The sequence below is a fragment of the Actinobacillus suis ATCC 33415 genome (genome assembly GCF_000739435.1).
GTDB classification, from domain to species: domain Bacteria; phylum Pseudomonadota; class Gammaproteobacteria; order Enterobacterales; family Pasteurellaceae; genus Actinobacillus; species Actinobacillus suis.
Window position 1 is genome coordinate 114772 of the sequence record NZ_CP009159.1, and the last position, 230686, is coordinate 345457.

Below are 230686 nucleotides of genomic sequence, written 5' to 3' on the forward strand. Positions count from 1 at the left end.
GCTGCTTGTCGTATTTCTTCTGGACCACTTGGTGGTAGCACTCCATTTGGAGTCTGGCAGGTCAAATAAGCGGTCAAAAATTGGCTGTTTTTTGCAAAATTATGCAAGAATTTGATCTACATTCGCCCAAAATGGGTAGAAAATGATATAATCATGCTGTTTTATTTTTGAAACTTAAAAAAGAGGAACTTACTATGTCAGTTATTAAAATGGCAGACCTTGATCTTGCTGGCAAACGTTTATTTATCCGTGCTGATTTAAACGTACCGGTAAAAGATGGCAAAGTGACATCTGATGCACGTATTCGTGCAACCATTCCTACCTTAAAATTAGCATTACAAAAAGGTGCTAAAGTAATGGTAACTTCTCACTTAGGCCGTCCAACTGAAGGTGTATTCGAAGAAGCAAACTCTTTACAACCTGTAGTTGATTATTTAAATGCATCAGATTTAGGTGTGCCGGTGCGCTTAGTACGTGACTACTTAGACGGTGTTGATGTTGCGGAAAACGAAATCGTAGTGCTTGAAAACGTACGTATTAATAAAGGTGAGAAGAAAAACGATCCTGAACTTGCGAAAAAATATGCAGCGCTTTGTGATGTATTCGTAATGGACGCATTTGGTACGGCACACCGTGCGGAAGGTTCTACTTACGGTGTTGCACAATTTGCACCGGTTGCATGTGCTGGCCCGTTATTAGCGGCAGAATTAGATGCATTAGGTAAAGCATTAAAAGAGCCACAACGTCCGATGTTAGCAATCGTAGGTGGTTCAAAAGTTTCTACTAAATTAACTGTTTTAGACAGCCTTTCAAAAATCGCAGACCAATTAATCGTTGGTGGCGGTATCGCAAATACTTTCATCGCAGCAGAAGGTCACGCTGTAGGTAAATCTTTATATGAAGAAGATTTAATCCCTGAAGCAAAACGTTTAGCTGCAGCAACCAATATCCCCGTTCCAGTTGATGTACGTGTAGGTACAGAATTCTCTGAAACCGCTCCGGCAACAGAAAAAGCGGTATCTGAAGTTCAAGCAGATGAATCAATTTTCGATATTGGTGACAAATCAGCAGAAGAATTAGCAAATATCATCAAATCTGCAAAAACTATTCTTTGGAATGGTCCAGTTGGCGTGTTTGAATTCCCTAACTTCCGTAAAGGTACTGAAGTGATTTCAAACGCAATTGCAGAAGCAACGGCAAACGGTGCATTCTCTATTGCGGGCGGTGGTGATACATTAGCGGCAATCGATTTATTCGGTATTGCAGATAAAATCTCTTATATTTCAACAGGTGGCGGCGCGTTCTTAGAATTCGTAGAAGGCAAAGTATTACCGGCAGTTGAAATCTTAGAGAAACGTGCAAACGGCTAATTCTTTACTCCCCCTCTTTGAAAAAGAGGGGGCTGGGGGGAGATTTTACAAGCGGTGATTTTTCTCTGATTTTTTACAAATCTCCCCTAACCCCTCTTTACTAAAGAGGGGAATAATTTTGAATTTATTAACACTATAGGAAACTCAAAAATGGCATTATTAGACATCGTAAAACCGGGTGTAGTAACAGGCGACGACGTTCAAAAAGTATTCGCTTATGCTAAAGCAAACAATTTTGCAATTCCGGCGGTAAACTGTGTAGGTTCTGACTCTGTAAATGCAGTATTAGAAACAGCAGCGCGTGTAAAAGCACCCGTTATCGTTCAGTTCTCTAACGGTGGTGCACAATTCTATGCAGGTAAAGGTATCAAACCAGCATCAGGTGCTCGTGCAGATGTTTTAGGTGCAATCGCAGGTGCGAAACACGTTCACGCGTTAGCAGAAGAGTACGGTGTACCGGTAATTCTTCATACTGACCACGCTGCGAAAAAATTACTTCCATGGATTGACGGTTTATTAGATGCGGGTGAAAAACACTTTGCGGAAACAGGTAAACCTTTATTCTCTTCTCACATGATCGACCTTTCAGAAGAGCCAATGGAAGAAAACATGGCAATCTGCCGTGAGTACTTAGCTCGTATGGATAAAATGGGTATGACACTTGAAATTGAAATCGGTATTACCGGTGGTGAAGAAGATGGTGTTGACAACTCAGATGTTGAAGAGTCTAAATTATATACTCAACCGGAAGATGTTTTATACGTTTACGACCAATTAAACCCAGTAAGCCCACGTTTCACTGTTGCCGCTGCATTCGGTAACGTACACGGTGTTTACAAACCGGGTAACGTAAAATTAAAACCTTCAATCTTAGGTGCATCACAAGAGTTCGTTTCTAAAGAGCGTAACCTTCCTGCGAAATCAATCGACTTCGTATTCCACGGTGGTTCTGGTTCATCACGTGAAGAAATCCGTGAAGCGATCAGCTACGGTGCGATCAAAATGAACATCGATACAGATACGCAATGGGCGTCTTGGGATGGTATTCTTCAATTCTACAAAGCGAACGAAGCATACTTACAAGGTCAATTAGGTAACCCTGAAGGTCCAGATTCTCCAAACAAAAAATACTACGATCCACGTGTTTGGTTACGTAAAATGGAAGAATCTATGTCTAAACGCTTAGAACAATCTTTCGAAGATTTAAACTGTGTAAACGTTTTATAATTTCAGATTGTAAAAAGTTAACCAAAAAAGACCGCTTATCGGCGGTCTTTTTCATTGATAATTGAAAAAGGATAATCAATAATTATTCGTTCAAATTATCTTTTTTCTATTATCTATTACTGTTATGGCATTATTAGAAATTCAAAATCTCAGTAAACGTTTTACTGACCGAATAAGTTTATTTCGCAAGCAAGATTTTTATGCGGTAAAAGAGGTCTCTTTTAGCTTGAATAAACGTGAGACGCTGGCGATTATTGGTGAAAACGGTGCGGGAAAATCGACTTTATCAAAAATGATTGTCGGTTTAACGAAACCGACTTCCGGAAGTATGCTATTTCGTGGCAAAAAATTAAAATTTGGCGATTATCAATTCCGTACCCGTCATATTCGAATGATGTTCCAAGACCCGAATTATGCTTTTGATCCTAACTATAACATCGGGCAAATCTTAGATGCACCGCTACGTTTGGCAACAGATCTCAGTGAAGCCGAACGTAATGAACGTATCTTTCATATCTTAAAATTAGTCGGAATGTATCCGGAACACGCCTTAATTCATATTAAAGACACCTCAAGCAGCCAGAAACAACGTATTGCTTTGGCTCGGGCGCTGATTTTAGAGCCTGAAATCCTGATTGCGGACGATACGTTAAGTACGCTGGATTTCTCGGTGAGAACACAATTAACCAATTTAATGCTTACTCTTCAAGAGCGTCTTGGTATTTCTATTATCTATGTCGGACAGAATTTAGGTTTAATTAAGCATATCGCTGATAAATTAATGGTTATGCATGAAGGGGAAGTGGTAGAGTATGGTAAAACCAAAGACCTCCTGCTAAACCCACAAAGTGCGATTACCGCCCGTTTAATTGAAAGCCATTTTGGCAAGCAACTTACACCGGAAGCTTGGGCTGAATAGCCTTCTTTCATACATTAATAAAATAAAAAATTACTTATGCAACATCATGAATTTTTCCGTGGCGTAAAGGAAGTCTCTCCGATGACACTTGGCTTTATTCCATTAGGGCTTGTGCTTGGCGCTCAAGCTTCACAAAAAGGTATGCCGTTTTACGAAATCGGCTTGTTAACGGGTTTGAATTTTGCCGGCGGTTCGGAATTTGCTGCCGTGAATCTTTGGGCTCATCCGCTTGCCATCAGCGTTATTGTTGCCGTTTCAATGTTGATTAATAGCCGTCATATTATTATGGGGGCGGCGTTATCTCTTTATATGAAAAATATCGGTCGTTTGAAATCGCTTGGCTTACTCTTTTTTATGACGGACGAAGTATGGGCGATGAATTTAGCCGATGCGCAGAAACGCCCGCAAAAAGCAATTAGTATTCCCTATTATATGGGAACGGCAATCAGCCTTTATATTATGTGGGTGAGTTCCAGTATGTTAGGTGCTTATATCGGGCCTTTTGTTGGTGATCTGGAAAAATACGGTTTCGATATGTCTTTTACCGCCATCTTTTTAGTAATGTTAAAAGGAATGTGGAAGTCGTTTTCATTTGCTCGACCATGGTTTGTTAGTCTGTTGGTAGCGGGATTGGTTTTCCATACGGTTGAGGGCGCTTGGTATGTGCTGGCAGGCGCATTGTCGGGGATTTTATCTGCCTATTTCTTTGCCTCAAGGGAGGATAAAGAATGACCTCGAGCGTTTTTCTTACGATTATTTTAATGGCATTCTCAACCTATCTTACCCGTATCCTTGGTTTTCTAGTGCTGCGAAATCGAAAATTAAGCCATACGACAGAGAAAGTGATGGAGGCGGTTCCCGGCTGTGTTTTAATTTCTGTTATTGCCCCGACCATCATGTCCGGTGATATTGCCAATACGATAGCGGTAATCCTGACTTGCTTGGCAATGATGAAATTTTCCTTATTTCCAACGGTGATTATTTCGATTGTTGCAACCGGCTTCTTACGCGCAATCTTCTAGCTGAACAAGCGGTTAAATTTGCGAAAAAATTTGCAAATTTAACCGCTTGTTTGGTTTTTGATCTAGTTCATAAAAAGTTTTAAATACCTCATTTAGACTATTTCTCTTTATTTTAGCTAAACGTACACTGATAAAAATAATTTGTAGAAGGAATGAAAAATGGAACTCAAGAATGTTATTGAACAGCGCAAAACCATCAAAGTTTTTAACCCTAACGTAAGCATTGAGCGCCAAGATCTAGAAGAAATGTTAGCGCTGGCACAGCTTGCGCCCTCTAAAGCGAATTTACAACCATGGCGTTTTGTAGTGGTGGACGATGTGGTACAAAAAAGTAAATTACTGGGTTCTGTTGCATTTAACGCACCACCGTGTGAAACGGCTTCGGCAGTGATTTTAGTGCTAGCGGATTTACAATATCAGCTATTACTGAATGATATTTTAGAACGTTCGATTGAAACCGGTTGTTTACATGTTCAATTTAAGCAACGTTCATTGGATTTTCTGCTCGGGGTACATAATGCCTCAAGCGAACAAGATATCCGTGACCAAGTGGTGACAGATACCAGTTTAGCGGCCATGCAGTTTATGCTGATTGCCAAAGATAAAGGCTATGATACTCATGCGATTGGGGTATTTGATCGCCCTGCCGTATTGGATGTACTTGAGGTAGATGCCGAGCGCTATTTGCCGGTGATGTTATTAGCGATTGGTAAGGCGGCAACGGCGGCACTACCGAGTAGCCGTTTACCTTTGGAATATACGGTTTCTTGGAATAATGGGAAAGGCTTTAAAAAGTAATTGTAATATTTGTTAAACAAGCGGTCTGATTTATTAAAACTTTTGCAAAAAGTTGTTAAAATTAGCCCGCTTTTTTATTGATTGCTTATATTGAGGAAGTATGCAACCTGTGAATAATTCAATTTTGAATAAAATTATTTTTGCAAGCCGTTGGCTACAATTACCGATTTATTTAGGCTTAATTGTTGTGCAAGGTATTTACGCTTATAAGTTTATGAAATCACTTTATAACTTAATCGTAAACCTTGGTGTCATGGACGAAAATACGATCATGTTAACGGTATTAAATCTCATTGACGTGGTGATGATTGCTAACTTATTAATTATGGTAATTGTCGGCGGTTATGAAACATTCGTGTCAAAACTTCATGTGGATGATCATCCGGATCAACCTGAATGGCTTCATCATGTGAATGCTTCGGTATTAAAAGTGAAATTGGGGATGTCGATTATTAGTATTTCTTCTATTCATTTACTGCAAACCTTTATCAATGCGGCAAATTTAGATGAAAAAACCATGCAATGGCAGGTGATTATTCATGTGACGTTCTTGATTTCAGCAGTAGCAATGGCTTATACGGATAAGATTTCGCATTCGTCAGCAGTTAGCTCAAAACAGCATTAAACCTATCACAATAATTTAATGCATTTTTACAAAAAGCGGTTAGAATTAAACCGCTTTTATTTTATTTATAGTAGGGAAGATTATGACAAAACATTATGACTATTTAGCCATTGGTGGCGGCAGCGGTGGTATTGCTTCAATCAATCGTGCGGCAAGTTATGGTAAAAAATGTGCGATCATTGAAGCGAAATATCTCGGCGGTACTTGTGTGAACGTGGGCTGTGTGCCTAAAAAAGTGATGTTTTACGGTGCGCATATTGCAGAGGCGATTAATAGCTATGCGCCGGATTACGGTTTTGATGTGACAGTAAATAATTTTGATTTTGCGAAATTAATCGAAAGTCGTGAAGCCTATATTTCTCGTATTCATACTTCATACAACAATGTCTTAGCTAAAAATAATGTTGATGTGTTTAACGGTTTTGCTAAATTTGTTGATAGCAAAACGGTTGAGGTGACGTATGCAGATGGCACTACCGAACAAATTACTGCAGATCATATTTTAATTGCAACCGGTGGTCGCCCGTCTATTCCGGCGGTTAAAGGGGCTGAATTCGGTATTGATTCGGATGGTTTCTTTGCATTACGTGAGTTACCGAAACGTGTTGCGGTAGTCGGTGCCGGTTATATTGCGGTTGAAATTGCCGGTGTATTAAACAGCTTAGGTTCTGAAACGCATTTATTTGTGCGTCAACATGCACCGTTACGTAATCAAGATCCGCTTATCGTTGAAACGTTAGTGGAAGTATTAGCGCAAGACGGTATTACGCTACATACTCAAGCGATTCCGCAAGAAGTTAGTAAAAATGCTGACGGTTCATTAGTATTAAAATTAGCGGATGGTAGAGAAACAACAGTTGATTGCTTAATTTGGGCGATTGGTCGTGAACCGGCGTGCGATAAAATCAATCTTGATGTAGTAGGTGTGAAAACCAACGCTAAAGGTCAGATTATCGTAGATAAATTCCAAAATACCAATGTGCCGAATATTTATGCGGTCGGCGATATTATTGAAGGCGGTATTGAATTAACACCGGTAGCTGTAGCAGCGGGGCGCCGTTTATCTGAACGTTTATTTAACAATAAACCGAATGAACATTTAGATTACAATTTAGTGCCTACGGTGGTATTTAGCCACCCACCTATCGGCACGGTCGGCTTAACCGAGCCACAAGCAATAGAGCAGTATGGTGCTGAAAATGTAAAAGTGTATAAATCTTCATTTACGGCAATGTATACTGCTGTAACACAACACCGTCAGCCTTGTCGAATGAAGTTAGTCTGTGTTGGTAAAGACGAAAAAATCGTTGGCTTACACGGTATCGGTTTCGGCGTTGATGAAATGATCCAAGGATTTGCAGTCGCGATTAAAATGGGAGCAACAAAAGCTGATTTTGATAACACTGTGGCTATTCATCCAACAGGATCAGAAGAATTTGTAACTATGCGCTAATTATAATAATATATGAGGTAAGTAAACCTTTTGTTTACTTACCTTTTTTTGTCTTATTAGGAATGAAATTTAAAATGAAAAACTTATTAGCCGTTTTAGGGGTAAGTTTTCTCTTAGCTGGATGTTTTGATGATCCGAAAAAGCAGGATGCTGATTCTAGTCAAACGCCCGTAGAGCAAAAACAGCCTCAAACAGGAGAAAAATCTTCAGAGCAGAGGAGCGAAGAAAGTAAAACATCTTCGGAAAAAGTTGATAAATCTGAGAAAACTGCCGACGCAGATCACAAGAAAGATAAATCAGCAACTCATCTTGAAAAAGAAGAGAAAGCAGAATTAGTAAAAACCAATAAAACTGCTGGCTCAAGTAAAATTATTGAAAAACGCCATAAGCCGGAAAAGAGCGTTACGAAAAAATCATTTGTTGCAGTATCTCATGACGCGAAGCTTGAGAATAAAACAAAGCATTCAGTAGCAAAATCTAAATCAGCTAAGCGTCGCCAAGATGTTAACGGTACTTATGAGAATGGTAAATTGGTAAGTAACTTCTCTCCGGAAGAGTTACGAGTTGGTGCGCAAGTGCCAATGTCGGATAATGAAATTCGCCAACAAAAAATGCAATGTCGTTATCCATTTATGTCTCAGCAAGAGATCGCAGAGAATAATTGTGGTGTAAAAACCGTGACGATTTCCTATTAATTGGTCTGTTATCGAATAAAAAAGAGGGCAAATTTTTGCCCTCTTTTTTATTTATAGCTAGACAACGTCTAGCTATAAAAACCATACGCTATGCGTATGGAATCAAAGAGCTTAAGCGGCGAGCAGAATAAAAAATCCTCCTATAATGAATCAGGCTGGCAACCAAAATTCAACATATAGGAGGAGAAGTCATGGCAAGTAAATCCAATGACGATTCAAGTCTATCACACACAAAGTGGAACTGTAAGTATCATATTGTTTTTATCCCGAAATACAGGAGAAAGACAATTTATGGAAAGTTACGTATAGATATAGGCGGCATATTAAGGCAATTATGTAACTACAAAAATGTAGAAATCCTCGAAGCTCACGCGATGAAAGATCATATTCATATGCTAGTAAAAATACCGCCCAAATTAGCCGTATCAAGTTTTATGGGCTATCTGAAAGGAAAATCTTCACTGATGATATTTGAAAGGCATGCGAATTTGAAATATAAGTATGGGAACAGAAACTTTTGGGCGAAAGGATACTATGTCAGTACGGTAGGTTTAAATACAAAAGTTGTTGAAGAATATATCAGGAATCAAGAGAAGGAGGATATGGTTTCGGATAGTTTATCGAAGAAAGAATATATAGACCCCTTTAAGGGGTAAGCTATAGTGTCATTGTGCTGTTGTCAGTCTTTCACATGCCCCTTGAGGGGCTTGTGAAGTCCTAGGCCCTTATAGGGGAGCCTAAAAACCGCCCGTTTTACGGGCGGATTGTTATTTATACCAAAATAATTTCTCACTGGTTTGCCAGATGGACTCGGCAATTTCTTGTGGTGATTCATCGCGTAATTCACAAAGAGATTGGAAAGTCACAGCCAATCGCTCTGGACGGTTTGGTTTTCCTTGAAAGCCAAATACAGGCATATCGGGCGAGTCAGTTTCCAGTAATAAACTTTCTAAAGGCAGCTTACGAATAGCCTCTCTGGTTTTATTGGCTCTTGCGTAGGTGATTGTACCACCCACCCCAATTTTATAACCTAAATCAACAAAGCGCTTTGCTTGGTCATAACTTCCAGCAAATCCGTGAATTACTCCCGTATGCGATAATTGGGCTTTTTTCAGAAAGACCGAAAGTTGGTCATGGCTTTTCCGAGAATGTAAATTTACCGGTAAATTAAACCGCTTGGCAAAACCAAGTTGTGCTTCTAAATATTCACACTGCTTATACCAAAGTTCGGGGGTACAAAGTGTTTCTACCGCTCTTTCTAAACCAATTTCCGCAATTGCAGTACATTGTGGATCTTGTTGTGCTAATAACGATTCTAAATAATCTAAATGAACCGTTTGGTGTTGTTGAATATAAAGCGGGTGTAATCCTAAGCCGTAAACCAAATGTTTCGGTGCTTGCTTAGCACAAGCGGTCACTTTTACAAAATTTTTTGCAAATACCGACACAATTAAAATACGAGTGACATTTGAATGTTTGGCATTTTCAACAAGTTGAGTAATGGAAAGGTTGACGCTTTCTGCTACATAATCCAGATGAGTATGGGTATCGAAGAATTGCATATAAGAGAATGGTTGAAATAAAAAAGCGAGGAAATTATCCTCGCTTTTAAAATATCAATCAATAGATTAATTTGCTACATAAGCATCTTCATCACGTTCACCTAATGGTTTAAGCATAGTGAAGAATAGTACGATACAAATAATTGTTGCTGCTATACCTAAGTAAACTGAAAGTTGATAATCTAAACCGAAGCCGATTTTATTATAGAACAAGTAGGTTGCGCATACGGTTGTAATAAACCACGCTGGGATTGAACATACCCAGTGGAATTTTTTATAACGATATAAATATGCTGCGGCAGTCCAAAGCATTACCATTGCTGTCATTTGGTTTGCCCAAGTGAAGTAACGCCATAAGATACTGAAGTCAATTTTTGATACCACGAAACCTAATGCGAATAACGGTACAGCAATCATTAAGCGTTTAGTTAATGAACGTTGATCAATTTTAAAGAGTTCAGCCAATTGTAAACGTGCGGCACGGAATGCCGTATCACCTGAAGTAATTGGTAATACTACTACGCCTAATACGGCGAAAATACCACCGATAAAGCCTAAGAAGTGTAATGAGCTGTCATAAACTACTTTAGACGGTGAACCTGCAGAAATCGCATCTTGTAACGCTTGTGGGTTTTCATAGAATGCAAGACCCACCATACACCATACTAATGCGATAACACCTTCAGTAATCATTGCTCCATAGAAAATAAAGCGACCTTCGCTTTCATTTTCCGCACAACGTGCCATTAACGGGGTTTGCGTTGCGTGGAAACCTGATAGTGCACCACAAGAAATAGTTAAGAATAATAAAGGCCAAATCGGAACATCGCCCTTCACTTGGAAGTTTTGCGTGAATTTTTCCCATGTTAAACCTTGACCGTCCGCATTAATCGTACGGAAGAATTCAATTGGATCAGTTGCACTGAAGTGTGCAGTGATTAAACCATATACCATTCCGAGCGACATAAACAGTAATAATGCCCCGAAGAATGGATAGATGCGACCGATAATTTTATCAATTGGAAGTAAGGTTGCTAAGATATAGTAAGCAAAGATGAGTAGCGTCCATACCGAAATAACGGTTGCTTTATCCATACCCCAAACCGTTAAGCCGCCAGCTTCAACCGCATGGTGAAGTGCTTCCGCATCGTTTAGTTGTAATGTACCACCTGTCGCACCGAAGACGTCCATCGTAATGGTTGCCATTAATTGTGCTGGGCTTGCTACGAATACCACACCAACAAGTAAGAGAAGAACAAGCGCCATCACATTAATAAATACTTTAACTGGACGACCTAAGAATTTACCCGCTAAAGCCGGCATTGTTGCGCCACCGTTACGAATGCTCAACATACCGCAGAAGTAATCGTGTACCGCACCGGCAAAAATACAACCGATTACGATCCAAAGCATCGCCACCGGTCCGTATAACGCACCAAGGATTGGACCAAAAATAGGGCCTGTACCGGCAATATTTAATAATTGAATGAGCCAAATTTTTGTTTTTGACATTGGCATATAGTCAACACCATCATTCATCGCATAAGCCGGTGTTGTTTTTTTCGGGTTGATCACAAAGATTTTCTCAATGATCTTCCCATAGACAAAGTAGCCTAGTACGAGAACTGCTACACAAAAGAAAAACCACAACATAGTAAAGGTAACCTTATAAAGTTTGAATAATTTGGAAATCACAAATCGCCAAAAGGCGTTGTATTTTAGTAATATACGTGAATAAAGTAAATTAAGTTCGTTACTATAAATAGGTGTTTATGTAATAAATGTGAATAACTTCAAAGTTTTATTCTAATCCTCCTGTTTTGAATAAGTTACAGTTTATAAAAATAGCCACAGTCATTTGTGGCTATTTTCTTTATTTATTTCGTTTATATTTGAAAGATTCAAGCAATTGATTGATTTGCTCGTGGCTGAAAATTTCGCCGATAGTACGACTTAATTTTCTACGCCAATTCGGATATTCATTACTTGTTCCGGGAATATTTACCGGCTCGAGCATATTTAGCCAATCTTCCGGCTGAGTGCCAAATAAAGCAGAATTGGTATCCGCTACATACATTTGTAATTGATGTACAAATTTTAAGTTTACGCCTTCGCTATCTTTTGCAAGATCTTGGACTTTTTCGACCGCTTGTCTAATCGCTTCTTTATTGAAATGGCGACTTTGTTTCAGAATATTAAGCACTTTCTCACTTGGGTAAACACCAAATTTCTTGCCTAAATCAAAGTCGTAGCCTTTCCAGTAGCCTTGTAGGGTTGGTAAATCATGCGTACTGAGTGTCGTCATCGCTTGATATGGATAATTAGCTAATGGCTTACTGCCGTGTTGATCCCATTCAAAATAGAAAATGTTATAAGCGAGAATACCTTTGTCTTCTAATTTCTGTAGCATACCTTTCGGTACTGTACCAAGTGCTTCAGCAATGATTAAACACTGATTTCGCTGACTTTCTAACGCAAGAATTGCTAACAAATCTTCTAGCGGATAACGTACATAAGCGCCGTTTTTAGCCGAATCGCCTTTTGCCACCCACCACATACGTGCAAAACCAAGAATGTGGTCGATACGTAATGCACCGCAATCTTTCATATTGGCACGTAATAAATCAATAAATGGCTGGTATCCTCTAGCTTGTAGCACTTCCGGATGCATCGGTGATAAGCCCCAGTTTTGTCCGTTTGGTGCCATAATATCCGGTGGTGCACCGACAGAGGCATCTAGCACAAATAACTCTTTATCCGCCCAAGTTTCCGCACCGTTATCGGCAACGCCTACCGCTAAATCACGGTAAAAGCCGATAGGCATATTGAGTGCTTTTGCCAATTGATTACACGCTCTTAATTGCTGTTGAGCCACAAATTGCAACCACATATAGAAACGAACTAATTGGCTATGTTCCGTTTGGAATGTCTGTACTGCATTTGATGCGTAGTCTTGATATTCTTGCGCCCAGAAATTCCAACCCCATTGCTCGCTAAATTGGCTGGATAACCAATAATGTAGTGCGTCGAATGTACCTTGCACTTTTAGGCTTTCGCCGTATTCATTGATAAATTGTTCGAAAGCTTGTTGATCTTGCTGAACGAAAGTGGCATAGGCTAAACGTAATCCTTCGAGTTTTAAGCCCATCACTTGCGAATAATCTACGTAGTCTTTTGCTCTTGCCTCAATAAGCTGTTGTTGAACTTCTGCGGAATGAAACCAGGCTTGCGCTTCGCTAGATTGTTGGAAGGCATCAATCGCTGCTACATCGATATAAATAATGTTTTGCCATAAACGAGATGAGGGGCTATAAGGGCTGGCACTTTCCGGATTGGCTGGGAAAATCGCATGAATTGGATTTAGCCCAACAAAATCACCACCTTTTTCAGCAAGTCGACTTAAGAAGGTTTTCAAATCGCTAAAATCGCCGATGCCCCAATTATGTTCGGAACGAAGCGTATAGAGTTGTAAAATTGCGCCCCATAATTTTTGTTTTTGTTGTAATTCTTTTGGCTGGAAAGCAGTTTTCGGCGTAATAATCAGGCGGCAGTTCAGTGAATAATGCTCACTTTTAAGCTGTAAATGATGATAGCCGAGAGGCAGATCTTTCGGTAAATTGATCGCATTACGTTTTACTTTACCGCAACGTATTTCACCGTTTTCTAAGTGAAGTTGCCAGCGAGCTTGTAATGCTTTATTGCTATTTGCAAGATTTAGTCGAATATAGACCGCTTGTCCTTCTGTTGCTACCTTTACAGGAGGAATAATAGGTTTGCTTTTAGGAGAACCTAAGCGTTTTGCAATTTTGTGACAGACCGCTTGGCTGGCATAACGGCGTCTGCCATATTCATCAAAGAAATAAGGATTAAGGTATGGGTGAAGCGATTTCATTGTGATTTTCCTTTTTTGCTTAGTGAGCATAGCCTCATAAGCGGTTATTTTTTATTTATTTTTTGCAAATCGGAGGAGGCTCCTCCAATGTTATCCTTTTACGCCACCGGCAGTTAAACCACCGACTAACCAGCGTTGTGCTAATAAGAATACAAGTGTGATTGGGATAGCAGACAAGATGGCTGCTGCGGCAAAGTCGCCCCAGAGGTAGTTTTGCGGGTGTAAATACTGTTGCATTCCTACTGCAAGCGTGTAGTTATCAACATCTCGTAACAATAGGGAAGCAACCGGTACTTCGATAATGCTTGAGATAAACGAGAGGATAAATACAACTGCTAAAATTGGTACGGAAAGCGGTAGTAAAATTAAGCGGAAAGTTTGCCACGGGCTTGCTCCGTCGAGGGCAGCGGCTTCCTCAAGCGATTTATCAATAGTTTCAAAATAGCCTTTGATTGTCCAAACATGCATTGCGATACCGCCTAAGTAAGCAAAGATTACTCCGCCGTGCGTATTTAAACCTAAGAACGGAATGTAATCGCTTAGACGATCAAATAAGGCATATAACGCGACTAATGAAAGTACCGCCGGAAACATTTGGAAAATTAACATCGATTTCAGTAATAAACTTTTACCGGCAAAACGTAAGCGTGCAAAAGCATACGCAGCAGTGGTTGAAAGTGCGAGGGTAATTAGAGCGGTAATACCCGCGACTTTGACGGAATTCCATAGCCAAAGTAAAACAGGGAATGGCGGTGGGGTTATACTTCCGTCCGCATGAGTAACACTAATGCCTAAGGCGAGTTTCCAGTGTTCAAGTGAAATTTCACTTGGGATCAATTCACCGATTGCTAGGTTTCCGGGACGTAATGAAATACCGATAATCATCAGCATCGGGAATAAGATAATCGCACAAAAACAGATTAGAAAAAGATGCGTGGAAAATAAACGCAATTTCATTGATTTAGGTTGAACAATAGCCATAGTTGATATCCTCTTTGCTCCTTCTTCGTATGTAGAAGGAACAATGTCAATTAATCTTGTGATAATTTCGTCATTCTGATTTGGAATAATGCTAATCCGCTTACTAGCAAGAAGATGATGACGGCGATTGCAGCCGCTAAACCAAAGTCTTGTGTACCGCTACCTTCAAAGGCAATACGATAAGTGTAACTGACCAGTAAATCGGTATGACCAGCCGGTGTTGTTGTGCCTACCATATTTGGGCCACCGTTAGTTAATAACTGAATTAATACAAAGTTATTAAAGTTAAAAGCGAAGCTGGCAATCATTAACGGCATAAGTGGTTTAACTAGCAATGGCATGGTAATTTTCGTGAAATTTTGCCATACGCTTGCGCCATCAATCGCAGAAGCTTCATATAACTCGTGCGGAATCGCTTTTAGCAAGCCCATGCAAACAATCATCATATACGGGTAGCCTAACCAAGTATTCACAATCAGTAACATTGCTTTGGCTAAGAACGGATCATTAAACCATTCCGGACGGATACCGAATAATTGGTTCAGAATGAGGTTGATTTCACCGAAACTTTGGTTAAATAAACCTTTGAAGACTAAAATCGAAATAAAGCCGGGTACGGCGTAAGGTAAAATTAATAACAGACGATAGACCGCTTTACCTTTTAATGCTTCCCATTGTACGAGCGAAGCAAAAATCATACCGAGTAAAGTTGTAAAAATCACAGTTAAAAGGGCAAATACGACAGTCCAAATAAAGATTTTAATGAATGGTTCTTGAACACCATCATCAGTTAAGATTTTGACGAAATTTTGCCAACCTACTGAAACGGTATAACCTGGTTCTAGTCGATTGCCTGTAAAATTACCTTGTTCGTCAATAGGTTGGAAAAAGCCGATATCATCATTCGGTTTATAGCGTTCACCACTCTCATTATTCGTTAAGATCTGATTTTGTTCATCAAATGTATAGCGTGTTTTTTGTTCAGCAAATTGGCGGAGAGAACTCATCGTAACGATTTGTTCGCTTGGTAATAATACTTTTATTGCTTGTAATTTAGTTCGGTTTTGCGTAATTGTTTTTAAAGGGGCAACCGAGATGTTAGGGAGCTGCTCTACTTCAGTTACAGCTAATTCAGCAGGGAGGGCATCCAATACAAGCGGTTCAGAAAGATAATTTTTTTGCGAATTAGGGTTACTTAATGCAAGTTGATACTGATTTTCATTAGTTTGCAGCAATTTAAAATTCAGATGATCGCCTGCTGCGTAAGTCTGATTTTGTAATTGGCGGACGACTTGTTTAAAGTTAAGTTGATTGGATCCGCTATAATTTGTAAAGGCGATAACGACAGTACAGATTAACGGGAATAACACAAAAATCCCCATAGCAGAAACGCCAGGGTAAACATAGCGCCAACGATAAGTTGATTGATTTGAAAAAATATAGATCCCTGTGGTCACAACAACTAAAACAAGTAAGGCAAAGAGAATTTCGCCTTGTAGATAAATGGTGAACACGAGGTAGAAAGAAAGCAGATAGAGTAATCCGATAAATAGACGTTTAGCCCAAAGTTGAGAAGGGGGCATTGTATTTGATGTTGGCATAGTGTTTCCCCTGTAAATTGATAAGCTGGAGGTATAGGACGCCTCCAGTAGGCGTCCTAACAGTGAGGTTAGCAAAAGTTATTCTTTTTCAATTTTTGCCTGTGCTTCATCAAGTGCTGCTTTTACAGATTGACGACCGCTTGTCGCATTGCCAATAGCTGCTTTTTCTGAATACCAGAAACGGCTCATTTGTGGAATATTTGGCATAATTTCGCCGTTTTCCGCATTCGCCATAGTTGCTGCGATACGAGGATCTTTGGCAAGTTTTTCTTGGAAAGATTTTAATGCAACGGCACCTAATGGCGCGTCTTTGTTGACGGTTGTGAGTCCTTCATCGGTTAATAAATGATTTTCTAAGAACTCTTTGGCTAAGTCTTGGTTCGGACTAGAAGCATTTACCGCTGCACTTAATACACCAACGAATGGTTTTGATGCTTTACCATTTAATGTCGGAAGTACTGCGACACCATAGTTGATACCACTTTTCTCAATATTTGCCCAAGACCATGGTCCGTTAATGGTTAAAGCAGTATTGCCTTTATTGAAAGCCGCTTCTGAAACTGCATAGTCCATGTCGGCATTAATCACTTTTTTATTCACTAAATCCACAACAAATTGTAAGCCTTTTTGTGCACCTTCATTGTTGACACCAATATTTTTTACGTCATAACCATTTGGTGTAACTTTGAATGCATAAGCGCCTTGAGACGAAATAACCGGCCATGTGAAATAGGGTTCTTGTAAGTTCCACATAATGGCACTTTTACCTTTAGCTTTTAATTCTTTATCAAGTTTCTCTACTTCTTCCCATGTTTTTGGTGGTGTCGCAACTAAATCTTTATTATAGATTAATGAAATCGCTTCAATCGCAATTGGGTAAGCAATTTGTTTACCGTTATATTTATTCGCATCCCAACCGATGTCAGATAATTTTGCTTTAAATTCAGCACTTGGTTTTACTTCGGCTAATAAACCGGCTTGAGCATAGCCACCGAAACGGTCATGGGCGAAGATAATCACATCAGGACCGTCACCGGTTGAAGCGACTTGAGGGAAAAGTTCTTCTAATTTTCCCGGATGTTCTACAATGACTTTTACCCCAGTTTCTGCTTCAAATTTTTTACCTACTTCAGCTAAACCGTTATAGCCTTTATCAGCACTAATCCAGATATTGAGTTGACCTTCTACAATTTTTGCATTTGCACCTTGAGCAATACAAAGTCCTGTTAATACAGCTAATGCAGTTTTAGTAAGTTTTTTCATAGGATTTTCCTCATTTGATTTTGGAGATAGACCGATTTCCAGTCTTTTACGTAGAGCATAATAAAAAATTTACTCATCATTTCATCATCCCCCATCCTCCTCCCCATAACCGAATTTATTGATGTAGTTCACAGATTTTGGGGAAATCTCAGTTTTTTGTGAAACAGATCACAAAATTTCAGGTGTTTTTTGTGATCAGATTCACAAAAAAACAAGAAAAAATGTAATAAAAACATTGAGTTGCGGAAAGAAAAAATTTACTAAAAGTATGATGTGGAAAAAAGAGAAATGCGTAAACTACATAACAAATTTAAAGCAAGAGGACAAAAACATGACAGATGTTCGATTAGTAAACGTATGCAAATCGTATGGCAATGTACACATTTCTAAGGATGTTAATTTAGAAATTAAAGACGGCGAATTTGTTGTTTTTGTCGGTCCGTCAGGCTGTGGTAAATCAACCGTATTACGTATGATTGCCGGCTTGGAAGAAATTACCTCCGGTGATTTATTTATCGGGGATAAACGAATGAATGACGTACCGCCGGCGAATCGAAATATCGGTATGGTATTCCAATCTTATGCATTATATCCACACCTTTCAGTCGCAGAAAATATGTCATTCGGCTTAAAACTTGCCGGTGCTAAAAAAGAAGAAATCGATCAGCGAGTTAATCAAGTCGCGGAAATTTTACAGCTTGCTCATTTACTTAATCGAAAACCGAAAGAATTGTCGGGTGGTCAACGCCAGCGTGTTGCGATTGGGCGTACCTTAGTTTCACAGCCCGAAGTGTTTTTATTGGATGAACCGCTTTCAAATTTAGATGCGGCATTACGTGTGCAAATGCGCGTAGAGATCTCAAAATTGCATAAAAAACTTGGCAGAACAATGATTTATGTCACACATGACCAAATCGAGGCGATGACACTCGCCGATAAAATTGTTGTTTTACAAGCGCTTTCTGCAGGTAGCAATCTAACAACCAACGTTGCTCAAGTGGGTAAACCATTAGAGCTTTATCACTATCCGGCAAATCGTTTTGTGGCAGGTTTTATCGGATCGCCTAAGATGAATTTCTTGCCGGTACGAGTGATTGATGTGCGTGAAGGTGGAGTGAAAATTGAATTACCGGACTCAACCCATTTAAATTTCTGGGTTCCGGTTGAAAGTGGTGGCGTGAAAGTCGGAGACAACCTTTCATTGGGTATTCGTCCGGAACATTTATTACCGTGTGAACAAAGCGAAGTTTGTATTTCCGGCACGGTAAAAGTGGTGGAACAATTAGGTAACGAAACGCAAGTTCATATTGAAATGCCACCGATTAAACAGAGCTTAGTTTATCGCCAAAATGACATTGTATTAGTGAAAGAAGGCGATTCAATGTCGATTGGTATTAATCCGAATCGTTGCCATCTTTTCCGAGAAGATGGCACGGCATGTAAACGTTTATTTGTCGAACAAGGCGTATAAATGTTCTTAAGGGTTTCCCTTAAATTTTAATAATGAAAAAAACTGTCTGAAAAGAGAAAGGAGTTTCCTATGAACCTCAATAAAACGATGTTAGCAACTTTAGTTTCAAGTGCTTTACTTTCAACCAGTGCATTAGCGGTTGATTTCCACGGTTATGCACGTTCCGGTATCGGCTGGACTTCAGGTGGTGGCGAGCAATCGGCATTTACTGTGAATGGTGGCGGTTCTAAATACCGTTTAGGTAATGAAGCAGAAACTTATGCGGAATTAAAATTGGGTCAAGAACTTTATAAAAATGGTGAGAAATCTATTTATTTAGATACCAATGTAGCTTATTCGGTAAATCAACAAGTTGACTGGGAAGCGACGGATCCGGCACTTCGTGAAGTGAATGTTCAGTTCAAAAATTTTGCAGACAGCTTACCGGGCGCTACTTTATGGGCAGGTAAACGTTTCTACCAACGTCATGATGTACATATGAATGACTTCTACTACTGGGATATTTCAGGTCCGGGTGCAGGGGTTGAAAATATTGACCTTGGTTTTGGTAAACTCTCTTTAGCAGTAACACGTAATACTGAAAAAGATGGGGCATATAGCTGGAACTATAATCCTATTACTAAAAAATGGGAAAGCAGCCAAGATAAAAATAAAGACGTTTATAACGATGTATTCGATGTTCGTTTAGCAGGTATTGAAACTAATAAAGACGGATCTTTAGAAATCGGTTTCGACTTTGGTAATGCACATACTAAAGATGGTGCAATCTATGAAAAAGATGCAACTAAACGTGGCTATATGGCAACTATTGAGCACACTCAAGGTAACTTTTTCGGCGGTTTTAATAAATTTACCGCACAGTATGCCAAGGATGCAATGACATCATGGAGTACCGGTCATTCACAAGGTGGGTTAGCGAATAATAAAGGCGATATGCTTCGTTTAATCAACCAAGGTGTTGTACAAGCAAGCGATAAAGTAGAAGTAATGTATGCGTTAATCTATGAAAAAACAGACTTAGATAACAAACAAGGTAAAACTTGGTACTCTGCCGGTATTCGCCCGATGTATAAATGGAACGATACAATGAGTACCTTATTAGAAGTGGGTTATGACCGTATTAAAGATCAAGCAAGCGGTAAGAAAAATGATCTAGTGAAATACACCGTTGCACAACAATGGCAAGCGGGTAGCAGCATTTGGGCGCGTCCGGCAATCCGTGTATTCGGTACTTACGCACACTGGAATGACAAATTTAACACGGCAAACCGTACAAACGCTGGCTATAAAGCGAAAGACGGCGAATTTATCGGTGGTGTTCAATTTGAAGCATGGTGGTAATTAAACCATTTGGGGGCGTATGCATTACGCCCCTTTATATGATGTAACAGATAATTTCTAGAGAGGCATTTATGAAAACCAAAATTGCAGCATTTTTATCAAGTGTTTTATTTGCATCGGTTGCTATGGCAGCTACGCCATCAAAAACAGAGCTAAGCCGTTTTGGTTGGCAAGATGTTACTTTCTCGCAAAAGATTGTTAATGAACTTTCAGAAAAACAAATTCGTACATTTAGCCAAACACTAGCAGGTACAAATAGCGCTGTAGTCGGTTATAAAATTCCGGCAAATCAAGGCACGGTGAAGATCAAAATCAGCAGCTTAGTGGTAGATAATAAACATATTTTTGTACCGAATGTTTTAGTTCTGGATGCGAATTTTAATGAATCGCTCATATACCCCGCTTCGCAATTTAAAGTTGTGGAAGAACGAGGCTTTGAAGGCGGGCAAATTCAAGCGGAATTAAGTTTAACGCCGGCAACCGGACAAGATTTTATTTATGTACTAATCTACACCACTGAAAAAGAGCTTGCAGGGCAAACGACATTTACCCATCCGGTAAAATTATATGAAAAGGCAAAAGGTAACCAGCCGCCTGCAATTGCAGATTTACAAGTAAAACACACTAATTCAGGGCAAATTCAAATTAGTGTGGATGGTGTTCAGAGTACTCAATTTGTCGGTCTAGGTAATGTAGCTAATGGCGGAGCGTTATTTGAAGCGAAACCGACTGTTAGTCAAACGGTAGGAGCGGAAGTACAAGCGGTTAAAAATCCGCAAAAAAATGCAAAACCGAAAGCTGTAGAGAAAACTACAGAACAATACTTTAATGAAGCGGTTACACAAGCATTAAAAAATAATGATATTAGTAAAGCAATGAATTTAGTAAACGAAGCGGAGCAACTAGGGCTTTCTTCACCGCGTCAAATCTTCTTAAAACAAGTTTCTGCTAAAAAATAGATGTTTTTTATCTTTATCCTTTTGCCACTGAATTTTCAGTGGTTTTTTTATTTCCACTAACTAAATAAGGAGAAAATTGTTAGAATCTCCATATCGTATGTAATGGAGGAAAAATGCAAGCAACATTTTCAAGATTGATTCCAACTAAGCTAATTTCTAGTAAAGTCAATCGAACCGTCAAAGAGACAGAAACCGTTGAACGAACATTACTCTTAAATGAATTAAATCGGGCGGAATTTTACCCGATGACGCTGGTTATTGCACCGGCAGGTTATGGCAAAACAACGCTGGTTTGCCAATGGAAGGAAAAACAATTAGCGAAAAACCAGCGTATCGGTTGGTACTCACTTGATGAAAGTGACAACAAAACAGAACAATTCTCCGCATATTTTACCGCTGCACTTTCGCAAGCGACCGACCTCTCTTTTTCCGGAATTGTTTACCAAAATAATTTGGTAGATTATTTCTCTCAGTTATTGATTCAGCTTTCTCAAGTGCGTAGCCATTTTTACTTAGTGATAGACGATTATCACCATATTGAAAATAGCGAAATTCACGATGCACTTCGTTTTTGGTTAAAGCATCAACCACAGACGATGAGCCTGATTGTCTTATCACGTTTAACTCCTCCACTAAGTATTACCAATTTACGTATTCATGAGCAATTATTGGAAATTGATGTGCATCAGTTGGCATTCACACCGACCGAAACTCGCCAATTTTTAGCGTTAAAATTTAACGAGTCGCTGACAGATGATGAGGTTTTCTCACTTTGCGATCGGGTTGAAGGCTGGGCAACAGCATTGCAATTAGTTAGTTTTGCTGTGAAGCAAAATCCTGAATTGTTACGTTCTCCGGAAAAATTATTTGCCAAGCTCAATCAACAACATATTGCCGATTATCTGAATGAAGAAGTATTCCATTACGTTGAGCCGGAAATTAAGTTATTTATGCAACGCTGTGCGATTTTACGTTCGATGAATGAAAAATTGATACTCGCTTTAACCAAAGATGAAAACGGTGTGAAAAAGCTCGATGAATTAGAAAAAATGGGGCTTTTTATTCAAAGGATATTGCACGACGATGGTGAAATTTGGTGGAAATTTCATCCGATTTTAGCATCTTATCTTGCGCAAAGTTGTCGTTTAGAACTGCCTTGTGAATGGCAAGAGCTACATAAAATTGCAGCGATGATGTGGCTGAAATTAGGCTATGGATCCGAGGCGCTTTATCATGCGCAGATGTTGGAAGATTCTCAAACGCTTTATACCATTTTACAAGAACATGGTTGGTCGTTATTTCATCAAGGTCAGCTTAAGTTATTGGAAGACTGTTTGGCATTACTTTCAGCGCAGCAACTTTGGCAAGACTCAAACTTAGTGCTGTTAAAAGCGTGGCTTGCACAGAGCCAACATCGTCATCAAGAAGTGTCGGGCATTTTGCAAAAGTTTCAACCAAATCAACCGCTTGTTGCCGATTTACAAGCTCGTTTTGATGCACTAAAAGCACAGGTTGCGATTAATGAGGGCAATGATGAGCAAGCCTATAATTTAGCAAAACAGGCGCTGGTTCATTTGTCGTCTGATTTTGGTTATGCACAAATTGTTGCAAATTCGATTATCGGAGAAGCGCAACATTGCCGGGGTTATTTGAAAGAAGGGTTGGCTCAAATGCAGAAAGTAGAAAAAATGGCATTGGAGCAAAGGGCCTATCATCAGTGGTTATGGTCGAAGCTGCAACAAGCGGAAATTTTATCGGCACAGGGCTTTTGGCAGTCTGCCTATGATTTGCTAAAAGATACCACTTTACAAGCGCAGCATTTACACCAAATTCCGATGCATGAATTTCTATTGCGTTTAAAAGGACAAATCTTGTGGGAATGGCATCATTTAGATCAAGCGGAAGCGATGGCGAATGCCGGTATTGAAGTCTTAGAAAAAGAGGGCGAGCAAGCGCATTGTTTGGCATTGTTGGCAAAGGTTTCGCTGACTAAAGGCGATTTAAATAATGCCGGACGTTTGATAGAACAATGTCGCAATTTAATTATTGCTCAGGCGGTGCATTGGGATTGGCGTTCAACTTTTGACGAAGTGCAAATGCTGTATTGGCAAATCAGTGATGATAAGTCGCATTTAGAAAGCTGGTTGACGCAAGTTAGTTTTCCGGAACAAGACAATAATCACTTTTTGCAACGTCAATGGCGTAATATCGCTCGTTGTTATTTGCTACAAGATAACTTTGAACAAGCGTTGAATATTTTGAATAGTCTGTTACAAACTTCTGCAACCTTTAATTTAATTAGCGATACGCAACGAGCGCTGATTTTGCGTAACCGAGTGTTTTATCGCCAAGGTAGAATGGATCTTGCACAAAAAGATTTGATTCGAGCGTTAAATCTAACCCAACAAACCAATTTTATCAGTGCTTTTGTGATTGAAGGCGATTTGATGGCACAGCAAATTCGCCAATTGCTACAAATCAATGTGTTGGATGAGCTTTCGACCCACAAAGCACAATTTATTTTACGGAGTATTAATCAGCACAATCGCCATAAATTTGCGCATTTTGATGAGGAATTTGTCACTAACTTGTTGAGGAATCCACAAGTACCGGAGTTACTTAAAATTAGCCCGCTTACCGCGAGAGAATGGCAGGTGCTCGGTTTAATTTATTCAGGTTACAGTAACGAACAAATTTCACAGGAATTGGTGGTAGCGATAACTACGATTAAAACGCATATTCGTAATCTATATCAAAAAATCGGTGTGGCGAATCGTAGTGAAGCGATTGAATATACACGCAGTTTATTGAGAATGATGGGGTATAGCTAATTTAAAAAAATACTCCCACTAGTGATACCCCTCGCCCACAAGGGGCGAGGGGTATTTCTTTCGTTATTTTTTCCAAATTCTGGTTTGGTAATCACGAATTGAGCGATCTGAGCTAAAGCTGCCGAGACGAGCGGTATTCAGAATCGTAGATTTTAACCAAGCGGTCTGATTTTGGTAACGTTTTGCAACTTCTTGTTGTGCTTCACGGTAGCTGGCAAAATCGGCTAATACGCAGAAATAGTCTTTGTTTAGCAAATCATAAACCAATGGTTCGAAGATTTCTTGATTACCGCCGGCAAATGAGCCGTCCGCTAATGCATCAATCGCTTTACGTAATACTTCGTCTTGTTCGTAGTATTCACGCGATACATAACCTTTCTCTCGTAATTCACGTACTGATTCAACTGTATGACCGAAAATCACGACATTTTCCTCGCCGGCAAATTCGGCAATTTCCACATTCGCACCGTCAAGCGTACCTAAGGTAATCGCACCATTTAGAGCTAATTTCATATTACCGGTACCGGATGCTTCTTTACCTGCAAGGGAAATTTGTTCGGAAACATCTGCCGCCGGAATGATTTTTTCCGCCAGACTTACACTGTAATTAGGTAAAAATGCCACTTGTAATTTACCTTGCATTTCCGGATCGTGATTGATGACGTGCGCCACATTATTAATCGCTTGAATAATTTGCTTCGCCATAAAATAACCCGGTGCGGCTTTGCCGGCAAAAATAAAGACGCGCGGCACAAATGGCATATCCGGATTGGCTTTCAGCTCTTGATAAGTGGCGATAATATTCAATAAATTGAGGTGCTGACGTTTATATTCATGGAAGCGTTTAATTTGTACGTCAAAGATCGCATTTTGATTCACTTGGATACCCAGTGTTTCCTCAATCACTTGTGCCAGCGCCTGTTTATTTTGTTGCTTAATCTCAGCGTAAGCGGTCTGAAATGCCGAATTTTCTGCAAGCGGTTCGATTTGACGTAACAGCTCTAAATTTTGTGTCCAGTCGCCTTCGATGTGTTGATCGAGTAATGCGCTTAATAACGGGTTAGCTTGACGGATCCAACGGCGTGGGGTGATACCGTTCGTCACATTGTGGAATCTGCCGTTAAATAATTTAGCATAAGCAGGAAATAAATCGCTAATCACTAAATCCGAGTGAATTTGTGCCACACCGTTAACCGCAAATGAACCGACCACGCAAAGGTTAGCCATACGCACACGATTATTGGCGATGATTGCCGTTTCGTCCCATACGTTGGCTAATTCATCTTCTGTAAAGCAAGCTTTGACTTGTTGGTAAAGCTCAAGATTAATGCGTTCAATGATGATCAAATGACGAGGCAATAATTTAGCAACAAGGTTTTGCTCCCATTGTTCTAGCGCTTCCGGTAACAGGGTGTGGTTGGTATAAGCGAATACTTTTGAACAGATTGCCCACGCTTTTTCCCAACTGTAACCGTATTGGTCGAGTAATAAACGCATTAACTCAGGAATCGCAATTGCGGGGTGGGTGTCATTTAATTGAATCACTTCAAATTCCGCTAATTGGTCGAGAGTTCTGCCTTTAGCTAAGTGATTTTTGATAATATCCGCTACCGAACAAGCACAATGGAAATATTGTTGCATTAAGCGTAATTCTTTACCGTTTTGATGGTTATCGTTCGGGTAAAGCACTTTGGTAATTTTTGACGCATCAATTACCATTGATTCCGAATCTAAATAATCGCCGTCATTGAATTTGGCTAAATCAAAAGCGGTTTCACTACAGCCTTGCCATAAGCGTAACGGTTGTTGTACGCCTTTATAACCGACTACCGGTAAATCAAACGCTTCACCGTAAATTGTCCATGCCGGTTGCCATTCGTATTTATCGCCGGCAATATGACGAACTTCACCGGCAAAGCCGACTGGTTGGCGGAAATCCGCACGATGTGACTGTAAAGGGAAGAAATCACGTCCCCACGCATCGCCTTCTTCATGTTGTCTACCCGCCCAATCAAAGCTTTGTTTGAATAAGCCGTATTGATAATGTAAACCGTAGCCTACTGCCGGTTGAGCAAGGCTTGCCATTGAGTCTAAATAGCAGGCGGCTAAGCGTCCTAAGCCGCCGTTACCAAATGCAGGATCGGTTTCTTGTTCTAAAATATCGACTAACGTTTTGCCGTATTTCGCCACTTCATCTACCACATATTGATATACGCCGAGATTCTGTAAGTTATTACCGAGTAAACGCCCAACTAAGAATTCCATTGAAAGGTAATTGACTTTGCGAGTATCAACAAGCGGTGCGTTTTTCGGGAAAAATTGCAAAGCGGCTTGGTGCGCGACTTGTGCCACCAGCTGATACCATTGTTGATCGGATAATTGAGTTGGATTTAAAGAACGTTCTTCGCAGTAAGCTTGTAAACTACGTTCGAATAATGCTGAAAATTGTGCCGTGAGCGCCATACATTTTCTCCAGAATGAAAGTAAGAAATTTTTCGCTATTATCAAAAAGCCACTAAATAAAAAAATCCTCCCCGCTAAAATTAGTCAGGGAGGATTTAGTAGTAGGACTAGCTTGAGTGCTGTTCTGTCGCGTTTTTATCTTGTGATTTTGTTGATTTCGGTTCTTTTTCCGGATCGAATTTCACCACCGGCACGCAGCCACGGCAAGCACCTTGGTTTACACCGAGTTCTTCACAAAATTTATCGTATTTCGCCAGCATTTTTTTGAACCAGCTTTGTGATGTATCTGACGATTTACCAGACATAGTTCACCTCATCAAATTTGCAAAAAAATTGCAAAATTTAACCGCTTGTTAGTCGCGGAAGTTATTAAATTGGAACGGCTGACCAAGTTCTGCGCCTTTTACCAGCTGGATTGCCGCTTGTAAATCATCACGAGATTTGCCAGTTACACGTACTTGCTCACCTTGAATTTGGGTCTGAACTTTAATTTTTGAATCTTTGATCAATTTTGTGATCTTCTTCGCCATTTCTGTTTCGATACCTTGTTTAAGTTTAATCTCTTTTGAGTAGAGTTTACCGTGGTGTTCCGCTTCACTTGGAATATCAAGTGAGTTGTGTTCGATACCACGTTTTACACAAGAACCGATTAAAATCTCGATTAATTGCTCTAATTGGAAATCAGATTCGGTGGTTAATTTAATGCTTTCGTTTTTTTCGTTAAGCTCAATAATTGCTTCAACACCACGGAAGTCATAACGTGTGCTTAAAACACGGTTAGCATTTTCAACGGCGTTACGCACTTCGTGCATGGTAATTTCAGAAACGATATCAAAAGATGGCATTTTTTATTCCTCATTATTGAAAACTACGGCTAACACAGCTTGCATTAGCTTAGTTGGATGATACATAGAGATTTTTCGCATTAAGCAGCACGCACAATGCGCTCAAGTCGCCAAAGTTTATCACAAATTTCGCCTGTTCTTGAACTTTTGGTTTAGCGTGCAGCGCAACCCCGAGGGTAGCGGTTTTGATCATCGGTAAATCATTGGCGCCATCACCAATCGCTACCCACTGAGTTTGTGGAATATTAAATTGTTCGCCCAACTTGGTTAAAGTTTCCGCTTTATATTGTGCATCCACCACTTTACCCAGCACGACACCGGTTAACTCGCCGTCAATAATTTCTAACTGATTCGAAACTGCATAATCCAACTGATATTTCTCTTTTAAATAATCAGCGAAATAGTCAAAACCGCCCGAGGCAATTGCAAGTTTCCAGCCGTATGCTTTTAGCTCGCTGACCATTTGTTCAAAGCCGTCCATCAGCGGTAGCTTTTCTCGTACGGTTTGCAAAATACTTTCCGGTGCATTTTCCAGCGTACCAACTCGTTTACGTAAACTTTGCTCAAAATCCAGTTCTCCACGCATCGCACTTGCGGTAATTGCTGAGACGATTTCACCGGAACCCGCGAGCTTGGCAATCTCATCAATACATTCGATTTTAATTGCGGTGGAATCCATATCCATAACCAATAAGCCGGCTTCCGCAAGATTCGGCACAATCGCTAAATCCGCCACATCTGCTGCTACTTGGCTTGCCGCTTCACGTAACTCGCAAGCGGTCAAATTTGTTTCAAAAAATGCAAGGCTATAGCCTAAATAGACCGCTTGTTTTAACAATTTTGCATCGGTTTGTAGTGAGAATTGCTGAATTTGCTGTTCGCTTAGTTGCTTGGCAAAGATAAAAATGGTGTTTGGCATAGTGTTCTCTTTTTAATAGACATTTTGGAATTGTGCATAGATAATGCGTATTTGAATTATCTATTATCGACTATTTATTAGCAATTAATCTATGTATTTACCCCGTGAAAAACTCGTGAAAATCGGTTTACTTGCCGGAATTAGCGCATTATGTGTAATGGTTGTGAGTGTGATTTTAAGCGGCGTTAACCAGTTTAAATTAGGTTCACAACTGGCGAGTGTTAATCAAGTTTCCAACCTTTCGCATTTATTAGTGCGTCAACAAGCGAATTTGTTTTCGTTGATGTTAGTGAAAAATGTAAAAAACGAAGATTTGATCGAAGCATTAGACACGTTTTCGAAAGAAGATTTTGTAATTGATGCCAGTTTGTATTCACCGTCAGGCACTTTGATTGCCCAAAGCCATAATGCTTTAGAATTTAAATCGTTACTTAAGCAAGACAAGACGGAAGAGAATGCTCAGCAACTAGCAACCCAACAAATCGTAGAGCCGATTTTTTCTCAGCAAGATTTAGTCGGTTTTTTGCGTGTGACATTTGATGCGGAATATGGGCAAACGACCAAAAGTAAAGTGGAGCGCATTTTCCATCAGCTATATGGCCAACTGATTATTTTAGTCTTGGCAGGCATCTTGCTTGCAAGTAGTTACCATTATTTCTTCCGTCGTAAAAGCGTGGTGATTCATTCATCGGTTAAGCTGCCGACAACCACGACTAAGACTCAAACCCAACGTTTTCATTCACGTCGCCGTACATTTAGACGTAAGTAATCGCTTGGAAATGATTGTAATTTAGGCTGATGAGAGTATAATAAACCCCGTTTTTTTATTTATATCCAAACCCTAATTTAAAGAGGAATCAATGGCTAAAGAAGATTGCATTGAGATGCAAGGTACAATTTTAGAAACCTTACCAAATACAATGTTTCGTGTGGAATTAGAAAACGGTCACGTTGTTACCGCACATATTTCAGGTAAAATGCGTAAAAACTATATCCGTATTTTAACCGGTGATAAAGTAACGGTAGAAATGACGCCATACGATTTAAGCAAAGCACGTATTATTTTCCGTGCACGTTAATTGAAAGCTTAAAACAAAAAACGGAAGTTGAGAAATCAGCTTCCGTTTTTTGTTTTATCCCGTTTGGCTTGAGGTTGTTTTATTGACTTTGAGTAATATTATTCTTCCAAGCCAAATATCCGTGTTCTCAGTGCATTCCGTGGTTTATAAATACTATTTTTCAATAATCGCTTCCGCACAAGCAAAAGCGGACGACCACGCCCATTGGAAATTATAGCCGCCGAGCCAGCCGGTCACATCCAACACTTCACCGATAAAATAAAGACCTTCGGTATGTTTCGCTTGCATTGTTTTTGACGAAATAAAATCAGTATCTACGCCACCCATTGTGACCTCGGCGGTGCGATAACCTTCCGTTCCGTTGGGTAAAAATTGCCAATGGTGAATCAGTTGATCTAACTGAGCTAATTCCGTTTTGCTTAACTGAGCAATCACATTATCTTTGAAATCACCTTGTTCCAGCCAAAGCTCGACTAATTTTTTCGGTAAGTAACGACTTAATACGGTTTTTAGCTGTAATTTCGGCGAAGATTGACGCAATTCGGTTAAGATTGTTGAAATGTCATCAGAGGGTAACAAATCAATTTCCACCGTTTCACCCAAGTCCCAATAATTAGAAATTTGCAAAATTGCCGGGCCGGATAAACCTCGATGAGTAAACAACATTTGATTACTAAAACTTTGCTGCCCACAAGTGGCGCGAATCGGTAACGCAATGCCGGAAAGTGTCGCAAAATGTTTGTCCGAGTCTTTCCAAGTAAAAGGCACAAGGCTTGCTCGTGGCGGAATCACCGGAATATTGAATTGCTCGGCAATTTTATAACCGAATGGGCTAGCGCCTAACGCTGGCATAGATAAGCCGCCGGTGGCGATGACTAAATGCTCGGTTTCAAAGGTTTCACTAGCGGTCTGAATTTGGAAATTTTTTGCAAATTTTTCGACAGAAATGACCGCTTGTCGTAAAAAGATTTCCACTTTGCCTTTGTCACATTCCGCTTGCAGTAAATCGACAATTTGCTGCGAGCTTTCGTCACAGAATAATTGTCCTAATTCTTTTTCGTGGTAGCCGATTCCGTATTGTGCGACTAAAGCGATAAAGTCCCAATTGGTATAACGAGCCAGCGCCGATTTTACAAAGTGTTTATTTTGGCTGAGGTAATGATTCGCCGTAACCTCTAAATTAGTAAAGTTACAAAAACCACCGCCGGACATTAAAATTTTACGTCCGATCTTTTTACCCGGGTCTAAAACGGCGACTCGTTTGCCGGCTTGTCCAAGTTGTGCGGCGCAAAATAAACCGGATGCGCCGGCGCCAATGATAACGACATCAAAATGTTGCATTAGAAATTTAATACCTTGTCTGCTTCGATTGTCCAATCCGCCAGTTCAATTAACGTACCGATTTCTACACCGTCTGCCAGTGGTAATTCAGTAATGCCACGTGCATTGGTACAGGTTTTGCAAAGTTTAACGGTTGCGCCCTGTGCGGTGAGAATTTCCAGCATTTGTTGTAGGTTGTAGCCTTCCGCCGGATTTTGTTTTTTCAAACCTGCCGTGACGGAATCGGACATTAAGAATAATTTGATTTGAGCTTTATGCTGTTCTTGAATTTGTAGCGCTAAACGTAAACCGCTAAATAAAGATTCATTGCCGTAAGGCGCTGAGTTGAAGATAAAGAGGAGTTTTTGCATAAGTGTTCCCTTAAAAAGACGGAATACACAAAACAAGCGGTCTAATTTTGCATATTTTTTACCAAAGTTGCTGTTTGTGTATTCCGTGGTTAAGCGTTATTAGCCAACCCAAACAAATTTTGCGATAAATAATAATGATACTACCGCAACAGATGGATTGATTTCTTTCCAACGACCGGTACAAGCTTTCATCACACAATATGAAATAAAGCCGAATGCAATACCTTCGGTAATTGAATAAGTAAACGGCATCATTGCTGTCGTGATAAACGCCGGAGTCGCTTCGGTTAAGTCATCCCATTTCACTTCAATTAAACTTGAAGCCATTAAAATGCCCACGAAAACTAATGCACCGGCAGTTGCATAAGCCGGAACGACACCAGCAAGCGGCGAGAAGAAAATGGTTAATAAGAATAAGATACCTACGGTTACCGCAGTTAAACCGGTACGACCGCCAACGGATACACCTGAGCCGCTTTCGATATAAGTACTGATTGCCGATGTTCCCATAAATGAACCTGCCATTGCTGCAGTACTGTCCACTAATAACGCTTGTTTCATACGTGGGAAGCGACCTTGTTCATCGGCAAAACCGGCTTTGGTGGTTACCGCAATTAATGTACCTGATGAGTCGAATAAGTTTACTAACATAAAAGAGAAAATAATGCCGAGTAAACCGACATCTAACGCACCGGCAATATCCACCTGACCGACTACCGCATCTAAACTTGGCGGCATAGACATTACACCGTTAAAACTTACCGCAGGGTCAAAGATCAACGCTAATGCAGTGACTACAGCGATAGAAATAAGTACGCCTGAGTGAATGCCTTTTGCGGCTAACACCACAATAATAAAGAAGCCTAAGATGCCCATTAATACTTTTGGATCGTGCAGATCGCCCAGCGCAACAAGTGTTGCCGGGTTTGCTACTACTAAGCCCATATTTTTAAAACCGATAAGGGCGATAAATAAACCGATACCCGCACCGATACCGACACGTAAACCGAGCGGAATGGCGGACATAAACCAATAACGAATTTGTAAAACAGTTAATAAGAATAAGCCGACTGAGCCTAAGAAAATTGCGCCCATACCCACTTGCCATGAGTAACCTAATTTTTGTACTACCACAAAAGCGAAAAACGCATTTAAGCCCATTGCCGGTGCAAGTGCGATAGGAAGATTACTGAATAAGCCCATCGCAATCGTACCGAATGCAGCGATTAAACAGGTGGTGACGAAAACCACTTGGGTATCCATACCTGCTACACCAAGAATAGACGGGTTAACGAACACGATGTAAACCATGGTGAAGAAGGTAGTAATACCTGCCACGATTTCTGTTTTGGCATTAGAGCCTTTTGCGGATAATTGGAACAAACGTTCTAACATAAAAACCTCAAATAAAAAGAAAGAAACCATGGAACAGAAAGCGATACAAGGCGCAAACACAACCTTTTATCGTTTTGTTCCATGGCGGATAAAATTAGTATTCCAACACTAAGTTGAGAAGTTGAACGGCTAAGAATGCCAAGCTGAATTTTTGCTCGTCAGCAACCGACCAGAATTGCACCTCGTTTTCTGATTTTGTGAGTAATTGGCTGATTTGAAGTAAGTTTTCTTCTTCATTTTCACCGTTTTTAACAGGTGTCATCACGCTTTCTTCGTGGAAGCGTAACCAATTTTGTTGTTGCCATTCTGCGCTAACACTCTCAACGTCTAATTGATATTCCGAATGTAAGGTGACCATTTGTGAAATACCGTAAAAGACCGGTGTTTGCACCGAATGGAAAGTGGTAGAAGCGGTTAAATTTGGTAAAACTTTTGCAAGTTGTAATTCAAAGACACGAGAGAACGGTAAGTTTTTCTCTTCGCCTTGCACATTTGCCGGCACGGTATCAAATGCGATACGTTCTGCATTTTCATCAAACGGAATACCGTTTAACAACCGAGCGGTTTGACCGGCAAGTTCTTTAACTTTTTCATCACCGAAATATGCTGCCGGTAGCAATGAGGTTACAAAAATATGGCTTAACGGCTGAGCTAAGAATGGTTTGAGGGTTAACGCTAATTGTGAAATTTGCGGGTTAGCCAGTGCCACGATATTACGTTCACGTAAGTTTGCGATCGCTTCGTCATTTACGCTTGGCACGACCACTGGCACATTGGCAATTAATGCAGTGATGCCGTAAAGATCGAGTACGATACAACCGGCTTGCACTGCTTGTGCCAAAATTTCGGCTTGCGCCATTTTTCCGGCAAAGAAAACGTGGCTGAAATCCGCCCAATTTACTTCATCAATCGCAATTTGCTCGATCGCTTTGCTGCCCATATAAAGTGATTGTTCTTCACCAAACGGTTCGATTTCGATCGCAGAAATATTGTCTAAACGCAAATCACTCTCTGCTAGTGCTTCAAGTAACTTTGATGACAAGGTAAAATCAGCGGCAATAGCTAAACGGATATCGGATGTAATTGAATTAGACATAGGTGAGTTGCTCCTTTTTTATACGCTTGATTTAGCGTAACGCACACACAAAGGGAGTAATTGTACAATATTTTTAAGAGGAAAAACTAATGACCCCAGCAATAAATTTATTAAAAAACAAAAAATTGCACATACGCTTCATCCTTATGAACATGATCCGAATAACACTAATTTCGGCCAAGAAGCGGTGGAAAAATTAGGCATTGATGCTAAGCAGACATTTAAGACATTATTAGTGGCGGAAAACGGTGATCAGAAAAAATTAGCGGTGATGGTTGTGCCGGTTTCGCATACGCTAAATTTAAAACGTGCGGCGAGTGCGCTCGGTGTGAAAAAAGTGGAAATGGCGGATAAAGATATCGCCCAAAAAACGACCGGTTATTTGCTGGGAGGAATTAGCCCTCTAGGTCAGAAAAAACGCTTAACTACCGTGATTGATAGCTCCGCACAACAATTTGTCACGATGTTTGTATCAGGCGGTAAACGAGGCTTAGATGTGGAACTTGCACCACAAGATTTGGCAAGTTTGCTCAATGCAACTTTTGCCGATATTAAAGAGTAACAAGCGGTTGATTTTGGGTGGAATTTTGCAAAGCAAACACAAATCTACGCTTTCTGAAAAGTTCCGCAAATCCAATGTAAATTTAGGGCGTGCAATTTCCAAGACTAAATTAGTATGGTATAGTTCACACCTCATTAGTTAGTAGCGTCTCATTCTCAATTAGAATGATCTATTGGAATGATAGGCAAATATCTCTCGTGTGGAACAAATGGCAAAACAGGATGCAGATTGTATAACGCTAGATCTGTTCGCAACCGTGCCAAAAGTTGGGCGACCACGCACTAATCCTTTAAGTCGGGAACAACAAGTTCGAATTAATAAACGAAATCAGCTTAAACGAGATCGCTCGTCCGGGCTTAAACGTGTTGAATTAAAACTACATTCGGACTTAGTGCAGACTTTGGAAGAGGAAGCTTCCCAACGTGGAGTGACACGCGGACAGTTAATCGAAATTATTTTAAATGATTATATCGGCAACAATTTCGCCGACTTAGAAAAATAGGTAAATTCAAATGGCAGTGGTAGGTTTATTCTACGGTAGCGATACTGGTAACACAGAAAATATTTCAAAAATGATTCAGAAAGAACTTGGTGCGAATTTAGTGGATATTCGTGATATCGCGAAAAGTACCAAGGAAGATATTGAGGCTTACGATTTCTTATTATTAGGTATTCCGACTTGGTATTACGGCGAATCTCAAGCAGACTGGGATGACTTTATGCCGACTTTAAAAGAGATTGATTTTAGCGGTAAAGTTATCGGTATTTTTGGTTGTGGTGACCAAGAAGATTATGCGGAATATTTCTGCGATGCAATGGGAACTATTCGTGACGTAGTAGAACAAAATGGTGGAGTGATTGTTGGTCATTGGTCAACAGAAGGCTATAGTTTTGAAGTTTCACAAGCGTTAGTTGATGAAAATACATTCGTTGGTTTATGTATCGATGAAGATCGCCAACCGGAATTAACCAGTGAGCGCGTAAGCCGTTGGTGTAAACAACTTACTGAAGAAATGTGCTTAGATCAATTAGCATAGTAATTGGATAGACAAAGGGTGACAGTTATGTCTGAAGAGAATACAAAACTTCTTAAAAGTGTTGGCTTAAAAGTAACCGAGCCTCGCTTAACCATTCTTGCGTTAATGCAACAACATCGCGATCAAATGCAGCACTTTTCTGCAGAAGATATTTACAAACTCTTATTAGAACAAGGTTCTGATATTGGTTTAGCAACGGTTTACCGTGTATTAAACCAATTTGAAGAGGTTGGTATTTTACTTCGCCATAACTTTGATGCGAACAAAGCGGTATTCGAGCTTAACGTAGAGCAAGAACACGATCATATTATCTGTATGGATTGCGGTAAGGTATTTGAATTTAAAGATCCGGATATCGAACGCCGTCAGCGCGAAATCAGTCAACAACATGGTATGGAATTAGCGACTCACAGCTTATATCTCTATGCTAAATGTAATGACATTGCGCATTGTGATTCATCAAAAGATAAAAAATAATTGATTTTGAATCCGTGAAATCGGTAGATTTGTATGGATCTCTAGCAAAATATACCGAAGGTTTTTGAAACCTTCGGTTTTATGCTATCTAAAGGATGCTAAAAATCGCTTACAAGCGGTCATTTTTAGTTTGTTTTTTACGAAAGTAAACCACTAAAGTTGTCGAGATAAACGATAGATATGACAGATGAAAATGCTTTAAGCTCCGTACCGGCAAAGGTGCGTCAGCCTCGTAAAATTTCGCCATTTTGGTTGTTACCGATTGTTGCGTTTGCTATCGGTTGTTTGCTCTTTTTTCAGATTTTGAAAGAAAGAGGTGAAACAATTACGATTCGTTTTAACGAAGGGGATGGCATTACTGCCGGTAAAACGGTGATCCGTTACCAAGGCTTACAAATCGGTCAGGTAAAAAAAGTATATTTCGTAGATGATCTGAAAAAAGTAGAGGTTCAAGCTGAGATCAATCCGGAAGCTAAGAGTGTATTACGGGACGATACAAAATTCTGGCTAGTTAAACCGAGCGCCTCAATTGCTGGTGTTTCCGGATTAGATGCTTTAGTTTCCGGTAACTACATCACGCTTTTACCGGGTGAAGGTAAAAGCGCGAATGAATTTATTGCAGAAGAAGAGCCGCCTGCGGTGGCGGTAACCGACGGTGATTTATTGGTTCGTTTGATCTCGAATGATTTGGGATCGATTACCGTTGGGGCGAGCGTTTACTTCCGTAAAGTGCCGGTCGGGAGCATTGCTGATTACCGTTTTACCAATGATCAGAAAAAAGTTGAAATTGATGTCGTGATTGATAAAAAGTATGCCAATCTTGTAAAACAAAATTCGCATTTCTGGAATATAAGCGGTATTACTGCCAATGTCGGTCTTGGCGGTGTATCGGTGAACGTAGATAGCCTTGCCTCAGTTGTACAAGGGGCAGTTGCATTTGATTCACCGGATGATTCGTTACAAGCGGACCAAGGACAAAAGTTTCAGCTGTACGAAAATTTAAGTTCGGCAAAACGAGGTACGGAAGTAAAAGTAACTTTACCGATTATGCCGAATCTTAAAGTGAATGAAACGCCGGTATTTTTCCAGAATATGCAAGTCGGTGTGCTATCGAACTTAGAGCTTTCAGTCCCTGTTGATAACGAAAATACACAAACAAAAGCTGAAAATTCGCAAGATAAAGGCGTGATGAAAGGTACATTATTGATCGATCCTAACCACGTCGATTTATTGCGCCAAGGCAGTAAAATTTTACTAAAAGAGCCTAAATTTAATTTAAATAAAGAGCAAATTAGTAAAATTAATGAGCTTTTCCGTGGTCTGTATTTTGATATAGAAGCTGGCAAAGGTGAGCCCAAACTTGAATTTGAAGTGCAGAAAGAAGCGGATTATTTACTTTCTCGCCCGAATTTACTGGCGTTAACCTTTACTGCACCGCAATCATATAGCGTTGATCAAGGGCAGGGAATTTACTATAACGATGTACAAATCGGTGAATTGCTGAAACGTAAGTTAACTTTGGACGGAGTAACTTTCCAAGGTATTATTTATCCGCCATATCGCCATTTAGTTGCCGGTAACAGTAAATTTGTTGCGATTTCAAACTTAGATGTATCGGTTGGTTTAGATGGAATGCGAGTACAAGCCGGTTCACCGACGGATTGGTTAAAAGGCGGTATTCGACTATTAACGGACAAAGCGCAAGGCGAGGCCAAAAAGCAGTATCCGCTTTATAAAGATGTTGAAAGTGCCGAAGCCGGTATCGTTGATGATCATAAAAAGACAACTTTAACCTTATCGGCTGATGATTTATCCGGTATTGATAAAGGCTCTGTGGTGCTTTATCGAAATTTCCAAATCGGTGAAGTACTGAAAGTGCGTCCTCAAAAAAGTAAATTTGAAGTCGATTTATTTATTGAACCGGCGTATCGCCATTTACTCAGTGATAAGAGCCGTTTCTGGATTGAGCCGGCCGTTTCTGCCGAGCTTTCTATGAAAGGTTTGAATGTACAAGCCGCACCACTTATGCGCACTTTGAAAGGCGCAATCAGCTTTGATAACGGCGGTACTAAAGGTGATAAAACCTTATATGCCAGCCAAGCAAAAGCGACTTCGGGCAATACGCGTATTACCTTAATTGCCAAAGATGCTTCCAAACTTTCAAAAGGTATGGACATCAAATATATGGGGTTAACTATCGGTCAGATTGAATCGCTTGAGTTACAAAATGTAAAGAAACAGATAAAAGCGACCGCTTACATTGATAGCCAGTATTATGCTTTAGTGGCGAAGGAAGGCAGTCGATTTAGTGCGATTTCACCGGAAATCACCACCAGCGGCGTTAAAAATATTGATGCGGCGTTACAAAATTACATTAATGTCGATGTTGGGAACGGCAATCGCAAAACGCAATTTAATTTAAGCGATACCGATACCAATAAAACTATTTATGCGAACGGTTTCCCAGTGATTGTTGAAACTAGTGATGCACGTGGAATTGAGGTAGATGCGCCGGTGCTTTACCGAGGTATGCAAGTGGGGATCGTCAAACGTCTAAATCTAAGTGAATTAGGTGACAGAGTGATGATTCACTTGAGTATCGAAAGTAGATACCAACATTTGGTGCGTAATAATACTGAATTCTGGGCGGCTTCCGGTTATACCATGGATGTCAGCTTACAAGGAGTGAGTATGAATTCGGGCACCATGTCGCAGTTATTAAAAGGCGGTATTGAATTCTCAACCCCATCGGGCAGAGTGGTACAGCCGCAAGCGAAACCGAATCGTCATTTCTTATTACAACGTAAGATTCCGCAAGAAGCGCCTGAATGGGATCAAGGAATCGCAGAATAATTTCAGAATATGGGGTAATTATCGTTACCCCCTTTAAATTTTAAATTGGAGTAAAAAATGCCTTTATTAGATAGCTTTAAAGTTGATCACACTCGTATGAACGCACCGGCTGTACGTGTTGCAAAAATGATGACCACCCCAAAAGGTGATACGATTACCGTATTCGATTTACGTTTTTGCCGTCCGAATATTGATATTTTACCGGTGCGTGGTATCCATACGATGGAACACTTATTTGCCGGCTTTATGCGTGATCATTTAAATAGCGAAAATGTGGAAATCATTGATATTTCACCGATGGGCTGCCGTACCGGTTTCTATATGTCGTTAATCGGTACGCCAAGCGAAGCGGATGTGGTTTCGGCATGGACTAAATCAATGGAAGATGCTTTACATAAAGTGCCGGATGTGTCAAAAATTCCGGAATTAAACGAATATCAATGCGGTTCTTATAAAGAACATTCGCTGGAAGAAGCGCATCAAATTGCTCGTGATGTGTTAGCCAAAGGTATTGGCGTAAACCGTAACGAAGATTTAGCGCTTGATGAGAAATTATTAAATCCATAGTCATTCAAAAAGGCGTAATTTTTATTACGTCTTTTTCTTCTGCAAAATATATTCTAATTTTGACAGACGCACCTTGCGTCTTTTAGTTTTTTCAGGAAAGTAAGATGTTAAACAAAATTTTCAGCTGGTTTGAGGCGAGAATCGAAACCTATCCGGAAGATGCGCCCAGCACGCCAAAAGCCGGAATTATTCCGTTTATCTTTGAAGCGACCAAAGGTATGCGAGGTTATTTAGTCATGCTAACCGTGTTAGTTGCGGCGGTCGGGATTATCGAAGCGGTGCTGTTTCAATTTATGGGTGAATTGGTTGACTGGGTAGCAAAATATTCTCCGGTGCAACTTTGGGCGGAGAAAAGCGGTAGTATTATTGCAATGTTTTGCATCGCTTTGTTAGGGATTTTATTTGTTTTTTTAGCGAGTAGCATCCGCTTTCAATCGTTACAAGGCGTATTTCCAATGCGCTTGCGCTGGAATTTCCACCGTTTAATGCTCGGTCAGAGTATGGGCTTTTATCAAGACGAATTTGCCGGACGAGTTTCAGCAAAAGTGATGCAAACCGCTTTAGCCGTACGTGATGTGATTATGACCTGTGCGGATATGTTGGTTTACGTTGCGGTTTATTTAACGACTTCCAGTGTGATCTTATTGCAGTTTGACGGTTGGTTGTTTTTGCCATTTATTCTATGGGTTATTGCATTGGCGGTGACGATCCGCATTTTCGTCCCGAAATTGGCGGAAGCGGCACAGGAACAGTCGGACGCTCGTAGCTTGATGACCGGTCGTATTACCGATGCTTATTCAAATATTGCCACGGTAAAATTGTTCTCACACGGCAACCGTGAGTCGGCGTATGCGAAAGAATCAATGCAAGAATTTATGGTCACCGTGCATAAACAAATGCGTCTGGTAACAGTCATCGAAACCCTTACCAATGCGATGAGTATCGGTTTAATCGTTGCAACTGCCGGTATTGGTTTATGGTTATGGGGTGCAGAATTAGTTACTGCCGGTGCGATTGCCACTTCAACTGCTTTAGCTTTACGTATTAAAGGCTTATCGCAATGGATCATGTGGGAGTTTGCTCGTTTATTTGAAAACTTGGGCACGGTACAAGACGGTATGCAAACGCTATCAAAACCGCATACGGTAGTAGATAAAGCGGATGCAAAACCGTTGGAAGTCAGCAAAGGTGAAATTAAATTCGAGCACGTCAATTTTGCGTATGATCCGAAAAAGCCGTTGCTTAAAGATTTTGAATTAACCATTAAAGCCGGTGAAAAAGTCGGTTTAGTCGGACGCAGCGGTGCCGGTAAATCGACACTCACTAACTTGTTGCTACGTTTTTACGATATTCAAGACGGCTCAATTACGATTGATGGTCAAAATGTACGTGATATTACCCAAGAGAGCCTTCGCTCACAAATCGGTTTAGTGACGCAAGATACTTCGCTATTACATCGTTCAGTGCGTGAAAACTTACTTTACGGTCGTCCGAATGCGACCGAGGAAGAAATGCTTAAAGCGGTAGAAAAAGCGGCAGCGGCGGAATTTATCCCGAATCTACAAGATGCAAAAGGCAGAACCGGTTTTGATGCGCACGTAGGCGAACGAGGGGTAAAACTCTCAGGTGGTCAGCGTCAACGTATTGCGATTGCGCGTGTGATGTTAAAAGATGCGCCGATTCTGTTATTGGATGAAGCAACCAGTGCGTTGGATTCGGAAGTGGAAGCTGCGATTCAAGAAAACCTAACCGAGCTAATGGATGGCAAAACGGTAGTGGCAATTGCTCACCGTCTTTCAACCATTATGGCGATGGATAGACTGATTGTGTTAGATAAAGGTGAAATTGTGGAACAAGGCAGCCACGAAGAATTACTGGCACAAAATGGGGTTTACGCTAAACTTTGGGCACACCAAAGCGGTGGGTTCTTAGCTGAAGATATTCACTAATTCTTCATACATAACAAGCGGTCGAATTTGCAGAAAATTTTGCAAATTCGACCGCTTGTCATTTATGCGCCAGTCATTAAAGCTGTGCTAAAAACGGCTGATTAATCGCATTCATTTGTGCCAATTTAAAATCTGCTAATGCCCAGTAATTTTCATGAAATTCTAGTGGATTTGGGATCACAATACAGCTCATCGAAGCGGCTTTAACTGAGATCATACCCGTTTTAGAATCTTCAATCCCGACGCATTCGGCAGGGGCGATTCCTAAGCCTTGTGCCGCTTGTAAATATACTGCCGGATGTGGCTTGCTATAAGGCAGCTCTGCGCCGGAAGCGATATAACTGAAATAATCGGCAATACCACAACTTTTGACAATGTTTTCTAACATATAGCGTGGTGACGCAGAAGCAATTGCGATTTTTATGTCATTTTGTGCAAGTAATTCCAAGGTTTCCGGTACGCCATTCATCAGCGGTTTCGCTTTTAAAATATTACTGATTGCCGCATCTAATAGTTCTTGAGCGACTTTTTCGATATCCAAAGGCTTTTGGTACAATTCACTGGCATATCGTAATACTGGTACGGACGGCATTCCTCGAGTACAGGCAAGTTCTTGTTCGGTAATCGGAATACCATAGTGATGTAAAAGATCTAACTCTGTCTGTTGCCATAAGGGTTCTGAGTCAATCAGCACGCCGTCCATATCAAAGATAAATGCTTTTTTCATAATTTTTCCTTACTTGTAAACATAGTGCTAAATATTGTACAAGATTTAATCTTTTCGATTGAAATAATTATTTCATTTCACTTGGCAATGATCAAAAAGCGGTGAGATTTACCTGATTTTTTACGATACTAAAATTAGTATGTTTTATGCTGAAACCGTGTGTACAATATAGCTTACGTTTTATTAATTAGCTTATTTACTAGGAGAAAAAATGGCGATTGTTTCTGTTCCGGTTGAAAAATCATACCGTTTACTCAATATTGGCCCGACAACGTTAGTTTCGGCAAAAGCGGATAACATTGAAAATGTCATGGCGGTGGCTTGGTCTTGTGCCTTGGATTACGGCCCGCTTTCTAAGGTTACAACCGTATTAGATAAGCAAGCTTTTACACGAGGTTTGGTTGAGAAAAGCGGTTTATTTGCGATTCAAATTCCGGTAGCAAACCAAGCGGAATTAGTGCTGAAGCTCGGTTCGACTTCACGTCATAGCGATCCTCATAAATTGGATAATGTTGAGATTTTTTATCAAGACGGTTTTGATATTCCGTTGGTAAAAGGTTGCGCTGGGTGGATTTTATGTGAATTGATCCGAAATCAAGAGAACCAGCAAGATCATGATCTTTTTATCGGAAAAGTGTTAGCGGCTTATGCCGATGATCGCGTGTTTAAAGATAACCACTGGATTTTTGACCAAGCTGAAAATGACCTACGTACGCTACATTATGTTGCCGGAGGACAGTTTTATTTGATTGGCGAAAGTTTGGAAGTGAAATAGCGCTTTCATGCTAGCGGCTAATGACTAGCTCGCCAAAAAGTAGCATAATACGCCCCTTAAATTTTATCAGTAGGAGAGACAATGAGCGATAAATTAGCCGCACCTTTAACCAGTGAAGAATTTGAGTTACTTGATGAGCTATTATTTTCGTATGCCAATAAAGGCGATGAAGATGCGATTTTATTAAACGTTTCGGAATTAGATGGTTTTTTAACCGCAATTTTATCATCCGTAAATGTACCGGCAATGACGGATTGGTTACCGATTTTGTTTAATAATGACGTGCCTAATTTAGAAGACAAACGTTCGAAGCAATTTATTGAGTTGGTTTCTCGTCATTACAATTCATTGGCCCAAACACTTCTCAACGACAAAAAAGAATATCACCCGATTTTTTGGGAAGAGCGTGTCGGTCGCCGTAAATTAGTGGTCGTTTCTCCTTGGTGTGGTGGCTATATTGTTGGCACAATGGCGGCAAATTGGCAAAATCTCTCAGCAGAAATTCAGCCATATTTTGATTTAATCGAACAGCACGCCAAATCAAGCTATGCGGAGCAAATGCCACCGTTGGAAGAGCAGCGCAAAATTGAAAAAGCGCTTCGTAATGCGGCATTAGCTATTTTTGAACAGGTTAATGAAGCTGCACCATTACTTGAAAAGCCACAACCTTACGTAAATCAAAATAAAGTGGGCGTAAATGAGCCTTGTCCGTGTGGAAGCGGTAAAAAATACAAAAAATGTTGTATGAATAAATAATCACTAAGCCGTATCTTGTTGTGCAAGATACGGCTTTTTTTGCAAAAAAAGCGGTAAATTTAACCGCTTTCTTTTAGAATAGATTAAAGATTATATTTAGGAGAAAATAATGAAAGTGATAAATGTAGCGATTGCCGGTGTCGGCTATTCCAGCCGAGTTTTTCATGTGCCTTTTTTTAAACAAGATGCTCGCTTTCAAATTATGAAAGTTTTTGAACGTACTACAAATAATGCACAGCTTTGGTTACCAGAAGTCGAAACCGTACGTAGCTTTGATGCCTTATTGAGTGATGAAGTGGATTTAGTGGTGATCACCACACCAAATCAAACGCACTATGAGATGGTGAAAAGTGCGTTATTAGCTGGTAAACACGTTTTAGTTGAGAAGCCGCTTGTAGCGAGTGCCGCAGAAGCATTAGAACTAGAACAGTTAGCTAAACAGCAAAATGTGGTGCTATATGTTTACCAAAATCGCCGTTGGGATAGCCATATTGCCACTGCAAAAGAAGTCTTGGCTAAAAATTTAGTGGGCGAGGTAGTGGATTGTGAAATTCGCTTTGATCGTTATGCCAAAGGTAAAAATGCCAAAGTATGGAAAGAAGCGGGCGATCGTGGCACTGGGTTAGTTTATGACTTAGGTGTACATTTGATTGACCAAGCGGTTTATCTGTTTGGCAAGCCGCAAGCGGTATTCGCCGATATTCGTTATCAGCATGATAAAGCGTTGGTGGACGATAATTTTGATTTACATCTCTACTACGAAAACGGTTTAAAAGTTGCCTTACAAGCGTCTAAATATGCACGAGAACCAAGCCCTGCATTCGTATTGCATGGCAAAAACGGCTCTTATATGAAACAAGCGACAGACAGCCAAGAAGCGCATTTAAGCAAAGGTGTGCAGCCAATTGGCAACTGGAATGCAGAGCCGGAAACTGAATGGGGCATATTACATACGGAAATTGACGGTGAAGTAATTCGTAAGCCTTACCCGAATGCTCAAGCCAGTTATCAAAATTTAGTGGATGATTTATACCAAGTACTCACAACAAGTGCAGAGCCAATCGTAAAATTAGCAGAAGTCACTTTAGTTTTACGTATTATCGAAGCGGCATTTGAAAGTGCGCATAAAGGTCAGAAGATTACGTTATAAGTAAAACGGAAGGTTTACAAGCGGTTGGATTTGCAAAAAATTTTGCAGATTCGACCGCTTTTTTTTGTAAGGTTTCAATTATATATCATGACTTATAACAACTTCGTTTAATGATAGATTTAAGGATATTGTATGGAACAGCTCTCAGTAGAGAATTTAGTGATTGGTTTTGGTAAAGCTGGAAAAACCTTAGCGACGGATTTAGCTAAAGCAGGACAATCAGTGATTTTGGTGGAACAAAGTGAAGCAATGTACGGCGGCACTTGTATCAATATTGGTTGTATCCCTTCTAAAAAATTATTGGTAGAAGGACAGAAAGGGCAAAATGTGGCGGATAAAGTCACTGTATTTAATCAGTCAATGACGGCAAAAAACGGCTTAATCGGTAAATTGCGTACCGCAAATTTTGCTAAGTTAGATAGCCTTGAAAATGTGCGTATTATTACCGCCAAAGCGAGTTTTAAAGACGAACATACTGTGTTATTAAACGGTCGTGACGGCGAATTTGAAGTAGGTGCCGATAAAATTTTTATCAATACCGGTGCGAGTTCAAATCGTTTAGCGATTGAAGGAGCGGATAGCGCGAGAATTTATGACAGTACGGGAATTCTATCTTTAACTGAGCGCCCGGATCGCCTTGTGATCGTTGGCGGCGGTTATATTTCATTAGAATTTGCCTTTATGTATCAAGCATTTGGTAGCCAAGTTACTATTTTAGAGAATGGCGATACTTTCTTGGCACGTGAAGATCGTGATATGGCGGAAGCGATGCTTGATGTATTGAATCGTAAAGGTATCCAAGTGCATTTAGGTGTGCAAACGGAACGTTTCATTGAAAATGCAGATTCGACTACCGTAGCCACCAATCAAGGTGAATTTGTTGCCGACGCGGTATTAGTTGCGATCGGTCGCCGTGCGAATACAGAAGGTTTAGCGCTTGAAAATGCCGGTATTAAGCTAAATGAGCGAGGTGCAATCATTACCGATGAACAATTACGTGTTGCAGGTAAATCACATATTTGGGCGATGGGTGATGTTGCCGGTTCTGCGCAGTTTACCTACATTTCATTAGATGATTACCGCATTGTGCGAGACCAATTATTTGCAGAAGGTAAACGTAGCCGTGATGATCGTGCGGTATTCCCGACAGCGGTATTTACCGAGCCACCGTTTGCGCATATCGGTTTAACCGAAAGTGCGGCACAAAAATCGGGACGCAATGTAATTGTGAAGAAAATGAAAGCCGAAATGATTCCAAAAGCCAAAGTATTGGGTCAAACAGACGGATTGTTGAAAGCCATTATTGATGCAGATACGGATGAAATTTTGGGTGTAACGTTATTCTGTGCAGAAGCACATGAAATTATCAATCTGTTTAAAATGGCGATGGACTACAAAATTCCGGCAAGCTATGTCAAAAATCAGATCTTTACTCACCCGACAATTATTGAAGGCTTAAACGATTTATTTGCTTAGTTGGTGAAGAAAGTAATGCCTCATTTGTAAAATGATTTATATGTTGTTATAAAAAACCTGCACTTTAATTTGTTTGCTTATTAAGCTTAACCATTAAAGTGCAGTTTGTTTTTTTATTCAGTTGCGGTAAAAAACTCAATCACCGCTTTAATTCGCCCTACTTTTTGGCTGTGTTGCATAAAGTAAAGATATAACGCTCCAAAACTTTGCCAATGTTTTTCTAATACTGGTACAAATTCCGTTTTATCAGGCTGAATTGCCATTAATGGTTCAAAAAAACGCCCGATTCCCACCCCTTGCAAAATAGCAGATTTTGCCACCACCAAGCTATTAACGATCATCGGCATTGGCATTTCTATACGAATATTTTCCCCTTTATCTTGCAATGTTAATGGCATAACACGGTTACTGGTTGCAAAGCGAAAGCCGATCAGTTTATGTTGTTGTAATGCATTGAGTGTTTTAGGTAATCCATATTTCTGCTGATACGTTTTTGAAGCGTAAATGCCTAACCGAAATGGTTCAGTCAGCTTTTTAGCAACCATTTGTTCTTCAACCTGATTACCAAAACGAAATCCTAAATCAAATCCTTGTTTCAGAATATCTACCGTGCCGTCATTGATTGAAATTTCTAACTGAATATCTGGAAATTGCTCGGCAAATTCTCCTAATCTCGGTTCAATGAACAGCCAATAAGCAATATGTGGCACGGTCATACGAACCAACCCTTTTGGTTTCTCACTCAAATCTTGCACGGTTTCCACCGCCGTAGAAAGCGATTGCAAGGCATTTTTGGTACTGTCAATTAAGCGGTGTCCTGCTTCGGTTAATTCCATTTTTCGAGTGGTACGATTAAGCAAAGGTAAACCAACATGGTTTTCCAGTAACTTTAATGACTGACTTACTGAAGGTGATGCTATTTGTAGTCTTCGTGCAGCACCAGCAATTGAGCCTTCAGCGACAATAGTGTGGAAAACAGTTAGTGCATTGTAGATTGAACTATTCATTGTGTGATTTTACCTAAGAATGAATTAAGTATTTGCTATCTTATCATTAAAAATGATTGATTTAAAATAACCACACTTTCAACGAATAGAGGAACTCAAAATGTATATCATCAACATTGCTGTAAATAACAATGTAACTGCAGAACAACAAGAAAAACTTTTTGCTGAACACGTAGAATGGTTTAAAAAATACTTCCAAGCAGGCAGATTTTTAATGCTTGGGCCATTCAAAGATCAAGCCAACGCTGGCGTGATTTTTGCTCACACTGATAGCCGTGCGGAATTGGATCAAATTTTAGCGGAAGATTGTTACTACCCAAACTTAGCCGACTATGAAATCCGTGAATTTGAGCCAAAACTCATTGCAGCAAACATCACTGAATTTGCAGGAAAATAAGGATCTCAACATGAAAAGTGTGCTTATTGTTTCAGGACACCCGGATTTAACAACCTCTATCGCTAACCAAGTGATTTTAGATGAAACGGCAAAATTATTGCCGAATGCGGAAATCCGAAAATTAGATCAACTCTTTAAAAATGGTACGTTTGATATTGCTGCTGAGCAAGCCGCAGTACTCAATGCCGATATTATCGTATTCCAATTCCCATTCTCGTGGTTTAGTTTTTCTGGCGTAATGAAATTATGGTTAGACGAGGTGTTTGAACACGGTTTCGCTCATGGTTCAACCGCCAAATTAGCGGGCAAAAAATTGATTATCTCTACCACCACTGGTGCACCATTAGCGCTTTATCAAAAAGAGGGCTTTTTTGAGCATACAATGGAAGATTTTGCCCCGCAGTTTGAAATGATGGCAAAACTCTGCAACCTTGATTATGCAGGCTATATCTACACTAACGGTATCGGCTACACCAGCCGTGAAAACCAAGAAAAAATTGATGCCCAAAAACAAGAAGCAAAAAAACACGCAGAGCGTTTGAACAGCTTAATTAGGAGTTTGCAATAATGAAAAGATTGCTTACCACTTTTTTATTGGGAGTATCGACAATGAGTAATGCTGAGCAAAAAATGAGTCTATTTGAACTCACGGTCAAACCAGAACAACAGCAAGCGATTGATACGGTGGGTAAAACGAATCTTGGCACGTCAATTCAAACCGAAGCTGGTACGTTAGCAATGTTCCATACCGTGAAAAAAGATGAGCCAAGCAAAAATGTGATTTTGGAAATTTACCAAGATGAAGCTGCTTATCAAACACATATCAATGCGCCACATTTTAAACAGTTTGTTGAAGTTGCTAAAACTGCAGTAACTGGTCGTAAAGTCGAGCCACTAGATTCGCAAATTTTATTGGAAAAACAACCGCTTGCAATATTTGAAAACGGTGATTATCTCATTAATTTAGCTGAAGTGAGCGTGAACCCCGCACAAAATGAAGACTTTAAAGCAATTGTGTTAGATGAGATGAAACAATCAATGGCAAAAGAAAACGGCGTGATTTTAATGTACGCCGCTACACGCAAAGACCAACCGAATGAGTGGCGCTTTTTTGAAATCTATGCGAATGAAACAGCTTACCAACAGCACCGTAACACACCGCACTTTCAGGCCTATTTAAACCGCACTCAGCTAATGTTGGAACGTAAAAATATTACGGCTTTAGTGGGTAAAACATTAGTTAGTAAAGGTCTGTTTAAGTAAAAATTGACAATTTTTGGCTTTCGAAAATAGTCGTTAAAGTGCTTGATCTACGTATCTAACTCGCCTACATTTATATATTCCTGTGTGTAAATTATACAAATGGCAAAAAAATGAGGAAATTTAACCGCTTGTTATAAATAATTATTGAATAATTTTGCATATTTATGCAAAATATTCCTATTCAGATGTACAGGACATCTTTTAATAAGATTAAAGAAGCGAAAAGGAACACAATATGGCACTTTGGGGTGGACGTTTTAAACAAGAAGCTGATGCAAAATTTAAATTTTTCAATGACTCATTACGTTTTGACTATCGTTTAGCATTACAAGATATCGACGGCTCAATCGGTTGGGCGAAAGCGATTACTTCGGTTGGTATTTTAACCGAGCAGGAACACCAACAATTAGTGGTGGCGTTAAAAGAGCTACGTGCGGAAATTGAGCCGAATATTGCGATTATTTTACGTGATGATGCGGAAGATATTCATAGCTGGGTTGAATCAAAACTGATCGAAAAAGTCGGTGATTTAGGTAAAAAGCTCCACACCGGTCGTAGCCGTAACGACCAAGTTGCGGTGGATATGAAAATGTGGTGTAAAGTACAAGCGATCGTATTACAAGAGCGTATCCGCAACTTGCAACACAAATTGGTTGAAACCGCTGAAGCAAATCAAAATGCGGTAATGCCAGGTTATACCCATTTACAACGTGCGCAGCCGATTACTTTTGCGCACTGGTGTATGGCGTATTACGAAATGTTGGAGCGTGATTTCAGCCGTTTAAGCGATGCTTATAAACGCATGCACACTTGCCCGTTAGGCTCTGGTGCATTAGCCGGTACGGCGTATTCAATCGATCGTGATGCACTGGCACAGGATCTCGGTTTTGCGATTGGCACACGTAATAGCTTGGATTCGGTTTCGGATCGTGACCACGTGTTGGAACTGCTCTCAACCGCTTCAATCAGTATGGTACATTTATCACGTTTTGCTGAAGATCTTATTTTCTTCAATAGCGGTGAATCGGCATTCTTGGAATTATCGGATCGTGTCACCTCTGGTTCTTCATTAATGCCGCAAAAGAAAAACCCGGATGCGTGCGAGTTAATTCGTGGTAAATCAGGTCGTGTTTTTGGGGCATTATCAGGCTTGCTCACCACCTTAAAAGGCTTACCGCTTGCATATAATAAAGATATGCAAGAAGACAAAGAAGGCATCTTTGATGCGATGGAAACCTGGCAGGCTTGCTTAGAGATTGGGGCGTTAGTGCTGGAAGATATCAATGTGAACGTGGAGCGTACTCGTGAAGCGGCACAACAAGGTTATTCAAATGCAACTGAACTTGCGGACTACTTAGTGGCGAAAGGTATTCCATTCCGTGAAGCGCATCATATCGTGGGTGAAGCGGTAGTTTATGCCATCAGCAAACGTGAGCCGTTGGAAGCGTTAAGCGTAGCGGAATTTAAACAGTTCCACCCGGTGATTGATGAAGATGTTTACCCAATTCTTTCGTTAGAATCTTGTTTAGAAAAACGTAGCGCGAAAGGCGGGGTAAATCCGGAACGTGTCCGTGAAGCGATTGAAGCGGCTAAAGTAAATTTAGGTGCTTAGTTTTACCACGCACGGCAAGTCGTACGTGGTTACGATCAGCCTACAGCTGAGTGAGCCACTCTGTGGCTCTAGAACACTTTGTGATGGCACTCGTCTTTGAACATAACTGTTTGAGATATCATAACTTGCTAATATATAAAGGAAATCCCCCCTCTTTAGTAAAGAGGGGGGATTTCCTTTATAAGCTCCATTTATTCTGTGTATTCGGTGTTTTTCGTGGTTCAGAATAATATCTAAATTCGGCTACCGTGTTCTACTTTGACGTGGCTGGCGTGGTCGATTTCTTGGTTATTGTAATCGGATTTAAAGCCTTTTAAATAAACACGAATATGATTTTCTCGTGCGGTAATATTGGCGAAATCTTCAATTAATTCTAATACGTCCGAAGCAATGTAAGAGGTGCGAGAGGCATCAATAATCACTTTAGAGTTCGGTCGAATATTTTTTAAGGTCTTTTTAATTGCCGCTTTATTTAAAAACGAGACTTCTTCGGCAAGTTGCATTTTTATGTAACTTGCGTCTTCCAATTCTTCACGGCTTAAATAATAAGCGCGTTTCATGTTGCCTTGAAGTAAGAAGATAATACTAATTACTAAGCCCAATCCAACCCCTTTGAGTAAATCAAACGCCACCACTGCCGCTGCCGTCGCCACAAACGGAATAAATTGATAAATCCCTTTATGCCAAAAGTGTTTAAAGATCGTTGGGCGAGCTAATTTATAGCCGACCAAAATTAAGACAGCAGATAAAGTGGCTAAGGGAATTTGATTTAAAATTGTTGGAATTGCCAAGACACAAACAAACAGTAAAATGCCGTGAATAATACTTGAGAGTTTATGAGTTGCACCGGCATTGGCATTTGCAGAAGAACGTACAATTACTGCGGTAATTGGCAAGCCGCCTAATACGGAAGAGACAATATTTCCTACACCTTGTGCGCGTAATTCTTGATTAGTATCGGTAATACGGCGTTTGCTGTCTAAACGGTCGGCGGCTTCAATTGAGAGTAAAGTTTCGATTGAGGCTACGATCGCCATGGTTGCACCGGTTACCCATACAATAGATGAACCAAAACCGCTAAAATCCGGTAGGCGGACTAAATGGCGCATTTCTTGCCAATTTTGAGCAATCGGTAATTGCACGAGCTGATTAGCCGGAATAACTAAATGGCTACTGGTTGCGATAAATAGTTGGTTAATGCCGATACTGACGATAACGGCAACAAGTGCGGAAGGTAACATTTTCAATTGTTTCAAACGAGGGGAACTATCCCAAGCTAGCATAATAAACAGCGAAATAAACGCAATCAGTAATGAGCCTAAATGAATATTTAAATGGTGTTGTGTTAGTTCTGCGAAAACTTGTTTATTGCCTAACGCATAGGGCAGTTGCGAGAAAATAATCAGAATACCGATCCCTGCTAACATCCCTTCGATAACCGCTACCGGTATATAGTTAGTAATGCTACCGGCACGCAAAAAACCGAGCGAGAGCTGAATAGCGCCTGCTACAATACCGGCACACAAGAACAGTTCAAAACTACCGAGTTGATTAATGGCAGCGAGAACTATCGCCACTAATCCGGCTGCTGGGCCTGCGACACTAATATGTGACGTGCTTAGAAAACCAATGACGATACCGCCGATAATTCCCGAAATAATTCCCGATAATGGCGGAGCACCCGATGCAAGCGCAATACCTAAACATAAGGGTAAAGCGACTAAAAATACGACTAAACCGGAGGCAAAATTTTGCTTAAACAATCGTTCTTTATTTCTTTCGGAAATCATTGCGAATACCATATGTAAATCTATTTTGAGAAAAGCCGTTGTTTTGCTAAAACAACTCAAATGTTATTTTACGCTGGATTGTTTCGATAAACTTTGGTTTATGTCAGAGAAGTTGAAATTTATTTTAAAATTTGCAAAGAAATGACTGAATTTAACCGCTTGTTAAAAAAATTTGCTTGAATTTGCTTGTTAAGATTGCAAAACAAGCATTACATCTTTAAACTTCCGAATAATTTTCTGTAATTTTTAACCAAGAGCTTAGTTATGACTGAATCAATTAATCCGACACAAGAAAATCAAGATGTTCGTTCACTAGGACAAAAAATAAAACAAGCACGTGAGGCCTTAAATTTAAGTGTTGAAGATGTTGCTAAAAAAACAAATTTAAAGAAATCACATATCGAAGCATTAGAAAATGATATTTTCATTTTACAAAATGTAGCGCCGACTTTTGTTCGTGGCTATGTGCGTAACTATTTACGTTTTCTTCGTTTACCGGAAGAGTTAGTTTCAAGTGTTAATTATGGTGAAGTAACTATTCCAAAAGAAGCAGTTAAAACCCCTTCGGCAAAAGCTGTACAAAAATCACAAACACAATGGATGAAATATTTAACCGTATTGGTGTTATTAGCTGCAGCGGGGATGACATTATTGTGGTGGTGGCAAGATTACCAAAAAGAGCAAGAAAATCGCGACCAATTTGTGATTAGTTCTACTCCTGCAGAAGTCGCACCGAGCGTGCCTGTTACTCCTGCTCCGGTAACCGTAGCGCCACAGCCGGTACAACCGGTTGCGCCAGCCGTTGTTGAAGAAGTGAAAGTACCGGAAGTTACTGGGCCTGTCGTAAATACACCGGCAGTGGAAAGTGCGCCAGTAACCGTTCAATCGGAAGTTGTTGCTGCAGAACAACCGGCAGAAGCAGTGAATGTGTTACAACAAACAGTGGAAACGGGTACTACTGAAGAAACTAGCGAGCCGGCAGCGATTGGTAATGATGAATTACGTATTGAAGTCATTGGTAAAGAAAGCTGGATTACCGTAAAAAATACCAAAAGTAAAAGAAGCTTAGCAGAAAAATTATATAGCAACGGCGAAGTGTTAACCTTTAACGGTAACGAACAATATCGTTTAACGATTGGCGCACCGGCAAATGTAAAACTTTACTATAAAGGCCAAGAAGTACCGTTAAAAATTGATGGTCGTGTAGCTCGAATTCGTTTACCTTTAGCACAATAAGGATTGGACATGTCAATTCATCAATCGCCAATTAAACGTCGTGAATCGAAGAAAATTTGGGTGGGTAACGTCGCAGTCGGTGGTGATGCACCGATTTCGGTACAATCCATGACGAATACCCGTACAACTGACGTAGAAGCAACGGTTGCGCAAATTAAATCATTGGAACGTGTTGGGGCGGATATTGTACGAGTTTCCGTGCCGACCATGGATGCCGCAGAGGCATTTAAAGTGATTAAACAACAAGTGAATGTGCCGCTTGTGGCGGATATTCACTTCGATTATCGTATCGCTTTGAAAGTGGCGGAATACGGTGTTGACTGTTTACGTATCAATCCGGGTAATATCGGTAATGAAGATCGTATTCGTGCGGTAGTGGATTGTGCAAAAGATAAAAATATTCCGATTCGAATTGGAGTAAATGCAGGATCGCTTGAACGTGATTTGCAAGAGAAATACGGTGAGCCGACTCCGCAAGCGTTATTAGAATCGGCATTACGTCACGTAGATATTTTAGATCGCTTTAATTTTGAGAACTTTAAAGTGAGTGTGAAAGCATCTGATGTATTTCTAGCGGTCGAATCTTACCGCCTTTTAGCAAAACAAATCGTACAGCCGTTGCATTTAGGCATTACTGAAGCAGGTGGTGCGCGTGCTGGCTCGGTTAAATCAGCAATTGGTCTAGGTTTATTACTGTCGGAAGGTATCGGTGATACATTACGTGTGTCTCTTGCCGCCGATCCGGTAGAAGAAGTTAAAGTCGGTTTCGATATTTTAAAATCGTTACGTATTCGTTCTCGTGGTATTAACTTTATTGCTTGCCCGACTTGCTCACGTCAAGAAATTGATGTAATTGCAACGGTGAATGCGTTAGAACAACGCTTAGAAGATATCTTAACCCCGATGGATGTTTCTATTATCGGTTGTGTGGTAAACGGTCCGGGTGAAGCGCTTGTATCGGATCTCGGTGTCACCGGTTCCAATAAAATGAGTGGTTTTTATCTTGATGGCGTGCGCCAAAAAGAGCGTTTTGATAACGAAAAACTCATCGACCAATTAGAAGCAAAAATTCGTGCACGCGTTGCAGAGCAACACAATCGAATTCAAATCGAACAAATTTAATTTTAGTAACCACGGGTTACACAGGTTTTACGGATATTGTGGAAAACAAGCGGTCAATTTTCTTCAAAATTTACCTGCCGTATTGATTTGTGTTGTCCGTGGTTTTAGCGTAATAAAAGGAAAATAAAGTGGCTAAAAATATTCAAGCAATTCGTGGGATGAACGATTGCTCTCCAACAGAATCACCATTATGGCAATGGATCGAAAATAAAGTACGTAATGTATTAGCCGGTTATGGCTATTCTGAAGTGCGTATGCCAATTGTAGAAAGTACGCCGCTTTTCGCACGTGCGATTGGCGAAGTAACGGATGTGGTTTCAAAAGAAATGTACACATTCTGGGATAATAACGAGCAATTAACTCTTCGTCCGGAAGGTACTGCCGGTTGTGTACGTGCAGCGATTGAACGTGGCTGGATCTATAATAATGAACAACGCTTATGGTATATGGGACCAATGTTCCGTCACGAGCGTCCGCAAAAAGGCCGTTATCGTCAATTCCACCAAGCTGGTGTAGAAATTTTTGGTATTCCAAATCCGGAAATTGATGCGGAACTCATTATGTTAACTGCGCGTTTATGGAAAGAATTAGGTATCGAACAACACGTTTCTTTACAACTGAACTCAATCGGTTCGCTTGAAGCACGCGCGAATTATCGTTCGGCATTGGTAAAATTCTTAGAAAATCATACCGCTTTAATGAGCGATGAAGAAAAAGAGCGTTTAGTTAAAAATCCGTTACGTATTCTTGATACCAAAAACCAAGCGTTACAAGAAGTGCTGAATGACGCACCGAAATTATTAGATTATTTAGATGATGACAGTCGTGAACATTTTGCGCAGCTTTGTAGTCTATTAGACGCAATGGGTATTGCTTATGAGGTGAATCCAAAACTGGTACGTGGTTTAGATTACTATAATAAAACCGTGTTTGAGTGGGTAACTTCAGCATTAGGTTCTCAAGGTACTGTATGTGGTGGCGGTCGTTATGACGGCTTGGTTGAACAGCTTGGCGGTCATGCAACGCAAGGCGTTGGTTTTGCAATGGGTTTAGAGCGCTTAGTTTTACTTGTTCAAGAAGTGAATAAAGAGATCAGCTTACCGAAAGCTGTTGATGTCTATGTAGTTTATTCAGGCGAAGGCGCAACTTTAAATGCATTCCAAATTGCAGAACAAATCCGTACTGAATTACCGCAATTACGTGTGATGACACATTGTTCCGGCGGTAATTTCAAAAAGCAATTCAAGCGTGCAGATAAAGTAGAAGCGCAAATTGCATTAGTTATCGGTGAAAGCGAAGTCGCTGAGCAAAAAGTGGTTGTAAAAGATCTACAAAGCGGTGCAGAACAAATTACTATTGCACAAGCAGATCTTATTTCAGAACTTACTAAACGTTTTTAAGTTATTACCCGTTTAGGGTAAATGGAGAAATCATTATTATGAGCGATTATTTAAATAAAACGGAAGAGCAGCAGTTTGAAGAGGCAAAAGGCTGGTTTAAAGAAAACGGTACACCAATTTTGGTTGCGATCATTATTGCCTGTGCTGCAACTTTCGGTTGGAATTTTTGGAAAAATCACCAAATTGAAACGGCACAACAAACTTCTGCAACTTACCAAAATATTATGGAAAGCTATTTACAAGATCCAAGCAAAAATGCACCGCTTGTAGAAAAGTTTATTGCGGATCATAAAGATTCAAGTTATGCCGTTTTTGCACAGTTAGAAGAAGCAAAACAAGCCGTTGATAAAGCGGATTTTGCTCGTGCGAAAAGTGTATTAGAGAATGCATTGACGGCTGCAAGCGACTCGACTTTACAAACAGTAATTCGTTTCCGTTTAGCTGCGGTGGATTACCAACTAAAACACTACGATCAGGCGTTAGCAATGCTCGCCCAGATCCAAGATCAAGTGTGGGAACAACGTAAGCTTGTGTTAAGCGGTGATATTCTTGTTGCTAAAGGCGATAAAGATGTTGCAAAGAGCGCTTATGAAAAAGCAAAAGAGATTGCACCGGCACAAGATAAAGTGTTAATTGATGTACGTTTAAATAATCTGTAATCGAAATAGGACTGTTGTCTAGACAGTCCTATTTTTTTATCTGACGCATGAGAATGTAATTTATATTTTACATTCTATGCTAATTTAACTTACACTTTCCTCAGTATCATTACATTGGAGGTTATATGAATACACAAACCGTTTCGAATTTTGTTAAACAAGAGCTTTCCGGCTGGAGACCCTTTGAAGTGATTTGGCTTGTTGCCTTTATTGCCGCCCAAGTTTGGGCTTACGTACAAGCACCGGATTCTATTTTGGCGATGATTTCTGGCATCGCCGGTATTATCTGTGTTGTTTTAGTGAGTAAAGGCAAAGTAAGTAATTACTTGTTCGGTTTAATTTTTGCTTACACCTATTTTTATGTAGCATGGGGCAATAATTTTATCGGTGAAATGAACAGTGTGCTTTATGTGTATTTACCGGCGCAGTTTATCGGTTACTTCGTTTGGCAAGCGAATATGCAAAAAGACAGCCAAGGCGGTGGTGCGGTGATTGCTAAATCGTTAACTGTCAAAGGTTGGATCGTATTATTAGCAACGATTAGTATCGGTACTTTACTTTTTATTCAAGCACTTAAAGCAGCGGGCGGTAGTTCAACCGGCTTAGATGGAGTGACAACTATCACCACGGTGGCGGCACAATTACTGATGATTTTACGTTATCGTGAACAATGGTTATTGTGGATTGTACTTAATGTGTTATCGATTGCTTTATGGGCGGAAACACCGGCAATGTATTTAATGTACGGAGCATATCTGCTTAACTCGCTTTATGGTTTCTATAACTGGACGCAATTAGAGAAAAACGCTCAGCGTTAATATTCTTCGCTAGCTAATAACAAGCGGTCTAATTTGCAAAATATTTTACAAATTAGACCGCTTGATTTTTTGCTATGAGCCTAAAAGCAAATTATGCTTTTTCTCTTGCTACTGCACGGTAACCAATATCACGGCGATAGAAACGTCCTTGCCATTGAATTTGTTCGGCAAGTTTTAAAGCTTGCTGCTGTGCATCAAACACCGAATTACCTAATGCGGTTGCACATAAAACACGGCCACCGTTTGTCACTAATTTACCGTCTTTTTGCTCAACACCGGCAAGGAATACTTTCTGTGATTTTTGTGCTTGAGTTGGAATACCGCTGATTTCATCGCCTTTACGATAATCGCCCGGATAACCTTCCGCTGCAAGTACGATGCCTAATGCTGCTTGTTCACACCATTTTGATTTAACCGTATCAAGTTTTTCATCACAAGCGGCTAAACAAAGTTGTACAAGATCTGATTCTAAACGCATCATAATCGGTTGCGTTTCCGGATCACCGAAACGGCAGTTAAACTCGATCACTTTTGGCTGTCCGTTCGGCATAATCATTAAACCGGCATAGAGGAAACCAGTATACGGATTACCTTCCGCCGCCATACCTTTCACGGTTGGGTAAATCACTTCTTCCATTACACGGTTATGAATTTCTGGAGTGACAACCGGAGCCGGTGAGTATGCGCCCATACCGCCGGTATTTAAACCTTTATCACCTTCGCCAACACGTTTGTGATCTTGACTGGTCGCCATCGGTTCAACATTTTTACCGTCTACCATCACGATAAAGCTTGCTTCTTCACCGTCTAAAAATTCTTCGATAACCACACGACTACCGGCTTCGCCGAATGCATTGCCTGACAGCATATCTTTTACTGCTTCTTCCGCTTCTTCAAGCGTCATCGCAACAATTACACCTTTACCGGCAGCTAAACCGTCTGCTTTGATCACAATTGGCGCTCCTTTTTGCTTTAAATAAGCAATAGCCGGCTCAACTTCTGTAAAGTTTTGATATTCAGCAGTTGGAATTTGATGACGAGCTAAGAAATCCTTAGTAAACGCTTTTGAACCTTCTAATTGTGCGGCAGCTTGAGTCGGACCAAAAATTTTTAAGCCGTTTGCACGGAATGCATCAACTACACCGATAACGAGCGGTGCCTCCGGTCCAACAATCGTTAAGCCAATTTGGTTTTCTTTCGCAAAAGCTACTAATGCCGGAAGGTCTGTTGCTGAAATTGCAACATTTTCGATACCTTCTTCCAGTGCGGTACCTGCATTACCCGGTGCGACAAAAACTTTTTTGACTAAAGGCGATTGACGAACTTTCCAAGCTAAAGCGTGTTCACGACCACCGTTACCAATAATTAATACATTCATTTGGATTCCTTATAAATTAACAAAAGCAAACGTTTGCGCAATTGTACTAGAAGATCACAAAATACTGAACTATTATTCGTATTTTCATCTGATAAAACCTATTTTCATATTTAAGTGATAAATCACATTATTAAATTATGCTTAAAAGACAGCATTAACAATAAATTTTGCTTGCAAAACCAACAAGTTTACGTATAATTCCGCCGTTCAGTCACATTTGTTTTTTAATCCTTGCTTCCACAAGTTGGTGACTGGCTAAAGTTGGAGGCTGCTAACCCGTAAGGATAGTCAATGCGTCACTACGAAATCGTTTTTATGGTTCACCCGGACCAAAGCGAACAAGTACCAGCAATGATTGAGCGTTACACAGCATCTGTAAAAGAAGCTGGCGGTCAAGTTCATCGCTTAGAAGATTGGGGTCGTCGTCAATTAGCATACCCAATCAACAAACTTCACAAAGCACACTACGTGTTAATGAATGTAGAAGCACCTCAAAGTGTAATCGACGAGTTAGAAACTAACTTCCGTTATAACGATGCAGTTCTTCGTAACTTAATCGTTCACACTAAAGCGGCAGTAACTGAAGCTTCACCAATGGTGAAAGCGAAAGAAAGCAAAGTTGCTGAAGCGGTAGCTGAAGTTGAATCAGAGGAAGCTGGCGAGTAATTCGCCAATTGATAATTGCTTAATTCTGAGCGGCTCGGTCGCTTCAATGGTTAAGCAAAGCCAAAACCCGTTAGGGGTTCCGAATTATCGTTTTTGGCTTGAACATCGTTCAATCCAAACCGAAGTGAATTTAGAACGTCAGGCGTGGTGTAAAATCCAAGTGATTTTAAATGGCAGTCAATTTAGTTTAATAACCCAACAAATAAAGCTCGGCGATAAAATTAGAGTTCATGGATTTATTCATACTCACAAAGACTATAATGGTTTAAACCAATTAGTCGTTCACGCCGAACATATTGAATTTATAGATCAGGAGAAGCCAAATGGCACGTTATTTCCGTCGTCGTAAGTTCTGCCGTTTCACAGCGGAAAATGTTGTTGAGATCGATTACAAAGATATCGCTACATTAAAGAACTACATTTCTGAAAGCGGCAAGATTGTTCCTAGCCGTATCACTGGTACTCGTGCGAAGTATCAACGTCAATTAGCTCGCGCAATCAAACGCGCTCGTTACTTAGCGTTACTTCCATACACTGACAACCATCAGTAATAGAGAGGTCGAGTACAATGCAAGTTATTTTATTAGATAAAGTTGCTCACTTAGGTTCTGTGGGCGACCAAGTAACTGTTAAATCAGGTTTTGCACGTAACTTCTTAATCCCACAAGGTAAAGCAGTTATGGCAACAGCAGCAAACATTGCTCACTTCGAAGCACGTCGTGCTGAATTAGAAGCAAAAGCGGCGGCAGCATTATCAGCAGCACAAGCTCGTGCAGCTAAAATTGCTGAAATCGCAGCAGTATCAGTATCTGCAACTGCAGGTGACGATGGCCGTTTATTCGGTTCTATCTCTGCAAAAGATATCGCTGATGCATTAACAGCGGCAGGCGTTGAAGTAGCTAAATCAGAAGTTCGTTTAGGTGAAGGTCCACTTCGCACAACTGGCGAACACGAAGTTAAAGTTCACTTACACGCTGAAGTGAATGCAACTGTAACTGTTAACGTAGTTGCTGAATAATCTTTAGATTATTAGAAAACCCAGCTTAGGCTGGGTTTTTTGTTTTTGATAACTATCGAAATTTAATGGCTATTAAAATGCCCACCTTCAAAAAGTGGGCATTGTCGTTAATTCATTAAGCTGATTTTTTCTTTAGAATTGCGTATAGCTCATCTTTTATATGTAATTTCTCTTTTTTGAGAAGCTCTACTTCATCATTGGTTGCAAGCTCTATATTTGACTCCATGTTTTTAATGCGTTGGTCTAGCTCATTATGTCTCTCAAATAGGCGAGTAAAATGCGCATCACTATTTTTTAATTTGGTGATTAGCTCACGAAATTCTGGGAACATATACAACTCCTATAATGTCTTAATTGAACCTTTGGTTTAATTTGATACTACTCTTTTTTAGCTAGGTTGGGATAACTTTATTTTAAATCTTTGAAGTCGATCACAAAATTTTCGTGAAACAAGGATTGATGAATTTACTCTATACTCGGCTCAGGTATAATACAGCCTCTTTTGTTTACTGGGGACAATAATAATGCGTTACAAAGCTCTCTTATCTTTTCTCTTTGCAGTATTGAGCAGCACTGCGGTTGCTAAGTGGGAAAAAATCAATGATGTGGATTACACTTGGGGACCGTTCAAAATTTATAATATTTCCCTATTTACAGAAACGGGCGAATATAAGAATACGGAACGCCCAGTAATGTTGACATTGAAATACAGTAAACCGGTTGATGGTCGAGATTTCGCGATTTCAGTAGCGAAATCATGGGCGAATTTGGGGATTACACTTCCTGCACAAGATGAAGTGATCGATCGACTTCGTAAAATCTTACCGGATTTAAAACCGGATGATTCATTAAGCTATATTGCGTTAGCTGATCGTGGTTATTTTGTGTTAAATGATAAAGTGATTGAGCAAGATTTTAATGCTGAATTTAATGATGCAATGCTGGCTATTTGGTTAGATCCGAAAGTTGAGTTCAGCTATAAATTAATCGCTAAGAAAGTAGAAGGTGCAGAGCAAGAAGTACACCAGTCAGCAGAATATCGCCAAAGTCTGGAAGAAATTTCAATTGAACCGAAACAACAGAAGTTATCGACTAAAGCTGAATTAACGGATCAGCCGGCATCAACCGAACAAGCGGTGGATTCTGAGTCACAATCGACAAAATTAGAATCGCCGAAACCGACTAAAAAAGTGGATATTGCAAAAGTTGCAGAAGTTAAACCGGCAAAGAGTGATGTTGAAAAAACACAAAATAAAACGGCTGTATCGGCTTCTGAAGCCGTGGTAGAACCGGCTGAAGAAAAAACTGAAACACCAGCTGTAGCACCAGAAGCTGAGACTAAGCCGGTAGAGCAGAAACCAGAACCAACGAAGGAAGAATTAGAAAATCCGGAGAAGGAAATCTTGCCGGAATCTGACCCTACTCCTGCTTACCAACTACCTGTATCCTAATGAAATTAACGATTAAAGATATTGCCGCACGTTGTAATGTTGGTAAATCCACAGTGTCTCGAGTGTTGAATAATGATCCTAAGGTGAGTGTTCAGACTCGAGAACGAGTGCAAGCAGTCATTGATGAGTTAGGATTCCAGCCGAATCAAAGTGCCAGAGCAATGAGAGGGGCTTCTTCTCCTGTTGTTGGAATTATTGTTACACGTCTTAACTCCACCGCTGAATCTCAAACTTTAAGCACGATTTTACAGCAGCTATACGCTAAAAATATTACCCCTCTGATTGTTGAGAGCCAATTTCAACCTGAATTAGTGACTCGCCATTTTGAATTATTCCGCCAACGTCAGGTGGATGGCGTTATTCTATTTGGTTTTTCACAACTTTCACTTGAAATTATTCAGCAATGGCGAGGCTCATTGGTGACTGTTGCTCGTGCTTACCCCAATATTCCTGCGGTATATTATGATGATGAGAATGCGATTAGTATATTAATGACGAAATTGTATCAGCAGGGGCATCGTAACATTGCCTACTTAGGCGTAAATGATCAAGATGAAACAACTGGTCATGATCGCAATCGCAGCTATTTGGCTTTTTGTAATTCTCATCAGATTCCCGCTAATTTAGTGGAAGCGGAATTGACGATTGAAAGCGGCTATTTACAGATGCCGAAGTTAATGTGTAAACCGGTATCGGCGATATTGTGTGCCAGCAGCTCGCTAGCGATTAGTGCATTAAAATATTTGCAAGAAAATCAGCAAAATCTACCGCTTGCTTGTATCGGGCAAAATACATTATTGCAGTGTTTTGCAACCAATTTGCTTACGCTGGATTTTGGTTATCCTCAGGCGGGAAAATGGGCGGTAGAATTGTTATTAACACAGCTCGGCGGCAAAACAACCACCGAGCAACGCAAAGTACCGGTTAACTTTTCTTAACTGCTTTGATAAACAGTAATGGCGGGCGATGTTGTAGATCTTTAAACTCGTTATGCCATTGCGGTTGTTCCGCCAGCATTGGCTCTTCCACTTGCACGATTTCAAAACCGGCTTGAATCAGCTGATTGCAGATTGTTGCCATGGTGCGATGATAGGTTTTGAATGCTTGTTGGAACCAACTTCTGTCTCGCTCACCCTCATCTCGATAATAATTTAAACGATAAGCAACTTGTTGTTTTTGCTCATTTTTCTCCCAACGATAGCCGTCTTTATAGCAAGTGACGATCGGATGTTCTTGGGAAAAAATCAGCGTACCGCAAGCGGTCATTTTTGCGGAAATTTTTGCAAGTAAATCGGCAAAGTCCTCAATATAATGGAACGCAAACGAGCTGGTGACCACATCAAAATGATCTTCCGGAATTTTATCTAATTGTTCCATTGGCAAGCAGTGCAGTGAGAAAGCGGTCGATTTTTGCCAGTTTTTTGCTAAATCACTTTCCGCCTGTTTTAGCATGAGTTCCGATAAATCCAGACCGACAACTTTACTTGCTCCCAATTCCAAATAATGTGCTAGATGTACGCCGGTACCACAACCTAAATCTAACACTTTTTTCTTGGTAAGATCCGGTAAAAGTGAAAACATGGTAGGCTTTTCCACCACTTCATTCATACTGATTGGGTTTTCACGTAATTGTTGATAACGTTCAAAGAAAATCGGGGTATCGTAAATACTTTTTTTCAACTGTTTATTCCTATAAAAAAGCCCACAAATGTGGGCAATATGTTACTGGTATCGGGCGAGCTTTTGCAAGGTTTGGTAGGCTTTATCTGTTCTCAGCAAATCTTTGACACGCTGTACGTTGGTTTTTAAATCTCGTTCTCCGAATGTGCGCATGAGCATAGCAGTATTTACTGCAACCGCATCAATATGTGCCGCTTCGCCTTTGCCTTTTAATAAAGCGGTAATTTTTTCCGCATTTTCTGTAGGCTCACCACCTTTTAACGCCTCAATTGAATGGCGTTGGATACCGAAATCTTCCGGTGTCAGTGTGAAATAATGGATTTCGCCTTGTTCAATTTCAGCGACTAAAGTTTCGCCGTGTACCGCCACTTCATCTAAACCGGAACCGTACACCACAATCGAATGTTGATGATTTAAGGTGCGTACCGTTTCTGCATAAATTTTCAAAACTTCCGGTGAATAAACGCCGAGTAATTGGCGTTTCGCGTGTGCCGGATTGACTAACGGCCCCAGAATATTAAATAGCGTGCGAGTTTTCAATGCTTGGCGTACCGGTACGGCGTGTTTAAAACCGGCGTGGTAAAGCGGTGCAAATAAGAAACAGAGATTATTTTCATCTAACGCTTGGCGTGCGGTTTGGGGTGAAATCGCCACATTAATCCCTAATGCGGATAGTACATCACTTGCGCCGGTTTTACTGGAGACGCTGCGGCTGCCATGTTTTGCTACTTTATAGCCTAAGGTTGCGGCTACAATCGCACTGGCGGTAGAGATATTGATTGTATTTTGCCCGTCGCCACCGGTTCCGACAATATCGGCAAAATCGTAATCGGGAGTTGGGAATACGGTTGCATTTGCAAATGCAGCTTCAACCGCTCCGGCAATTTCCTCAATTGTCTCGCCCCGTACTTTTAACGCAATTAATGCGCCGGCGAGTTGTTCGTTAGAAACATTACCTTGAATTACTTGTTCAAAAAAGTATTGCGATTCTGCTTTTGTGAGTGCTTGGTTCTCAAATAATTGGCTAAGAATGTTGTCGAGTTGCATAGTGTTATCCTGTTTTCGTTATACTGATAAGCGGTTATTTTTCTAAATTTTTTTGCTTAATGTTGTGTGGAAAGCAGCCATTCGACCGATTGTTTTAATAATTTAGTGCCTTCTACGGTTAGGATTGATTCTGGGTGAAATTGAAAGCCGCAAATCGGTAATTGTTTGTGGCGAATCGCCATCACGATATTATCGAAGCGAGCATTGATTTCTAACTCCTCCGGTAGGTTATCACCCATTAATGAATGGTAACGGGCAACCGGCATCGGGTTATTAATACCGTGGAACATTGCTTGGTTATCGTGTTCAATTTTAGACACTTTGCCGTGTAAAACAGTACCGGTATGCACGATACGTCCGCCTAACGCTTCGATAATCGCTTGATGACCCAAACAAATACCAATCATCGGTACAACGCCTTTGAGCTGTTTAATAATTGCTAACATATTGCCGGCTTCTGCCGGTGTGCCGGGGCCGGGCGAAAGCGCTACAATACAATTTTCGGTAGTTTGTGCTTTGTTTAGAAAGTCTTCTAATGGGTAATCGTTACGAAAAATAGTTACTTGATGACCTAATTCACGAAATTGATCGACAAGGTTGTAGGTAAACGAATCAAAATTATCAACAAAAAGAATATGTGCCATAGCTTATCCGTCCTTATTTGGTATTAACTTGTGCGATTGCTTTTAATACGGCTTTCGCTTTATGACGTGTTTCATCCGCTTCTGATTGCGGATCCGAATCCAATACTTCGCCGCAACCGGCTTGTACGTAAGCGATGCCGTTTTGTACGAATGCAGAACGAATCACAATGCAAGTATCTAAATCACCTTGTGAGGTTAAGTAACCGACTGCACCGCCGTAACTGTGGCGTTTTTGTTGCTCTACTTGGTAGATTAATTGCATCGCTTTAATTTTTGGCGCACCGGTTAATGTACCCATATTCATACATGCTTGATAAGCGTGTAACGCATCTAAATCGCTACGCAATGTGCCGACTACACGAGAGACAAGGTGCATAATTTGTGAGTAGCGATCGATTTGCATCAGATCCACCACTTTACGTGTACCGGCTTGGCAGACTCGTGCGACATCATTACGAGCCAGATCGACTAACATTAAATGTTCTGCCAATTCTTTTTGATCTAAACGCAATTCCAATTCTAAGCGTGAATCCAATTCCGGATCGATATTGCCATTAGCATCAAAGCCACGCGGACGAGAGCCGGCAATCGGATAGATTTCTAATTGACGAGTAGCTTGCGAATATTTCAAGGCACTTTCGGGCGATGCACCGAATAAAGTAAAGTTTTCGCCTTGCATAAAGAACATATACGGGCTTGGATTATTAATTTTAAGCTGACGATAAGCGGCTAAAATATTCGGGCAAGGCAAACTAAAACGGCGTGACGGTACAATTTGGAACACATCACCGATATGAATATGATGTTTGAGTTTTTGAACGATCTGTTTAAAGTCTTCATCTTCAATATTGGTTTTCACTTCACCACTCGCCGTTTGAATCGGTAGGCGTAATTCGCAAGGCTGATATTTTGCAAGAATTTGGCTAAATTCGACCGCTTGTTGCTGTAAGCGGCTTTGCTGTGTTTCATCAAAACAGAAAGTGTGCAATACCGATTCCTGTTTTTGGTGGTCAATAAACACTAATTGTTCGGCAAGATAGAAGCTGTAATCATGGCAACTTAAGCCGTCATCTTGTAGTTGAATACCATCCATCGGAATAAAATGGGCGACCAAATCGTAGCTAAATAAACCGCCTAAATAGATTGGATCTGCTTTATCAGCAAAAAGTTGGCTCACACAACGTAAACCGTCAAACACGGTGCTGGTTTTAAGTTTACTATCTTCATCTAAATTTTGGGCAATGGGTGGAAAGGTTGCCGACAAGCGGTTAAATTCCGTTGAAACTTTGCAATTTGGAGTCGGAGATAACTGAGCAAGCGCTGCTTGAATATGGGGAAGTACGGCTTTACCGTTTTCAGTTAACGCCTCAAAAGTGACGGTTTGAGCATCGCAATAAATATGTAATGCGGATTGGGCGAATAATAGACTTTTTAGGCTGTTTTTACTGTGAATTTCTGCTGAGTCTAATAAAAGTGTATGTGGTTTATTATCACATAGGTGATAAAACGCTACGGTTGTATCTTCATAATAGGGAAGTTGTGTTTGCTGAGTATTTAGATTCATTTCACGATTCCTTGTTTTATTTTTTAATTTTGTACTATTAAACTAGTATAAAAATGATAAGTCAAGTGATTTTTTTAATACTGGGAATTTGACTAAAACGGCTGATTTTATTTACTCGCTTTTGTACAATAACGATTGTTTCTTATCTATTTTCTTACTTATGGGATACATTATGGCAACTCCACAATCCGGCATTACACTAACGCATCGTAAATCGGGCATTTTTATTGAAGCGAATATTTTAAATATTGAAATGTTTCGTTCTAAAGTTCATACCATTCAGCATCAATTTCAGGAACTTCAACAGCAATTTTCTACGGAAGCATTAGGGCTTACCTTGGCTTTTGGTAAAGCGCTTTGGAACCAGCTAAAGACTAATTCCGCTGCCGAATTGAAGGATTTTATTGCATTAGGCAAAGCCGAACGAGAGTATGCGCCGGCAACCCAATGTGATTTTTTAGTGCATATCCAATCTAATCGTCCGGATATTAATTTTTCTATCGCTTTGATGGTGGTGGAACAATTAAAAGAGGTGGCGGAAATTGTGGAAGAAACCCATGGTTTTCGTTGGGTGGAAGAGCGTGATTTAACCGGCTTTATTGACGGTACTGAGAATCCGCAAACCGATGAAAAACTGCGTGAAGTCGCTTTAATTGAAGACGGTGAGGATGCCGGTGGTAGTTATGTGTTGAGTCAACGTTATGTTCATCAATTGGCAAAATGGCATAAGATGAACACGGAGCGTCAAGAACAAGTGATCGGCAGAACAAAAGCGGACAGTGTTGAGCTTGAGGATGTACCGGAAAATTCTCACGTAGGTCGTGTGGATTTAAAAGAAAATGGTAAAGGTTTAAAAATTTTACGCCACAGTTTGCCGTACGGTTTAGCGAGCGGCGAGCATGGTCTATATTTTATTGCTTTTGCGAAACGTTTACACAATATCGACCAACAGCTTAAAAGTATGTTTGGTGAATTAGACGGCAAAACTGACCGCTTGTTAGGCTTTACTAAGCCGGTTTCTGGTAGTTATTATTTTGCGCCGTCGCTAGAGCAATTAGCGGCACTCTAAGAACGGTATAATTCTTTAGAGAATATAAGAATGTTGGTGTATAATGCACCAACATTTTTTTCGAAGGATATTACGCTATGAGCCAATTTTTTTATATTCATCCTGATAACCCTCAGGCACGTTTGATTAATCAAGCGGTAGAAATTATTAAAAATGGTGGCGTTATTATTTATCCGACAGATTCAGGTTATGCTTTAGGCTGTGCAATCGGTGAAAAACACGCAATGGATCGCATTGTTGCGATTCGTAAATTGCCTGAAAATCACAATTTTACCTTGGTATGTAGTGATTTGTCAGAGCTTTCCACTTACGCATTAGTCACTAATCAATCTTATCGCTTAATCAAAAATAACACCCCAAATCCTTACACCTTTATTTTACCGGCAACCAAAGACGTACCGCGTAGATTAATGACTAAGCGTAAGACGATAGGGATTCGTGTACCGGATAATGCGATCGCTTTGGCATTAATTGCAGCGCTAGGCGAGCCGATTTTATCTTGCTCGTTAATGTTACCTGATACGGAAATTACCGAATCGGATCCGGATGAAATTCGAGAACATTTAGAGCATCGTGTGGATTTAATTATCCACGGCGGTTATTTAGGTCAAGAGCCGACAACTGTGATTGATTTAACCGAAGATAGTCCTCGAATTATTCGTGAAGGATCGGGCGATATTACGCCTTTTAACTAATCATGTTTTCTCCTATCGTGTATAGGAAAATTGGAGAAATCCATATTTCAGACGCTCGTGAGAGCGACAATTTAAGGAATTTTAATGACAACATTTCAAAAAAAACCAACTGATAAACGTTCACCGTCTTTTAAACATTCGCAAGGCGAAAAGCGTTTTGATAAACGTAGCGGAGACAAGCGTTCATCATCTAGAAAATTTGATGAACAATCTGAAAGACGTGCCCGTCCAACGTCTAAGCCATTAGTAAAAAAATCAGTAAAACCGACCGCTTCTGTTACTGAAACAGTAGAAAAAAAAGCGAAAATAGTCGGCGAAAAATTACAGAAAATTTTAGCACGTGCCGGTCAAGGATCTCGCCGTGAATTGGAAGAGATTATTGCAGCAGGACGTGTGAGCGTTGACGGTAAAATCGCAAGCTTAGGCGATCGTGTACAGGTAAGCAGTGCCACTAAAATTCGTATTGACGGTAATTTAATCAGCTTAATTCCGGCACAAAAAGAAATTTGTCGCGTATTGATGTATTACAAACCGGAAGGTGAATTATGTACTCGTTCAGATCCGGAAGGTCGTGCAACGGTATTTGATCGCTTACCTCGTTTAACCGGTGCACGTTGGATTGCGGTCGGTCGCTTAGATATTAATACTTCAGGTTTATTACTGTTTACTACAGACGGTGAGTTAGCGAATCGTTTAATGCACCCGAGCCGTGAAGTAGAGCGTGAATATTCCGTGCGTGTGTTTGGTAATATTGATGAAGCAATGTTACAACGTTTACGCAAAGGTGTTCAGTTAGAAGACGGTCCGGCAAACTTTAAACAGATTAAAACCGTTGGTGGCACAGGTTTAAACCAATGGTTTGATGTCACTTTAACTGAAGGACGTAACCGTGAAGTACGTCGTTTATGGGAATCGCAAGGTGTTGAGGTTAGTCGTTTGATTCGTATTCGTTACGGTAATATCAAATTAGAAAAAGGTTTACCTCGTGGTGGATGGGAAGAAATGGGCTTAGAGCAAGTAAACTATTTGCGTGAGCTTGTTGGTCTACCGGCAGAAACTGAAACCAAAGTGGATGTGACAAAAAATCGTCGTCGCACCAATATTCGCCAAATTCGTAAAGCGGTAAAACAGCATTCTAAATATCGCGCGAAAGTATAATAAATTAGTAATAAAAGAAACGGCCAGATTGATAAGAATCAGGCCGTTTTCATATTCAGTGCAATTAACGTTTAATCTTCTAAAACCATTAACCCCGGTAATGTTGCAAAACTTTGCGATTTTACGGTATTGTGGAAATCGTTCAGATAAGCATAGTTTTGATCCGTTTCTCGGTATGCGCCATAAAGATTGCTGTACAGTCCTTGTTGCGTAATCTTTTTTGCAACTACATAGCCTCTATCTAAATAAGGTTTTACCGCCCAATAAGGTAAGGTCGCAATTCCTCGTTTACTTGCCACTAATTGAATAATCGCAATAGTCAATTCGCTAGTTCTACGTGTTGGGCTGATACCCGCTGGGCGTAATACTTTACGTAATAAATCTAACATATCGTCAGGAACCGGATAAGTTATCCACGTCTCATCAATAAAGTCTTCTGCTTCCCAAATATCTTTTTGAGCTAAAGGATGATCTTTAGCACAAATGCCAACCATTTCATACGAAAAGAGCGGGCGGTAAATGATCCCTTCCGTTTGTTCTGCCTCTGCAACGACTGCCCAATCTGCACGATGTGTTAATAATAAGCCTACGGTATCCGTGTGGAAACCGGATACGATATCTAATTCGACTAATGGCCAGCTTTGACGGAAAGTATCCATTGCTGGCATTAACCAGTCAAAACAAGTATGGCATTCGACTGCAATTCTTAATTCCCCAACTTCGCCTTGCTTTACTCGTGCAAGATCGAGCTCAGCTTCTGCAACTTTAGGTAAAATTTCATGGGCTAATTTTACTAAACGATCTCCAGCTGGAGTAAAACGTAAAGGTTGTGTTTTACGTTCAAATAATGTGAGCTCATATTGATCTTCTAATAATTTTATTTGATGAGAAAGGGCTGATTGTGTCAAGTGGACACGTTTTGCAGCAAGAGAAACACTGCCGCTTTCTTTTAAAGCGAGTAATGTTTTGAGATGGCGAAGTTCAAGAAAGATGGGTTTCATTTACAATTAATAAAGTCTTCAGAAAATTAAGTAGTAGGATGAGTATAATATAAATTATTGTTTTAAATAAGTAAATTTTTTTCATTATAATTGAAAGATAAATGATTTAATTTATGGAACTAAATAAATTTATATTTGTCTATATAAAGTTTTTTATTATTTGGATGGTGTTTTTTATTATTTTTTTTAGTGGGGAGTTATATTGAATAAATTAAAATAATAATTTACATAACTCTAGATTATTTATTTTAACTTATATATACTTTAATAAATTTCTTTATAAGGATATATTAGGAGTGTATATATGCAAAAAATTTCAAAACTAAGTTTAACTGTATTAACTGGGCTTGTATTAAGCGCTTGTGGAAGTAGTGGCGGCGGTGACAATAATGATTCATCAAATACTGCTGTAAATGTACCGGTAGCTGATAATATGCCTCAGCCAACTACTCCTTCTCAGCCAAACAATCCTTCTAATGATAATAATCGAGGCTATACACCGGTAGTAGGAAATATGCCTTCAAATTCATCAACAGGAACTGTTCTTGTGATATCGAATCAAGACGATGATGTTTTGGAAAAGCGAGTTGAATTACATAATTCAAATACTGAACTCTTAAATGTTGAAGGTACAGAAATTCGCGTTGGCTATAAAAGTTCGGGTATTTATTCGGGTACTTGGTTAAATATGGGACTTTTAAGTGCCTGCTGTGATAAATATAGCGCAGTACGTTTTGGGGTTCTCGATAGGAATGGTCCGGAAGTAGACAGTTATATGTTCTATAATGGTTCTCCAACAGCGTCAATGCCAACTAGCGGCACAGCGACTTATAATGGTCATGCAATTATTGCCGGTAATACAGTGCAATTTGATGAACATGATTGGTTAAAAGGAACGTCACAATTTAACGTTGATTTCGGTGCGAAAAAACTGAATGGTTCTTTAAATATTGATACGCTTGAAGCAGTGAATATTACGGCAGATATTTCTGGTAATAGCTTTGCCGGTGCGGCAAATTCAAATAGTTTCCCAACGAAAGCGAATGTAGAAGGCAAATTCTACGGTGAAAATGCTAAAGAGCTTGGCGGTATGATTAGAGATGTATCTAACATTGGCAGTGATACTTCTTGGGGCGCGGTATTTGGTGCTAGCCAATAATAGCTAATTAAATGTATAAGCGGTCTAATTTTATTCTTTTTTTGCAACAAAAATGCTTTGCAAATAATGAAATAAATTAGGCCGCTTTATTTTTACTGAGTAGTTTTTGCGCAAACCGTTTCTTTGCCGATTTCTTTTTGCCAACAACTCCAATAACTGTAATGATCCGCCCATTGCATATTTTCATCTAAAGAAAAGAAGACGGTTTTCGTTTTATCCGGCTCAGGTATTTTGTCCGGCATTTTTTTACTAATTAGCCCGTATTCCGCACCAGTAATTTCGTATGTTAACTCATAGGCGGAAACATAGAATCGATTATGATTGATGGTAATTTGATCGGTGAAATATTGATTACCATGTACGATTCCTTGTTCAAGCCGTTCCACATCACATTGTACGCTTTTTAATTTCTTCCCTGTTAATGAATATAAGCATTCATCGGCATAAGCGGTATTAAGTGCTAAAAGAGCGCAAAGTCCTAGCCATTTTTTCATTTTTCCTCCCTAAAAAATGTCTTGAGATATGATTAAGCATAACATAAAGGGCATACTTTATGCGTAATCTATAACTTAATTGATTATTAAAAATATTCATAATTAAATTGAAGATTATGAAGTTGCATAATGTTTAAGGTTCTTGCATTATTTTTGACACAGCTTAGCGGATTAATCGCTAAGTTAGCTGAATAACAAACAGATCGCAGGAGTGCAGTATGACAACATTACATATCTTAGGTTTCCCACGTGTAGGGGCAAAACGTGAATTAAAATTTGCGCAGGAACGCTACTGGCGTAAAGAATTAGCCGAACAAGATTTATTAGATCTGGCAAAAGCGTTACGTGAAAAAAATTGGCAGCATCAAGCGCAAGCCGATGCGGATTTTGTCACGGTCGGCGATTTTACGTTTTACGATCACATTTTAGATCTACAAGTAGCAACCGGCGCGATACCGGCTCGTTTTGGTTTTGACAGCCAAACTCTGAGTCTCGATCAATATTTCCAATTAGCACGTGGTAATAAAGAGCAGTTTGCGATTGAAATGACCAAATGGTTTGATACTAATTACCACTATCTTGTACCGGAATTTCAGAAAAATACCACGTTTAAGGCGAATCCTACGCATTATGTGAATCAAATTCGTGAAGCGAAAACTGCCGGACATCAGGTTAAACCGGTGATCGTCGGCCCGCTAACATTTTTATGGCTAGGTAAAGAAAAAGGTGAAGCCTTTAACCGCTTTGATTTGCTCAAGCAACTTGTGCCGGTTTATTTTGAGATTTTAACCGCACTAGCCGCTGAAGGTGTGGAATGGATTCAAATTGATGAACCTGCATTGGCATTAGATTTACCTCAAGAATGGCTTGCGGCTTATCAAGATGTTTACGCTCAGTTAGCTAAAGTGAATGCGAAGCTATTATTGGCAACTTATTTCGGCTCGGTGGCAGAACACGCTGCTTTATTAAAAGCGTTGCCGGTAGACGGTTTACACCTTGATCTCGTGCGTGCGCCGGAACAACTCAGTGCATTTGAAGATTATCCGAAAGTGCTTTCTGCCGGTGTGATTGACGGGCGTAATATTTGGCGAGCGAATTTAAATCGTGTATTGGATGTGTTGGAACCATTAAAAGCGAAATTTAATCAGCGTTTATGGATTGCACCGAGCTGTTCGTTATTGCATACACCTTATGATTTAGCGGTAGAAACGCAATTACAGCAAACTAACCCTGAATTGTATCGCTGGTTAGCTTTTACCTTACAAAAAGTGGCAGAGCTGCAGGTTTTAAAACAGGCATTAAATGCGGGGCGGTCAGCGGTCGCAGAACAATTAAATGACAGCCAAACCGCGGCAGATGCTCGAGAAAACAGTAAAGTGATTCATAAAGCGGAAGTGGCACAACGTTTAGCGAATTTACCGGCAAATGCGGACAAACGTCAGTCACCTTTTGCCGAGCGAATTAAATTGCAAAATAAATGGCTAAATTTACCGCTTCTTCCGACTACCAATATCGGTTCTTTTCCGCAAACATTGGAAATTCGCCATGCCCGTGCTGCATTTAAAAAAGGGGAACTATCGCTTGCCGATTATGAAGCGGCAATGAAAAAAGAAATTGAATTTGTAGTTCGTAAACAAGAAGAGCTGGACTTAGACGTATTAGTTCACGGCGAAGCGGAACGTAACGATATGGTGGAATATTTCGGTGAGTTGCTGGACGGCTTTGCTTTCACTAAATTTGGTTGGGTACAAAGCTACGGTTCTCGTTGTGTAAAACCGCCGGTGATTTATGGTGACGTCACTCGTCCTGAACCGATGACGGTGCGTTGGTCGCAATATGCTCAAAACCTGACGGATAAAGTGATGAAAGGCATGCTAACCGGTCCGGTGACGATTTTACAATGGTCGTTTGTGCGTAACGATATTCCTCGTTCTACCGTATGTAAGCAAATTGGCGTGGCACTTTCTGACGAAGTATTGGATCTGGAAAAAGCCGGAATTAAAGTGATTCAGATTGACGAACCGGCAATTCGAGAAGGCTTACCGCTTAAACGAGCGGATTGGGATGCTTATTTACAATGGGCGGGAGAAGCGTTCCGTTTAAGTTATATGGGCGTAAAAGACGATACCCAAATCCACACTCATATGTGCTATTCGGAATTTAACGATATTTTACCGGCGATTGCAGGGCTTGATGCGGATGTGATCACGATTGAAACTTCACGCTCTGATATGGAATTACTCACAGCGTTTGCCGATTTCAAATATCCGAATGATATCGGCCCAGGTGTTTATGATATTCATAGTCCTCGTGTACCGACAGCCGGTGAAATCGAGCATTTATTACGTAAAGCATTGAAGGTAATCCCGAAAGAACGTTTATGGGTGAATCCGGATTGCGGCTTAAAAACGCGAGGTTGGAAAGAAACTATAGAGCAATTACAAGTCATGGTGGATGTAACGAAGAAACTGCGTACTGAATTAACACAATAGTTTGGTTGAGATAGCTTTCAATCTATTGATAAAACAAGCGGTCTAATTTGTAAAAAAATTTGCAAATTAGACCGCTTTTTTATTTATATCCAAGATGAGATGAATAGTCTTTAATCAATAAAAAATAATAAGCCTTTTATTTTTTATGTGTATATTTTGGTTGTGAATTATACCGATTGTATAATAGGATCAAATTTAAATGCATTTAATAATAATTCTTATTGAATAGATATGGCAAAATTGCTAGTATCAAAAAATTGTAAGGTTTCCATTGTAATGTAAATTTAAACGCAGAATGATGCGTTTAATGATTTTAATCTATGTTTAAAAAATTAGCGTTTTTATGTGCTGGCTTATTCTATTTGCTTCAATTTAATATCGCTTATGCGGAGCAACAAATTAATACACCTGAAAAGAATGTGGAAATTGCTAAGTTACTTAAGGAAACCCCAAAATTACCTGAATTAACCATAAATTCGATTGAAAATATTCAACAATCTGAACAAGATTTATTAAATAATAAATTGTTTGTTGAGCAATTTCTGAATAATGCAATCGAAACAGGTCACCTTTCTTCAATTAAATATTTATTGGCGATTTATCGTCAATTCCAGAATTCTGATCCTATTTTAATTCTTTTTGCACAAGCTCAGATTGCTAAAATCCAGCAACAATATGCCGAGGCGGCTAAATTATATCGTGAAATATTAGCGATTAAACCAAGGCTTACTCCTGTCCGCATACAACTTGCAATTGTATTGTTCCTGTCTCAACAGGATAAGGCAGCTAAAGAGCAGTTTGAAAAATCATTGAGTGAACCACAGCTCCCTGCTGATATTGAACAATTAATTCATCTTTATTTGCAGGCATTGGAACAGCGCAATGTATGGCAAGTTTCGTTGAGTGCTAATTATTTACGTGAAGACAATGTAAATCATGTTTCAAGCGAACGATATATTGAAAATACCGCTTTTATAAAAGGCGAAAGTATGTTGCCACAAAAAGCACAAGGCATCAGCTATTACTTTGGTTTAGAGCGCGATATCAATTTATGGAATGCTCATTATTTACGTATCGATAATAGTTTATACGGTAAAAATTACTGGGATCAGCATGATTATGACGATATTACCAATCGCCTATCGTTAGGCTATGTACATAAAGGCTCACAGCAACGCTTTGCGATTTTGCCGTTTTATGAACAGCAATGGTATGGCGGTCATCGATACAAGCGCAGTAATGGTGGCAGAATAGAATTTAATCGTTGGTTAAATTCAAATTGGCAATTTTCAACGGCCGCAGAGTATGCTCGGAATTTCTATTCAAATAGCTTAAGTTTAAACGGTAAGAGTAAGTTAGCTTCATTAACGATGTTATGGCGTGCTAGTCCTCGTACTTATTTTTATTTAGGAGCGGATTACGCTCAAGAACGCACTAAAGTTCGTCATTACAGCTATGACTTAAAAACAGCCCGTATTGGTTGGGGGCAAGAATGGTATGGGGGAATTTCTTCTCGTTTAAGTTTTTCTGCTTCTAAGCGAGAGTATAAGGATAATCTTTCGCTCGGTTCGGCTTTTCATTTCGATAAACAGCGTGAAGACCGAATCTATCATATCAATGCAACCGTTTGGAAACGAGATTGGCACTTATGGGGGATTACTCCAAAGCTTAATTATCACTGGAAAAAACAACGTAGCAATTTTGTAAGCCTTTATTCTTACTCGGATAAAAGTATCAACATAATACTGGAAAAAACTTTTTAATTAACAACTTTGTTTTATATAAGGACTTTCAATGAAAAATATTTTAAATAAACAAGTATTAAATACGGCAGCAACAATTTTATTGTCTATCGGGGTAACAGCGTGTTCATCTGGGGGAAGTGATCAGCCCGGAATTGATCAAAGCACTCGCTTAAGCCAAGTCGCGGTACAACATTTATTAGAAGATAAATTACAAGCTCAAGAACACCTTGACGAGGTAAAACAAGCATTGGATGCTCTGCAATTAGCTTTAGTTAAAGCACAAGCGGCTAATTCGACATCAGATGTACAACAAACATTAAAAGATGCTAGTAGCTTATTAGAAAAAGCGAAATTGGCAGCCGAAAATGCTAAAGATGAAGCGAAAAATGCTGCTTCACGAGTATCAAGTGCAAGTGCACAATTATCTACCGCTGTAGATGAAGCGAATAATGTAATGAACATTGCGAATCAAGCAAATAGCGTGTTATTAGAGGCAACTAACACCTTTAATCAAATTCAATCAGTGCTTGCTGATTTAACTCAAAAAGAGGTGGCAAAAGCTGAAGAGCAGACGAAAAAAATAGCACAAGAAAAGCAAATAGCGACAAATAAAGCGATTACCACTGCAATATCTTATAACAACCTCGATTCGATTGTGCATGATTATGGTAATAGCGAGGCACGAGAAGCATTATTAGCAAAATTACAAAAACAAGGCTCAAATGCGCCAGCCTCTTGTAGTAATGCAAAAACCTCAACTTGCCATAAAGAGGTAGCAAGAGGCAGTGTCGTAGTTAATTACAATCAAGCTTATTCAAGTTATGCGGTTATTCGTGAAACCTATAATAATGAAAATCCACAGCCGAGTAATGCTTTTATTGTATTAGCGAAGGAGAGCGATTTAACCACAGATCGTGCTGCAGTCGTAAATGCAACTTATACGGGTAAAGCGTCTTATAGTGCAAAAAATGTGCCGGCGGTAATGACGCGAGATTTCACCTTAAAAGTGGAAAATGACAAAGTAAGTGGTTCGGTTTTCCAAAAAACGATTAATTCGAAGGGGATAGAAAAAGTAACAGAAAATGTAGCGTTAAATGAAGGAAAGATCAGTGTTGATAATGGAGTAGTGGGCTTTAGTGGCTCAGCAAAATTCGGTGCGATCGCAAGCAATGCCGAAGGTACTTATAAAGGCGTATTCGTAGGTAAAAATGCAGAGGAAGTGATCGGTACTTTTGAAACAAATAGCACAGAAAAAGCTTCTTCAGCACAAGGTGCTTTTGCAGGAAAAAAATAATCACGAATTTTGGCTTTTTTTAGAGAACACATGATGAAACATTTTTCACATTCCTTATTGTATTCCAGTATCTTGCTGGCATTAACTAATGCAGCCTATGCTGAAGAAACCGCTGAGTTAGAAGAGGTGGTTGTCGTTGGGCAATCATTCAGTCAGCAAGTCGGTACACAAAAAATTACCGCTGAACAAATTAAACGCCAAGTCTCAAAAAACGGTGGGATTACCGATTTACTTAAATCGAACCCGAATGTCCGCTTTTCAAATGAGGCAGACTTATCTACCAACGCTGGTGAGATCCGCCCGAATGAAGTTTCTTTCCACGGCGAAAAATATTACAACAATAACTTCATTTTGGACGGAATGTCGAACAACGATAATATGAACCCAATCGGCAACCAAATGCGTAACGGCGAAGCGGTCGGCGCAAATCCTTACGATTTACCGAATGGTTCTTCTCAATCAATGTGGATTGATTCGAGTTTATTAGAATCGCTTGAAGTTTTTGACAGCAACGTTTCAGCGAAATACGGTAATTTTACTGGTGGTGTGATTGACGCTAAGTTAAAAGATCCGAATTTTGAAAGACGCTCGGGTAAAATTTATTACCGTACTACTCGTGATGATTGGACTAAATTTTATATTCAAGAAGGTCAGGAAGATGCCTTTGAACGAGCAGCTCGTTTAGATTATCAGCCACGTTTTGTTAAGCATCAATTTGGTTTAAATGCTAGTGAAAAGCTAAGCGATAATTTTTCCATTATGTTCTCTTATGATCGTTTGCAATCCATAATGAAAAATGCGCATGCGAATATGCGTTATCTAGCAAGCCCGAATACGCCGATTGAGAAAAAACAATCCCGTATTAATGAAAACTATATTTTGCGTGCGGTTTATTTGCCTGAAAATGGCGATTTATGGCGTGCAACTGTGATGTATTCGCCGAATTATGCGAAGCAGTTTAAATCTAACACGGAAAATGGCGCATTTGAAAATATCGGTGGCGGTGTACAAGCTAACCTCGAATGGGAAAAAACGTTAGATTGGGCGAAAGTGAAATCCTATATCGGCTATAAGAAGACGGGTAATCGCACAGAATATGATGTGAATGATTACCACCGTTATATGTCATCCGATAATTTCTACTGGACAAGTAATGGTACCTATTCACAATACGGTGGCTATGGTGAACGGTCATTAGAAAAAGAAATTTATACGTTCAAGCAAGATTATGAAGGTAATGCGTTCGATTTTGCAGGAATGGAACATAAATTAAGTTTTGGTTGGATTACTGAAATCGCTAAAGCCAAATCAGGTCGGGATACTAGCTACCATTCTTACTATTATCGCAAAGCTCCGAATGTGATTTGTAATGGTGCTGAGGCTTGTCTTGAGGGTGATCAGTTTGCATACCAACGTTTAAATTATAATCAGCATACGGTAAAGGTAAGAGATGATGATTTCGCACTTTATCTGCAAGATCAGCTCAAATGGAAGCAATTAGAGCTCTCTCTGGGTTCTCGCTTAAGTTATAACCGCTTTTTAGATAATACCAATATCGATTATCGTTTATCGGGTTCTTATGATCTATTTGCCGATCAAAACACGATCATTTTTGCTGGGGCAAACCGTTATTATAACGGCTCATTGCTTTCATCTCGTTTAAGACAGGGCTTGGAAACCGCCGAGAAAGAAGTAAGAGAGTTTAACGATGACGGTTCGGTGAACGACTGGACGTTGGATAGCCAAAGCACAGCGCCAAACCGCTATTTACAACCACGCAAACTCAAAACACCTTACAGTGATGAAAAAGTGTTAGGTTTAGCGCAACGAGTTTGGGATACTCGTTGGACATTCAAATGGGTTAATCGCCAAAGTAAAAACCAATTTGCTAGTGCAAATCGTTATTTCTCAGGTGCGATGTATCGTGTAATGAATAATAACGGCAGAAGTGAAAATGATACTTTCACATTAAGCGTTGCCCCAGTTAAAGGCTATGAATGGCGATATGCAAAACTTCATTGGGATCTAGGTGTTCGAGTTAGCCGTAGTAAATCAAGTAATAAAACTTACAATAATGATGTGAGCTTAAAAACGAAAGCCATTTACAATGGCAAATTGATTGATGCAGATGATTTACCACCAAATGACTTTAATACACCGTGGAGTGCGTTCCTGAATGTTAATACCGAATTTCCAACACTTAATCTGAATTGGAATCAACGTTTTAGCTTTACTAAAGGGCGTAAAACACGCACGGTAGATACAACTTTCCTCTGTAATGGACAATATACAGAAGGCGAAAATCGAGCTATTTGTGGTGATTATGTCGGTAATGCAGACATTTATGAAGATCTAGAAATGGGAAATGAATTTAATGTTGATTGGCGTTTTATCTATAAACAGCCACTCACACAAACGCAATTCCTTGAATTTACTCTTGATGTAAATAATGTGCTAAATCGTAAATCTTTATCGAAATCGAGTAAGAAAAGCGCAGTTTATAAGCAAGGCCGTAACTTCTGGGCTGGGGTAAGCTACAATTGGTAGTAGAGTAAGCGGTTAAATTTTCAGAAAATTTTGCAAATTTTTGTTAAAATTTGACCGCTTGAAACCTATTCTCTCTCTTGCTTTCTAAGCGAGAGGATTTTTCATTTTTAAAAGGCTAAAAAAATGCGTGTAATTTTAACAGCGCTCACCCTCTTGATGGTATCGAGCGCAAGCTATGCAGAAAAAAGTGAACCAATTCAAGGTCAATTAGAAAACGGTTTGAAATATACAATTCTCCCTTTGCATGACGAAAAAGGGCATTTGGAAATTCGCTTACGTGTCAATGCGGGCGGCGTGGATGAAAATGATGATCAAGCCGGTGTGGCGCATATGGTGGAACATTTAGTGTTTAGAGGAACCCATGCACATCCAAACGGCTTAATGCCTTATTTACATGAGCAAAAATGGGTACGTGCCAAAAACTATAATGCGGTGACAACCACTGACAGTACAACCTATTTATTAACGCCTCCTGCAACTTCAGGATTAGATCAAAGTTTTGATGCGTTATCCCAAATGGTGTTTCACGCCAATTTAACCCAAGAAGATCTGGATGATGAGCGCAAAATCATTATGGAAGAATGGCGCCAAGGTTTAGGTGTTGGCGCAACAATGAATGAACAACGCACTGCTGCGGTGAGAGTGGATTCTCGCTATGCTCGTCATCGCGTGATTGGTACACAAAAAAGTATTCAATCAATGCCGGCAACGCAGTTACAGCGGTTCTACCAAACCTGGTATGTGCCAAATAATATGAACTTATTGGTGGTAGGCGATGTTGAGCCGGAAAAAGCCAAAGCGGAGATTCAGCGTTATTTTGGCGAGGTAAAAGCGAAAGCGTTACCTAAGCGTGATTACCTTGAGCCGACTTTAAAAGAGCGTTTATTAATTAACAAAATTCAAGACCCTCGTAGTGGGGTAAGCCAAATTGCGTATATTTTCCGTTTTGACGAAAGTAAGAGCCGAGCTCAGACGGAAGACGGCCGTTATCAACGCCTATTAGATCGCCTTGCGCTTTCTTCGTTAATTCAACGTTTACGTAATCAAGCGGATGTATTGCCGAAAGGGGTATCAGCAGTGGTTCCTCGTAAATCGGATATTGGTAGAAACAGTGTTGCACTTGCGATTTTTGCTAGCGTTGAGCCGACCGCACATCAGCTTGGTTTAAAACAAATTTTCGAAGAGATTGAGCGTATTAAGCGTTTCCCACTTTCTCAGGAAGAATTGGATAAGCAAAAAGCACCGATCTTTGCGCAAATTGAAAATGCGAAAAAACATGACGGCAATCGTGATTTCCAAAAATGGATGCAAGTGATGGTTGATACGGTACTGGTAGATAAACCGTTTTTGACTCAACCCGAAATTGCTAATTTAACCGAACCGATGTTGAAAAAAATCTCGGTAGAAGAAGTAAACCAACGCATTCAAGATTGGTTTAGTGCGAAAGATCGCTTGGTGAATTATCAACCGCCTCGTAAAACACAAATTGCCCCGATTACGGAAGCAATCGTGAATGAATTACAAGCACAAGTAGAGAAGTCAGAAATTCCCGCTCCGCAAAAAGAGAAAGAAATTGTGCCAATGTCATTAGAGACTATTGTTGGTAAAGGCACAATCATCAGTGAGCAAAGCTTTGATGCGCAACAAGTAAAATATTGGACGCTTTCAAATGGTGATAAGGTGGTGTGGCTCAAATCACCTCTCGCTAAAGATCGCACCTTATTTATGGCGCAAAGTTCAGCCGGTTTTAAAGCGCAAGGTTTAGGTATTTGGCAAAGCCAAATCGCTTCGCAATTAATTGAGCAAAATGCACCGCTTGATTGGGAGATTGAGCAACTGGTACGTTGGAAAGAGCTCAATAAAATTAATCTGTCGATTAAACAAACCGCAACGAAATTAAGTTTTGACGGTTCGGCAGAAAATAGCAAATTAGCGGAACTACTTCGTCTCTATTATGCTTACCAAAAGGAAACTAAGGTTAAAGACGGTTTAGATGAAACCAAAGAATCTATTGCCAGAACGATTGATTTACAGAATGAGAAAAGCGATGAAACCGAACGTTTAAAAGCGATCTCAAAACTACGCTTTAATCTTGAAAAAGTGGACGATACCTTGCCGAATAAGGCTTCATTAGCGCAACTAACCGAAAAAGAGTTGAATGAGCAATGGGCGAAAATGGTGAGTGCGCCGACAACATTCTATTTAATGAATGATATGAATGAAGTGGACGTGAAGAAATTAGTCGCTGAATTGTTGGCGGATCTCCCTCGTGACAAGCGGTTGAATTCGACCCAAACTTTACCGGTTGACGGCAAAGCACAAGCAGAATTTGCGATGAATCTAGAGCCGAAAGACGATGTCCGTTTATGGAGTTTTACCCCGCATCAATGGCAGGGTAAAGATGCAATGTTAGTTTCGCTGGTACGCAATATTGCAACCACTAAGTTGAAGAATACGCTACGAGATCAACAACTTGGCGTGTATAGCTTACGCTTCGACAGTACGCTCAACCCGGAAACGCAGCGAGTTGAATCGGAATTAAGTTTTGTGGCAAACCCTGAAATAACGGATAAATTGGTGGAACAAGCTCGCTTAGTATTAAGCGATCTAGCAAACCAAATTACGGAAGAGGATGTACAACAAGCTAAAGCAATGTTCGTACAAGCGGAAAAAGGTCGCTTGAATGAACCAAGAACATGGCTTTCACGTTTAATATTAAGCGATGAGCAGTTCGGTAATCCGCAATATCTCTCGGATATGCAACAACTTACCGATGAAATCAGCTTAGAAAAAGTGAAAGCAATGGCGGGAAATATTTATAACCCGAATAGTGAAAAGCTGTTTGTAACGACGCCGAAAAAATAGTGTGAAGAAATGATAGGCGGAGCATAGTTTCCGCCTATTTTTTAGTTTTTCTCGGAATTTTCAGGAATTTTCATGACACAATTTTTTAAAAATTTATACGCATTATGTCAGCCGTATTGGGTCAACAGATCGAATTGGCAAGCATGGTTGATGGCGATAGTTATTATCGGTATCGGTTCTGGTTTTACTTATATCAACGTTAAAATCACCGAGTGGTCAAAAGTGTTCTATGATACGCTTGCCGGGCTTGAAGTGGAAAAGGCTTATTCACTGTTAGGTGAATATTTTATTTATGTTGCCGTTTTTGTCTTGGCGAATGTTTACCGTACTTGGCTACGTAAATTGCTGATTATTCGTTGGCGTCAGGCAATGACGGAACAGTTTTTAAATCAGTGGTTTTCTAAGCAGATTTATTATCGTTTAGCACACCGTAAAAAAATGGATAATCCGGATCAACGGATTGCGGAAGATATTCGTCTGTTTATCGAGTTAACCATTGAATTAACGATTTCTTTTATCTTCAACATCATTCAGCTGTATGCTTTCTTTATGGTGTTATGGAATTTATCCGGCAGTCCTGAATTTACCTTATTTGGGCATACTTTTGTGGTGAAAGGTTATTTGGTCTGGGTAGCGGTAGTGTATTCAATATTCGGTACGCTGTTTACCCATTTAATCGGACGTAAGTTACATGGCTTAAATTATCAACAACAAATGTTTGAAGCGAATTTCCGTACCAGTTTAATTCGCAAGCAAGATAATGCAGAGCAGATTGCACTTTACCAAGGGGAAGAGGCTGAAAAAATCACGCTTGCCAATGAGTTTAAAGCTATCGTCACCAACTGGCGTAGCCTGATGACTAAAGAGTTACAGTTAGGGTTATTCACGGTGGGCTACGATCGTGTTTCGAACTTATTACCGGTGGTATTCTCTATTCCATTGTTGGTGATGAAAGTGATTACTTTTGGTGGCATTATGCAAATCCGCAGTGCTTTTAGTGTCGTAATTAATGCGTTTAGCTGGTTTATTTTCGCTTATTCACGCTTACCTGAGTGGAGTTCGGCGATTAAACGTTTAACCCAATTAAAGCACGAAATGGATGAATTGGAAAAACGTGTTAAAGCGGAAATCGCTATCAGTGATAAAGCCTTGGATACGCAAAAACTTGCCATCTACACACCGGAAAATAACCGCTTGTTTAGTGATTTATCTCTGGCAATTGATCATAACCAATGGATTCGCTTAAAGGGTAAAAGCGGTTTAGGTAAATCGACTTTATTGCGAGTATTAAGCGGTATTTGGGATTATTATGAGGGCGAGTATAAGCAACCGAATAAACCAAGTTTGCTTGTGCCACAACGCAGTTATTTAAACGAAGGCACTTTGGCGGACGTATTAAGTTATCCGAACAAAAATTGTTATAGCGATATTGAAATTAATACGGTCTTAGAGCTGGTAGGGTTAAGTGCATGGCAGAATCGTCTAACGGAAGTTCATGCTTGGCATAATGTTTTTTCAGGCGGGGAACAGCAACGTATTGCTTTTGCTCGTATCTTACTGAATAAGCCGGCAGTGATTTATTTAGATGAGGCTACCAGCAGTTTAGATGCGGAATCTGCAGCTCAGATGTTTAAATTAATGAAGCAACAGCTTCCAAATGCTTCTGTGATCTTTATTACTCATCAACCTGAGTTAAGCCATTTTGCCGATCAAGAAATTGATTTAACTTTATATAAAGATTAATGTAATGAATACAAAGCCTCTCTTTCATTGAAAAGAGAGGCTTTTGTTTTTATTGGGGTTAACAAGCGGTCAAAAATAGCAAAAATTTTGCAAATTAGCCTTTTAGACGGAATCGTCCACGACTATAACGGGTTTTCATTAAGGCGAGAATTTGTTCTTTATCACTACTGACTTTCTGATTACTTTGCTTTGCGACCACTAACGAATGTTGAATCGAGTGAGCGTGCGTAATCGCAATCGCAAGGGCATCGGCAGCATCGGCTTGCGGTTTGGACGAAAGTTGAAGCATGCGAGTGACCATATCTTGTACTTGGATTTTATCCGCCGAGCCAATGCCGGTGACGGTTTGTTTGACTAAACGGGCGGCATATTCAAACACAGGTAAATCGTGATTTACCGCTGCAACAATCGCCGTACCACGAGCTTGCCCGAGTTTGAGTGCCGAATCGGCATTTTTTGCCATAAACACTTGTTCAATCGCAAACATATCTGGCTGGAATTGGGTGATGATTTCTGTCACGCCGGCATAGATACGTTTTAAGCGAGTCGGTAAATCATCAACGGAAGTGCGAATTGCGCCGCTTCCTAAATATTCTAAATGGCGTCCGGTTTGACGAATCACACCATAACCGGTAACCCGCGAACCGGGGTCAATTCCTAAAATAATCGGCATAGTTTATCCAATGAATGAAAACAAGCGGGCAGATTTGCAAAAAATTTTACAAATCCGCCCGCTTATCTAAACGAATCAATCTGTTATTTATTTAATTTTGCGGTTGCAGTTTGATTAACTTCGCAGTTTTTTGCAAGGATTTCATCTGCATTTTTACCTTTTTTGAATAACATTCCCGCTTCGGTTTTATTAAATGTCGAAAGTGCGAACGTTTCATCTAGGTTCCATACATGTGTTTTTGATACGAATGATGCGAAGTCTTTATTTTTCTCATCACGCATTAACTCTTTTACTGCCACATCATTTACAGTTAAAGTTAAGCCGGTAGCTTTTTCACCTTCAAAATCATAGGTTGCTACTACAGTTTTGCTGTTTTGGCATTGATAAACTACGGTTTTAGAAGACGCAGTTAATTTATTTTTTACCGTATTTACTGTGTTTGAAACGCCGTTAGATACGGCTGTTGCACCTTCTTTTACTGCATTTGTTGTCGCTGAAGCCGCATTTGATACGCCTTCGCTTACAGTTGAAGCCACATCGCTTGCTGTTGAGCAAGCCGCTAAAAGAGTCGCTAAAGATAACGCTGAAATAAATTTTATTGATTTCATTTTATATTCCTTATGTTAGGGATAAATACACGTCTTAAACGCATCCATTAGATGCCAACTTATTGAAGTTAGTTCCATTTAAGTAAAAAAGAAGCCAACCTAAATGGTTGGCTTATGTATTATGATTTATAGTAATGCAGCAACTTCGTCACTGATTTCACCGTTGTGATATACGTTTTGTACATCATCACAATCTTCGAGACGGTTAATCAAATCAAGTAATTTCGGTGCAGTTTCTGCATCTAGTTCAACGGTGGTTGATGGAATCATCGTAACTTCTGCATTTTCAATTTTGAAACCGGCTTTTTCGATACCATCACGTACATCACCTAAATCTTCCCAAGCGGTATAGATTTCGAATGAACCGTCTTCTTGCGGTTGAATATCGTCTGCACCCGCTTCGATAGCTGCTTCAGTTAAAGAGTCTTCATCGCCTGAAGCAATTAAAATTAAACCTTTTTTGCTGAATAAGTAACCAACAGAACCTTCTGTGCCTAAGTTACCGCCACATTTAGTGAAGCTTGGACGAACTTGTGAAATGGTACGGTTAGCGTTATCACTTAAACATTCAACCATCACCGCGGTACCGCCCGGGCCGTAACCTTCATAGATTTTTGTTTCCATATTGGTGTCATCGCCACCGCCTACACCACGCTCGATTGCACGGTTGATCGTGTCACGAGTCATATTGTTTGATAACGCTTTATCTACTGCAGAACGTAAACGAGGGTTTGCAGAAACATCACCGCCACCTAATTTTGCAGCTGTTACCAATTCACGAATTAATTTAGTAAAGATCTTACCGCGTTGCGCATCTTGTGCCGCTTTACGGTGTTTAATGTTAGCCCACTTACTATGACCTGCCATTCTGTTGTTTCCTTTATATTTGATTTGTGAAAATTTGCCCTCACCCCTTGTGGGAGAGGGACAGATTGAAGCCTCGTTTAGAGGCGGAAATCAGGGAGAGGGGAAGCGGTTAGTTTTTGTAAGAAATTTACGAATTTAGACCGCTAGTTTTCCCCTCTCTCTGTCTGCTCGCTATACGCTTCACAGACTGTCTCTCTCCCACAAGAGGAGAGAGAGTGGTTATTTCTTTAAATATTTTGCAATCGCCGCCGCATTATTCGGTGATTTTGTTAGCCGGATGGCTTCTTCGACGCTCACCCATTTAAACGCTAAATGTTCACTTAATATCGGTTGTCGTTCTTGCGTTAAGGCAAGTAAAAACCAATGTTCCGAGCAATGCGTAACATCAGGCGCGTATTTATACCGAAAATGCGGAAAAATCTCAAATTCTACCGACTCGTTGCAATCCGTTAGCGTAAGTTTTTCCGCTAAAATATCAATGCCAACTTCTTCTTTCACTTCACGAATTGCCGTTTCAAACGGCTGTTCGTTCGGTTCAAGCGAACCTGTTACCGACTGCCAAAATTCGGAATCGTCTTGGCGTTGCAGCATCAAGACTCTACCCGAATTTTCTGCATAAATCACAACTAAAACGGAGTTAGGATTTTTGTAATTCATTTAGATAATTATTCACACTAGGTCGGAATAATAAAAAAATAACGAAGCTGAATAATGCAAATACTGAAAAATGGATAATAAGCTCAGGAGTCATGCCTAAGTGATGGATTCCTGCAATTACGCCTACACCATTTTTTAGAGCCATTGGAATGAGATAAGCCAATAACAGTATTTTTCCCCAATATTTCTTTTTTAACAAAGCGATACTTCCTAGTAAAAGGAAGAATGCATTACTGATATTAAACAGTACATCTGAAAGAGTATAGAAGATGTTGTCTTGTAAAATAGGGATTGTAAATGAGCCATATAAACTAGATAAGTGGTTTACTATCAATAAGACAGCTGTACCCATCATTAGCCATGACGTAAGCATTATTGTTAATGGCTTTTTCATTTATTTAGCTACTTCCTTTACTGCAATTCCCAACTCTTCCAACGCTTGCGGATTTGCAAAACTTGGTGCTTCGGTCATTAAACATGCTGCTGCGGTGGTTTTCGGGAATGCGATGACATCACGAATATTTTCCGTACCGGTGATAAGCATGGTTAAACGGTCTAAACCAAATGCAAGACCTGCGTGCGGTGGTGTACCGAATTTTAATGCGTCTAATAAGAAGCCGAATTTTTCTTGTTGCTCTTCTTCGTTGATACCTAAAATGCTGAACACGGTTTGTTGCATTTTCGGATCGTAAATACGTACTGAACCGCCGCCTACTTCGTAGCCGTTGATAACCATATCGTAAGCATTCGCAACTGCATTCACCGGATTTGCCGCTAATTCTTCCGGCGTTAAATCTTTCGGAGATGTGAACGGGTGGTGCATTGCAGAAAGGTTGCCTTCATCGTCTTTTTCAAACATTGGGAAGTCAATTACCCAAAGCGGTTTCCACGCTGAAAGATCGGTTAATGCTAAATCACGACCAACTTTCAGACGTAAAGCGCCCATTGAGTCGGTAACCACTTGCCATTTATCCGCACCGAAGAATAGGATATCGCCGCTAGTTGCGTTAGTACGCTCAATTAATGCTTTGAAAACCTCTTCGTTTAAGAATTTGGCTACCGGGCTTTGGATGCCTTCCATACCGGCATTCACATCATTGATTTTCGCCCATGCTAAGCCTTTTGCACCGTAAATACCGACAAATTGAGTATATTCATCAATTTGTTTACGAGTAAGCGTTGCACCGTTTGGTACACGAAGCACGGTTACACGACCGTCTGCTGAATTTGCCGGCTCGTTAAATACTTTAAACTCAACGTCTTTTAAAATGTCTGCCACGTCCACTAATTCTAATGGGTTACGTAAATCCGGTTTGTCTGAACCGAAACGTTGCATTGCTTCCTGCCATGTCATGATTGGGAATTTGCCTAAATCTACGTTTAAGCGATCCAACCATAAGCCGTGAATCATATTTTCCATTAATTCACGCACTTCTTCAGCGGTTAAAAATGAGGTCTCCACATCGATTTGGGTAAATTCTGGCTGACGATCAGCACGTAAATCTTCATCACGGAAACATTTTACGATTTGGTAATAACGGTCAAAACCTGACATCATTAGCAACTGTTTGAAAAGCTGCGGTGATTGCGGTAGAGCGTAGAATTTACCGTTGTGTACACGGCTTGGCACTAAATAGTCACGTGCGCCTTCTGGTGTCGCTTTGGTTAACATTGGCGTTTCGATATCAAGGAAGCCGTTGTCGTCCATATAGCGGCGTACAAAACTGGTGATTTTCGCACGTGTTTTGAGTTTTTCTGCCATTTCCGGACGACGTAAATCAAGATAGCGATATTTTAAACGTTGTTCTTCTGTGTTGTTTTGGTTGAAATCGAGCGGTAAAACTTCCGAGTTGTTATACACAATCACATTTTTCACTAACACTTCGATTTCGCCGGTCGCCATCTCTTTGTTGATTTGCGATTCGTCACGGGCAATTACTTCACCTTGAATTTGTACGCACGCTTCTGAACGTAGGCTTGAAGCAATTTTGAAAATCGCTTCGTCTTTCTCGTCAAAGAAAACTTGCACGATACCTTCACGGTCTCGAATTTGCATAAAAATAAAACGACCTAGGTTACGCACACGGTGAACCCAACCGCTTAATGTTACGGTTTGACCAACGTGCGAGCGGTTTAAAACACCACAATAATGAGAACGCATCATAAAAATATCCTTAAGATTTATAAAATAGGTTTTCCGCTGTGATAAATTGCGGAGACAAAATCTTTGAAATTATAGCGGAAAATTGCTGAAAATTGGAGAGAGGAAAAGAAACAAGCGGTCGAATTTACAGATTTTTTTGCAAATTTGACCGCTTGTTCTGATTAAAGAAGATTAAAAATCAGCGATTAATTAGAAATTAAAGTAAACCTAACACTTTTCTACCGTTGATTGAGGCAATATTCGCCATTTCTTCTAAATTGGTAAAGCGACAGCCGGCAGAGAGTAGGCTAAGTTCTTGCCACATATCACCTTCACATAACGGCACCATATAGTCGCAAATATTATCTGTACCGATTGCAACGGTAATGCCTTCCGGAATTAATTCATCCGCCGGTGTTAGTGCATTATGGAATGGCTGTAAATCTTCTTTACGACCGCTATCAATCCACGCCATTGGGCAAGCGATCACCATCATTTGCGAGTCACGCATTTTTTGGTAGAGCATTTTACGATATTCTTTCGGATGTGCACCGATTGAAATACCATGGATTGCCACCACTCGACCTTGCATACCGTGTTCGATTGCTTTATCGCATAATTGTTCGGTTTCTTTTTCTTTCGGGGTATTAAATTGGTCCACGTGTACATGCAACATCTTGCCGAGTGATTTGGCTTTATCCAGCAAAATATCCATTGCTTCTAAGCCTTTGCCGAAATCTAATTCGTCACGGTATGGCAAGCCACCAATCATATCTACCATTTCAGAGCCTATATCAAACCATTTTTTTGCAGTTGGCTCAATTACGCCTTTTAAGGTTTGGTTGGCAAATTTTAAGGTAATATCGCTTTTATACACTTCACGTGCTTTGTGAGCGGCAATAATTGCACGATCTTCACATACGCCGTCAATATCCACAAAAGTTCCGAATGCGGTAACCCCTTGTGAAATCATTAATTCAATCGCTTGTGAAAAACGGCGGTAGTAATCATCAACCGTTGAATTGCGTTTTACTTCATCAACTAAATCCCATTTTTGTTGTAGATTGGCATTTTGGTAAATGGCAATTTTTTCCGGCGTCATCGTAAATGCTCGGTCTGCATGGGCGTGAGCATTCACCCAACCGCCTTTTTTAATAATTTCGTCACGAATATGGCTTTTGAGCGTACGAATTAATTGGCTCATGTTAATCTTTTCCTCTCTACTTATTTTGCTGAATTTTAGGTAAAAAAAAGATCTCTAAAAAAGAGATCTATAAATGAGTTGAAATGCCAAAAAAAGAGCCAAGCACCATAATGAAATGATGTTTGGCTAAATGAGTGTTTAAGTATGTTGTAAGGTTTTGCATATGAATCTATCTAGTTCCTTTCTTGGCACTAGGACTGTAGTATATCTTTTAAAAAATCAAAAAGCAAACGTTTGCTTTTTGGATTTGCATTATATTTACGCATGCCTTACAATTTGCCGCGTTCTCATTGGGGTGCTTTACAAAGCTGAGAAATTACCCATAGAACCTGATCTGATTAGTATCAGCGTAGGGATTTGAGACATTTGCTATACTTACCAAATTAGGCTTATAAAAGCATTTAATCAGCGTATGGAAGGCAGCTGGTTCTACTCAAATCCTTCTAGTTTATTTTTAGAAGGAATAGATGACAATGAAAAAACTTTTGGCATTATCTGCTTGGTGTTTTGCAGCACATGCTATGGCGCAAACACCTGTATTGACGGTTTATACTTATGATTCTTTCACTTCAAAGTGGGGGCCAGCGCCAAAACTTGAAGCATTATTTGAAAAACAATGTCAGTGTGACGTGAGATTTTTACCCTTTGAAGACGGTATTACGATGTTTAATCGAATTCGTTTAGAGGGCAAAAAAACTAAAGCGGATGTGATGCTCGGACTGGATAATTTTACGATGGAAGAAGCGCAAAAGTCAGGTTTCTTCACTGAGCATGAATTAACGGTTAACGATTTCCCTTGGCAAAATAAAGTGTTTTTCCCGTATGATTACAGTGAATATGCTTTTATCTATGATAAAGAGAAATTAGCGCAGCCGCCGAAATCATTAAAAGAATTAGTCGAACGCCAAGATTTAAAAGTGATTTATCAAGACCCTCGTACCAGTACGGTCGGTCGAGGTTTATTATTTTGGCTAAACAGCGTATACGGTGATAAAGCGGAAGAAGCTTGGCAAACGTTAGCTAAACATACGGTAACTGTAGGCAAAGGTTGGTCTGAAACTTACGGTGCTTTTTTGAAAGGCGAGTCCGATTTGGTACTAAGTTATGCGACTTCACCGCTTTATCATCAATGGCATGAAAAAACTGACAAGTATGTCGCTGCGCAATTTGAAGAAGGCCATTTGGTTCAAACGGAAGTTGCTGCGATTACCAAAGTGAGTAAGCAAAAAGCATTAGCCAAACAATTTTTGCAATTTTTACATCAAGCTCAAGCGCAAAATGTGATTTCTTATCATAATGTGATGAAACCGGTGATAAGTACAGAAGCAGATCCCGCATTTAAAGCGTTACCTGAATATAAACAACTAGCTTTTATACAGCCGTCTCCTGAGACAGTGAGACAATGGATCGCAAGCTGGCAACAGAGCTGGTAATTGAAATAATTAGGTTATTTTAACGGCTAATGGAATCTTTAGCCGTTTTTATTGTCTGCTAAGCGGTAAAAATTACAAAAATTTTTGCAAAATCTGATTGCCAAAAGGGATTACATTTGTTATTTATACGCCCTTTTGAATTATCCCCTAAAATTTTTTATATCAATTTATTCTAAACAGGGGCAACACTATCCAACAAGGAGTGAAATTATGGCTCAAGTGGCAGGTACCACTTCATTAGGTTTATTAGCTCTAGCAGGCGTTACACCTTACCAACCTAAAAAAGACGAAGAATACATGAGCGATGCGCAAAAAGAGCATTTTCGTAAAATTCTTCGTGCGTGGCATGTTCAAATTATGGAAGAAGCTGAGCGCACCAAAAGCCAAATGCAAGAAGAAGTTGCAAATTTTGCCGATCCAGCAGACCGCGCAACACAGGAAGAAGAATTCAGTCTTGAATTAAGAAATCGTGACCGTGAGCGTAAATTGCTTAAAAAAATTGAGCAAACGCTAAATAGCATTGCCGAAGATGAATACGGCTATTGCGAAACTTGTGGGGTAGAAATTGGTCTACGTCGTTTAGAAGCTCGCCCGACGGCAGATATGTGTATTGACTGTAAAACGCTTGCAGAAATCCGTGAAAAGCAAATGGGCTTATAAGCTTAATTAGAAATGGATAATTGAAATTGATAATGGACAATCTCATATTGTCCATTATTTTTATTATGATTTAATTATCTATTATCGATTGTTAATTTCAGAGGTGTATTATTTTTAACTATATCAAATCGTTGTTTACTCGTCGAAAAAACGTTAAAAAGCAACCGCTTGTAGAGTTTGAATCGGAAGGACGTAAGCAAGGCAAGAACGCTAAAGCAGCAGAATCACGTACTAAACGCTCTGCTTCGAAAGCGATTGAAAACAAAACGCACTCGTCTAAAAAAGCCAAGAAGGCAAATAATACAAATATGCCTTCTCATCTGTTACACAAAAAATTTACAGTAAATGCCGGCCATTATGATATTACGCCGAAAGACTTTCCGAAAAATGCGTTAGTAATCGTTGAAAAATTACAGCGTGCCGGTTTTGAGGCCTACGTGGTCGGTGGTTGTATTCGAGATTTATTGTTAGGACATAAACCAAAAGATTTTGACGTTGCAACTAATGCAAAACCGGAAGAAATTCAAAAAATCTTTGGTCGTCAATGTCGTTTAATCGGGCGCCGTTTCCGTTTGGCACATATTGTATTCGGGCGTGATATTTATGAAGTGGCGACTTTCCGAGCGGATCACAGCAATCATAGCAGCGATAAAATCTCAAAAGTCAGCGAGGAAGGTATGCTGTTACGTGACAATGTGTACGGCACGCTACGTGAAGACGCACAGCGTCGCGATTTCACGGTTAACTCGCTCTATTATGATCCGAAACATAACCTGATTTTTGATTTCTTTGACGGTATTGCGGATCTGAAAGCCGGTAAATTACGTTTAATCGGTGATCCGGTTGTGCGCTATCAAGAAGATCCTGTGCGTATGTTACGTGCGGTTCGCTTTATGGCGAAATTGGATATGTTCTTGGATAAACCGACCGATGCGCCGATTCGTGAATTAGCCCATTTATTGAAGAATATCCCGGCGGCACGTTTATTTGATGAGTCATTGAAATTATTGCAATCAGGGCAAGGCTTTAAAACTTATCAATTAATGCGTCAATATGGACTATTTGAGCAGTTATTCCCAGTACTTGTGCCGTTTTTTACCGAACGTAATGATTCGAATGCGGAGCGAATGTTAAGTAAAGCACTTAATTCAACCGATGATCGTATTCGTGATAATTTACGTGTGAATCCGGCATTTTTATTTGCAGCCCTTCTTTGGTATCCATTACGTGAGAAAATGGAAGTGCTGAAAAATGAAGGTGGCTTAAATAGTCATGATGCGATGATGCTGGCGGCTAATGATATATTGGCCGAAAGCTGTAAAGCAATTGCATTACATCGCCGTCATACATCTGTGATTCGTGATATTTGGGCGTTACAATTCCAGATGACTAAGCGTTCGGGCAAACGTCCGCAGCAGACGCTAGAACACGTAAAATTCCGTGCGGGTTTTGATTTATTAGTGATGCGTGCTGAGATTGAAGGCGGTGATTTAGTTGAGCTTTCAGCGTGGTGGCATGAATACCAATTTAGCAATGACGCACAACGTGCGGAAATGCTTAAAGCGGTCAGAAATTTGCCGAATTTTGCAGGCGAAGAAAAGAAAAAACGCCGTCGTAAGACATTTAGAAAGAAAAAGCCGGCGAAGAAAGCCTTAGCTGAATAAATTGAAGTATGGCGCAAGTGAGAGCTTGTGCCTTTTATTTTAGCAAGTATTGACAGAAACGGACATTATGATGAAAACGGTTTATATCGCATTAGGTTCCAATTTAGATAATCCGCTTGCGCAAGTTAAACAAGCGGTCGAATCTTTAAAAACATTTGCAATTAATTTTGAAATTAGTCCGTTCTACGGCAGTAAGCCGGTTGGGCCACAAGATCAGCCGGATTATGTGAATGCGGTGGCAAAATTCGATACCGATTTAACGGCGCTTGAATTGTTGGATAAATTACAAAGTATTGAAAACGCTCAAGGACGAGTGCGAATTCGCCGCTGGGGAGAGCGTACGCTGGATTTGGATATTATCTTATACGGTGATGAACAGATTCAAAACGAACGTTTAACCGTACCGCATATCGAAATGAAAAATCGAGAATTTGTAATTGTACCGATGTATGATCTTAACCCTGATTTGGTACTACCAAGCGGTGAAAAATTAGCGGAAATTTACCAACAATTTAAATATCATCAAATGGTGACGTTCTAATTATAAATGCACGGAATGTTCCGTGCATTTTTTTATGGGAGCTATTCTGCCGGTGTTGCTACCACCGCTTCTGATTTAGCCGCTTTGTTATCTGAGGTTTGCAATACGGCACGAGACTTTTCATCAAATTTCACATCAATACGGTGATCAACCACCACATTCATATTAATCGTGATCCCTTCCGCCGGCGTTTCAAGCTGTACTTTTGGCGTACAAGCGGTCAAATTTAGGCAAAAAATTGCAAAAAGTAGGCTTTTTCTCATTTTCTTTTATCTAGTTGCTGGTAAATAGAATTTTCAAGATTCTGTTCGACATAAGAACCTGAATTGATCATATGCCAAAGGCTAAAGATATTCTCTTTATGATGATAATTAAAGTTAATTTTGGCTTTTTCTTGCTGATTAAGCTGCATTTTTAATTTGGCATCTAACGTCATTTCACCATTCGGCCCAACATTAATCAAGCTACGTAAATCGGTAATTTTCGTATCATTGAGTAAATAGAGTAATAGTCGTTCGGAATAGCCGCTGGTTTGTGAAATTGCTTTCATTAATTCGGGCTGAATTTTTAAATTCGATTCCACAGCTTGGGTCAGTAAGCCGTCACATACATAACAAGGTTTACCTTCCAACCAAAACGGCAAGGTAGCATTGGCTTTGCCTTTGAGCTCAATTTGCTGATATTGCACCAATTCGAGGATACGTTCGAAATTGATATTTGCCAGCTTTAAATAAGCAATTTGAGTTTGTGGCAAGGCAAATTGCTCAACACTCAACGCACCATCTAATAAATTCATTGAAAGTTGTTTAAGCATTAACGGTTTTTTACGGCTATAAGGATAATGCCCAAACACTTTTACATGAATATTCTCAATCGGTAAACCAATATTCAATTGCCCGATTTTTAAGTCGATAGGCTGCTTCAAACCAAAGTCAAACTCGTTGTCCTGTAAGCGGTAGGGCAGGTTAAATTCAATTGCTTTTGCTTCACCGTTCGGCATGGAAAGCGCTGCGTTACGAATGGCAAAATGCCCGCCGGCAATAATGCCTTTTTCCGCACTGGCACTAAAAGCGGTTTCGCCTCGAACAGTGCCATTGGTGATTAGCCAATGTTGACGAAACGGAATTAACGGTTGGAACACTTTTGCCGATTGTTCTTTCCAATATAATCGCCCAATCAGTTCGCTTGCGGTTTTGGTCAGTTTACGGCGGGCGAATAATTGAAGCGGTTTGATTTGTTCTGCTTGCAGTTCGCCTTTTAGGTTCAAGTTTTCAATTTCACCGTTCACTTGTAATTTTGCGGACGGCGATGGAATTTTCCCGCCGTAATCAAAACTAATTTCAGGCGATTGGATTTGAAGTCCGCCGTTAAGTTGCCATTTTTCATAAGCAAATTTAATTGGTTCCAGTAAACGTAATTCAGTTTTAGGAATATACACGCCTTTCTGGTGAATTTTGCCTAATTCACCACTTAATTTGTTGAGTTGTACCAAATTTTGGTGCCAATTTCCTTGCCCGCTAACGTTAAGTTTACTGGCTATTGTGTGGATATTGGTATCGCCCCAAACTCGCCATTGCCACAAATCTTGTACCGCATTTTTATCCGCAACGTCTTCAAAAAAGTCTAATTGTCCCATTTTGAAGTTTTTGGCAAAACCGTCTAAATGCAGATTGATATTTTTAAAATCGGGGCTTTCACCTTTGAATACTGCATGTAAGCGACCATTTACACCATGCTTATTAATCTGAATACCGGCAAGCGGAAAACGTAATTCATGAATTGCCAGTAATCGTTGTTTCCCGACCAAACGTAAGAGCGATTTTGGCTGAAATTTAAAACTCAGATGATCAAATTTACCGCTAAATGCTACCGGTAAAGAACTGTACAGAATGAAATCGTCATATTTCACATTACCGGTGATTTGAAACGGCATATTTAAACCGTCAGTTTGTAATTCACCGTCACGGCTTTCCAATACAATATTTCCTTTACCGGCATTTTTACTTTGCGATAGCAAGTTAAAACGTAAGTAGGTTTTAATCGGATAATAATCGCCATTTGCAAAACTGTTCGGCGTGAGTTTGGCATTAATAAAGCCTTGCAGCGGAAAATCTTCCAGCCAATCCCAATAGAATTTGCCCTGTTTAATTTCAAGGGTTTGTGAATCAAAACGGAATGGGAAGTTTAAGCGGTTTTTCGGGGCAGTTTCAGAAGCGAAAGCCCAATCGCCGACTAACTGATTTTGTTCATCGGTTTGCCAACTGAGTAGAGAGCTGCCTTCTCGAATTACTTCATTTGCGACGATTTCTTTCGGTAGAATCCAGTGATAATCACCTTCAAATTGTGATGGAATGGCGAACAAATCTTTCGGATTCACGTGGGCGGAAAACAGTAAATTATGTTTTTCCTGTTCGCTCGGTTGATAGCTTAAATTGCCGGAAAGCGTTTGATTGGTAAATTCTGCAGTTAATTCGACCGCTTGTTGGCGGATTAAAGCGGTCAATTTTTGCTGAAAAAATGCAAATTTGCTGTAACTCGGCGTGGTTAGTAATTGCGCTAAACGTGGATGCAAATCATCAGGCAAATTTCTCCAATATAACGCTTTAATTTCCGCTTCACCTTCGGGTAACAAAGCTAGAATTGGCGTAAGAGAGAACGTAGATGATGAATCATCCGAGGTTGGTAATTGAGTTAAACATTGATAATCAAGAATCGCTTTATCGATTGAGATACTATGCTGGTTGTGCCAATGTACAGCAAGGTTATCGACTGTAATTAAAGGACAATTTTGATAGGTGAGAGAAAATTTCGCTAAATTTGCATTTTCTAAATTAGCTTGAATACCGCCGGCGGGCGTTTGAATTTGCCAGCCGTCCGGTAGTAACCAATTGGTTACCGTAGCAAGTTGCTTACCTGAAAGCAGTGTCGCACCGCCGACAATCAGCAGTGCAACAAAAGTACCGATAACAAGTAAGCTACGTTTTAGCATTAGATCATATTGGTAAATGGATAGAACATCGCTAATAAGGTAGCTAATGTCCATCCGAATGGGTTTTTAATTTGTTTTTCGCCTTTGCCGAGTAATAACCAAGCGAGTAAAGCGAAAATCACAAATTGCACGAGAAAATAAACTACATAGGGCAATAACGACATATCCGGCATAATTTGCAATTGTTGGTACAGTACGAATGCACTCCATAAATAATTTAGTACTAAAACGATTAGCGCAAGCTGTACTAATAATTTAAAGAAAACATCAAGACGGCTTTTTGCCAACATCAAATACCAACCGGCAAGTAAAATACCGAATAACAGTTGGGCAAAATTATTGGCGCGCACACCGTTAAATAAAGAGGGAAGTTCAACCCAATAAATCGCTAAATACTGAATCATTCCCACCGCAAGAATACCGAAAGCGCAGTAAATTAAGGTGTTCATCGGTTTTTCATGTGCGTTAAATAACCAATAAAAAATACCGAGCATCAATGATGCCACCCCGGCAAGAGCCATCGGATTATGTTTTGGTGTGAAGCCGATTGAATAAACGAAATTGCCAAGTGCAAATACGATGAAGAATTTTAGTACGAATAACAATCTACCCGTTTGCCCCGGGCAAATTTCTCCTTTCCATAACACAAAAAATGCAATGAGATTTGCAACGAAAAAGGCGAGTAAATACGGCGAGATAAAAATCGCATTTTGTGGTGCAAAATAGTGATTAAGTAACATTTGTACAAACAGCATTAGTACCATTGGTAGTAGTGCGTGTGTGGCAATATCATATTTTTTTTCAGAATCGTGATTGTGCGACATAACTTAAAATTGATAGATAAGTAAAATTGAAAAATGATTTTAGCGTGAAATTATGCCATAATATATGTAGTTTTTTAACTTAAATAAGGAATGAACTATGCGAATTTTACATACCATGTTACGCGTAGGCGATTTGGAGCGTTCGATTAAATTCTATACCGAAGTATTAGGTATGCGCTTACTTCGTACTAGCGAAAACCCTGAATATAAATATTCATTAGCATTTTTAGGCTATGCGGACGAAAGCGAAAGTGCGGTTATTGAATTAACTTATAACTGGGGCGTAGAAAGCTATGAATTAGGTACGGCGTACGGTCATATTGCATTAGGTGTTGACGATATTTATGCAACGATTGAAAGCGTGCGTGCGGCAGGCGGTAAAATTACGCGTGAGCCGGGCCCGGTATTAGGTGGTAAAACAGTAATTGCTTTTGCCGAAGATCCGGATGGTTATAAAATTGAGTTTATTGAAAATAAAAATGCACAGGCTGCATTAGGTAATTAATTTTATTTGCTATAAATAGCCTCCGGCTATTCGTAGTGCAAGCGGTCAAATTTTGAGAGATATTTGCAAATTCTCTTTAAAATCCGACCGCTTTTTCTTTAAGTAGGTGTAAAACCACCTGTAATGAATAGACAATGACAGAACAAGTAACAGACTATAATTTATTAAAAAATCGTTTTCGTGGTTATTTACCGGTAATTATTGATGTGGAAACCGCCGGATTGAATGCACAAACAGACGCTTTGTTGGAACTGGCAGCCATCACGGTAAAAATGGATGAGAACGGCTATTTAGTGCCGGATCAAAAATGCCATTTTCATATTCAGCCGTTTGAAGGGGCGAATATCAATCCCGATTCGCTTAAATTTAACGGCATTGATATTGATAACCCATTGCGTGGAGCAGTACCGGAAAATATTGCGATTCCTGAAATGTTTAAAATGGTACGCCGTGCAATGAAAGATCAGGGGTGTCAGCGAGCAGTGATTGTGGCGCATAACGCCACCTTTGATCAGGCATTTGTGCAAGCGGCGGTTAAACGTATCAATGCGAAGCGTGATCCGTTTCATCCATTTGCAATGTTTGATACCGCAACACTTGCCGGTTTTATGTATGGGCAAACCGTATTAGTAAAGGCTTGCCAAATGGCAAAAATTTCGTTTGATGGTAAACAGGCGCATTCAGCCTTGTATGATACGGAAAAAACTACAGAGTTATTCTGCGCAATGGTGAATCGTTTAAAAGATCTTGGCGGCTTTCCGCTCGTGAGTGATAGCGAATCAGACGTATAATACGAGTAAAAATAAGCGGTCTATTTTCCTTATTTCTTTGCAAAAAAGTTGGGAAAATAGACCGCTTGTGTATTTCCAGCGCTTAGAATTTAAGCCAACATACCCAATTCATAAGCGATAAAGAGTAGGGTGAATGCTGAAAGATAGATTAAGCCTGCAATGGATAACCAAAATAATCCGCCTTTCACTTTATTTTCTCCTTTTAATACAAGTGATAGATTTAATGCAGCAAAGATTGGCGTTGAAACGAATGAACAAATCATTGCGAAAGAAAGCATTTTTGCCACATCACTCATAAATACCGAAATAATCAGAACTCCGATAGCAGCGGTGATTGTCATCCAAATACTTAAACTTGCCGCAGAGCTTTCTTTTTTGTTTAGCAATAAACGTAACGCTTCATTATTAGCTCGTGAATAACCGTCAATTACGGTAATGGTTGTGCCAAACATACACATAAAAGCAATGAAAGCGATCAATAATTTAGACCAATCACCGATAGCGAATGCATACATTTTAATTAATTGTGCAATATATTTTACACCCGCTTGTTCAACCGTTTCGCCCGAACCATATTGGACTAATGCGCCTAACGCTAAGAATACTAAGGCGAGAATTGCAGTACCGATAAAACCGACATTGAAATCAAAAATACCGTCTTCATAGTTCACTTTATTTAAACGGCGTTTTGCCACGACCCACATTGAGTTGATCGCAGAAATCTCAATCGGTGCCGGCATCCAGCCCATTAATGCCACAATAAAACCGAGTGAAGCTAGATTCCAAGGGCTAGGCTCAATAAAATCAGGTGCGATTTGTACACCACCTTTTGATGCCGCCACAATTACCGCCGTCACCGTGGAAACGGTTAGTGCAATCATAATCCATTTAGACAGTGAATCTAGAAAACGATATTTACCTAATAATAAAATGCCCCAAGTGATAGCAATAATAATTGTACTGGCAAGCGGAATACTCAGATCGAACTGTACACCAATGGCAGAGAATAAGAATTTTAAAATTGCTGCAGTAACGATACCTACTGCTGCCGTATTGATCATTGCTGCAATCACATTCAAGACAAAGAAAATCCATAAATAGATTTTGCCTTTTTCTTGATAGCCTTCTAATAAAGTTTTATTCGTGCTTAGCGTATATTGCACGCCAAAGCGGAAGAACGGATATTTAAATAAATTCGCTAAAATAATAATTAACGCTAATTGCCAACCATAAATCGCACCTGCTTGGGTTGAAGCAACAATATGCGAACCGCCTACTGCAGCAGATGCCATTAAAATCCCCGGTCCTATTGCTTTTAGTTTTGATTGCCAGTTTGAAACAGGTTCTAGTTGTTGTGTTTGTGTCATGTTTTCTTTCCCTTTATTGTAAAAAATTTAATACGGTTTAAGCCATTGTATGCCTAAATTCTTAAGAGAAACAATCGCTTTTTTGTGATTGTTTAATTTTGTAAAAAAAATGATAAAAATTTTGTAAGCTGAAATGCTTTAGCTAAAGCATAATTATATAAGCTTTATATGGAATTGGTTTATTATGCTAAATTTTGTTGATTTACTAGTTTTTTATAAATTTAAGTTAATTTTGATTGATTGCTGAGTTATTGCTCTAGCTTATTGAAACTGCTAGGATTCTTGCCGTTTTATAACAATTAAATGAGATTTATATTTATGTCTAACACAGCACAAAATTTAAGGAATGATCCTAAAAAAGTTGCGATTGCTTCAATGGTGGGAACAGCAATCGAATTCTTTGATTACTATATTTATGCCGCTGCTGCGGTATTAGTTTTTAATACGCAATTTTTCAAAAGCGGTGATCCGGTTTCGGATGAGTTACTTTCTCTTTCCACTTTAGCACTCGCTTTTTTTGCTCGTCCTATCGGCTCGGCGCTTTTTGGTCACTTTGGTGACAAAATCGGTCGTAAGAAGACGTTAGTCGCTTCATTGCTATTAATGGGCGGTTCAACCGTTTGTATCGGCTTATTACCGACTTATGCGGATATTGGTATTTGGGCAACCGTGTTACTTTGTTTATGTCGTGTCGGACAAGGTTTAGGTCTTGGCGGCGAATGGGGGGGGGCGGCATTAGTAGCAACCGAAAATGCGCCGGACGGCAAACGTGCTTGGTACGGTACTTTCCCACAATTAGGTGCACCAATCGGTTTATTTCTAGCAAATGGTGCATTCTTCCTTGTCAGTTATATCTGGGGTAAAGAAGGGCTCGTTGAATGGGCGTGGCGTATTCCGTTTATTTCATCAGTCGTGTTAGTTATGGTGGGATTATGGGTGCGTTTAACCTTACACGAAAGCCACGTATTCCGTGAAGCGGAAGAAAAAGGTAAAACCCAAAAAGCGCCGGTAAGCGCCGTGTTTAAACACCATATGAAACCGCTTATTTTAGGGACTTTTATTATGACGGCAACTTATGTGTTGTTCTACATTATGACCGCCTTTGCGCAAGTTTATTCAAGAACGCCGGCAAAACTTTCTGAAGCCGGTCACCCGATGGGACTCGGTATTGAGCCAAATACCTTTACCGGTTTATTACTATTAAGTGCGATCGTTTTTGGTGCGTTTACTAGTATTTCAGGTCTTTTAGCTGATAAAGTCGGTCGCCGTAAGTTTCTGTTATGGGTAACCTTTGCGATGGGTATTTTCGGTTTAGCAATGCCGTTATTCCTTTCAAATGGCACTCCGTATTCTGTATTTGCTTTCCTTGTCGTGGGTATGGCGTTAATGGGCTTTACTTTCGGCCCAATGGCGGCATTATTGCCGGAGCTGTTCCCAACCGAAGTTCGTTATTCAGGTGCATCACTCGCTTACAACTTCGCCTCAATTGTTGGTGCAACCGTCGCAGCGACATTTGCCATTAAAATCAACGCAGCCTACGGCATTTTAGGCGTAGGGATCTACCTTGCGGCAAATGCAGTCTTAACCTTAATTGCATTATTTATGTCAAAAGAAACCAAAGACCTAGATTTAACCAAAGCGTAAATTGATTTAAGGTGGTAAAAAAGGCTCCGATATGGAGCCTTTTTTGTTTTACATATAAATAACAAGCGGTCAAATTCCCTAAAATTTTGCAAAAAATCTGAAGAATTTGACCGCTTGTAATAAGAAAAAAGTGCGTATTAAACGCACTTTTTTACTTTATATGGGTTGGTGATTAGCCGTTGTATTTTTGGAATACTAAGCAAGCATTCGTACCACCAAAACCGAAGCTGTTAGACATTACCGTTGTTAATGCTTTGTCTTGACGCTCTGTTACGATATTTAAGCCTTCTGCTTGTTCGTCTAATGTTTCGATGTTAATGCTTGGTGCGATAAAGCCGTTATCTAACATTAATAATGAGTAGATTGCTTCGTGTGCGCCAGCTGCACCTAAAGAGTGACCGGTCATTGATTTTGTTGATGAAATCGCCGGGCTCTTATCTCCGAATACATTTTTGATTGCGCCTAATTCTTTCACATCACCAACTGGTGTAGAAGTACCGTGTACGTTAATGTATTCCACTTCACTGTTTACTGTTGCTAACGCTTGTTTCATACAACGTTCCGCGCCTTCACCGCTTGGCGCAACCATATCATAACCGTCTGAAGTTGCACCGTAGCCTACGATTTCAGCGTAGATTTTTGCACCACGAGCAAGTGCGTGTTCTAATTCTTCAACCACAACAACCGCACCGCCGCCTGCGATAACGAAACCATCACGGTTTGCGTCATAAGCACGACTTGCTTTAGTCGGGTTATCGTTATATTTGGTTGAAACTGCACCCATCGCATCGAATTCGGTTGCACATTCCCAAGAAAGTTCTTCCGCACCGCCGGCAAACACAACATCTTGTTTACCTAATTGGATTAATTCCATTGCGTGACCGATACAGTGAGCTGAAGTTGCACATGCAGAACTGATTGAGTAGTTAACACCACGGATTTTGTATGGTGTTGCTAAACACGCAGATACACTTGATGCCATTGTTTTAGTTACCGCATAAGGACCAACTGCTTTCACACCACGTGGGCCACGTACTGCATCACAAGCCACTAATTGGCTGTGTGCTGAACCAGTACCCGCACCGATTACTAAACCGGTACGATCGTTTGATACTTGATCTTCAGTTAAACCTGAATCTTCGATCGCTTCTTTCATTGAAAGATAAGCATAAGCAGCTGCATCACCCATAAAACGGTAAATTTTACGGTCAATTAACTCTGCTGGATTTAATTTGATTGTTCCGGCAACTTGGCTACGCATACCTACTTCAGCAAATTCAGGAACGAATTCAATGCCGGATTTACCTTCTTTTAATGAGGCTAAAACTTCTTCTTTATTGTTACCGATACTAGAAATAACGCCTAAACCAGTGATAACGACTCTTTTCATTTTGTTTCCTTCATCATAATTGATTTCGTAAGATATTAGATTGAGCTTACACTTGTTCGCTAAAGTAAGCTACTAAAACTTGTCTATTTTACATGATTTTAGGACTGGTCTGAACTCTTTTCGCGAAAGATAGCGGTCTGATCCGAGCTGTTTTTTGCAAATTTTTGCGAGATGTCAAAAGTAACAAGGCAACTGACTTTACTTTTTTGAGCAAAATGTTAAATTGATCACATTTTTTATAACAAGGGATTTAACGTGGAAGAGTTGGAGCTATCAGCAGCTTACTTACATCAGCCATTGTCTGGTGTGTCGGATGCTTTGTCTTCAATAACTCACCAGTTGGAATATGCTATTCCTCGTATTGATGCCTTAAATGATTTTAGAATTAAACGTGCTTTAGCTGCGAATAACCCGCAGTTTCAGTACGTTTTTTCTTTATTACCCCTCTTAATTCATACCAACAGCCCTGAATTGCCCGCTTATGTAAAAAATGCGCCGAGCGGCATTGTCCAATTTCAGCTTTCGGATTTTCAAAATCGTTATTTAACAACTATTGATTTAAGTGTAGAGGAAGTCGAAAGCTTTTCTCAAAATCCGGCGTTTGATGCATTGTATTCGATGGGGAGTACCGGCAGTATTACCCAAACCAGCTTATCTGATTTGGACTTGTGGCTTTGTTATTCTGATCGCTTGAGTGCGGTTGAATATCAATTAATCGAACAAAAACTCACTAAAATCAAACATTGGGCAAAGCATTTTGATGTGGAACTCAATTTTTATTTAATGAATCCGAGCCATTTTAAAGCGAATTTAGCTAGCAATGATATAAATGCGGAACATAGTGGATCTGCGCAACATTTTTTCTTGCTGGATGAGTTCTATCGTTCGGCAATTCGTTTATCCGGTAAGCGTTTATTATGGCTTCATCTAAGTGACAAACAATATCAAAAATGTATGGAGTTGGCGGACTTTGATCAAAGTGAATGGATTGATTTTGGTGATTTTTCTTCACTTTCAACTGCAGAATTTTTCGGTGCAAGTTTATGGCAATTATATAAAGGGATTGATTGCCCGTATAAATCAGCACTTAAAATTTTATTATTGGAAAGCTATGCCGAGACTTATCCGGAAACAGCGTTAATTTCAAAAGTATTTAAGCAAAAATTGCTCAATCAAGCGCCGGAAAAATATCATTTTGACCCTTATTTAGCGATGTTGGAGCAAGTTACGGTTTATTTGACCAACCGTAAAGAATTTGTCCGCTTAGGTCACGTTAGAATGTGCTTTTATATGAAAGCCAATGAGGGCGACAAATCCGATTCTTGGCGTAAGCAGGCGTTATTAGAATTAGTGAATGGCTGGCAATGGAATGTGAACGAAATTAAATTGCTGGATAACCGTGAGAGTTGGAAGATTAAACAAGCGATTAGCCATCAACAAATTATTGTTGATTTGTTGTTGCAGAGTTATCGTAATTTAATTCATTTTGCCCGCAAGTTTCATATTGATCCGAGCATTTTAACTAATGATATCGACACCTTAATGCGTAAATTGTATTCGGTGTTTGAAGTCTTACCGGGTAAAGTGCCGTTGATTAATCCGCATATTGCCAAAAATTTATCGGAAAGTGCCGTAACCTTTATTGAGGCGAGAGATGGCTCTACGCTGCAGTCCGGTTGGTATTTAATTAATCAAGCGCCAAGAAGCCCGTACAATTCGGAATTACGTTATGTGCGCCATGCAAAGAACCTGACCAAAGTAGTGGCATGGGGCTATTTTAATGGGGTGATTACCTCAAGTACTCAGCTACACTTAATTAGTCGTAGCCTAGATTTACCGAAATTACGCCAATTTATTACGGATTTAAGGCTCTCTTTTCCAGTGACGGCACCGGTGATCAGCGAACAGGATATGTTACATCCAAATGAGATTCGCAGCTTAATTTTGGCGGTGAATTTAGTGAATGATCCGACCCAAAAACTGGCGGATATGCGCCGTAGCGTACAGCCGAGCGATTTATTCAACTTTGGTTCTTCACAAGAAAACTTGGTGGGGAGCGTCAGTATTATTTACCGTAATATGTGGAACGAAATTCGCACACTCCAATTTGAAGGGGATGATGCGATCTTAAAGGCGTTAAAACTGATTTCGAATAAGATCTATCGAGGTTCAGCACCACCGCAGTCGGTCAATGTATTTTGTTATAGTCGTCGTTTTAGAAGTGAGTTGCGTGAGTTTATCGCTGATCTTGTACACCGTTGTATTACGATTCAAACCGGCACGATTTCACATCGGCACTCGTTGAATACGTTGAAGGTTGCAGGTAAAACGTGGCAATTTATTTTTGAAAAACAAAAAGTTGCGATTCAGCAAATAGAGGATCAAGCGGTCGATTTTACTGAAAATTTTGCAAATAGCGCATTAAATTCGGAGAGTAATGGGCTGACGTTCCCACGTGAAATTGATGAATTTGCGAGTGAAGGGTTCTTACAATTCTTTTTTGAAGACAATCCGGACGAGAGCTTCAACGTTTATATTTTAGATGAAAAGAATATGTTAGAAGCTTATTACTACTGTTTTGGTTCAAAAGAAGAAAAAGTGAAAGAAATCAATCGACTGCATTCGGTGGAAGAAACTGCCACATTAGCGACCAGCAGTTTTAATTTTCCTCAGTTTTATCAACTTATTCGGGTTAACGGTGAAATGCAAATTGTGCCGTTCCAAAGCAAACAACATAGAGACTATTTAGCGCAGTTACAAGCGGTCTAAATTGGCTAATTTTTACATTATAATTTTAAATTTATACACAACATCATTATGTCCGAAGGTATTTCTCATCTTGCCAATCCTGAATTGGCGAAAATCGTTGTTTTACTGGCAACCAGTATTACGATTGTTCCATTATTTAAACGTATCGGTTTAGGCAGCGTATTAGGTTATTTAGTCGCCGGCTGTCTTATTGGCCCGTCCGTACTCGGTTTATTCCAAGATCCTCAAGCAATTGTGCATTTAGCCGAACTTGGTGTGGTCATGTTCTTATTCATTATCGGTTTGGAAATGCATCCGGAGTTGCTGTGGAGTATGCGCAAAGCTATTTTTGGACGAGGCTTTTTGCAGGTTGCAACTTGTGGGACGTTACTTACTTTCGCCGGTATTCATATTCTGGGGCTTAAACCGGAGGTGGCATTTATTGCCGGTGCCGGTTTTGCGTTGTCTTCTACTGCTATTGTGATGCAAGTGTTAGAAGATAAAGGGATTGCCAGCACCTTAAAAGGGCAGCGCATTGTTTCAACACTATTATTTGAAGACTTAGCAATTGTGCCGTTGCTGGCTTCGATTGCTTTTCTTTCACCGGAAGCGGAGGCAGAACCGACATTTAATTTCACTTCGATTGGGATCGCAATTGTCGGTATTATCATTTTGGTCGTGGGCAGTAAATGGGTGATGAATCCGCTGTTTCGAATGATTTCGAAAGCTAAAGTACGTGAGATGATGACGGCAGCCGCCTTGCTGGTGGTATTAGGTGCGGCTTGGTTAATGGAAGCGAGTGGGCTTTCCATGGCAATGGGAGCATTTGTTGCCGGCGTAATTTTATCGGAATCGGCGTTTCGCCACCAATTAGAAGCGGATATTGAACCGTTTCGTGGCTTATTACTCGGCTTATTCTTTATGGGCGTAGGGATGTCGCTCGATTTAAATTTTGTCTTTAATGATTTGCTATGGTTATTAAGTATTGTGGCGATATGTGTGCTGGGTAAAGCGTTGGTAGTGTATGTGATCGCCCGCTTAACACGTTTAAGCCATAGAGAATCAATGATGCGAATGTCGATTATGGCGCACGGGGGGGAATTTGCATTCGTATTATTCTCAGCGGCGGCGGCAATCGGTTTATTTAATCAAGATCAGCAAGCAACGTTTACGGCGGCAGTGATTGTTTCAATGCTGATTTCTCCGTTGGTTGTGTTGTTTGTACAACGTGCAATGATGCGAAAATCCGCCCAAGAAGCGCCGAATATGACGGATATTGAGATTGCCGAAGATTTGGAAAATAACGTATTAGTCATTGGTTTTGGTCGATTTAGCCAAATCGTATGTCAAACGTTATTAGCGAGAGGCATTACGGTAACGGTGATTGATTCCAGCACTGATCGTATTCGTGCAGCGGCAAGTTTCGGTTTTAAAGTGTATTATGGGGACGGCACTCGCTTAGATGTGTTACGCGCCAGCGGCTTGGCGAAAGTAGACTGTGTGGTATTAGGTATTAATAATCCGGAACGCAGCGCACTCATTGTTGAACAGATTAAACAAGAGTTTCCGTTAACGCCGATTTTGGCTCGAACCTATGATCGTCATAGTGCGATTGAATTAACCAAGCGACATGTTGATTTCCAAATTCGTGAGACGTTTGAATCGGCTTTAGTGTTAAGTAAAGCGGCAATGATGAAATTAGGTATTGATGATATTGAAGCGGAAAGTGTGATAGAAAGCGTGAGGGCTTTGGATAAGGAACGTTTTAAAGAAGAGCTGATTTACGGTTCTTCGGTTGAAATTGTACGTAAATATTTTACGCCGAAACCGTTTGTGAAACCGCAACAAGAAGCGGAAGCGCTGAATGAATCTGCTGCAGAAATTTTAGCAGAGGACGAGAGCGATCAGACGGCGAACAGTAAAAATAAATAATGGCTAATTTATCGAAGCGATAAAATTCGGATTAGATCAAATCTTTTTACAACAAAGGGCGAGTTATCGCCCTTTTCATTTACATCATGCTAACAACTCTTTATGATGGCATGGCTATGAAAAACACGTATTTCGGTTAGCATTCGTTTGTCTTTATAGAGTTAGATAAGGTTTATTTATGCTCCCTGAGTTGGGTTATTTTGCATTGATTTTGGCTACAGTTGTAGCTGTGTTTCAAGTGGGCTTATCGCTGTGGGGCGAACCATTTAAACGCCCACAATTACTGAGCTTTAATCCGCTATTTAGCGGAGTACAAGCGTTATGTTGTACTATCTCGTTCGGAACATTGGCGCACGCTTTTTTGCGTGATGATTTTTCGGTCATTTATGTTGCGCAGCATTCCAATAGTCAATTACCGGACTTCTTTAAATTTGCAGCGACTTGGGGCGGACATGAAGGCTCAATGTTATTTTGGCTCACCGCATTAACCCTTTGGACCGGCGTGTTTTGCATTTTTTCCGATAAATCCGACCGCTTGTTTAACTATCGTACCCAAGCAATGTTAGGGCTGATAAGCCTTGGCTTTATGCTATTTATCTTATTAGTTTCCAATCCGTTTGAACGTAGCTTTCCACCGCCGCCGGAAGGACGAGATTTAAACCCGATGTTACAAGATGTCGGGTTAATCTTTCATCCGCCGTTACTTTATTTAGGCTATGTCGGTTTTGCGGTAAGTTTTGCGATGATTGTGGCGAGCTTACTTTCCGGTGTATTAGATGCGGCAACTGCACGTTGGATTCGCCCATGGGCGATGATTTCATGGGGATTTTTAACCGCTGGTATTATTTTAGGCGCTTGGTGGGCGTACTATGAGTTGGGTTGGGGCGGCTGGTGGTTCTGGGATCCAGTCGAAAACGCTTCATTAATGCCATGGCTATTAGGTACGGCATTAATTCATTCCTTAATTGTGAGCGAGCAAAGAGGCATTTTTAGCTATTGGACGATTTTATTGGCCATTTTTGCTTTCGCATTGAGTCTACTTGGGACTTTTATTGTTCGTTCAGGCGTCTTAACCTCAGTACACGCTTTTGCAGTTGACCCGGATCGAGGGATGGCATTACTGATTCTATTTTTCAGTTTAAGTTTTATTGCATTAGCGCTATTCGCTTTCCGCGTAAATTTATGGCAAGGCGAGGTACGTTTCCGCTTGTTCTCAAAAGAAACCGGCTTTCTGTTATTGAACGGATTGTTGACGATCGCTACTTGCGCCGTGGTACTCGGTACGTTTTATCCGATGATTTTTACCGCAATGAATTGGGGTTCAATTTCAGTCGGTGCGCCTTATTTCAATAGCATATTTGCGCCGTTAGCCGTGTTTCTTATGTTAGCGATGGGGCTGGCGGTGATATTACGTTGGAAGCAGATTCCGCTAAAAACGATTTTAGTAAAATTAGCGTTCTTACCGGTTGCGTTGGGATTGGCGCTAGCCTTGATTCAACATACGATTGCACAAACGCAGTTATATCAATTCGAGCTATTACCTTTATTATTTGTGACGTTAGCTATGTGGATCATTCTGACCCATATTCCGTATTTGCAATATATGTGGCAAATTCGACCGCTTGCAATGCGTTTAGCACATATCGGTTTTGCCATTTGTGTGATTGGCGCGATGATGAATAGTTATTATGGCGATGAGATTGGCGTGCGTCTCAAGCCGGATCAACAAGCGAATTTAGCCGGTTTTACTTTCCGATACGAAGGCTATCGTGATGTTATTGGAGCGAACTATACAGCGGAACAAGCGATTTTTAGTATTGCGAAAGCGGGAGAAGAATTGGCGGTAGTCGTACCGGAGCGCCGTTATTATGATGTAAGAACTATGACGATGGCGGAAGTCGGTTTGTATCATCATGGCTTAGATGATGTGTATATCGTAATGGGCGATAAATTCGGTAACTTAGAATATGCGTTCCGCTTACATTATAAACCTTATGTCAGAGCATTATGGCTTGGCGGTATTATGATGGTTATCGCCTCAATTTTGGCGCTGTTTGGTTATCGCCGTAAATAAATTTTGTAATGGATGAATAAGATGAAAAAAGCCTTTTTGTTTTTGCCTTTATTATTATTGATTGCTTTAGTGGCGTTTCTTACCGTGCCATTAATGAATAAAGACGCATTAGCGCCGACCGAGGATTGGCGAGATAAACCGTTTCCTGAATTTGTCGGTAAGAATTTATTAGATCCGCACGCACGTTTAAATAATAACAGCTTACCGAAAGAACCTTATATTCTGAATGTGTGGGCGAGCTGGTGTACTTGGTGTATTAAAGAATTTCCGATTTTATTAAAGCTTAAAGAGCAAGGTGTTCCGATTGTCGGCTTAACTTACACCGATGAACCGAATGCGGCGAGAGCGGCATTAAATCGTTGGGGAAATCCGTTTAGCCTGATTATTGATGATTATGAACGTAGCTTTTTAATTCAAACGCTAAAAGTCTCTTCTGCGCCTTCCAGTTATTTAATTGATAAGCATGGGATCGTGCGTTATCAGCAAAAAGGCTATAACCCGGATTTCGAAAAAGATTTTCTTCCTCGTTTAGAAGCATTACGTAAGGAACCTTAATGAAATTTTTGCAAAAAATTTGGCTTTTTTTACCGCTTGTATTAAGTGGTATTGCACAAGCGGAAATGGTTGATACCTTTCAATTTCAGCAAGAGTCAGACCGAGTAAGAGCGGTGGCATTAGCAAAATCGCTGCGCTGCCCGCAATGTCAAAATCAAAACCTGGTGGAATCAAATGCCACTACCGCTTATAAACTACGTTTGGAAGTTTATGAAATGGTCAATCAAGGTAAAAGCGATGAAGAAATTATTCAAATTATGACCAATCGCTTCGGGCATTTTGTGAATTACGATCCGCCGGTTAATGCTCAAACTTGGGTGTTATGGGGAATGCCGTTCGGATTATGTTTAATTTTATTAAGCTTAATTGTTTGGCGCACGAAAAAGAAATAGTAACTCGTATTTATTGAAGCGAATTTGATGACGATAAGATGAAAACAAGAGCAGAAATTAATCACGAAAATTATCAGCAAGCGGTTAAATTTGCCGAAAATTTTGCCGATGAGCTGAAAGCGGAGTATCTCAATGAAGCGGAACAACGCTATCATTTTGAGCAGCAAACTAGCCAATCTTTGCAAAATTTTGCTAAAAACAGACCGCTTGTCGGGCTATTTCTATTAGCGTTAAGCTTTATAGCGGCTGCTATTTTTTATTGGCAAACGGAACGTTATCAGATAGTGAACCAAGGCGAGCAGTTGCATCAAGCTTTTCAAATCCAAACAGGGCTAGAAGATAAAGAACAAAAAAATAATCGTTATGTTTTAAGCTTACAAGAGCGCTTACGAGAAAACCCGAATAACGGGGAATTGTGGTATGAGTTGGGGCAAGCTTACGCTTTAAATAATGATTTTGGTTCTGCTTTAATTTGTTATGATAATGCACAAAAAGTGTTGGGTGAGAAGGCAGCGATTTTCGGTGCAATGGCAACAGCCAAATATTATCAAGAAGGAAAAACGATCTCGGCTCAGACCCAACGATGGCTTGATAAAGCGTTGAGCTTAGATAAAAAAGAGAGTACCAGTTTACTGCTACTTGCATCGCATGCTTATGCGAATAAACAGTATCAACAAGCGATTGATTTTTGGCGTCAGGTATTAGACGGAGAGAATGAATCTATTGATCGCCGAGCAATTATTCAGAGTATTGATATGGCACGCCAATCTTTAAAATAAAAAGCGACAGCCCCTGAAAGGTCAGGCCTTAAAACCGACTTCTCGGGGCTGTTTTATTTCATTTTGCTTTCTTAAGCTAGCTGGATAGTTTGGAAATCGTCTCTCACTTCCGGATCACCTTTTTTCCATTCCATTTTACCGAATTTGCCGAGTGAATTATCAATAAGGCGAACTTGTTCTAATTTTACTTCCCAAACGGATAACGCATCATCAACATATGGCTTGAATTCTGCTTTATATAAGTCTTTTGCGGCTTGTGCATCTTCACCGCTTAAGCAGTGCGTTGTACCAAGAAATTGAATACCTTGAATGGAGGAATGAAAACGCGTCGGTGAGAAAATCGTTCCGGCGACTTTAGGATTTGTATGTGCGATTTTGGAATGGGTGGTTTGCTCTGAGCTCATATAGATTAAGCGATAATTAGCTTCATCAAATTTATAAAAACAAGCAAAGGACCAAGGTTGGTTATTTTCTGTCACAGACAAAGTACAGAGATATTTTTTATTAAGGAAATTAGCTATGCGTTTCTGCATATGGACCCCTATTTATTAATAATTGTAAGATATGTCAATTTTTAATGTTTTGACATACTGTTTAATAAGCAAAATCCTTTTTGGCGAAGTAAATATTCAAGAATGAACAGATTCATTTTGACACAAAATTGTAAGTTTAGTAAAGTGAAAAGCCCTTTTTATGGCTATTAATAGGCCTTAATTTCAAAGAGATACAACCACTCGCTGATTATTTGTTCGTCAAAAGTAAAAATTTACATTTTTAACATTGCGAAAAAAAACAGTATAAATATAATTAAAAATAATTTGTATTAACAATACCTGTTGATAAAATTTACATAAATTTTAGTTGAGGAGAACTTATGACTGTGACTAATCGTCAAGAAGTCTTACAAAATCGTTTAGGACCTGAAATTCAAGAATTAAAAGAAAATATTCAGACAATTGTGCTTTCAACAGTAGATAAAGACGGTAATCCGAATGTGAGTTATGCGCCTTTTGTGATTAATAATGGCGAATACCAAGTACTGATTTCAACGATTGCTCGTCATGCTCGTAATTTAATTGATGTACCGAAAGTATCATTAATGTTGATTGATGATGAAACGAAAAGCCGTCAAATTTTTGCTCGCCGCCGTTTAACGTTTGATGCGACTTCACGTTTAATTGAACGTGAAGGTGAAGAGTGGGAAAGTGGTTTAAAAGCATTAAAAGCACGCCATGGTGATCTTATTGATGAGCTTTCAAAAATGAAAGATTTCAACTTATTCAGTTTTAAACCGACACAAGGCCTTTTCGTAAAAGGCTTTGGTAAAGCTTTCGAAGTAAGTTCGGATGATCTAGTGAATATCGTTCACCTAGATGAAGGTCATAAAACAGAATAACTATATAATTAAACATTTACTGTGCTAGTTTTGGCTAGCACAGTTTTTTTATCTTGTCTAAAGGAGAATGATTGTGATTAAGCTTCGTTTTAATCTATCTATTGCAGCACTTTGTGTTTTGCAATACAACAGTGCATTGGCACAAGAGCAAATGCAACTCGACACCGTGATTGTAAAGGATGGTATTCAGCAACAAAAAATTTCTGAAATCAAAAAATCTGCAAAACAACTGGCAAAACAGCAAGTACAAGACTCACGAGATCTCGTACGTTATGAAACCGGTGTGACGGTAGTTGAGACCGGACGTATGGGGAGTAGCGGTTATGCGGTGCGAGGGGTAGATGAGAACCGTGTTGCAATTACAGTAGATGGTTTACATCAAGCGGAAACACTTTCATCTCAGGGTTTTAAAGAATTATTTGAAGGGTATGGCAATTTTAATAATACCCGTAACTCGGTAGAAATTGAAACACTTAAACAAGCGACGATTCGTAAAGGTGCGGATTCCGTTCGTGTCGGTAGCGGTGCTTTAGGCGGCGCAGTAATGTTTGAAACCAAAGATGCTCGTGATTTTTTAACGGAAAAAGATTACCACTTTGGTTATAAAACCGGTTATTCAAGTGCAGATAATCAAAAAGCCAACTCACTGACCTTTGCCGGTCGTTATAAAAATTTTGATATTTTAGCGTTAAAAACTTGGCGTGACGGTCATGAATTGGAAAACTATGATTACAAGACGGCTGACGGTAGTGTACAAGGGAAAGAACGAGAAAAAGCCGACCCTTATTCAATTAAGAAAGACAGTACTTTAATTAAATTCGGTTATTCACCTTCGGATAATCACCGTTTTAGTGTTGTTGCGGATTTGTATGAGAAGAAAAATAGAGGTCATGACTTTTCTTACAACTTAAAACCGACAACTTATATTAACGTTGACGAATATGAGTTACGTCATACGAATGATAAAAGTAAACGCCAGAATTATGCTTTTGTGTATGAGAATTTTAGTGCGAATCCATTATGGGATACATTAAAGCTTACCTATTCAACACAAAAAATTAAAAATCGTGCTAGGACAGATGATTATTGTGATGGTTCGCATTGTAAGGAAACCGAGAATTTAGCCGGTTTACAGCTAAAAGATGGTAAAGTGGTTGATAGAGACGGTAATCAACCGAACTTAGGCGTGGATGAATTAGGTTTAACCACAATTACCGATTCAAAAGGCACTTATACTGAGGGAGTAAATCTCGTTAGAGCTTATTGGTTTGATTGTAGTGTTTTTGATTGTAATAAATCTGTCACAGCATATTATAAAGATTATTCAAATAATATAACCTCGGAAGAGGTTGCACTTACAAAAACGTATACGGACGAAAAAGGACGTAAGTTTGCAACTTTAGATCCAAAGAGTAAATTTAAAAGCATCCTATTACCAGGAAGTAAAGGCTATACGGAAAATATTTATACTGAACGAGATTTAGATACGGATACAAAGCAACTGAATCTTGATTTAACTAAATCCTTCTCTTTACTCGGTCAAGAACATTCATTGGAATATGGTGGTAGCTATAGCCGTACAGAGAAAAAAATGGTTAACCGTGGCGGTTTCGGTGCAACGAGTAATACTCAATGGTGGACAAAGCGTTTCCTTGGTATGCGGAATAACTTCTTTAAAGGAACGGAAGAAGTCATTACTTGTAAAAATGCGACCGGTAGCGATCAATGGAATGGCTTAATTTGCCCGAATGAAGATACGTTTTCGTTCTTAATTCCGGTTGAAGCGAAAAATGGTTCATTATATTTTGCGGATAATTTGAAAGCGAATGACTATTTAAGTTTTGATATCGGCTACCGCTATGATGATATTAGCTATAAGCCTAAATATGTTGCGGGACAAACGGCGAAGATTCCGGATGATATGCTGCAAGGGTTATTTGTACCGTTACCAGATCGACCAACAAAAGAGCAAATTCGCCAAAATGCGGAAGAAAATATTAAATATTTATCACGTAATGTTAAATATCAAAAACATTCTTATTCATTAGCGGCAACTGCGGATCCGTTTAGCTTCTTGCGCGTACAAGTTAAATACGCAAATGGATTTAGAGCACCGACTTCTGATGAGCTTTATTTTACCTTTAAGCACCCGGATTTTACCGTATTGCCTAATGTGGATCTTAAATCTGAGCGTGCAAAGACGAAAGAAGCCGCATTAACTTTACATGGTGATTTAGGCTTTATTACAACCAGTTACTTTAAAACGGATTATGATAATTTTATTGATTTGAAGTATCTTGGTCCTAAAAATCTAATGAATGCTTTCGGCGGCAGTGCAACGGCAAGACCTTATCAAATTTATCAAAATGTAAACCGTCAAGAGGCTAGAGTTAACGGCTTAGAAATTAGTTCTAAATTGAATTTCGGGCAATTATGGCAAGCTTTAGAAGGGTTCAACGCAAGTTATAAATACACTTATCAAAAAGGTAAGATGGAGGGGAATTTACCGCTTAATGCGATTCAGCCGAGAACTTCTGTGTTTGGTTTAGGCTATGAACATCCGGAAGAGAAATTTGGCGTAGATGTGTATGTTACCCGTGTAAGCGCGAAAAAAGCGGAAGATACTTACAATATGTATCATAGTGAAGAAAAGGCAAAAGACAGCTACTTAAAATGGCGCAGCGGTGCTTATACTTTATTAGATATGATTGCTTATGTTAAACCGTGGAAAAACGTCACCTTACAAGCAGGTGTTTATAATTTACAGAATCGCAAATATCTGACTTGGGAATCGGTTCGTTCAATTCGTCCATTTGGTACGAGTAACTTGATCAACCAAACGACAGGTAAAGGATTAAATCGTTTCACTGCTCCTGGAAGAAACTTTAAGTTAACCGCAGAGGTAACTTTCTAAGTAAAATGCCCGATAAGTCATTGCTTATCGGGCATTTTTTGCAAAAAAATCTTAAAATTTAACCGCTTGTTAGAGTTTTACCGGCTCGATAATTTCACTAGGGTAGCAACCTAATACTTTGATATAGCTTGTAACATCTTCTAAAGCTTTTAGTGCTTGTTGGGTATTTTCAGCATGCGTATTCGCCTCTAGTTCCACATAAAACATTTCTTCCCAAGGTTTACCGTAAATCGGGCGAGATTCCAATTTGGTCATACGAATCTGATACTGTTTGAATACCATCAACGCATCCACTAATGCACCGGCTTGCTGAGAAGTGGTCATTAGCAATAATGTTTTTGTTTGTACTTGCGGTGAAACGTTTATCGCTTGTTTCGCTACTACGATAAAGCGAGTGATATTATTCTGTTGGTTAGCAATATCGGTTTTGATATTGGTTAAACCGTAGAGCTTTCCACCATCCTCATTACCTAATGCGACAATGTTCGGCTTATTTAAGCGTGCGACCATCTGCATTGCGTGTGAGCTACTTTCGCAATACTTGATATGGACTTTATTCAGGCTTTGAATAAATTGACTGCATTGTTGGATCACTTGCGGATGACTGTACAAGGTATCAATTTCAGCAAGATCAATATTGCCGTTTGCTAGTACGCAGTGTTTGATCGGGTAAGCCAGTTCACCAACCACCGCTAAATCAGTATGTTGTAGTAAATCATATACGTCATTGATTGACCCTGACGTGGTATTTTCAAGCGGAAGCACACCAAATTCGGCTTCACCTTCACTTACCTTATCAAACACTTGTTGGAACGAATCACAACTCAATTCAATTAAAGAACCTTGATATTTTTTCGCAAATTGACGAGACGCCATATTGGAATAGGAACCACGCATACCTAAAAAGGCAATCGATACATTCTGTTCTTTCTGCTCGTTTAATTTATTTTGCAGATAATTTTGCTGAGTCAACACGGAATCTTCAATAATACGTTGGAAAATTTGTGTGACATATTGCGGATCTAATTGGTAATTTTCCGCTTCGGCATGGCTCACTAGTGCTTGTAATAGCGCTTTTTCTCGTTCGATATCACGTAGCGGCTTTTGTGTGATTTCTTTGCTACGAACAACATCAAAAGCGAGACGATGACGTTCGGCAAGTAATTTCAGTAAATGGCGATCAAGTTGGGTAATTTGCTGGCGGATATTGGATAAATCTAATGACATCGTGTTTTCTCTTAATTATTTGATTTATCAAGATTATAGCGATTTAGTTGATAAAAAAAAGATAAGCGGTCAAATTTGCAAGATTTTTTGCAAATTTGACCGCTTGTAAGAATAGAGCGAGGTTAGTTCGCAATACCCTTATGACGTAATAGTGCATCTAAGGTTGGTTTACGACCACGGAAGCGTTCAAACAATACCATCGGTTCTTCCGAACCGCCACGAGTCAGAATATTATCTAAATAAGATTGACCGGTAGCTCGGTTGAAAATACCGTCCTCCTCAAATTTCGCAAAGGCATCCGCCGATAATACTTCTGCCCATAAGTAGCTGTAATAACCAGCTGCATAACCTCCGGCAAAGATATGGCTAAAGCTATGTGGGGTACGCACCCATTCAGGTGTGCGAACCACCGCAACATCCGCTTTTACCGCTTTTAACGTATCTAATACCAAGCCTTCACGAGGTTGAGCCAAATGTAAACGGAAATCGAATAAACCGAATTCTAATTGTCTTAATACAAACATTGCCGCTTGGAAATTTTTCGCCTTGAGTAACTGGGTTAATTTATCCTTCGGTAACGGTTCGCCGGTTTGATAATGCCCTGAAATAAATTCAAGCGCTTCCGCTTCCCAACACCAGTTCTCTAAGAATTGGCTCGGTAGTTCTACCGCATCCCACGGCACACCGTTAATACCGGCAACATCGCCGACATCAATTTGGGTGAGCATATGGTGGATACCGTGACCGAACTCATGGAATAACGTGGTAACTTCGTCATGCGTAAACAGAGCCGGTTTGTCGCCAATCGGTTTATTAAAGTTACAAGTTAAGTATGCCACCGGTTTTTGTAACGAACCATCCGCTAAACGTTTTTGGTTGATACAATCGTCCATCCACGCACCGCCACGTTTATTTTCACGTGCGTATAAATCTAAATAGAATGAACCACGTTCTTCGTTTTGCTCATCGTAAATTTGGAAAAAACGTACGTCTTCGTGCCAAGTATCAATGCCGAATTTTTCTTCAATACGTAAACCGAAAATACGTTTCATTAATTCAAATAAGCCTGAAAGTACACGATCTTCCGGGAAATAAGGGCGAAGTTCTTCATCATTGATCGCATATAACGCTTGCTTTTGCTTTTCGCTATAGAATGCAATATCCCACGGCTGAAGTTCGGTTACACCGTATTCTTGTTCCACAAAAGCATGTAATTCAGTTAATTCTTTTTCACCTTGTGCTTTTGAACGTTTGGCTAAGTCTTCTAAGAAATCGACAACTTGTTGCGGGTTCTCCGCCATTTTGGTAGCAAGAGAAAGATCCGCATAGGTTTCAAAGCCTAGTAACTGTGCCATTTCTAAGCGTAATTTAAGTTTCTCATCAATATTTGCCGAGTTATCCCATTTGCCTGCATTTGAACCTTGATCAGAAGCACGGGTTGCATACTCTTTATAAATTGCTGCACGTAATTCCCGGTTTTCGCAGTAAGTCAATACCGGATAGTAACTAGGGAATTCTAAAGTAAAACGGTAACCTTTTTTACCTTTGCTTTCTGCAGAAAGTTTTGCTGCTTCTAAGGCAGATTCAGGTAAGCCTTTAAGCTGTGCTTCGTCTGTGATCACGATATCCCAACCCATGGTCGCATCCAATACATTGTTACTGAATTGAGAGCTGAGTTCAGATAAACGAGCAGACACTTCGCCATAACGTTTTTGTTTATCTGCTGGTAACGAGATACCTGAAAGTTCGAAATCGCGTAGGCTGTTTTCAATCGCTTTTTTCTGTGCAAGCGAATAGCTCTCAAATTCCGGTGAGTTTTTAAGTTTTACATAGCCTTGATATAAGCCTTGGTGTTGTCCCGCCCAAGTACTGTATTCAGAAAGTAGCGGTAAGCAAGCCTGATAAGCTTCACGTAATTCCGGCGAGTTTTTTACCCCGTTTAAATGACCGATAGGCGACCACGCACGCGCAAATTTATCGCCGGCGATGGCTTGTGGCATATAGAAATTTTCCCAGGTTGGGTTTTCGATTTGGGCAACTTGTTCAATGGTATCACGACATTCTTTAATCACTGCTTCTACTGCAGGTTGGATATGCTCCGGTTTGATTTGTGAAAAGGCAGGCAAACCGGTGTAATTTAAAAGAGGATTAGACATTGTTTATTTCCTTTTTATTGGTCGAAATGAGTAATTAGTCTTAGCATCATACACCAAAGTTTCATAGAAACCGAAATCACGAGGAATTTTTTAGTTATTTTATATGTAACTTGTTTGGTGAGGATAAATCATATTCAATAATTATATATAATTTTTTTAAGGTTATTATTGCAAATTAGTGTGTTTTAAAGTAAATTTGCATCCTTAATTTTTTTATGGTTTTAGGTTGAATAAAATGAAAAAAAATAGTTTGGCGTTGAGTTTATTGCTTTTAATCTCAAATACGCTATCTGCGTCAGAAGAAACTCTAGATATGATTACCGTTGAAGGTAGTACGCCGGATACAAAAGGTAATTTGTTAGGAGATGGTCTAAATATCAATGAAAAAGTGGTAGATAGCCAAATACTAAAACAACGAGGAGCGACATTAGGTAATGCATTATCAGGTGAGTTGGGGATTCATTCCAGCCAATTCGGTGGTGGCGCAAGTGCACCTGTTATTCGAGGTCAAGAACGCAAGCGTGCAAAAATTTTGCAAAATAACGGAGAAATCTTCGATATGTCAGAGCTATCTCCCGATCATGCGGTTACCGTAGATTCTTTGCTTGCAAAACGTATTGAAATTTTACGAGGACCTACAACCTTACTTTACAGCGCGGGAAATAATGCCGGGCTGATTAATGTGGTTGATGAGAAAATTCCAAGTGCTGTACCGGAAAAAGGATATGAAGGGCAGGCTGGTGTACGTTTTAGTTCTGCGAATAAAGAACGTTTAACTTATGTCGGTTCTACTTTTGCATTAGGTAATAATTTCGCCTTACGTTTACAAGGGTTATATAACAAAGCTTCCGAATATTATGCGCCGAAATTCACCATTGAAGGTAAACCTTATCATCGGGTACCGGATAGTGATCTTCAGTCTCAATCGGGAACAGTTGGACTTTCTTGGATTGGTGAGAAAGGGCATTTAGGTGTGGCTTACACGGATCAACGTAATAAATATGGTTTAGTTGGGCATACGCATCAATATGATCATTATACGATTAGTATTATCCGCCAAGGTGTGATGTTTGAGAAAGGTTATCTCCGCTTTTATCCGCATTTAGCTGAAGAAAGTGATATTGATTATAACAATCCGGGACTTCGTTTAGATCATACGCATATTCCCGGCGGTTCTCAGTATGGTATGCAAGATCACCCACATGGTAAGCCTTGGATTGATATGCACTCCAAACGCTATGATCTTGACGGGGAATTAAAGAATCCGCTAAAGGGCATTGAATCACTAAAAGTCACTGCGAATTACGTTGATTATTTTCATGATGAAAAAGATGGCAATAGAATAGAGAATTACTTTAAAAATAAAGGAAAAAATCTACGTCTCGAATTAGTGCATTCAGAATGGAATGGGTTAAAAGGGGCGATTGGAGCACAATATTCTCATTTACAGACCAGTGCTTTATCATTAGAAGCTGCCCGTGTCGTGAATAAGCAACAGCTATTGAATAATCCGAAAACCAAGCAATTTAGTGTATTTGGTATTGAGCGCTTAAATCTCGGCGACTTTTCATTTGAAGTTAGTAGTCGTGTTGAACGTCAGAAAATTTCAATGGATTATGATGTTAAGTTAATTGATCAATGGTCAGGTTTTAATACGCCAATGCCAAATTTGGAGCCACATAAGGAAACCGGTTACTCTTATGGTTTTGCAACCAATTGGTTTTTTGCACCGGATCATAAACTGACTTTAAATACTTCTCATCAGGAACGTTTACCAAATGCTCAAGAGCTATATGCGCACGGTAAACATATTGCACTGAATGCTTTTGAAGCCGGTAATAAAAACCTAAATAAAGAGCGTTCAAATCATATTGAGTTGGCTTTAGCTTATATGGGAGAGAAGTGGGATTATAAATTCAATATTTATCATACTCATTACGATAATTATATTTATCCACTTACACTGAATGATAACCGTGGTCCGAAATCTTTGACTGATGAATATAATTTGAAGGTAAACCGTTATTACCAAGGAAAAGCGCGCTTTAGTGGAGTAGAAGGCGAAATCGGTTATCTCTTTACGCCGAATTATCGTCTTGCCGTATTTGGTGATTATGTTCGTGGTAAATTAACTGATCTTCCTGATATTCCAAAAGGCTATTACATTTTTGGTGCCAAAAGAGGGCAGGTTTCAGGTTGGGAAACACAACCTGATATTTCAGCACCACGTGTGCCGCCATTACGTTTAGGTGCAAGATTTAATGCTGATTTCAATCAGAATTGGTCGGGAATGTTGGAATATTATCGAGTGTTTACTCAGAATAAAGTGTCGAAATATGAAAAAGCAACACCGGGCTCTCATCAAGTGAATGTCGGTTTAACTTATAATAAAGTATTGAATCAGATGGAATATCAAGTATTCCTAAAAATGGATAACTTGCTAAATCAGAAAATCCATCAGCATGTGTCTTATTTACCTCATATTCCACAAATGGGTAGAAATGCGATGCTTGGTATGAATGTGACTTTCTAATAAAACTTTTAGAATAAATAAAATCCCCAAAGTATTTAATCGTACCTTGGGGATTTTTTTATTCTTATGTGATGGGGTTAGAATTTCACGGTATGTCCGTAGCTTTCAATAATTTTTTGAATACGTTCAAGATCTTCTTTTGGCGGTGGCAATACACCGTCTAATTCATATTTATAGCCAAGCGTTTCCCACTTGTGTGCACCTAAGCGGTGATATGGTAACAATTCGACTTTTTCAATATTTTGCATACCTTGGATAAATTGCCCTAAGCGATGTGCGGAATCATCATCATCAGTATAACCCGGTACAACAACATAACGAATCCAAGTGCGTTTATTTAATTTTTGCAGATAGCGAGCAAAATCAAGCGTACGTTTATTCGATACACCGATTAAATCTTGGTGGATTTCATCATTTAGTTGCTTTAAGTCGAGCATCACTAAATCGGTCACTTCAAGCATTTCATCGACGACTGGGCTATAGTGACGAACAAAACCATTGGTATCCAAACAAGTATCAATACCTTCCGCTTTGCACGCTCTAAACCAATCTCGCACAAATTCCATTTGTAATACAGCTTCGCCACCAGATGCAGTTACGCCGCCGCCAGTCGCTTTCATAAAGTGTTTATAGGTTACCACTTCTTTCATCAAATCTTCGACACTGATTTCTTTACCGCCATCAAGATCCCATGTATCACGGTTGTGGCAATATTTACAACGCATTAGACAACCTTGTAAAAATAGAATGAAGCGAATTCCCGGACCATCAACAGTACCGCAAGATTCATATGAATGGTAACGAGCAATAGACATATATGATTCCTTCGATTAATAAAATAATAAATTCGTTTTCGTTATTTTAACAGAATATCAATAAAGAAGCGGTCAGATTCCGCAAAAATTTTGCAAAATCTGACCGCTTAAAGAACTCAATGTGAGTGATTACATTGATTCAGTAAATGTACGTGTGATTACGTCCATTTGTTGCTCTTTAGTTAAAGAGTTGAAACGTACCGCATAACCAGATACACGAATGGTTAATTGTGGATATTTCTCTGGATGCTCAACCGCATCTAATAATGTTTCACGGTTTAATACGTTTACGTTTAAGTGTTGGCCACCCTCAACAGTTGCTTCGTGGTGGAAGTAACCGTCCATTAAGCCCGCAAGGTTACGTTTTTGTGCTTCGTAATCTTTACCTAATGCGTTTGGTACGATTGAGAAAGTATATGAAATACCGTCTTTCGCATAAGCAAACGGAAGTTTTGCAACAGAAGTTAATGATGCAACCGCACCTTTTTGGTCACGACCGTGCATTGGGTTTGCACCTGGACCGAACGGAGCACCAGCACGACGACCATCAGGTGTATTACCAGTTTTCTTACCGTAAACCACGTTAGAAGTGATAGTAAGAACTGACTGTGTCGGAGTCGCATTGCGGTAAGTTTTGTGTGTTTGAATTTTCTTCATGAAACGTTCAACTAAGTCGCAAGCGATTTCGTCTACACGGTTATCGTTGTTACCGAATTGTGGATATTCGCCTTCAATTTCGAAGTCTAACGCTACGTTTGAAGCTACTACGTTACCATCTTTATCTTTGATGTCACCACGAATCGGTTTAACTTTCGCATATTTGATTGCAGATAATGAGTCCGCCGCAACAGAAAGACCTGCGATACCACATGCCATTGTACGGAATACATCACGATCGTGGAATGCCATTAATGCTGCTTCGTAGCTGTATTTATCGTGCATGAAGTGGATGATATTTAATGCAGTCACATATTGTGTTGCTAACCAATCCATGAAGTGATCCATACGATCCATTACATCGTCGAAGTTTAAATATTCGTCTGTAATTGGTGAAGTTTTCGGACCAACTTGTGCACCAGATTTCTCATCAATACCACCATTGATTGCGTATAACATTGTTTTCGCTAAGTTTGCACGTGCACCGAAGAATTGCATTTGTTTACCAACAACCATTGGCGATACGCAACATGCGATTGCATAGTCATCGTTATCGAAATCAGGACGCATTAAGTCATCGTTTTCGTATTGTACTGATGAAGTATCGATTGATACTTTTGCACAATAACGTTTGAAACCGTCCGGTAATTGTTCAGACCAAAGGATAGTTAAGTTTGGCTCTGGTGATGGACCCATTGTGTAAAGCGTATTTAAGATACGGAAGCTGTTTTTGGTTACTAATGTACGACCGTCTAAGCCCATACCTGCTAAAGTTTCGGTTGCCCACATTGGGTCGCCTGAGAATAATTGATCGTATTCAGGTGTACGTAAGAAACGAACCATACGTAATTTCATTACTAAATGGTCGATTAACTCTTGCGCTTCTTCTTCTGTGATTTTACCCGCTTTTAAGTCACGTTCGATATAGATATCTAAGAATGAAGATACACGACCGAATGACATTGCCGCACCGTTTTGTGATTTAACTGCAGCAAGGTATGCGAAGTAAGTCCATTGAACCGCTTCTTGTGCAGTTTCAGCTGGACGAGAAACGTCAAAACCGTATGATGCAGCCATTTGTTTGATTTGACCTAATGCACGGTGTTGTTCTGCAATTTCTTCACGTAATTGGATTGTTGCTTGGATATCTTCACCCGCTTCTAAACGAGGTTGTAATGAAGCAAATTGTTTTTGCTTGTCTTTCATTAAGAAATCCGCACCGTATACTGCTAAACGACGGTAGTCACCGATAATACGACCACGACCGTAAGCATCCGGAAGACCAGTAATTACACCTGATTTACGGCAACGTAAAATATCCGGAGTATAAACATCGAATACACCTTGGTTATGTGTTTTACGATATTCAGTAAAGATTTTTTCTACTTCAGGGTTTAAGGTACGACGATAAACTTCGCAAGAACCTTTAACCATTTTGATACCACCAAACGGGATAATCGCACGTTTTAATGGCGCATCAGTTTGAAGACCTACAATTTTCTCTAAAGCTTGATCGATATAACCTGCTTTGTGAGAAGTAATTGTTGATGGAGTTTCGCAATCAATATCGTACGGTTCGTGAGTTTTGTTCTCAACTTTGATTTTTTCCATCACTTCTTCCCATAACTTAGTTGTCGCAGCTGTTGCGCCAGCTAAGAAAGACTCGTCGCCTTCATATGGAGTATAGTTTTTTTGGATAAAATCACGTACGTTTACTTCAGTTTGCCAGTCGCCACCAGTAAACCCTGCCCATGCTTTTTGTTGAGCTTCAGTTAGTTGAGTCATTTTAAGTCCTCTGTTTGTTAGTAAATTAAGTTTTACAAGCGGTCTTTTTTGCAAAAAGTTACACAAATTAAACCGCTTAAATCGAAATTTTATTAGTGTTTACGAATGTATAAGAACCATTGTACTAAGCCGATGAAGAACACTCCCCCGACAATATTTCCTAATGTTACCGGAATAAGATTCTTAACAATAAAATGATATAAATCTAAGTCTGCGTATTGTGCCGGATCGACATTAATCGCTGTCCAGAATTCAGGTGATGCAAATTGTGAAATCATCATACCCATCGGGATCATAAACATATTTGCAACACAGTGCTCAAAGCCTGATGACACGAATAATGCAATCGGCATAATCATAATAAATGCTTTGTCTGTTAGACTTTTACCGGCATTTGCCATCCATACCGCAAGACAAACCATAATGTTACATAAAATACCTAAGGTAAAAGCCTCCATCCAAGTATGATGAATTTTGTGTTGTGCCGTTTTAAGAATGGTTAATCCCCATTGACCGTTTGCCGCCATAATTTGACCTGAAAGCCAAATAAGCACAACCATACTCAAGCCACCGACAAAGTTACCGCCATACACAATGAACCAGTTTCTAAACATTTGGAACCAAGTGATACGATGCGTCGCTTTAGCGACAGCGGTTAGTGTTGATGAAGTAAATAATTCCGCACCGAATACTACGCATAGGATAACGCCTAAAGAGAAAACGGTACCTCCGACGAGTTTTGCCATTCCCCATGGTACATCTGCCGCACCGGTTTGTGTTGTGGTATAAAAGACAAAAGCAAGCGCGATGAAACCACCTGCTAAAATTGCCGAGATAAAAGAATATAATTGATGTTTAGTTGCCTTATAGACTGCACCGTCTTCAGCGATTTTTGCCATTTCAGCAGGTGAGAACATTTATAATCCTTAAATATAAATTTGAAAAATTACAGAAATTGTTGAGAATTATAGACCTGTTAATGCAATACTCAAAATAAAATTGCCATTATATTGAGGTAAATCAAAAGCGAATTTTGATGTAAATCAAATTGAAACTTAAATGAAAATTTTCGTTAAAATACATCGATCATTTTCTTAACAAAAATATTACAAATCAACATGATAGATTATTTTACTTCATTACTTAGTTTTTTCTTCTCTGAAGAAAACCAATTAATCTCAATGTTCCTCAGTGCCTTTTTAAGCGCTACGGTTTTGCCCGGTAATTCTGAATTAATTTTTACTGCATTAGCATCAAAAAATTTATTGGCGGAACAAACGATTTTTTCTGCAAGTATGATGTGGTTAGCTTTGATTGCCACATTAGGCAATAGCCTCGGCAGTATCGTCACTTATGCGATGGGATTATTAATTCCTAAGCCGGTTAATTTGCAACATCGTTCCGCAAGATTAGCACTGTCTTTATGTGAAAAATACGGGGTGTTTGCGCTTCTTTTGACAAGTCTGCCTGTTATTGGGGATGTGTTATGCGGCATAGCTGGTTGGCTCAGATTTAATATTTGGCAAGCGGTGCTGTTTATTACGTTGGGAAAGTTAGCACGCTATTTATTATTACTTTTTACGCTTTACCCTTTTATGTTTTAGTCGTAATAAAAAAGCGGTCTGTTCTTGCAATTTTTTTGCAAAATCAGACCGCTTGTCGATTATAAGTTTCTTAACGCTTCGATACGTTTTTCAAGTGGTGGGTGACTCATAAATAATTCTTTAGAACGTACGCCGTTAATCATAAATGCTGCAAGAGAACCTTCCATTTCTTGTGGCTCATGTACGTGTTGTAAACGTTGTAGCGCCGCAATCATTTTCTCTTTGCCGACTAATTGTGCCGAACCTGCGTCCGCACGGTATTCACGGTAACGTGAGAACCACATCGCAATCATGGTTGCGATTACACCAAAGATCATTTGTAAAGCGATATCCACAATCCAGAAAACCAAGGTGTTTTGAGTGTTATTACCGTTTTCATCTTTACCGCTTGCAACTGCGGTCGAAATAATGCGAGATAAGAAGATAACAAAGGTATTCAATACACCTTGTAGTAAGGTCATCGTTACCATATCGCCGTTTGCAATGTGTGCGATTTCATGCGCTACCACCGCTTCGGCTTCATCTTCGGTCATATTGTCCAATAAACCGGTACTTACCGCCACTAACGAATTACTTTTTGTTGCACCGGTTGCAAATGCGTTTACATCGGCAGAGTGATAAATCGCAATATCTGGCATTGGAATGCCTGCTTGCTGTGATTGACGTTGTACCGTATCAAATAACCATTGTTCCGCATGGTTACGAGGTTGTTGAATAACTTCTGCGCCAACGGAACGTAATGCCATGCTTTTTGACATAAATAATGAGATTAAAGAACCAGCGAAACCAAATAAAAGCGACATCACTAAAATACCTGCAGTGCTACCGCCTTGAATACCGGTTACTTGGAAAATGATATTTAACACAATACCAAGTACGAAGGTAATCGCTAAGTTAGTTAATAAAAATAAGACAATTCTTTTTGCCATAGATAGATAAATCTCCAAAAAAGAGTGAGGAAAAACTGGTCATTAAATGGGGCAATTTTATAAGAATTCAAGCCTTTAGCAACAATTATTCCCATAAATTTAACTGTTTTTTAACTTTTTCCGTTGGGTAATGCACCGAAAGCCCGATTAAGCGTACCGAACGATGATTCGTCCGTTGCCAAACTTGTTGAAGTAATTCGATAAAACGCTCGAGCGAAAGCCCGTCAGTGGTACGTTCCAAGGTGGTTTGTGTAAAATCACCAAACTTTAGTTTGATCGCTAATTTTTTAAACTCTTGTAATGAACGTTCGCCCCAATTTCGTTGTAGCCGAAAAACCAGTTTCTTAAATAGCTCATCTACAATTTGCTCCGCTTCCGATAAATGCCAAATATCAGTCGGTAGCGTATTTTCGACCGCTAAGGATTTACGAGGACGATTGACTTCGATTTTTCGGTTATCAATTGCGTGGCTGAAGTCCCAAAGTCGTTGCCCGAATTTGCCAAATGTCTTGTAAATAAAAGCTTTATCGCTGTGCTGAATATCGCCGCAGGTGTGTAATCCCAGTTGCGCTAATTTTTCATTAGTTACCTTACCGACACCCGGGATCTTTTTTAGTGGCAAATCATAAATAAAAGCGGTCATATTTTCCGGAGAAATGACAAATTGTCCATTAGGCTTGTTTTGATCCGAAGCGATTTTTGCCAAAAATTTGAGCGGGGCAATGCCGGCGGAGGCGGTTAAGCGCAGCTCGTTCCAAATTGCCTCTCGAATTTCTTGGGCAATCCAAGTGGCAGAGCCGGAGCATTGCTGACAATCCGTCACATCTAAATAAGCTTCGTCTAATGAAAGCGGTTCGATGATATTGGTATAACGGCGAAATATTTGATGAATTTGTTCGGAAACCGCTTTGTATAACGGCATATTTACCGGCACTAGAATCAGATTCGGGCAGCGTTTTAACGCTTGTGCGGTTGGCATTGCACTGTGTAAACCGAATTTTCTGGCTTCATAATTACAAGTGGTCAATACGCCTCGACCTTCAATGGAACCACCAACGGCAACAGGCTTGCCGATTAACGCCGGATTTTCTCGCATTTCAATCGCAGCATAAAAACAGTCCATATCGATGTGAATGATTTTGCGTTGCATTGCCATATGATTTCGATTACTTATAATTTGGCTGTATATAAAAACAGTTTTATTTTATGGGAGTACCGTTAAAATTTCAACTCAAAAAATACATAACGATAAGGAAGATGAAATGTTATACGGTTTAGCCATTGTGCTGATTCCCTTGTTTTTGGGCTACTTATTTAAAGTCGGTAAAGGCAAATTGCAGGTTGTTAATCAGGTTGTAAATATTTGTTTATATTTGATTTTATTTGTGATGGGGATTTCGCTCGGGCAATTAGATGATATTGGTAGCAAGTTACCGCAAATCGGTGGGATTGCGCTCGGTTTGAGTTTAATTATTCAATTTTCGAATATTATCGGTTTAGCGATTTACGATAAATGGCAACCAATGGTTCGTGAACAAGTGAATCCGCAAGAAATCCCTTCTCGTTGGGTAATGCTAATGGATTCGTTTAAATTAATCGGTACCACCATTGCTGGTGGGCTCGTCGGTTTTGTGACGAAGGGGACATTAGATTTTCCATTACACGCCAGTACTTATGTGTTGGAGGTGATGATCTTCGGTGTCGGTATTCAGTTACGTAATAGCGGAATTCCGCTACGAGAGGTGTTTTTTAACAAACGAGGAATCTATACTTCATTAGTGATGATTGTCAGTAGTTTGATTGGCGGTATTATTGCGGCATTAGTATTGAATTTAAGTATTGTCCAAGGGCTCACTTTTGCTTCGGCATTTGGTTGGTATTCATTATCTAGCGTATTAGTCAATGACGCTTGGGGGCCGATATACGGCAGTATTGCCTTCTTTAATGACCTTTCTCGTGAAATTTTCTGCTTATTTACCATTCCGTTTTTTATGCGAGCATTTCCTTCTACCGCAGTCGGATTAGGTGGGGCGACGTCATTAGATTGTATGTTGCCGGTGATTCAAAAATCGGGCGGTACGCAAGTTGTGCCGCTGGCAATCAGTTTCGGCTTTATTGTGAATTTGGTTGCACCATTATTATTGGCGTTATTTATCGGCTTAGCCGGATAAAACAAAATGGCAGGGTTATACCTGCCATTTTTTGTTTGGCTTAATCCACTTTTAGTAATTTGGCTAATGCCAACGACTTCCGTTCAATTTCTTGCCATTCCGATTGCGGTTCCGATTCTTCAACGATACCTGCGCCAGCATAGAGTGTAATGCAGTTTTGTTCAATTTGCGCAGAACGCAAAGCAACACAAAATTCCGCCTCGTCCGGTTGTAAATAACCGAATGTGCCTGCATACCAACAACGTGAGAATTGTTCATATTCGGCAATAAATTGTTTTGCTGCTTGGCGAGGTAAGCCGGCAACCGCTGCAGTCGGATGAATACGAGCGAGACAATCGGCATCACTCATATTCGGTTTTAGCTGCGCAGAGATTTTACGGCGTAAATGTTGCACATTGTGTAGGCGTTTAATTTCAGCTTGGCTAACGGTAATTTCCGTTGTGCAATCTTCCAGATGTATCTGAATATCATCCACAACCAATTGATTTTCATAGATGTTTTTAGGATCAGTAAGTAACCATTCCGCATTTAGTTCGGTTTGTATCGCACTTTCCGTTACCGGGGCGGTACCTGCTAGTGCTTCCGTATTAAATTGAGGACCTTTTCGATGGTATAAACGTTCCGGACTTGAGCCGACAAAGGCGGATTTCGCATTTTCCGCCCAAATAAAGTGATAACAACCTAAATTAGTAGTTTGACTCGCTGCAAGTAGATCATAAGCAGATAGCTCATGTTCAAATTGCAATGTTTTCGCATTTGCCAGTACCACTTTGTTAAAGTTGTGTTGTTGAATATGACTAATGGCTCGTTCTATATTTTGTTGCCAGCCATCAAAATCGTAAACGGAAGTCAGCGAAAGGAGATTGTTTTCCGTTAATTCAAGCGGTAAGGTTTGGATGAAATTTGCAAAAAATTGTTCAAAAATAACCTCTTGTTGGGCTAATTCAGCTTCGTTCAAATAGAAATAAGCGGTCAGATTTTGCTGATTTTTTACTAATTGCAAGCGGGGTAAAATAAATTGGCAATCGCCTTCAAATTGAATGCCGCCGACTAAACCAAGCTGTGTTTGTTTTACAAATTGCTGTGCTTCTTCAAGGCTGGAAAATGATTTTGCGGTACCGATACTGGCAATGGTCTGATCAGTGTCTCGAGCCTGCCAAAAAAAATGCGGATAATGTTCCTGCGCCTTTAACCAGTTCAATAAAGCAACGTTTTCTTCAGAAAAAGGCACGGAGGCTTGATATTCAATCAAACCAAAAGCTGTTTTGTTTTCCGTAGGCTGTTCGCTAAGTTGTTGTTTTAATTGATTAAAAATAGACATTTGCAAAATTTCTAAAGAATTTAACCGCTAGTTTTTAGCTATTGTAAAAAAAGGTGGTTATTTTAGCTTATTTCCTCTTTAAATTCCTACCAAATCAGAGTAAAGTTGAACAATTTTCTACAATAAACAACCAATTTACCTAAAACATAACAGGACAAACACAATGGAACGTTTCCCTAAATCAGATAAATTAGCACAAGTTCGATATGATATCCGTGGGCCGATTCATAAAGAAGCACTTCGCTTGGAAGAAGAAGGGCATAAAATTTTAAAATTAAATATCGGTAACCCTGCGCCATTCGGCTTTGAAGCACCGGATGAAATTTTAGTTGATGTGATTCGCAATTTACCAAAAGCGCAAGGCTATTGTGATTCAAAAGGCTTATATTCTGCACGTAAAGCGGTTGTTCAATATTATCAATCAAAAGGGATTCGTGGCGTAGATGTGAATGACGTCTATATCGGGAACGGCGTATCGGAATTGATCACAATGTCGATGCAAGCATTGTTAAATGATGGTGATGAAATTTTGATTCCGATGCCGGATTATCCGCTTTGGACAGCGGCATCAACCCTTGCGGGCGGCAAAGCGGTACATTATCTGTGTGATGAAGAAAACGAATGGTTTCCGGATATTGAAGATATTAAAGCGAAAATCACACCTCGCACCAAAGCCATTTTGGTGATTAACCCGAATAACCCGACCGGTGCGGTTTATAGTCGTTCTGTTTTATTAGAGATTGCCGAAATTGCTCGTCAGCACAATCTCATTATTTTTGCTGATGAGATCTATGAAAAGATCATTTATGACGGTGCGGTACATCACCATATCGCAGCGCTTGCGCCGGATTTATTATGTGTAACTTATAACGGCTTATCGAAAGCCTATCGCGTTGCTGGTTTCCGTCAAGGTTGGATGGTATTAAGCGGGCCGAAAAACCATGCGAAAGGGTTTATTGAAGGCTTGGATATGCTGTCTTCAATGCGTTTATGTGCCAATACCCCGATGCAACACGCAATTCAAACGGCATTAGGTGGTTACCAAAGTATTGATGAGTTCGTGTTACCGGGCGGACGCTTGTTAGAACAACGAGACAAAATGTATGAGTTGTTGGTACAAATTCCGGGGATTTCTTGTGTGAAAGCAAAAGGTGCGCTTTATATGTTCCCGAAAATTGACACGGAAATGTATGGTATTAAAGACGATGCGAAATTTATTTACGACTTATTACAAGCAGAAAAAGTGTTGTTGGTACAAGGCTCCGGTTTTAACTGGCATAAACCGGATCATTTCCGTGTCGTAACCTTGCCTTATGCGCATCAAATTGAAGAAGCATTGGGACGCCTCGCTAACTTCTTAAAAAATTATAAACAATCTTAATCTTTTCTCTGCCCCATCCACGGGGCAGATTACTTTTATCTGTCTAGCTATTATATGCAACTCGGTATTATTTATTCACTTTCCGCTTCCGCATTATTCGGCGGAATGTATTATCTCGCCACCTTACTACGCCCGCTTTCCGGTGAGAGCTTATTCGGCATTCGTATGGTTGTTACCTTACCTTTTCTATTTTTCGTGATTTTCGTGTTGAAGAAACAACATGAATTTTTTGCGTTTGCAAAGCGTTTGAAACAACAACCTCATTTAATTCTCGTCATATTGATCACTTCAGCGATTGTCGGCTCGCAAATGTGGCTTTTCTTATGGGCGCCAAATAGCGGCAAAGCGTTGGAAGTTTCAATGGGTTATTTGCTGATGCCGATCGTCATGGTGGCTTTCGGACGTTTGGTTTATAAAGAAAGTCTATCCCGTGTGAAGTGGTTGGCGATTATTTTTGCAACATTAGGCGTGTTAAATAGCGTCATTTTTGCCGGTGGTATTTCTTGGGAAGGCGTTTTTGTTTTTGTTGGTTATCCGGTTTATTTCCATATCCGTCGAAAATTCCAGTTAAGTAATATCTATAGTTTTATCTTTGAAATTATGTTCCTGATTCCCATTTCGCTGTATTTTATTTGGAATACCGATATGGATTTTATTTATGCGCAAAATCCGAATATTTACTACTTTATTGCGATTTTAAGCGTAGTAAGTGGCACAGCGCTGCTTTCTTACACATTAGCCAGCACCATATTGCCGTTTAATGTACTTGGCTTATTAGGTTACTTAGAGCCGACATTTATGATGATAATTTCATTTTTAATCGGTGAGCGATTGGATCCAAATTCCTATTTTCTGATGACCTGTTTGGTGATTGCGGTATTTTTCTTAATTTTAGACGGTCTTTTCAGTATCCGAAAACAGCGTAAAAAAGTGATCGCGGAGAATTAAATGTTAAAGGGCATCTTATGCTGTATGAGCGCCAACTTCTTATTTGGTTTGGGTTATTACTTCGCAATCTTATTGCGCCCGCTCAATGGCGAAAGTATGTTTGGCTTCCGTATTGTGGTGCTAGCGCCCTTTATCTTATTAGCGATTTTACTGTTTAAACAAACGGCGAAATTTCAGCAGCTTTGGCAAAAAATCAAGCAAAATCCACCGCTTGTCTTGGTGCTGTTATTGCTTGCTTTGAATACCGGCATTCAGCTTTGGTTATTTTTATGGGCGCCGAATAACGGGCAAGCGATTGAAGTTTCGATTGGTTATTTATTACTGCCGATTGTAGCGGTAGCATTGGGTAAAATTGTGTTTAAAGAACATTTTACTTTATTGAAATGGTTGTCACTTGGTTTTGCTGTGATCGGTGTGGCTTCCAATATTTGGCTGACCGGTTCGTTTTCGTGGGCGACCATTGTCGCCGGTGTCGGTTATCCGCTGTACATTACGCTACGCCGCTATTTCGGTATTAATACGCTTGCCACCTTTTTCGTTGAGCTGCTGTTAGTGATGCCGTTTGCCGGTTATTTTATTGCACAAACCGATATGCAGCCGATTATTGTTGGCAATCAGTATATTTATTATTTTTTGGCTTTGTTCGGCTTAGTCAACGGTGCTGCATTTATCTTATATATTGCCTCCAGTAATTTATTACCAGTCAATGTGCTTGGTTTACTCGGTTATGTAGAACCGCTGGTAATGCTTTGTGTTTCGTTTATGATTGGCGAAGTATTGGATTCCAAATCCTACCTGTTAATGGTTTGTTTAGCGTTAGCGATTACTTTATTAACTATTGATAACTTTAGATTGACACGTAAGTGATTGAATGTGCTTTTAAGCCAGAGTGACAAGCGGTCAAATTTTTATGATTTTTTGCAAAACCTCCGAGGACAATAGATAATAAGCTATTGTCCTTTCATTTTTATAGATTATGTCGAAGCTAGTTAGAGTGGCATTGCCTGTGCCGTTACATCGTTATTTTGATTATTTGCTGCCGCCGTTTTTGTCGGCAGTCAAAGGCGTGCGTGTTGAAGTGCCTTTCGGTAATCAAACGAAAATTGGCGTGGTGGTGGATTTTCCCGAAACGAGCGATGTGCCTGAAGAGAAGCTAAAACCGATTAAAACGGTATTAGATTTAGAACCGATTTTTGACGATGAAATTTGGACGCTGCTCAGTTGGGCGGCTCGTTATTATCACGCGCCTATCGGTGAAGTGGCGATCAATGCCTTGCCGGTGAAATTACGTAACGGCGATAGCACCGAAAGATCGCAACCGGATTACTTTGCGGTTACCGAAGCCGGGCGGGCTGCATTGCTTTCGGGTGAAAACAGACGAGCGAAAAAACAGCAAGATTTACTGGCGGAACTGGCAGAAATTGCAAATTTTTTTGAAAAACCGACCGCTTGTAGCCAATCGGCTTGGAAAGGGCTATTGGAAAAAAACTATATCGAACCGGTTAATGTGCCGTTTGAGCCGCAACATTGGCAAAAAAAATTGCAAAATCGACCGCTTGTAAATTTGCAGAATCGACTGGTATTAAATAAACAGCAAACCTTGGTCGTTAGCCGTTTAACGGTACAAAACGGCTTTGAAACCTTTTTATTGAATGGTGTGACCGGTTCGGGTAAAACTGAAGTGTATCTGCAAGTGATTGAAGAGGTGTTAAAGCGAGGCGAACAAGTGTTGGTGTTAGTGCCGGAAATCGGACTGACCCCACAAACGGTACAACGATTTAAAGCCCGTTTTAATGTTGAAATTGACGTGCTGCATTCGAATATGAATGAAACCGAGCGCTTGAATGCTTGGTTGCGAGCAAAAAACGGTGAAAGTGCGATTATCATCGGCACGCGTTCGGCATTGTTCAGCCAGTTTGAGAAATTGGGTTTAATCATTATTGATGAAGAACACGATAGTTCTTTCAAACAACAAGACGGCTGGCGTTATCACGCAAGAGATTTGGCAATTTTACGGGCGAAAAATTTACATATCCCGATTATTTTGGGTTCTGCAACGCCAAGTTTGGAAAGCGTACAAAACGTTCAAAACGGTAAGTTTATTGAGCTATCTTTAACCGCTCGTGCCGGTAATGCTCAACAGGCGAAACAGCAATTGATTGATTTAAAAACACAGCGTATTACCGCCGGACTTTCCGACCGCTTATTAGCGATGATGAAACGGCATTTGGAGCAAGGCAATCAGGTGATGTTGTTTTTAAATCGCCGCGGCTTTGCACCGGTTTTACTTTGTCACGAGTGTGGCTGGATGTGTGAATGTGACGCTTGTGAAAAGCCTTACACTTATCATCAGAAACAGAAAATTTTGCGTTGCCATCACTGTTCTTCACAGCGAGTGATTCCTCGCCAGTGCGGACATTGCGGCTCAACTAATCTGATTACAACAGGTGTGGGGACAGAGCAGTTGGAGCAAGTGTTAAGTGAGCAATTCCCAACTTACCAAATTAGCCGTATCGACCGAGATTCCACCGCTCGTAAAGGAGCATTGGAAAATCACTTAAATGATATCCGAGAAGGCAAAAGCCAAATTTTGATTGGCACGCAAATGCTAGCGAAAGGACACCATTTTCCGAATGTAACTTTAGTGGCGATTGTGAATGTAGATTCGGCTCTGTTTTCGACCGACTTCCGTGCGGAAGAACGTTTGGCACAGCTTTATGTGCAAGTGGCGGGACGTGCTGGACGAGCGGAAAAGCAGGGCGAAGTGGTATTACAAACTCATTATCCGGAACATCCGTTGCTCAAGACTTTGTTAGAACAAGGTTATTTGGCGTTTGCACAAGAAGCGTTAAAAATGCGTAAAGTGATGGGGTTGCCGCCGTTTGCTGCGCAAGTATTGCTACGAGCAACCGGTAAAGACAATCAGCAAGTAGTAAATCTTTTGCAAAATTTGACCGCTTACTTCCAGCAAAAAAGCACGGAACTCGGTTTACAGGATATTCAAATTCTACCGCCTTTTTCCGCACCGATGGCAAAAAAAGCAGGGCATTATCGCTGGCTGTTATTAATTCAGCATCGCTCAAGAGGCGTATTACAACAGTTGATCGATCAATTTGATTTGGATAAAGCCAATTTAGGCTTACAAAATAATATTCGTTTAACCTTAGATATCGATCCGCAAGAAATCGGCTAACAGCGGATTCATACGATAAGCGGTTTGATTTTCCTCGTTTTTTGCAAAAAATAACGAAAATCAGACCGCTTGTTATGTAAGGCTAGAGGGATTCTTTTAGGTAGCCCATCCATTCTTTCAGTGAAATCATCACACTGCTCAACGCTCCGGCTTGCGGAAGATAATAGAAATAATTGTAGTAATCTTCCGGTGTAACGCCTGCACCGGTACTTGCCGGTAACACTTCAAAACCTTGCTTTTCAAACAACATTTTAGCGCGTTTCATATGCCATTGGTTGGTGACCAAGACAATTTTATTGATGCCTTCTTTAGCTAACATTTCACGAGAAAATTGCGCATTTTCTTTGGTGGTTTTTGCTTTTTCTTCCAACCATTTTGCTTTTACTTGGAAGAATTGTTCAAATTCTTTTGCCATCATTGCTGCTTCGGAATTGCCGTTCGGACTGCTTCCGGTCACTAAAATCGGTAGTGATGTTTCTTTAGTTAAAAAAGCTCCGTATCGCATACGATCAAGAGTGGAATCACCGGTAGCAATGTTGCCGAATAATTCTTGGCTGTCCCGCATACCACCGCTTAATACCACAATCGCTTGAGCAGAGCGGTAATCATCAAGAGTTAAATTATCATTGGTTACTAATGAATCACTGAGCTTGGTTGCAACAAGAGGAGTGCTGATCAGATACAAGACGATAATGCCGAATGCGGCTAGGAAACGGCTTAATTTTTTGTAGTGAAAACGTGCGAGTATCAGAGAAAGGATCCAAAGTAGCGCAATGCTAAACGGCGGTAAGATAATTGATGTCAGCAGTTTGGTTAGAAAAAACATTGTTGCTCCCGATAGATAAATATTTTGCGTATTTTCTACGATTTATTGCTAAAATGCACATTCTATTTCTCTTTGAGTGAAAGATACGATGAGAAAAAAAATTGTACTAATAGGTGCCGGCGGTTACGCTAAGTCTGTTTTAGACTCGTTAGATGAGCAACAGTTCGAGTTCTGTGGGTTTATTGATAATTTTAAACCAACCGGTTGTTCGCATTTAGGCTATCCGATTCTGGCACATACGATCCAAGAATTTGAACAGCGAGATCAATATTGCTATTTCGTTAGTATTGGCAATAACGAGCATCGCCTCGAAAAATTTTTAGCGTTAACTCAGTTGGGCTGCGAAATTGTGAATGTGATTGATAAAACCGCAATTGTGTCCAATCGTTCTCAACTGGGGAAAGGCGTATTTGTCGGCAAAATGGCAATCGTGAATGCGGGGGTAACGGTTGGTGATAACGTGGTTATCAACACGAAAGCCTTGGTTGAACATGGTTGTTTTATCGGCAATCACTGCAATATTTCGACCAATACGACACTAAACGGTGATGTGATTGTCGAAGATTATGCCTTTGTCGGCAGCTCGTCTGTGGTGAATGGTCAGCTACGTATCGGTGAAAAAGCGATGGTTGGCTCCGGTGCGGTGGTGATTCGTAATGTCGAACCTCGTACGGTGGTGGCGGGTGTACCGGCTAAATTTATTAAAGAACATAATCATTAAGAAAAGTCTCTATAGGAAGCAAATTAAATGAGTAAAGTATTTATCGTGGCAGAAATCGGTTGTAACCATAACGGTGATCCTGCGTTAGCGAAAAAAATGGTGGATGTGGCGAAAGAATGTGGGGTGGATGCGGTAAAATTCCAAACCTTCAAAGCGGATAAATTAATTTCAAAATATGCGCCGAAAGCGGAATATCAAAAAGTCACGACCGGTACGGCTGATTCTCAATTAGAGATGACCCGTAAACTGGAATTACCTTATGATGAATTTGTGAAATTAGAAGCTTACGCACGTTCATTAGGTTTAGAGGTGTTTTCAACACCGTTCGATTTTGAGTCGATTGATTTTTTAGCCAGCCAGCAGCAAAAAGTGTGGAAAATTCCGTCAGGTGAATTAACCAACTTGCCGTATTTAGAAAAAATTGCACGTTTACCGATTGAAGGTAAAACCATTGTGATTTCAACCGGTATGGCAACAATTGAAGAGACAAAACAATCACTTAAAGTTTTGGAAGATAATGGGATGGCGAAAAAAGACATCACCATTTTACACTGCAATACCGAATATCCGACTCCTTACGAAGATGTGAACTTAAATGCATTCCATCAATTAAAACAGGAATTCGGCGAATACAGTTTAGGTTTCTCAGACCATTCAGCGGGCTACTTTGCGGGGCTTGCGGCAGTACCTTACGGTATTACTTTTATTGAGAAACATTTTACTTTAGATAAAAACTTTGAAGGTCCGGACCATAAAGCATCGGTCACGCCGGAAGAATTAAAATTATTATGTGAAGGGATTCGTGCAGTAGAAAAATCACTCGGTTCTTCAGAAAAAATCGTGACCAATTCGGAAGCAAAAAACAAAATCGTGGCGCGTAAATCAATTATTGCCGCTCGTCCAATCAAAAAAGGCGAAATTTTTACTACCGATAACATTACCACCAAACGCCCGGGCAATGGTATTAGCCCGATGTTCTGGTATGAGGTATTAGGTAAAGAAGCGCAACAGGATTTTGAAGAAGATCAGCTGATTGCCGACAGTCGTTTTGAAAACCAAATGTAATTCTCGCCCCCATTTGGGGGCATTTTTAGCTTAGGGTCTGTTTATCTTTCATTAACAGCTGCGTTGTTGCCTAAAATAGCCACAGGCTAGGCGTAAACGTAGTGAATAGCAGCCCTATTAACAAGTTTTACAACGATGCAGGTGGCTATTTTAGGCACAACCCAACTGGGACGGGCTTATTTTCCGCCAACTCTGCGTTAAAAACCGTTTGTTTAGAATAACTAAACGGCACGTTTTTCTGCCTTGATTTGGCGAAAAATATGCTCCGTCGCAGCCGTTTATGAAAGATAAACAGACCCTATAAGCGGTCAAATTTATGAAAAAAATTGCAATTATCACGGCACGTTCCGGTTCAAAAGGATTGCCGAATAAAAATGTGTTATTGGTCGAAGGTAAACCGTTAATGGCGTATTCGATTGAAGCGGCGATTGAGTCTGGCGAATTTGAAAAAATTATTGTGAGTACAGACTCGCAAGAATATATTGATTTACTTGCACATTATCCGATTGAATTTATCAAACGTGCGCCACACTTAGCCGGTGATAAAGCTAGCTCATTTGTGGTTATTGAAGACGTGTTACAACAATATCAATCGACCGCATTTGATTACTTTGTATTATTGCAACCGACCTCGCCGCTTCGTACCGCACAGCATATTCAAGAGGCTTGTGCCAAGTTTGAAGCGCAGTTTGAACATTTTGATTTTTGTGTGTCGGTCTCTGATGCGCATAAGCCGACCACATTAACTCGCTCGATTGAAGAAGACGAAAGTCTAAAACATTTCCAATTGGATTATTCCAATTACGCTCGTCAGCAATATCATCCGGAATATTCGCCGAACGGTGCAATTTTTATTGCAAAACCGACCGCTTATCTTGAGCAGAAACATTTCTATGGTGCGAAATCACTCGCTTATTTTATGGATAAGGATGTTTCTATTGATATTGACGATCGTAAAGACTTCGAATATTTCTACTTCATTATGCAACAACGCCAGCAAGAAAAATTGCAGTTGGAGCGCATCCGTATTCGTATACTAAGTAAAAAAGAACTCTTTACACAAAATACAGACATTACTTTAGTCGGACATTCGATTTTAGATCAGTGGTCAATTCAATCACTAAGCGGCAAAAGTGTGTGTAACCTTGGGTTTTCCGGTATTTCAGCGAAAGAATATTTAGCTGAAATTATTGATAAAGGCTTAATTAAAACATTAGGTAACGATGTTGTCGTGATGTTAGGCACAAACGATCTGACTCGCTATGGTGAGACGAATGAGTCTATTTGTCATGCTATTCAAGATTTGATTGCTAAACTCAAAGCGATCCGCTCGGATATCAATATTTACTTTTTAGAAATTACTCCGGTTGCTTTTAGAGCGGAACGTAGTAACGAGAAAATTATCGCACTGAATCAATTACTAAAAGCGTCATTAACCAATGTGATTTGGATAGATTTATACCAAGCATTTTGTGACCAATACGGCAAACTTACGATGGAATTTACTACGGATGGCTTGCACTTAAATGCAAAAGGCTATGAAAAATTGACCGCTATTTTGGAACAAGAGATCAAGTAATGAAACGAATTGCGTATATAACGGGCTCGAGAGCCGAGTATGGCATCGTAAAACGCCTGCTCAAAAAATTAAATGACGATCCGGCATTGGATTTTTCATTGGTGGTGACCGCAATGCACCTAGATGCCCAGTACGGTAGTACGGTGACGGTGATCGAACAAGACGGTTTTGAAATTGCCGCACGTATTCCGCTTACACTCAATGCTGAAAATAACCAAACGATTATTCATTCGATGGCGGAATGTTTAGATCATTTTGGGGCGCATTTTCAACAGCATAAATATGATGCGGTGATTGTGTTAGGTGATCGCTACGAAATGCTGGCGGTGGCAACGGCAGCGGCAATGCACAATATTCCGTTGATTCATTTACACGGTGGTGAACAAACACTCGGTAATTATGATGAATTTATTCGTCATTGCATTACTAAAATGTCAAAGCTGCATTTAACTGCCACCGAAGAATATAAAAAGCGTGTAATTCAGTTGGGTGAAGATCCAAAATATGTGCATAACGTAGGTTCATTAGGTGCGGAAAATAGTTTATTGCTCAGCTTACCAAGCCGAACGCAATTAATTGAAACACGCCAGATTCCAAGCGGTGATTATTTTATGGTTGTATTTCATCCAGAAACACTCACTGAACAACCAGTGTTACAACAAGTGGAGCAACTGTTAGCCGCATTAGATCAGTTTAAAGACCGTTATCAATTTGTGTTTATCGGCTCGAATTCGGACACAAGTGCGGATCAAATCTTCAACCGTTTCCAAACTTATACCGCACAAAACGGTTATTGCTTCTTCACCTCTGTGAAACCGGAAGAATATTTAGCACTAATTAAATATTCGAAAGGCTTAATTGGTAATAGCTCATCCGGTTTATTAGAAGCGCCAAGTTGTGGTGTCGGCACGGTAAATATCGGCAACCGTCAGCAAGGACGTGTACGTGGAGAAACAGTGATTGACGTGGAAACGACCACCGAAGCGATTAAAGCCGGCATTGAGCAATTAATCTCAGCGGATTTTCAGCAGCGTTTACCGCAGATGATAAATCCGTATTATCAAGAAAATGCAATGGAAAAAGCTTATAAAGTGATTAAACACTTTTTAAATGACGTTGAAAAAGATCAACCGAAAGCTTTTTACGATCTTCCTTAAAAATTGAACCGCTTGTTTGCCTTACAAGCGGTTAATTTTCTTTATTTTTTTGCAAACTATGAAAGCTGTAAAAGATAGTGTTATTTACCTTGGCGGTGAGTTGATTTCAAAAGCCGTGCCTTTTTTGCTATTGCCTTATTTATCTCGTAAGCTAGGGGTTCAAGGCTATGGTGAGTTATCGTATTATCAGACTTATCTTGTTCTTTTCCTGATTTTAGTTGGCTTAAGTCAAGAAGGGGCGGTAGCGCGTTATTTTTATTTTTATGGAAAACGTTCGCTGAATTTAGTTGTCTCAACTGGATATGCCTATACGACCTTGGTCGGCTCGATTATTTTGGCTATTTGTTGGTACTTTAAGGCCGAAATCATTGCTTATTTAGCTATCTCTGCGGTGTTTCAATCGTTTTTAGCGGTGCAGTTGAGCGTCCGCCAATGCCAAAAACAAGCGATTCCGTATATGGTTATTCAATCGCTGACGAGTTTTGTTTCTGTAATTCTGACAGTGGCGATGTTGGAGTTTTATCAAACGGATCTGGTTGAAAAACGCATTTTAGCGATTTTGTTTGGTAATTTGATTGTATTCTGTTTAGCGTACTTTCTGTATTTCAGAAAAATTAATAGTCATAGACGTTTTAGCTTACATCAGCATAAGCTTGGGTTAATGTATTTATTAGGGTTTGGTGTGCCGCTGTTGTTACATCAAGCAAGCTTTTATTTAAAAGGTCAGTTAGACCGAATTTTTATTTTCCATCAATTTAGCCAAATTGATTTAGGACTTTATGCGATGGGAGCGCAAATTGCCGCAATTCTAATGATTTTATTGCAGGCATTAAATAAAGCGACGCTTCCTTATTTTTATGAAGGCTTAAAACAAAAAACGATTACTTTGAATAAGGTGCATAAATGGGCAGCTTATTCACTATTATTTGTGCCAATTCCTTCATTAATTATGTGGATGATTCCTGAGTCCGTAGTAGTTTGGCTATTAGGGAATCAATTTATTGGCACGAAGTATTTTATTATCTTATTTTTATTATCAACTTCGTTAACGGTTCCCTATTTTATTTTGGTGAATTATTTGTTTTATTACGGAAAAAATAAAATTATTTCACTTTCTTCGGTATTATCTACCGTTGTATATGTAATCAGCTTATTATTGTTAGCGAAGACTAAAATTGAGTATGTGCCTTATGCGAGTATTATTGGCGGAGTAAGTTTACTGCCAATTTTATATAGCATGACTAAAAGAGTGAGAACGGAAACTTAATGAATTTAATTATTTGCCATACCCCTTTACAGGTGCTTGTGGCGGAAAAAATTATGCAGAAATACCCAGAACAGGAATTTTTCGGCATCATGTTTACTTTTGAATCTTATAATAATCATAAGTTTCAGAATTATTGGGCACGATTTAGCAAGTTTTGCAAAGAGGCTTTCTTATTTAGCTATCCAAAGTCCGGCAAGCTGAACTTATTAATCGCATTATTGCGTGCTAAGCAAAAAGTAAAAAATTTAAATGTTGAAAAATTATTTGTAGCAAGTATTGATGATCAATTCGTTCAATTGATTTGTAGTACAGTGAGTTTTAAGCAACTACATACATTTGATGACGGTACGGCAAATATCGTGCCAAATAGTATTTATTATCAAGATTCGCTGAAAACATTAAAGCGTAAAATAGTGAATTGTTTATTAGGAAACCGCTATAGCACTCAAACTTTGCGAGCATTATCGAGTAAGCATTATACGATTTATCCGAATTTACCAAATATTATTGAGAATGTTGAAGCGGTTTCTTTTGCAAAATTAACGCCAAATCAGACCGCTTGTCAGCACGAACCGATTAAGTTGTTACTTGGCCAGCCACTTTTTGATGATGCCAAGGAAAATATTGCGTTAGCAGAGCGAGTTATTCAACAATTTGGGATTACAGCGTATCTACCCCATCCTCGAGAACGCTATCGTTTGACTGGGGTTGAATACATCAATACGGATTTAATTTTTGAAGATTATATTTACCAAGCTGCGAACGAACAGAAATATATTATATATACTTATTTTAGCGGCGCTGTGTTGAACGTAATGAATCACCCGAATATTGAAGTGATTTCAATTCGACCTCAATTAAATAATTCTGTGTATTTGGCTTGTTATAATTTGTTTGAACAAGTTGGTATTAATATTATTGATATTTAAAAAATGAAAAAATATTTAATTTCTTTAGCAAAAGATAGTGCACGCCGTGAACTGTTTTTTTCTCAACCGGATACGGCGGGTTTTCAAGTATTTGATGCAATCAATACGATGTCGCTTGAATGGCAAGAACTTGCACAAAAATATGATTTAACCAAATTTGAGCAACGCTATCAGCGTAAAGCCACCAAAGGCGAGGTCGGTTGTACATTTAGTCATTTGGGCGTGTATCAACAAATCATTAATGATGAAAGCATTACTGAGCATGAATATTGTTTGGTATGTGAAGATGATGCGCTTTTTAATCAAGGTTTCCAGTACACGTTAGATAAGTTGGTTCAGCAAGATTTGACGGCAGATATTATTTTGGTCGGTCAATCTAAAATTTTAAGTTTTGAAGATCCGTTGTTGGAAATTGAATTCCCAGCTACCTTCAAGCAGCAAATGAAGCCCATTGATAATACGACTTATCGTTTGGCGTATCCTTATAAAAATTATTATGCGGGTACGGTTGCTTATTTAATCAAAAAATCCAGTGCTAGAAAATTTTTAACAACGGGAGCATTACCGTTTTGGTTAGCCGATGATTTTATTTTATTTGAGCAGCAGTGGGGATTGGATATCTTAGTGGTTCGCCCTTTGATGGCAATTGAAAATCCGGCCTTAACCAGTAATTTGGAAGGCGCAAGAGCTTCGCAGCAGCAAGCTACTTTTAAGAAAATTTTAAAATATCCGCTGAAAAAATTATTAGCAATTAAACGTAACGCTTTTAACTAGAGAAAATATGAGCGCATTAATTAATTTGTTTTATATCTATGACCCATGGGTAATGCATTTTATTCGAATGGCATTCGTGGCTGGGGCATTTTCTTGTGTATTACTTGCCTATCGTTGGTACCAAAAACGAATTGACGGTATTCGAGTGCCGGTTGACAGTATTACTGTGATTTTGGCATTGATTGTACTCTCGGCAGTGCCTCTTCTGATTAACGGTACGAAAGATTTTTCCGTATTGATTATGTATTCGAAAACCTTGATTCTATTTGGTTTCGGGGTTGTGATTTATAACCTGTTTTATGGACGAGCTGATAAACAGAATCAACTGGTTAACGATCTAAAATGGGGGATTGGCACACAAGCGCTTATTGGTATTTTAGGTTTAACCGGAATCGCTATTTTTTCGGACATTGCTTTAGGTACAAACATGAGTTTGTTTTTACCTAAGTTTAGAGGATCAGAGCAAGAGTATCGTTTATATAACATTACTTCCGCTGCCTTTTTCCAATTAAGCGCTTTTTATTTGATGCTGCTTAATTTTATGCTGGCATACAATGCGAAACACAATAATATGCACGGTGTTTTCGTGTTATTGATCTTATTTATCGGGGTGATCTCCGGACGGACATTTTTTACTTTTTCAGTGCTAAGTATCTTGTTGTATTTTAAATGGCGTTACCTCCCTTACCTGTTGCTCTTTGTTGCAATTGTATTGGGGCTAGCGGTTTATTTGCCTGAACATCCTTATGTTGCACATGCCTTAGAACCGGTGATTAATATTTTATCTGGCGCGGATAGAGTCAGTTCCTCGACCGATACTTTGGTAAATAAGCATTTATTTTTACCGGAGATTAAACAGATTTTAATGGGAGATGGTTATTACTATACGCCGGAGTTACATTATTATGGTGGCTCGGATTCAGGTTTTATTCGTCAAACATTATATGGCGGACTCGGCTATGTATTGGTTTGCTTTGCCTTTACCGCTTATTTTGTCAAACGTATTGCGGATAACTGGTTTGATGGAAGCTGGAAATTTATGCTTTCTACACTGTTTATTCTGAGTGTTTTAAATATTAAAGCTGACACTTATGCTTATCCGGGCATTATGTTAGTGCTACTTATGTTTTTATCGCTATTTGGCGATAAAGGTAGACAGATCGTATTGTTAAGAAGAAAAGATGGAAAAAATGTTTAGTATTATTGTGCCGTCTTATAATCGTGCGAATGAAATTCCGGCGTTGCTAGCTAGTCTTGAGCAGCAGACGAAAAAGAATTTTGAAGTGATTATCGTAGACGACAGATCTACACAAGCGGTCGTTATTGAGCAAAATTTTGCATTTCCGGTCAGGGTAATTCGTAATGAGACGAATAAAGGGGCAGCAGGTAGCCGTAATGTTGGGGCGGAACAAGCCAATTATGAATGGTTGCTATTCCTTGACGATGATGACCGTTTTGCTTCGCAAAAATGCGAAGTGCTTGCTCAAGTTCTGGCACAACACCCTCAAGCGAATTTTGTTTATCATCCGGCCGAGTGTGTGATGGTAAATGAAGGATTTAGTTATGTAACCAAACCGTTTCCTCCGGAAAAGTTGAATTTAGATGCAATGTTGCTTGCTAATAAAATTGGTGGAATGCCGATGTTTGGTATCAAAAAATCATTCTTTTTTGAATTGGGCGGTTTAGCTACGGATTTGAAGTCATTGGAAGATTACGAGTTTGTGCTGAAATTAGTCTCTAGTTCAAACTTTACGCCAGTCTTTGTGGAGCAACCGCTTAGTATTTGTGGTTTCCACACTAAGCGTTCCAGTGTTTCGACTAATACTACTAATACTGAATTGGCATTAGCTGCAATTCGCCAAAAATATGTGAAAACGGATGTGCAAGCAGCAAATTTTGAGATGAATTCGCTGTATATTTTATCTTACCCTTGTGCGATGAATCTTTCCCGCCAAGCGGCAAGTTATTATTGGCAAATGTTCCAACGTAGCCACAGCTTAAAGCATTTAATTATCGCAATGGTTACGTTTATCTCGCCAAAATTGGCAATTAATATGAAAAGGTTTATTTAATGAAATTCTCTGTTTTAATGTCTTTGTATTTCAAAGAAAATCCGCAGTTTTTAAGAGAATGTTTTGAAAGCTTAAAAGCACAAACTCGACCGGCAGATGAAATCGTGGTGTTATTTGACGGAAAAGTCACTCCGGAGTTGGATGCGATTGTGGTGGAATATGAACAACAATTGCCAATTAAAGCGGTGCGTTTTGAGCAAAATCGTGGTTTAGGTAAAACGCTGAACGATGGTTTAAATTATTGTTCGCACGAATGGGTTTTCCGTATGGATACCGATGATATTTGCTTACCAGAACGTTTTGAAAAACAAGTCGCATTTATTGCACAAAATCCGGATACGATAATCTTTGGCGGACAAATTGCCGAATTTGGTGAGAATATTCAAGATATTGTTGCTTACCGAAATGTACCGACCAAAGCGGAAGACATCGTCAAATTTACCCGCTTACGTTGCCCGTTTAATCATATGACAGTTGCCTATAAAAAATCAGCGGTACAAGCATGCGGTGGCTATCAAGATTTACAAGAAGACTATAATCTTTGGGTAAAAATGGTGGCAAACGGCAATAATGTGGCGAATTTAGCCGATTTATTAGTATATGCTCGAGTAGGCAACGGCATGGTAAGTCGTCGTCACGGTTGGAATTATTTCAAAAGCGAATGGCGTTTAATGAAGCTAAAAAATGAATGTAAAATTCACGATCCATTAACCGGATTCGCAATTTTCTTAATGCGAGGTTTACCAAGAATGTTACCGCTTGGCGCATTAAAAGCAATTTACAGCTTAACTCGTAAATAAGTCAAAGGCGTATCGAATGATACGCCTTAATTTTTTATTGATTACGTAGAATCTCATTCATTAATTGCAAATCAATATGGCAATAACCATTTGGATTCTTATCTAAGTAATCTTGATGATATTCTTCCGCCGGGAAATAATGTTCAAGTTTGGTATTTTCTACCGCAAGCGGCTCTGCATATTGTGCTTGTAAATCGGCAAGTGCTTGGTTGATAACGGGAATATCTTGCGGATCAACGTAATAAATCCCAGTACGATATTGAATTCCTTTATCCTCTCCTTGTTGATTCACACTTACCGGATCAATCACTTTAAAATAGTAGTCTAGTAATTTTGCCAAGCTGATTTTATCTGCATCATAAGTCACTTTAACCACTTCCGCATGACCGCTACCAGCACACACTTCTTGATAAGTTGGGTTTTCAGTATTACCGTTTGCATAACCTGATTGTGCATCAATCACGCCATTAATGCGTTGTATAAAGGCTTCGGTCCCCCAAAAGCACCCTCCGGCCAAATAAATTTCTCGAATGTTCGCCATATGTTTCTCCCAATTTTGGTAAAAATTTTGCGGAATTAGACCGCTTGTATTAAGTATTCATAGCATATAGTGATTTATTTGAGAGTACAAGGTGTTAGTTTCTATCTGGTTAAAAGGCTTTTTCAATGGGTAAAAGAGTATTTGTAAAGAATAAGATTGCCGTGTAAATTAAAGGGTATAGCGTGATTTACCTCTCAAATTTAAAATCTCGTGTGCTTAACAATAAAATTTTAGAGATTTTTTATGTAAAAAAAGGTATAGTGGCGTAACTTTTTTACATGTCATTTTCTTTTGAAGTGATGTTTTCATTCCTTTTACTTTTGAGGTTTTTTCAAATGGGTGCGTTAAATAGTATCTTGGGTATTGTTGTACTCCTGCTGATTGCATTTGCATTATCAAATAACCGTAAAGCAATTAGCCTTCGTACAGTGTTAGGGGCATTAGTCCTACAAGTTGGGATTGGTGCGGTAATCCTTTATTGGGAAACAGGTCGTAAAGGCTTATTAGCTGCAGCAGAAGGTGTGAGTAAAGTTATCAATTATGGTAACGATGGTATCAGCTTCTTATTCGGTGGCTTGGTAAGTGATAAAATGTTCGAAGTTTTTGGTGGCGGCGGTTTCGTTTTCGCATTAAAAGTTCTTCCTCCAATTATTTTCTTTTCATCTCTCATTTCTGTACTTTACTACTTAGGTATCATGCAGATTGTTATTCGTATCCTTGGTGGTGCGTTACAAAAAGTATTAGGTACATCAAAATCAGAATCAATGTCTGCAGCGGCAAATATCTTTGTTGGCCAAACAGAAGCACCTCTTTTAGTTAAACCTTATATTAAATCAATGACTAATTCTGAGTTATTCGCAGTAATGTGTGGTGGCTTAGCATCAGTTGCTGGTGCAGTAATGATTGGTTATGCGGGTATGGGCGTACCTCTACCATATTTAATTGCAGCGTCATTTATGGCAGCACCGGGTGGTTTATTATTTGCTAAGATTCTTCATCCTCAATCAGAACAGTTTAAAGATGAATTAAGCGCAGATGATATCGACGAAAAACCGTCTAACGTAATTGAAGCTGCGGCGGTTGGTGCTTTCTCAGGTATGCAATTAGCAATGAACGTAGGTGCGATGTTATTAGCGTTTATTGCATTAATTGCAATGCTGAACGGCTTTATTGGCGGCGTTTCTTCACTTGTCGGTTATGAAAATGTGACATTACAATCATTATTCGGTTATGTGTTCCAACCTTTAGCATGGCTAATTGGTGTACCTTGGGGAACAGAATCTCAAGTGGCGGGCTCATTAATCGGTCAGAAACTAATTTTAAATGAATTCGTAGCTTATGCTGATTTCGTGAATTACTTAAAACCTGAAGCAGCCGTTGCATTAAGTCCAAAAACAATTGCAATCATCACCTTCTCACTATGCGGTTTTGCAAACTTAAGTTCAATCGCAATCTTAATCGGTGGTTTAGGTGGTATGGCACCAAGTCGCCGTGGCGATGTGGCTCGTATGGGGGTTAAAGCAGTTATTGCCGGTACACTCTCTAACTTAATGAGTGCTGCGATTGCCGGTTTATTTATCGGTATCGGCGGAGCGGTAATGTAAGCGTTACACTTTTAAGTAAATAACACCACTGGAAACAGTGGTGTTGTTGTTTTGAGCTTAGGTAAACGTTTGCGTATGGTTTATAAGACTAAGCGGTCTAATTTTTCTATATTTTTACAAAAGTAAAACGGGGGCTCATATGAGTTTAAAAGATTCAGCAAAAATCGCTTTATCCTTAATGGATTTAACTACATTGAATGACAATGATACGGATGAGAAAGTAATTTCTCTTTGTCAGCAGGGTAAGACGGAATTCGGTACACCAGCAGCAGTCTGTGTTTACCCACGTTTTGTGCCGATTGCCCGTAAAGCATTAAAAGCACAAGGTACGGAGCAAGTTAAAATTGCCACGGTAACGAATTTCCCTCATGGTAATGATGATATTGAAATTGCAGTAACAGAAACCAAAGCGGCAGTTGCTTATGGTGCCGATGAAGTGGATGTGGTATTCCCTTACAAAGCATTAATGGCGGGCAATGAGCAAATCGGTTTTGAGCTGGTTCAACAATGTAAGGCAGTTTGCCAAGCATCAAACGTATTATTGAAAGTGATCATTGAAACCGGCGAACTAAAAACGGCTGAATTAATTCGTAAGGCAAGTGAGATTTCAATTAAAGCAGGCGCAGATTTTATTAAAACCTCAACAGGTAAAGTGCCGGTAAATGCAACTTTAGAATCAGCACGTATTATGTTAGAAACCATTCGTGACTTAAATGTAGCAGATAAAGTTGGCTTTAAAGCGGCAGGCGGCGTAAAAACAGCGGAAGAGGCAGAACAATATTTAGCGCTTGCGCAAGAAATTTTAGGTCGTGATTGGGTAAGTGCGGCCCACTTCCGTTTCGGCGCTTCAAGTTTATTAACTAACTTGTTAGCTGCCTTAAATGGACAGGCAAACCAAGAAGTAAGCGGCTACTAAGGTAAGCGGTTTAATTTTATTAATTTTTTACACACTAAATAGCAACAATAGAGGAAATTAACAATGACTCCACATATTAACGCACCAGAAGGTGCATTTGCAGATGTAGTAATTATGCCGGGTGACCCACTTCGTGCTAAATACATTGCAGAAACTTTCTTAGAAAATGCAGAACAAGTAACAGACGTTCGTAATATGTTCGGTTATACCGGTACTTATAAAGGTCGTCGTATTTCTGTGATGGGTCACGGTATGGGTATTCCTTCTTGCTCAATTTATGCAAAAGAACTGATTACAGAATACGGTGTGAAAAAAATCATCCGTGTAGGTTCATGTGGTGCAGTACGTCAAGATGTAAAAGTGCGTGATGTAATTATCGGTACTGGTGCTTGTACAGACTCAAAAGTAAACCGTATTCGTTTCCGTGATAACGATTTTGCGGCAATTTCTGACTTTGATATGACATTAGCAGCAGTACAAGCAGCAAAAGAAAAAGGTGTTTCAGTACGCGTTGGTAACTTATTCTCAGCAGATTTATTCTATACACCGGATGTGGAAATGTTCGATGTGATGGAAAAATACGGCATTTTGGGTGTGGAAATGGAAGCGGCTGGTATTTATGCGGTAGCAGCAGAATACGGTGCGAAAGCGTTAGCGATTTGTACAGTTTCAGACCATATCCGTACTGGTGAACAAACTTCATCAGAAGAACGTCAATTAACCTTTAATGATATGATTACGATTGCATTAGAGTCTGTGTTAATTGGCGATAAAGCTGAATAAGCGGTCAATTTTCCGAATTATTTTGCAAATCCTTCGAGGTGAAGATCTCGGAGGATTTTTTTATATGCGTGTAATAGCATTAATTTGATTAATTATTCATTTTTTATGAATTTTTATTCTGCTTTGTGTTTGAAATTACATCTGAATAAGAGTAAGATATTTAATGTTTTAACAGCAATAAGGATTTATGATGAGCAAATATAAAATTTTTGTGGACGGAGCAGTCGGTACAACCGGTTTACGTATTTTTGATCGTCTTGCCAGTGCGAAAGATATAGAGCTATTAAGCCTGCCGGAAGAATTACGTAAAGATCTTAATGCAAGAGTAGAAAAGGTAGCAGAAGCGGATCTAACTTTTCTTTGTTTACCAGACGAAGCTTCTAAAGAATTAGTAGCACATGCTCCGGCAAATGCAAGAATTTGTGATACTTCAACCGCCCATCGTGTGAATCCAGATTGGACTTATGGCTTTGCTGAGCTTTCTGGGCAGTTTGAAAAAATTCAAAATGCGAATCGAGTTGCCGTACCGGGTTGTCATGCTACGGGTTATATTGCGTTAGTTCGCCCTCTTATTGAAAAAGGTGCACTGAGTGCTGATTATCCGCTTTCTTGCCATTCTCTCACCGGCTATTCCGGCGGCGGTAAATCGATGATTGCCGAATATCAAAATCCAGATCGTGAACAAAAATTTAATGCCCCTCGTGTTTATGGACTAGCTCTTAAACATAAACATTTACCGGAAATGCAAGCGCTTACCGGTTCAAACCATTCTCCTATTTTCACACCGGTGGTTGCCGACTATTACAGCGGAATGTTGGTGACTGTGCCGCTTCCTGTTTCAGCCCTTTCACAAGCGGTCAATTCTGCCGAAAAAATTGCAAATTTATTCAGTGAATATTATCAAAACTCAAAATTAATTAAGGTTCACCCAGTTTGTAGCTTACCTGAAGACGGAATGTTGGCGGCGAATGAATTTAGCGGTAAAGACAGCCTTGAAATCTTTGTTTACGGTAATGAAACACAGTTATTATTGTGTGCACGTTTCGATAATTTAGGTAAAGGCGCATCTGGTGCGGCAGTACAATGTATGAACATAATGTTAGGCCGTGAAGAAACAGCCGGACTAGACGTATAGTCAGCGTGAGATATTATTTGGGGTTTAAAATGTTACAAAACGAAGTTGAAAATTTTGCAAATCTTTTAGAAAAAGCGACCGTTTATCTTGCACCGTTTCGAGAAAAAATTATCGTGGTGAAATACGGCGGTAATGCGATGATCAATGAAGATCTTAAAAAATTGGTGATGCAAGATATTTTATTGCTGAACCAATTAGGCGTGAAAGTGGTATTAGTACACGGTGGTGGCCCGGAAATTTCACAAGGCGTGAAATTACTCGGCAAAGAGCCGCAATTTATTAATGGCTTACGTGTCACCGACCAAGATACGATCAATGTCGTATTGCAAATGCTTGCCGGTAAAGTGAATAAAAGTTTGGTAGCGTTATTGAAAGGTAAAGGTGTCGGTTTATGCGGTATTGACGGCAATATGTTGCAATGTGAAAAGTTACAAGGCGAAGTAGATTACGGCTTTGTCGGCGAAATCGTTAAAGTGAATACCCAATTATTGGATCTTGCGTTAAATGCAAATTTAATTCCGGTGATTTCTACGGTTGGTGTGGATGAGCAAGGTGTCGCTTACAATATCAATGCGGATACGGCGGCGAGTGAAATTGCGATGGCGTTAGGGGCGGCGAAATTAGTCAGTATGACGGACATTGCCGGCTTGTTACGAGATCGCTTTGATGAAAGTACGCTGATTCCGGAAGTGGAAGTCAGCGAAGTACAAGGCTTAGTCGATCAGGGCATTATTGCCGGCGGTATGATTCCGAAAATTGCTTGTTGTACCGATTTTATTAACGCCGGTGGTATTGAAGCGAATATCATTGACGGCCGTGTGCCGCACGCCATTTTAGTGTCATTATTCGGTGGCAAAAATGGTACGCTTTTTTATAAAAATAATTAGGAAGAGAAAATGAACAGCAACGACATCAAACAATTAGATACAGATTATATCGCTCAAACTTACGGCAGATTTAATCTCGCCCTTTCACACGGAAAAGGTTGTGATGTATGGGATTTTGAAGGCAATCAATATTTAGATTTTACTAGCGGTATCGGCACCAATAGCCTCGGCTGGGCGGACGATAGTTGGCTGACTGCGGTAACTACTCAGGCAGGTAAATTACAGCATACTTCAAATTTATTCTTTACTGAGCCGTCTGGGGTACTGGCAAAAAGTTTGGTTGAAGCAAGCGGTCTAAAACGAGCATTTTTTTGCAATTCGGGTGCAGAAGCGAATGAAGGGGCAATTAAAACCGCGCGTAAATATAGCCATGACAAATACGGCAAAGGCAGAGCGACCGTACTCAGTTTAGTCAATTCATTTCACGGGCGTACGATTTCAACCCTTGCTGCAACAGGGCAAGATGTGTTTCATCAACATTTCTTTCCGTTTACGCAAGGTTTTGAACATACACCGGCGAACGATTTAAATGCCTTACATACACGCCTTGAACAAGATGATGTGTGTGCGATTATTTTAGAAATCGTACAGGGCGAGGGCGGTGTTTGTGCATTAGATACTGAATATTTACAAGGCATACAAGCGATTTGCCAAGCCAAAGATATCATTTTGATTATTGATGAGGTACAAACCGGTATCGGGCGCACCGGAAAATTATTTGCTTATCAGCATTTCGGTTTACAGCCGGATATTATCACGCTTGCCAAAGGCTTAGGCGGCGGTTTACCAATCGGTGCTTTCGTATTAGGTGACAAATGCCAAAATACACTCGGTAAAAGCGATCACGGTTCAACCTTTGGGGCAAATCCGGTCTGTTGTGCGGCTGCAAATGCAGTATTAGCTAAAATGGATGAAAGATTCCTTGCCGATGTTGCGGCTAAAGGCGAAAAATTACGTGTGGCATTACTCACGTTGCCAAAAGTAAAATCAGTTTCCGGTTTAGGGTTAATGCTTGGTATTGAGTTTGAAGATGAGGTAAAAGCGGCTGACGTGGTAGCGAAAGCAATTGAAAAAGGCGTATTGACGCTCACCGCCAAAACTAAATTACGCTTATTACCACCATTAATTATTTCAGAAGAACAAATAGAACAAGGCGTAGCAGTGCTTAAAGAAGTCTTAGAAAGTTTCTAAGCGGTCGCATTTTCTCTCACCTTTTTGCAATAAAAATCCCTTTTAAGTTATCCAGACTTAGAAGGGATTTTTTATTGATTTATTAACATATATAGAAATTTACAAATAATAAGATTATTGCTAATATAAATGATAATTATTTTCATTTATAAAAGGAGAAAGAATGAAATTTAAAAAATCTTACATTGCTACACTATTCTCTAGCTTACTACTAGTTGCTTGTTCAAACAATAAAGGTGACTTCGGTTTAGAAAATACACAGGAAAAACCATATAAATATACCCCTAAAAAGCCAAAGCCGATTGAATATGGCGATGACATTACACAAGTAAAGTCGTATGAAGAATTACCTGAATTATTACAGCCCGCTTTAGGTGCAGCCACCGCTATTCCCCGCCGTATCTTCAACCCCAAAGCATCCGAAGAAGCATTTGTTAGTATATTACCTAGAGATATTCATAAAATTGAGGGCAAGTTAGATGAACTTCCCTATCAAGAAGAAATGCTAAAAGACCCAGCTGCGAAATCCAAAGTTTTAGTCCATTCCTATGATGAAAAAAGAACGTTAAGTAAATTAAAGAAACCGAATTATGTGCGAGCGGGTTTTGTTTTTGTCGATGAGTCAGGGCTGGCGAAGTATCAAGATCCAAAAACGGGTAAAGACGTATATCGATATGGCAAAATTGGTTATCTTTTCTATAAAGGGATCGAGCCCGCTAAATCTCTTCCTGTAGATAAAGTGATTGAGTATGTTGGTACGTGGGATTTCACTACGGATGCACAAAAAGGTCGCCCTCCACAAGGGTTTAATGACGCGCCTTCTGCTGGTGACCGTGTCGGTGCAATTTCCTTTGATGAGCCGACAAATGAAGATCCAAATAAAGGCGATATAGGTCATCGTAGTGAATTTACCGTTGATTTTGGTAAAAAAGAGTTAAAAGGGGCGTTATATCGCAACAATGTTGTTTACGGAGATACAGAAAAGAAAGCGGATAAAGTTAAACGCTATGATATTTCTGCAAAAGTTTTTGGAAATCGCTTCAGAGGCAGTGCAACGGCAGCAGATAAGCAAACCGTTTATTGGAAAGACGATGCAACGTTAGAAGGCGGTTTTTATGGGCCAAACGCAGAAGAATTAGCAGGAAAATTCTTAGCTAATAATTATTCACTCTTTGGTGTTTTTGCAGCACAACAAACCGGAAAAAGTGAAGCGGAAACAAAATTTGATGCGGTTCAGGTAGATCTAAAAGAGGCTAAAAAACTGAAGATGGACACGTTTGGTTACGCTAACCAAATTGTGGTCGATGGAAAAGTTATTCCATTAATAAATCAAGGCAGCTCGGAACATACAGTTGCAAATAAATCTGTAAAAGTCACCGCTTGCTGTGAAAATTTAGGTGACGTGAAATTTGGTTCACTCAATATAGAAGGGGAAAATTCACGTATTTATTTAGTTGGAGAGCGAACAGCCGTTAAAGATTTACCGCAAAAAGGCGAGGTTACTTATAAAGGAAGTTGGCAAGGGGAATTTACTCATAAACAAAATGGAGAAGTATGGCATACGCCGGATAAAAGTACTGCTGAATTTATTGTTAATTTCTCAGATAAAACGATTCGAGGAGGATTTGGCTCTGGACCTGTAAGTTCAAGCGTTTTATCGTTGGAGCAAGGAAAAATTGAACAAAATGGCTTTACAGGCGAGGTTCGTACTTTAAAAGATGGATTCCGTATTTCTGATCAATCTACGGTACATATCAATGCAAAAGTAAACGGTGGGTTTTATGGCTCAAATGCTTCTGAGTTAGGAGGCACACTGTTGAGTGATGAAGCCAAGAATGATAAAGCCACAGGGGTATTTGGGGCAAAACGTCAAGTACAGAAATAATTAAAAAAGGAGAAAATGACGTGAAAAAATTCGATTTCAATTTTACTTATATTGCGATTCAGTCAGCACTATTAATGTTCTCAAGTGGTGTGGTTGCTGATACAAATAGTGGAGAAGCAACCTTGGATGAGATTTCAGTAAAAGCAAAAGCTGAAGCCTATCGCCAACAAAATGAAGTAACAGGATTGGGGAAAATCACAAAAAATATTCAGGATCTTAATAAACAACAAGTATTAAATATTCGAGATCTGACTCGTTATGACCCTGGAATTTCTGTGGTAGAACAGGGGAGAGGGGCAACAAATGGTTATTCGATTAGAGGTGTTGATCGAAATCGAGTTGCATTAATTGTAGATGGACTACCGCAAATTCAATCTTACAAGAGCCAATCACTCAATGCTAAAAGTGGTGCAATTAATGAAATTGAATACGAAAACATTCGAGCCATTGAATTTAGTAAGGGGGCAAGTTCTTCGGAATATGGCAGCGGTGCGTTAGGTGGAGCGGTCGGATTTCGTACAAAAAATGCAAGTGATGTGATTAAAGAAGGGCAAAATTGGGGCTTAGATAGCAAAACAGCTTATGTAAGTAAAAACCACCAGTTAATGGAATCATTGAGTTTTGCTGGGCGTTCAGGTGGTCTTGAAGGACTTATCCAATATACACATCGTCAAGGGAAAGAAACAGATATTCATAAAGACGCAACAAACATTACACAGAGTTTTTTCCGAGTAGTGCCAGATGATTTTAATCTTGATAAAAAAGCGAGCCATAATTGGTTTGTTTTAAAGGAAAATTGCCCAACAGGCAAAGGCGACAGAGCAGGTTGTGTACCACGCCCTACTTCTCAAGGTGCAAAAGTAATAAAAGACTCTACCAAGGCACAGGATTATACCGGCGATGGTCGAATTGTTCCTGATCCAATGAAATATCGCTCAGGTTCTTGGCTTGTTAAATTGGGTTACCAATTTTCGCCTAATCACTCAGTAAATACAGTCTTTGAACACACTAAACAACGTTATAGCATCCAAGATATGACAGTTCCTAAATATGGCAGTTTGCTATATAACGGAAAAGGACAACTTGATAAGAAAAAAACAGAAGTGGAGTATTCTCTATTTGGTCGAAGTTATTATGATAAAGATCCTTCAGAAGCAATAGGATACGGTGATTGGAGCACTTTTTGGAGTAAGTCATCATTTTATGATGAATGGCATACTAAACGTCGTTTAGGAATGGAGTACCAATATAAGAGTTTGAATGATAAGGCCATTTTTGATCGCATTACAGCCAATTTAGATCAGCAGAATATTCGTATCTTAACGGATTGGAAGTCTTTACGTTGTAGCCCGTATCCAACAGTGGATAAAAATTGCAAAGTAACAGCAGATAAGCGAGATTCTCGAGCGAGTACAGAACGAAATATTTATAAAGAGCAGCATAAGCAAGCTAAGCTTACTTTTGAGAAGGATTTATCGATAGGTAATACGCTACATTTATTGAATTTATCAATGAGTTATGACCGAATGCGTTCAAATCATAAACGAGATAACTATGGTTCTGATTATATTTACTATACAAAAGACGCAAAAAGTTTAGATGAAACGACCGCTTATCGTGATGTTGGTTCAGATAAAATAGGCACTTATCAATCACCATTAATTGTAGAGAAAAATTTTGCCCGAGTGAAACACGATAATTTCTGCAAAGAATATGGGATTGATGGCGGACGGAATAAAGGCGTTACAGATTGCTCTGCACATATTATCAAAGGACAACATTACTCAATTGGATTAAGTGATCGTATTTTCTTTGGTGATAAAGTAGATCTTGGCTTTGGTGGCCGTTATGACTATCATCGCTTTAAATCAGATGATCATTGGACGTCAGCAGGAAGTTTTAAAAACTTCTCTTGGAGTACAGGTTTAACTTTACGTCCTATTCAACCTGTGGCGCTTTCATACCGCATTTCTAGCGGTTTCCGTGTGCCATCATTTGATGAAATGTTTGGCTATCGTATTCCTGGTGCAGAAGATAGTAAGTATTGGGACGAAGATCACCGCCGAGCAGATTTTGCACCAGAAAAAGCGTTAAATCAGGAAGTGGGTATTGCATTTAATGGCGATTTTGGTTCACTTGAGGTAAGCTATTTTGATGATCGTTATAAAGATTTGATTACTTTTGCCAAAAGGAAAGGGCTTGATGGGCAAAGTGGTTTCTACAATCTGCACGCTATCAAATTAACCGGAATTAATGTTGTCGGTAAATTGAATTGGAATGGCATTTGGTCGGCATTACCTGAAGGGCTTTATTCAAATTTAGCTTACAATAGAATCAATGTGAAAAATGTGAGCACAAAACCAGGTTATGTATTTGTTACGAACCCATTGTTAGATTCTATTCAGCCTGCTCGCTATATTGCAAGTCTTGGCTATGATGAGCCAAATGGAAAATGGGGGATAAACAATATTTTTACTTACTCAAAAGGTAAAAATGCGAATGAGCTTGTTGGCACTCGCTTCCATTACTCAGGAGATATTCCACAGAGTGCAACTGTTCAACGAACCAAATCTTGGTACACATTTGATATGATAGGCTATTACCAGCTAGCAAAACATTTCACACTACGAGCTGGTGTATATAATCTAATGAATCGTAAATACAATACTTGGGAAGCAGTTCGCCAATCTTCAGTGAATAGCGTAGTACGTATTCAGAACCGTGGACATTCGAGCTATGCTGCACCGGGGCGAAACTATGTACTAAGTTTAGAAGCCAAATTTTAGCGAAGATTAGTATAAGAAAAAGGCACTCTTTCGAGTGCCTGTATTTTGCATTATGAACGTTTCATTACTTCGAAGAATTCTTCGTTAGTTTTTGCAACGCTAAGTTTATCAATTAACCATTCCATTGCAGCCACTTCATCCATTGGATTCAGTACCTTACGTAACATCCACGCATTGCGGTGTTCTTCTGGCGACATTAATAAGTCATCTTTACGTGTACCAGAACGGTTAAACTCAATAGCCGGGAATACACGGCGTTCCGCAATTTTACGAGAAAGGTGTAATTCCATATTACCGGTACCTTTAAATTCTTCGAAAATAACTTCATCCATTTTCGAACCTGTATCAACCAATGCGGTTGCGATAATGGTTAAGCTACCGCCTTCTTCTACGTTACGAGCTGCACCGAAGAAACGTTTTGGTCTGTGTAATGCGTTTGCATCCACACCACCGGAAAGGATTTTACCTGAAACAGGGGTCACAGTATTGTAAGCACGAGCAAGACGAGTGATTGAGTCTAATAGAATAACCACGTCTTTCTTGTGTTCTACCGAGCGTTTTGCTTTTTCAATTACCATTTCTGCCACCTGTACGTGACGTGTTGCCGGCTCATCAAAAGTTGAGGCAATTACTTCGCCGCGTACGGTACGTTGCATTTCGGTAACCTCTTCCGGACGTTCGTCAATCAGAAGTACGATCAATTCACATTCTGGGTAATTATGCGTAATACTTTGCGCAATATTTTGTAGTAGAACGGTTTTACCAGCTTTTGGTGGAGCTACGATCAAACCACGTTGACCTTTACCGATTGGAGATGCTAAATCAAGAATACGTGCGGTTAAATCTTCGGTTGAACCGTTTCCACGCTCCATTTTTAAACGTGAATTTGCGTGTAATGGCGTTAAGTTTTCAAATAAGATTTTGCTGCGAGAAACTTCAGGTTTGTCATCATTAACAAGATCAACTTTTAATAATGCAAAGTAGCGTTCACCTTCTTTCGGCGGGCGAATTTTACCTTCGATTTTATCACCGGTTTGAAGATTAAAACGGCGGATTTGGCTTGGTGAAACATAGATATCATCAGGACCAGCGAGGTATGAACTGTCTGCCGAACGTAAGAAACCGAAACCGTCAGGAAGAATTTCTAATACGCCTTGGCCAAAGATATCTTCACCGCTTTTAGCGTGTTGTTTGAGGATTGCAAAAATAATGTCTTGTTTACGTAAACGAGCTAAGTTTTCTAAGCCCATTTGATTTTCACCCATTTCGACAAGTTCCGAAACCGGTGTATTTTTTAATTGAGTAAGATGCATAGGAAATATATTGATTATGAAAAAAATAGATTGGAAATCTGTATGATACGGAATGCCGTAATTTGACGGTCGAGGATTATACAGCAAATAGCCTAATTTTGCAAATTTTTTGCGAAATTTAACCGCTTGTAACGTGATATTAGAAATGAAATGCCGGCATTTTGCCGGCATTTTGTGTGAATAGATTAAATTTCTACACCTTCAAATAATAGTGTACTTAAATAGCGTTCTGACGCAGATGGGAGAATAGCAACGATTTGTTTATCGGCAAATTCCGGTAATTTTGCAAGACGATCCGCTGCTGCAACTGCCGCACCGGATGAGATGCCAACTAAAATACCTTCTTCCGCCATGATTCTGCGCGCAGTTACAATCGCTTCTTCACTTGAAACTTGTTCAACGCGGTCGATTAAGCTTAAATCTAAGTTTTTAGGAATAAAACCTGCGCCGATACCTTGGATTTTATGTGGACCCGGTTTTACTTCTTCACCATTTAAGGTTTGCGTGATAACCGGTGATTCTTTCGGCTCAACTGCGACAGAAAGAATTTGTTTACCTTGATCTTGTTTGATGTAACGAGAAATGCCGGTAATCGTACCGCCAGTACCTACGCCTGCTACAATCACATCCACATTACCTTCGGTTGCATTCCAAATTTCAGGACCAGTTGTTTGCTGGTGAATTGCCGGATTAGCAGGGTTTTCAAATTGTTTTAAAATCACATAACGATTCGGATCGCTCGCCACAATTTCTTCCGCTTTGGCAATTGCACCTTTCATACCTTTTGCTCCTTCGGTTAATACAAGGTTAACGCCTAAACCACGTAATAAACGTTTACGCTCAGTACTCATTGTTTCCGGCATGGTAAGCGTGATTTTATAACCACGTGCGGCTGCTACGTAAGCCAATGCAATACCTGTGTTACCGCTAGTTGCATCTACGATTTCTTTACCTTCAGTTAAAATACCATCTTTTTCTGCTTGCCATACCATATTGGCACCGATACGGCATTTTACGCTGAAACTTGGATTACGAGATTCGATTTTTACTAATAAGTTGCCGTTTTGACCAAAATTTTTTAAACGAACAAGAGGGGTATTACCAATAGTATAAGAATTGTCTGCATAGATAGTCATAATTATTAATTCCTTTAGTATGAATAAGAGGTTGAGGTGAGAATACGTTATTTTGGATAAAGATGTTAGTGGTGAAAATTTATTTTATATAACTGAAAGATATATAGACTGTACCACCTTCACATAAGCGGTTTTAGGACATAAAAAGCGGTCTAATCTTACAAATTTTTTGCAAAATTAGACCGCTTGTAACTAACTAAATTAGCGGGTAATTATTTCAACTCTCGTGCGCCTTGATTATCGACTTTACAAATATGGATAAATCCTTCGTTGTTTTGCAGATATTCTTTTTCAAGGTAAGCAACCAGTTTTTGAGCGTGTTCCAAATCCGGAGCGATTGCATACATTGTCGGGCCGGAACCTGAAATACCTACCGCTAATGCACCTAAATCTTTGCAACCTTGGCGTACAACTGGGAAGTTTGGCAACAAGTTTTCACGATAAGGTTCAGCAATCAGATCTTTCATCATTGTTGCAGCCAATACGTCTTGATGCGTATGGCAAGCGTGCACAAATGAGCCAAGATAGCGTGCTTGTTGAATCATATCTTGACGAGTATAGTTTTTCGGTAAAATCGCACGAGCTTCTGCAGTCGAAACTTCCACGCCTGGATAAGCTAATACCCAATACCACTCATCAAAGAACGGAATGGTTTGGCAAATATTACCAAGTGATTGGGTCATTAACTGCAAACCGCCTAAATAACACGGTGCGACGTTATCGTAATGGATTGAACCGGAAATACGTCCTTCTAATTCCCCCATCATTTCTAACAATTCCATTTTTGAGAACGGTTCGTCATGGAATTTATTTAACGCAACTAATGCCGCTACGATTGAACAAGCACTTGAGCCTAAACCGGAACCAATCGGCATATTTTTTTCAAGGGTAAGGCGTAAATTTTTGACTGAGCCACCTCGTAATTTCAAGCGTTCGCTAAATAATACGTAGGCTTGATAAACGATGTTTTTTTGTGGCTCTTTCGGTAATTTACGTACGAAATAACCGGCACTTTCCAATTCAAAGGCGGTTTCGCAATCTTCAATTTGTACCACGTCACCGAGTAACGAACCGTCAATCGGTGAGATTGCCGCACCTAAAGAGTCAAAACCTACGCTAAGGTTAGCACTAGAAGCGGGAGCATAAATTCGTAACATTGTCATTAGTTTGCGCCTCCTTGGAGTGTGCGAAGAATATCGGCAAAAATACCTGCGGCAGTTACATCAGTTCCTGCACCATAACCTCTTAATAAGAGAGGAATCGGACTGTAGTAACGGGTTAAGAATGCAAGTGCATTTTCACCGTCTTTTACTTTATAAAGCGGATGGTTTTCATCGACAGCTTCAATTGCTACACGGCATTTATCGCCGGTAATTGAGCCGACATAACGTAATACTTTGCCTTCCGCTTTTGCTGCTTGAACACGTTGAGCAAATTCTGAATCGACTTCCGGTAATACTTTTAAGAATTCTTCCTTGCTCATGCCTTCAGAGAAGCCTTTCGGTAATACGCCTTCAACTTCGATATCATCGAATTCCAATGCTAAACCGGTTTCACGCGCAAGAATTAACAGCTTACGCGCTACGTCCGCCCCCGAGAGATCATCACGAGGATCTGGCTCAGTGAAACCTTTTTCTTTCGCAATTAAAGTTGCTTCTGAAAGGCTTAAGCCTTCGTCTAGTTTTCCGAAGATAAATGAAAGTGAACCGGATAAAATCCCTTCGAATTTTTCTACTTCATCACCGGCAGCCAGCAAATTCTGTAAGTTTTCAATTACCGGTAAACCTGCGCCTACATTTGTTTCGTATAAGAATTTATGCTGACCTTGGCGAGCGGCATCACGAAGCTCTTGGTAATATTGATAGCTACCTGTATTCGCTTTTTTATTTGGCGTTACGACGTGGAAACCTTCTTTTAAGGCTCGAGTATAAAGGTTTGCTACAGATTGTGCTGCAGTACAGTCAACAAATACCGGGTTAACTACATGATGCAATTTGATAAATGATAACAATACGTCAAAGTCTGAAGGTTGAGTTGCCGTTTCTAAGTCGCTTTTCCAGTTATCTAAATTTAAACCGTTTTCATTGAGTAACATTTTGTCGGCATTTGCTAATGCACATACTCGAATTTCAATGTCCTTCTTTGCTAAAAAATCTTTTTGTTGTTTGATTTGCTCGATTAATTCGCCGCCAACACCACCGACCCCAACGAGAAAGACATCAATTGATTTTTTATTGCTAAATAAACCTTGGTGAGTCGCTTTTACCGCTTCAATTGCTTTATTCATCGGAACTACTGCAGAAATTGAACGTTCTGACGAACCTTGTGCAATCGCAACAATACTGATATTTGCTTGCGCAAGTGATGAGAAGAAACGAGCAGCAACACCTTTCGCGGTACGCATACCGTCACCAACTACCGAAATAATTGAAAGCTCACGAATCATATCAATCGGATCTAAATCGCCGTTTGTAAGTTCTTGAGCAAATTCCGCATTTAAACAAGCGGTCGCTTTTTCGGCAAATTTTGCAGGTACACAGAAGCTAATACTGTATTCAGAAGAAGATTGGGTAATTAAGATGACTGAAATACCGGCTTTTGACATGGTAGAGAATACACGAGCAGCCATGCCGACCATACCTTGCATACCAGAACCCGAAACGTTAAACATTGCAACGTTATCAAGGTTAGTAATACCTTTCACTTTTAAGCTGTCGGTTGCTACGTTACCGTCAATTAATGTGCCTTTTGCATCAGGATTTGCGGTATTTTTAATTAAGCACGGGATATTTAACGGGACTAACGGGCCGATGGTACGTGGGTGAATCACTTTCGCACCGAAGTAGGAAAGCTCCATCGCTTCTTGGTAACTCATTGACTCTAAACAAATCGCTTCAGGCACTAAGCGAGGGTCACAGGTATAAACACCGTCCACATCCGTCCAAATTTCGCAACAATCCGCTTTTAAGCAAGCAGCTAAACACGCAGCCGAATAGTCAGAACCGTTACGACCAAGTAATACGAGTTCGCCATTTTCATTACCAGCGGTAAAACCAGCCATTAACACCACGTTTTTCTTCGGAATTGAATCTGCATCAACACGCTTGGTCGATTCGGTAATATCTACTGAAGATTCTAAATAACTACCATGAGCTAATAATTTTTCAACAGGATCAATGCGAGTAACTTCATAACCTTTGGCTTCGAACCAAGCTTGCATCATTGCGATTGATAATTTTTCACCACTGCAGTGAATGGTTGCCGCTACATTATCCGGCAATGCTTTTGTTTTTGCCGCTTCGCTCGCAACATCTTGAATTTGGGTCAGTTCCGCTGCGACTAAAGCTAATAAACCATCACGATCCACATTATTATTTACTGCATAGAGACCATTAATAATGTTGTGGAAGATTTCAGTTGCTTCTTTGAGATTGGATTCGAAAGATTCGCCAATAATTGCTTTATCAACAATAGCGACAAGATGATTGGTGATTTTAGCCGGAGCGGAAAGTACACCTGCCGCTTGGTCTTTTAAGTGTGCCTTTTCGATGATATCGGCCGCTTGCATAAAGCGTTCCGGGTTAGCAAGCGATGTACCGCCAAATTTAAGAACTCGCATAGTTTCTCCTGATGTTTAGTTTGATGTTTGCAAATTTGGATATAAAAAAACCCGCTTATAATGCGGGTTTGGTTAATTCTTTCCGTTTTACTGGTACAGACACCCGCACTATGCTTTATACATAATGGTAATAGTGCTGCCGGTGGTAATGATAAAACGATTCATATTATCTGTTTCTGTATAGTTAATTAAAACGGTGATGTATGGAGAGAATGGGGGAAAGCGTTTGCTTTGTCAATGGCTTTTTGCGGAAATAATGTTCAGTTATAACAAGAAAGGAGTAAAAAGATTAAAAAATAACATTTTTTTGATTTAGATTAAAAATGGTGCTTTTCTAAACGCTTTTTGGTATATTGCACCTGATTTTAACTAACCTAACAAAAAGGACCCTAAAATGGCATATCAATTACCAGAATTAGGCTACGCTTATGATGCGTTAGAGCCACATTTCGATAAAGCAACGATGGAAATCCATCACTCAAAACATCACCAAGCATACGTAAATAATGCAAATGCAGCATTAGAAGCTCACCCAGAGCTTTTAGAAAAATGCCCGGGTGCGTTAATTAAAGATTTAAGCCAAGTTCCGGCAGAAAAACGCACAGCGGTACGTAACAACGTTGGCGGTCACGTAAATCACACGCTTTTCTGGAAAGGTTTAAAAACCGGTACAACTTTACAAGGCGCATTAAAAGATGCGATCGTTCGTGATTTCGGTTCAGTAGAAGCATTCCAAGCAGAATTTGAAAAAGCGGCAGCAACACGTTTCGGTTCAGGCTGGGCCTGGTTAGTCGTTGAAGACGGTAAATTAGCGGTTGTTTCAACGGCAAACCAAGACAACCCGGTAATGGGTAAAGAAATTGCAGGCGTTTCTGGTTACCCACTTTTATGTTTAGATGTTTGGGAACACGCTTACTATTTAAATTACCAAAACCGTCGTCCGGACTACATTAAAGCATTCTGGAACGTAGTAAACTGGGACGAAGCGGCTCGTCGTTTCGAAGAAAACGGTTCACACTGCGGTTGTGCAAAATAATTGAGTAAATTACTCAAAGCTATACAATAAACAAGCGGTCGTTTTTGCAAAATTTTTTGTAAAAACGACCGCTTACTATATGGATTACTTATATTCAAAAATTACGCGAGGTGTAAGCTTAGTAATCAATTCATAACTGATTACACCGATATGTTGTGCGACTTCTTCGATCAACAGATCTTTACCCCAGAAAATTACTTCATCACCGACTTTATCTTGACTATCCGCACCAAGGTCAACAGTCAACATATCCATTGAAACTCGGCCGACAATCGGCACAATACGTCCGTTGACTAAAACCGGCGTACCTTCCGGTGCATTACGTGGATAGCCGTCACCATAGCCCATCGCTACCACGCCCAATTTCGTATCTTTGTCACTCACCCAAGCACCACCGTAACCGACCGGTTCGCCTGCTTTATGCGTTCTCACTGCAATTAAAGAAGAAGCGAGCGTCATAACCGGCTTGAAGCCTAAATCAGTGATTGGCGTATAGTGCGGAGAAATGCCGTGCATAATAATACCGGGACGCACCCAATCATAATGAGCCTGTTTCCAATATAAAATACCGCTTGAGGCCGAAATACTACGTTCATGCATTGTGTAAGGTGCAGTTGCTGCTTCAAACGTGGCGATTTGTTTTTCGGTATAACCGCAATCAGGTTCGTCTGCTCGGCTGAAATGGCTGACAAAGCTGATACTTTCAACTAAAGGACAGGCTTGTAAACGTTGATAAAATACATCAACTTGTTCCGGATGAACGCCAAGGCGGTGCATACCAGTATCAATCTTCAACCAAACATTAACCGGAAAGTAAATTTTCGCTTTGCGCTTCCAAAAGCCTTTCTGTTGTTCTTGCTGCCATTCTTGTGCAACTTGTTCAAGTAATTCCAATTGTTCTAAACAATGTACAACCGTATCAAAACGGCGAGAGAGCGTTTTTAACAATTCTTCACGATCAAAAAAACCTTCTACCAGTAAAATTTTACCGGTATAGCCGGTTTCTTGAATTTCTAATGCTTCACGTAAACGTGCTACGCCAAAACCATCCACTAAATCAGTTAATGCTCCGGCAGCAGGTAACAAGCCTTGACCATAAGCATTAGCTTTGATCATTGCGAGAAGTTTCTGATGAGGGGCGAAAGTCTTGATGAGTTCAATATTATGTCGAAGCGCAGACTGGCTAATGGTAGCGGTAGCAGGTTTCATTTGTTTCACTTTTTATTGGTAAATCGTTAATAATGAGCGGCAATTATACGCCCGATGAGAATAAATGGACAATGGATAATGAAAATTAGATAATTTGAGTATGTATTCGTTCTTATTTTTATAGCAATGTTAACACTCCTCGAAACGCTTAAAGCGGAAAATCATCTCTCTGAATTAAATTATCAATTTGCCAAAATGATTGCGCATAAGCAGCAGGCATACAATTATAATGAATCGCAACAAAACCTCGCTATTCTATTAGCTGCATTACTTTCATTTCATGTTATGCAAGGACATACCGCGTTACGACTCGATTCAAATGCGGCGCAATCTTTTTTTGGCTTGGAACATAAAAAATTAGAACGTGATTTTCAGGTTGAGATTTTGCAAAAAATAGGCGGAATCTCACCGCTTGAATGGCAAGATATATTGCATGATCATATTGCATTTAGCCATTCTCTGATGCAAGTCGCCCCAATGCTATTTCAGCATGGTTTACTTTATTTTTACCGTTATTGGCAGGCGGAACATAACATCGCCCGGTATTTACAACAAGCGGTCGAATTTCCGGAAGAATTTGCAAATACTGATTTGGACAAACAAATTCTTTCTGAGCTTTTCCCAGAAAAAACAACGGAAATTGATTGGCAAAAGATTGCGGTTGCCACCGCATTGCGTCAACGTTTTTGTGTGATTTCCGGTGGTCCGGGAACAGGAAAGACAACGACAGTTGCTAAATTATTAGTTGCCTTACAAACCCGACAATATCGTCAGCAGAAATCTGCACTTAATATTGCGCTGGTCGCTCCAACCGGTAAAGCGGCGGCACGCTTGAAAGAATCAATTAGTAATAGCTTTGAAAAGATGCAACTTACATTTGAGATTCCTACGTATGCCTCAACGATTCATCGTTTACTCGGTGTGCGTCCCAATTCAGATACACCGACATACCATGCGATAAATCCGTTACATCTTGATTTATTAGTCGTGGATGAGGCATCAATGATCGATTTATCATTAATGGAAAAATTAATGAATGCATTGAAGCCGAGTACACGTTTGATCATCTTAGGTGATAAAGATCAGCTCGCTTCAGTAGAAGCTGGTGCAATAATGGGAGAACTTGGTGAGTTTGTGCAACTAGGGTATAGCTCGGCACATTGCGATTATTTATATAAAGTGACAGGCTATTCGTTGAGTGAACAAGCAAGCGTATTACCTATTTGTGATACGCTTTGCCATTTACAAAAAAGTCATCGCTTTAGTGAGCATTCTGGTATCGGGCAATTGGCTGCATTAGTGAATCAGCAGAAAGAGAATGAGTCGTGGCGGATTTTTACTAAATTCCAAACGGATTTAGTTTGTATCAAATATCCTAGTACTACTCAATTTACTGAAAAGCGCCAATGGATTCAGCACTGTGTCAATTTAGTGGTTGAGAAAGCGGTAGAGCACTATCAGGTATATCTAAAATTGGTACAGCAACGTATGGGCAATCCGGATAAAGTCTCAGTAAATGAAATTTTTGAAGCGTTTCAGAAAGTGAGATTTTTATCTGCTTTGCGTGTGAGTGAATTAGGCAGTGAGCGTTTAAATCAGAGCATTGCGGAAGCATTAAGAAAAGCCTGTCTACTTAATTTCACTTTTAGTCGTGACAGTTATGCGGGAAAACCGATTTTAATTACGCAAAATTCGCCTGAAAATAATATCTATAGTGGCGATATCGGCATCATTTTACCTGATGAACATAATCAGCTAAGAGTTTATTTTGATACGAAAGTAGAAAATACCCACTTAAGTTTGTCGCTTAGTCGTTTACCTGAGCATGAAGTCGCTTATGTAATGACGGTTCATAAATCACAAGGTTCTGAGTTTGAACATACTTTCTTTATTATGCCGTTAAACAGTGCACCGGTTATTACAAAAGAACTGATTTATACGGCAGTCACTCGAGCGAAACAGACATTTACTTTATTTAGTGAAGAAAAAGTCTGGAAGATAGGAGTAAGAGCAAATGTACAACGCCAAAGTGGCTTGCGAGAGCAATTAAAAAACATGTTTAGCTAATTTAATACACGAATTGTATTAAATGTGTTCTCTTGATCACTTTTTCAAGATTTTTTTGCAAAAAGTGCTTGCAAGGATTTCATATTTCTCTATAATGCACCTCACACAACGACGCACTGTTGTGAACGATTTAAAATTGATTGCCAGTGCGTCGTTTCTTTTTGTTCTTTAACAATTTATCAGACAATCTGTGTGGGCACTTGTTGATTGACTTAATTGAAAAAATATTTTTGATTTTGAAGTCTTAATAGGTGCTTAAACTAGAAATTCATTTTTACTTTTGAAGTAATATGTAAACTTTAGCTAAGCAGTTTATTGAGCGATTAAACTTTTTGAATTGAAGAGTTTGATCATGGCTCAGATTGAACGCTGGCGGCAGGCTTAACACATGCAAGTCGAACGGTAGCACGAAGGAGCTTGCTCCTTGGGTGACGAGTGGCGGACGGGTGAGTAATGCTTGGGAATCTGGCTCATGGAGGGGGATAACTACGGGAAACTGTAGCTAATACCGCGTAATATCTTCGGATTAAAGTGTGGGACCGCAAGGCCACATGCCATGAGATGAGCCCAAGTGGGATTAGGTAGTTGGTGGGGTAAAGGCCTACCAAGCCGACGATCTCTAGCTGGTCTGAGAGGATGACCAGCCACACTGGAACTGAGACACGGTCCAGACTCCTACGGGAGGCAGCAGTGGGGAATATTGCACAATGGGGGGAACCCTGATGCAGCCATGCCGCGTGAATGAAGAAGGCCTTCGGGTTGTAAAGTTCTTTCGGTAGCGAGGAAGGTATCAAATTTAATAGATTTGGTAATTGACGTTAACTACAGAAGAAGCACCGGCTAACTCCGTGCCAGCAGCCGCGGTAATACGGAGGGTGCGAGCGTTAATCGGAATAACTGGGCGTAAAGGGCACGCAGGCGGTTGATTAAGTGAGATGTGAAAGCCCCGGGCTTAACCTGGGAATTGCATTTCATACTGGTCAACTAGAGTACTTTAGGGAGGGGTAGAATTCCACGTGTAGCGGTGAAATGCGTAGAGATGTGGAGGAATACCGAAGGCGAAGGCAGCCCCTTGGGAATGTACTGACGCTCATGTGCGAAAGCGTGGGGAGCAAACAGGATTAGATACCCTGGTAGTCCACGCTGTAAACGCTGTCGATTTGGGGATTGGACTTTAAGTCTGGTGCCCGAAGCTAACGTGATAAATCGACCGCCTGGGGAGTACGGCCGCAAGGTTAAAACTCAAATGAATTGACGGGGGCCCGCACAAGCGGTGGAGCATGTGGTTTAATTCGATGCAACGCGAAGAACCTTACCTACTCTTGACATCCATGGAATCTTGTAGAGATACGAGAGTGCCTTCGGGAACCATGAGACAGGTGCTGCATGGCTGTCGTCAGCTCGTGTTGTGAAATGTTGGGTTAAGTCCCGCAACGAGCGCAACCCTTATCCTTTGTTGCCAGCGGTTTGGCCGGGAACTCAAAGGAGACTGCCAGTGATAAACTGGAGGAAGGTGGGGATGACGTCAAGTCATCATGGCCCTTACGAGTAGGGCTACACACGTGCTACAATGGCGTATACAGAGGGAAGCAATATGGCGACATGGAGCAAATCTCACAAAGTACGTCTAAGTCCGGATTGGAGTCTGCAACTCGACTCCATGAAGTCGGAATCGCTAGTAATCGCAAATCAGAATGTTGCGGTGAATACGTTCCCGGGCCTTGTACACACCGCCCGTCACACCATGGGAGTGGGTTGTACCAGAAGTAGATAGCTTAACCTTCGGGGGGGCGTTTACCACGGTATGATTCATGACTGGGGTGAAGTCGTAACAAGGTAACCGTAGGGGAACCTGCGGTTGGATCACCTCCTTACCAAGAATTAAGCGACTGCAAGTGTTCACACAGATTGTTTGATGAATGAATAAGCGTTTGCGTTAGATGGAGAGAAAAGTTATTGAAAAATAACGGAATTTAACGTAGAATAATGCGCTCAAATGGCAAAGTGGAGAGCATCTTTAAATGTTGTCCCCATCGTCTAGAGGCCTAGGACATCGCCCTTTCACGGCGGTAACCGGGGTTCGAATCCCCGTGGGGACGCCATTTAAAGATGACTTTTGTTGTCTAAATTGTTCTTTAAAAAATTGGAAACAAGCTGAAAAACTGAGAGATTTTCGAAAGAAAGTCTGAGTAGTTAAAAAAATCTTGACTGAACAAAAGCAGTCAAGTGTTTAGTTGAATAAAATACAGCATTGAATGGATTTGAATAAGATTTGAAAACATTTGAGGTTGTATAGTTAAGTGACTAAGCGTACACGGTGGATGCCTTGGCAATCAGAGGCGAAGAAGGACGTGCTAATCTGCGATAAGCTTGGATGAGTTGATAAGAAGCGTTTAATCCAAGATTTCCGAATGGGGAAACCCACTAGATGAAGAATCTAGTATTTACTACTGAATACATAGGTAGTAAAGGCAAACCGGGAGAACTGAAACATCTAAGTACCCCGAGGAAAAGAAATCAACCGAGATTCTGTAAGTAGCGGCGAGCGAAAGCGGAAGAGCCTGTTAGTGATAGCAGTAGACACAGAAGAACGAGCTGGGAAGCTCGACTATAAAGGGTGATAGTCCCGTATTCGAAGTGTCTATTGTGGTACTAAGCTAACGACAAGTAGGGCGGGACACGAGAAATCCTGTTTGAAGATGGGGGGACCATCCTCCAAGGCTAAATACTCCTGATTGACCGATAGTGAACCAGTACTGTGAAGGAAAGGCGAAAAGAACCCCAGTGAGGGGAGTGAAATAGAACCTGAAACCGTGTACGTACAAGCAGTGGGAGCCTCTTTGTGGGGTGACTGCGTACCTTTTGTATAATGGGTCAGCGACTTATATTTTGTAGCGAGGTTAACTGAATAAGGGAGCCGAAGGGAAACCGAGTCTTAACTGGGCGTTTTAGTTGCAAGGTATAGACCCGAAACCCGGTGATCTAGCCATGGGCAGGTTGAAGATTGGGTAACACTAATTGGAGGACCGAACCGACTAATGTTGAAAAATTAGCGGATGACTTGTGGCTGGGGGTGAAAGGCCAATCAAACCGGGAGATAGCTGGTTCTCCCCGAAATCTATTTAGGTAGAGCCTTGAGCGGACACCTTCGGGGGTAGAGCACTGTTTCGGCTAGGGGTCCATCCCGGATTACCAACCCGATGCAAACTGCGAATACCGAAGAGTGATACTCAGGAGACACACGGTGGGTGCTAACGTCCATCGTGGAGAGGGAAACAACCCAGACCGCCAGCTAAGGTCCCAAAGTACTAGTTAAGTGGGAAACGAAGTGGGAAGGCTTAGACAGCTAGGATGTTGGCTTAGAAGCAGCCACCATTTAAAGAAAGCGTAATAGCTCACTAGTCGAGTCGGCCTGCGCGGAAGATGTAACGGGGCTAAAACTAGTCACCGAAGCTGCGGCATCAGTCGAAAGACTGTTGGGTAGGGGAGCGTTCTGTAAGCGGATGAAGCTGAATTGAGAAGTTTGGTGGACGTATCAGAAGTGCGAATGCTGACATAAGTAACGACAAAACGAGTGAAAAACTCGTTCGCCGGAAGACCAAGGGTTCCTGTCCAACGTTAATCGGGGCAGGGTGAGTCGGCCCCTAAGGCGAGGCTGAAAAGCGTAGTCGATGGGAAACGGGTTAATATTCCCGTACTTGGTATAACTGCGATGTGGGGACGGAGAAGGTTAGGTTATCAGACTGTTGGATGTCTGTTTAAGCCGGTAGGTGGGAATTTTAGGCAAATCCGGAATTCCGTTAACACCGAGAAGTGATGACGAGTCTCTACGGAGATGAAGTAACCGATACCACGCTTCCAGGAAAAGCCACTAAGCTTCAGGTTATACTAAACCGTACTATAAACCGACACAGGTGGTCAGGTAGAGAATACTCAGGCGCTTGAGAGAACTCGGGTGAAGGAACTAGGCAAAATAGCACCGTAACTTCGGGAGAAGGTGCGCCGGCGTAGATTGTAGAGATTTACTCTCGAAGGTTGAACCGGTCGAAGATACCAGCTGGCTGCAACTGTTTATTAAAAACACAGCACTCTGCAAACACGAAAGTGGACGTATAGGGTGTGATGCCTGCCCGGTGCTGGAAGGTTAATTGATGGTGTTATCGAAAGAGAAGCTCCTGATCGAAGCCCCAGTAAACGGCGGCCGTAACTATAACGGTCCTAAGGTAGCGAAATTCCTTGTCGGGTAAGTTCCGACCTGCACGAATGGCATAATGATGGCCAGGCTGTCTCCACCCGAGACTCAGTGAAATTGAAATCGCCGTGAAGATGCGGTGTACCCGCGGCTAGACGGAAAGACCCCGTGAACCTTTACTATAGCTTGACACTGAACATTGAATTTTGATGTGTAGGATAGGTGGGAGCCTTTGAAGATGACACGCCAGTGTTGTTGGAGGCGTCCTTGAAATACCACCCTTTAACGTTTGATGTTCTAACGAAGATTGCGGAACGCGGTCTCGGACAGTGTCTGGTGGGTAGTTTGACTGGGGCGGTCTCCTCCCAAAGAGTAACGGAGGAGCACGAAGGTTTGCTAATCACGGTCGGACATCGTGAGGTTAGTGTAATGGTATAAGCAAGCTTAACTGCGAGACAGACAAGTCGAGCAGGTGCGAAAGCAGGTCATAGTGATCCGGTGGTTCTGAATGGAAGGGCCATCGCTCAACGGATAAAAGGTACTCCGGGGATAACAGGCTGATACCGCCCAAGAGTTCATATCGACGGCGGTGTTTGGCACCTCGATGTCGGCTCATCACATCCTGGGGCTGAAGTAGGTCCCAAGGGTATGGCTGTTCGCCATTTAAAGTGGTACGCGAGCTGGGTTTAGAACGTCGTGAGACAGTTCGGTCCCTATCTGCCGTGGGCGTTGGAGAATTGAGAGGGGCTGCTCCTAGTACGAGAGGACCGGAGTGGACGCATCACTGGTGTTCCAGTTGTCTCGCCAGAGGCATTGCTGGGTAGCTACATGCGGAAGAGATAAGTGCTGAAAGCATCTAAGCACGAAACTTGCCTCAAGATGAGTTCTCCCCGACTATAAGTCGGTAAGGGTTGTTGGAGACTACGACGTAGATAGGTCTGGTGTGTAAGTGGTGTGAGCCATTGAGCTAACAGATACTAATTGCCCGAGAGGCTTAACTATACAACGCTCAAGTGTTTTTGAGCACTACACTCAGTAGCAGCTTGTTTCGAATTTAAGAAGAAAGAACAAAGACAAAGAAAGAAGACAAAAGACATCAACAGAATATTCTGGCGACCAGAGTGCTGTGGCTCTACCTGACTCCATTCCGAACTCAGAAGTAAAACGCAGTAACGCCGATGGTAGTGTGGGGCTTCCCCATGTGAGAGTAGGGCATCGCCAGATTGAATTTAGGGACCCCGTAGTTAGAGATTGCTACGGGGTTTTTGCTTTTCTACAACAGGCAACGATGTTGTTTTATCCAGAGCCTTATTCTTAACCTCAACCTCATTTTTATCTTTATCCTCTTTTCTTTTTTTCCTTTTTGCTGATTTAAACTGCCTTACTAATGATTTGCAAAACGGCAGGGAAATTTAACCGCTTGTTTCGAATAAAAAACGGCTAGAAATTGTTTCTAGCCGTTTTATTTCCTTATTTCATTATTTTACTGGGGCTTGAGCAAGCAGTTTGGTCAATAATTTCCAATAAATCTCAACTGCAGGGATATGTACTTTCTCATCCGGTGAATGAGCGTTACGGATAGTTGGTCCGATTGAGACTAGATCCATATTTGGATAAACTTTTTTAATTAATCCGCATTCGAGACCTGCATGAATGACTTTAATTTTTGCTTCATAGCCCAATACTTCATCATAAATTTTCTTGGTTAATGGTGTAATGAGAGATGAAGTATCAGGTTCCCAACCTGGGTAATCGCCGCTAAATTCGACATGAGCACTAGTAAGCGCCGCTAAAGAATTAATTTTAGCTCGTACGTCAGCTTTTCCACTTTCAATGAGAGAACGAGAAAGAATCGTTGCTACTAATTCTTTATTTTCGATAGTTAATACACCGATACTGAGAGATGTTTCAACAACATTTTTTACTACATCGCTATTACGGATAATGCCATTTGGCAAGAGATTAAGTAAATGAATAGCTTTTTGTGTTATTTCACTTGTTAAAATTTGTGTAGGAACGTTAGTTTCTTCTACAAGTAAAGTGAGATTTGGTTCAGCAAGTTTTAGCTCTGAGCTTAAAATTTCGGTTAATTGTGCTAAGCAAGCGGTAATTTTTGCTTGATTATTTGCATGGAATACAATCGTTGCCGAGGCCTCTCGAGGAATGGCATTTCGTACTGAGCCACCTTTGATATCGGCTAATTGGAAATTAGCTTGAGCGAGACTTTCCGCTAAAATACGAGCTAGTAATTTGATTGCATTGACACGAGTAGTATGGATATCGCATCCGGAGTGTCCGCCCTGTAAACCTTTTAAGGTAATGGTTAGAGCTTTATCAAATTGAGACGCTTGATATTCCAGTGGAAGTGCTAAATTGATATTCTCGCCACCGGCACAACCAATGTAGATTTCCCCGTTATCTTCCGTATCGGTATTGATCATAATATTTGATGTTAACCAATTCGGACGTAAGCCTAATACGCCTTCCATACCGACTTCTTCGCTCATTGTAAGTAATACTTCGATTTCTGGGTGGGCAATGTCATTTGCTTCTAATACAGCCATGCAAGACGCAAGACCAATACCATTATCTGCGCCTAGTGTTGTTCCTTTTGCTTTAACCCATTCACCGTCAATATAAGGTTGGATAGGATCTTTTAGAAAGTCATGTTTTGTTGCGGCATTTGCCTGTGGAACCATATCTAAGTGGGCCTGTAAGGCGAGAGATTGACGATTTTCCATGCCGGCAGTGGCAGGCTTACGAATTAATACGTTTCCGGCTTCATCTCGTTCTGCAAATAATTGTTTTGATTTAGCCCATTCTACCAGTGTGTTGGCGAGTTGTTCTTCATGGTATGAAGGGTGTGGAATTGAGCACACTTTATCAAACCATTGCCATAGTAGAGTAGGAGAAAGATTTGAAATTTCAGACATAATAACCTCGTGAAAATAATGATAGCGTTTAAGTTTTGGTAAAAAATTGCAAAAAATAGACCGCTATTGATGAAGAATAACGGAAATGATAGCACGAAAGCGCTTTTTAGGTTAAAATAACGTAATTTTTTTATTCGGTGCCTTGTCACCGCTTTTTTTTATCTAGGATATTTTGTATGAGCGAAAAATACACAAACGAAAAATATGTTGTAACTTGGGATATGTTCCACATGCATGCGCGTAAATTAGCTGAGCGTCTTTTACCTGCATCGCAATGGAAAGGCATTATTGCAGTAAGTCGTGGTGGTTTATTCCCTGCAGCGGTACTTGCACGTGAATTAAGTATTCGCCATGTTGAAACTGTATGTATCTCTAGTTATGATCATGATGAACAAGGTGAATTAAAAGTATTACACGCAGCTCAAACAGATGGCGAAGGCTTTATTGTTGTGGATGATTTAGTTGATACAGGTAATACCGCAAAAGAAATTCGTAAAATGTATCCAAAAGCAAAATTCGTCACTGTATTTGCTAAACCAGCCGGTGCTCCATTAGTGGATGATTACGTAGTTGATATCCCACAAGAAACATGGATCGAACAACCTTGGGATTTAGGTATTACATTTGTTCCACCTTTAGCACGTCAGTAATTAAGAACGTAATGAAAATGGATAATTGAGAATCTACAGCTCGGTTATCCATTTTTCCATTTTCTGTTGTCTATTATTAATTAAACATTATGAGTTTAGGTAATCTTTATATTCTTTCTGCACCTAGTGGTGCGGGTAAATCTTCATTAATCAATGCACTGTTAGCTGATCTACCTCGTTCGGAAGTTCAGCTTTCTATTTCCCATACTACGCGTAATCCTCGCCCGGGTGAAGAAGATGGAGTGCATTACTATTTTACAAATCATGCGGAATTTGAAGCATTAATTGAGAAAGGGCATTTTTTAGAATGGGCTGAAGTGTTCGGTAATTATTACGGCACGTCTTTGCCTATGATTGAAAAAAGTTTAGCTCAAGGTATTGATGTCTTTTTAGACATTGATTGGCAAGGTGCTCGTCAAATTCGTCAGAAACTTCCAAATGTAAAGACTATATTTATTTTGCCACCTTCCCGAGCGGAGTTAGAAAAACGTTTGTTTGGTAGAGGGCAAGATTCTGCGGAGACCATTGCAAAACGAATGGGGGAAGCAATTTCAGAGATGTCTCACTATAATGAGTTTGATTATGTCATTGTGAATGATGATTTTCAGACTGCCTTAGGTGAATTAAAAAGCATTTTAACTGCGGAGCGTTTGAAGTTAGATACTCAGACTCTCCGACATCAGCAGCTTATTGAGCAATTACTCTCAGCATAATAAATGGTCAATTTTTGTAAAAGATTTCAATAATGAATTGATCTTTATAGTAACTGGCAAGAAAAAAGAGATTTCTTTAAAATATTCATTTTTCTTATTGTCCTCGTTTCAAGGAAATTACATGAAACTTTCAAAATTAGCTTTAACACTTTCAGTTGCACTTGCTTTATCTGCTTGTTCAACGAATATGAGTAAAGACGGGTCTCTTGAGCAGGCACAAGCAACCTATCAACAATACCAAGAGATAACAAAACAATTTCAAATCAATGAACAATGGTGGAGAGGTTATAACGATAACCAACTTAACACCGTTATTGATCAAGCGATTGCAAATAACTTAGATTTAGCGAAAAGTGCCATTGCAGTAAATAAAGCGCTTTATAATGCTAATTTAGTCGGAGCAAATTTAGTACCAACGTTTAGTGGTTCTGGCTCTACATCAGCATCTAAAGGTGTTGGTTCAACATCAAACCAAGTTTCAACAGGTGTTTCAACTATCTCAAATAAGGCGGCATTCAATTTAAGCTATACACTTGATTTATGGCGTCGTTTAGCGGATACGGCAAGTGCCGCTGAATGGGAGCACAAAGCCACGATTGAGGATTTAAAATCTGCACGTCTTTCACTGATCAACTCAGTGGTGACAACATATTATCAAATCGCTTATTACAAAGATGCTATTAGCGTGATTGAACGTACAATTAAGAACTACGAACAGATTTCACGCATCTTAAATAATAAGTTAGCAGCCGGTGCAATCGACCGTTTAGCCGTAGAGCAAGCACAGCAAGCGACATTAAATGCGCGTAATAACTTAATTGCTTATCGTACGAATTTAAAAACAGCGGAACAAACGCTACGTAATTTATTGAATCTAAAACCGAATCAATCACTACCTTCTCGTTATCCAAGTATTTTAGCAGTGAAATTACAAGGTGTAGATTTAAATGTACCGGTTTCTGCAATTGCAAACCGTCCGGATGTAACCGCTCGTTTAAATCGTTTACAAAGTGCATTTAATAGTTTAACCGCTACAGAAAAAAGTTGGTTTCCAACCGTTACTCTAGGCGCATCAATTTCCGGTAATACAGCAAAAGCATATAATGTGGCAGATAATCCAGTGGGTAATGGTGTTCTTTCATTTGACTTACCATTCTTAGATTGGAATCGAGTTAAGAATAATGTAAAAATTTCAGAGTCTGATTATATGACGGCGAAATTAAATTATGAGCAAACGTTAACAAGCGCATTGAATGAAATTGATACGCATTATTATACTTATGAACAAGCTCGTAGTAGCTATGCAACCTTACAAAAAGCGTATGAACATGATAAGCGCATCAGCACTTATTATAAAAATCGTTATGAACAAGGTGCATCGGAATTCCGCGAGTGGATTGCAGCAATGAATACCGAGCTTAGTTCTCAGCTTTCGATTTTGAATCAAAAATATACGATTCTTTCAGGCGAGAATACGGTATATCAATCAATGGCGGGTAAATATATTCGCTAAGAAAAATAAAGCACGAAGAGCATTTTACTTTTCGTGCTTTTTTTCTTATTTCTTGTTTTGTTCTGCTGCTCGTTTACGGCGAATTTCTTTTGGATCCGCAATCAATGGACGATAAATCTCAATACGATCACCATTTTCTACCATATCGGTTAATTTTGCTGGACGACTAAAGATACCAACTTTATTGGTTCTCAAATCGATTTCGGTATATTTTTCTAAGATACCAGATTGCAAAATCACATTTTGAATTGTTGTTGCGCTATCAAGTGTCAGCTTTTTAAGAAAATAACGTTCAGGATAGGCGTAAGCAACTTCAACAATAATCTTTTCTGATTCAGACACCGTAAACCTCCTTGGCTCTCTGTTTAAACGCATTGACCATTTTTATGGTCATTTCGTTAAACACCTTCCCAAACACCATACCAACAACAGGATTTGAGAACTCAAATTCAAGTTGTAAGCTGATTTTACAGCTTTGTTCATCAAAAGGTTGGAATGTCCAAACACCTTGTAAATAACGAAAAGGACCTTTAATTAATTTCATTTCAATACGTTCATTCGGGCGCATTGTGTTATGTGTACTAAAAGTTTGGCTAATACCTAATTTTTGAATATGTAGCTCTGCTTCTAGTTCTGTTTCACCACGACTAATGGTTTTGGAACCTACGCAACTGGATAAAAATTGCGGGTATTTTTCGTAATCATTAACGAGCTGATACATTTGCTCAGCGCTATAAGCGACAAGGGATGATTGGTTTACTACTGGCATGGTTTCTCTCTCAAATAAGCGGTCGTATTTTACTAAATTTTTGCATTTCTACAAAGAAACGCTTTTGACTTGTAAATAGACATATTGCCCTTCTTTTAATGCCAATTCATCAAATGACCATAAGCTAATGCTAGCCCATATTGTGTCGTTATCAACTAAGACGGCAATATCCACTCGTTCACTTTGCTCAATAATCTGCATAATTTTGCCTTGTAAGATATTGCGAATAGAACTTTGGTTCGGCTTTTCTAAGCTGATAGATACATCTTTGCTGGCAATAGTAATGCGTAATTTATCACCGATTTGATAATGCGGTGTTTCGTTAATCCAAATTTGCTGCGTGCCAAGATTTAAGCCAACCATTTTGTAAGTAGGTTGGTAGGAATGAATCGTTAATTCTAATAAGCTAACTTTTTGTGAATCCGGTTGCCAAGCCATAAAAGCAGGGTGGTGCCACACGTTAGTAACACTATCGAAAAGCATAACTTTACCTTGTTCGAGCAAAATAAGGTTATCCGCCAAACGAATAATCTCATCTAAGCTATGGCTGACATATAAAATCGGAATTTCAATTTGGGCGGCAAGTTTGCTCAAATAATTCATCAATTCGTGCTTGCGCGGTAAATCAAGTGCAGATAATGGTTCGTCCATTAGTAATAATTGCGGGTCACTTAATAACGCTCGACCGATCGCGACACGTTGCTTTTCACCGCCGGAAAGGCTAGCCGGAAAACGAGTGAGTAAATGCTCAATACCAAGTAATTGTACGATTTGCAAAAAGTGAGCGGAATCCGACCGCTTGTAGCCGTATTTGAGGTTCTTTTCAACGGTATAGTGTGGAAAAAGTCGGTGTTCTTGAAATACATAGCCGATTTTTCGCTTTTCCGGAGCAAGGTTGAGCCCTTGCTCGCTATCGAATAAGGTTTGTTGATTAAGTCGGATATAGCCTTTTTGTGGCGTAGATAAACCGGCAATCAGATTGATTAAACTGGATTTACCGGCTCCGGAACGCCCGAAAATAGCGGTAACGCCTTTATTCGGGATATCTAATTTTACCGCTAACTCAAGTTGTCCGAGTGTTTGATGTAGATTTAATTGAAGCATAAGTTAATTCAGTAAGCGTTTCTGTTTTTCAGCAAACCATTCGGAAGCAAATAGTGCAATTAAGGAAATCATAATCGAAACGGCACATAAACGTGCGGCAGCCAGTTCGCCGCCCGGTGTTTCGATAAAAGTAAAGAGTGCGGACGGAATGGTTTGAGTTTGATTCGGAATATTGGAGACAAAGGTGATTGTTGCCCCAAATTCTCCTAATGAACGAGCAAAACCGAGTACGGCTCCAGCGATAATACCCGAATAAGAAAGCGGCAGAGTGAGTGTAAAAAAGACTTTTAACGGAGAAGCACCTAAGGTTCTGGCGGCTTGTTCCAATTTCGGATCAACCGCATCTAATGTCAGGCGGATCGATCTAACTATTAACGGAAATGCCATCACCATTGAAGCAAGTACCGCACCTTTCCAAGAAAAACTGAACGAAAATTCAAACCATTTCCATAAATACTGACCGATTACACCTTTTTTGGCCATTGAAACCAGTAACAAATAACCGATTACTACCGGAGGCAAGACTAACGGTAAATGAACAATACCGTTTAATAAGTTTTTGCCCCAAAATTGTTTGCGAGATAATAACCAAGCGATAAATATGGCGAACGGTAGGGATAGCACAACCGCCAGTAAAGCCACTTTTAAACTTAGGAAAATGGCATCAAGTTCTTGTGGGGTAAAATTGAACATTGCTTCAACCGTAGATAAGCAGAAAAGGAATAGCGTTAGCTATCCCTTTTGTCGAATTAATTAATCGGATAAAAACCGGCAGCTTCAAATTTCGCTTTGGCTTTCGGTGTTTTTAGGAAATCTAAAAATATTTTAGCTTGTACTTTATCACTCACTGTAGCAGCCGGATAAATTACTTCACCATAGCTTTCGTTTGGAAAAACTGCGATTACTTTCACTTTATTAGAAACTTTCGCATCGGTAGAGTAAACAATACCGAGTGGCGATTCGCCCCGTTCGACAAACGAAAGTGCATCACGTACATTTTTGGCTCGGGCAAGTTTAGGCTCAATTTGCTGCCATAAGCCGTAATGTTCTAGCGCTTTTTTCGCATATTTGCCTGCCGGTACATGAGCCGGATCACCGACCGATAAATAGCCATTTGCTAAAATTTTGTCAAAACCGACTGCTTGTATATCGCCTGCCATTAATGAACTGTCTTTTGGTGCGATCAAAACAAGATCATTTTTAACGAGATAACGGATATTTTGCGTTTTTGCGGGCTGTTTTTCTTTTAGATAGTCCATCCATTTCAGGTCGGCAGAAATAAACACATCTGCCGGTGCATCTTGTTCAAGCTGTCTAGCTAAAACTGAACTTGAAGCAAACGAAAAAATGACTTTATCATCAGGATATTGTTTAGCAAAATCTTGATTGATTTCTTGTAATACATTGGTCATTGATGAAGCGGCGAAAACGGTAATATCTGTTGCCAATACCAAACTTGATGAAAAAAGCATATTACCGATTAGGAAAAGTTTTGTTAATGTTTTCATTGGGTCTCCTTTTATATAATCATGCGAAACAAGCGGTTTAATTTCTCGTATTTTTTGCAAGTCCACATAACTTATTTTAAGAACGTAGGCCGGTACCTTTCTCTATCAATGAAAAAGCAAACCAATATAAAATAACGATAAAGCTACTCAATACTGAAAAAGTATAAACCACAGAAACATCCGTAATACCAAGGAATCCGTAGCGGAAACCGTTGATCATATACACAATCGGATTGAACTTGGAGACGGCTTGCCAAAACTCCGGTAATAGCGAAATAGAATAAAATACACCACCTAAATAAGTGAGCGGCGTAAGTACGAATGTCGGAATTAAACCGACATCATCAAAGGATTTCGCATATACCGCATTGATTAAACCGCCTAATGCAAAGGTGATGGTCGTCATTAATAGCGTCAGCAAAATGATCGCCCATGAATGAATGTCGTAAGAGACGAAAAAGAGCGAAACCAGCATGACTAAAATGCCTGCCAATCCACCTCGAATAATACTTCCCGCAACATATCCCCAAATAATATCGTGACTGGAAAGTGGCGAGACGAGTAATTCTTCATAGGTTTTAGTGAATTTACTCAGGAAAAATGACGATGCGCTATTAACATAAGATGCGGTAATTGCCGTCATCATTACAAGTCCGGGCGCAATAAATTGCATATAGCTTACACCGCTCATATCGCCGATACGACCGCCGATTAATTTTCCGAAAATGAGGAAGTAGAGTGTCGTGGTAATAATAGGCGGAACAAGTGTTTGTTTCCAAATACGAATCACTCGGCGTGATTCTTTGCCGGCAAGAGTGAGGAATCCTGTTAAATTCATTTTAATTCGCCATTTTCATAAACAATTCTTCTAAACGATTGGATTTGTTACGCATACTTGAGACTTCAAATCCTTGTGCTGCAATTTGTTGGAACAAATTGGTTAAACCCTGTTCTCGCTGCACTTCAACTTCTAAAGTGTTCTCATCAAGCCATTTAAACGGATAGCTATGGATGACAAGCGGTTGATTTTCCGATTTTTTTTGCAAATCCAGCACAAAAGTTTCGGTTTCTAATTTGGCAAGCAAGGCTTTCATGGAAGTATTTTCAACCAATAAACCGTTTTGGATAATCCCGATATGACGGCAAAGATTTTCGGCTTCTTCCAAATAGTGAGTAGTTAAAATAATGGTTGTGCCTTGTTGATTCAGTTCACGTAAAAAGTCCCATAAACTACGGCGTAACTCAATATCCACCCCAGCGGTCGGCTCATCTAAAATCAGTAATTTCGGATTATGCATTAAGGCTCTGGCTATCATTACTCGGCGTTTCATACCACCGGAAAGCTCACGGGTAAAATGGCTTCGTTTTTCCCAAAGATCGAGTTTTTTCAGCCAAGTTTCAGCTCGAGTTAAGGCTTCTTTATGTGAGATACCGTAATAACCGGCTTGCTGAGTCAGAACATCAATCACTTTTTCAAACTGATTGAAGTTAAATTCTTGCGGCACGAGACCGATTTGCTGTTTAAGCTGAATTTTTTGCGTATCAAGATCATAACCGAAGACTTTCACGCTGCCGCCGGTTTTATTCACGAGGGAGCTGATAATGCCAATGGTAGTTGATTTACCCGCACCGTTATGACCAAGCAATGCGTAAAAATCACCTTGTTCGACAATAAGATCGATTCCTTTAACTGCCTGTACGCCGGTCGGGTAGGTTTTGATAAGATTTTTGATTTCTAAAGCTTTCATTATTCTTTATTCTCTGCAACCGCTCTAATTGTGCTTTCGTCTATTTCCGCATCAAATGTTTGGCGTAACAGCATTAATTTTTCATCATTGGTAAGCGCTTTTTTGGCTTCGAGGGTTAAGTTTTCAAAAATGGCACGGCGAATTTCTAGCGGTGTTTTATATTCCGTACTTTCGCCAATACTCAATTCATAGCTAAAGCCTTTTTCTTGTAAGGCAGTTGCTAGGCTTTGACGAGATTCGGGATTATCCAAATGTGCCATTGCCGGCTTGAGGATCAATTTAAGCTGTTCACCTTGTTTTTCGGCTAAATAGCTATTTAATGCCACTTGACGAGATAAACCACCGAGTTTTAATTCATTCACAATTTGGCACCATTCGTCTTGCTCGCAAGATAATGCGATGGTTTTTGCCACTAATTCCGGCGTACGTTCTTGTAAGATTGCTTGCTTGATATCGGATGGTTTGGCACTTTCGTTTTGGGTTTCTAATTCAGGATTGAGCCACGTCCAGCGATAATCTTCATCGCTTAATAGTTTTTCTGGTTGCTTTGTTGGTTGAAGCTGAGCTTGCGTTTGTTGCTCAGTTGCCAAATTCATAAAACGCTCTTGTAAACTTGGCGTTTTTTGTGAATTTGGTCTACTCGCCGATGAAATAGCCGGTTTAGCTAACTCAGGCTTTTTTTTTTCGTTTTGAGTAAGTTGTGCCTGAGTTTGCTGTAACTGTTTACGGGCTTGCATTGCTGCAAGTGCTGGTGATACTGGCGCTGAACCTCTTTCAACAACGCTTGCGGCGGGCTGCTGATAAGCGCTTGAATTTTCCTGTTTTGTAGCAGGTTGTGTTACAAAATTTTGAGCAGAATTAACCGCTTGCAGTGCGTGGTTTTGTGTTAGACGTGCTTTGAGCTGTTCAATATTTTGCTGTGGTGTATGCGATACAGTTGCTGTTGTTTGAACAACTTCCCTTACCGGTTGGCGATTAATTTCTTCAGCACGTTTAGGATGGAAAGCCAATGCTCGTAAAATGGTCATTTCCACACCGGCACGTTGTTCCGGTGCGAATTCTAATTCTTTTTTACCGCTGAGCATTAACTGATAGAAAAATTGTACGTCTTCAGGCGCAATTTGTTTTGCTAAAAAATGCAGCTGAGTTTGTTCCTGCCCATTATTTTTGAGCAACTGAAGCATCGCAATTTGGTGTAAAGTTTGGGCAATGTCCGAGAGTAATTGTGACCAATCAACCCCTTTTTCGGCAACGGATTGAATGACCGACATCGCTTTTTCACCGTCGGCTTGCGCGAGAGCGGTGACTAATTCGATTGGCTGGTGATCATCAATTAAACCGAGCATTTGCTGCACGATAGGTAAGCTAATATTCGCATTACTTACCGCAATCGCTTGATCGGTTAAACTTAATGAATCACGAATACTGCCTTGAGCCGCTTTTGCCAATTTTTCAATAGCGGCTGACTCGTAGGAAATATTCTCCTGTTGCAGGATAAATTCGAGATGGTTTGCAATCTGAGCTTGATCCAACGCACGCAAATGGAATTGCATACAGCGAGATAAGATCGTGATCGGAAGTTTTTGTGGATCTGTTGTCGCCAGTAGGAATTTCACGTATTCCGGCGGTTCTTCAAGCGTTTTAAGCAACGCATTGAAGCTGTGACGCGAGAGCATATGCACTTCGTCAATCAGGTAAACTTTAAAGCGTCCGACTGTTGGTTTGTATTGAACGTTATCAAGCAGTTCACGAGTGTCTTCGACTTTGGTGCGTGAAGCCGCATCAATTTCAATCAGATCAATAAAGCGACCTTCTTCGATCGCTTTACAATTTGCGCATTCACCGCAAGGCGTTGCGGTGATACCGGTTTCGCAATTTAAGCCTTTTGCAAATAGGCGTGCAATCGAGGTTTTACCTACACCACGTGTACCAGAAAACAGGTAGGCGTGATGAAGTCTGCCTTCACGCAGACCATTTTCTAATGCAGATAAAACGTGTTGTTGTCCGACAACCTCAGAAAAACGTTGCGGACGCCATTTACGGGCTAAAACTTGATAACTCATTGCGACTCTTATTTATTACGGAATAGTATTCCGTACTAAGAAATATTAATGACCGGCAAATTCAACTAATGTGAATGAGTTGATGCCTTCTTTTTCTAGACGTTCTTTACCGCCTAAATCCGGTAACCAAATCACAAATGCAGCATGTTCTACTTTACCGCCTAAGCGACGAATTAATTTTGCCGTAGCGTCAATCGTACCGCCGGTTGCTAATAAATCATCCACAACTAACACATTGTCACTTTCTTTTACTGAATCTAAGTGGATTTCCAGCGTATCTTCACCATATTCTAAAGAATAAGATTGTGAAATAACTTCACGTGGTAATTTTTTTGGTTTACGAACTAAGACAAATGGTACGCCTAACGCAAGTGCAACCGGTGCGCCAAAGATAAAACCGCGAGATTCGGTTCCAACGACTTTAGTAATACCTTTATCTTTAAATTCAGCAACGATCGCATCTACGGTTGCCTTGAATGCTTCCGGCACTTCTAATAATGAGGTAATGTCACGGAAAATAATACCTGCTTTCGGATAGTCAGGAATAGATTTGATAGATGATTTGATTAAATCTAATTGGTTCATGGTTAGACCTTAAAAAATAGCAAAATAACCTGAAGAATTTAGCAAAACTGAGCAAAATTACAAGGGAAATTTGAAAAAGACCGGCGATTTCCTCTAAAAATGAGCAAGGAAATAGTAATTTTTCAGCACTTTATTCTTTTCTAAGCGGTTATTTTTGAAGACTTTTTTGCAAAAAACACAGAAAAAAAGACCGCTTGTAGCAATTAGAGCATACTGTAGCAGTCTTTTGCTGTGATGCGTTTATCCAATATCTTTAGCAAGATAATGTAGTACTCCGCCAAAGACTTTTTCCAGATTTTCGGTAGTAAAGGTGGTTTCGGTTTTCCCGGCAGCAAGTAAGGTACGATTGATCATCAATACTTGATCGCAAAAGCTAGGCACGCTATTTAAATTATGTGTTGAAACTAAAACTAAATGTCCTTCGCTACGCAGTTGCTGCAACAATTCAACGATGGCATTTTCAGTTTTGACATCAACACCGGTAAACGGCTCGTCCAGTAAAATAATCTGACTTTCTTGTGCCAATGCTCGAGCAAGAAACACTCGCTTTTTCTGTCCGCCAGAAAGCTCACCGATTTGTCGGTGTTGCAAATGGCAAATGTCCACTCGTTCCATTGCCTGCATCACTTTTTGTTTATCAAGAGGTGAAGGACTGCGTAGCAATCCCATATAGCCATACCGACCCATCATCACTACATCGTAAACGGAAACAGGAAATTGCCAATCGACTTCTTCACTTTGTGGCACATAAGATACTAGATTTTGTTTCAAAGCTTGTTGAATTGGCATGTGGTTTAACAGGATTTTGCCGGTTTGAGGTTTGACTAATCCCATTAAACTTTTAAATAGCGTAGATTTACCACCGCCATTCACACCGATTAAAGCACAAATTGTGCCGTCTTGAATCTGAAAGGATACGTCATGTAAGGCTAAATGCCCGTTATTATAACGGACACTTAGCTTTTCAACAGAAATAGAGGTTGGAATGGATGCCATATTATTTTTTGCTTTTTTCAAAACCGTCAACAATTGTGCTGATTGTCACTTTTAATAAATCCAAATAAGTCGGTACAGCGCCGTCTTTGGTTGAAAGTGAATCGACATATAATACACCGCCGTATAATGCGCCAGTTTCTTTTGCTACTTGTTTAGCCGGTTTATCCGATACGGTACTTTCGCTGAAAACAACAGGGATATTGTTAGCTTTTACGCCGTCGATCACCTTTTTCACTTGTTGCGGAGAACCTTGTTCTTCAGCATTGATTGCCCATAAATAAAGTTCTTTTAACTGATAATCTTGTGCTAAATAACTAAATGCACCTTCACTGGTTACTAACCAACGTTGTGCTTCCGGAATAACAGATAGGCGTTGGCGTAAAGGCTCTGCAATAGCTTTGACTTTTTCAGCGTAAGCTTTAGCATTTTGGTTATAGCTTTCGGCATTTTTCGGATCGTATTTCACTAATGCGGCACGAATATTTTCAATATATTGCAGAGCATTCGCTGATGACATCCACGCATGCGGATTCGGTAAGTTTTTATATTCACCTTCAGCAATTGCAATTGGCGTAATGCCTTCGGTCACAACAACAGCCGGTTTACCTTTTACGTTTTCAAAGAAACGTTCAAACCAACGTTCTAAATTCATACCGTTCCATAAGATAAGGTCAGCTTTTTGTGCTTTAGCAATATCTTTAGGTGTTGGTTGATAGTCATGAATTTCTGCGCCAGGTTTGGTAATAGATTCTACAACCGCTTTATCACCGGCAACGTTTTGTGCAATATCTTGGATAACGGTAAAGGTAGTAACAACTTTGAACGGTGCAGCCATTGAGAGGGCGGCACTCATACCTAATGTGACCACAAATGCTTGTTTTAAAAATGAAAGTTTCATAGTTTCTCCTTTTTATCATGAATTTTCACTTATGATGAAATTGAGAATAAATCTCAATTAATAATAATTATAAACATTTTATGGGTTTAGGTAAACCGGCAATTTTGGTTGCTTGTTTTGCTGGGCCATCAGGAAATAAACGTTGTAAATAACGGCTATTGCCTTTCTCTTCACCGAATTTTTGCGCCATCGCTTTAACTAGCATTCGGATTGCAGGTGAGGTTTTGTATTCTTGATAGAAATCGCGTACTAGAAAGATAATTTCCCAGTGTTCATTTGTCAGAACAATTTGTTCTTTCTTGGCAATTTCAATCGCAAGTGCTTCTGACCAATCATCAAGGTTAGTTAAGTAACCTGAAGCATCTGTCGGATATTTTTGTTCGTTTAATTCAATGTAATTCATAAAAATAAAAAGTGCCACAGGTGTGGCACTTACTCTCTCAAATTTGTTTTAGATTAATCGTCACTACCTAAGACACCAAAGATTTGTAATAGGCTTAAGAATAGGTTGTATAGAGATACGTATAAATCCACTGTCGCACGGATATAATTCGTTTCGCCACCGTGAATAATATTACTTGTACCAAGTAAAATCGCACCGCTTGAGAACACTACAAATAATGCACTCATTGCAAGGCTTAATGCCGGAATTGCTAAGAAAATATTTGCGATGATACCAACAAGTAACACTACGAATAATGCCATCATCATACCCGATAAAAATGACATATCTTTCTTGGTCGTAAGTACATAAGCCGAACACGTAAAGAATACTAATGCGGTTGCGCCAAGCGCAAGAACCACAACGTCACCTAAACCCGCACCGATATAGCGGTTTAAAATTGGGCCAAGGGTATAACCTAAAAAGCCGGTTAAAGCAAATACGCTTAAAATACCTGCACCGCTATTTGCTGTTGCATTGGTTAGGAATAATAAACCGTAGAAGCCGATTAATAATCCCCACCATGGTAATGCCGGTGCATTCATTGACATTGCCACAAAAGCAATTACTGCTGAAAAGGCTAATGTCATTGAAAGTAATAAATAAGTATTACGTAATACTTTGTGAGTGCTGAGTAAGGATTCACTGCTTGCTGCACCGTTAATTACACGATTTTCCATATTGTTTCCTTTAAGTTGAACAAAATTGCAATTTATGTATGGACAAACTTCCATAAATCAAGTGTAAATTAGCGACAAATTTGCCTAAAGTCAATTGACTTTATCTATGCAATAGTTAAAAATTTTCTTATGAGTGTGATACACTTAAACGACTAAATATTTACTTTGCAAACACCTCTATATGAAACTAAATTTTCCTACCTATTTAACCTTATTTCGGGTAATTTTGATCCCTTTGTTTGTGATTGCCTTTTATTTACCTGCCGGTTGGTATGCACCTGAAATTTCAACACTTATTTTCTTTATTGCTTCTATTACGGATGCCTTTGACGGTTATTTAGCTCGTAAATGGAATCAAACTACACGCTTAGGAGCATTTTTAGATCCTGTTGCGGATAAAGTGTTAGTAGCTGTGGCATTGGTTTGTGTGGTGGAATATTATCATACGTGGTGGATTACCATTCCAGCAGCAATTATGATTGCTCGAGAAATTATTATTTCCGCATTAAGAGAATGGATGGCAGAGCTTGGTGAGAGAGCGAGTGTAGCGGTTTCCGTATGGGGGAAATTTAAAACAACAGCACAAATGTTAGCGCTTGGTGGAATGTTATGGCGATTTAATTTAGCAATGGAAGTTCTTGCTTGGATTCTTCTTTATATTGCGGCTGGGTTGACACTTTGGTCTATGATTCAGTACCTGAAAGCTGCCAAAGGTAGTTTGCTAAAGTCATAATGATAGTCTAGATACTAGATAAATGAGGCAGGATAATACCCTGCCTTTTGTTTATGTATATCTCTCTGTTGAAATGATAATCATTTTTGTTTAAAATTGAATTGAAATTTATTTCAAAGGAGACAAATAATGCATAAATATAAAAAAACAATCTTTCAACTAAGCTTAATTAGCTTAGCCCTTAGCGGCTATGTTTCGGCTAATCAAGCTGATTTAGATACGATTGAAGTTCAAGCACAGCCTACCGTAAATCATACTCGAAATATTAGTAATTTACGTGAATTACTGGCGAATCGTACCGATGTTAATGTCGGAGGCGGTAGTGTTTCTGCACAATACATTTCAATTCGAGGCTCGGGGCAAGATCGTATCGGCATGGTTGTTGATAACACTTCGACAAATACTCAGTTATGGTATCACCAAGGTCGTTTTCAATTAGATCCATCGATGGTCAAATCAATTAAAGTAGATAAAGGTGCGGGTTCTGCGAGTGCGGGGATCGGAGTAACGGATGGTGTGATTCGTGCGGAAACCGTTTCGGCTAAAGATTTGCTGAAAGAAGGTAAACCTTTCGGAGCGAGAATTAGCTCAGAATATAATAGTAATCGAGGTGTTAACGGCTCTCTTTCACTATACGGACAGGCAGATAACCTAGATATCTTGTTATTAGGAAGCTGGGGAAATGATAAAAATTATAAGGCTGGTCGAGGTTATTCTGATGCAGTTAATACCAATAGCAGAGTTGTAAATAACACAGCTCGCCGTCAAGGGAATTATTTGGCTAAATTTGGCTATGATCTCACAGAACAACACCGAATCGGTGCGAGCTTCCGTCAAGAAACTTACTATGGCAACGGACAAGATCGTTTTGAAATGATTTTTAATAGTCGTCCGGTAAATGCAAATACGACAACACGCACTTACAACTTAGAATATGCAGGTAAAGATCTTGGTGTCGTGAGAGATATTAAAGCAAATGCATTTTATATTGATGGAAGAGATAAGCGTGAAGATTATCAAAAAGATAAACTTACCGGTTATCAACGCCATTCAAGAACAGAAACTCGTGGTGCTAATTTAGGGCTTACGAGTGAACTAGGTGGCGAGCATTTACTAAAATATGGTGTTAATCTCCGTAAAGAACAAACAGGTAGCCAAAATTCCTTTGGTTATATTAAAGGTGAACAAAAATCTGAATACGGTCTATATGCCGAAGGTATTTGGTCTTTAGGTAAAATTGTTACTTTAACAACGGGCTTACGCTACGATTATTATACTTTAGATACTGCAGGCAAAGTAGATCAACATGGCACTCCAATTGCAGGTAAGAAATCGGTATCTGATAATAAATTGAATCCGAGTTTTGGACTTATTTGGGATGTTACGCCAAATTTTGTTTTAAATGCTAAGCTAAATTATGCAAGTCGTAGCCCTATTTTAGCATCTGCTTATACAGTAACTGATAATCGAGGTTCATTAGATAAAGCAAGAGGTTTGCGTTTTATTGATCCTAATTTAAAGACTGAGAATGCACGTTTAGCTGAAATTGGGTTTGAATGGAAATACGCTGATTTTAGTTTAAAAGGAAGCGTGTTTGAGCAAAGAGTGAAAAACTTCTATCAAACAAAAGATAGTATCATTAGTAATGCGGGAACATTAAAAACCAAAGGTTATGATGCAGAATTAGATTATCAATGGAATGGTTTAAAATTAACCGCAGGTATGGCTTATGCAGATCCTAAAGCGGATTTTGCACTTTCTAACGATCCGCTAAATGTTATTCCTCAAGGTCGCCAATGGAGTACAGGCGTGTCTTATAAATTTGCAGAGCCAAGTTTAGAACTCGGCTGGTTAGGTCGTTATGCACAATCTAAAGAATATCAAACTGGCTCAGGTGCAAAAGCAGAAACGAAAAGACGTATCGGATACGGTGTACATGATATTTTTGTTAATTGGCAGCCTCTTAACCAAGATAACTTTAACGTGAATTTCACGGTGAAAAACATTGGTAACAAATTCTATCGTAGCCATAGCCAAAGAAATACAGCGATTACGCCACCAAGCCCAGGACGTGAATTTAAATTGGGTATGAACTATAGCTTCTAAGAAATTAGTTTTTGGCTAAATCCATTTGCAAAAGCGGTTATAAATATAACCGCTTTTTTGCTTCTATTTGGCGTACTTTATAAGCAAGTACCCTAATCGCCAAATATTGGTTATCATAGACTTAATTTCTTATTTAACTCGATACTCAATTTTGTTTATGTTTGATGCCAAATCCTTTCTTGCCGATGTACCCCATCTTCCCGGTGTTTACCGCATGTATGATGCGAAAAATACCATTATCTATGTCGGTAAAGCCAAAGATCTCAAAAAACGCTTATCCAGTTATTTTCGTAGTCAACTCGCCAGTAAGAAAACCGAAGCGTTAGTTGCTAACATTCATCATATTGAAACCACGATAACCCATTCGGAAACGGAAGCGTTATTGCTTGAACATAATTATATTAAAGAGAATCAGCCGAAGTACAACGTGCTTTTGCGTGATGATAAATCCTATCCGTATATTTTACTCACGAAGCATCAACATCCTCGAATTACTTCGTTTCGTGGTAGTAAAAAAATTGCCGGTGAATATTTTGGTCCTTATCCAAATGCTGGGGCAGTGCGTGAAACACTAAACTTGCTGCAAAAACTGTTTCCGATTCGCCAATGTGAAGACAGCTACTATAAAAACCGTTCTCGCCCTTGTTTGCAATATCAAATCGGACGTTGTCTTGCCCCTTGTGTAGAAGGTTATTACTCGCAAGCGGAATATGATAACCAAGTAAATCTAGTCCGTTTGTTTTTACAAGGTAAAGACGGACAAGTGGTTGAACATTTGGTACAAAAAATGGAAAGTGCCGCGGAAGATCTGGATTTTGAAGGTGCAGCTCGTTTTCGCGATCAGATTCAATCGGTACGAGCGGTACAAGAAAAGCAATTTGTCTCTAACGAACGTTTGGACGATCTGGATATTATTTCGATTGCTTATCAGCACGGTATTGCTTGCGTACATATTTTATTTGTGCGCCACGGTAAGGTATTGGGCAATCGTTCCTATTTTCCTAAAGTGCCGAATAATACCGATTTAACCGAGTTGGCGGATACCTTTGTCGGTCAGTTTTATCTACAGATGAACCAACATCGCACGATACCAAATCAAATTATTATCGATCAGCCGTTAAGTGAAGCGACTGCATTAGTTAATGTGCTGTCGGAACAAGCGGGACATAAAGTTAGTATTGCCGATAAAAATATTCGTGGCGATAAAAGCCGCTATTTAGCATTGGCGAAAACCAATGCAGAAGCTGCGCTTACTTTACAACTTAAACAAGATACGCATATTCGCCAGCGTTATGACTCACTCAAGGCATTACTCAATTTAGCGGAAATCAGACGGATGGAGTGCTTCGATATTTCTCACACAATGGGTAATCAAACAGTGGCTTCGTGTGTAGTATTTGATGAAAATGGGCCGTTAAAATCGGATTACCGTCGTTTTAATATTGAAGGCATTACCGGCGGTGATGACTATGCGGCAATGGAACAAGCCTTATTAAAACGCTATGACCGTAATTTGGAAGAAGAAAAAATTCCGGATATTATTTTTATCGACGGCGGTAAAGGTCAGCTTAATCGAGCTTTAGAAACCTTTGCTTCGTTAAATGTCAGTTGGGATAAGCGTAAACCGTTGTTAATTGGTGTGGCGAAAGGAGTAGAGCGGAAAGCCGGTTTAGAAACCTTATTGATCAGCAAATGGGATAAGGAAATTCACTTACCGCCGGACAGTCCTGCTTTGCATTTGATTCAACATATTCGTGATGAATCACATAATCATGCGATTACCGGACACCGCAAAAAACGCCAAAAAGCTTTTACGGAAAGTGGATTGGAATCAATTGCCGGTGTAGGAGCAAAACGTCGCCAAGCATTACTGAAATATCTCGGTGGTATGCAGGGTGTGAAATCCGCCACGTTAGAAGAAATTCAATCCGTTCCCGGCATTTCAAAACAACTTGCCGAAGTGATTTTTGATACGTTACAAAATAGCTAGGTAGCAAGCGGTCAAATTTGCAGAATTTTTTGCAAATTTAACCGCTTGTTTTTACTATATTTACCCAAAGCAAACGTTTGCGCAATCGTTTGTGAGAGCGTATAATTCGCCCCAATTTTTTTAGTTTGAGGCATTTATGCAAAATTTACGTTATCCTGTTGATTCCAAACCACCTTTCGGATTAACCCTTCTTCTTGCGGCGCAACACCTTTTAGCCGCACTTGGCGGCATTATCGCCGTGCCACTTGTTATCGGTAATGTACTTAAACTGCCGATTCCGGATACGATTGTATTAGTGAATGCGGCATTATTGGTTTCAGGGATCGTAACCATCATTCAATGCCAAGGTATCGGCCCGATTGGCTTACGTTTACCGAGTGTGATGGGAACCAGCTTTACTTTCGTGGCGGCTGCTTTAGCGATTGGTTTTAGCGAACATGGTGTTGCCGGCATTATGGGCGCTTCGTTAGTCGGCTCATTAGTGATGATTATCGGTAGTTTCTTTATGCCGTATGTGCGTAAATTATTCCCGCCTGTCGTTACCGGTGTGGTGGTTATGATGATCGGTTTAAGCTTAATTCCAGTTGCGGTGGATTGGTTCGCTGGCGGTCAAAAAGGCGATGCGCATTATGCGGATCCGGCAAATCTTGCGATGGCGACCTTTGTACTTGTGCTGGTTGTGATTTTAGTACAATGGGGGAAAGGTATTTTCTCTGCAGCTGCGATTGTGATTGGAATGATGGTCGGCTATGTAGTGGCGTTAGCATTAGGTTGGATCAACTTTGATGCGGTTAAAAATGCAGAGAGTTTTGCTATTCCACAGCCGTTGCATTTCGGATTAGCATTTCCAATTTCAGGTATTATCGGGATGTCGATTGCTTATTTAGTGACGATTGTTGAATCAAGCGGTAACTTCTTAGCTTTAGGTAATGCTACGCAAACTGAAATTACCGGTAAGCATTTACGTGGCGGGGTATTATGTGACGGTTTAGGTTCTGCGTTTGCGGCAATTATGTCAACCACGCCATTCTCATCGTTTGCCCAAAATATCGGGGTCATTTCGTTGACCGGTGTGGCAAGCCGCTATGTGGTAACGATTATGGGCGTATTATTGGTTTTAGCTGGTGTATTCCCATGGTTTGGAGCATTAATCGTTTCGATTCCTAGCCCTGTTTTAGGCGGTGCGGGTTTAATGATGTTTGCGATGATTATTGCAGCTGGTATCCAAATGTTGGATAAAGTAGAACGTTCAAAACGTAACGGTTTAATTATTGCCATTTCGATCGGTTGTGGCTTAGCGGTGACGACTCGTCCTGAATTATTAGATAAATTACCGAGCTTTTTTAAAGAGGTATTCGGCTCAGGAATTACGGTCGGATCATTACTTGCATTAGTGCTAAATCTGATTCTTCCTGAGGATAAAGAATAAATAATTAGTGTAATTGGAAAAACTTACTTGAAATTAGGTAAGTGAAGCCTTATCTTACGAAATAACTTAACGCCACGGTCAAGTGGCGTTTTCTTTTTAGATTATCAATTAAGGAAACAAATTATGACATTACAAGTTACTGACGCAACTTTTGAACAAGAAGTTTTAAAATCGGACGTTCCGGTATTATTAGATTTTTGGGCGCCATGGTGTGGTCCTTGCCGTATGGTTGCGCCAATTTTAGATGAATTATCAGAAGAGTTTGCCGGTCGTGCAAAAATCGCTAAAGTAAACGTGGATGAGAACCAACAAATCCCAGCACAATTCGGTATTCGTTCAATCCCAACATTAATTCTTTTCAAAAATGGTGAAGTGGTTGCAACGCAAGTTGGTGCATTACCAAAATCACAATTAAGTGCATTTGTTGAACAAGCACTTTAATTTTTATTTCGAGAAAGGGCGAATTTGGTTCGCCCTTTTTCATTTGCAAAAAAATTGTTAAAAAAGACCGCTTTAGGCTAATAAAGCCTAGCAATATCAAGCACAAATAGGTACAATCTTCCAGTTACACTTTTTTACAATTGGTAAGAGTAGATTCGAGGGCTTAGCCCCTATTCTTTGGAGAAATTTATGTCGTGGAATGAACCAGGCAATCAACAAGACCCGTGGGGTAAGCCGGGTCAAAAGAAGCCTGAGCAGCAAGGTTCACAACAAGAGCCAAATAAGCAAAATAATCGCCAAGAGCCGCCGGATTTAGAGGAAGCTTTTAGTTCTTTATTAAAGAAAATGGGGGGTAATAAAGATAATAATTCTGCTCCTTCGCAAAACTTTGGTAAATTTCTACCGCTTGCTTTGATTTTCGCAGCTATTGTATGGGGCGTATCAGGCTTTTATACGGTTAAAGAGGCGGAGCGTGGTGTAGTAACCCGTTTCGGTAAACTTCATAACATTGTGATGCCGGGTTTAAACTGGAAACCAACCTTAGTTGATGAAGTGACACCGGTAAATATTGAGCGAGTTTCCGAATTGAAAACCAGTGGCTCAATGCTGACACAAGATGAAAATATGGTACAGGTTGAAATGACCGTTCAGTACCGTGTTGAAGATCCGGCTAAATATCTATTTAGCGTGCGTGATGCGGATGACAGCTTAAAACAAGCGACTGATAGTGCGTTACGTTATGTGATCGGTCATATGTCGATGGACGATATTTTAACTACCGGTCGTGCGACAGTACGTGAGAAAACTTGGCAAACCTTGCGTGATATCATCAAGACTTATGATATGGGGTTATTAGTTACTGACGTAAACTTCCAATCTGCTCGTCCGCCGGAAGAAGTAAAAGACGCATTTGATGATGCCATTAAAGCGCAAGAAGACGAACAGCGTTTAATCCGTGAAGCGGAGGCTTATGCGCGTGGTCGTGAGCCGATTGCACGTGGTCAAGCACAGCGTATCGTAGAACAAGCAACGGCATATAAAGATCAAGTTGTATTGGAAGCAAAAGGTGAAGTAGAGCGTTTCTCTAAACTTTTACCGGAATATAAAGCTGCGCCGAAAGTAATGCGTGAGCGTTTATATATCGAAACCATGGAAAAAGTGATGAAAAACACGCCGAAAGTGATTATGGACGGTAATGGTAATAATTTAAATGTGTTACCAATGGATAAATTATTGGCTAAACCGGCTGCTTCTGAATCAGTAAGACAAGTCGCACCTATTGTTATTCAGCAACCGCAAGTTGTTACGCCGGCTCAAACACATTCTGTACCTAGTTCACAAACTAGTACGCAAAATGCAGAACCGGTACGTAAAGGGAGATTTTAATAATGCGTAAATTATTATTACCTGTTTTAGCGCTTGCGGGATTTATCGTACTTTCTTGTGTAACGATTGTGCCGGAAGGCTATCGTGGCATTATGTTGCGTTTTAATAAAGTGCATCGTGACGCAGACCAAAAAGTGGTGGTTTATGCACCAGGTTTACACTTTAAAGCACCGTTTATTGATAGCTTAAAAGTATTGGATGCGCGTATTCAAATTTTAGATGGTCAAGAAGATCGCTTTGTGACGGTTGAGAAAAAAGACTTATTAGTTGATTCTTATGTCAAATGGCGCATCAGTGACTTCGGTCAATTCTATACTGCAACCGGCGGTGATGCACAACGTGCGTCGGATCTTTTAAAACGTAAAGTGGGCGACCGTTTACGTTCTGAAATCGGTTCTCGTACGATTAAAGATATCGTATCGGGTTCTCGTGGTGAATTGATGGCAGGCGCACAAAAAGCATTAAATGACGGTGATGACGGTGCTGAGAAACTTGGTATCGAAGTGGTTGACGTGCGTGTAAAACAGATCAACTTACCGAATGAAGTTTCATCTTCAATTTATCAGCGTATGCGTGCGGAACGTGCTGCGGTTGCAAGCGAACACCGTTCGCAAGGTGAAGAAAAAGCCGAAATTATTCGTGCTGAAGTAGATAAGAAAGTGGTTCTTATCGAAGCGCAAGCGAAGAAAACCGCTGAGACTTTACGCGGTGAAGGCGACGCACAAGCTGCAAAAATTTATGCGGATGCATTCAACCAAGAGCCGGAGTTTTATAGCTTCGTACGTAGCTTAAAAGCATACGAAAACAGCTTTGCGAAAGATCAAAGCAATATGATGCTACTTAAATCGGACAGCGAGTTCTTCCGCTTTATGAAAGCACCGACAAAATAACTGTATCTATAAGGCCCGATCTATATCGGGTCTTTAATTTTTCATTTACTACAGCGAAAACACCGAAGGGTGCATAGTGAGCAAGCGGTTAAATTTGCAAATTTTGCGAGAAATTAAACCGCTTGTTTAGTGTTTTTTGGTATTCCGTAGTAGAAAATCCATTCATACTAACAAAAAGAGGCAATTCCTATGGGTAAAAGTGTTGCTATTCTCGGCGCTCAGTGGGGCGATGAAGGGAAAGGTAAAATCGTAGATTTATTAACAGACCGTGTAAAATACGTGGTTCGTTATCAAGGTGGTCACAATGCGGGCCATACCTTAATTATCAATGGTGAAAAAACTGTTCTTCGTCTTATTCCAAGCGGTATTTTACGTGATAATGTAACCTGCTTAATCGGTAACGGTGTAGTGCTTTCTCCGGAAGCTCTAATGAAAGAAATGGGTGAATTAGAAGCACGTGGTATTAACGTTCGTGAGCGTTTAAAAATTTCAGAAGCTTGCCCATTAATTCTTCCTTACCATGTTGCAATGGATCACGCGCGTGAAGCGGCATTAGGCAAAAATAAAATCGGTACAACCGGTCGTGGTATCGGTCCGGCATACGAAGATAAAGTTGCTCGCCGTGGTTTACGTGTAAGCGATTTATTTGATAAAGAAGCCTTTGCTGAAAAATTAAAAGATATTTTAGATTACTATAACTTCCAATTAGTACATTACTATAAAGTTGAGCCGGTAGATTTCCAAAAAACTTTAGACGATGTATTTGCGGTAGCTGACGTGATTAAAGGTATGGTTGCAGATGTAACAACTTTACTTCACGAAGCACGTAAAGAAGGCGTGAATATCTTATTTGAAGGTGCGCAAGGCACAATGTTAGATATCGACCACGGTACATATCCGTTTGTAACCAGTTCAAATACTACGGCAGGTGGTGTTGCAACCGGTTCAGGTTTTGGTCCTCGTAATCTTGACTATGTATTAGGTATCATCAAAGCATACTGTACTCGTGTTGGTAGTGGCCCGTTCACAACTGAATTATTTGATGAAGTGGGGGCGGAAATCGCACGTAAAGGTAATGAATTCGGTGCGGTAACCGGACGTCCACGCCGTTGTGGTTGGTTTGATGCGGTAGCAGTGCGCCGTGCAGTACAAATTAACTCGATTTCTGGCTTCTGTATGACAAAATTAGACGTATTAGACGGCTTTGAAGAGTTAAAAATCTGTACCGCATACAAAATGCCAAACGGTGAAATCGTAGAATACGCACCGATGGCAGCGAAAGATTGGGAAGGTGTTGAGCCGATTTACGAAACAATGCCGGGCTGGTCTGAAAACACCTTCCGTGTAACTAAACGTGAAGAGTTACCACAAGCGGCATTAGATTACATCAAACGTATTGAAGAGCTTGTTGGTGTGCCGGTTGATATTTTGTCAACTGGTCCGGATCGTGTGGAAACAATGATCTTACGTGACCCGTTTGCGGCGTAATTTCGTTTAAATTTTAAGTTGTTTTCTTACCACGGAAAACACGGAGTTCACGGAATTTTCTGTGCATTCTGTGCTTTCCGTGGTAATTGTTTTTTGATACTTGTCTGAGAAGCAGTTAAATTTGCAAATTTTTAGCGAAATTTAACCGCTTGTTTGGGCAACTTATTTTCCGTAGTGAAACCGAAAAATGAAATTTATTATTAAACTTTTCCCTGAAATTATGATTAAAAGCGATTCGGTTCGTAAACGCTTTATCAAAATTCTGACCTCAAATATCCGCAATGTTTTATTGCGTGAAACTGAAAATGTGGCGGTGATTCGTAACTGGGACTTTATTGAAGTACGAGCCAAAGTGGCGGAAGAAGCACCGATGGTGTTGGAATTACTGAAACGTACACCGGGTATTCACCACATTTTAGAAGTGGAAGAAATGCCTTTTGTTACCATGCACGATATTTTTGAAAATACATTGGCAAAAGTACGTGATGAATTGGAAGGTAAAACGTTCTGTGTGCGTGTACGCCGTAAAGGTAAACACGAATTCCGTTCGTTAGATGTAGAAAAATATGTCGGTGGCGGTTTAAATCAACATATTGAATCGGCTCGTGTGAAATTAACCAAGCCGGATGTAACCGTGCGTATTGATATTGATGGCGATAAAATGTTGCTGATCAATGCTCGTCACGAAGGTTTAGGCGGTTATCCGATCGGTACGCAAGAAGATGTATTATCGCTTATTTCCGGCGGCTTCGATTCAGGCGTATCAAGTTATATGCTGATTCGCCGTGGCTCGCGTGTACATTACTGCTTCTTTAATTTAGGCGGTGCGGCACACGAAATCGGTGTAAAACAAATGGCATACCATATTTGGAGCCGTTACAGCACCTCACACAAAGTCCGTTTTGTGGCGATTAATTTTGAAAATGTGGTCGGCGAAATTTTAGAGAAAGTCGATAATGGTCAAATGGGCGTGGTGTTAAAACGTATGATGGTGCGTGCCGCAAGTAAAATTGCTGAGCGTTTCGATATTCAAGCGATCGTAACCGGTGAAGCGTTAGGTCAGGTTTCAAGCCAAACCTTAACCAATTTACGTTTAATCGATAAAGCGTCCGATACATTGGTATTACGTCCGTTAATCACCCACGATAAAGAGCAAATTATTGCCATGGCAAAAGAAATTGGTACCGATGATATTGCTAAATCTATGCCGGAATTTTGTGGCGTTATTTCGAAAAATCCGACCGTGAAAGCGATTGAAAGCAAAATTGTGGAAGAAGAAGGACATTTCAATTTTGAAGTGTTGGAACAAGCGGTCGAAAACGCACAGTTCCTTGATATTCGTGAGATTGCTCAACAAACGGAACAAGAGGTTGTGTCGGTTGAAACTACTTCCGAATTAACGGAAAACGATATTATTTTAGATATTCGTAGCCCGGAAGAAACCGATGAGGCTCCGTTTAGTTTGGATGGCGTAGAAGTAAAATTAATGCCGTTCTATAAACTTTCGAGCCAGTTCGCTTCGTTGGATCAATCGAAAAACTACTTACTTTATTGCCAACGTGGAGTAATGAGCAAATTACAAGCGCTTTATCTCAAAGAGAATGGCTTTAGTAATGTAAAAGTGTTCCGACACTAATTATTTAGGACGTTAAAAGCGGTCATCTTTTGTTAAACTTTTGCAAGTTTTTAACAGAAAATGACCGCTTGTTTATTGAAGTATGATGTGAATGAAAATTAAGCAAAAGCTTGTAATTCTGGGTTGATTGGGGTTTCAGCGATATTGTTCACGTAGTTACATAATGTCGCTAAGCTCACACCTAAAATCACATCAATCGCATTTTGTTGGTTATAACCGGCAGCGAAGAATTCATTTAGTTGCGCTTCGGTTAATTTTGCTTTCTGCAGCATTACCGCAAGTGTGAAGCGTGCTAACGTATCTAATTTCGGATCTGAAATACGTGCGGTTGCACGAATTTGATCAACGATTTCTTTTGGCGCATTTAACGCTTTTAAAGAAATTTTGGTATGACCGGCAACACAGAATCCGCAACCGTTAACTACTGCTGCCGTAATTTGTACCACTTCACGCTCAAGCGGTGTTAAGCTGTTACGACCGTTAATACCACCTACCGTACGATAAGTTTCTAACGCAGTCGGAGCATTAGCTAACACGCCGATTAAATTTGGAATAAAACCATTGGCTTGTTGGACTGCTTTTAATGCTTCTTGTGCGGCTTCCGGTGCGGTTTCAATCGTATGAATTTGAAATTTTGACATATTATAAGTTCCTTATAGAGAGTAATCTATTTTGTTGAATAATAAAGGTTAAACTCCCTTAAATGCAAAGATTTTTTAATATTTTATGCATATAAATACCTATTTTATATAACAAAAAATTCTATAACGAATGAGAGAAAGGATTGACGCTAATGAAAAATAAACATATTTACCTTGCATCAAATAGCCCGCGCCTCTGGGAATTGTTACAAAATTTAGACTTAGATTTGCTCCGTTTATCAAGTGAAATTGATGAATCGCCGCAAGCAGATGAAAAAGCGGATGAGTATTGCCTACGGATTGCCAAGCAGAAAAACCAAGCGGCACAAGCGGTTAGAATTGCGGAAAATCTTGCAGAACACCCGATACTTACTGCGGATACAACGGTTTCAATTGACGGCAAAATTCTCGGTAAACCGAAAGATGAACAAGACGCTTTTGCGATGCTAAAAATGTTATCGGGCAGAACGCACCAAGTATTTACCGCTGTTTACATTAGTTATCAAGGTAAAGAAGTGGAGTGTTTACATACCAGTGAAGTGAGTTTTAGAAGATTAACCGATGCTGAAATTTGCGCTTATATTGCGACGGGTGAGCCGATGGATAAAGCCGGTGCTTACGGTATTCAGCAGTTTGGCGGGGTATTTGTCGAGCGGTTATCGGGAAGCTTTACCGGTGTGATGGGGCTACCGGTATTTGAAACTGCCGAATTATTAAAGCAATTTGATTTGCAACTTTTTTAAAAGATTAGACCGCTTGTTTGCTCTGTTATCGGCTTACAAGCGGTCTTTTTTTGAGATTAGATTGCTAATTCAAATGCGTAGAAAGCTACTAACGCAATCGCAATGATTACCGTACCGACGTTGAGTTTTTTGAATTCACCCGAAATGATACGACCGATCACTAATGCGGCAAAACTAAGCATAATACCGGTTACGATATTGGCGGTTAATACGATAAATACCGCACACACTAAGCCTGACATTGCGCCGACGAAATCATCGAAATCTAATTTTGAAACGTTACTTAACATTAATAAACCGACGTACATTAATGCCGGAGCCGTTGCATAACCCGGTACTAAGAACGCAAGCGGTTGGAAAAATAACATTAATAAGAAACCGATACCGACAACGACTGCGGTTAAACCGGTTTTACCGCCAACCGCCGTACCTGCCGCCGATTCAATATAAACCGCTGCCGGTGCCGTACCGAATAAACCTGAAAGCACGGAGCCTAATGAGTCAGAGGTTAAGGCTTTATCACCGTTAATAATTTGACCGTCTTTATCTAATAAATTCGCTTGACCCGCTACCGCACGAATCGTACCGGTTGCGTCAAAGATAGCCGTCATCACTAATGCAAATACGACAGGTAAAATAGCCGTATTTAACGCACCCATTACATCAAGATTTAAGAATTGAGAATTTTCTCCGAAGCTCGGCATTTTGAAGAAGCCTGCATATTTTACGTTCGGGTCAAACACTAAACCGATGATGGTGATCGCAATAATTACCCATAAAATGCTGCCTTTCACTTTTAAACGCTCTAAGCCGATAATCGCCGCTAAGCCAAGTAACGCCATAATGACCGGGAATGAGGTGAAATCGCCCATTTTTACCGGTAAACCGGCTTGATTGCCAACCACTAAGCCCACGCCGTTCGCTGCGATTAACAGTAAAAATAAACCGATACCGATACCTGCTCCGTGTGCAATGCTTGCCGGCAGGTTACGTAAAATCCACGCACGAATGCCGGTTACCGAAATGAGTGTGAATAATACCCCCATTAAGAAAATTGCACCAAGTGCCACCGGAATCGAGATACCTTGACTAAGCACTAAACTGAATGCGGTAAATGCGGTTAAAGAAATCGCACAGCCGATCGCCATTGGTGCATTTGCCCATAAGCCGATTAAAATTGAACCTAAACCCGACACTAAACAGGTTGCGATAAATACCGATTCAGCCGGAAAACCTGCTTGGCTTAACATACCCGGCACAACAATTACCGAGTACACCATAGCTAAGAATGTGGTTAAGCCCGCAATAATTTCTTGGCGGGTATTGGTGCCACGTTCTTCAAATTTGAACAAAGACATAAAATGAAAACCTCAAATAAATGAAATAAAATTTTAAGGAACGAATTCTACAGAAGTCAGACCTGATAAGCAAACGTTTGCATAACATCTAATAAATAAGCGGTCCGATTTTCTTTAAGATTTGCAAATCTTTCTTAAAAAGAACGGACTTCACTAAAATAATTTTTGTGAAGCCCGTGTATTCTGTGGTCACAAGTTGCAAAATTTTAGGGAAATTTGACCGCTTGTAAACGAATTAATTAGTGCACTGATGCAAGTTGTTCTAAATCTTTATCAATGTAGTATAACGCTTTGCCGTCTTCGCCTAACAGTTTAAATTTATTTAAAATCGAATTAAATAGGAATTCTTCTTCGTGCTGTTCAGCCACATACCATTGTAAGAAATTAAACGATGAGTAATCTTTTGCTTCAAAAGTGACTTCCACTAATTTATTGATTGAATCCGTCACGTGTTTTTCGTGTTCTAATACGATTTCAAACAAAGATTTTAACGAAGCATATTCTGCTTGCGGTGCTTCAATTGCATAAATCTCCGCTAACGAACCGGTTTCGTTTAAATAGGTGAATAAGCGGCGCATATGTTCCATTTCTTCGGTGGCGTGCGCTTTTAAGAATTTCGCTGCGCCTGGGAAGCCGTTGTTATCCGCCCATGCCGACATTTGTAGATAAACGTTTGAAGAATAAAATTCTAAGTTTAATTGGTCGTTTAATTGTTTGATGATTGCCGGTGATAACATTATGCAGCTCCTTGTTCGTGATCTAAAGTTTCTAAGTCTTTATCGATGAAGTAGAGTGATTTATTGCCTTCGCCCGCGACTGCGAATTTATCTAAAATCTCACCGAATAATTTCTCTTCTTCGTGCTGTTCAGCAACATACCATTGTAAGAAGTTAAAGGTTGAATAATCTTTTGCGGCAAATGTTACTTCCACTAATTCATTAATTTTTGCCGTGACGTGTTTTTCATGCGCTAGCACTTCGTCAAATAATTCTTTTAACGAAGCGTATTCTTTGCAAGGCGCATCGATTTTACCGAGCAACGGTAAACCGCCGGTTTCGCTTACATAGTCGAACAATTTTTGCATATGCTCCAATTCTTCGTCGGCATGACGAAGTAAGAATTTTGCCGCACCGGCAAAACTGTTTTTTGAACACCATGACGACATTTGCAGATAAACGTTTGAAGAGTAGAACTCTAGGTTAATTTGTTCATTGAGTTGATCAATGATTTTTTGTTGTAACATTTTTACCTCCAATCTAATATTAAAAGATTTTAAATAATGAGAGCTAATTTCATTACGAAATCCGGATACGACAAAGGGGCGGAAAAATTCCACCCCTTTGATATATTTTGCGAATTATATACGATATTTTGATAAAAAACTATCTGTTAATGATCAATAAACGCTTGTTGATCCGCACCTTCTTTTTCCACTACCGGTTTAACCATGTGTTCACGATTTAAACCAAGTTGTAATGCGACACCAATCGCAATATAAATTGATGAGTAAGTACCGAAGCCGATACCAATCAATAATGCGAGTGAGAAGCTATGAATCGTTGGGCCCCCAAACCAATATAATGAAGCAACTACGAATAACGTTGTTACCGAGGTCATTAAGGTTCTTGAAAGCGTTTGACTTAACGAAATATCAACGACTTCTTGTGAACTTACACGACGAATTTTACTAAAGTTCTCACGTACACGGTCAAATACTACGATAGAGTCATTTAATGAATAACCTACTACGGAAAGAATTGCCGCGACGAAAGTCAGGTCAATCTCAATCTGTAAGAATGAGAAAATACCAATAGTTACCAATACGTCATGGAATAACGCTAGAATACCGCCAATCGCTAAACGAATTTCGAAACGAGTACCAACGTAAAGCAATAACATACCGAGCGTTGCAAGTGTTGCCCAAATTGCGCCTTGAGTAAGCTCTTCACCCACATTAGGCCCTACGAACTCAACACTTTTAATCGTTGCCGAAGGGTCTAAATCTTGATGTACAAGATCCATAATCTTGTTACCTAAAGACATATCCCCCGCAGATGCCGGTAAGCGAATCATCAGCTCTTTTTGGCTGCCTGTGGTTTGCACCAACGCATTTCCATAACCGTTTTGTTCCAATAAACCGCGTACTTTGCCTAAATCGGCTGGTTGTGAGAAGGTGGTTTCGATTACCGTACCACCGGTAAAATCTAAACCCCAGTTAAACCCTTTGGTGACGATAGAGAAAATACATAATGCGGTGACGACTAATGAAAAGACGAAACCGACATAACGATATTTCATAAATGGAACAAGTTTGTACGGCAGTTTAATCTCTGACGCATTTTTTTCTGTTTGCATAGTTGCCATTTATTCCACCTTAAATCCAAAGTTTTTTCACACGTTTATTGCCGCCGTACACCCAGTTAACAAGCATACGAGTACCGGTAATTGCGGTGAACATTGAAATCATTACCCCAAGTGCAAGGGTAATTGCGAAGCCTTTTACCGGGCCTGTACCCACTGCATATAACACTAAAGAGGTTAAAATCGTGGTTAAGTTTGAGTCGAAAATCGAAGTGAAGGCTCCATTGTAACCTTCGTGAATTGCCTGTTGAACTGAACGCCCGTTACGCAATTCTTCTTTAATACGCTCGTAAATTAACACGTTAGCATCCACCGACATACCTACCGCAAGTACGATACCGGCGATCCCCGGCATGGTGAGTGTTGCGCCAATTAATGACATTAAGCCGATGGTTAATACCATATTTACTGTAAGCGCCGCTGCGGCAAAAAGCCCGAACACTTTATAGTAAATTAAACAGAATGCGATGGTTAAGATTAAGCCATACATACCGGCTTCCATCCCTTTTGCAACGTTATCCGCACCTAATGAAGCACCGATAGTACGTTCTTCTACGATGACAATCGGCGCAATTAACGCACCTGAACGTAAAAGAACCGCAAGGTTTTGTGCTTCTGCCGGTGAGTTAATACCGGTAATTTGGAATTGGCTGCCAAGACGTGAATTAATGGTTGCCACATTAATCACTTCTTCATGTTTTTCTAAGATTACTTTACCTTTTGCATCTTTACGACCAGAGTCTTTAAACTCGCTGTAAAGGGTTGCCATCGGTTTGCCTACTGCACTTTTGGTAATTTCCGCCATCATATGGCCGCCTTCCGCATCAAGGTTAATGCTTACTTGCGGTAAACCACGTTCATCTTTACCTGATGTCGCATCGATAATATGTTCACCGCCTAAAGACGGTTTACGACGTAATACAACAGCGCCGCCATCACGGCTGAATTTTAATTCTGAGTCGGCAGGTACAATACCTCGAGCAGCAGATTCAGGGCTTGCCTCGGCGTTCACTAAGCGAAACTCAAGCGTTGCAGTTGCACCAAGAAGTTCTTTAGCACGAGCAGTATCTTGTACACCCGGCAATTCAACTACGATACGGTCTGCACCTTGACGTTGAATAGTTGGCTCAGAAACACCTAATTCTTCCACACGTTTACGTAAGATCGATAAGTTTTGTTCGATTGCTGTATCGCGAGAAGCAGATAAGCCTTCTGCGGAAGGTGCAAATGATACGGTAGTCGTATCAATAAATGAGGCTTCGAGCGAAGTATGCTGACGGCGTACAAAACGAGCTGCTTTTTCAGCCGTATCCGCATCGGCAAATTCAATTACAGTTGCAAAATTTTCGCCTTTTTTAACCGCTTTATACTGTAATTTTTCTTTACGTAATTCGCTGCGTAAGCTGTCTTGTAAACTCTCTTGTTGTTTTGTTAACGCCGTATTCATATCCACTTCCATTAGGAAGCGCACACCGCCACGTAGGTCTAAGCCTCGTTTCATCGGGCTACCGCCGATATCGGTTAACCAACTTGGTGTTGCCGGCGCAAGGTTTAGTGCAACAGAGAATTTGTCACCTAAGACATCAGAAATTTTTTCTTTGGCAGGTAATTGTTGTTCATCATTTTCAAGTCGAACTAAAATCGAGCCGTTCTCAAGAACGGCTGATTTCGGTGTGATATTCATTGATGACAATGTTCCCTGAACTTGAGCGAGCGTTTCGCTCGTGGCTTCTTGACCTCGCGTACCTGAAATTTGTACTGAGGGGTCTTCGCCGTATAAATTTGGAAGAGCGTATAAACCACCGATGAGTATCACGATGATAACCATCAGGTTCTTCCATAATGGGAAACGATTTAACACAATAAATCCCCTAAGATAGGAAAATTAAGAAAGGGCTTTCATTTGACCTTTTGGTAATACCGCAACAACATAGTTACGAGAAATCACCACTTCAGTTGTATCGTTTAATGCGATAACGATGTTTTCGTTTTCCGCACTTACTTTAGTGATACGACCGATTAAGCCGCCGTTTGTTAATACTTCATCACCTTTTGCAAGGTTAGAAAGTAAATCACGTTGTTGTTTTTGGCGTTTCGCTTGTGGGCGATAAATCATAAAGTAAAAAATAAGACCGAATACCGCTAAAATTACGATCATTTCTAATCCGCCGCCTTGTTGCATAAAAGCTCCTTAAATCAATAGGTTAGTGTTTAAAAGATAAATTTCCCATATAAATGGGAAATTTGGTGGTTAAAATAGCATAAAATCAAGTATTTAACGAGAGGAAAATGTTAGTGCCAAGATTTTCTTTTTACAGTAAGATTCGAATATTGCGTTAAATTTCATAAAATTCAACTCACAAAGGAAAAATAATGAAAAATTCTCTTAAATTGGCTGCACTTTCTTCACTTTTATTCGCGAATATCGCTTTTGCGCATAATGTACAGTTAAATGCGGCATTGCCAAATGTTACCGTTGCAAAAGACGGTGAATTAACGCTGAATGGTAACAAAGTAAGTTATAAAAATTGGCAGTCATCAAGCTTAGACGGTAAAGTGCGAGTAGTTCATCACTTTGCCGGCAGAAGTAGCGTAAAAGACAAAAATAAAGCGTTGATTGAAGCCATTAAAGCGGCAGGTTTTGATCGTACTAAATATCAAACCGTCACCATTGTGAATGCGGATGATGCGATTGTCGGCACTGGTGTGTTTGTAAAAAATAGCGTTGAAGACGGTAAAATTGAAAATCCGCACAGCCAAGTGGTATTAGACCAAAACGGTAGTGTGAAAAATGCGTGGGGTTTAAAAGCGAAAGAAAGTTTTATCGCAGTATTAGATAAAACGGGTAAAGTACAATTTGTTTCGGAAGGTAAATTATCTCCAACACAAATTAAGCAAGTGATTGATTTAGTTAAACAATTAACTACCAAATAAAAAACTAAGGGCGTTATAGAACGCCCTTTTTTGTTGCAGAAAATTATGGAAATTTGACCGCTTATTTGGCGGTTAAGAACGCAATATAATTGCAGCTTACATCATTATTTAGCCAAAACTTTTCGGTTAAAGGATTAAAATGATAGCCTTTCATTTCTTGGCAGTGAAGTTCTGCTTGATCGCACCAATTCAATAATTCTGCCGGTTTGATAAATTTTTCAAATTCATGCGTACCTTTCGGCAACATTTTTAAGACATATTCTGCCCCAATAATGACTAGCATATAAGCCTTAAACGTGCGGTTAATTGTGGAGAAAAACAGTACGCCGTTCGGTTTAAGCAATGCTTTACAACTCTGAATAATAGAAAGCGGATCAGGCACGTGTTCCAACATTTCCATACAAGTAATCACATCGAATTTCTCGGCATGACAAGCGGTCTGATTTTGCACAAAATCTTCAATTGTAGCTTGTCGGTAATCAATGGTTAAGCCGCTTTCTTCGGCGTGTTTACGTGCAATTTCAAGCGGTTCGGTCGTCATATCAATACCGGTAACATTGGCACCGGCTTTTGCCATCGCTTCACTTAAAATGCCTCCGCCACAGCCGACATCCAACACTTTTTTACCGAATAAACCGTTTGATTTTTGTTGAATATAGTCTAAGCGTAATGGATTGAGCAGGTGAATCGGTTTAAAACTACCGTTCGGATCCCACCAAGTGGCTGCCATTTTTTCAAATTTATCAAGTTCTTGTTGGTCAATATTACGCATTACGGCCTCTGGAAAGATAGATAGAAAAGTCAAATTGCAAAATAAATGGCAAATTTGACCGCTTCCTTACATTTTCAGCTTTCAATTTTCAACTTTCAACTGTTTTTTTATGCTATAATCGTGTGAATTTTTCGCCCTCTACTTTCCAAGTAGTTTGGGGCAATCTTTTTTATAAACGTGATTAGGAAATTTCAATGAGCGAATTAGCCAAAGATATTACCCCCGTCAGTATCGAAGACGAGTTAAAAACGTCTTATCTCGACTATGCGATGTCTGTTATTGTCGGACGTGCGCTACCCGATGTGCGTGATGGTTTAAAACCGGTGCACCGCCGAGTGTTATTCTCAATGGATCAAAACAGCAATACGTTTAACCGCCCGCATGTAAAATCTGCACGTGTGGTGGGTGACGTTATCGGTAAATATCACCCGCACGGTGACTCTGCTGTGTATGACACCATTGTACGTATGGCACAGCCGTTCTCACTTCGTTATATGTTGGTTGACGGTCAAGGTAACTTTGGTTCGATTGACGGCGATGCGCCGGCGGCGATGCGTTATACCGAAGTGCGTATGCAAAAAATTACGCAGGAATTATTAACGGACTTAGATAAAGAAACCGTGGATTACTCGCCGAACTATGACGGCAAAGAGATGATTCCTGATGTATTACCGACCAAAATCCCTGCGTTATTGGTAAACGGTTCATCTGGTATTGCGGTTGGTATGGCAACCAATATTCCGCCGCACAACTTAAATGAAGTGTTGGACGGTTGTTTAGCCTATATTGAAAACGAGCAAATCAGCATTGAAGAATTAATGCGTTTTATCCCAGGTCCGGATTTCCCGACAGGGGCGATTATTAACGGTCGTAAAGGGATTGAAGAAGCGTATCGTACCGGTCGTGGTAAAGTTTATGTGCGTGCTAAAGCAAGCGTAGAAACCACGGAAAAAGGTCGTGAGCAAATTGTAGTGACCGAGCTTCCGTACCAAGTAAACAAAGCGAAGTTGATCGAGAAAATTGCCGAGTTAGTGAAAGATAAGAAAATCGAAGGCATTAGCGGTATTCAAGATCACTCGGACAAAAAAGGTATCTCAATCGTTATCGAAGTAAAACGTGATGCAGTGGGTGAAGTGGTGTTAAATCACCTTTACTCATTAACTCAAATGCAAGTAACGTTTGGTATCAATATGGTTGCGCTTGATCACGGTCAGCCGAAAGTATTGAACCTAAAACAAATTATCGAAGCATTCGTGAAACACCGCCGTGAGGTGGTGACACGCCGTACCATTTTTGAATTGCGCAAAGCACGTGAGCGTGCGCATATCTTAGAAGGTTTGGCGATTGCGTTAGCGAATATCGATCCTGTTATCGAATTAATCCGTAACTCAAAAACAGCGGATGAAGCGCGTGAAGGTTTATTAGCGCGTGCGTGGGCATTGGGTAATGTTGCACCAATGTTAGAAGCTGCCGGCGTAGATGCGTCACGTCCGGAAGATTTACCGGAAAACTTAGGCGTACGTGACGGTCAATACTATCTTTCTGAAGCGCAAGCACGTGCGATTTTAGAATTACGTTTACACCGTTTAACCGGCTTAGAACATGAAAAAATTGTGGATGAATACAAAGAATTGCTCACCGAAATCGGCGAATTATTACGTATTCTAAGCAGCGCAGAACGCTTAATGGAAGTGATTCGTGAAGAATTAGAAAAAGTGAAAGCAGAATTCGGTGACGAACGTCGTACCGAAATTACAGCGGCTTCGGGCGATATCAATATGGAAGATTTAATCGCTCAGGAAGACGTAGTAGTCACACTTTCTCACGCAGGCTACGTGAAATATCAACCGCTTTCCGACTACGAAGCGCAGCGTCGTGGCGGTAAAGGTAAATCTGCGACTAAGATGAAAGAAGACGATTTCATCGAGAAATTATTAGTGGCGAATACCCACGATACGATTTTATGTTTCTCAAGCCGTGGTCGTTTATATCAATTAAAAGTGTATCAATTACCGCAAGCAAGTCGTGGCGCACGTGGCACACCAATCGTGAACATTCTGCCGTTAGTGAAAGAAGAAAACGAGCGTATCACTGCGATTTTACCGATTCCGAACGGTGAGTTTAGTGCGGATAAATTCATCTTTATGGCAACCGCAAGCGGTGTAGTGAAGAAAGTAAGTTTAGATGCGTTCAGCAACGTGCGTTCAAGCGGTCTAATTGCATTAAAACTTCGCGAAGGCGATGAGTTAATCGGCGTTGATATTACCGATGGCGAGAGCGAGATTATGTTGTTCTCGGCGCAAGGTCGAGTGGTACGTTTCGCAGAAAAAGCCGTGCGTGCGATGGGACGTACCGCAACAGGTGTTCGAGGCATTAAACTTGCTACGACAGAAATTTCAAGTGAAGAAATTGAAGATGCGGAAATCGTAGAAATTGAAAACGAGGAAGCGGATGAGTCTTCAGTAAGTCTTGATACCGACCGTGTGGTATCGCTTGTGATTCCACGTACGGAAGGCGATATTCTAACGGTAACGCAAAACGGTTTCGGTAAACGTACCGTGATTGGCGAATATCCGGTTAAATCTCGTGCAACCAAAGGTGTAGTTTCTATCAAAGTGAATGAGCGTAATGGTAAAGTAGTTGCGGCAGTTCAAGTTGAAGAAGCGGATCAAATTATGTTGATTACCGATGCTGGAACGCTAGTTCGTACCCGAGTTGCAGAAGTCAGCCTCGTTGGTCGTAACACCCAAGGCGTCCGCATTATTCGCACCGCAGATGATGAAAGCGTAGTAAGCGTAGAACGAGTCTGTGAACCTGATGATGAAGACGAAAACAGCGAAGCGTTAGACAACGTAGAAAGCACAGAAACTTCAACAGAAGCCTAAATAAAGGGCGTAAGACCCTAAACAAGCGGTCGGATTTTGGTAAAATTTTGCAAAAATCCGACCGCTTTTGATTATAAAAACATAAAGAAAAAAGGAGACAGTAATGAACGAGCTTAAACTTTTTGAAAATAGCCAAATTCGTTCAGTATGGGACGAAGAGCAAGAAGAATGGTTTTTTAGTATTGTGGATATTGTGGCGGCATTAACGGGCAGTAGTAATCCACGTCGTTATTGGAGTGATCTAAAACGAAAAATTACTGAAGATGAAGGTGGAATTGAGTTGTACGAAAAAATCGTACAACTGAAAATGCAATCATCAGATAACAAGTTTTATCGTACAGATGCTTCTGATATGTCAGGTATTTTCCGTATAATCCAATCTATTCCAAGCCCTAAAGCTGAACCATTCAAACTGTGGTTAGCTCAAGTTGGAAAAGAGCGAATTGATGAAATTATTGATCCTGAATTAACTATCGACCGTGCGCTACAAACCTACTTGCAAAAGGGTTACAGTAAAGAGTGGATTAATCAGCGTTTACAAGCAATCCAAGTACGTAAAGAATTAACTGATGAATGGCAATCTCATGGCGTTCAGCACGGTGCGGAATATGCTATTTTGACTAATGAGATTAGCCGTGCCTGGAGTGGAATGAGTACCAAAGAGTACAAAACATTCAAAGGGTTAAAAAAAGAAAATTTACGAGATAATATGACAACGCTTGAGTTGGTGTTAAATATGTTAGCGGAAGCGACAACAACGGAGCTGACTCGTCAAACTAATCCGCAAGGTTTGGAAGAAAATAAGGCGGTTGCGAAGCGTGGCGGAACGGTTGCAGGTAATGCAAGAAAAGAGATTGAAGCACAAACGGGTAAACCGGTTATTAGCAAGCAAAATGCGATTGATTTTGCTAAGTTAATTGAAGATGTAACAAAAAATAAATAAGAGAACGAAATATTTTGCGCTAAGCGGAAAGCATCAAATTTAAAGATTTTTTATAATTTGGTATTTATCAGTTTGATAGATACCAACACAAATATAAGTATCGAGAAATAATATGGCACTACTAAATTTATCCAATGCCTATTTAGGTTTTGGCGATCATCCGTTATTGGATCATACGGAATTACATATTGAACCGGGCGAGCGTGTTTGTTTGGTTGGACGCAACGGGGCGGGAAAATCCACGCTGATGAAAGTTTTGGCGGGCGAAGTTCAGTTGGATGACGGTAAACTGATTTTTGAAAAAGATATTGTGGTGACACGCCTTGAGCAAGATCCGCCTCGTCATATCCAAGATACGGTATTTGATTATGTAGCGGAAGGCATTGCGCATCTTAGCGACTTATTAAAGCAATATCACCACATTTCGCAACAAATGCAGACTGATTATAGCGATGAGCTATTAGCCAAATTATCGAATGTACAGGCTCAACTTGAGCATAACAACGGTTGGCAGTTTGAGAATCGTATCCAAGATACTCTTAAATTATTAGAGCTAGATCCAGATAAACGTTTATGCGAATTATCGGGCGGTTGGGTTCGCCGTGCGGCATTAGCTCGTGCATTGGTTGCGGATCCGGATATTCTGTTATTAGATGAACCGACCAACCATTTGGATGTGGAAGCAATTACTTGGCTTGAGGATTTATTGCTCAATTTCAAAGGCTCGATCATCTTTATTTCGCACGACCGTTCGTTTATTCGTAAGATGGCGACTCGCATTGTCGATCTTGACCGAGGTAAGCTAGTTTCTTATCCAAGTAATTACGATGTGTATTTAGAAACTAAAGCGGAAGATTTGCGTGTTGAAGCATTACAAAATGAACTTTTTGACAAAAAACTTGCGCAAGAAGAAGTGTGGATTCGTCAAGGTATCAAAGCTCGCCGTACCCGTAATGAAGGGCGTGTGCGAGCATTAAAAGCCTTACGTGAAGAACGCCGTAATCGCCGAGAAGTACAGGGTACGGCTAAAATTCAAATCGATCAAACCGCACGTTCCGGCAAAATCGTCTTCGAAGTAGAAAATGCAAGTTATGAAATTGAAGGTAAAACTTTACTGAAAAATTTCACAACTACCATTCAGCGAGGCGATAAGATTGCGTTAGTTGGGGCGAACGGCTGCGGTAAAACCACCTTTATCAAATTATTATTAGGTGAGTTGCAACCGACTTCAGGCTCAATTCGTTGCGGTACGAAACTGGAAGTGGCTTACTTCGACCAATATCGTGCCGAACTTGATCTTGAAAAAACGGTAATGGATAACGTGGCGGATGGCAAACAAGACGTAGAAGTAAACGGGGTAAAACGCCACGTGTTAGGTTATCTACAAGATTTCTTGTTTCCACCAAAACGTGCGATGACTCCGGTAAAAGCCTTGTCGGGCGGTGAGCGTAACCGTTTATTACTGGCTAAATTATTGCTTAAACCGAATAACTTATTGATTCTGGATGAGCCGACCAATGACTTGGACGTTGAAACTCTTGAGTTATTGGAAGAGTTATTGGCGGATTATCAAGGTACATTGCTGATTGTGAGCCACGACCGTCAATTTATCGACAATACCGTAACGGAATGTTATTTCTTTGAAGGTAATGGCGTTCTGAATAAGTATGTAGGCGGTTATTTTGATGCGAAACAGCAACAAGAAAACTACCACGCCACACTTGCACAGAACCAGCCAAACAAGCGGTCAAATTCTGCAGAAAATTTGCAAAAAACAGAAGAAAAACAACCGCTTGTAACGAAGTCGGAACCGGCGAAAAAAGTAAAACTCTCGTATAAAGATCAAAGAGAATTAGATGAATTACCGGCAAAAATGGAAGCCTTAGAGGCAGAAATGGAAAGTTTGCAGGCAGAAGTAAATAGTGCGGACTTTTTCAGTAAAGATCCAAGCTATACGCAAGCACAATTACAAAAACTGGCGGATGCGGAAATGGCGTTAGAAGCCTCTTTTGAGCGTTGGGAAGCGTTAGAAAATATTCGTAACGGTAATATTTAGTAATTAATTTCTTGTTTAATTTTTTGATTAAACGAGAAAATCTTATAGCATCGCTTTGAGGATATTAAACAGCTTTTGTTTATCTCGAGTTGAAAAAAGATCGTGGGCAGAACCGGGGTAAAGCATAACGCCGATTTCTTGGTATTTCTGCCAATCTAAGCGGTCAAATTCCACTAAATCTTCGCGATTACCGCTGGATAAAAACAGATGTAACTGATTACGGAAGCCTTGCTGTTTTTGCTGTAATAGCGCTAAGTCGGTTAGTTCAAACTGTGCAAGTTGATAACGTTCATTGAGTGCTTCTCGATAAGCGCTCATATGAATTTTATCGAAGACTTTTGTCTGTGGAGAAAATGCAAAGGTTTGATCGGCAAATAAGTAATGCCCAAATAAAATCGCGGCATAGCCTCCGGCGGAGCAGCCGGCAGTCATTATTTTTGTCGGTTGTAACGCTGAAATAAGTTGCATCAAATAAGCAAGATAGTATTCAAAGTGTAGCAAATACCACGCCTGAAAATTATCTTTCACACAGATATAGTTATATTCAGGGTGTTGTGCAATAAAAGAAGAAAAGGAAAAATCTAGCGCTGTTTGATTCAGCTGATTTAGATTAGTTAACTGTGGATCTTGAAGATAATAGTTTTCAATGTGCTGAAAATAGAAGCCTTGAAAAAAGACAATAAGCGGTGCGTTTTCTTGATTTTTTACCACTTTAAAAGAATGCTCAAATGAAAACTCAGGTTTTTCCGGGCGGTTTAATTGCTTATTTAATAGTTCAAGTAAAGCATATTCATCATAATGCGCTTGCTGTGTAAGATCGGGAGAAAGTGGGATAAAAGATGATGATTGCTGGATATATTGCATATAGCGTTGATATTTTTCAGCATTTAACATAGGAAAGCCTATTTAGTTGAAATTTTTTGGATAGTATATGACAAGAATTGATAATTATGAACAACGTTTTGGTGGAATTGGGCGACTTTATACGCCGGAAGGCTTAGCGAAATTACGCCAAGCGCATATTTGTGTGATTGGGATTGGCGGTGTTGGTTCGTGGGCGGTGGAAGCGCTTGCTCGTTCTGGAATTGGCAAAATCACTATGATTGATATGGACGATATTTGCGTGACTAATATCAACCGCCAAATTCATGCGATGACCGGTACGGTTGCTCAGTTAAAAACCGAAGTGATGAAAGAACGTATTGAGCGGATTAATCCCGAATGTGTGGTGGAAATTATTGATGATTTCATCACATCGGAGAATATCCCCGAATATCTGAATCGTGGTTATGATTATGTGATTGATGCAATTGATTCGGTGAAAACCAAAGCGGCACTCATCGCTTACTGTAAGCGTAATAAAATCAGAATGATTACTACTGGTGGCGCAGGCGGCCAGACCGATCCGACTCAGATTCAAATTACCGATTTAAGTAAAACGATTCAGGATCCGCTCGCCTCAAAAGTGCGTTCGTTATTGCGTAAGGAATACAATTTTAGTCAAAACCCAAAACGTAAGTTTGGCATTGACTGCGTATTCTCAACGCAACCGCTCATTTTCCCGAAAATGGGAGAGGGCTGTGAAGTATCGGCAACAATGAACTGTGCCAACGGTTTTGGTGCGGTAACAATGGTTACGGCAACCTTCGGCTTTTTTGCGGTAAGTCGAGTGATTGATAAGCTGCTAAAGGCTTAGTGACAAGCGGTTAAATTTCGCTGAAAATTTGCAAAAAATAGCTGAAATTTGACCGCTTGTTTTAAGCAAAAGAAAAGGGCTAACTTTTGTTAGCCCTTCGTTCATTTATCAATCAATCATAATAAGGAATTTGGTGAACTTATTTACCGTAGTAAGCTTTAGTCATTAGCTCTTCCATATCTTCTACCATTGCAAGACGTGGGTTTGCTGGAGTACATTGGTCTTCAAAGGCATTTAATGCAAGCTCACGACGTGCTGCTAAGAACTCTTGTTCATCAATACCTTGCTCACGTAAAGACATTTTCACGCCACAACGTACCGCTAAGTCGTGTACGGCTTTTGCATAGGATTCCACCGCTTCTTCCGGAGTTGCTGCTGGTAAACCTAAAATACGTGCAATGTCTTGGAAGCGTTTATCCGCAACATAGTTTGTGTATTTCGGCCAAGTTGCCACTTTCGTTGGGCGAGTACCGTTATAACGAATCACGTGTGGCAATAAAATCGCATTGGTACGACCATGAATCGTGTGGAATTTACCACCGATTTTGTGCGCCATTGAGTGACAAATACCTAAGAATGCATTCGCAAATGCCATACCTGCCATGGTTGAGGCGTTGTGCATTTTTTCACGAGCGACTTCATCAAATTCTTTCACGGATTTTTCTAAGTTTTCAAATACCAGTTTAATTGCTTGTAACGCTAAACCGTCGGTGTAGTCGTTGGCAAGAATTGAAGTATAAGCTTCTGTTGCGTGAGTTAATACGTCTAAACCTGTATCTGCTGCAACGTGAGCCGGTACTGACATTACTAATGCAGGGTCAACAATTGCAACGGTTGGGGTTAATGAGTAGTCTGCTAAAGGATATTTAATATCGCCGTCAGTAATTACTGCAAACGGTGTTACTTCAGAACCTGTACCAGATGTGGTTGGAATACCGACAAATTTTGCTTTACGACCTAATTGTGGGAATTTGAACGCACGTTTACGGATATCCATAAATTTTTGGACTAAATCACGGAAATCCACTTCCGGTTGTTCATAGAATAACCACATTACTTTTGCCGCATCCATTGGTGAACCGCCACCTAATGCAATAATAGTATCCGGTTGGAAGCTGCGCATTAGCTCTGTACCACGTTGTACGGTTTGTAAACTTGGGTTTGGTTCAACATCGGTAAATAGCTGAATCATCACTTTATTACGACGTTGACGTAACTGATCAGTAATTCTATCTACAAAGCCAAGATCTACCATTGAGCGGTCGGTGACGATCATCACTTTTTCAGCATTTTTCATTGATTTGAGATATTGGATTGAATCGCGCTCAAAGTAGATTTTTGATGGAACTTTAAACCATTGCATATTGTTTCTCCGTCTGCCCACACGTTTAATATTAATTAAGTTCACTGCACTTACGTTGTTACTTACAGAGTTTTTACCGTAAGAGCCACAACCTAATGTGAGGGACGGTAGGAATGAGTTATATACATCGCCGATACCACCGAATGTTGACGGTGAGTTCCAAATCACACGAATTGCTTTAACACGTTCACCGAATGTTCTAGCTAATTCGGCATTTTGTGTGTGAATTGCCGCTGAGTGCCCTAAACCATGGAAATTCACCATCGCTTCAGAAAGCTCTAAACCATGTTCGGTTGAGTTTGATTTTAATAATGCAAGTACTGGTGATAATTTTTCACGAGTAAGCGGCTCACCTTCTCCAACAAAAGCGCATTCTGCAAGTAGGATATTCGTTTTTGGTGGCACGCTGAAGCCTGCTTGTTCGGCAATCCATGCAGCCGGTTTACCTACTACCGCCGCATTTAGTTTTGCACCGGCACAGTTTTCATCTTTTGCTTTATCCACACCGAAAATGAATTTTTCTAATAGTGCTTTTTCTTTTTTATTTACGAGATATACGCCGTAAGATTGCATTTCTTTAACGAAATCGGCATAAATTTCTTTATCGACAATTGCTGCTTGTTCAGATGCACAAATCATACCGTTGTCAAAAGATTTTGACATTACAATGTCATAAACGGCTTGTTCTAATTTTGCTGTTTTTTCAACATAAGCCGGTACGTTACCTGCCCCTACGCCTAATGCTGGTTTACCGCAAGAATATGCCGCTTCAACCATAGCATTACCACCTGTTGCAAGAATGGTTGCGATGCCAGGGTGTTTCATTAATGCTGAAGTACCTTCCATTGACGGGGTTTCAATCCATTGTACGCAATTTTCCGGTGCGCCGGCAGCAACTGCTGCATCACGAACAATTTGCGCTGCATGAGCTGAAGATTTTTGTGCAGAAGGGTGGAAAGCAAAAACGATTGGGTTACGAGTTTTAAGAGCGATTAACGCTTTGAAAATGGTTGTTGAGGTTGGGTTAGTTGTTGGCGTGATACCACATACAACACCGACAGGATCAGCAATTTCGGTAATACCGGTTACATCATCTTCACTAATTACGCCGGCTGTTTTTAAATGACGCATATTATTGACGACATATTCACAGGCAAATAAGTTTTTAGTTGCTTTATCCTCAAATACACCTCGACCTGTTTCTTCATAAGCATGCATTGCGAGTATGCCATGTTTATCCAGTGCCGCCACAGAGGCTTTCGCTACGATATAATCCACTTGTTCTTGGTTAAGCTGACGGAATTCGTCTAATGCTTTTAAACCTTTTTCAACAAGTACATTTACTTCTGCTTGAGCGTCATATGGTTGTGCATTTTTTGCATTGTTAGCCATAGTTTGGTTCCTCTAAAGTTTCAAATTTTAAATTTTTTTAACTGATGAAATTATTGCCTAAATGTCTGTAAATTTCATTTAAAATAATAACTCTTTAGAAGTATTTTTGATTTGAATCAAAAATAAAATAGCGTGAAATTTATTGGAAACGAATAAAAAACACACCGTTAACAGTGTGTTAACTTTGCACAGAAATTTTGGAAGTTCGGGCAATTAATGGTAGGATAACACTACTTATATAAATAGAATAAAGTTGTGAAATTACCTATGAAAGATATTTTACGTATTGCAACACGCCAAAGCCCGTTAGCGCTATGGCAAGCTAATTTTGTGAAAAAGGAATTAGAAAAACGTTTTCCGGAACTCCTGGTTGAATTAGTCACCATGGTAACCAAAGGCGATATTATTTTAGATACGCCATTGGCTAAAATCGGTGGCAAGGGCTTGTTTGTTAAAGAATTAGAATTAGCGCTTTTAGAAAACCGTGCGGATATTGCGGTGCATTCGATGAAAGATGTGCCGATGACATTTCCGGAAGGTTTAGGTTTGGCGGTAATTTGTGAGCGAGAAGATCCGCGTGATGCGTTTGTTTCAAATAAATATCAAAATTTAGATGAATTGCCAGCCGGCGCTGTTGTAGGTACATCCAGTTTACGCCGCCAGTGTCAATTAATGGCAAAATATCCGCATTTGGAAGTGAAATCTTTGCGTGGTAATGTTGGAACGCGTTTATCTAAATTGGATAATGGTGAATATGATGCGATTATTTTGGCATCGGCTGGATTAATTCGCTTAGGTATGCCTGAACGTATTCGTAGCTTTATTGCGGTGGAACAATCTTTACCAGCTGCCGGACAAGGGGCGGTGGGAATTGAAACACGTGTAAATGATGAGCGAGTGTTAAATTATCTTGCAAGTTTAAATCATAATCCGACCGCTTGTTGTGTTATGGCGGAGCGAGCGATGAACACCCGTTTGCAAGGTGGATGCCAAGTGCCAATTGGTGGCTTTGCAACGCTAAATGGGAATGAAATTACCTTAAATGCGTTGGTTGGTGCACTTGACGGCTCAACTATTATTCGAGCTTCAGGCGTAGCTGATATAGAAGATGCTGAACAGCTTGGAATCTCTGTTGCCGAACAGCTTCTAGCACAAGGTGCAGATAAAATTCTCGCAGAAGTATATAAAGACGAATAATATGAATGTGTTAATTACTCGCCCCGATCATCGAGGGCAGGAATTAGTTGAGATGCTGAATCAGCATCAAATTTTTGCGATTCATCAGCCGCTATTTACAATTGAAGCAGGGACAGAACTTCCTCAGTTGCCTTCAGTTATGGCTCGGTTAAATACTGGTGATTATGTATTTGCCGTTTCTAAACAAGCAATTGATTTCGCTTCGGAAACGTTGGAACAAACAGGTTTTCATTATCGTTCTGACTTAAATTATTTTGCGGTAGGTCAGCAATCGGCACAGTATTTTTCATCTCGTAGCGAACAGCCAGTGCGTTATCCGATTATTTCGGAAAATAGTGAGGGGTTGTTGTTATTAGATGAAATGCAAGATCTCAATGGTAAGAATTTATTGATACTACGAGCGGAAACTGGGCGTGATTTACTGGCGGAAACCGCAGTTTCTCGAGGTGCGGACGTTCAATATTTGGAATGTTATCGCAGAAAATATGTCGAAGAAAACGTTGCTGAAAAAATCAGCTTGTGTAAACGTGTCGGTGTCGATACGATAGTTGTCACAAGTGGGGATATTTTAACAACTTTATATGAGCAAACAGCAGAAGAAGACCGCGTATGGTTATCAGAATGCCGTTTAATTGTTGTTAGTCAACGCATTGCAAAAATGGCATATAAATTGGGATGGGAGCAGAATAACGTGATTCTCTCTGAAAAAGCAGACAATAACAGTTTGCTGGAAACCGTATTGAATGTGATCGAAAAGTCGAACTAAGGTGGGCGTATGTCAAAAGATAAACAGGTTATTGAGCAAGTGGAAGAAACTGTGGAAACAGCTGCTTCCACAGTAGATAAAGCGGTCGATTCAGCAGAAGAATTTGCAAAAGATTCGGAAAAATTAACCGCTTCCGATACGGATAAAGAGGATGTCAAAGTGGGTTCAAAAGTGGAAGAGAAAACGGTTATTGTTCAAAAATCTGGTGGAAAAGGAATTGCTTTTCTGGCCTTATTAGTTGCAATGGCTGTAGGTGGCGCAGGCCACTATATGGCAAATAAAAAATTTAATGAGGTTGAGCAACAAATCGCCCAGCTTTCCGGAAAACCGGTAGAAGCGTTAGGTGATATTCCGACTTTTGAAGCGGAGAAGGCTCAGTTGACCGAGTTAACGGAAAATTATCAAAAAGCATTGGAGCGAATTACTCAATTGGAGCAAGAGCAGTTATCGTATAGTTCTCAAATTACGAATCTACAAACTCAACTCCAAAAAGTGAGTGGTATGCCGCAGTCGGACTCGGTTGTTTGGAAATTATCTGATGCTGATTTTCTTCTCAATAATGCTTTACGCAAGTTAGTGCTTGATAATGATATTGATACGACTAAAAGCCTTTTACAAGAAGCGGATGCTGTGTTAGCACAAGTGGCTAATGGTCAGGTTGATAACATTCGTGCCGCAATTAAGAATGATTTAGCTCAATTGGCGAATGTAAACAACGTAGATCAAAATAGCATTATGCAGCATTTGACCACTCTTGCGAATAATTTGGATGATTTACCAATGTTGGCAAATGAATCAGCGGAAGAGCCGGCTATGGCGAGTGGAGAAGTGAGTGATTCGATTCAAGATTGGCAACAAAATATTGAGAAAAGTGTTGATTCATTCTTAGATCACTTTATTCGTGTAAGTGATCGCAATACAGCGGATGAAAAAGCGTTTGTTGCACCAAATCAGGAAATTTATTTACGAGAGAATATTCGTTTACGTTTACAAATTGCGATTTTAGCCGTGCCTCGTCAACAAAATGAATTATATAAAAAATCATTAGATGCTGTGAGTACATGGATTCGTAGTTACTTTGATACGCAAAATGAAAATGTAAAAAGTTTCTTAAAAGAATTAGATGAATTAGCGGAACAATCGGTTTATGTTGATGCGCCGACTCGTTTACAAAGTTTAGAATTACTGGAACAATTATTGAATAAAGCGCCTCAAACGGTTGATAAAATCGAAATTAAAGCTGAGAAAGAGCTAACAAATCCCGCTCCGATGGAAGAACAAAAAGCTATTTCGGTAGAAGAAAAACCGGCTGAAAATAAGCAGGAACAGTCTGTAGAACAGCAACCGGCACAACAACCTGCGGCAAAATAGGAGATAATTGTCTATGTTTAGAGTTCTTTTCTTAATGCTTCTGCTTTTGGCGGGGCTAATTGCCGGTCCTTATATGGCCGGTAGCCAAGGTTATGTGCGGATTGAAACAGCAAGTAAAGTGATCGAAATGAGCTTAGTTATGCTTGTTGTCTTTTTTGTCATTGCAATGGCGGTGGTTTATACGGTGGAATGGGTGGTAAGCCGTTTCTGCCGTTTAAGTAAAGGTTCATATAATTGGTTCTTTAATCGTAAACATAAAAAAGCTCAGCAGGAAACTCTCGAAGGGTTAATGAAAATGAGCGAGGGCGATTATTCGAAAGCTGAAAAATTATTTAGCAAGAATGCGAAACACGCTGATGAGCCGGTATTAAATTTACTTAAAGCGGCTGAAGCTGCTCAGCAACGAGGCGATGATTTCAGTGCTAATAAATATTTAATTGAAGCTGGGGAATTAGCAGGTACGAATAACGTTGCCGTTGAATTAGCTCGTGCAAAAATTCTAATGCAACAAGGTAAATTGCCGGCGGCTCGTAGTGCGATTGACAGTTTAATTGAGTTAGCGCCGCGTAATACGGAAGTGTTGCGTTTAGCGATTCAAATTTACAAAGATTCAAAAGCCTATAATGCGTTGGATACGATTTTAGAAAGTATTGGTCAGCGTAGTTTCTTATCAGCAGAAGAATATACCGCATTAGAACATTTTGTTGATGACGGCCTATTAGATGAGAAAATGAATGAAGAAGGTCAAGACGGTTTATTGACGTGGTGGGAAAACCAACCGAGTCGCCGTCGTAAATCTATCTACGTGCGTATCGGTTTGATTAAACGTTTAATTGATACGGATGATCACGATTCTGCACAAGAAATTGCGCTTGAAACACTGAAAAAATATGAAGATGAGCAGCTAGTACCACTCTTCGAACAGCTTACACGCTTGCAAGTGGCGGAAGATAGTAAACTGGTTAAAGTGCTTGTGAAAAGAGCAGATAAAGCCAACGAGCAATATGCAGATGATTATGCAAGAGCATTAGGCTATATCTATACTCGTGAAGGTTTGTTTGAAAAGGCGAAAGCCTATTTTGCTCAACTAATCGAACACCGTGAATGCGTTGCAAATGACCGTATCATGGCATTGCATGTTGCAGAACAAACACATGATACTGTGTTAGCGAATAAGATTCGTGAGATTAATCTGAAGCAAGTGAGTATGGATAAGAAAGCTGATACTCAGGAAGTGACAACAGCATTAGCTGAAAAATCAGCTTAATGTATTATATAGAAAAAGCCGTTTATCGAGAGATAAGCGGCTTTTTTGTTGAGGTTAATTAGTGCTTTTTAGTAAATACTTTCATTAACGGTAAAATAATGAGGCAGCAAATTGAACCGATAATAATACCTACCACAAAATCAACGAGGCTTGCGAATTGTGCAGGAATACCTAAATGTTCGACAAAGTGATGAATTTCGGCAATATTATGTGAGAAAATGCCGCCACCAACTAAGAACATGGCAATCGTACCGATAACTGAAAGTGATTTCATAAACCACGGCATAATCACAAGTAGAGCTTTACCGATAGATTGCGATAAGCCGCTTTTCTTCTGCATTAACCATAAACCGATATCATCCAGTTTTACAATTAATCCAACCAAACCGTATACAAAAACAGTGATTCCGATCCCGATACTTGAAAGAGAAAGAATTTTGATCATCGTTGAAGATTCTTGTAATACACCTAATGCGATGATAATAATTTCTGCTGATAAGATAAAATCGGTACGCACTGCGCCTTTAATTTTATCTTTTTCTGAAATTTGTTCTTCTTCTGAAACGGTATGATATTCATCTTTTTTGTGGAGGAATTTATGTAATAACTTCTCTACACCTTCAAAACATAAGTATGCACCGCCAATCATTAAAAGCGGGAGAATTGCCTGTGGTAAATAGATAGAAAGAAGTAGCGCAAGCGGAATCAAAATAACTTTATTAATCAGTGAGCCTTTTGCCACACTCCAAACGATAGGTAATTCTCGATCCGGACTAATATTTTTCCCGCTTACTTGATTTGCGTTCAGCGCTAAATCGTCCCCGATTACGCCGGCAGTTTTCTTTGCCGCAACTTTGGTCATGACTGATACATCATCAAGCACAGCAGCAATGTCATCTAATAGTGTAAATAATGAGCTAAATGCCATTGAGATACTTTCCTTAAAAATAAAAGTTATATAAAAAAACCGAGCTAAATAGCTCGGCTCTTCTGATTTCAATTCGAAATTAGCGACGTAAACCTAAACGTGCGATAGTTTCTGAATATTTAGCAAGATCAGTACGTTTTAAGTAGTCTAATAATTTACGACGACGTGAAACCATACGTAATAAACCGCGACGACCGTGGTGATCTTTTTTGTGCGCAGCAAAGTGTGCTTGTAAGTGGTTGATTTGAGCTGTTAATAATGCGATTTGAACTTCTGATGAACCAGTGTCTTTTGCATCACGACCAAATTCAGCAACGATTTTTGCTTTTGCTTCTACGCTTAGAGACATTTTAATATCCTTTTTTGTTAAGGGTTGATAATACATCCTTCGCCGATCTCTAACTCAGCGAGGACAGGAAGCCCGAATTCTAAAGATAAAGCGGTCAAATTTCAACTAAAATTTGCAAAATTAATGCGAAGAATGACCGCTTGGTTGTAAATATTCCTCTCTGTTCGGATCGACCGTTTTAGATTTGCGAATCATAGGTTCCACGGTTGAACCTTGCACTAAAATTGAAAACATCACCACGGCATAGGTCATCACCAGAATTAAATCTTTTACATCTACTTCGCCGGCAAATGCCACTTTACTTGGAATTGCTAGCGCCATTGCTAGCGCAAGCCCACCGCGTAAACCGCCCCATGTCATAATTTTTAAAGTATAAGGGTTATAGGTACGGAATTGCTGCATCGCTTTGAACGGAATCCATAAACTGAGATAACGTGCAGCTAAGCAAACCGGAATGGCCACAATCATTAAAATAACACCGTAGATATTGAAATCAACTAATAGCAAAGCAAAACCAATTAAAAAGAACAACAGTGAGTTAAGGAAGTGGTCGATCATTTCCCAGAAGTGGTCAAGATAACGTTGGCTTTGTTCTGAGAAGCCTGAACGGCGTGTCCAGTTACCAATCATAATGCCGGAAACCACCATCGCTAATGCGCCTGATACGTGCAAAATATTACTAGCGAACATAAAGCCGGCAGTAGGAATTGTAAGGGTGATCAACATCTCCATCGAACCGTCATCGGTCGAGGAAATTAAGATGTGTGCAATAAAACCGAGCACGAAACCGAATAAAATACCGCCGATAGCTTCATGCATAAACAATCCCATAATACCGGAGAAAGTGGCTTCTTGCCCGCCGAAAGCAACAGCAAAGACTGTGACGAAAATAACCAAACCCACACCGTCATTAAATAATGATTCGCCTTCAACTTGCATAGATAAGCGCTTTGGTGCGCGTAAATTTTTGATAATTGCTAATACGGCAATCGGGTCGGTTGGTGAAATAAGCGAGCCGAAGACAACGCAATAAATAAAATCAATCGGTAAGCCGATCAGATGAGCGACACCCCAAATTAAACTGGCGATAAAGAAAGTTGAGGCGAGGGTAGAAAATAAGGCAAAGGTGGTAATTTCCCATTTTTGATCTTTTAAAATCGGC

General features: G+C 40.0%; 196 protein-coding genes, 1 tRNA gene, 3 rRNA genes, 1 pseudogene and 1 riboswitch (2 of these 202 running past the window's edge). Of the genes and pseudogenes, 121 read left to right on the forward strand and 80 right to left on the reverse strand.

The window, feature by feature from the left end:
• The 11 genes from ASU1_RS00605 to tnpA form a co-directional block, all read left to right on the forward strand.
• A protein-coding gene (locus ASU1_RS00605; RefSeq protein WP_179130575.1) for an SLC13 family permease crosses the window boundary here: on the forward strand, positions 1 to 38 show its end. The gene continues 1351 nt to the left of window position 1, outside the view; only the last 38 of its 1389 coding nucleotides appear in the window; its start codon lies beyond the left edge, outside the window; the stop codon is at positions 36 to 38.
• A gap of 156 nt (positions 39 to 194) precedes the next feature.
• The gene (locus tag ASU1_RS00610; protein WP_014990939.1) at positions 195 to 1370 is read left to right on the forward strand and encodes a phosphoglycerate kinase; all 1176 of its coding nucleotides are present in this window, start codon (positions 195 to 197) and stop codon (positions 1368 to 1370) included.
• A gap of 150 nt (positions 1371 to 1520) precedes the next feature.
• Positions 1521 to 2597 carry a class II fructose-bisphosphate aldolase gene (gene fbaA, locus ASU1_RS00615; RefSeq protein ID WP_014990940.1) on the forward strand — a complete coding sequence of 359 codons (1077 nt, stop codon included), beginning with the start codon at positions 1521 to 1523 and terminating at the stop codon, positions 2595 to 2597.
• A 124-nt stretch (positions 2598 to 2721) separates the two neighbouring features.
• A complete protein-coding gene (locus ASU1_RS00620; RefSeq protein WP_005621993.1) occupies positions 2722 to 3516 on the forward strand; it encodes a peptide ABC transporter ATP-binding protein in 795 nt (264 codons plus the stop codon).
• Between the two features lie 36 nt (positions 3517 to 3552).
• The gene (locus ASU1_RS00625; protein ID WP_148303527.1) at positions 3553 to 4248 is read left to right on the forward strand and encodes an AzlC family ABC transporter permease; all 696 of its coding nucleotides are present in this window, start codon (positions 3553 to 3555) and stop codon (positions 4246 to 4248) included.
• On the forward strand, positions 4245 to 4538 hold the full coding sequence (locus tag ASU1_RS00630; RefSeq protein WP_014990942.1) for an AzlD family protein: 294 nt from the start codon (positions 4245 to 4247) through the stop codon (positions 4536 to 4538). The genes ASU1_RS00625 and ASU1_RS00630 overlap by 4 nt, the downstream gene beginning before the upstream one ends.
• 159 nt (positions 4539 to 4697) lie before the next feature.
• Positions 4698 to 5336 carry a nitroreductase family protein gene (locus tag ASU1_RS00635; RefSeq protein WP_014990943.1) on the forward strand — a complete coding sequence of 213 codons (639 nt, stop codon included), beginning with the start codon at positions 4698 to 4700 and terminating at the stop codon, positions 5334 to 5336.
• A gap of 100 nt (positions 5337 to 5436) precedes the next feature.
• A complete protein-coding gene (locus ASU1_RS00640; protein ID WP_005621999.1) occupies positions 5437 to 5961 on the forward strand; it encodes a TIGR00645 family protein in 525 nt (174 codons plus the stop codon).
• An 82-nt stretch (positions 5962 to 6043) separates the two neighbouring features.
• Complete coding sequence (gene gorA, locus ASU1_RS00645; protein ID WP_014990944.1) at positions 6044 to 7414, forward strand: glutathione-disulfide reductase; 1371 nt, start codon at positions 6044 to 6046, stop codon at positions 7412 to 7414.
• Between the two features lie 74 nt (positions 7415 to 7488).
• Entirely contained in the window at positions 7489 to 8109 is a 621-nt protein-coding gene (locus tag ASU1_RS00650; RefSeq protein ID WP_014990945.1) for a putative periplasmic lipoprotein, read from the forward strand.
• Positions 8110 to 8300: 191 nt separating this feature from the next.
• The gene (tnpA, locus tag ASU1_RS00655) at positions 8301 to 8765 is read left to right on the forward strand and encodes an IS200/IS605 family transposase (RefSeq protein WP_014990946.1); all 465 of its coding nucleotides are present in this window, start codon (positions 8301 to 8303) and stop codon (positions 8763 to 8765) included.
• A 111-nt stretch (positions 8766 to 8876) separates the two neighbouring features.
• Here the strand turns inward: tnpA and ASU1_RS00660 are convergent, their stop codons facing one another.
• From ASU1_RS00660 to malE, 6 genes are all read right to left on the reverse strand, one after another.
• A complete protein-coding gene (locus ASU1_RS00660; RefSeq protein WP_014990947.1) occupies positions 8877 to 9671 on the reverse strand; it encodes a TatD family hydrolase in 795 nt (264 codons plus the stop codon).
• A gap of 66 nt (positions 9672 to 9737) precedes the next feature.
• On the reverse strand, positions 9738 to 11324 hold the full coding sequence (locus ASU1_RS00665; RefSeq protein WP_014990948.1) for a carbon starvation CstA family protein: 1587 nt from the start codon (positions 11322 to 11324) through the stop codon (positions 9738 to 9740).
• Positions 11325 to 11544: 220 nt separating this feature from the next.
• Positions 11545 to 13593: a 4-alpha-glucanotransferase gene (malQ, locus tag ASU1_RS00670; RefSeq protein WP_256867189.1), complete on the reverse strand. Its 2049-nt coding sequence runs from the start codon at positions 13591 to 13593 to the stop codon at positions 11545 to 11547.
• A 60-nt stretch (positions 13594 to 13653) separates the two neighbouring features.
• A complete protein-coding gene (malG, locus tag ASU1_RS00675; RefSeq protein ID WP_005598221.1) occupies positions 13654 to 14544 on the reverse strand; it encodes a maltose ABC transporter permease MalG in 891 nt (296 codons plus the stop codon).
• Between the two features lie 50 nt (positions 14545 to 14594).
• Entirely contained in the window at positions 14595 to 16145 is a 1551-nt protein-coding gene (gene malF / locus ASU1_RS00680) for a maltose ABC transporter permease MalF (RefSeq protein ID WP_039194786.1), read from the reverse strand.
• A 78-nt stretch (positions 16146 to 16223) separates the two neighbouring features.
• Positions 16224 to 17408: a maltose/maltodextrin ABC transporter substrate-binding protein MalE gene (gene malE, locus ASU1_RS00685; protein ID WP_014990950.1), complete on the reverse strand. Its 1185-nt coding sequence runs from the start codon at positions 17406 to 17408 to the stop codon at positions 16224 to 16226.
• Positions 17409 to 17739: 331 nt separating this feature from the next.
• Between malE and malK the strand changes: the two genes are divergently transcribed.
• From malK to malT, 4 genes are all read left to right on the forward strand, one after another.
• Positions 17740 to 18879, forward strand: a complete 1140-nt coding sequence (gene malK / locus ASU1_RS00690; protein ID WP_005598215.1) for a maltose/maltodextrin ABC transporter ATP-binding protein MalK — start codon at positions 17740 to 17742, stop codon at positions 18877 to 18879.
• Positions 18880 to 18948: 69 nt separating this feature from the next.
• A complete protein-coding gene (locus tag ASU1_RS00695) occupies positions 18949 to 20220 on the forward strand; it encodes a maltoporin (RefSeq protein WP_014990951.1) in 1272 nt (423 codons plus the stop codon).
• Between the two features lie 71 nt (positions 20221 to 20291).
• Positions 20292 to 21179, forward strand: a complete 888-nt coding sequence (gene malM, locus ASU1_RS00700) for a maltose operon protein MalM (protein ID WP_014990952.1) — start codon at positions 20292 to 20294, stop codon at positions 21177 to 21179.
• A 113-nt stretch (positions 21180 to 21292) separates the two neighbouring features.
• A complete protein-coding gene (gene malT, locus ASU1_RS00705) occupies positions 21293 to 24010 on the forward strand; it encodes an HTH-type transcriptional regulator MalT (RefSeq protein WP_014990953.1) in 2718 nt (905 codons plus the stop codon).
• A 63-nt stretch (positions 24011 to 24073) separates the two neighbouring features.
• On the opposite strand, the gene glgP is transcribed toward malT, so the two are convergent.
• From glgP to serB, 4 genes are all read right to left on the reverse strand, one after another.
• Positions 24074 to 26473, reverse strand: coding sequence for a glycogen/starch/alpha-glucan family phosphorylase (gene glgP, locus ASU1_RS00710; protein ID WP_014990954.1), 2400 nt, complete (start codon positions 26471 to 26473; stop codon positions 24074 to 24076).
• 107 nt (positions 26474 to 26580) lie between these two features.
• Positions 26581 to 26778 carry a DUF5363 domain-containing protein gene (locus ASU1_RS00715; RefSeq protein WP_005620436.1) on the reverse strand — a complete coding sequence of 66 codons (198 nt, stop codon included), beginning with the start codon at positions 26776 to 26778 and terminating at the stop codon, positions 26581 to 26583.
• A 48-nt stretch (positions 26779 to 26826) separates the two neighbouring features.
• On the reverse strand, positions 26827 to 27318 hold the full coding sequence (locus tag ASU1_RS00720; protein WP_014990955.1) for a YajQ family cyclic di-GMP-binding protein: 492 nt from the start codon (positions 27316 to 27318) through the stop codon (positions 26827 to 26829).
• A 49-nt stretch (positions 27319 to 27367) separates the two neighbouring features.
• Positions 27368 to 28237 carry a phosphoserine phosphatase SerB gene (serB, locus tag ASU1_RS00725; RefSeq protein ID WP_014990956.1) on the reverse strand — a complete coding sequence of 290 codons (870 nt, stop codon included), beginning with the start codon at positions 28235 to 28237 and terminating at the stop codon, positions 27368 to 27370.
• A 91-nt stretch (positions 28238 to 28328) separates the two neighbouring features.
• Between serB and ASU1_RS00730 the strand changes: the two genes are divergently transcribed.
• Entirely contained in the window at positions 28329 to 29006 is a 678-nt protein-coding gene (locus tag ASU1_RS00730) for a YtjB family periplasmic protein (protein WP_014990957.1), read from the forward strand.
• 91 nt (positions 29007 to 29097) lie between these two features.
• Positions 29098 to 29316, forward strand: a complete 219-nt coding sequence (gene infA, locus ASU1_RS00735; RefSeq protein WP_005598198.1) for a translation initiation factor IF-1 — start codon at positions 29098 to 29100, stop codon at positions 29314 to 29316.
• Between the two features lie 153 nt (positions 29317 to 29469).
• Here infA and ASU1_RS00740 read toward each other — a convergent pair whose 3' ends face one another.
• From ASU1_RS00740 to ASU1_RS00755, 4 genes are all read right to left on the reverse strand, one after another.
• On the reverse strand, positions 29470 to 30657 hold the full coding sequence (locus ASU1_RS00740) for a BaiN/RdsA family NAD(P)/FAD-dependent oxidoreductase (RefSeq protein ID WP_014990958.1): 1188 nt from the start codon (positions 30655 to 30657) through the stop codon (positions 29470 to 29472).
• Positions 30657 to 31007, reverse strand: a complete 351-nt coding sequence (locus tag ASU1_RS00745) for a DsrE/DsrF/TusD sulfur relay family protein (RefSeq protein WP_014990959.1) — start codon at positions 31005 to 31007, stop codon at positions 30657 to 30659. The genes ASU1_RS00740 and ASU1_RS00745 overlap by 1 nt, the downstream gene beginning before the upstream one ends.
• Before the next feature lie 99 nt (positions 31008 to 31106).
• Positions 31107 to 32402, reverse strand: a complete 1296-nt coding sequence (locus tag ASU1_RS00750; protein ID WP_014990960.1) for an NCS2 family permease — start codon at positions 32400 to 32402, stop codon at positions 31107 to 31109.
• Between the two features lie 94 nt (positions 32403 to 32496).
• On the reverse strand, positions 32497 to 33498 hold the full coding sequence (locus ASU1_RS00755) for an oxidoreductase (RefSeq protein ID WP_014990961.1): 1002 nt from the start codon (positions 33496 to 33498) through the stop codon (positions 32497 to 32499).
• A gap of 89 nt (positions 33499 to 33587) precedes the next feature.
• Here ASU1_RS00755 and ybaK point away from each other — a divergent pair.
• The 7 genes and pseudogenes from ybaK (at position 33588) to ASU1_RS00790 (ending at position 40943) form a co-directional block, all read left to right on the forward strand.
• Positions 33588 to 34060 (forward strand): annotated as a pseudogene (gene ybaK, locus ASU1_RS00760) (Cys-tRNA(Pro)/Cys-tRNA(Cys) deacylase YbaK).
• Positions 34061 to 34268: 208 nt separating this feature from the next.
• Positions 34269 to 34562, forward strand: a complete 294-nt coding sequence (gene ybfE / locus ASU1_RS00765) for a LexA regulated protein (protein ID WP_014990963.1) — start codon at positions 34269 to 34271, stop codon at positions 34560 to 34562.
• Between the two features lie 10 nt (positions 34563 to 34572).
• A complete protein-coding gene (gene fldA / locus ASU1_RS00770) occupies positions 34573 to 35097 on the forward strand; it encodes a flavodoxin FldA (protein WP_005621908.1) in 525 nt (174 codons plus the stop codon).
• Positions 35098 to 35124: 27 nt separating this feature from the next.
• A complete protein-coding gene (fur, locus tag ASU1_RS00775; RefSeq protein ID WP_014990964.1) occupies positions 35125 to 35574 on the forward strand; it encodes a ferric iron uptake transcriptional regulator in 450 nt (149 codons plus the stop codon).
• Between the two features lie 180 nt (positions 35575 to 35754).
• Positions 35755 to 38427 (forward strand): PqiB family protein, encoded by a 2673-nt coding sequence (locus ASU1_RS00780; protein WP_014990965.1) that lies wholly within the window; start codon positions 35755 to 35757, stop codon positions 38425 to 38427.
• 57 nt (positions 38428 to 38484) lie between these two features.
• Positions 38485 to 38994, forward strand: a complete 510-nt coding sequence (gene luxS, locus ASU1_RS00785; RefSeq protein WP_014990966.1) for an S-ribosylhomocysteine lyase — start codon at positions 38485 to 38487, stop codon at positions 38992 to 38994.
• 104 nt (positions 38995 to 39098) lie between these two features.
• Positions 39099 to 40943 carry an ABC transporter ATP-binding protein gene (locus ASU1_RS00790; RefSeq protein ID WP_014990967.1) on the forward strand — a complete coding sequence of 615 codons (1845 nt, stop codon included), beginning with the start codon at positions 39099 to 39101 and terminating at the stop codon, positions 40941 to 40943.
• Positions 40944 to 41019: 76 nt separating this feature from the next.
• Here the strand turns inward: ASU1_RS00790 and hxpB are convergent, their stop codons facing one another.
• Positions 41020 to 41670 (reverse strand): hexitol phosphatase HxpB, encoded by a 651-nt coding sequence (hxpB, locus tag ASU1_RS00795; protein ID WP_039194797.1) that lies wholly within the window; start codon positions 41668 to 41670, stop codon positions 41020 to 41022.
• A 211-nt stretch (positions 41671 to 41881) separates the two neighbouring features.
• On the opposite strand from hxpB, the gene ASU1_RS00800 reads away from it, so the two are divergent.
• The 4 genes from ASU1_RS00800 (at position 41882) to ASU1_RS00815 (ending at position 45827) form a co-directional block, all read left to right on the forward strand.
• Positions 41882 to 42445, forward strand: a complete 564-nt coding sequence (locus ASU1_RS00800; protein ID WP_014990969.1) for a flavin reductase family protein — start codon at positions 41882 to 41884, stop codon at positions 42443 to 42445.
• Positions 42446 to 42526: 81 nt separating this feature from the next.
• Positions 42527 to 43201, forward strand: a complete 675-nt coding sequence (locus tag ASU1_RS00805) for a UPF0149 family protein (RefSeq protein WP_014990970.1) — start codon at positions 42527 to 42529, stop codon at positions 43199 to 43201.
• Positions 43202 to 43310: 109 nt separating this feature from the next.
• Positions 43311 to 44351 (forward strand): Gfo/Idh/MocA family oxidoreductase, encoded by a 1041-nt coding sequence (locus ASU1_RS00810; protein ID WP_014990971.1) that lies wholly within the window; start codon positions 43311 to 43313, stop codon positions 44349 to 44351.
• 132 nt (positions 44352 to 44483) lie between these two features.
• The gene (locus ASU1_RS00815) at positions 44484 to 45827 is read left to right on the forward strand and encodes an FAD-dependent oxidoreductase (RefSeq protein WP_014990972.1); all 1344 of its coding nucleotides are present in this window, start codon (positions 44484 to 44486) and stop codon (positions 45825 to 45827) included.
• 113 nt (positions 45828 to 45940) lie between these two features.
• Here ASU1_RS00815 and ASU1_RS00820 read toward each other — a convergent pair whose 3' ends face one another.
• Positions 45941 to 46834: a LysR family transcriptional regulator gene (locus ASU1_RS00820; RefSeq protein ID WP_014990973.1), complete on the reverse strand. Its 894-nt coding sequence runs from the start codon at positions 46832 to 46834 to the stop codon at positions 45941 to 45943.
• A gap of 100 nt (positions 46835 to 46934) precedes the next feature.
• On the opposite strand from ASU1_RS00820, the gene ASU1_RS00825 reads away from it, so the two are divergent.
• The 4 genes from ASU1_RS00825 to argH all read left to right on the forward strand — a co-directional run bounded on the left by ASU1_RS00825 (position 46935) and on the right by argH (position 50106).
• Positions 46935 to 47231 carry a YciI family protein gene (locus tag ASU1_RS00825; RefSeq protein WP_014990974.1) on the forward strand — a complete coding sequence of 99 codons (297 nt, stop codon included), beginning with the start codon at positions 46935 to 46937 and terminating at the stop codon, positions 47229 to 47231.
• 10 nt (positions 47232 to 47241) lie between these two features.
• Positions 47242 to 47799, forward strand: coding sequence for an NAD(P)H-dependent oxidoreductase (locus ASU1_RS00830; protein ID WP_014990975.1), 558 nt, complete (start codon positions 47242 to 47244; stop codon positions 47797 to 47799).
• Positions 47799 to 48494, forward strand: coding sequence for a putative quinol monooxygenase (locus tag ASU1_RS00835; protein ID WP_014990976.1), 696 nt, complete (start codon positions 47799 to 47801; stop codon positions 48492 to 48494). Before ASU1_RS00830 ends, ASU1_RS00835 begins: the two co-directional genes overlap by 1 nt.
• A 235-nt stretch (positions 48495 to 48729) precedes the next feature.
• The gene (argH, locus tag ASU1_RS00840; RefSeq protein WP_014990977.1) at positions 48730 to 50106 is read left to right on the forward strand and encodes an argininosuccinate lyase; all 1377 of its coding nucleotides are present in this window, start codon (positions 48730 to 48732) and stop codon (positions 50104 to 50106) included.
• A gap of 233 nt (positions 50107 to 50339) precedes the next feature.
• Here the strand turns inward: argH and ASU1_RS00845 are convergent, their stop codons facing one another.
• Positions 50340 to 51896 carry a SulP family inorganic anion transporter gene (locus ASU1_RS00845; protein WP_039194800.1) on the reverse strand — a complete coding sequence of 519 codons (1557 nt, stop codon included), beginning with the start codon at positions 51894 to 51896 and terminating at the stop codon, positions 50340 to 50342.
• Positions 51897 to 52160: 264 nt separating this feature from the next.
• Between ASU1_RS00845 and ASU1_RS00850 the strand changes: the two genes are divergently transcribed.
• The 5 genes from ASU1_RS00850 (at position 52161) to pnuC (ending at position 57131) form a co-directional block, all read left to right on the forward strand.
• Complete coding sequence (locus ASU1_RS00850; protein ID WP_014990979.1) at positions 52161 to 53132, forward strand: RodZ domain-containing protein; 972 nt, start codon at positions 52161 to 52163, stop codon at positions 53130 to 53132.
• A gap of 9 nt (positions 53133 to 53141) precedes the next feature.
• Positions 53142 to 54254, forward strand: a complete 1113-nt coding sequence (gene ispG / locus ASU1_RS00855) for a flavodoxin-dependent (E)-4-hydroxy-3-methylbut-2-enyl-diphosphate synthase (RefSeq protein WP_014990980.1) — start codon at positions 53142 to 53144, stop codon at positions 54252 to 54254.
• A gap of 128 nt (positions 54255 to 54382) precedes the next feature.
• A complete protein-coding gene (gene hisS, locus ASU1_RS00860) occupies positions 54383 to 55654 on the forward strand; it encodes a histidine--tRNA ligase (RefSeq protein WP_014990981.1) in 1272 nt (423 codons plus the stop codon).
• A gap of 35 nt (positions 55655 to 55689) precedes the next feature.
• Positions 55690 to 56313 carry a YfgM family protein gene (locus ASU1_RS00865; protein ID WP_197696923.1) on the forward strand — a complete coding sequence of 208 codons (624 nt, stop codon included), beginning with the start codon at positions 55690 to 55692 and terminating at the stop codon, positions 56311 to 56313.
• A 125-nt stretch (positions 56314 to 56438) separates the two neighbouring features.
• Entirely contained in the window at positions 56439 to 57131 is a 693-nt protein-coding gene (gene pnuC, locus ASU1_RS00870; protein ID WP_014990983.1) for a nicotinamide riboside transporter PnuC, read from the forward strand.
• Positions 57132 to 57222: 91 nt separating this feature from the next.
• Here the strand turns inward: pnuC and purD are convergent, their stop codons facing one another.
• Positions 57223 to 58509 carry a phosphoribosylamine--glycine ligase gene (gene purD, locus ASU1_RS00875; protein ID WP_014990984.1) on the reverse strand — a complete coding sequence of 429 codons (1287 nt, stop codon included), beginning with the start codon at positions 58507 to 58509 and terminating at the stop codon, positions 57223 to 57225.
• A 291-nt stretch (positions 58510 to 58800) separates the two neighbouring features.
• Here purD and rpsF point away from each other — a divergent pair, with 291 nt between their 5' ends.
• From rpsF to rplI, 4 genes are read left to right on the forward strand one after another with little or no spacing between them, the layout of a single operon-like run.
• The gene (rpsF, locus tag ASU1_RS00880; RefSeq protein WP_005598107.1) at positions 58801 to 59175 is read left to right on the forward strand and encodes a 30S ribosomal protein S6; all 375 of its coding nucleotides are present in this window, start codon (positions 58801 to 58803) and stop codon (positions 59173 to 59175) included.
• A complete protein-coding gene (gene priB / locus ASU1_RS00885) occupies positions 59150 to 59524 on the forward strand; it encodes a primosomal replication protein N (RefSeq protein ID WP_026313171.1) in 375 nt (124 codons plus the stop codon). The genes rpsF and priB overlap by 26 nt, the downstream gene beginning before the upstream one ends.
• The gene (rpsR, locus tag ASU1_RS00890; protein ID WP_005598105.1) at positions 59499 to 59726 is read left to right on the forward strand and encodes a 30S ribosomal protein S18; all 228 of its coding nucleotides are present in this window, start codon (positions 59499 to 59501) and stop codon (positions 59724 to 59726) included. Before priB ends, rpsR begins: the two co-directional genes overlap by 26 nt.
• Before the next feature lie 17 nt (positions 59727 to 59743).
• Entirely contained in the window at positions 59744 to 60193 is a 450-nt protein-coding gene (gene rplI, locus ASU1_RS00895; protein WP_014990985.1) for a 50S ribosomal protein L9, read from the forward strand.
• A 115-nt stretch (positions 60194 to 60308) separates the two neighbouring features.
• Here the strand turns inward: rplI and ASU1_RS00900 are convergent, their stop codons facing one another.
• Positions 60309 to 60524 carry an HP1242/YdcH family protein gene (locus tag ASU1_RS00900; RefSeq protein ID WP_014990986.1) on the reverse strand — a complete coding sequence of 72 codons (216 nt, stop codon included), beginning with the start codon at positions 60522 to 60524 and terminating at the stop codon, positions 60309 to 60311.
• Between the two features lie 193 nt (positions 60525 to 60717).
• On the opposite strand from ASU1_RS00900, the gene ASU1_RS00905 reads away from it, so the two are divergent.
• Together ASU1_RS00905 and ASU1_RS00910 are read left to right on the forward strand one after the other, a co-directional pair.
• On the forward strand, positions 60718 to 61644 hold the full coding sequence (locus ASU1_RS00905) for a hypothetical protein (protein WP_014990987.1): 927 nt from the start codon (positions 60718 to 60720) through the stop codon (positions 61642 to 61644).
• Complete coding sequence (locus ASU1_RS00910) at positions 61644 to 62582, forward strand: LacI family DNA-binding transcriptional regulator (protein ID WP_014990988.1); 939 nt, start codon at positions 61644 to 61646, stop codon at positions 62580 to 62582. The genes ASU1_RS00905 and ASU1_RS00910 overlap by 1 nt, the downstream gene beginning before the upstream one ends.
• Here the strand turns inward: ASU1_RS00910 and ASU1_RS00915 are convergent.
• The 4 genes from ASU1_RS00915 to ASU1_RS00930 are packed head-to-tail and all read right to left on the reverse strand — an operon-like array spanning position 62569 to position 66579.
• Positions 62569 to 63324 carry a class I SAM-dependent methyltransferase gene (locus tag ASU1_RS00915; protein WP_014990989.1) on the reverse strand — a complete coding sequence of 252 codons (756 nt, stop codon included), beginning with the start codon at positions 63322 to 63324 and terminating at the stop codon, positions 62569 to 62571. The genes ASU1_RS00910 and ASU1_RS00915 overlap by 14 nt on opposite strands.
• A gap of 42 nt (positions 63325 to 63366) precedes the next feature.
• Complete coding sequence (gene trpD, locus ASU1_RS00920; protein WP_014990990.1) at positions 63367 to 64371, reverse strand: anthranilate phosphoribosyltransferase; 1005 nt, start codon at positions 64369 to 64371, stop codon at positions 63367 to 63369.
• A gap of 56 nt (positions 64372 to 64427) precedes the next feature.
• Positions 64428 to 65015: an aminodeoxychorismate/anthranilate synthase component II gene (locus ASU1_RS00925; protein WP_014990991.1), complete on the reverse strand. Its 588-nt coding sequence runs from the start codon at positions 65013 to 65015 to the stop codon at positions 64428 to 64430.
• Between the two features lie 13 nt (positions 65016 to 65028).
• Complete coding sequence (locus tag ASU1_RS00930; RefSeq protein ID WP_014990992.1) at positions 65029 to 66579, reverse strand: anthranilate synthase component 1; 1551 nt, start codon at positions 66577 to 66579, stop codon at positions 65029 to 65031.
• Positions 66580 to 66751: 172 nt separating this feature from the next.
• On the opposite strand from ASU1_RS00930, the gene ASU1_RS00935 reads away from it, so the two are divergent.
• From ASU1_RS00935 to rluB, 3 genes are all read left to right on the forward strand, one after another.
• Positions 66752 to 67648 (forward strand): Dyp-type peroxidase, encoded by an 897-nt coding sequence (locus tag ASU1_RS00935; RefSeq protein WP_039194844.1) that lies wholly within the window; start codon positions 66752 to 66754, stop codon positions 67646 to 67648.
• A gap of 77 nt (positions 67649 to 67725) precedes the next feature.
• Positions 67726 to 68343: an L-threonylcarbamoyladenylate synthase gene (locus ASU1_RS00940; protein WP_014990994.1), complete on the forward strand. Its 618-nt coding sequence runs from the start codon at positions 67726 to 67728 to the stop codon at positions 68341 to 68343.
• 84 nt (positions 68344 to 68427) lie between these two features.
• Complete coding sequence (rluB, locus tag ASU1_RS00945) at positions 68428 to 69501, forward strand: 23S rRNA pseudouridine(2605) synthase RluB (protein WP_014990995.1); 1074 nt, start codon at positions 68428 to 68430, stop codon at positions 69499 to 69501.
• A 71-nt stretch (positions 69502 to 69572) separates the two neighbouring features.
• Here the strand turns inward: rluB and ASU1_RS00950 are convergent, their stop codons facing one another.
• The gene (locus ASU1_RS00950; RefSeq protein ID WP_014990996.1) at positions 69573 to 70502 is read right to left on the reverse strand and encodes a LysR family transcriptional regulator; all 930 of its coding nucleotides are present in this window, start codon (positions 70500 to 70502) and stop codon (positions 69573 to 69575) included.
• A gap of 304 nt (positions 70503 to 70806) precedes the next feature.
• Here ASU1_RS00950 and ASU1_RS00955 point away from each other — a divergent pair, with 304 nt between their 5' ends.
• On the forward strand, positions 70807 to 71661 hold the full coding sequence (locus ASU1_RS00955) for a Slam-dependent surface lipoprotein (protein WP_014990997.1): 855 nt from the start codon (positions 70807 to 70809) through the stop codon (positions 71659 to 71661).
• Positions 71662 to 71753: 92 nt separating this feature from the next.
• On the opposite strand, the gene ASU1_RS00960 is transcribed toward ASU1_RS00955, so the two are convergent.
• Entirely contained in the window at positions 71754 to 72155 is a 402-nt protein-coding gene (locus ASU1_RS00960; protein WP_014990998.1) for a hypothetical protein, read from the reverse strand.
• Positions 72156 to 72373: 218 nt separating this feature from the next.
• On the opposite strand from ASU1_RS00960, the gene metE reads away from it, so the two are divergent.
• The 6 genes from metE (at position 72374) to ASU1_RS00990 (ending at position 84841) form a co-directional block, all read left to right on the forward strand.
• On the forward strand, positions 72374 to 74647 hold the full coding sequence (gene metE, locus ASU1_RS00965; RefSeq protein ID WP_014990999.1) for a 5-methyltetrahydropteroyltriglutamate--homocysteine S-methyltransferase: 2274 nt from the start codon (positions 72374 to 72376) through the stop codon (positions 74645 to 74647).
• A gap of 320 nt (positions 74648 to 74967) precedes the next feature.
• Positions 74968 to 76410 carry a surface lipoprotein assembly modifier gene (locus ASU1_RS00970; protein WP_014991000.1) on the forward strand — a complete coding sequence of 481 codons (1443 nt, stop codon included), beginning with the start codon at positions 74968 to 74970 and terminating at the stop codon, positions 76408 to 76410.
• Positions 76411 to 76441: 31 nt separating this feature from the next.
• On the forward strand, positions 76442 to 77686 hold the full coding sequence (locus ASU1_RS00975) for a transferrin-binding protein-like solute binding protein (RefSeq protein WP_014991001.1): 1245 nt from the start codon (positions 76442 to 76444) through the stop codon (positions 77684 to 77686).
• Positions 77687 to 77716: 30 nt separating this feature from the next.
• Complete coding sequence (locus tag ASU1_RS00980; RefSeq protein WP_231951977.1) at positions 77717 to 80233, forward strand: TonB-dependent receptor plug domain-containing protein; 2517 nt, start codon at positions 77717 to 77719, stop codon at positions 80231 to 80233.
• 123 nt (positions 80234 to 80356) lie between these two features.
• Entirely contained in the window at positions 80357 to 83098 is a 2742-nt protein-coding gene (locus ASU1_RS00985; RefSeq protein WP_014991003.1) for a M16 family metallopeptidase, read from the forward strand.
• Positions 83099 to 83170: 72 nt separating this feature from the next.
• Entirely contained in the window at positions 83171 to 84841 is a 1671-nt protein-coding gene (locus ASU1_RS00990; RefSeq protein WP_014991004.1) for an ABC transporter ATP-binding protein/permease, read from the forward strand.
• A 94-nt stretch (positions 84842 to 84935) separates the two neighbouring features.
• On the opposite strand, the gene ruvC is transcribed toward ASU1_RS00990, so the two are convergent.
• From ruvC to ASU1_RS01025, 7 genes are all read right to left on the reverse strand, one after another.
• The gene (ruvC, locus tag ASU1_RS00995) at positions 84936 to 85514 is read right to left on the reverse strand and encodes a crossover junction endodeoxyribonuclease RuvC (RefSeq protein ID WP_014991005.1); all 579 of its coding nucleotides are present in this window, start codon (positions 85512 to 85514) and stop codon (positions 84936 to 84938) included.
• Between the two features lie 83 nt (positions 85515 to 85597).
• Entirely contained in the window at positions 85598 to 86122 is a 525-nt protein-coding gene (locus ASU1_RS01000; protein WP_014991006.1) for a hypothetical protein, read from the reverse strand.
• A 126-nt stretch (positions 86123 to 86248) separates the two neighbouring features.
• Positions 86249 to 86989, reverse strand: a complete 741-nt coding sequence (locus tag ASU1_RS01005) for a YebC/PmpR family DNA-binding transcriptional regulator (protein ID WP_014991007.1) — start codon at positions 86987 to 86989, stop codon at positions 86249 to 86251.
• 219 nt (positions 86990 to 87208) lie between these two features.
• The gene (nudB, locus tag ASU1_RS01010) at positions 87209 to 87646 is read right to left on the reverse strand and encodes a dihydroneopterin triphosphate diphosphatase (protein WP_014991008.1); all 438 of its coding nucleotides are present in this window, start codon (positions 87644 to 87646) and stop codon (positions 87209 to 87211) included.
• Complete coding sequence (locus ASU1_RS01015) at positions 87627 to 88040, reverse strand: hypothetical protein (protein WP_014991009.1); 414 nt, start codon at positions 88038 to 88040, stop codon at positions 87627 to 87629. The genes nudB and ASU1_RS01015 overlap by 20 nt, the downstream gene beginning before the upstream one ends.
• Positions 88041 to 89810: an aspartate--tRNA ligase gene (aspS, locus tag ASU1_RS01020; protein WP_039194847.1), complete on the reverse strand. Its 1770-nt coding sequence runs from the start codon at positions 89808 to 89810 to the stop codon at positions 88041 to 88043.
• Between the two features lie 196 nt (positions 89811 to 90006).
• Positions 90007 to 90993, reverse strand: a complete 987-nt coding sequence (locus tag ASU1_RS01025; RefSeq protein WP_005624433.1) for an amidohydrolase family protein — start codon at positions 90991 to 90993, stop codon at positions 90007 to 90009.
• A gap of 281 nt (positions 90994 to 91274) precedes the next feature.
• A riboswitch (TPP riboswitch) is annotated at positions 91275 to 91367 on the forward strand.
• A gap of 99 nt (positions 91368 to 91466) precedes the next feature.
• Between ASU1_RS01025 and thiB the strand changes: the two genes are divergently transcribed.
• The 4 genes from thiB (at position 91467) to folK (ending at position 95291) form a co-directional block, all read left to right on the forward strand.
• Entirely contained in the window at positions 91467 to 92426 is a 960-nt protein-coding gene (gene thiB, locus ASU1_RS01030) for a thiamine ABC transporter substrate binding subunit (protein ID WP_014991011.1), read from the forward strand.
• A 210-nt stretch (positions 92427 to 92636) separates the two neighbouring features.
• Positions 92637 to 93086 carry an RNA polymerase-binding protein DksA gene (gene dksA, locus ASU1_RS01035; RefSeq protein ID WP_005624430.1) on the forward strand — a complete coding sequence of 150 codons (450 nt, stop codon included), beginning with the start codon at positions 92637 to 92639 and terminating at the stop codon, positions 93084 to 93086.
• A gap of 131 nt (positions 93087 to 93217) precedes the next feature.
• Positions 93218 to 94750: a polynucleotide adenylyltransferase PcnB gene (gene pcnB, locus ASU1_RS01040; protein ID WP_014991012.1), complete on the forward strand. Its 1533-nt coding sequence runs from the start codon at positions 93218 to 93220 to the stop codon at positions 94748 to 94750.
• A 70-nt stretch (positions 94751 to 94820) separates the two neighbouring features.
• Positions 94821 to 95291, forward strand: a complete 471-nt coding sequence (folK, locus tag ASU1_RS01045) for a 2-amino-4-hydroxy-6-hydroxymethyldihydropteridine diphosphokinase (RefSeq protein WP_014991013.1) — start codon at positions 94821 to 94823, stop codon at positions 95289 to 95291.
• Between the two features lie 41 nt (positions 95292 to 95332).
• Here folK and ASU1_RS01050 read toward each other — a convergent pair whose 3' ends face one another.
• The 3 genes from ASU1_RS01050 to ASU1_RS01060 are packed head-to-tail and all read right to left on the reverse strand — an operon-like array spanning position 95333 to position 99104.
• Positions 95333 to 95554 carry a YnbE family lipoprotein gene (locus ASU1_RS01050; protein ID WP_014991014.1) on the reverse strand — a complete coding sequence of 74 codons (222 nt, stop codon included), beginning with the start codon at positions 95552 to 95554 and terminating at the stop codon, positions 95333 to 95335.
• Positions 95551 to 98280: a YdbH family protein gene (locus tag ASU1_RS01055; RefSeq protein ID WP_014991015.1), complete on the reverse strand. Its 2730-nt coding sequence runs from the start codon at positions 98278 to 98280 to the stop codon at positions 95551 to 95553. The genes ASU1_RS01050 and ASU1_RS01055 overlap by 4 nt, the downstream gene beginning before the upstream one ends.
• Positions 98280 to 99104, reverse strand: coding sequence for a hypothetical protein (locus ASU1_RS01060; RefSeq protein ID WP_039194850.1), 825 nt, complete (start codon positions 99102 to 99104; stop codon positions 98280 to 98282). Before ASU1_RS01060 ends, ASU1_RS01055 begins: the two co-directional genes overlap by 1 nt.
• Positions 99105 to 99201: 97 nt before the next feature.
• Between ASU1_RS01060 and gloA the strand changes: the two genes are divergently transcribed.
• Both gloA and rnt read left to right on the forward strand, forming a co-directional pair.
• Positions 99202 to 99609, forward strand: a complete 408-nt coding sequence (gene gloA / locus ASU1_RS01065) for a lactoylglutathione lyase (RefSeq protein ID WP_014991017.1) — start codon at positions 99202 to 99204, stop codon at positions 99607 to 99609.
• A gap of 134 nt (positions 99610 to 99743) precedes the next feature.
• Complete coding sequence (rnt, locus tag ASU1_RS01070; protein WP_014991018.1) at positions 99744 to 100400, forward strand: ribonuclease T; 657 nt, start codon at positions 99744 to 99746, stop codon at positions 100398 to 100400.
• 89 nt (positions 100401 to 100489) lie between these two features.
• Here rnt and ASU1_RS01075 read toward each other — a convergent pair whose 3' ends face one another.
• Positions 100490 to 101767, reverse strand: a complete 1278-nt coding sequence (locus tag ASU1_RS01075) for an NRAMP family divalent metal transporter (protein WP_014991019.1) — start codon at positions 101765 to 101767, stop codon at positions 100490 to 100492.
• Positions 101768 to 102085: 318 nt separating this feature from the next.
• On the opposite strand from ASU1_RS01075, the gene ASU1_RS01080 reads away from it, so the two are divergent.
• Positions 102086 to 103411, forward strand: a complete 1326-nt coding sequence (locus tag ASU1_RS01080; protein ID WP_014991020.1) for an MFS transporter — start codon at positions 102086 to 102088, stop codon at positions 103409 to 103411.
• Positions 103412 to 103583: 172 nt separating this feature from the next.
• Here ASU1_RS01080 and fabB read toward each other — a convergent pair whose 3' ends face one another.
• Entirely contained in the window at positions 103584 to 104801 is a 1218-nt protein-coding gene (fabB, locus tag ASU1_RS01085; protein ID WP_014991021.1) for a beta-ketoacyl-ACP synthase I, read from the reverse strand.
• A gap of 255 nt (positions 104802 to 105056) precedes the next feature.
• On the opposite strand from fabB, the gene ASU1_RS01090 reads away from it, so the two are divergent.
• The 6 genes from ASU1_RS01090 (at position 105057) to ASU1_RS01115 (ending at position 113281) form a co-directional block, all read left to right on the forward strand.
• Positions 105057 to 107570 carry a class I adenylate cyclase gene (locus tag ASU1_RS01090; RefSeq protein WP_014991022.1) on the forward strand — a complete coding sequence of 838 codons (2514 nt, stop codon included), beginning with the start codon at positions 105057 to 105059 and terminating at the stop codon, positions 107568 to 107570.
• A gap of 48 nt (positions 107571 to 107618) precedes the next feature.
• Complete coding sequence (locus tag ASU1_RS01095; RefSeq protein WP_039194852.1) at positions 107619 to 109481, forward strand: monovalent cation:proton antiporter-2 (CPA2) family protein; 1863 nt, start codon at positions 107619 to 107621, stop codon at positions 109479 to 109481.
• A gap of 178 nt (positions 109482 to 109659) precedes the next feature.
• On the forward strand, positions 109660 to 111555 hold the full coding sequence (gene nrfE / locus ASU1_RS01100) for a heme lyase NrfEFG subunit NrfE (RefSeq protein WP_014991024.1): 1896 nt from the start codon (positions 109660 to 109662) through the stop codon (positions 111553 to 111555).
• Between the two features lie 21 nt (positions 111556 to 111576).
• Positions 111577 to 112110, forward strand: a complete 534-nt coding sequence (locus tag ASU1_RS01105; protein ID WP_014991025.1) for a redoxin family protein — start codon at positions 111577 to 111579, stop codon at positions 112108 to 112110.
• Positions 112110 to 112502 carry a heme lyase NrfEFG subunit NrfF gene (gene nrfF / locus ASU1_RS01110; protein ID WP_014991026.1) on the forward strand — a complete coding sequence of 131 codons (393 nt, stop codon included), beginning with the start codon at positions 112110 to 112112 and terminating at the stop codon, positions 112500 to 112502. Before ASU1_RS01105 ends, nrfF begins: the two co-directional genes overlap by 1 nt.
• A gap of 38 nt (positions 112503 to 112540) precedes the next feature.
• On the forward strand, positions 112541 to 113281 hold the full coding sequence (locus ASU1_RS01115) for a TPR domain-containing protein (RefSeq protein ID WP_014991027.1): 741 nt from the start codon (positions 112541 to 112543) through the stop codon (positions 113279 to 113281).
• 71 nt (positions 113282 to 113352) lie between these two features.
• Here ASU1_RS01115 and ASU1_RS01120 read toward each other — a convergent pair whose 3' ends face one another.
• Positions 113353 to 113814: a pyridoxamine 5'-phosphate oxidase family protein gene (locus ASU1_RS01120; RefSeq protein ID WP_014991028.1), complete on the reverse strand. Its 462-nt coding sequence runs from the start codon at positions 113812 to 113814 to the stop codon at positions 113353 to 113355.
• 341 nt (positions 113815 to 114155) lie between these two features.
• Between ASU1_RS01120 and hutZ the strand changes: the two genes are divergently transcribed.
• Entirely contained in the window at positions 114156 to 114677 is a 522-nt protein-coding gene (gene hutZ, locus ASU1_RS01125; RefSeq protein WP_014991029.1) for a heme utilization protein HutZ, read from the forward strand.
• A 67-nt stretch (positions 114678 to 114744) separates the two neighbouring features.
• Positions 114745 to 117591: a TonB-dependent hemoglobin/transferrin/lactoferrin family receptor gene (locus tag ASU1_RS01130; protein WP_039194855.1), complete on the forward strand. Its 2847-nt coding sequence runs from the start codon at positions 114745 to 114747 to the stop codon at positions 117589 to 117591.
• Positions 117592 to 117660: 69 nt separating this feature from the next.
• On the opposite strand, the gene ASU1_RS01135 is transcribed toward ASU1_RS01130, so the two are convergent.
• Together ASU1_RS01135 and prlC are read right to left on the reverse strand one after the other, a co-directional pair.
• Positions 117661 to 118818, reverse strand: a complete 1158-nt coding sequence (locus ASU1_RS01135; protein ID WP_014991031.1) for a chorismate mutase — start codon at positions 118816 to 118818, stop codon at positions 117661 to 117663.
• Positions 118819 to 118940: 122 nt separating this feature from the next.
• Positions 118941 to 120974: an oligopeptidase A gene (gene prlC / locus ASU1_RS01140; protein WP_014991032.1), complete on the reverse strand. Its 2034-nt coding sequence runs from the start codon at positions 120972 to 120974 to the stop codon at positions 118941 to 118943.
• 235 nt (positions 120975 to 121209) lie between these two features.
• Between prlC and ASU1_RS01145 the strand changes: the two genes are divergently transcribed.
• A complete protein-coding gene (locus ASU1_RS01145) occupies positions 121210 to 123507 on the forward strand; it encodes a TonB-dependent receptor (RefSeq protein WP_014991033.1) in 2298 nt (765 codons plus the stop codon).
• Between the two features lie 77 nt (positions 123508 to 123584).
• Here the strand turns inward: ASU1_RS01145 and pflA are convergent, their stop codons facing one another.
• From pflA to focA, 3 genes are all read right to left on the reverse strand, one after another.
• The gene (gene pflA, locus ASU1_RS01150) at positions 123585 to 124322 is read right to left on the reverse strand and encodes a pyruvate formate lyase 1-activating protein (RefSeq protein ID WP_014991034.1); all 738 of its coding nucleotides are present in this window, start codon (positions 124320 to 124322) and stop codon (positions 123585 to 123587) included.
• Positions 124323 to 124451: 129 nt separating this feature from the next.
• A complete protein-coding gene (pflB, locus tag ASU1_RS01155; RefSeq protein WP_014991035.1) occupies positions 124452 to 126764 on the reverse strand; it encodes a formate C-acetyltransferase in 2313 nt (770 codons plus the stop codon).
• A 92-nt stretch (positions 126765 to 126856) separates the two neighbouring features.
• Complete coding sequence (gene focA, locus ASU1_RS01160) at positions 126857 to 127681, reverse strand: formate transporter FocA (RefSeq protein WP_039194857.1); 825 nt, start codon at positions 127679 to 127681, stop codon at positions 126857 to 126859.
• A 201-nt stretch (positions 127682 to 127882) separates the two neighbouring features.
• Between focA and ASU1_RS01165 the strand changes: the two genes are divergently transcribed.
• Positions 127883 to 128368, forward strand: a complete 486-nt coding sequence (locus ASU1_RS01165; protein ID WP_039194859.1) for a YqaA family protein — start codon at positions 127883 to 127885, stop codon at positions 128366 to 128368.
• A 59-nt stretch (positions 128369 to 128427) separates the two neighbouring features.
• On the opposite strand, the gene htpX is transcribed toward ASU1_RS01165, so the two are convergent.
• Both htpX and dinB read right to left on the reverse strand, forming a co-directional pair.
• Positions 128428 to 129297, reverse strand: a complete 870-nt coding sequence (gene htpX, locus ASU1_RS01170) for a protease HtpX (protein WP_005624368.1) — start codon at positions 129295 to 129297, stop codon at positions 128428 to 128430.
• A gap of 85 nt (positions 129298 to 129382) precedes the next feature.
• Positions 129383 to 130453, reverse strand: coding sequence for a DNA polymerase IV (gene dinB / locus ASU1_RS01175; protein WP_039194861.1), 1071 nt, complete (start codon positions 130451 to 130453; stop codon positions 129383 to 129385).
• A gap of 106 nt (positions 130454 to 130559) precedes the next feature.
• Here dinB and ASU1_RS01180 point away from each other — a divergent pair, with 106 nt between their 5' ends.
• Positions 130560 to 131468 (forward strand): LysO family transporter, encoded by a 909-nt coding sequence (locus ASU1_RS01180; protein ID WP_014991039.1) that lies wholly within the window; start codon positions 130560 to 130562, stop codon positions 131466 to 131468.
• A 40-nt stretch (positions 131469 to 131508) separates the two neighbouring features.
• Here the strand turns inward: ASU1_RS01180 and ASU1_RS01185 are convergent, their stop codons facing one another.
• Positions 131509 to 132789, reverse strand: coding sequence for an isochorismate synthase (locus ASU1_RS01185; RefSeq protein WP_014991040.1), 1281 nt, complete (start codon positions 132787 to 132789; stop codon positions 131509 to 131511).
• A gap of 163 nt (positions 132790 to 132952) precedes the next feature.
• On the opposite strand from ASU1_RS01185, the gene ASU1_RS01190 reads away from it, so the two are divergent.
• The 4 genes from ASU1_RS01190 (at position 132953) to priA (ending at position 138311) form a co-directional block, all read left to right on the forward strand.
• Complete coding sequence (locus ASU1_RS01190; protein ID WP_014991041.1) at positions 132953 to 134170, forward strand: pyridoxal phosphate-dependent aminotransferase; 1218 nt, start codon at positions 132953 to 132955, stop codon at positions 134168 to 134170.
• A 54-nt stretch (positions 134171 to 134224) separates the two neighbouring features.
• Positions 134225 to 135118 (forward strand): EamA family transporter RarD, encoded by an 894-nt coding sequence (gene rarD, locus ASU1_RS01195; protein ID WP_014991042.1) that lies wholly within the window; start codon positions 134225 to 134227, stop codon positions 135116 to 135118.
• On the forward strand, positions 135119 to 135985 hold the full coding sequence (gene rarD, locus ASU1_RS01200) for an EamA family transporter RarD (RefSeq protein ID WP_014991043.1): 867 nt from the start codon (positions 135119 to 135121) through the stop codon (positions 135983 to 135985). It begins immediately after the preceding gene.
• A 109-nt stretch (positions 135986 to 136094) separates the two neighbouring features.
• Positions 136095 to 138311: a primosomal protein N' gene (priA, locus tag ASU1_RS01205; RefSeq protein WP_289710377.1), complete on the forward strand. Its 2217-nt coding sequence runs from the start codon at positions 136095 to 136097 to the stop codon at positions 138309 to 138311.
• 82 nt (positions 138312 to 138393) lie between these two features.
• On the opposite strand, the gene ASU1_RS01210 is transcribed toward priA, so the two are convergent.
• Complete coding sequence (locus tag ASU1_RS01210; protein ID WP_014991045.1) at positions 138394 to 139137, reverse strand: YdcF family protein; 744 nt, start codon at positions 139135 to 139137, stop codon at positions 138394 to 138396.
• A gap of 88 nt (positions 139138 to 139225) precedes the next feature.
• Between ASU1_RS01210 and ASU1_RS01215 the strand changes: the two genes are divergently transcribed.
• From ASU1_RS01215 to ASU1_RS01260, 10 genes are all read left to right on the forward strand, one after another.
• The gene (locus ASU1_RS01215; RefSeq protein WP_014991046.1) at positions 139226 to 139858 is read left to right on the forward strand and encodes an acetyltransferase; all 633 of its coding nucleotides are present in this window, start codon (positions 139226 to 139228) and stop codon (positions 139856 to 139858) included.
• 27 nt (positions 139859 to 139885) lie between these two features.
• A complete protein-coding gene (neuB, locus tag ASU1_RS01220) occupies positions 139886 to 140923 on the forward strand; it encodes an N-acetylneuraminate synthase (RefSeq protein WP_014991047.1) in 1038 nt (345 codons plus the stop codon).
• A 316-nt stretch (positions 140924 to 141239) separates the two neighbouring features.
• Positions 141240 to 142502, forward strand: a complete 1263-nt coding sequence (locus ASU1_RS01225) for a cytidylyltransferase domain-containing protein (RefSeq protein WP_014991048.1) — start codon at positions 141240 to 141242, stop codon at positions 142500 to 142502.
• Complete coding sequence (neuC, locus tag ASU1_RS01230) at positions 142502 to 143659, forward strand: UDP-N-acetylglucosamine 2-epimerase (RefSeq protein WP_014991049.1); 1158 nt, start codon at positions 142502 to 142504, stop codon at positions 143657 to 143659. Before ASU1_RS01225 ends, neuC begins: the two co-directional genes overlap by 1 nt.
• Before the next feature lie 58 nt (positions 143660 to 143717).
• Positions 143718 to 144926, forward strand: coding sequence for an oligosaccharide flippase family protein (locus tag ASU1_RS01235; protein ID WP_014991050.1), 1209 nt, complete (start codon positions 143718 to 143720; stop codon positions 144924 to 144926).
• The gene (locus ASU1_RS01240; RefSeq protein ID WP_014991051.1) at positions 144926 to 145855 is read left to right on the forward strand and encodes a glycosyltransferase family 52; all 930 of its coding nucleotides are present in this window, start codon (positions 144926 to 144928) and stop codon (positions 145853 to 145855) included. Before ASU1_RS01235 ends, ASU1_RS01240 begins: the two co-directional genes overlap by 1 nt.
• 3 nt (positions 145856 to 145858) lie before the next feature.
• On the forward strand, positions 145859 to 146629 hold the full coding sequence (locus ASU1_RS01245; protein ID WP_014991052.1) for a glycosyltransferase family 25 protein: 771 nt from the start codon (positions 145859 to 145861) through the stop codon (positions 146627 to 146629).
• Between the two features lie 7 nt (positions 146630 to 146636).
• On the forward strand, positions 146637 to 147827 hold the full coding sequence (locus tag ASU1_RS01250) for a hypothetical protein (protein WP_014991053.1): 1191 nt from the start codon (positions 146637 to 146639) through the stop codon (positions 147825 to 147827).
• Positions 147820 to 148701 carry a glycosyltransferase family 2 protein gene (locus ASU1_RS01255; RefSeq protein WP_014991054.1) on the forward strand — a complete coding sequence of 294 codons (882 nt, stop codon included), beginning with the start codon at positions 147820 to 147822 and terminating at the stop codon, positions 148699 to 148701. Before ASU1_RS01250 ends, ASU1_RS01255 begins: the two co-directional genes overlap by 8 nt.
• On the forward strand, positions 148701 to 149501 hold the full coding sequence (locus ASU1_RS01260) for a glycosyltransferase family 2 protein (protein ID WP_014991055.1): 801 nt from the start codon (positions 148701 to 148703) through the stop codon (positions 149499 to 149501). The genes ASU1_RS01255 and ASU1_RS01260 overlap by 1 nt, the downstream gene beginning before the upstream one ends.
• A gap of 34 nt (positions 149502 to 149535) precedes the next feature.
• Here ASU1_RS01260 and msrA read toward each other — a convergent pair whose 3' ends face one another.
• Entirely contained in the window at positions 149536 to 150042 is a 507-nt protein-coding gene (gene msrA / locus ASU1_RS01265; protein WP_014991056.1) for a peptide-methionine (S)-S-oxide reductase MsrA, read from the reverse strand.
• Between the two features lie 335 nt (positions 150043 to 150377).
• Between msrA and ASU1_RS01270 the strand changes: the two genes are divergently transcribed.
• The 8 genes from ASU1_RS01270 to ASU1_RS01305 all read left to right on the forward strand — a co-directional run bounded on the left by ASU1_RS01270 (position 150378) and on the right by ASU1_RS01305 (position 161229).
• Positions 150378 to 151646, forward strand: a complete 1269-nt coding sequence (locus ASU1_RS01270; protein ID WP_014991057.1) for a NupC/NupG family nucleoside CNT transporter — start codon at positions 150378 to 150380, stop codon at positions 151644 to 151646.
• Between the two features lie 139 nt (positions 151647 to 151785).
• The gene (deoC, locus tag ASU1_RS01275) at positions 151786 to 152562 is read left to right on the forward strand and encodes a deoxyribose-phosphate aldolase (protein WP_014991058.1); all 777 of its coding nucleotides are present in this window, start codon (positions 151786 to 151788) and stop codon (positions 152560 to 152562) included.
• A gap of 63 nt (positions 152563 to 152625) precedes the next feature.
• A complete protein-coding gene (gene deoD / locus ASU1_RS01280; RefSeq protein ID WP_014991059.1) occupies positions 152626 to 153345 on the forward strand; it encodes a purine-nucleoside phosphorylase in 720 nt (239 codons plus the stop codon).
• A 190-nt stretch (positions 153346 to 153535) separates the two neighbouring features.
• Positions 153536 to 154480: an N-acetyl-gamma-glutamyl-phosphate reductase gene (gene argC / locus ASU1_RS01285; RefSeq protein ID WP_014991060.1), complete on the forward strand. Its 945-nt coding sequence runs from the start codon at positions 153536 to 153538 to the stop codon at positions 154478 to 154480.
• A gap of 29 nt (positions 154481 to 154509) precedes the next feature.
• The gene (gene argB / locus ASU1_RS01290; protein ID WP_014991061.1) at positions 154510 to 155367 is read left to right on the forward strand and encodes an acetylglutamate kinase; all 858 of its coding nucleotides are present in this window, start codon (positions 154510 to 154512) and stop codon (positions 155365 to 155367) included.
• 9 nt (positions 155368 to 155376) lie between these two features.
• A complete protein-coding gene (locus ASU1_RS01295; RefSeq protein ID WP_014991062.1) occupies positions 155377 to 156558 on the forward strand; it encodes an aspartate aminotransferase family protein in 1182 nt (393 codons plus the stop codon).
• 163 nt (positions 156559 to 156721) lie between these two features.
• Complete coding sequence (locus tag ASU1_RS01300) at positions 156722 to 158443, forward strand: transferrin-binding protein-like solute binding protein (RefSeq protein WP_014991063.1); 1722 nt, start codon at positions 156722 to 156724, stop codon at positions 158441 to 158443.
• Positions 158444 to 158463: 20 nt separating this feature from the next.
• Positions 158464 to 161229, forward strand: coding sequence for a lactoferrin/transferrin family TonB-dependent receptor (locus ASU1_RS01305; RefSeq protein WP_014991064.1), 2766 nt, complete (start codon positions 158464 to 158466; stop codon positions 161227 to 161229).
• 50 nt (positions 161230 to 161279) lie between these two features.
• Here ASU1_RS01305 and rho read toward each other — a convergent pair whose 3' ends face one another.
• The 4 genes from rho to thrA all read right to left on the reverse strand — a co-directional run bounded on the left by rho (position 161280) and on the right by thrA (position 167297).
• On the reverse strand, positions 161280 to 162542 hold the full coding sequence (gene rho, locus ASU1_RS01310; protein WP_005624302.1) for a transcription termination factor Rho: 1263 nt from the start codon (positions 162540 to 162542) through the stop codon (positions 161280 to 161282).
• Between the two features lie 185 nt (positions 162543 to 162727).
• A complete protein-coding gene (cysK, locus tag ASU1_RS01315) occupies positions 162728 to 163678 on the reverse strand; it encodes a cysteine synthase A (protein WP_014991065.1) in 951 nt (316 codons plus the stop codon).
• 212 nt (positions 163679 to 163890) lie between these two features.
• Positions 163891 to 164841, reverse strand: a complete 951-nt coding sequence (gene thrB / locus ASU1_RS01320) for a homoserine kinase (protein WP_039194866.1) — start codon at positions 164839 to 164841, stop codon at positions 163891 to 163893.
• Complete coding sequence (gene thrA, locus ASU1_RS01325) at positions 164841 to 167297, reverse strand: bifunctional aspartate kinase/homoserine dehydrogenase I (RefSeq protein WP_014991067.1); 2457 nt, start codon at positions 167295 to 167297, stop codon at positions 164841 to 164843. The genes thrB and thrA overlap by 1 nt, the downstream gene beginning before the upstream one ends.
• A 394-nt stretch (positions 167298 to 167691) precedes the next feature.
• On the opposite strand from thrA, the gene sodA reads away from it, so the two are divergent.
• The gene (sodA, locus tag ASU1_RS01330) at positions 167692 to 168333 is read left to right on the forward strand and encodes a superoxide dismutase [Mn] (RefSeq protein WP_014991068.1); all 642 of its coding nucleotides are present in this window, start codon (positions 167692 to 167694) and stop codon (positions 168331 to 168333) included.
• Between the two features lie 84 nt (positions 168334 to 168417).
• On the opposite strand, the gene alr is transcribed toward sodA, so the two are convergent.
• Complete coding sequence (gene alr, locus ASU1_RS01335; protein WP_014991069.1) at positions 168418 to 169542, reverse strand: alanine racemase; 1125 nt, start codon at positions 169540 to 169542, stop codon at positions 168418 to 168420.
• 126 nt (positions 169543 to 169668) lie between these two features.
• Here alr and recD point away from each other — a divergent pair, with 126 nt between their 5' ends.
• The 5 genes from recD to rrf all read left to right on the forward strand — a co-directional run bounded on the left by recD (position 169669) and on the right by rrf (position 177025).
• Positions 169669 to 171609 (forward strand): exodeoxyribonuclease V subunit alpha, encoded by a 1941-nt coding sequence (gene recD / locus ASU1_RS01340; RefSeq protein WP_039194868.1) that lies wholly within the window; start codon positions 169669 to 169671, stop codon positions 171607 to 171609.
• Between the two features lie 334 nt (positions 171610 to 171943).
• A 16S ribosomal RNA gene (locus tag ASU1_RS01345) occupies positions 171944 to 173483 on the forward strand.
• A gap of 152 nt (positions 173484 to 173635) precedes the next feature.
• Positions 173636 to 173711, forward strand: a tRNA-Glu gene (locus ASU1_RS01350).
• Between the two features lie 192 nt (positions 173712 to 173903).
• A 23S ribosomal RNA gene (locus ASU1_RS01355) occupies positions 173904 to 176803 on the forward strand.
• Positions 176804 to 176909: 106 nt separating this feature from the next.
• Positions 176910 to 177025, forward strand: a 5S ribosomal RNA gene (rrf, locus tag ASU1_RS01360).
• The 16S, 23S and 5S rRNA genes sit together here with 1 tRNA gene alongside, the layout of an rRNA operon.
• Before the next feature lie 254 nt (positions 177026 to 177279).
• Here rrf and ASU1_RS01365 read toward each other — a convergent pair.
• The gene (locus ASU1_RS01365; RefSeq protein WP_014991071.1) at positions 177280 to 178734 is read right to left on the reverse strand and encodes an aminoacyl-histidine dipeptidase; all 1455 of its coding nucleotides are present in this window, start codon (positions 178732 to 178734) and stop codon (positions 177280 to 177282) included.
• Positions 178735 to 178910: 176 nt separating this feature from the next.
• Here ASU1_RS01365 and gpt point away from each other — a divergent pair, with 176 nt between their 5' ends.
• The 3 genes from gpt (at position 178911) to tdeA (ending at position 181610) form a co-directional block, all read left to right on the forward strand.
• Positions 178911 to 179384: a xanthine phosphoribosyltransferase gene (gpt, locus tag ASU1_RS01370; protein ID WP_014991072.1), complete on the forward strand. Its 474-nt coding sequence runs from the start codon at positions 178911 to 178913 to the stop codon at positions 179382 to 179384.
• Between the two features lie 89 nt (positions 179385 to 179473).
• Positions 179474 to 180097: a guanylate kinase gene (gene gmk, locus ASU1_RS01375; RefSeq protein ID WP_014991073.1), complete on the forward strand. Its 624-nt coding sequence runs from the start codon at positions 179474 to 179476 to the stop codon at positions 180095 to 180097.
• Positions 180098 to 180218: 121 nt separating this feature from the next.
• Positions 180219 to 181610 carry a toxin/drug exporter TdeA gene (gene tdeA / locus ASU1_RS01380; RefSeq protein ID WP_014991074.1) on the forward strand — a complete coding sequence of 464 codons (1392 nt, stop codon included), beginning with the start codon at positions 180219 to 180221 and terminating at the stop codon, positions 181608 to 181610.
• Positions 181611 to 181655: 45 nt separating this feature from the next.
• Here the strand turns inward: tdeA and ASU1_RS01385 are convergent, their stop codons facing one another.
• From ASU1_RS01385 to ASU1_RS01445, 13 genes are all read right to left on the reverse strand, one after another.
• Positions 181656 to 181985, reverse strand: a complete 330-nt coding sequence (locus ASU1_RS01385; protein WP_043902219.1) for an RnfH family protein — start codon at positions 181983 to 181985, stop codon at positions 181656 to 181658.
• On the reverse strand, positions 181945 to 182379 hold the full coding sequence (locus ASU1_RS01390) for a type II toxin-antitoxin system RatA family toxin (protein WP_039194870.1): 435 nt from the start codon (positions 182377 to 182379) through the stop codon (positions 181945 to 181947). Before ASU1_RS01390 ends, ASU1_RS01385 begins: the two co-directional genes overlap by 41 nt.
• Before the next feature lie 48 nt (positions 182380 to 182427).
• On the reverse strand, positions 182428 to 183483 hold the full coding sequence (gene modC / locus ASU1_RS01395) for a molybdenum ABC transporter ATP-binding protein ModC (RefSeq protein ID WP_014991076.1): 1056 nt from the start codon (positions 183481 to 183483) through the stop codon (positions 182428 to 182430).
• Between the two features lie 3 nt (positions 183484 to 183486).
• Complete coding sequence (gene modB, locus ASU1_RS01400; RefSeq protein WP_014991077.1) at positions 183487 to 184176, reverse strand: molybdate ABC transporter permease subunit; 690 nt, start codon at positions 184174 to 184176, stop codon at positions 183487 to 183489.
• 56 nt (positions 184177 to 184232) lie between these two features.
• Positions 184233 to 184991: a molybdate ABC transporter substrate-binding protein gene (gene modA / locus ASU1_RS01405; protein WP_014991078.1), complete on the reverse strand. Its 759-nt coding sequence runs from the start codon at positions 184989 to 184991 to the stop codon at positions 184233 to 184235.
• Between the two features lie 76 nt (positions 184992 to 185067).
• Positions 185068 to 185829 (reverse strand): ABC transporter permease, encoded by a 762-nt coding sequence (locus ASU1_RS01410; RefSeq protein WP_014991079.1) that lies wholly within the window; start codon positions 185827 to 185829, stop codon positions 185068 to 185070.
• A 1-nt stretch (position 185830) separates the two neighbouring features.
• Complete coding sequence (locus ASU1_RS01415; RefSeq protein ID WP_014991080.1) at positions 185831 to 186739, reverse strand: ABC transporter ATP-binding protein; 909 nt, start codon at positions 186737 to 186739, stop codon at positions 185831 to 185833.
• The gene (gene dnaX / locus ASU1_RS01420) at positions 186739 to 188802 is read right to left on the reverse strand and encodes a DNA polymerase III subunit gamma/tau (RefSeq protein WP_039194873.1); all 2064 of its coding nucleotides are present in this window, start codon (positions 188800 to 188802) and stop codon (positions 186739 to 186741) included. The genes ASU1_RS01415 and dnaX overlap by 1 nt, the downstream gene beginning before the upstream one ends.
• Before the next feature lie 45 nt (positions 188803 to 188847).
• Positions 188848 to 189387, reverse strand: coding sequence for an adenine phosphoribosyltransferase (gene apt / locus ASU1_RS01425; RefSeq protein WP_014991082.1), 540 nt, complete (start codon positions 189385 to 189387; stop codon positions 188848 to 188850).
• A gap of 240 nt (positions 189388 to 189627) precedes the next feature.
• Entirely contained in the window at positions 189628 to 190383 is a 756-nt protein-coding gene (locus ASU1_RS01430) for a metal ABC transporter ATP-binding protein (protein ID WP_014991083.1), read from the reverse strand.
• A gap of 1 nt (position 190384) precedes the next feature.
• The gene (locus ASU1_RS01435; protein WP_039194875.1) at positions 190385 to 191281 is read right to left on the reverse strand and encodes a metal ABC transporter substrate-binding protein; all 897 of its coding nucleotides are present in this window, start codon (positions 191279 to 191281) and stop codon (positions 190385 to 190387) included.
• A gap of 67 nt (positions 191282 to 191348) precedes the next feature.
• The gene (locus tag ASU1_RS01440) at positions 191349 to 191684 is read right to left on the reverse strand and encodes a TusE/DsrC/DsvC family sulfur relay protein (RefSeq protein ID WP_039194877.1); all 336 of its coding nucleotides are present in this window, start codon (positions 191682 to 191684) and stop codon (positions 191349 to 191351) included.
• A gap of 53 nt (positions 191685 to 191737) precedes the next feature.
• A complete protein-coding gene (locus tag ASU1_RS01445; RefSeq protein WP_014991086.1) occupies positions 191738 to 192403 on the reverse strand; it encodes a Bax inhibitor-1 family protein in 666 nt (221 codons plus the stop codon).
• A gap of 181 nt (positions 192404 to 192584) precedes the next feature.
• Here ASU1_RS01445 and pgsA point away from each other — a divergent pair, with 181 nt between their 5' ends.
• The 9 genes from pgsA to thiI all read left to right on the forward strand — a co-directional run bounded on the left by pgsA (position 192585) and on the right by thiI (position 204502).
• Positions 192585 to 193136, forward strand: a complete 552-nt coding sequence (pgsA, locus tag ASU1_RS01450; protein WP_014991087.1) for a CDP-diacylglycerol--glycerol-3-phosphate 3-phosphatidyltransferase — start codon at positions 192585 to 192587, stop codon at positions 193134 to 193136.
• Positions 193137 to 193265: 129 nt separating this feature from the next.
• Positions 193266 to 195242, forward strand: a complete 1977-nt coding sequence (locus ASU1_RS01455; protein ID WP_014991088.1) for a TonB-dependent receptor domain-containing protein — start codon at positions 193266 to 193268, stop codon at positions 195240 to 195242.
• Positions 195243 to 195399: 157 nt separating this feature from the next.
• The gene (uvrC, locus tag ASU1_RS01460) at positions 195400 to 197232 is read left to right on the forward strand and encodes an excinuclease ABC subunit UvrC (protein WP_014991089.1); all 1833 of its coding nucleotides are present in this window, start codon (positions 195400 to 195402) and stop codon (positions 197230 to 197232) included.
• 136 nt (positions 197233 to 197368) lie between these two features.
• On the forward strand, positions 197369 to 198661 hold the full coding sequence (locus ASU1_RS01465; RefSeq protein WP_039194880.1) for a nucleobase:cation symporter-2 family protein: 1293 nt from the start codon (positions 197369 to 197371) through the stop codon (positions 198659 to 198661).
• 123 nt (positions 198662 to 198784) lie between these two features.
• Entirely contained in the window at positions 198785 to 199102 is a 318-nt protein-coding gene (trxA, locus tag ASU1_RS01470; protein WP_005597935.1) for a thioredoxin, read from the forward strand.
• A 189-nt stretch (positions 199103 to 199291) separates the two neighbouring features.
• Positions 199292 to 200488: an FtsH protease activity modulator HflK gene (gene hflK / locus ASU1_RS01475; RefSeq protein WP_014991091.1), complete on the forward strand. Its 1197-nt coding sequence runs from the start codon at positions 199292 to 199294 to the stop codon at positions 200486 to 200488.
• A 2-nt stretch (positions 200489 to 200490) separates the two neighbouring features.
• Positions 200491 to 201378, forward strand: coding sequence for a protease modulator HflC (gene hflC / locus ASU1_RS01480; RefSeq protein WP_014991092.1), 888 nt, complete (start codon positions 200491 to 200493; stop codon positions 201376 to 201378).
• Positions 201379 to 201567: 189 nt separating this feature from the next.
• The gene (gene purA, locus ASU1_RS01485; RefSeq protein ID WP_014991093.1) at positions 201568 to 202866 is read left to right on the forward strand and encodes an adenylosuccinate synthase; all 1299 of its coding nucleotides are present in this window, start codon (positions 201568 to 201570) and stop codon (positions 202864 to 202866) included.
• A gap of 187 nt (positions 202867 to 203053) precedes the next feature.
• Complete coding sequence (gene thiI, locus ASU1_RS01490; protein WP_014991094.1) at positions 203054 to 204502, forward strand: tRNA uracil 4-sulfurtransferase ThiI; 1449 nt, start codon at positions 203054 to 203056, stop codon at positions 204500 to 204502.
• Between the two features lie 98 nt (positions 204503 to 204600).
• Here the strand turns inward: thiI and ASU1_RS01495 are convergent, their stop codons facing one another.
• Positions 204601 to 205143 carry a carboxymuconolactone decarboxylase family protein gene (locus tag ASU1_RS01495; RefSeq protein WP_014991095.1) on the reverse strand — a complete coding sequence of 181 codons (543 nt, stop codon included), beginning with the start codon at positions 205141 to 205143 and terminating at the stop codon, positions 204601 to 204603.
• Positions 205144 to 205295: 152 nt separating this feature from the next.
• Here ASU1_RS01495 and ASU1_RS01500 point away from each other — a divergent pair, with 152 nt between their 5' ends.
• Positions 205296 to 205886, forward strand: coding sequence for a Maf family protein (locus tag ASU1_RS01500; protein WP_014991096.1), 591 nt, complete (start codon positions 205296 to 205298; stop codon positions 205884 to 205886).
• A gap of 56 nt (positions 205887 to 205942) precedes the next feature.
• On the opposite strand, the gene ASU1_RS01505 is transcribed toward ASU1_RS01500, so the two are convergent.
• From ASU1_RS01505 to yajC, 6 genes are all read right to left on the reverse strand, one after another.
• Complete coding sequence (locus ASU1_RS01505) at positions 205943 to 207244, reverse strand: NCS2 family permease (protein ID WP_014991097.1); 1302 nt, start codon at positions 207242 to 207244, stop codon at positions 205943 to 205945.
• A 239-nt stretch (positions 207245 to 207483) separates the two neighbouring features.
• Positions 207484 to 207981, reverse strand: a complete 498-nt coding sequence (gene ftnA, locus ASU1_RS01510) for a non-heme ferritin (protein ID WP_014991098.1) — start codon at positions 207979 to 207981, stop codon at positions 207484 to 207486.
• Positions 207981 to 208487 (reverse strand): non-heme ferritin, encoded by a 507-nt coding sequence (ftnA, locus tag ASU1_RS01515; RefSeq protein ID WP_014991099.1) that lies wholly within the window; start codon positions 208485 to 208487, stop codon positions 207981 to 207983. The genes ftnA (ASU1_RS01510) and ftnA (ASU1_RS01515) overlap by 1 nt, the downstream gene beginning before the upstream one ends.
• A 146-nt stretch (positions 208488 to 208633) precedes the next feature.
• Entirely contained in the window at positions 208634 to 209608 is a 975-nt protein-coding gene (gene secF, locus ASU1_RS01520) for a protein translocase subunit SecF (protein WP_014991100.1), read from the reverse strand.
• Between the two features lie 10 nt (positions 209609 to 209618).
• The gene (gene secD / locus ASU1_RS01525) at positions 209619 to 211466 is read right to left on the reverse strand and encodes a protein translocase subunit SecD (protein WP_014991101.1); all 1848 of its coding nucleotides are present in this window, start codon (positions 211464 to 211466) and stop codon (positions 209619 to 209621) included.
• Positions 211467 to 211490: 24 nt separating this feature from the next.
• The gene (gene yajC, locus ASU1_RS01530; RefSeq protein ID WP_005597904.1) at positions 211491 to 211787 is read right to left on the reverse strand and encodes a preprotein translocase subunit YajC; all 297 of its coding nucleotides are present in this window, start codon (positions 211785 to 211787) and stop codon (positions 211491 to 211493) included.
• A 191-nt stretch (positions 211788 to 211978) separates the two neighbouring features.
• Between yajC and ASU1_RS01535 the strand changes: the two genes are divergently transcribed.
• Positions 211979 to 212539 (forward strand): YtfJ family protein, encoded by a 561-nt coding sequence (locus tag ASU1_RS01535; RefSeq protein ID WP_014991102.1) that lies wholly within the window; start codon positions 211979 to 211981, stop codon positions 212537 to 212539.
• A gap of 61 nt (positions 212540 to 212600) precedes the next feature.
• Here the strand turns inward: ASU1_RS01535 and ubiG are convergent, their stop codons facing one another.
• The gene (ubiG, locus tag ASU1_RS01540; RefSeq protein WP_014991103.1) at positions 212601 to 213311 is read right to left on the reverse strand and encodes a bifunctional 2-polyprenyl-6-hydroxyphenol methylase/3-demethylubiquinol 3-O-methyltransferase UbiG; all 711 of its coding nucleotides are present in this window, start codon (positions 213309 to 213311) and stop codon (positions 212601 to 212603) included.
• 194 nt (positions 213312 to 213505) lie between these two features.
• On the opposite strand from ubiG, the gene gyrA reads away from it, so the two are divergent.
• The 3 genes from gyrA (at position 213506) to ASU1_RS01555 (ending at position 219195) form a co-directional block, all read left to right on the forward strand.
• On the forward strand, positions 213506 to 216196 hold the full coding sequence (gene gyrA, locus ASU1_RS01545; RefSeq protein ID WP_014991104.1) for a DNA topoisomerase (ATP-hydrolyzing) subunit A: 2691 nt from the start codon (positions 213506 to 213508) through the stop codon (positions 216194 to 216196).
• A 103-nt stretch (positions 216197 to 216299) separates the two neighbouring features.
• Entirely contained in the window at positions 216300 to 217139 is an 840-nt protein-coding gene (locus tag ASU1_RS01550) for a BRO family protein (protein ID WP_014991105.1), read from the forward strand.
• A gap of 112 nt (positions 217140 to 217251) precedes the next feature.
• The gene (locus tag ASU1_RS01555) at positions 217252 to 219195 is read left to right on the forward strand and encodes an ABC transporter ATP-binding protein (RefSeq protein WP_014991106.1); all 1944 of its coding nucleotides are present in this window, start codon (positions 217252 to 217254) and stop codon (positions 219193 to 219195) included.
• A gap of 42 nt (positions 219196 to 219237) precedes the next feature.
• Here ASU1_RS01555 and ASU1_RS01560 read toward each other — a convergent pair whose 3' ends face one another.
• Positions 219238 to 220089 carry a hypothetical protein gene (locus ASU1_RS01560; RefSeq protein ID WP_014991107.1) on the reverse strand — a complete coding sequence of 284 codons (852 nt, stop codon included), beginning with the start codon at positions 220087 to 220089 and terminating at the stop codon, positions 219238 to 219240.
• Positions 220090 to 220126: 37 nt separating this feature from the next.
• Between ASU1_RS01560 and tcdA the strand changes: the two genes are divergently transcribed.
• Complete coding sequence (tcdA, locus tag ASU1_RS01565; RefSeq protein WP_014991108.1) at positions 220127 to 220891, forward strand: tRNA cyclic N6-threonylcarbamoyladenosine(37) synthase TcdA; 765 nt, start codon at positions 220127 to 220129, stop codon at positions 220889 to 220891.
• A 139-nt stretch (positions 220892 to 221030) separates the two neighbouring features.
• On the opposite strand, the gene adhE is transcribed toward tcdA, so the two are convergent.
• Positions 221031 to 223646, reverse strand: coding sequence for a bifunctional acetaldehyde-CoA/alcohol dehydrogenase (adhE, locus tag ASU1_RS01570; RefSeq protein WP_039194887.1), 2616 nt, complete (start codon positions 223644 to 223646; stop codon positions 221031 to 221033).
• 267 nt (positions 223647 to 223913) lie between these two features.
• On the opposite strand from adhE, the gene hemC reads away from it, so the two are divergent.
• The 4 genes from hemC to ASU1_RS01590 are packed head-to-tail and all read left to right on the forward strand — an operon-like array spanning position 223914 to position 228247.
• Complete coding sequence (gene hemC / locus ASU1_RS01575) at positions 223914 to 224843, forward strand: hydroxymethylbilane synthase (protein WP_014991110.1); 930 nt, start codon at positions 223914 to 223916, stop codon at positions 224841 to 224843.
• A 1-nt stretch (position 224844) separates the two neighbouring features.
• Positions 224845 to 225609 carry a uroporphyrinogen-III synthase gene (locus tag ASU1_RS01580; protein ID WP_014991111.1) on the forward strand — a complete coding sequence of 255 codons (765 nt, stop codon included), beginning with the start codon at positions 224845 to 224847 and terminating at the stop codon, positions 225607 to 225609.
• Between the two features lie 9 nt (positions 225610 to 225618).
• Positions 225619 to 226980 carry a uroporphyrinogen-III C-methyltransferase gene (locus ASU1_RS01585; RefSeq protein WP_014991112.1) on the forward strand — a complete coding sequence of 454 codons (1362 nt, stop codon included), beginning with the start codon at positions 225619 to 225621 and terminating at the stop codon, positions 226978 to 226980.
• 13 nt (positions 226981 to 226993) lie between these two features.
• The gene (locus ASU1_RS01590) at positions 226994 to 228247 is read left to right on the forward strand and encodes a heme biosynthesis protein HemY (protein ID WP_014991113.1); all 1254 of its coding nucleotides are present in this window, start codon (positions 226994 to 226996) and stop codon (positions 228245 to 228247) included.
• Between the two features lie 58 nt (positions 228248 to 228305).
• Here the strand turns inward: ASU1_RS01590 and ASU1_RS01595 are convergent, their stop codons facing one another.
• The 3 genes from ASU1_RS01595 to ASU1_RS01605 all read right to left on the reverse strand — a co-directional run.
• On the reverse strand, positions 228306 to 229175 hold the full coding sequence (locus tag ASU1_RS01595; RefSeq protein WP_014991114.1) for a DUF808 domain-containing protein: 870 nt from the start codon (positions 229173 to 229175) through the stop codon (positions 228306 to 228308).
• 79 nt (positions 229176 to 229254) lie between these two features.
• Positions 229255 to 229524 carry a 30S ribosomal protein S15 gene (rpsO, locus tag ASU1_RS01600; RefSeq protein WP_014991115.1) on the reverse strand — a complete coding sequence of 90 codons (270 nt, stop codon included), beginning with the start codon at positions 229522 to 229524 and terminating at the stop codon, positions 229255 to 229257.
• Positions 229525 to 229644: 120 nt separating this feature from the next.
• Positions 229645 to 230686, reverse strand: partial view of a cation:proton antiporter gene (locus ASU1_RS01605; protein ID WP_014991116.1) — the 3' portion only. It continues 272 nt past the right edge of the window; the window shows 1042 of its 1314 coding nt (coding positions 273-1314); the start codon falls outside the window, past its right edge — the gene reads right to left on this strand; the stop codon is at positions 229645 to 229647.

Bases quoted from the DNA above. Each gene is read 5' to 3' on its own strand.
- ASU1_RS00610 (WP_014990939.1), top strand. From the start codon at position 195: ATGTCAGTTATTAAAATGGCAGACCTTGATCTTGCTGGCAAACGTTTA.
- fbaA (WP_014990940.1), top strand. From the start codon at position 1,521: ATGGCATTATTAGACATCGTAAAACCGGGTGTAGTAACAGGCGACGAC.
- ASU1_RS00620 (WP_005621993.1), top strand. From the start codon at position 2,722: ATGGCATTATTAGAAATTCAAAATCTCAGTAAACGTTTTACTGACCGA.
- ASU1_RS00625 (WP_148303527.1), top strand. From the start codon at position 3,553: ATGCAACATCATGAATTTTTCCGTGGCGTAAAGGAAGTCTCTCCGATG.
- ASU1_RS00630 (WP_014990942.1), top strand. From the start codon at position 4,245: ATGACCTCGAGCGTTTTTCTTACGATTATTTTAATGGCATTCTCAACC.
- ASU1_RS00635 (WP_014990943.1), top strand. From the start codon at position 4,698: ATGGAACTCAAGAATGTTATTGAACAGCGCAAAACCATCAAAGTTTTT.
- ASU1_RS00640 (WP_005621999.1), top strand. From the start codon at position 5,437: ATGCAACCTGTGAATAATTCAATTTTGAATAAAATTATTTTTGCAAGC.
- gorA (WP_014990944.1), top strand. From the start codon at position 6,044: ATGACAAAACATTATGACTATTTAGCCATTGGTGGCGGCAGCGGTGGT.
- ASU1_RS00650 (WP_014990945.1), top strand. From the start codon at position 7,489: ATGAAAAACTTATTAGCCGTTTTAGGGGTAAGTTTTCTCTTAGCTGGA.
- tnpA (WP_014990946.1), top strand. From the start codon at position 8,301: ATGGCAAGTAAATCCAATGACGATTCAAGTCTATCACACACAAAGTGG.
- ASU1_RS00660 (WP_014990947.1), bottom strand. From the start codon at position 9,671: ATGCAATTCTTCGATACCCATACTCATCTGGATTATGTAGCAGAAAGC.
- ASU1_RS00665 (WP_014990948.1), bottom strand. From the start codon at position 11,324: ATGTTGTGGTTTTTCTTTTGTGTAGCAGTTCTCGTACTAGGCTACTTT.
- malQ (WP_256867189.1), bottom strand. From the start codon at position 13,593: ATGCTCACTAAGCAAAAAAGGAAAATCACAATGAAATCGCTTCACCCA.
- malG (WP_005598221.1), bottom strand. From the start codon at position 14,544: ATGGCTATTGTTCAACCTAAATCAATGAAATTGCGTTTATTTTCCACG.
- malF (WP_039194786.1), bottom strand. From the start codon at position 16,145: ATGCCAACATCAAATACAATGCCCCCTTCTCAACTTTGGGCTAAACGT.
- malE (WP_014990950.1), bottom strand. From the start codon at position 17,408: ATGAAAAAACTTACTAAAACTGCATTAGCTGTATTAACAGGACTTTGT.
- malK (WP_005598215.1), top strand. From the start codon at position 17,740: ATGACAGATGTTCGATTAGTAAACGTATGCAAATCGTATGGCAATGTA.
- ASU1_RS00695 (WP_014990951.1), top strand. From the start codon at position 18,949: ATGAACCTCAATAAAACGATGTTAGCAACTTTAGTTTCAAGTGCTTTA.
- malM (WP_014990952.1), top strand. From the start codon at position 20,292: ATGAAAACCAAAATTGCAGCATTTTTATCAAGTGTTTTATTTGCATCG.
- malT (WP_014990953.1), top strand. From the start codon at position 21,293: ATGCAAGCAACATTTTCAAGATTGATTCCAACTAAGCTAATTTCTAGT.
- glgP (WP_014990954.1), bottom strand. From the start codon at position 26,473: ATGGCGCTCACGGCACAATTTTCAGCATTATTCGAACGTAGTTTACAA.
- ASU1_RS00715 (WP_005620436.1), bottom strand. From the start codon at position 26,778: ATGTCTGGTAAATCGTCAGATACATCACAAAGCTGGTTCAAAAAAATG.
- ASU1_RS00720 (WP_014990955.1), bottom strand. From the start codon at position 27,318: ATGCCATCTTTTGATATCGTTTCTGAAATTACCATGCACGAAGTGCGT.
- serB (WP_014990956.1), bottom strand. From the start codon at position 28,237: ATGCCAAACACCATTTTTATCTTTGCCAAGCAACTAAGCGAACAGCAA.
- ASU1_RS00730 (WP_014990957.1), top strand. From the start codon at position 28,329: ATGTATTTACCCCGTGAAAAACTCGTGAAAATCGGTTTACTTGCCGGA.
- infA (WP_005598198.1), top strand. From the start codon at position 29,098: ATGGCTAAAGAAGATTGCATTGAGATGCAAGGTACAATTTTAGAAACC.
- ASU1_RS00740 (WP_014990958.1), bottom strand. From the start codon at position 30,657: ATGCAACATTTTGATGTCGTTATCATTGGCGCCGGCGCATCCGGTTTA.
- ASU1_RS00745 (WP_014990959.1), bottom strand. From the start codon at position 31,007: ATGCAAAAACTCCTCTTTATCTTCAACTCAGCGCCTTACGGCAATGAA.
- ASU1_RS00750 (WP_014990960.1), bottom strand. From the start codon at position 32,402: ATGTTAGAACGTTTGTTCCAATTATCCGCAAAAGGCTCTAATGCCAAA.
- ASU1_RS00755 (WP_014990961.1), bottom strand. From the start codon at position 33,498: ATGTCTAATTCAATTACATCCGATATCCGTTTAGCTATTGCCGCTGAT.
- ybfE (WP_014990963.1), top strand. From the start codon at position 34,269: ATGGCAAAACAGGATGCAGATTGTATAACGCTAGATCTGTTCGCAACC.
- fldA (WP_005621908.1), top strand. From the start codon at position 34,573: ATGGCAGTGGTAGGTTTATTCTACGGTAGCGATACTGGTAACACAGAA.
- fur (WP_014990964.1), top strand. From the start codon at position 35,125: ATGTCTGAAGAGAATACAAAACTTCTTAAAAGTGTTGGCTTAAAAGTA.
- ASU1_RS00780 (WP_014990965.1), top strand. From the start codon at position 35,755: ATGACAGATGAAAATGCTTTAAGCTCCGTACCGGCAAAGGTGCGTCAG.
- luxS (WP_014990966.1), top strand. From the start codon at position 38,485: ATGCCTTTATTAGATAGCTTTAAAGTTGATCACACTCGTATGAACGCA.
- ASU1_RS00790 (WP_014990967.1), top strand. From the start codon at position 39,099: ATGTTAAACAAAATTTTCAGCTGGTTTGAGGCGAGAATCGAAACCTAT.
- hxpB (WP_039194797.1), bottom strand. From the start codon at position 41,670: ATGAAAAAAGCATTTATCTTTGATATGGACGGCGTGCTGATTGACTCA.
- ASU1_RS00800 (WP_014990969.1), top strand. From the start codon at position 41,882: ATGGCGATTGTTTCTGTTCCGGTTGAAAAATCATACCGTTTACTCAAT.
- ASU1_RS00805 (WP_014990970.1), top strand. From the start codon at position 42,527: ATGAGCGATAAATTAGCCGCACCTTTAACCAGTGAAGAATTTGAGTTA.
- ASU1_RS00810 (WP_014990971.1), top strand. From the start codon at position 43,311: ATGAAAGTGATAAATGTAGCGATTGCCGGTGTCGGCTATTCCAGCCGA.
- ASU1_RS00815 (WP_014990972.1), top strand. From the start codon at position 44,484: ATGGAACAGCTCTCAGTAGAGAATTTAGTGATTGGTTTTGGTAAAGCT.
- ASU1_RS00820 (WP_014990973.1), bottom strand. From the start codon at position 46,834: ATGAATAGTTCAATCTACAATGCACTAACTGTTTTCCACACTATTGTC.
- ASU1_RS00825 (WP_014990974.1), top strand. From the start codon at position 46,935: ATGTATATCATCAACATTGCTGTAAATAACAATGTAACTGCAGAACAA.
- ASU1_RS00830 (WP_014990975.1), top strand. From the start codon at position 47,242: ATGAAAAGTGTGCTTATTGTTTCAGGACACCCGGATTTAACAACCTCT.
- ASU1_RS00835 (WP_014990976.1), top strand. From the start codon at position 47,799: ATGAAAAGATTGCTTACCACTTTTTTATTGGGAGTATCGACAATGAGT.
- argH (WP_014990977.1), top strand. From the start codon at position 48,730: ATGGCACTTTGGGGTGGACGTTTTAAACAAGAAGCTGATGCAAAATTT.
- ASU1_RS00845 (WP_039194800.1), bottom strand. From the start codon at position 51,896: ATGATTTCCGAAAGAAATAAAGAACGATTGTTTAAGCAAAATTTTGCC.
- ASU1_RS00850 (WP_014990979.1), top strand. From the start codon at position 52,161: ATGACTGAATCAATTAATCCGACACAAGAAAATCAAGATGTTCGTTCA.
- ispG (WP_014990980.1), top strand. From the start codon at position 53,142: ATGTCAATTCATCAATCGCCAATTAAACGTCGTGAATCGAAGAAAATT.
- pnuC (WP_014990983.1), top strand. From the start codon at position 56,439: ATGAATACACAAACCGTTTCGAATTTTGTTAAACAAGAGCTTTCCGGC.
- purD (WP_014990984.1), bottom strand. From the start codon at position 58,509: ATGAATGTATTAATTATTGGTAACGGTGGTCGTGAACACGCTTTAGCT.
- rpsF (WP_005598107.1), top strand. From the start codon at position 58,801: ATGCGTCACTACGAAATCGTTTTTATGGTTCACCCGGACCAAAGCGAA.
- rpsR (WP_005598105.1), top strand. From the start codon at position 59,499: ATGGCACGTTATTTCCGTCGTCGTAAGTTCTGCCGTTTCACAGCGGAA.
- rplI (WP_014990985.1), top strand. From the start codon at position 59,744: ATGCAAGTTATTTTATTAGATAAAGTTGCTCACTTAGGTTCTGTGGGC.
- ASU1_RS00900 (WP_014990986.1), bottom strand. From the start codon at position 60,524: ATGTTCCCAGAATTTCGTGAGCTAATCACCAAATTAAAAAATAGTGAT.
- ASU1_RS00905 (WP_014990987.1), top strand. From the start codon at position 60,718: ATGCGTTACAAAGCTCTCTTATCTTTTCTCTTTGCAGTATTGAGCAGC.
- ASU1_RS00910 (WP_014990988.1), top strand. From the start codon at position 61,644: ATGAAATTAACGATTAAAGATATTGCCGCACGTTGTAATGTTGGTAAA.
- trpD (WP_014990990.1), bottom strand. From the start codon at position 64,371: ATGCAACTCGACAACATTCTTAGCCAATTATTTGAGAACCAAGCACTC.
- ASU1_RS00925 (WP_014990991.1), bottom strand. From the start codon at position 65,015: ATGGCACATATTCTTTTTGTTGATAATTTTGATTCGTTTACCTACAAC.
- ASU1_RS00930 (WP_014990992.1), bottom strand. From the start codon at position 66,579: ATGAATCTAAATACTCAGCAAACACAACTTCCCTATTATGAAGATACA.
- ASU1_RS00935 (WP_039194844.1), top strand. From the start codon at position 66,752: ATGGCAACTCCACAATCCGGCATTACACTAACGCATCGTAAATCGGGC.
- ASU1_RS00940 (WP_014990994.1), top strand. From the start codon at position 67,726: ATGAGCCAATTTTTTTATATTCATCCTGATAACCCTCAGGCACGTTTG.
- rluB (WP_014990995.1), top strand. From the start codon at position 68,428: ATGACAACATTTCAAAAAAAACCAACTGATAAACGTTCACCGTCTTTT.
- ASU1_RS00950 (WP_014990996.1), bottom strand. From the start codon at position 70,502: ATGAAACCCATCTTTCTTGAACTTCGCCATCTCAAAACATTACTCGCT.
- ASU1_RS00955 (WP_014990997.1), top strand. From the start codon at position 70,807: ATGCAAAAAATTTCAAAACTAAGTTTAACTGTATTAACTGGGCTTGTA.
- ASU1_RS00960 (WP_014990998.1), bottom strand. From the start codon at position 72,155: ATGAAAAAATGGCTAGGACTTTGCGCTCTTTTAGCACTTAATACCGCT.
- metE (WP_014990999.1), top strand. From the start codon at position 72,374: ATGACAACATTACATATCTTAGGTTTCCCACGTGTAGGGGCAAAACGT.
- ASU1_RS00970 (WP_014991000.1), top strand. From the start codon at position 74,968: ATGTTTAAAAAATTAGCGTTTTTATGTGCTGGCTTATTCTATTTGCTT.
- ASU1_RS00975 (WP_014991001.1), top strand. From the start codon at position 76,442: ATGAAAAATATTTTAAATAAACAAGTATTAAATACGGCAGCAACAATT.
- ASU1_RS00980 (WP_231951977.1), top strand. From the start codon at position 77,717: ATGATGAAACATTTTTCACATTCCTTATTGTATTCCAGTATCTTGCTG.
- ASU1_RS00985 (WP_014991003.1), top strand. From the start codon at position 80,357: ATGCGTGTAATTTTAACAGCGCTCACCCTCTTGATGGTATCGAGCGCA.
- ASU1_RS00990 (WP_014991004.1), top strand. From the start codon at position 83,171: ATGACACAATTTTTTAAAAATTTATACGCATTATGTCAGCCGTATTGG.
- ruvC (WP_014991005.1), bottom strand. From the start codon at position 85,514: ATGCCGATTATTTTAGGAATTGACCCCGGTTCGCGGGTTACCGGTTAT.
- ASU1_RS01000 (WP_014991006.1), bottom strand. From the start codon at position 86,122: ATGAAATCAATAAAATTTATTTCAGCGTTATCTTTAGCGACTCTTTTA.
- ASU1_RS01005 (WP_014991007.1), bottom strand. From the start codon at position 86,989: ATGGCAGGTCATAGTAAGTGGGCTAACATTAAACACCGTAAAGCGGCA.
- nudB (WP_014991008.1), bottom strand. From the start codon at position 87,646: ATGAATTACAAAAATCCTAACTCCGTTTTAGTTGTGATTTATGCAGAA.
- ASU1_RS01015 (WP_014991009.1), bottom strand. From the start codon at position 88,040: ATGAAAAAGCCATTAACAATAATGCTTACGTCATGGCTAATGATGGGT.
- aspS (WP_039194847.1), bottom strand. From the start codon at position 89,810: ATGATGCGTTCTCATTATTGTGGTGTTTTAAACCGCTCGCACGTTGGT.
- ASU1_RS01025 (WP_005624433.1), bottom strand. From the start codon at position 90,993: ATGAGCCAATTAATTCGTACGCTCAAAAGCCATATTCGTGACGAAATT.
- thiB (WP_014991011.1), top strand. From the start codon at position 91,467: ATGAAAAAACTTTTGGCATTATCTGCTTGGTGTTTTGCAGCACATGCT.
- dksA (WP_005624430.1), top strand. From the start codon at position 92,637: ATGGCTCAAGTGGCAGGTACCACTTCATTAGGTTTATTAGCTCTAGCA.
- folK (WP_014991013.1), top strand. From the start codon at position 94,821: ATGAAAACGGTTTATATCGCATTAGGTTCCAATTTAGATAATCCGCTT.
- ASU1_RS01050 (WP_014991014.1), bottom strand. From the start codon at position 95,554: ATGAGAAAAAGCCTACTTTTTGCAATTTTTTGCCTAAATTTGACCGCT.
- ASU1_RS01055 (WP_014991015.1), bottom strand. From the start codon at position 98,280: ATGCTAAAACGTAGCTTACTTGTTATCGGTACTTTTGTTGCACTGCTG.
- ASU1_RS01060 (WP_039194850.1), bottom strand. From the start codon at position 99,104: ATGTCGCACAATCACGATTCTGAAAAAAAATATGATATTGCCACACAC.
- gloA (WP_014991017.1), top strand. From the start codon at position 99,202: ATGCGAATTTTACATACCATGTTACGCGTAGGCGATTTGGAGCGTTCG.
- rnt (WP_014991018.1), top strand. From the start codon at position 99,744: ATGACAGAACAAGTAACAGACTATAATTTATTAAAAAATCGTTTTCGT.
- ASU1_RS01075 (WP_014991019.1), bottom strand. From the start codon at position 101,767: ATGACACAAACACAACAACTAGAACCTGTTTCAAACTGGCAATCAAAA.
- ASU1_RS01080 (WP_014991020.1), top strand. From the start codon at position 102,086: ATGTCTAACACAGCACAAAATTTAAGGAATGATCCTAAAAAAGTTGCG.
- fabB (WP_014991021.1), bottom strand. From the start codon at position 104,801: ATGAAAAGAGTCGTTATCACTGGTTTAGGCGTTATTTCTAGTATCGGT.
- ASU1_RS01095 (WP_039194852.1), top strand. From the start codon at position 107,619: ATGTCCGAAGGTATTTCTCATCTTGCCAATCCTGAATTGGCGAAAATC.
- nrfE (WP_014991024.1), top strand. From the start codon at position 109,660: ATGCTCCCTGAGTTGGGTTATTTTGCATTGATTTTGGCTACAGTTGTA.
- ASU1_RS01105 (WP_014991025.1), top strand. From the start codon at position 111,577: ATGAAAAAAGCCTTTTTGTTTTTGCCTTTATTATTATTGATTGCTTTA.
- nrfF (WP_014991026.1), top strand. From the start codon at position 112,110: ATGAAATTTTTGCAAAAAATTTGGCTTTTTTTACCGCTTGTATTAAGT.
- ASU1_RS01115 (WP_014991027.1), top strand. From the start codon at position 112,541: ATGAAAACAAGAGCAGAAATTAATCACGAAAATTATCAGCAAGCGGTT.
- ASU1_RS01120 (WP_014991028.1), bottom strand. From the start codon at position 113,814: ATGCAGAAACGCATAGCTAATTTCCTTAATAAAAAATATCTCTGTACT.
- hutZ (WP_014991029.1), top strand. From the start codon at position 114,156: ATGACTGTGACTAATCGTCAAGAAGTCTTACAAAATCGTTTAGGACCT.
- ASU1_RS01130 (WP_039194855.1), top strand. From the start codon at position 114,745: ATGATTGTGATTAAGCTTCGTTTTAATCTATCTATTGCAGCACTTTGT.
- ASU1_RS01135 (WP_014991031.1), bottom strand. From the start codon at position 118,818: ATGTCATTAGATTTATCCAATATCCGCCAGCAAATTACCCAACTTGAT.
- prlC (WP_014991032.1), bottom strand. From the start codon at position 120,974: ATGTCTAATCCTCTTTTAAATTACACCGGTTTGCCTGCCTTTTCACAA.
- ASU1_RS01145 (WP_014991033.1), top strand. From the start codon at position 121,210: ATGAAAAAAAATAGTTTGGCGTTGAGTTTATTGCTTTTAATCTCAAAT.
- pflA (WP_014991034.1), bottom strand. From the start codon at position 124,322: ATGTCTATTGCTCGTTACCATTCATATGAATCTTGCGGTACTGTTGAT.
- pflB (WP_014991035.1), bottom strand. From the start codon at position 126,764: ATGACTCAACTAACTGAAGCTCAACAAAAAGCATGGGCAGGGTTTACT.
- focA (WP_039194857.1), bottom strand. From the start codon at position 127,681: ATGTTCTCACCTGCTGAAATGGCAAAAATCGCTGAAGACGGTGCAGTC.
- ASU1_RS01165 (WP_039194859.1), top strand. From the start codon at position 127,883: ATGATAGATTATTTTACTTCATTACTTAGTTTTTTCTTCTCTGAAGAA.
- htpX (WP_005624368.1), bottom strand. From the start codon at position 129,297: ATGGCAAAAAGAATTGTCTTATTTTTATTAACTAACTTAGCGATTACC.
- dinB (WP_039194861.1), bottom strand. From the start codon at position 130,453: ATGGCAATGCAACGCAAAATCATTCACATCGATATGGACTGTTTTTAT.
- ASU1_RS01180 (WP_014991039.1), top strand. From the start codon at position 130,560: ATGTTATACGGTTTAGCCATTGTGCTGATTCCCTTGTTTTTGGGCTAC.
- ASU1_RS01185 (WP_014991040.1), bottom strand. From the start codon at position 132,789: ATGTCTATTTTTAATCAATTAAAACAACAACTTAGCGAACAGCCTACG.
- ASU1_RS01190 (WP_014991041.1), top strand. From the start codon at position 132,953: ATGGAACGTTTCCCTAAATCAGATAAATTAGCACAAGTTCGATATGAT.
- rarD (WP_014991042.1), top strand. From the start codon at position 134,225: ATGCAACTCGGTATTATTTATTCACTTTCCGCTTCCGCATTATTCGGC.
- rarD (WP_014991043.1), top strand. From the start codon at position 135,119: ATGTTAAAGGGCATCTTATGCTGTATGAGCGCCAACTTCTTATTTGGT.
- priA (WP_289710377.1), top strand. From the start codon at position 136,095: ATGTCGAAGCTAGTTAGAGTGGCATTGCCTGTGCCGTTACATCGTTAT.
- ASU1_RS01210 (WP_014991045.1), bottom strand. From the start codon at position 139,137: ATGTTTTTTCTAACCAAACTGCTGACATCAATTATCTTACCGCCGTTT.
- ASU1_RS01215 (WP_014991046.1), top strand. From the start codon at position 139,226: ATGAGAAAAAAAATTGTACTAATAGGTGCCGGCGGTTACGCTAAGTCT.
- neuB (WP_014991047.1), top strand. From the start codon at position 139,886: ATGAGTAAAGTATTTATCGTGGCAGAAATCGGTTGTAACCATAACGGT.
- ASU1_RS01225 (WP_014991048.1), top strand. From the start codon at position 141,240: ATGAAAAAAATTGCAATTATCACGGCACGTTCCGGTTCAAAAGGATTG.
- neuC (WP_014991049.1), top strand. From the start codon at position 142,502: ATGAAACGAATTGCGTATATAACGGGCTCGAGAGCCGAGTATGGCATC.
- ASU1_RS01235 (WP_014991050.1), top strand. From the start codon at position 143,718: ATGAAAGCTGTAAAAGATAGTGTTATTTACCTTGGCGGTGAGTTGATT.
- ASU1_RS01240 (WP_014991051.1), top strand. From the start codon at position 144,926: ATGAATTTAATTATTTGCCATACCCCTTTACAGGTGCTTGTGGCGGAA.
- ASU1_RS01245 (WP_014991052.1), top strand. From the start codon at position 145,859: ATGAAAAAATATTTAATTTCTTTAGCAAAAGATAGTGCACGCCGTGAA.
- ASU1_RS01250 (WP_014991053.1), top strand. From the start codon at position 146,637: ATGAGCGCATTAATTAATTTGTTTTATATCTATGACCCATGGGTAATG.
- ASU1_RS01255 (WP_014991054.1), top strand. From the start codon at position 147,820: ATGTTTAGTATTATTGTGCCGTCTTATAATCGTGCGAATGAAATTCCG.
- ASU1_RS01260 (WP_014991055.1), top strand. From the start codon at position 148,701: ATGAAATTCTCTGTTTTAATGTCTTTGTATTTCAAAGAAAATCCGCAG.
- msrA (WP_014991056.1), bottom strand. From the start codon at position 150,042: ATGGCGAACATTCGAGAAATTTATTTGGCCGGAGGGTGCTTTTGGGGG.
- ASU1_RS01270 (WP_014991057.1), top strand. From the start codon at position 150,378: ATGGGTGCGTTAAATAGTATCTTGGGTATTGTTGTACTCCTGCTGATT.
- deoC (WP_014991058.1), top strand. From the start codon at position 151,786: ATGAGTTTAAAAGATTCAGCAAAAATCGCTTTATCCTTAATGGATTTA.
- deoD (WP_014991059.1), top strand. From the start codon at position 152,626: ATGACTCCACATATTAACGCACCAGAAGGTGCATTTGCAGATGTAGTA.
- argC (WP_014991060.1), top strand. From the start codon at position 153,536: ATGAGCAAATATAAAATTTTTGTGGACGGAGCAGTCGGTACAACCGGT.
- argB (WP_014991061.1), top strand. From the start codon at position 154,510: ATGTTACAAAACGAAGTTGAAAATTTTGCAAATCTTTTAGAAAAAGCG.
- ASU1_RS01295 (WP_014991062.1), top strand. From the start codon at position 155,377: ATGAACAGCAACGACATCAAACAATTAGATACAGATTATATCGCTCAA.
- ASU1_RS01300 (WP_014991063.1), top strand. From the start codon at position 156,722: ATGAAATTTAAAAAATCTTACATTGCTACACTATTCTCTAGCTTACTA.
- rho (WP_005624302.1), bottom strand. From the start codon at position 162,542: ATGCATCTTACTCAATTAAAAAATACACCGGTTTCGGAACTTGTCGAA.
- cysK (WP_014991065.1), bottom strand. From the start codon at position 163,678: ATGACTATCTATGCAGACAATTCTTATACTATTGGTAATACCCCTCTT.
- thrB (WP_039194866.1), bottom strand. From the start codon at position 164,841: ATGACAATGTTACGAATTTATGCTCCCGCTTCTAGTGCTAACCTTAGC.
- thrA (WP_014991067.1), bottom strand. From the start codon at position 167,297: ATGCGAGTTCTTAAATTTGGCGGTACATCGCTTGCTAACCCGGAACGC.
- sodA (WP_014991068.1), top strand. From the start codon at position 167,692: ATGGCATATCAATTACCAGAATTAGGCTACGCTTATGATGCGTTAGAG.
- alr (WP_014991069.1), bottom strand. From the start codon at position 169,542: ATGAAACCTGCTACCGCTACCATTAGCCAGTCTGCGCTTCGACATAAT.
- recD (WP_039194868.1), top strand. From the start codon at position 169,669: ATGTTAACACTCCTCGAAACGCTTAAAGCGGAAAATCATCTCTCTGAA.
- ASU1_RS01365 (WP_014991071.1), bottom strand. From the start codon at position 178,734: ATGTCTGAAATTTCAAATCTTTCTCCTACTCTACTATGGCAATGGTTT.
- gpt (WP_014991072.1), top strand. From the start codon at position 178,911: ATGAGCGAAAAATACACAAACGAAAAATATGTTGTAACTTGGGATATG.
- gmk (WP_014991073.1), top strand. From the start codon at position 179,474: ATGAGTTTAGGTAATCTTTATATTCTTTCTGCACCTAGTGGTGCGGGT.
- tdeA (WP_014991074.1), top strand. From the start codon at position 180,219: ATGAAACTTTCAAAATTAGCTTTAACACTTTCAGTTGCACTTGCTTTA.
- ASU1_RS01385 (WP_043902219.1), bottom strand. From the start codon at position 181,985: ATGCGTTTAAACAGAGAGCCAAGGAGGTTTACGGTGTCTGAATCAGAA.
- ASU1_RS01390 (WP_039194870.1), bottom strand. From the start codon at position 182,379: ATGCCAGTAGTAAACCAATCATCCCTTGTCGCTTATAGCGCTGAGCAA.
- modC (WP_014991076.1), bottom strand. From the start codon at position 183,483: ATGCTTCAATTAAATCTACATCAAACACTCGGACAACTTGAGTTAGCG.
- modB (WP_014991077.1), bottom strand. From the start codon at position 184,176: ATGTTCAATTTTACCCCACAAGAACTTGATGCCATTTTCCTAAGTTTA.
- modA (WP_014991078.1), bottom strand. From the start codon at position 184,991: ATGAAAACATTAACAAAACTTTTCCTAATCGGTAATATGCTTTTTTCA.
- ASU1_RS01410 (WP_014991079.1), bottom strand. From the start codon at position 185,829: ATGAATTTAACAGGATTCCTCACTCTTGCCGGCAAAGAATCACGCCGA.
- ASU1_RS01415 (WP_014991080.1), bottom strand. From the start codon at position 186,739: ATGAAAGCTTTAGAAATCAAAAATCTTATCAAAACCTACCCGACCGGC.
- dnaX (WP_039194873.1), bottom strand. From the start codon at position 188,802: ATGAGTTATCAAGTTTTAGCCCGTAAATGGCGTCCGCAACGTTTTTCT.
- apt (WP_014991082.1), bottom strand. From the start codon at position 189,387: ATGAACCAATTAGATTTAATCAAATCATCTATCAAATCTATTCCTGAC.
- ASU1_RS01430 (WP_014991083.1), bottom strand. From the start codon at position 190,383: ATGGCATCCATTCCAACCTCTATTTCTGTTGAAAAGCTAAGTGTCCGT.
- ASU1_RS01435 (WP_039194875.1), bottom strand. From the start codon at position 191,281: ATGAAACTTTCATTTTTAAAACAAGCATTTGTGGTCACATTAGGTATG.
- ASU1_RS01440 (WP_039194877.1), bottom strand. From the start codon at position 191,684: ATGAATTACATTGAATTAAACGAACAAAAATATCCGACAGATGCTTCA.
- ASU1_RS01445 (WP_014991086.1), bottom strand. From the start codon at position 192,403: ATGGAAAATCGTGTAATTAACGGTGCAGCAAGCAGTGAATCCTTACTC.
- pgsA (WP_014991087.1), top strand. From the start codon at position 192,585: ATGAAACTAAATTTTCCTACCTATTTAACCTTATTTCGGGTAATTTTG.
- ASU1_RS01455 (WP_014991088.1), top strand. From the start codon at position 193,266: ATGCATAAATATAAAAAAACAATCTTTCAACTAAGCTTAATTAGCTTA.
- uvrC (WP_014991089.1), top strand. From the start codon at position 195,400: ATGTTTGATGCCAAATCCTTTCTTGCCGATGTACCCCATCTTCCCGGT.
- ASU1_RS01465 (WP_039194880.1), top strand. From the start codon at position 197,369: ATGCAAAATTTACGTTATCCTGTTGATTCCAAACCACCTTTCGGATTA.
- trxA (WP_005597935.1), top strand. From the start codon at position 198,785: ATGACATTACAAGTTACTGACGCAACTTTTGAACAAGAAGTTTTAAAA.
- hflK (WP_014991091.1), top strand. From the start codon at position 199,292: ATGTCGTGGAATGAACCAGGCAATCAACAAGACCCGTGGGGTAAGCCG.
- hflC (WP_014991092.1), top strand. From the start codon at position 200,491: ATGCGTAAATTATTATTACCTGTTTTAGCGCTTGCGGGATTTATCGTA.
- purA (WP_014991093.1), top strand. From the start codon at position 201,568: ATGGGTAAAAGTGTTGCTATTCTCGGCGCTCAGTGGGGCGATGAAGGG.
- thiI (WP_014991094.1), top strand. From the start codon at position 203,054: ATGAAATTTATTATTAAACTTTTCCCTGAAATTATGATTAAAAGCGAT.
- ASU1_RS01495 (WP_014991095.1), bottom strand. From the start codon at position 205,143: ATGTCAAAATTTCAAATTCATACGATTGAAACCGCACCGGAAGCCGCA.
- ASU1_RS01500 (WP_014991096.1), top strand. From the start codon at position 205,296: ATGAAAAATAAACATATTTACCTTGCATCAAATAGCCCGCGCCTCTGG.
- ASU1_RS01505 (WP_014991097.1), bottom strand. From the start codon at position 207,244: ATGTCTTTGTTCAAATTTGAAGAACGTGGCACCAATACCCGCCAAGAA.
- ftnA (WP_014991098.1), bottom strand. From the start codon at position 207,981: ATGTTATCACCGGCAATCATCAAACAATTAAACGACCAATTAAACTTA.
- ftnA (WP_014991099.1), bottom strand. From the start codon at position 208,487: ATGTTACAACAAAAAATCATTGATCAACTCAATGAACAAATTAACCTA.
- secF (WP_014991100.1), bottom strand. From the start codon at position 209,608: ATGGCAACTATGCAAACAGAAAAAAATGCGTCAGAGATTAAACTGCCG.
- yajC (WP_005597904.1), bottom strand. From the start codon at position 211,787: ATGCAACAAGGCGGCGGATTAGAAATGATCGTAATTTTAGCGGTATTC.
- ASU1_RS01535 (WP_014991102.1), top strand. From the start codon at position 211,979: ATGAAAAATTCTCTTAAATTGGCTGCACTTTCTTCACTTTTATTCGCG.
- ubiG (WP_014991103.1), bottom strand. From the start codon at position 213,311: ATGCGTAATATTGACCAACAAGAACTTGATAAATTTGAAAAAATGGCA.
- gyrA (WP_014991104.1), top strand. From the start codon at position 213,506: ATGAGCGAATTAGCCAAAGATATTACCCCCGTCAGTATCGAAGACGAG.
- ASU1_RS01550 (WP_014991105.1), top strand. From the start codon at position 216,300: ATGAACGAGCTTAAACTTTTTGAAAATAGCCAAATTCGTTCAGTATGG.
- ASU1_RS01555 (WP_014991106.1), top strand. From the start codon at position 217,252: ATGGCACTACTAAATTTATCCAATGCCTATTTAGGTTTTGGCGATCAT.
- ASU1_RS01560 (WP_014991107.1), bottom strand. From the start codon at position 220,089: ATGTTAAATGCTGAAAAATATCAACGCTATATGCAATATATCCAGCAA.
- tcdA (WP_014991108.1), top strand. From the start codon at position 220,127: ATGACAAGAATTGATAATTATGAACAACGTTTTGGTGGAATTGGGCGA.
- adhE (WP_039194887.1), bottom strand. From the start codon at position 223,646: ATGGCTAACAATGCAAAAAATGCACAACCATATGACGCTCAAGCAGAA.
- hemC (WP_014991110.1), top strand. From the start codon at position 223,914: ATGAAAGATATTTTACGTATTGCAACACGCCAAAGCCCGTTAGCGCTA.
- ASU1_RS01580 (WP_014991111.1), top strand. From the start codon at position 224,845: ATGAATGTGTTAATTACTCGCCCCGATCATCGAGGGCAGGAATTAGTT.
- ASU1_RS01585 (WP_014991112.1), top strand. From the start codon at position 225,619: ATGTCAAAAGATAAACAGGTTATTGAGCAAGTGGAAGAAACTGTGGAA.
- ASU1_RS01590 (WP_014991113.1), top strand. From the start codon at position 226,994: ATGTTTAGAGTTCTTTTCTTAATGCTTCTGCTTTTGGCGGGGCTAATT.
- ASU1_RS01595 (WP_014991114.1), bottom strand. From the start codon at position 229,175: ATGGCATTTAGCTCATTATTTACACTATTAGATGACATTGCTGCTGTG.
- rpsO (WP_014991115.1), bottom strand. From the start codon at position 229,524: ATGTCTCTAAGCGTAGAAGCAAAAGCAAAAATCGTTGCTGAATTTGGT.